Annotated in this window: 197 protein-coding genes, 1 tRNA gene and 6 pseudogenes (1 of these 204 running past the window's edge); 95 read left to right on the top strand and 109 right to left on the bottom strand. The window is 67.2% G+C overall.

The features are described from left to right. Positions 1–24 carry the start of a hypothetical protein gene (locus ACYCO6_RS19365; RefSeq protein WP_459762334.1) on the bottom strand. 738 nt of this gene lie to the left of the window's left edge, so 24 of the gene's 762 nt are visible here — the first part of the coding sequence; it begins with the start codon at positions 22–24; its stop codon lies off the left edge, out of view. 361 nt (positions 25–385) lie between these two features. Then, positions 386–922 (bottom strand): hypothetical protein, encoded by a 537-nt coding sequence (locus ACYCO6_RS19360; RefSeq protein WP_459762332.1) that lies wholly within the window; start codon positions 920–922, stop codon positions 386–388. 756 nt (positions 923–1,678) lie between these two features. Between ACYCO6_RS19360 and ACYCO6_RS19355 the strand changes: the two genes are divergently transcribed. Continuing rightward, a complete protein-coding gene (locus tag ACYCO6_RS19355; RefSeq protein ID WP_459762330.1) occupies positions 1,679–1,888 on the top strand; it encodes a hypothetical protein in 210 nt (69 codons plus the stop codon). A gap of 643 nt (positions 1,889–2,531) precedes the next feature. Continuing rightward, positions 2,532–2,852 carry a hypothetical protein gene (locus ACYCO6_RS19350; RefSeq protein WP_459762328.1) on the top strand — a complete coding sequence of 107 codons (321 nt, stop codon included), beginning with the start codon at positions 2,532–2,534 and terminating at the stop codon, positions 2,850–2,852. Between the two features lie 592 nt (positions 2,853–3,444). Here ACYCO6_RS19350 and ACYCO6_RS19345 read toward each other — a convergent pair. Together ACYCO6_RS19345 and ACYCO6_RS19340 are read right to left on the bottom strand one after the other, a co-directional pair. Further along, on the bottom strand, positions 3,445–3,630 hold the full coding sequence (locus ACYCO6_RS19345; protein WP_459762326.1) for a hypothetical protein: 186 nt from the start codon (positions 3,628–3,630) through the stop codon (positions 3,445–3,447). A 384-nt stretch (positions 3,631–4,014) separates the two neighbouring features. Further along, a complete protein-coding gene (locus ACYCO6_RS19340; protein WP_459762324.1) occupies positions 4,015–4,200 on the bottom strand; it encodes a hypothetical protein in 186 nt (61 codons plus the stop codon). A 179-nt stretch (positions 4,201–4,379) separates the two neighbouring features. Between ACYCO6_RS19340 and ACYCO6_RS19335 the strand changes: the two genes are divergently transcribed. Then, positions 4,380–4,754 (top strand): hypothetical protein, encoded by a 375-nt coding sequence (locus ACYCO6_RS19335; RefSeq protein ID WP_459762322.1) that lies wholly within the window; start codon positions 4,380–4,382, stop codon positions 4,752–4,754. Positions 4,755–4,991: 237 nt separating this feature from the next. On the opposite strand, the gene ACYCO6_RS19330 is transcribed toward ACYCO6_RS19335, so the two are convergent. Further along, a complete protein-coding gene (locus ACYCO6_RS19330) occupies positions 4,992–5,183 on the bottom strand; it encodes a hypothetical protein (protein ID WP_459762320.1) in 192 nt (63 codons plus the stop codon). 234 nt (positions 5,184–5,417) lie between these two features. Beyond that, the gene (locus tag ACYCO6_RS19325) at positions 5,418–7,685 is read right to left on the bottom strand and encodes a CDC48 family AAA ATPase (RefSeq protein WP_459762318.1); all 2,268 of its coding nucleotides are present in this window, start codon (positions 7,683–7,685) and stop codon (positions 5,418–5,420) included. A 300-nt stretch (positions 7,686–7,985) separates the two neighbouring features. Between ACYCO6_RS19325 and dusA the strand changes: the two genes are divergently transcribed. Further along, entirely contained in the window at positions 7,986–8,945 is a 960-nt protein-coding gene (gene dusA / locus ACYCO6_RS19320) for a tRNA dihydrouridine(20/20a) synthase DusA (RefSeq protein WP_459773618.1), read from the top strand. A 16-nt stretch (positions 8,946–8,961) separates the two neighbouring features. Here the strand turns inward: dusA and ACYCO6_RS19315 are convergent, their stop codons facing one another. From ACYCO6_RS19315 to cobS, 3 genes are all read right to left on the bottom strand, one after another. Further along, complete coding sequence (locus tag ACYCO6_RS19315; RefSeq protein WP_459762316.1) at positions 8,962–9,654, bottom strand: retropepsin-like aspartic protease family protein; 693 nt, start codon at positions 9,652–9,654, stop codon at positions 8,962–8,964. After that, the gene (locus ACYCO6_RS19310) at positions 9,651–9,863 is read right to left on the bottom strand and encodes a DUF1289 domain-containing protein (protein ID WP_459773617.1); all 213 of its coding nucleotides are present in this window, start codon (positions 9,861–9,863) and stop codon (positions 9,651–9,653) included. Before ACYCO6_RS19310 ends, ACYCO6_RS19315 begins: the two co-directional genes overlap by 4 nt. Positions 9,864–9,943: 80 nt before the next feature. Next, positions 9,944–10,762: an adenosylcobinamide-GDP ribazoletransferase gene (gene cobS, locus ACYCO6_RS19305; protein ID WP_459762314.1), complete on the bottom strand. Its 819-nt coding sequence runs from the start codon at positions 10,760–10,762 to the stop codon at positions 9,944–9,946. Positions 10,763–10,902: 140 nt separating this feature from the next. On the opposite strand from cobS, the gene cobT reads away from it, so the two are divergent. The 3 genes from cobT to queC all read left to right on the top strand — a co-directional run bounded on the left by cobT (position 10,903) and on the right by queC (position 13,187). Then, positions 10,903–11,925, top strand: a complete 1,023-nt coding sequence (cobT, locus tag ACYCO6_RS19300) for a nicotinate-nucleotide--dimethylbenzimidazole phosphoribosyltransferase (protein WP_459762312.1) — start codon at positions 10,903–10,905, stop codon at positions 11,923–11,925. 196 nt (positions 11,926–12,121) lie between these two features. After that, on the top strand, positions 12,122–12,478 hold the full coding sequence (queD, locus tag ACYCO6_RS19295; protein ID WP_459762310.1) for a 6-carboxytetrahydropterin synthase QueD: 357 nt from the start codon (positions 12,122–12,124) through the stop codon (positions 12,476–12,478). Beyond that, on the top strand, positions 12,468–13,187 hold the full coding sequence (queC, locus tag ACYCO6_RS19290) for a 7-cyano-7-deazaguanine synthase QueC (RefSeq protein ID WP_459762308.1): 720 nt from the start codon (positions 12,468–12,470) through the stop codon (positions 13,185–13,187). Before queD ends, queC begins: the two co-directional genes overlap by 11 nt. Here the strand turns inward: queC and ACYCO6_RS19285 are convergent. Then, positions 13,174–13,740 carry a TetR/AcrR family transcriptional regulator gene (locus tag ACYCO6_RS19285; protein ID WP_459762306.1) on the bottom strand — a complete coding sequence of 189 codons (567 nt, stop codon included), beginning with the start codon at positions 13,738–13,740 and terminating at the stop codon, positions 13,174–13,176. The two genes, queC and ACYCO6_RS19285, sit on opposite strands and share 14 nt — an antisense overlap. 126 nt (positions 13,741–13,866) lie before the next feature. On the opposite strand from ACYCO6_RS19285, the gene ACYCO6_RS19280 reads away from it, so the two are divergent. The 4 genes from ACYCO6_RS19280 (at position 13,867) to panB (ending at position 17,266) form a co-directional block, all read left to right on the top strand. Further along, positions 13,867–14,847: a quinoprotein relay system zinc metallohydrolase 2 gene (locus tag ACYCO6_RS19280; protein WP_459762304.1), complete on the top strand. Its 981-nt coding sequence runs from the start codon at positions 13,867–13,869 to the stop codon at positions 14,845–14,847. 41 nt (positions 14,848–14,888) lie between these two features. Continuing rightward, a complete protein-coding gene (locus ACYCO6_RS19275) occupies positions 14,889–15,728 on the top strand; it encodes a quinoprotein dehydrogenase-associated SoxYZ-like carrier (protein ID WP_459762302.1) in 840 nt (279 codons plus the stop codon). Positions 15,729–15,730: 2 nt separating this feature from the next. Then, complete coding sequence (locus ACYCO6_RS19270) at positions 15,731–16,327, top strand: rhodanese-like domain-containing protein (protein ID WP_459762300.1); 597 nt, start codon at positions 15,731–15,733, stop codon at positions 16,325–16,327. Positions 16,328–16,447: 120 nt separating this feature from the next. Further along, complete coding sequence (gene panB / locus ACYCO6_RS19265; RefSeq protein ID WP_459762298.1) at positions 16,448–17,266, top strand: 3-methyl-2-oxobutanoate hydroxymethyltransferase; 819 nt, start codon at positions 16,448–16,450, stop codon at positions 17,264–17,266. A 48-nt stretch (positions 17,267–17,314) separates the two neighbouring features. Here panB and ACYCO6_RS19260 read toward each other — a convergent pair whose 3' ends face one another. Then, positions 17,315–17,698, bottom strand: a complete 384-nt coding sequence (locus ACYCO6_RS19260; protein ID WP_459762296.1) for a hypothetical protein — start codon at positions 17,696–17,698, stop codon at positions 17,315–17,317. Positions 17,699–17,801: 103 nt separating this feature from the next. On the opposite strand from ACYCO6_RS19260, the gene ACYCO6_RS19255 reads away from it, so the two are divergent. Further along, positions 17,802–18,941, top strand: a complete 1,140-nt coding sequence (locus ACYCO6_RS19255; RefSeq protein ID WP_459762294.1) for an HPP family protein — start codon at positions 17,802–17,804, stop codon at positions 18,939–18,941. 285 nt (positions 18,942–19,226) lie between these two features. On the opposite strand, the gene ACYCO6_RS19250 is transcribed toward ACYCO6_RS19255, so the two are convergent. Further along, positions 19,227–20,222 (bottom strand): NUDIX hydrolase, encoded by a 996-nt coding sequence (locus ACYCO6_RS19250; RefSeq protein WP_459762292.1) that lies wholly within the window; start codon positions 20,220–20,222, stop codon positions 19,227–19,229. 210 nt (positions 20,223–20,432) lie between these two features. On the opposite strand from ACYCO6_RS19250, the gene thiE reads away from it, so the two are divergent. The 3 genes from thiE (at position 20,433) to ACYCO6_RS19235 (ending at position 22,694) form a co-directional block, all read left to right on the top strand. Next, on the top strand, positions 20,433–21,149 hold the full coding sequence (gene thiE / locus ACYCO6_RS19245; protein WP_459762290.1) for a thiamine phosphate synthase: 717 nt from the start codon (positions 20,433–20,435) through the stop codon (positions 21,147–21,149). Beyond that, on the top strand, positions 21,146–21,961 hold the full coding sequence (gene thiD / locus ACYCO6_RS19240) for a bifunctional hydroxymethylpyrimidine kinase/phosphomethylpyrimidine kinase (protein ID WP_459762288.1): 816 nt from the start codon (positions 21,146–21,148) through the stop codon (positions 21,959–21,961). Before thiE ends, thiD begins: the two co-directional genes overlap by 4 nt. Before the next feature lie 106 nt (positions 21,962–22,067). Next, the gene (locus ACYCO6_RS19235; protein ID WP_459762286.1) at positions 22,068–22,694 is read left to right on the top strand and encodes a helix-turn-helix domain-containing protein; all 627 of its coding nucleotides are present in this window, start codon (positions 22,068–22,070) and stop codon (positions 22,692–22,694) included. Between the two features lie 7 nt (positions 22,695–22,701). On the opposite strand, the gene ACYCO6_RS19230 is transcribed toward ACYCO6_RS19235, so the two are convergent. From ACYCO6_RS19230 to ACYCO6_RS19210, 5 genes are all read right to left on the bottom strand, one after another. Next, positions 22,702–23,283, bottom strand: a complete 582-nt coding sequence (locus ACYCO6_RS19230; RefSeq protein ID WP_459762284.1) for an ABC-type transport auxiliary lipoprotein family protein — start codon at positions 23,281–23,283, stop codon at positions 22,702–22,704. Positions 23,284–23,404: 121 nt separating this feature from the next. Continuing rightward, complete coding sequence (locus ACYCO6_RS19225; RefSeq protein WP_459762282.1) at positions 23,405–24,487, bottom strand: MlaD family protein; 1,083 nt, start codon at positions 24,485–24,487, stop codon at positions 23,405–23,407. A gap of 98 nt (positions 24,488–24,585) precedes the next feature. Next, positions 24,586–25,389, bottom strand: a complete 804-nt coding sequence (locus tag ACYCO6_RS19220; protein WP_459762280.1) for an ABC transporter ATP-binding protein — start codon at positions 25,387–25,389, stop codon at positions 24,586–24,588. Between the two features lie 25 nt (positions 25,390–25,414). After that, positions 25,415–26,554, bottom strand: coding sequence for an ABC transporter permease (locus ACYCO6_RS19215; RefSeq protein ID WP_459762278.1), 1,140 nt, complete (start codon positions 26,552–26,554; stop codon positions 25,415–25,417). Positions 26,555–26,631: 77 nt separating this feature from the next. After that, complete coding sequence (locus tag ACYCO6_RS19210; RefSeq protein WP_459762276.1) at positions 26,632–27,789, bottom strand: MFS transporter; 1,158 nt, start codon at positions 27,787–27,789, stop codon at positions 26,632–26,634. 149 nt (positions 27,790–27,938) lie between these two features. Between ACYCO6_RS19210 and ACYCO6_RS19205 the strand changes: the two genes are divergently transcribed. Both ACYCO6_RS19205 and ACYCO6_RS19200 read left to right on the top strand, forming a co-directional pair. Next, positions 27,939–28,934 (top strand): hypothetical protein, encoded by a 996-nt coding sequence (locus tag ACYCO6_RS19205; protein WP_459762274.1) that lies wholly within the window; start codon positions 27,939–27,941, stop codon positions 28,932–28,934. Between the two features lie 57 nt (positions 28,935–28,991). Beyond that, positions 28,992–29,432, top strand: a complete 441-nt coding sequence (locus ACYCO6_RS19200) for a DUF1489 family protein (RefSeq protein WP_459773615.1) — start codon at positions 28,992–28,994, stop codon at positions 29,430–29,432. Between the two features lie 206 nt (positions 29,433–29,638). On the opposite strand, the gene ACYCO6_RS19195 is transcribed toward ACYCO6_RS19200, so the two are convergent. Then, on the bottom strand, positions 29,639–36,844 hold the full coding sequence (locus ACYCO6_RS19195; RefSeq protein ID WP_459762272.1) for an apolipoprotein A-IV repeat region-like domain-containing protein: 7,206 nt from the start codon (positions 36,842–36,844) through the stop codon (positions 29,639–29,641). A gap of 287 nt (positions 36,845–37,131) precedes the next feature. On the opposite strand from ACYCO6_RS19195, the gene ACYCO6_RS19190 reads away from it, so the two are divergent. Together ACYCO6_RS19190 and ACYCO6_RS19185 are read left to right on the top strand one after the other, a co-directional pair. Beyond that, on the top strand, positions 37,132–37,452 hold the full coding sequence (locus ACYCO6_RS19190; protein WP_459762270.1) for an Hpt domain-containing protein: 321 nt from the start codon (positions 37,132–37,134) through the stop codon (positions 37,450–37,452). A 147-nt stretch (positions 37,453–37,599) separates the two neighbouring features. Further along, positions 37,600–37,920 (top strand): 2Fe-2S iron-sulfur cluster-binding protein, encoded by a 321-nt coding sequence (locus ACYCO6_RS19185; protein ID WP_459762268.1) that lies wholly within the window; start codon positions 37,600–37,602, stop codon positions 37,918–37,920. Between the two features lie 218 nt (positions 37,921–38,138). Here ACYCO6_RS19185 and ACYCO6_RS19180 read toward each other — a convergent pair whose 3' ends face one another. Then, on the bottom strand, positions 38,139–39,314 hold the full coding sequence (locus ACYCO6_RS19180; RefSeq protein WP_459762266.1) for a vWA domain-containing protein: 1,176 nt from the start codon (positions 39,312–39,314) through the stop codon (positions 38,139–38,141). A 334-nt stretch (positions 39,315–39,648) separates the two neighbouring features. Between ACYCO6_RS19180 and ACYCO6_RS19175 the strand changes: the two genes are divergently transcribed. Continuing rightward, on the top strand, positions 39,649–40,056 hold the full coding sequence (locus ACYCO6_RS19175; protein WP_459762264.1) for a hypothetical protein: 408 nt from the start codon (positions 39,649–39,651) through the stop codon (positions 40,054–40,056). 17 nt (positions 40,057–40,073) lie between these two features. Here ACYCO6_RS19175 and ACYCO6_RS19170 read toward each other — a convergent pair whose 3' ends face one another. Further along, positions 40,074–41,921, bottom strand: a complete 1,848-nt coding sequence (locus ACYCO6_RS19170) for a cation:proton antiporter domain-containing protein (RefSeq protein WP_459762262.1) — start codon at positions 41,919–41,921, stop codon at positions 40,074–40,076. 298 nt (positions 41,922–42,219) lie between these two features. Here ACYCO6_RS19170 and ACYCO6_RS19165 point away from each other — a divergent pair, with 298 nt between their 5' ends. The 3 genes from ACYCO6_RS19165 to ACYCO6_RS19155 all read left to right on the top strand — a co-directional run bounded on the left by ACYCO6_RS19165 (position 42,220) and on the right by ACYCO6_RS19155 (position 45,281). Beyond that, positions 42,220–43,494, top strand: a complete 1,275-nt coding sequence (locus tag ACYCO6_RS19165) for an ATPase (protein ID WP_459762260.1) — start codon at positions 42,220–42,222, stop codon at positions 43,492–43,494. Next, complete coding sequence (locus ACYCO6_RS19160; protein WP_459762258.1) at positions 43,491–44,132, top strand: hypothetical protein; 642 nt, start codon at positions 43,491–43,493, stop codon at positions 44,130–44,132. The genes ACYCO6_RS19165 and ACYCO6_RS19160 overlap by 4 nt, the downstream gene beginning before the upstream one ends. 297 nt (positions 44,133–44,429) lie before the next feature. After that, positions 44,430–45,281, top strand: coding sequence for an AAA family ATPase (locus ACYCO6_RS19155; RefSeq protein ID WP_459762256.1), 852 nt, complete (start codon positions 44,430–44,432; stop codon positions 45,279–45,281). Between the two features lie 92 nt (positions 45,282–45,373). On the opposite strand, the gene ACYCO6_RS19150 is transcribed toward ACYCO6_RS19155, so the two are convergent. Further along, positions 45,374–46,297: a class I fructose-bisphosphate aldolase gene (locus tag ACYCO6_RS19150; RefSeq protein WP_459762254.1), complete on the bottom strand. Its 924-nt coding sequence runs from the start codon at positions 46,295–46,297 to the stop codon at positions 45,374–45,376. Positions 46,298–46,474: 177 nt separating this feature from the next. Here ACYCO6_RS19150 and ACYCO6_RS19145 point away from each other — a divergent pair, with 177 nt between their 5' ends. Further along, positions 46,475–46,999: a SixA phosphatase family protein gene (locus tag ACYCO6_RS19145; RefSeq protein WP_459762252.1), complete on the top strand. Its 525-nt coding sequence runs from the start codon at positions 46,475–46,477 to the stop codon at positions 46,997–46,999. Positions 47,000–47,003: 4 nt separating this feature from the next. Here the strand turns inward: ACYCO6_RS19145 and ACYCO6_RS19140 are convergent, their stop codons facing one another. Next, positions 47,004–48,038, bottom strand: coding sequence for an alpha/beta fold hydrolase (locus tag ACYCO6_RS19140; protein ID WP_459762250.1), 1,035 nt, complete (start codon positions 48,036–48,038; stop codon positions 47,004–47,006). Positions 48,039–48,232: 194 nt separating this feature from the next. On the opposite strand from ACYCO6_RS19140, the gene ACYCO6_RS19135 reads away from it, so the two are divergent. Next, positions 48,233–48,715 (top strand): Hsp20 family protein, encoded by a 483-nt coding sequence (locus tag ACYCO6_RS19135; protein ID WP_459762248.1) that lies wholly within the window; start codon positions 48,233–48,235, stop codon positions 48,713–48,715. Between the two features lie 151 nt (positions 48,716–48,866). Next, complete coding sequence (olsB, locus tag ACYCO6_RS19130) at positions 48,867–49,868, top strand: l-ornithine N(alpha)-acyltransferase (RefSeq protein WP_459773614.1); 1,002 nt, start codon at positions 48,867–48,869, stop codon at positions 49,866–49,868. Positions 49,869–50,075: 207 nt separating this feature from the next. Here the strand turns inward: olsB and ACYCO6_RS19125 are convergent, their stop codons facing one another. Continuing rightward, entirely contained in the window at positions 50,076–50,510 is a 435-nt protein-coding gene (locus tag ACYCO6_RS19125; protein ID WP_459762246.1) for an RNA polymerase subunit sigma-70, read from the bottom strand. A gap of 219 nt (positions 50,511–50,729) precedes the next feature. On the opposite strand from ACYCO6_RS19125, the gene ACYCO6_RS19120 reads away from it, so the two are divergent. From ACYCO6_RS19120 to ACYCO6_RS19105, 4 genes are all read left to right on the top strand, one after another. Further along, positions 50,730–51,590 carry a Kdo hydroxylase family protein gene (locus ACYCO6_RS19120; RefSeq protein ID WP_459762244.1) on the top strand — a complete coding sequence of 287 codons (861 nt, stop codon included), beginning with the start codon at positions 50,730–50,732 and terminating at the stop codon, positions 51,588–51,590. 17 nt (positions 51,591–51,607) lie between these two features. Next, entirely contained in the window at positions 51,608–51,907 is a 300-nt protein-coding gene (locus ACYCO6_RS19115) for an antibiotic biosynthesis monooxygenase family protein (protein WP_459762242.1), read from the top strand. A 148-nt stretch (positions 51,908–52,055) separates the two neighbouring features. Continuing rightward, complete coding sequence (locus ACYCO6_RS19110) at positions 52,056–57,350, top strand: alpha-2-macroglobulin family protein (RefSeq protein WP_459762240.1); 5,295 nt, start codon at positions 52,056–52,058, stop codon at positions 57,348–57,350. A 128-nt stretch (positions 57,351–57,478) separates the two neighbouring features. Further along, positions 57,479–58,603: a mechanosensitive ion channel family protein gene (locus ACYCO6_RS19105; RefSeq protein ID WP_459762238.1), complete on the top strand. Its 1,125-nt coding sequence runs from the start codon at positions 57,479–57,481 to the stop codon at positions 58,601–58,603. A gap of 157 nt (positions 58,604–58,760) precedes the next feature. Here ACYCO6_RS19105 and rlmN read toward each other — a convergent pair whose 3' ends face one another. Then, complete coding sequence (gene rlmN, locus ACYCO6_RS19100) at positions 58,761–60,035, bottom strand: dual-specificity RNA methyltransferase RlmN (RefSeq protein WP_459762236.1); 1,275 nt, start codon at positions 60,033–60,035, stop codon at positions 58,761–58,763. Positions 60,036–60,134: 99 nt separating this feature from the next. Between rlmN and ACYCO6_RS19095 the strand changes: the two genes are divergently transcribed. Next, positions 60,135–60,791, top strand: coding sequence for a class I SAM-dependent methyltransferase (locus ACYCO6_RS19095; RefSeq protein WP_459762234.1), 657 nt, complete (start codon positions 60,135–60,137; stop codon positions 60,789–60,791). Between the two features lie 73 nt (positions 60,792–60,864). Here the strand turns inward: ACYCO6_RS19095 and grxD are convergent, their stop codons facing one another. The 5 genes from grxD to recQ form a co-directional block, all read right to left on the bottom strand. Continuing rightward, positions 60,865–61,203, bottom strand: a complete 339-nt coding sequence (gene grxD, locus ACYCO6_RS19090; RefSeq protein WP_012318124.1) for a Grx4 family monothiol glutaredoxin — start codon at positions 61,201–61,203, stop codon at positions 60,865–60,867. Between the two features lie 39 nt (positions 61,204–61,242). Next, on the bottom strand, positions 61,243–61,737 hold the full coding sequence (locus ACYCO6_RS19085; protein WP_459762231.1) for a DUF29 domain-containing protein: 495 nt from the start codon (positions 61,735–61,737) through the stop codon (positions 61,243–61,245). Between the two features lie 23 nt (positions 61,738–61,760). After that, positions 61,761–61,997, bottom strand: a complete 237-nt coding sequence (locus ACYCO6_RS19080) for a BolA family protein (RefSeq protein ID WP_459762229.1) — start codon at positions 61,995–61,997, stop codon at positions 61,761–61,763. Positions 61,998–62,022: 25 nt separating this feature from the next. Further along, the gene (gene purL / locus ACYCO6_RS19075; RefSeq protein WP_459762227.1) at positions 62,023–64,248 is read right to left on the bottom strand and encodes a phosphoribosylformylglycinamidine synthase subunit PurL; all 2,226 of its coding nucleotides are present in this window, start codon (positions 64,246–64,248) and stop codon (positions 62,023–62,025) included. A gap of 153 nt (positions 64,249–64,401) precedes the next feature. After that, complete coding sequence (gene recQ, locus ACYCO6_RS19070) at positions 64,402–66,243, bottom strand: DNA helicase RecQ (protein ID WP_459762225.1); 1,842 nt, start codon at positions 66,241–66,243, stop codon at positions 64,402–64,404. An 83-nt stretch (positions 66,244–66,326) separates the two neighbouring features. Between recQ and ACYCO6_RS19065 the strand changes: the two genes are divergently transcribed. Together ACYCO6_RS19065 and ACYCO6_RS19060 are read left to right on the top strand one after the other, a co-directional pair. Then, positions 66,327–66,566, top strand: coding sequence for a type II toxin-antitoxin system VapB family antitoxin (locus ACYCO6_RS19065; protein WP_459762223.1), 240 nt, complete (start codon positions 66,327–66,329; stop codon positions 66,564–66,566). Then, positions 66,566–66,967: a type II toxin-antitoxin system VapC family toxin gene (locus ACYCO6_RS19060; protein WP_459762221.1), complete on the top strand. Its 402-nt coding sequence runs from the start codon at positions 66,566–66,568 to the stop codon at positions 66,965–66,967. The genes ACYCO6_RS19065 and ACYCO6_RS19060 overlap by 1 nt, the downstream gene beginning before the upstream one ends. A gap of 3 nt (positions 66,968–66,970) precedes the next feature. On the opposite strand, the gene denD is transcribed toward ACYCO6_RS19060, so the two are convergent. The 5 genes from denD to ACYCO6_RS19035 form a co-directional block, all read right to left on the bottom strand. Further along, positions 66,971–67,948, bottom strand: a complete 978-nt coding sequence (gene denD / locus ACYCO6_RS19055; protein ID WP_459762219.1) for a D-erythronate dehydrogenase — start codon at positions 67,946–67,948, stop codon at positions 66,971–66,973. A 30-nt stretch (positions 67,949–67,978) separates the two neighbouring features. Continuing rightward, positions 67,979–69,253 (bottom strand): 3-oxo-tetronate kinase, encoded by a 1,275-nt coding sequence (gene otnK / locus ACYCO6_RS19050; RefSeq protein ID WP_459762217.1) that lies wholly within the window; start codon positions 69,251–69,253, stop codon positions 67,979–67,981. Further along, the gene (otnI, locus tag ACYCO6_RS19045) at positions 69,250–70,032 is read right to left on the bottom strand and encodes a 2-oxo-tetronate isomerase (protein ID WP_459762215.1); all 783 of its coding nucleotides are present in this window, start codon (positions 70,030–70,032) and stop codon (positions 69,250–69,252) included. The genes otnK and otnI overlap by 4 nt, the downstream gene beginning before the upstream one ends. A gap of 108 nt (positions 70,033–70,140) precedes the next feature. Continuing rightward, complete coding sequence (ltnD, locus tag ACYCO6_RS19040; protein ID WP_459762213.1) at positions 70,141–71,055, bottom strand: L-threonate dehydrogenase; 915 nt, start codon at positions 71,053–71,055, stop codon at positions 70,141–70,143. 104 nt (positions 71,056–71,159) lie between these two features. Beyond that, positions 71,160–72,482, bottom strand: a complete 1,323-nt coding sequence (locus ACYCO6_RS19035) for an MFS transporter (RefSeq protein WP_459762211.1) — start codon at positions 72,480–72,482, stop codon at positions 71,160–71,162. Between the two features lie 348 nt (positions 72,483–72,830). Between ACYCO6_RS19035 and ACYCO6_RS19030 the strand changes: the two genes are divergently transcribed. Together ACYCO6_RS19030 and otnC are read left to right on the top strand one after the other, a co-directional pair. Then, entirely contained in the window at positions 72,831–73,838 is a 1,008-nt protein-coding gene (locus ACYCO6_RS19030) for a LacI family DNA-binding transcriptional regulator (RefSeq protein ID WP_459762209.1), read from the top strand. After that, complete coding sequence (gene otnC, locus ACYCO6_RS19025) at positions 73,835–74,515, top strand: 3-oxo-tetronate 4-phosphate decarboxylase (protein WP_459762207.1); 681 nt, start codon at positions 73,835–73,837, stop codon at positions 74,513–74,515. Before ACYCO6_RS19030 ends, otnC begins: the two co-directional genes overlap by 4 nt. A gap of 74 nt (positions 74,516–74,589) precedes the next feature. On the opposite strand, the gene glyS is transcribed toward otnC, so the two are convergent. From glyS to ACYCO6_RS19010, 3 genes are all read right to left on the bottom strand, one after another. Then, positions 74,590–76,689, bottom strand: a complete 2,100-nt coding sequence (glyS, locus tag ACYCO6_RS19020; protein WP_459762205.1) for a glycine--tRNA ligase subunit beta — start codon at positions 76,687–76,689, stop codon at positions 74,590–74,592. Positions 76,690–76,753: 64 nt separating this feature from the next. Further along, a complete protein-coding gene (locus ACYCO6_RS19015) occupies positions 76,754–77,197 on the bottom strand; it encodes a hypothetical protein (RefSeq protein ID WP_459762203.1) in 444 nt (147 codons plus the stop codon). Positions 77,198–77,265: 68 nt separating this feature from the next. Further along, on the bottom strand, positions 77,266–78,177 hold the full coding sequence (locus ACYCO6_RS19010; RefSeq protein WP_459762201.1) for a glycine--tRNA ligase subunit alpha: 912 nt from the start codon (positions 78,175–78,177) through the stop codon (positions 77,266–77,268). Positions 78,178–78,356: 179 nt separating this feature from the next. Here ACYCO6_RS19010 and ACYCO6_RS19005 point away from each other — a divergent pair, with 179 nt between their 5' ends. Together ACYCO6_RS19005 and ACYCO6_RS19000 are read left to right on the top strand one after the other, a co-directional pair. Beyond that, on the top strand, positions 78,357–78,815 hold the full coding sequence (locus tag ACYCO6_RS19005) for a GNAT family N-acetyltransferase (RefSeq protein ID WP_459762198.1): 459 nt from the start codon (positions 78,357–78,359) through the stop codon (positions 78,813–78,815). A gap of 144 nt (positions 78,816–78,959) precedes the next feature. Beyond that, entirely contained in the window at positions 78,960–79,238 is a 279-nt protein-coding gene (locus ACYCO6_RS19000) for a hypothetical protein (RefSeq protein WP_459762196.1), read from the top strand. A 38-nt stretch (positions 79,239–79,276) separates the two neighbouring features. Here ACYCO6_RS19000 and ACYCO6_RS18995 read toward each other — a convergent pair whose 3' ends face one another. From ACYCO6_RS18995 to ACYCO6_RS18980, 4 genes are all read right to left on the bottom strand, one after another. Next, positions 79,277–80,887 carry a Na+/H+ antiporter gene (locus ACYCO6_RS18995; protein ID WP_459762194.1) on the bottom strand — a complete coding sequence of 537 codons (1,611 nt, stop codon included), beginning with the start codon at positions 80,885–80,887 and terminating at the stop codon, positions 79,277–79,279. A 128-nt stretch (positions 80,888–81,015) separates the two neighbouring features. Next, on the bottom strand, positions 81,016–81,537 hold the full coding sequence (locus tag ACYCO6_RS18990) for an MmcB family DNA repair protein (protein ID WP_459762192.1): 522 nt from the start codon (positions 81,535–81,537) through the stop codon (positions 81,016–81,018). 76 nt (positions 81,538–81,613) lie between these two features. Further along, entirely contained in the window at positions 81,614–82,390 is a 777-nt protein-coding gene (locus ACYCO6_RS18985; RefSeq protein WP_459762190.1) for a cobalamin-binding protein, read from the bottom strand. Beyond that, positions 82,390–82,911 carry a DedA family protein gene (locus tag ACYCO6_RS18980; protein ID WP_459762188.1) on the bottom strand — a complete coding sequence of 174 codons (522 nt, stop codon included), beginning with the start codon at positions 82,909–82,911 and terminating at the stop codon, positions 82,390–82,392. The genes ACYCO6_RS18985 and ACYCO6_RS18980 overlap by 1 nt, the downstream gene beginning before the upstream one ends. A 123-nt stretch (positions 82,912–83,034) precedes the next feature. Between ACYCO6_RS18980 and pdxY the strand changes: the two genes are divergently transcribed. The 9 genes from pdxY to ACYCO6_RS18935 all read left to right on the top strand — a co-directional run bounded on the left by pdxY (position 83,035) and on the right by ACYCO6_RS18935 (position 93,974). Further along, complete coding sequence (pdxY, locus tag ACYCO6_RS18975; protein WP_459762186.1) at positions 83,035–83,883, top strand: pyridoxal kinase PdxY; 849 nt, start codon at positions 83,035–83,037, stop codon at positions 83,881–83,883. A 65-nt stretch (positions 83,884–83,948) separates the two neighbouring features. After that, positions 83,949–84,833 carry a PhzF family phenazine biosynthesis protein gene (locus ACYCO6_RS18970; RefSeq protein WP_459762184.1) on the top strand — a complete coding sequence of 295 codons (885 nt, stop codon included), beginning with the start codon at positions 83,949–83,951 and terminating at the stop codon, positions 84,831–84,833. Next, on the top strand, positions 84,826–85,533 hold the full coding sequence (locus ACYCO6_RS18965) for an NUDIX hydrolase (RefSeq protein WP_459762182.1): 708 nt from the start codon (positions 84,826–84,828) through the stop codon (positions 85,531–85,533). The genes ACYCO6_RS18970 and ACYCO6_RS18965 overlap by 8 nt, the downstream gene beginning before the upstream one ends. A 143-nt stretch (positions 85,534–85,676) precedes the next feature. Next, positions 85,677–87,944 carry a glycogen debranching protein GlgX gene (gene glgX, locus ACYCO6_RS18960; RefSeq protein ID WP_459762180.1) on the top strand — a complete coding sequence of 756 codons (2,268 nt, stop codon included), beginning with the start codon at positions 85,677–85,679 and terminating at the stop codon, positions 87,942–87,944. A gap of 146 nt (positions 87,945–88,090) precedes the next feature. Continuing rightward, positions 88,091–88,180 (top strand) — tRNA-Ser (locus tag ACYCO6_RS18955). Between the two features lie 1,079 nt (positions 88,181–89,259). Then, on the top strand, positions 89,260–90,729 hold the full coding sequence (locus ACYCO6_RS18950) for an SLC13 family permease (RefSeq protein ID WP_459762178.1): 1,470 nt from the start codon (positions 89,260–89,262) through the stop codon (positions 90,727–90,729). Between the two features lie 43 nt (positions 90,730–90,772). Further along, a complete protein-coding gene (locus ACYCO6_RS18945) occupies positions 90,773–92,050 on the top strand; it encodes a CaiB/BaiF CoA transferase family protein (protein WP_459762176.1) in 1,278 nt (425 codons plus the stop codon). A 35-nt stretch (positions 92,051–92,085) separates the two neighbouring features. Beyond that, the gene (locus ACYCO6_RS18940) at positions 92,086–92,943 is read left to right on the top strand and encodes a citryl-CoA lyase (RefSeq protein ID WP_459762174.1); all 858 of its coding nucleotides are present in this window, start codon (positions 92,086–92,088) and stop codon (positions 92,941–92,943) included. Continuing rightward, positions 92,940–93,974, top strand: a complete 1,035-nt coding sequence (locus tag ACYCO6_RS18935) for an amidohydrolase family protein (protein ID WP_459762172.1) — start codon at positions 92,940–92,942, stop codon at positions 93,972–93,974. The genes ACYCO6_RS18940 and ACYCO6_RS18935 overlap by 4 nt, the downstream gene beginning before the upstream one ends. Here the strand turns inward: ACYCO6_RS18935 and ACYCO6_RS18930 are convergent. Next, complete coding sequence (locus ACYCO6_RS18930) at positions 93,950–94,915, bottom strand: LysR family transcriptional regulator (protein WP_459762170.1); 966 nt, start codon at positions 94,913–94,915, stop codon at positions 93,950–93,952. The genes ACYCO6_RS18935 and ACYCO6_RS18930 overlap by 25 nt on opposite strands. Positions 94,916–95,078: 163 nt before the next feature. Between ACYCO6_RS18930 and ACYCO6_RS18925 the strand changes: the two genes are divergently transcribed. Continuing rightward, positions 95,079–96,386, top strand: a complete 1,308-nt coding sequence (locus ACYCO6_RS18925; protein WP_459762168.1) for an MFS transporter — start codon at positions 95,079–95,081, stop codon at positions 96,384–96,386. Positions 96,387–96,890: 504 nt separating this feature from the next. Here ACYCO6_RS18925 and ACYCO6_RS18920 read toward each other — a convergent pair. The 11 genes from ACYCO6_RS18920 to ACYCO6_RS18870 form a co-directional block, all read right to left on the bottom strand. Continuing rightward, complete coding sequence (locus ACYCO6_RS18920; protein WP_459762166.1) at positions 96,891–97,202, bottom strand: hypothetical protein; 312 nt, start codon at positions 97,200–97,202, stop codon at positions 96,891–96,893. A 338-nt stretch (positions 97,203–97,540) separates the two neighbouring features. Then, entirely contained in the window at positions 97,541–98,728 is a 1,188-nt protein-coding gene (locus ACYCO6_RS18915; protein ID WP_459762164.1) for a DUF2382 domain-containing protein, read from the bottom strand. A 472-nt stretch (positions 98,729–99,200) separates the two neighbouring features. Continuing rightward, entirely contained in the window at positions 99,201–99,803 is a 603-nt protein-coding gene (locus tag ACYCO6_RS18910; RefSeq protein WP_459762162.1) for a phasin family protein, read from the bottom strand. A gap of 498 nt (positions 99,804–100,301) precedes the next feature. Beyond that, a complete protein-coding gene (locus tag ACYCO6_RS18905) occupies positions 100,302–101,342 on the bottom strand; it encodes an alpha/beta fold hydrolase (RefSeq protein WP_459762160.1) in 1,041 nt (346 codons plus the stop codon). Positions 101,343–101,490: 148 nt separating this feature from the next. Beyond that, positions 101,491–102,279, bottom strand: coding sequence for a hypothetical protein (locus tag ACYCO6_RS18900; protein WP_459762158.1), 789 nt, complete (start codon positions 102,277–102,279; stop codon positions 101,491–101,493). Between the two features lie 150 nt (positions 102,280–102,429). Next, entirely contained in the window at positions 102,430–102,789 is a 360-nt protein-coding gene (locus ACYCO6_RS18895) for a phasin (RefSeq protein ID WP_459762156.1), read from the bottom strand. 658 nt (positions 102,790–103,447) lie between these two features. Further along, positions 103,448–103,828 (bottom strand): helix-turn-helix domain-containing protein, encoded by a 381-nt coding sequence (locus ACYCO6_RS18890; protein ID WP_459762154.1) that lies wholly within the window; start codon positions 103,826–103,828, stop codon positions 103,448–103,450. Beyond that, positions 103,825–104,526, bottom strand: a complete 702-nt coding sequence (locus tag ACYCO6_RS18885) for an AAA family ATPase (protein WP_459762152.1) — start codon at positions 104,524–104,526, stop codon at positions 103,825–103,827. The genes ACYCO6_RS18890 and ACYCO6_RS18885 overlap by 4 nt, the downstream gene beginning before the upstream one ends. Then, positions 104,526–104,717, bottom strand: a complete 192-nt coding sequence (locus ACYCO6_RS18880; protein ID WP_459762150.1) for a helix-turn-helix domain-containing protein — start codon at positions 104,715–104,717, stop codon at positions 104,526–104,528. Before ACYCO6_RS18880 ends, ACYCO6_RS18885 begins: the two co-directional genes overlap by 1 nt. 97 nt (positions 104,718–104,814) lie before the next feature. Beyond that, positions 104,815–105,522: a hypothetical protein gene (locus ACYCO6_RS18875; RefSeq protein ID WP_459762148.1), complete on the bottom strand. Its 708-nt coding sequence runs from the start codon at positions 105,520–105,522 to the stop codon at positions 104,815–104,817. Between the two features lie 29 nt (positions 105,523–105,551). Further along, on the bottom strand, positions 105,552–106,766 hold the full coding sequence (locus ACYCO6_RS18870; protein WP_459762146.1) for a tyrosine-type recombinase/integrase: 1,215 nt from the start codon (positions 106,764–106,766) through the stop codon (positions 105,552–105,554). Positions 106,767–107,466: 700 nt separating this feature from the next. Here ACYCO6_RS18870 and ACYCO6_RS18865 point away from each other — a divergent pair. Both ACYCO6_RS18865 and ACYCO6_RS18860 read left to right on the top strand, forming a co-directional pair. Continuing rightward, entirely contained in the window at positions 107,467–107,910 is a 444-nt protein-coding gene (locus tag ACYCO6_RS18865; RefSeq protein WP_459762144.1) for a hypothetical protein, read from the top strand. A gap of 380 nt (positions 107,911–108,290) precedes the next feature. Continuing rightward, positions 108,291–108,833 carry a hypothetical protein gene (locus ACYCO6_RS18860; protein ID WP_459762143.1) on the top strand — a complete coding sequence of 181 codons (543 nt, stop codon included), beginning with the start codon at positions 108,291–108,293 and terminating at the stop codon, positions 108,831–108,833. A 296-nt stretch (positions 108,834–109,129) separates the two neighbouring features. On the opposite strand, the gene ACYCO6_RS18855 is transcribed toward ACYCO6_RS18860, so the two are convergent. The 8 genes and pseudogenes from ACYCO6_RS18855 to ACYCO6_RS18820 form a co-directional block, all read right to left on the bottom strand. Continuing rightward, positions 109,130–109,432: a hypothetical protein gene (locus tag ACYCO6_RS18855; RefSeq protein ID WP_459762141.1), complete on the bottom strand. Its 303-nt coding sequence runs from the start codon at positions 109,430–109,432 to the stop codon at positions 109,130–109,132. A 774-nt stretch (positions 109,433–110,206) separates the two neighbouring features. Beyond that, complete coding sequence (locus ACYCO6_RS18850) at positions 110,207–110,482, bottom strand: hypothetical protein (RefSeq protein WP_459762139.1); 276 nt, start codon at positions 110,480–110,482, stop codon at positions 110,207–110,209. Between the two features lie 1,081 nt (positions 110,483–111,563). After that, entirely contained in the window at positions 111,564–111,884 is a 321-nt protein-coding gene (locus ACYCO6_RS18845; protein ID WP_459762137.1) for a hypothetical protein, read from the bottom strand. 12 nt (positions 111,885–111,896) lie between these two features. Continuing rightward, positions 111,897–113,381, bottom strand: a complete 1,485-nt coding sequence (locus ACYCO6_RS18840) for a methyl-accepting chemotaxis protein (RefSeq protein ID WP_459762135.1) — start codon at positions 113,379–113,381, stop codon at positions 111,897–111,899. A 182-nt stretch (positions 113,382–113,563) separates the two neighbouring features. Then, the gene (locus ACYCO6_RS18835) at positions 113,564–114,043 is read right to left on the bottom strand and encodes a PAS domain-containing protein (RefSeq protein WP_459762133.1); all 480 of its coding nucleotides are present in this window, start codon (positions 114,041–114,043) and stop codon (positions 113,564–113,566) included. A gap of 146 nt (positions 114,044–114,189) precedes the next feature. Then, a pseudogene (locus tag ACYCO6_RS18830) lies at positions 114,190–114,342 on the bottom strand (helix-turn-helix domain-containing protein); the annotation flags it as partial. Between the two features lie 245 nt (positions 114,343–114,587). Then, positions 114,588–115,985 (bottom strand): glycosyl hydrolase, encoded by a 1,398-nt coding sequence (locus ACYCO6_RS18825; protein WP_459762131.1) that lies wholly within the window; start codon positions 115,983–115,985, stop codon positions 114,588–114,590. Positions 115,986–116,191: 206 nt separating this feature from the next. Then, positions 116,192–116,485, bottom strand: a complete 294-nt coding sequence (locus tag ACYCO6_RS18820; protein WP_459762129.1) for a hypothetical protein — start codon at positions 116,483–116,485, stop codon at positions 116,192–116,194. Between the two features lie 742 nt (positions 116,486–117,227). Here ACYCO6_RS18820 and ACYCO6_RS18815 point away from each other — a divergent pair. From ACYCO6_RS18815 to ACYCO6_RS18785, 7 genes are all read left to right on the top strand, one after another. Next, positions 117,228–119,615, top strand: a complete 2,388-nt coding sequence (locus tag ACYCO6_RS18815; RefSeq protein ID WP_459762127.1) for a hypothetical protein — start codon at positions 117,228–117,230, stop codon at positions 119,613–119,615. 497 nt (positions 119,616–120,112) lie between these two features. Then, on the top strand, positions 120,113–120,868 hold the full coding sequence (gene bcsS, locus ACYCO6_RS18810; protein WP_459762125.1) for a cellulose biosynthesis protein BcsS: 756 nt from the start codon (positions 120,113–120,115) through the stop codon (positions 120,866–120,868). A 138-nt stretch (positions 120,869–121,006) separates the two neighbouring features. Then, positions 121,007–123,436, top strand: a complete 2,430-nt coding sequence (gene bcsA, locus ACYCO6_RS18805; protein WP_459762123.1) for a UDP-forming cellulose synthase catalytic subunit — start codon at positions 121,007–121,009, stop codon at positions 123,434–123,436. A gap of 13 nt (positions 123,437–123,449) precedes the next feature. Further along, on the top strand, positions 123,450–126,002 hold the full coding sequence (locus tag ACYCO6_RS18800) for a cellulose biosynthesis cyclic di-GMP-binding regulatory protein BcsB (protein ID WP_459762121.1): 2,553 nt from the start codon (positions 123,450–123,452) through the stop codon (positions 126,000–126,002). Then, positions 125,999–127,108, top strand: a complete 1,110-nt coding sequence (locus ACYCO6_RS18795) for a glycosyl hydrolase family 8 (RefSeq protein WP_459762119.1) — start codon at positions 125,999–126,001, stop codon at positions 127,106–127,108. The genes ACYCO6_RS18800 and ACYCO6_RS18795 overlap by 4 nt, the downstream gene beginning before the upstream one ends. Then, the gene (locus ACYCO6_RS18790; protein ID WP_459762117.1) at positions 127,093–129,054 is read left to right on the top strand and encodes a hypothetical protein; all 1,962 of its coding nucleotides are present in this window, start codon (positions 127,093–127,095) and stop codon (positions 129,052–129,054) included. The genes ACYCO6_RS18795 and ACYCO6_RS18790 overlap by 16 nt, the downstream gene beginning before the upstream one ends. Beyond that, positions 129,051–130,088 (top strand): hypothetical protein, encoded by a 1,038-nt coding sequence (locus ACYCO6_RS18785; protein ID WP_459762115.1) that lies wholly within the window; start codon positions 129,051–129,053, stop codon positions 130,086–130,088. Before ACYCO6_RS18790 ends, ACYCO6_RS18785 begins: the two co-directional genes overlap by 4 nt. 386 nt (positions 130,089–130,474) lie before the next feature. On the opposite strand, the gene ACYCO6_RS18780 is transcribed toward ACYCO6_RS18785, so the two are convergent. After that, entirely contained in the window at positions 130,475–130,777 is a 303-nt protein-coding gene (locus ACYCO6_RS18780; RefSeq protein ID WP_459762113.1) for a hypothetical protein, read from the bottom strand. A gap of 225 nt (positions 130,778–131,002) precedes the next feature. Here ACYCO6_RS18780 and ACYCO6_RS18775 point away from each other — a divergent pair, with 225 nt between their 5' ends. Together ACYCO6_RS18775 and ACYCO6_RS18770 are read left to right on the top strand one after the other, a co-directional pair. Beyond that, on the top strand, positions 131,003–131,179 hold the full coding sequence (locus tag ACYCO6_RS18775) for a hypothetical protein (protein WP_459762111.1): 177 nt from the start codon (positions 131,003–131,005) through the stop codon (positions 131,177–131,179). Between the two features lie 10 nt (positions 131,180–131,189). Continuing rightward, positions 131,190–131,327, top strand: a complete 138-nt coding sequence (locus ACYCO6_RS18770; RefSeq protein WP_459762109.1) for a hypothetical protein — start codon at positions 131,190–131,192, stop codon at positions 131,325–131,327. 100 nt (positions 131,328–131,427) lie between these two features. Here ACYCO6_RS18770 and ACYCO6_RS18765 read toward each other — a convergent pair whose 3' ends face one another. The 6 genes from ACYCO6_RS18765 to ACYCO6_RS18740 form a co-directional block, all read right to left on the bottom strand. After that, a complete protein-coding gene (locus tag ACYCO6_RS18765) occupies positions 131,428–131,571 on the bottom strand; it encodes a hypothetical protein (protein ID WP_459762107.1) in 144 nt (47 codons plus the stop codon). 78 nt (positions 131,572–131,649) lie between these two features. Further along, on the bottom strand, positions 131,650–132,705 hold the full coding sequence (locus ACYCO6_RS18760; RefSeq protein WP_459762105.1) for an RNA-guided endonuclease InsQ/TnpB family protein: 1,056 nt from the start codon (positions 132,703–132,705) through the stop codon (positions 131,650–131,652). Between the two features lie 149 nt (positions 132,706–132,854). Beyond that, positions 132,855–134,708: an ABC transporter ATP-binding protein gene (locus ACYCO6_RS18755; protein ID WP_459762103.1), complete on the bottom strand. Its 1,854-nt coding sequence runs from the start codon at positions 134,706–134,708 to the stop codon at positions 132,855–132,857. A gap of 5 nt (positions 134,709–134,713) precedes the next feature. Next, positions 134,714–135,646 carry an ABC transporter permease gene (locus ACYCO6_RS18750; RefSeq protein WP_459762101.1) on the bottom strand — a complete coding sequence of 311 codons (933 nt, stop codon included), beginning with the start codon at positions 135,644–135,646 and terminating at the stop codon, positions 134,714–134,716. Next, positions 135,612–136,571, bottom strand: a complete 960-nt coding sequence (locus ACYCO6_RS18745; protein WP_459762099.1) for an ABC transporter permease — start codon at positions 136,569–136,571, stop codon at positions 135,612–135,614. Before ACYCO6_RS18745 ends, ACYCO6_RS18750 begins: the two co-directional genes overlap by 35 nt. Positions 136,572–136,588: 17 nt before the next feature. Then, positions 136,589–138,379, bottom strand: a complete 1,791-nt coding sequence (locus ACYCO6_RS18740; protein ID WP_459762097.1) for a peptide ABC transporter substrate-binding protein — start codon at positions 138,377–138,379, stop codon at positions 136,589–136,591. Between the two features lie 176 nt (positions 138,380–138,555). Between ACYCO6_RS18740 and ACYCO6_RS18735 the strand changes: the two genes are divergently transcribed. From ACYCO6_RS18735 to ACYCO6_RS18695, 9 genes are all read left to right on the top strand, one after another. Continuing rightward, on the top strand, positions 138,556–139,974 hold the full coding sequence (locus ACYCO6_RS18735) for a M20 family metallopeptidase (RefSeq protein ID WP_459762095.1): 1,419 nt from the start codon (positions 138,556–138,558) through the stop codon (positions 139,972–139,974). 109 nt (positions 139,975–140,083) lie between these two features. After that, a complete protein-coding gene (locus ACYCO6_RS18730) occupies positions 140,084–141,370 on the top strand; it encodes a nucleotide sugar dehydrogenase (protein ID WP_459762093.1) in 1,287 nt (428 codons plus the stop codon). Positions 141,371–141,427: 57 nt separating this feature from the next. Further along, a complete protein-coding gene (locus tag ACYCO6_RS18725) occupies positions 141,428–142,048 on the top strand; it encodes a CoA-binding protein (RefSeq protein WP_459762091.1) in 621 nt (206 codons plus the stop codon). Positions 142,049–142,262: 214 nt separating this feature from the next. After that, on the top strand, positions 142,263–142,724 hold the full coding sequence (gene rplM / locus ACYCO6_RS18720) for a 50S ribosomal protein L13 (protein ID WP_091715165.1): 462 nt from the start codon (positions 142,263–142,265) through the stop codon (positions 142,722–142,724). Positions 142,725–142,726: 2 nt separating this feature from the next. Continuing rightward, positions 142,727–143,212 (top strand): 30S ribosomal protein S9, encoded by a 486-nt coding sequence (gene rpsI / locus ACYCO6_RS18715; protein WP_459762088.1) that lies wholly within the window; start codon positions 142,727–142,729, stop codon positions 143,210–143,212. A 163-nt stretch (positions 143,213–143,375) separates the two neighbouring features. Beyond that, the gene (gene argC, locus ACYCO6_RS18710; protein WP_459762086.1) at positions 143,376–144,326 is read left to right on the top strand and encodes an N-acetyl-gamma-glutamyl-phosphate reductase; all 951 of its coding nucleotides are present in this window, start codon (positions 143,376–143,378) and stop codon (positions 144,324–144,326) included. Between the two features lie 227 nt (positions 144,327–144,553). Continuing rightward, positions 144,554–145,927 carry a coagulation factor 5 8 type domain-containing protein gene (locus tag ACYCO6_RS18705; RefSeq protein ID WP_459762084.1) on the top strand — a complete coding sequence of 458 codons (1,374 nt, stop codon included), beginning with the start codon at positions 144,554–144,556 and terminating at the stop codon, positions 145,925–145,927. 79 nt (positions 145,928–146,006) lie between these two features. Continuing rightward, the gene (locus ACYCO6_RS18700) at positions 146,007–147,251 is read left to right on the top strand and encodes a hypothetical protein (protein ID WP_459762082.1); all 1,245 of its coding nucleotides are present in this window, start codon (positions 146,007–146,009) and stop codon (positions 147,249–147,251) included. A 23-nt stretch (positions 147,252–147,274) separates the two neighbouring features. Continuing rightward, positions 147,275–148,936 (top strand): GDSL-type esterase/lipase family protein, encoded by a 1,662-nt coding sequence (locus ACYCO6_RS18695; RefSeq protein WP_459762080.1) that lies wholly within the window; start codon positions 147,275–147,277, stop codon positions 148,934–148,936. A 652-nt stretch (positions 148,937–149,588) separates the two neighbouring features. Here the strand turns inward: ACYCO6_RS18695 and ACYCO6_RS18690 are convergent. The 14 genes and pseudogenes from ACYCO6_RS18690 to ACYCO6_RS18625 form a co-directional block, all read right to left on the bottom strand. After that, positions 149,589–150,224 (bottom strand): annotated as a pseudogene (locus tag ACYCO6_RS18690) (DedA family protein); the annotation flags it as partial. Between the two features lie 133 nt (positions 150,225–150,357). Then, positions 150,358–151,383: an NAD-dependent epimerase/dehydratase family protein gene (locus ACYCO6_RS18685; RefSeq protein ID WP_459762078.1), complete on the bottom strand. Its 1,026-nt coding sequence runs from the start codon at positions 151,381–151,383 to the stop codon at positions 150,358–150,360. A gap of 13 nt (positions 151,384–151,396) precedes the next feature. Next, positions 151,397–152,200, bottom strand: coding sequence for a hypothetical protein (locus ACYCO6_RS18680; protein WP_459762076.1), 804 nt, complete (start codon positions 152,198–152,200; stop codon positions 151,397–151,399). Positions 152,201–152,341: 141 nt separating this feature from the next. Beyond that, positions 152,342–154,735, bottom strand: a complete 2,394-nt coding sequence (locus tag ACYCO6_RS18675) for a glycosyltransferase family 2 protein (protein ID WP_459762074.1) — start codon at positions 154,733–154,735, stop codon at positions 152,342–152,344. Positions 154,736–154,943: 208 nt separating this feature from the next. Then, on the bottom strand, positions 154,944–155,360 hold the full coding sequence (locus tag ACYCO6_RS18670; RefSeq protein ID WP_459762072.1) for a hypothetical protein: 417 nt from the start codon (positions 155,358–155,360) through the stop codon (positions 154,944–154,946). A 369-nt stretch (positions 155,361–155,729) separates the two neighbouring features. After that, positions 155,730–156,371: an LbetaH domain-containing protein gene (locus ACYCO6_RS18665; RefSeq protein WP_459762070.1), complete on the bottom strand. Its 642-nt coding sequence runs from the start codon at positions 156,369–156,371 to the stop codon at positions 155,730–155,732. Then, positions 156,368–157,090 (bottom strand): SDR family NAD(P)-dependent oxidoreductase, encoded by a 723-nt coding sequence (locus ACYCO6_RS18660; protein ID WP_459762068.1) that lies wholly within the window; start codon positions 157,088–157,090, stop codon positions 156,368–156,370. Before ACYCO6_RS18660 ends, ACYCO6_RS18665 begins: the two co-directional genes overlap by 4 nt. Before the next feature lie 3 nt (positions 157,091–157,093). Beyond that, positions 157,094–157,321, bottom strand: coding sequence for a hypothetical protein (locus ACYCO6_RS18655; RefSeq protein ID WP_459762066.1), 228 nt, complete (start codon positions 157,319–157,321; stop codon positions 157,094–157,096). A gap of 730 nt (positions 157,322–158,051) precedes the next feature. Continuing rightward, on the bottom strand, positions 158,052–159,827 hold the full coding sequence (locus ACYCO6_RS18650; RefSeq protein ID WP_459762064.1) for a glycosyltransferase family 61 protein: 1,776 nt from the start codon (positions 159,825–159,827) through the stop codon (positions 158,052–158,054). Between the two features lie 101 nt (positions 159,828–159,928). Further along, a complete protein-coding gene (locus ACYCO6_RS18645) occupies positions 159,929–160,993 on the bottom strand; it encodes an aminotransferase class I/II-fold pyridoxal phosphate-dependent enzyme (protein WP_459762062.1) in 1,065 nt (354 codons plus the stop codon). Between the two features lie 154 nt (positions 160,994–161,147). After that, complete coding sequence (locus ACYCO6_RS18640) at positions 161,148–161,921, bottom strand: acetyltransferase (protein WP_459762060.1); 774 nt, start codon at positions 161,919–161,921, stop codon at positions 161,148–161,150. A gap of 131 nt (positions 161,922–162,052) precedes the next feature. Continuing rightward, positions 162,053–163,090, bottom strand: a complete 1,038-nt coding sequence (locus ACYCO6_RS18635) for a ketoacyl-ACP synthase III (protein ID WP_459762058.1) — start codon at positions 163,088–163,090, stop codon at positions 162,053–162,055. A gap of 8 nt (positions 163,091–163,098) precedes the next feature. Further along, complete coding sequence (locus ACYCO6_RS18630) at positions 163,099–163,416, bottom strand: hypothetical protein (protein WP_459762056.1); 318 nt, start codon at positions 163,414–163,416, stop codon at positions 163,099–163,101. Then, on the bottom strand, positions 163,382–164,983 hold the full coding sequence (locus tag ACYCO6_RS18625) for an HAD-IIIC family phosphatase (protein WP_459762054.1): 1,602 nt from the start codon (positions 164,981–164,983) through the stop codon (positions 163,382–163,384). The genes ACYCO6_RS18630 and ACYCO6_RS18625 overlap by 35 nt, the downstream gene beginning before the upstream one ends. 217 nt (positions 164,984–165,200) lie before the next feature. Between ACYCO6_RS18625 and ACYCO6_RS18620 the strand changes: the two genes are divergently transcribed. The 3 genes from ACYCO6_RS18620 to ACYCO6_RS18610 all read left to right on the top strand — a co-directional run bounded on the left by ACYCO6_RS18620 (position 165,201) and on the right by ACYCO6_RS18610 (position 169,788). Next, positions 165,201–165,689, top strand: a complete 489-nt coding sequence (locus tag ACYCO6_RS18620; RefSeq protein ID WP_459762052.1) for a VOC family protein — start codon at positions 165,201–165,203, stop codon at positions 165,687–165,689. Between the two features lie 260 nt (positions 165,690–165,949). Next, complete coding sequence (locus ACYCO6_RS18615) at positions 165,950–167,734, top strand: glycosyltransferase family 61 protein (protein WP_459762050.1); 1,785 nt, start codon at positions 165,950–165,952, stop codon at positions 167,732–167,734. Positions 167,735–168,006: 272 nt separating this feature from the next. Then, a complete protein-coding gene (locus ACYCO6_RS18610) occupies positions 168,007–169,788 on the top strand; it encodes a glycosyltransferase 61 family protein (RefSeq protein WP_459762048.1) in 1,782 nt (593 codons plus the stop codon). Positions 169,789–169,887: 99 nt separating this feature from the next. Here ACYCO6_RS18610 and ACYCO6_RS18605 read toward each other — a convergent pair whose 3' ends face one another. The 3 genes and pseudogenes from ACYCO6_RS18605 to ACYCO6_RS18595 all read right to left on the bottom strand — a co-directional run. Next, positions 169,888–170,187, bottom strand: a complete 300-nt coding sequence (locus ACYCO6_RS18605; RefSeq protein WP_459762046.1) for a hypothetical protein — start codon at positions 170,185–170,187, stop codon at positions 169,888–169,890. A 212-nt stretch (positions 170,188–170,399) separates the two neighbouring features. Then, complete coding sequence (locus ACYCO6_RS18600; RefSeq protein ID WP_459762044.1) at positions 170,400–172,346, bottom strand: recombinase family protein; 1,947 nt, start codon at positions 172,344–172,346, stop codon at positions 170,400–170,402. A gap of 316 nt (positions 172,347–172,662) precedes the next feature. Next, positions 172,663–173,625, bottom strand: a pseudogene (locus ACYCO6_RS18595) (IS110 family RNA-guided transposase); the annotation flags it as partial. A 196-nt stretch (positions 173,626–173,821) separates the two neighbouring features. On the opposite strand from ACYCO6_RS18595, the gene ACYCO6_RS18590 reads away from it, so the two are divergent. After that, positions 173,822–174,184: a hypothetical protein gene (locus ACYCO6_RS18590; RefSeq protein WP_459762042.1), complete on the top strand. Its 363-nt coding sequence runs from the start codon at positions 173,822–173,824 to the stop codon at positions 174,182–174,184. Here ACYCO6_RS18590 and ACYCO6_RS18585 read toward each other — a convergent pair. From ACYCO6_RS18585 to ACYCO6_RS18570, 4 genes and pseudogenes are all read right to left on the bottom strand, one after another. Continuing rightward, the gene (locus tag ACYCO6_RS18585) at positions 174,174–176,978 is read right to left on the bottom strand and encodes a glycosyltransferase (RefSeq protein WP_459762040.1); all 2,805 of its coding nucleotides are present in this window, start codon (positions 176,976–176,978) and stop codon (positions 174,174–174,176) included. The two genes, ACYCO6_RS18590 and ACYCO6_RS18585, sit on opposite strands and share 11 nt — an antisense overlap. Positions 176,979–177,138: 160 nt before the next feature. Then, a pseudogene (locus ACYCO6_RS18580) lies at positions 177,139–177,462 on the bottom strand (GDP-mannose 4,6-dehydratase); the annotation flags it as partial. Between the two features lie 711 nt (positions 177,463–178,173). Beyond that, positions 178,174–178,786, bottom strand: a pseudogene (locus ACYCO6_RS18575) (IS630 family transposase); the annotation flags it as partial. Positions 178,787–179,015: 229 nt separating this feature from the next. After that, a protein-coding gene (locus tag ACYCO6_RS18570; RefSeq protein ID WP_459762038.1) for an IS630 family transposase occupies positions 179,016–179,974 on the bottom strand; the annotation gives its coding sequence in 2 pieces (ribosomal slippage) (positions 179,016–179,632 and positions 179,632–179,974; 960 coding nt in all). Between the two features lie 308 nt (positions 179,975–180,282). Between ACYCO6_RS18570 and ACYCO6_RS18565 the strand changes: the two genes are divergently transcribed. From ACYCO6_RS18565 to tnpC, 3 genes and pseudogenes are all read left to right on the top strand, one after another. Next, complete coding sequence (locus ACYCO6_RS18565) at positions 180,283–184,236, top strand: hypothetical protein (RefSeq protein ID WP_459762036.1); 3,954 nt, start codon at positions 180,283–180,285, stop codon at positions 184,234–184,236. Positions 184,237–184,479: 243 nt separating this feature from the next. After that, positions 184,480–187,539, top strand: a complete 3,060-nt coding sequence (locus tag ACYCO6_RS18560; RefSeq protein ID WP_459762034.1) for a glycosyltransferase — start codon at positions 184,480–184,482, stop codon at positions 187,537–187,539. Positions 187,540–187,602: 63 nt separating this feature from the next. After that, a pseudogene (gene tnpC, locus ACYCO6_RS18555) lies at positions 187,603–188,418 on the top strand (IS66 family transposase); the annotation flags it as partial. Positions 188,419–188,470: 52 nt separating this feature from the next. On the opposite strand, the gene ACYCO6_RS18550 reads toward tnpC, so the two are convergent. Continuing rightward, entirely contained in the window at positions 188,471–189,292 is an 822-nt protein-coding gene (locus ACYCO6_RS18550) for a hypothetical protein (RefSeq protein WP_459762032.1), read from the bottom strand. A 277-nt stretch (positions 189,293–189,569) separates the two neighbouring features. Between ACYCO6_RS18550 and ACYCO6_RS18545 the strand changes: the two genes are divergently transcribed. Further along, complete coding sequence (locus tag ACYCO6_RS18545; RefSeq protein WP_459762030.1) at positions 189,570–190,478, top strand: class I SAM-dependent methyltransferase; 909 nt, start codon at positions 189,570–189,572, stop codon at positions 190,476–190,478. 1 nt (position 190,479) lies between these two features. Here the strand turns inward: ACYCO6_RS18545 and ACYCO6_RS18540 are convergent, their stop codons facing one another. The 4 genes from ACYCO6_RS18540 to ACYCO6_RS18525 all read right to left on the bottom strand — a co-directional run bounded on the left by ACYCO6_RS18540 (position 190,480) and on the right by ACYCO6_RS18525 (position 193,699). Further along, positions 190,480–191,448, bottom strand: coding sequence for a UDP-glucuronic acid decarboxylase family protein (locus tag ACYCO6_RS18540; RefSeq protein WP_459762028.1), 969 nt, complete (start codon positions 191,446–191,448; stop codon positions 190,480–190,482). A gap of 248 nt (positions 191,449–191,696) precedes the next feature. Beyond that, a complete protein-coding gene (locus ACYCO6_RS18535) occupies positions 191,697–192,392 on the bottom strand; it encodes a class I SAM-dependent methyltransferase (protein ID WP_459762026.1) in 696 nt (231 codons plus the stop codon). A gap of 483 nt (positions 192,393–192,875) precedes the next feature. Beyond that, positions 192,876–193,256: an HNH endonuclease signature motif containing protein gene (locus ACYCO6_RS18530; RefSeq protein WP_459762024.1), complete on the bottom strand. Its 381-nt coding sequence runs from the start codon at positions 193,254–193,256 to the stop codon at positions 192,876–192,878. Next, positions 193,256–193,699 carry a hypothetical protein gene (locus tag ACYCO6_RS18525; RefSeq protein WP_459762022.1) on the bottom strand — a complete coding sequence of 148 codons (444 nt, stop codon included), beginning with the start codon at positions 193,697–193,699 and terminating at the stop codon, positions 193,256–193,258. The genes ACYCO6_RS18530 and ACYCO6_RS18525 overlap by 1 nt, the downstream gene beginning before the upstream one ends. Before the next feature lie 865 nt (positions 193,700–194,564). On the opposite strand from ACYCO6_RS18525, the gene cysC reads away from it, so the two are divergent. Both cysC and ACYCO6_RS18515 read left to right on the top strand, forming a co-directional pair. Beyond that, positions 194,565–195,245 (top strand): adenylyl-sulfate kinase, encoded by a 681-nt coding sequence (cysC, locus tag ACYCO6_RS18520; protein WP_459762020.1) that lies wholly within the window; start codon positions 194,565–194,567, stop codon positions 195,243–195,245. 33 nt (positions 195,246–195,278) lie between these two features. Beyond that, positions 195,279–196,238: a hypothetical protein gene (locus ACYCO6_RS18515; protein WP_459762018.1), complete on the top strand. Its 960-nt coding sequence runs from the start codon at positions 195,279–195,281 to the stop codon at positions 196,236–196,238. A 215-nt stretch (positions 196,239–196,453) separates the two neighbouring features. Here ACYCO6_RS18515 and ACYCO6_RS18510 read toward each other — a convergent pair whose 3' ends face one another. Further along, positions 196,454–197,278 carry a DNA-methyltransferase gene (locus tag ACYCO6_RS18510; RefSeq protein WP_459762016.1) on the bottom strand — a complete coding sequence of 275 codons (825 nt, stop codon included), beginning with the start codon at positions 197,276–197,278 and terminating at the stop codon, positions 196,454–196,456. Between the two features lie 243 nt (positions 197,279–197,521). Here ACYCO6_RS18510 and istA (ACYCO6_RS18505) point away from each other — a divergent pair, with 243 nt between their 5' ends. Together istA (ACYCO6_RS18505) and istB (ACYCO6_RS18500) are read left to right on the top strand one after the other, a co-directional pair. Continuing rightward, on the top strand, positions 197,522–198,787 hold the full coding sequence (gene istA / locus ACYCO6_RS18505) for an IS21 family transposase (protein WP_459761958.1): 1,266 nt from the start codon (positions 197,522–197,524) through the stop codon (positions 198,785–198,787). After that, the gene (istB, locus tag ACYCO6_RS18500; RefSeq protein ID WP_459761956.1) at positions 198,784–199,653 is read left to right on the top strand and encodes an IS21-like element helper ATPase IstB; all 870 of its coding nucleotides are present in this window, start codon (positions 198,784–198,786) and stop codon (positions 199,651–199,653) included. The genes istA (ACYCO6_RS18505) and istB (ACYCO6_RS18500) overlap by 4 nt, the downstream gene beginning before the upstream one ends. 26 nt (positions 199,654–199,679) lie before the next feature. Here the strand turns inward: istB (ACYCO6_RS18500) and ACYCO6_RS18495 are convergent, their stop codons facing one another. From ACYCO6_RS18495 to ACYCO6_RS18470, 6 genes are all read right to left on the bottom strand, one after another. After that, positions 199,680–200,048, bottom strand: coding sequence for a ParB/Srx family N-terminal domain-containing protein (locus ACYCO6_RS18495; protein ID WP_459762014.1), 369 nt, complete (start codon positions 200,046–200,048; stop codon positions 199,680–199,682). A 282-nt stretch (positions 200,049–200,330) separates the two neighbouring features. Further along, positions 200,331–201,317 carry a hypothetical protein gene (locus tag ACYCO6_RS18490; RefSeq protein WP_459762012.1) on the bottom strand — a complete coding sequence of 329 codons (987 nt, stop codon included), beginning with the start codon at positions 201,315–201,317 and terminating at the stop codon, positions 200,331–200,333. Between the two features lie 116 nt (positions 201,318–201,433). Continuing rightward, complete coding sequence (locus ACYCO6_RS18485) at positions 201,434–201,814, bottom strand: DUF5681 domain-containing protein (RefSeq protein WP_459762010.1); 381 nt, start codon at positions 201,812–201,814, stop codon at positions 201,434–201,436. Continuing rightward, positions 201,804–202,592 (bottom strand): hypothetical protein, encoded by a 789-nt coding sequence (locus tag ACYCO6_RS18480; RefSeq protein WP_459762008.1) that lies wholly within the window; start codon positions 202,590–202,592, stop codon positions 201,804–201,806. Before ACYCO6_RS18480 ends, ACYCO6_RS18485 begins: the two co-directional genes overlap by 11 nt. A 474-nt stretch (positions 202,593–203,066) precedes the next feature. Continuing rightward, complete coding sequence (locus ACYCO6_RS18475) at positions 203,067–203,420, bottom strand: hypothetical protein (protein WP_459762006.1); 354 nt, start codon at positions 203,418–203,420, stop codon at positions 203,067–203,069. 119 nt (positions 203,421–203,539) lie between these two features. Beyond that, the gene (locus ACYCO6_RS18470; RefSeq protein ID WP_459762004.1) at positions 203,540–204,070 is read right to left on the bottom strand and encodes a hypothetical protein; all 531 of its coding nucleotides are present in this window, start codon (positions 204,068–204,070) and stop codon (positions 203,540–203,542) included. A gap of 351 nt (positions 204,071–204,421) precedes the next feature. Here ACYCO6_RS18470 and ACYCO6_RS18465 point away from each other — a divergent pair, with 351 nt between their 5' ends. From ACYCO6_RS18465 to ACYCO6_RS18430, 8 genes are all read left to right on the top strand, one after another. After that, entirely contained in the window at positions 204,422–205,024 is a 603-nt protein-coding gene (locus ACYCO6_RS18465; protein ID WP_459762002.1) for an acyltransferase, read from the top strand. Between the two features lie 346 nt (positions 205,025–205,370). Beyond that, positions 205,371–209,339 (top strand): glycosyltransferase, encoded by a 3,969-nt coding sequence (locus ACYCO6_RS18460; RefSeq protein WP_459762000.1) that lies wholly within the window; start codon positions 205,371–205,373, stop codon positions 209,337–209,339. A gap of 90 nt (positions 209,340–209,429) precedes the next feature. Then, a complete protein-coding gene (locus ACYCO6_RS18455; RefSeq protein ID WP_459761998.1) occupies positions 209,430–210,224 on the top strand; it encodes an ABC transporter permease in 795 nt (264 codons plus the stop codon). Between the two features lie 239 nt (positions 210,225–210,463). Beyond that, complete coding sequence (locus tag ACYCO6_RS18450; RefSeq protein ID WP_459761996.1) at positions 210,464–210,781, top strand: hypothetical protein; 318 nt, start codon at positions 210,464–210,466, stop codon at positions 210,779–210,781. Positions 210,782–210,845: 64 nt separating this feature from the next. After that, on the top strand, positions 210,846–211,598 hold the full coding sequence (locus ACYCO6_RS18445) for an FkbM family methyltransferase (RefSeq protein WP_459761994.1): 753 nt from the start codon (positions 210,846–210,848) through the stop codon (positions 211,596–211,598). A 49-nt stretch (positions 211,599–211,647) separates the two neighbouring features. After that, positions 211,648–211,932 (top strand): hypothetical protein, encoded by a 285-nt coding sequence (locus tag ACYCO6_RS18440; RefSeq protein WP_459761992.1) that lies wholly within the window; start codon positions 211,648–211,650, stop codon positions 211,930–211,932. Positions 211,933–212,091: 159 nt separating this feature from the next. Further along, complete coding sequence (locus ACYCO6_RS18435; protein WP_459761990.1) at positions 212,092–213,105, top strand: STELLO glycosyltransferase family protein; 1,014 nt, start codon at positions 212,092–212,094, stop codon at positions 213,103–213,105. A 123-nt stretch (positions 213,106–213,228) separates the two neighbouring features. Further along, positions 213,229–215,100: a hypothetical protein gene (locus tag ACYCO6_RS18430; protein ID WP_459761988.1), complete on the top strand. Its 1,872-nt coding sequence runs from the start codon at positions 213,229–213,231 to the stop codon at positions 215,098–215,100. Positions 215,101–215,272: 172 nt separating this feature from the next. Here the strand turns inward: ACYCO6_RS18430 and ACYCO6_RS18425 are convergent, their stop codons facing one another. The 7 genes from ACYCO6_RS18425 to ACYCO6_RS18395 form a co-directional block, all read right to left on the bottom strand. Further along, the gene (locus tag ACYCO6_RS18425) at positions 215,273–215,629 is read right to left on the bottom strand and encodes a hypothetical protein (RefSeq protein WP_459761986.1); all 357 of its coding nucleotides are present in this window, start codon (positions 215,627–215,629) and stop codon (positions 215,273–215,275) included. A 9-nt stretch (positions 215,630–215,638) separates the two neighbouring features. Continuing rightward, a complete protein-coding gene (locus tag ACYCO6_RS18420; protein WP_459761984.1) occupies positions 215,639–216,394 on the bottom strand; it encodes an FkbM family methyltransferase in 756 nt (251 codons plus the stop codon). Between the two features lie 162 nt (positions 216,395–216,556). After that, complete coding sequence (locus tag ACYCO6_RS18415) at positions 216,557–216,904, bottom strand: hypothetical protein (RefSeq protein WP_459761982.1); 348 nt, start codon at positions 216,902–216,904, stop codon at positions 216,557–216,559. Positions 216,905–217,260: 356 nt separating this feature from the next. Then, positions 217,261–218,598 carry an SDR family NAD(P)-dependent oxidoreductase gene (locus ACYCO6_RS18410; protein WP_459761980.1) on the bottom strand — a complete coding sequence of 446 codons (1,338 nt, stop codon included), beginning with the start codon at positions 218,596–218,598 and terminating at the stop codon, positions 217,261–217,263. Positions 218,599–218,607: 9 nt separating this feature from the next. After that, positions 218,608–218,856, bottom strand: a complete 249-nt coding sequence (locus ACYCO6_RS18405; protein ID WP_459761978.1) for an acyl carrier protein — start codon at positions 218,854–218,856, stop codon at positions 218,608–218,610. After that, positions 218,853–220,646 (bottom strand): HAD-IIIC family phosphatase, encoded by a 1,794-nt coding sequence (locus ACYCO6_RS18400; RefSeq protein ID WP_459761976.1) that lies wholly within the window; start codon positions 220,644–220,646, stop codon positions 218,853–218,855. The genes ACYCO6_RS18405 and ACYCO6_RS18400 overlap by 4 nt, the downstream gene beginning before the upstream one ends. 131 nt (positions 220,647–220,777) lie before the next feature. Further along, a complete protein-coding gene (locus ACYCO6_RS18395; protein WP_459761974.1) occupies positions 220,778–221,605 on the bottom strand; it encodes a WcbI family polysaccharide biosynthesis putative acetyltransferase in 828 nt (275 codons plus the stop codon). A gap of 653 nt (positions 221,606–222,258) precedes the next feature. Here ACYCO6_RS18395 and ACYCO6_RS18390 point away from each other — a divergent pair. Beyond that, positions 222,259–223,359, top strand: a complete 1,101-nt coding sequence (locus ACYCO6_RS18390) for a methyltransferase domain-containing protein (protein ID WP_459761972.1) — start codon at positions 222,259–222,261, stop codon at positions 223,357–223,359. 331 nt (positions 223,360–223,690) lie between these two features. After that, on the top strand, positions 223,691–224,935 hold the full coding sequence (locus ACYCO6_RS18385; protein ID WP_459761970.1) for a capsule biosynthesis protein: 1,245 nt from the start codon (positions 223,691–223,693) through the stop codon (positions 224,933–224,935). A gap of 244 nt (positions 224,936–225,179) precedes the next feature. On the opposite strand, the gene ACYCO6_RS18380 is transcribed toward ACYCO6_RS18385, so the two are convergent. Beyond that, positions 225,180–225,728, bottom strand: a complete 549-nt coding sequence (locus ACYCO6_RS18380; protein ID WP_459761968.1) for a GlcG/HbpS family heme-binding protein — start codon at positions 225,726–225,728, stop codon at positions 225,180–225,182. A gap of 462 nt (positions 225,729–226,190) precedes the next feature. Here ACYCO6_RS18380 and ACYCO6_RS18375 point away from each other — a divergent pair, with 462 nt between their 5' ends. From ACYCO6_RS18375 to istB (ACYCO6_RS18350), 6 genes are all read left to right on the top strand, one after another. After that, positions 226,191–226,409: a hypothetical protein gene (locus tag ACYCO6_RS18375; RefSeq protein ID WP_459761966.1), complete on the top strand. Its 219-nt coding sequence runs from the start codon at positions 226,191–226,193 to the stop codon at positions 226,407–226,409. Between the two features lie 350 nt (positions 226,410–226,759). Further along, positions 226,760–227,026 (top strand): hypothetical protein, encoded by a 267-nt coding sequence (locus ACYCO6_RS18370; protein ID WP_459761964.1) that lies wholly within the window; start codon positions 226,760–226,762, stop codon positions 227,024–227,026. A 518-nt stretch (positions 227,027–227,544) separates the two neighbouring features. Next, positions 227,545–228,099 carry a hypothetical protein gene (locus tag ACYCO6_RS18365; protein WP_459761962.1) on the top strand — a complete coding sequence of 185 codons (555 nt, stop codon included), beginning with the start codon at positions 227,545–227,547 and terminating at the stop codon, positions 228,097–228,099. A gap of 101 nt (positions 228,100–228,200) precedes the next feature. Further along, the gene (locus ACYCO6_RS18360) at positions 228,201–228,452 is read left to right on the top strand and encodes a site-specific integrase (RefSeq protein WP_459761960.1); all 252 of its coding nucleotides are present in this window, start codon (positions 228,201–228,203) and stop codon (positions 228,450–228,452) included. 85 nt (positions 228,453–228,537) lie between these two features. Beyond that, the gene (istA, locus tag ACYCO6_RS18355; RefSeq protein WP_459761958.1) at positions 228,538–229,803 is read left to right on the top strand and encodes an IS21 family transposase; all 1,266 of its coding nucleotides are present in this window, start codon (positions 228,538–228,540) and stop codon (positions 229,801–229,803) included. Beyond that, a complete protein-coding gene (istB, locus tag ACYCO6_RS18350; protein ID WP_459761956.1) occupies positions 229,800–230,669 on the top strand; it encodes an IS21-like element helper ATPase IstB in 870 nt (289 codons plus the stop codon). The genes istA (ACYCO6_RS18355) and istB (ACYCO6_RS18350) overlap by 4 nt, the downstream gene beginning before the upstream one ends. Positions 230,670–230,686 lie beyond the last annotated feature (17 nt).

Raw genomic sequence — 230,686 nt, 5'->3', positions numbered from 1 at the left:
CTCCCGCATGGTGGCGTGAAACATCGGTCCCGGTCCCTCACGGGCCGCGGCTAGGGTCCAGGCAAGCCTTCCCTGTTGTCGGAATTGCCGTTCCGACTTGACACCCTGGCGGGTCGCATGGCTTGTGAGGGGTATCGGTACTGGCCCTCACAGGCCCCAGGTTTTCAGCACCCTCGTCCTTGCCGGGACGGGGGTGCTGGCTTTTCAGGCTGTCCCTCGCGGTGATGGTCCCCGGATCCCGGTCGCCCCGCCGAGGCGGGCGCGGCCGTGACCGTCCAGCCGGCAGGGCAGCACGGTCCAAGCCGACGTTGAGACACGCTGCCGGACGAGACCATGCCGGGGCGGAGCAAGCGAGCGGTCGCTCTCTCCGCCTCCGCTGCAGCCCTCACTCGACGTTCTCGATCGCTTGCGGCAAGCCCAGCCACAGCTTCACCTTCGCGGGCAAAGAGCCAGATCGCTTCTTGACCGGCTCGGCCGGACCGCGGACCGCATCGAGCCGCCTCGCCGCCTCATCCAGCCCGAGCGGGTCCGCCTGTCGCCCGATGGCGAGCGCGCCCTCGAGCGCTTCGAGCCCGAGGTCGAAGCTGAAGAAATCCGGGAACAGCCGGGGCCCGATATGGGCGTCGATGTAGCGGGCCCGCCTTTGCTCAACCTCGGGCGTATCCGCACACGCCAGCCGCGTCACGAACGGCATCAGGCGCTGCCGCTGCGCATTCGTCGCGTTGTCGTTCAGCTGCATGGCAAGCTCACAGATCGGGCGTGAGAAGCATGCGGGCATGGCATTGACCGAACGCACCGGCCGGTAGCCGAAGCCGCACGCGACAATGGCCGCTTCGTTGATGCAGGTCCCTCCATCAGGTCCAGGGAAGGGATGCGAGCCGCGAAGAAGCTTCCAGTTCAGGATGTGATCGAAGTCGCTCATGGTGGCTAACTCCGTAGCCGCCCCCACCCTGAACCTCCCCCGGCGCAATCGCGCCGTCAATCACTTGGATGCAGTCACCTTGAAGAGATGAAACCAAGCTTGGCCTTAGCGGTTGATCCACAGGGAGCAGTATCGGGCATCGACGCTACCCGCATGGAGGCACCCCATGAAAATCGCAGGCGAACTACTCACTGTCGTCGCGGTCATCACCATTGCCGGGATGCTCCGCCTCATCGGCCTTCCCTTCCGGACGGTCGCGCGCCTGCTCCCGGCCCGGCCGGTCTGACCGAACTCCGGAACTCGATCGCATCGACCAGACCCACTGTACGGCCACATGGATGATGCGTGCTGGGCTGAGCGCTGATCCCGTGGAGATTGCCCTGCAGGCTGTCCGCGAGGAGGTGCTGACCGTGCGCAGTCGGCGATCCGGGTGATGCCCGAATGCGGGCTCGGCAGACGGGGCTCCAAGCGCGCGAACGGGCTGCCCTCCGCAGAGGGCAGCCCCGCATTACTACAAGAAATGTGGTATGCTTCTCCGTTCCGATCAGACAATCAATTAAACCTCGCAGAATACTCTGTGTTCCCGCCCGAGTTAGTCAGATACCGCGGCGGAATTGCGCTGCTTGCCGCCGCTGAATACAGCTTTGCCATCAGCTGAACTGTTTCATGCGTGTGCGCCGGAGCACCGCCGGGGTCTGCAGTTCATGAGAGCTTACCCCAAGGCCGAGCAATCAAAGCCGCCCGATGGAGGGTCATATGGCCCAGGCTCCAGCAATCCGAGAGACGATACGGCTCGACGAAGGCGATGTGATCGTCCTGCTTCCCGCCAATCTGTCCCAGAAGAGCATCGGCGTACTCCAGGCTCAGCTCGAGAGGCTGGCCGAAGGGTTGAGCTCCAGAAGCAATGAGGACGGCGGAGCCTACTTGCGTGGGCTGGCCGGATTGGCGGCTTACGTCGCCACCTGACGGGCAGCGGTGGGTTCGCAGATCGCCCCGTCCCTCGGGAACCGATCACCTTCAGGCGCGTGTCTCAGGCGATATTCCGGACGGGACCGCCTGCCTCCCCGATTCGGCGCGGTGGGCTTTTCTCATTCCGGTCGAGGCGGCCTACGGCACGCCGTCGCACCGTCTAGCCGCCGGCGGCAAACGCCTACGTATCCCCTCGCCTCATCGCGAGTGGGGCTTGTTCGACCTGACTGCCACTTCGCCCGCCCGGCCGGTCCGGGCGGGCTTTTCCGTTCCAGCAACCGTTCGGCCGCAGCCCAGCCGGCATGCCCGACCTCCCGCGCGCCGTCGCGTCTGAGCGCGCCAATTCGGCACCGAGGCGTACCGGTCGGGCCGGACCGTCACGCAGCTATTCGGGATGCATCCGGTCCACGGCACCGTCCGGGTCGACCTCTGCGGCGCGCTGATGGCCGCCGCCGTGCCGGTGTCGCGCGTCGAGGCGGTTCACTTCGATCACCGAGGGCTCAGAGGCACTGCGACCCCCTGTGCGAACTGCGCCGCCGCTCTAAAGTTACGCTTCCACCAGCTACGGAGGGTCGCCGCCCGCTGACCCGACCTCAGAACGCGTCTTCGGTGGAGACCCAATTTTCAACAGGGAGTGCGAGTGTTTCTGCGGCTTGCCCTATGCGGTGCGCTGATTGCAGCATCTGCGTCTACCGCTTTAGCGGACGATAACTGTCCTAAAAACTTCGAGAATTACGGCATCTTCCTTCAGGCCAAGAAGGCGTGCGGCCGTGACGTGGAGTACCCCTTTATGAAGGTCATGAAGGCGTGCGCGAAGGAGACCCCTGAGCCCAAAGCCATCGAACTGATGGACAATGGCCGACGGGTTTGGGCAAGGAACCTCATGCGGAGCAGCCTCGGCACGATGTGCGAGGAAGTGTTCTCGCGCCTCCCTGCACCTCCCCACCGTCGCAAGCGTTGATCGGCCCCGGCGCCGCGTTGATGGGCGCAGGCCGCCCGGGTTGCAGCCGCAGGTCCGCAAGGCGTCGCTGCGGGCAGCGCAGGGGGAGGACGGCGGAACGGGCGAGGCTGTGCGGAACCTCGCTGCTCAGGCGGAAGACCCCTGATGCCTTATTCTTTGGGCTCGGTAGGCTCCACACTGGGGCCCAACGCTCCGCCTTCCGGCATGGCAAGCGGTTCGTGCCTGTCCCTTCCTGTCGCGTCTGAACCGCCAGCGGTCCTGGCGTCGCGCTGGCTCACCCCACGGCGCTGATCGCGGCTCAGGTCACGGCGTGTCGGGAGTGGTCGCCATGGGGCGGGGGCGGCGCCCAGGCGGAGAACCTTAGGAGCGCGGGTGAGAAACACCGCCATCACCACCCACGGGACGACGAACACGATAAAGGCGGTCAGACCCATGGCGATCCTCCTGCGGGAACCCGGCGATCCGGAATGAACGCGGCCTGAGCCGGTTTGATCCTGTCGCGTGCTCCCGCCACACCTGCGTCGCCGACTGCGCCCCGCACCGGGGCCCCGTCCCCGGCCAGTCCTCGGCGTCTCGCGAGCCGCCGCTCCGGCTAGCCTGTCGGCCACAATCGGTGCCAGATGTCCGCGCCGAACCGGATGGCGAGGTCGAGCGCGATCAGCGCGAACATGACGGTCTGGAAAAGGCTATCCGCTCGATCGGCAGGGTTGAGGGGAGCAGGGTCCCGCAGCCGGCTCTTCGCCTTCCTTGACAGAGGATTCGGACCGACCAGCGCCACGGTCGTTCTCCAGCAACGCGACACGGATACCGAGGAACGCCGCTGGGCGGTTGTTGGTGCCCGGATGCGGGTCCACAGGACACCACTGCGCCTTCCTTATGCGGGGTGCCGCGATGCGCTCTTATGCCGCTCCGATGCGCGCACCGCTTCCTTTCTCCCATCGACTGGCCGCAGCTATCGGCGGTGGTGTACTTCCGGCGCGCGGGCGGGCGCCATGCGGAATGCCGGCGACCGAACGGGTGAAACGGGTGTTCCACCTCGGCGACGGGCGCTGATGGGACGCCCAGGCTGGCGGACGAGCACCGCCAGAAAGAGCCTGCACTACCGCTCGGCGAAGCTGAACCGCGGCACCGCGCTGCAGTTCGCACGTCGGGAAGCCTGACTTCAGCCGAACGATCCTACGGCCGGGAGTTCGGCCGAAGGACGAGCGGGACGGACGCTGAGGCGCACGCGCGGGATCTGCGCCATCGCCTCGGCGTAGTGGGCGCGGATCGTCCGCGGGACGAGCGGGAAGCCCTTCGTCTCAGGATCGAGGACGCAGGCCGTGGATCGGTTCTGTAGGCTGGACATGCACCAGAAATGGCGTTCCGCCGAAATCGCTGCAATGCGATAAATTCGCGGTGTGCGCCGCAACACAGGCTGCTGCGACGATCGGCCGGAACTGCCCGGAGTCAGCCAAACGGCGTTCTCCGGCGTTTCAGGGTCGAAGCCGCTCCGTGCGGCTGATGTCCTCTGAAGGTGAGGAGAGCATGAGACAGATCGCACTGGCAGCCCTGACCGCCGCGCTCGGAGCCGGAGGGCTCCTCGGCAGCACCGCCGCTCAGGCAGGCGGCTATGGTTACGATGTCTACGATGCCCCTGAGACGTTGGTGACCCGCCGCACGGTCGTCGAGCGCCGCGTCGTGGCTCCCCCGCGCGAGGTCGTGCGCGAAGTCGTGGTTGAGCGGCCTGTCGTTCGTCCCCGTCGGGTCGTACGCGAGATCGTCGAGGAGCGTCCTGTCATTCGTCCACGGCCCGTGGTCCGCGAGGTCGTGGTCGAGCGCGACGGCTTCTACGGACCGCACCGGTTCGGACCGCGCCCAGTCGGCTACGGCTACGGACCGGGCTTTGACCCCTACGACTAGGCTGAACAAGCCCTCCTACGAAGCCGCCCTGAGCAGGTGATGGCACCTCTGAGCCGCTCAGCGGCGGCGCTGGCGGCTGGTCGAGCATGACCAGATGGCCGAAACCCGGAGCGCCGGTCGGCCACTCACGGCCGGGCTCTGCGAGCAAACTCGCGCCCCTTGCCCCACCCCGTGGCCGATGAAGGGGGCGGGGCTGGAAGAAACGCACGCTGAATCCGGCCGGCCTGAGGAGACGCGCTAGGCGGCCGTCGCCCCGCGCTTGCGCAGGGCCTGCGGTAGGCGTTGCGTCCGTCGCACCCGCGCCGACACACGCAGGAAGGTCACGAAGTTTTCCGCCTCATCGAGGCTCATGCCGCATGCAATGGGGTCGTGATCCTGCACGATCATGTGGGTGCCATCGCCGGCAAGCTTCACGCTTATCTTCGGCATGCAGCTTCTCCCTATGCAGTTCCGGGGCGCATGGACTCGGGTTCACCGCCTTGATCGGTCAACAACACCGGCAGGATCGCGTTCACCGCCCCGACCTCTGGGTCCACCAGCGTTCATTCGGCCCCCCGGTGGATCGAGCGTTCGCGTGCGGTGCGCGGCTCTGCACAGGGCCCAGAGCAGGGATCGAATTCGGTGTCGCCCCGGCCGGGACGCACGGCCGGAGCGGCACCGGGGTCAGCGCGGCGACAGGAACCCGATGGGCTGCCGCTGCGGTCCCTCCTGCTTGAGAGTGCGCAGCATCTCCTCGTATTCGCGCTCCATCTCGGGCGTCACCGAGGGCCGGGTCTCCCGGGCCGCCTGCTCGAAATGGGCGCGGCGGACTTGGGTCGCGTCCAGCGATTCCCGCAGGGCCAGAAGGCCGGCGCGCCGGGTGAGGTCCTCGAGGTCCGCGCCGGTGAAGCGGGCCGTGCGCTCGGCCACCACGTCGAGGTCGACATCCTCGGCGAGCGGCATGCCCCTGGTGTGGATCGCCAGGATCCGGCGGCGGCCGGCCGCGTCCGGCACCGGCACGTAGACCAGCTCGTCGAAGCGCCCGGGGCGCAGCAGGGCCGGGTCGAGGAGATTCGGGCGGTTCGTCGCCGCCATCACGACGACGCCCTGCAACTCCTCCAGCCCGTCCATCTCGGCCAGGATCGTGTTGACCACCCGCTCGGTCACGGCCGGCTCGCCCAGGCCCCCGCCGCGGGCCGGGGCGAGGCTGTCGATCTCGTCGATGAAGATCACCGTCGGGGCGACCTGCCGGGCGCGCTGGAACAGGCGCGAGACCTGCTGCTCGGACTCGCCATACCATTTCGACAGGAGGTCGGAGGATTTGGTGGCGACGAAGTTCGCCTCCGCCTCCCGGGCGACCGCCTTGGCGAGCAGCGTCTTGCCGGTGCCGGGGGGCCCGAACAGCAGGAACCCCTTGGCCGGGCGGATGCCGATCCGGCGGAAGGCCTGCGGCGAGCGTAAGGGAAGCTCGACGCCCTCGCGCAGGCGCATCTGCGCCTCGGCGAGCCCGCCGACATCGTCCCAGGTGACGTCGGGCACCTGGATCATGATCTCACGGAGCGCCGAGGGCTGGATGCGCTTCATCGCCGAGAGGAAGTCGTCCCGCCCGACGCTCAGGCCCTCCAGCACCTCGGCCGGGATCCCATCGCGCAGGTTCACCTCCGGCAGGATGCGGCGGACCGCGTCCATGGCGGCCTCGCGGACCAGCGCGCCGAGATCGGCCCCGACGAAGCCGTACGTGCTGCGGGCGATGGCGTCGAGATCGACGTCGGCGGCGAGCGGCATGCCGCGGGTATGGATGCCCAGGATCTCCCGCCGGCCCGGCTGGTCCGGCACGCCGATGATGATCTCGCGGTCGAAGCGCCCGGGGCGGCGCAGGGCCTCGTCGATGGCGTCGCGCCGGTTGGTGGCGCCGATCACCACGACATTCTGGCGCGGCTCCAGCCCGTCCATCAGGGTAAGGAGCTGCGCCACGATCCGCCGCTCGACCTCGCCGGTGACCTGCTCGCGCTTCGGGGCGATCGAGTCGATCTCGTCGATGAAGATGATAGCGGGCGCATTCTGGGCGGCCTCCTGGAAGACCTCGCGCAGGCGCTGCTCGGATTCGCCGTAGCGGCTGCCCATGATCTCGGGGCCGGCGATGTGGAAGAACCGCGCCTCGGTCTCGTTGGCCACCGCCCGGGCGAGCCGGGTCTTGCCGGTCCCGGGCGGGCCGTGGAGCAGCACGCCCTTCGGCGGATCGATCCCGAGGCGCTGGAACAGCTCGGGATGCCGCAGGGGCAGCTCGACCATCTCGCGGATCTGGTCGACCGTGTCGCCCAGCCCGCCGATATCGTCGTAGGTCACGTCGGCGCGGTGGCCGTCGCGGGGCTCCTCGTAGAGGGGGCGCAGCTCGATCTCGGTCCCTTCCGCCACGTAGACGATGCCGCGCGGCTGCGTCGCCACGACGCTGAGGCGGATCTCCTGCAGGCCGTAGGCGGGCAGGTCGAGATAGGACCGCAGCTGCGGCGGCAGCCGCGGGTCGGGGCCGCCGCTGCGCTGGGTCGCGGTGGCGATGACGTCGCCGGCGATCAGGGGCCGGCGGAAGAATGTCCGCCGCAGCGCCTCGCCCGATCCCTGAAGGCGGACGTTCTTCTGGGCCGGCGCGACCACGACGCGGGTGGCGGGGCGTATCTCGGCCCGGCGCACCTCCACATGGTCGCCGCTCGACGCCCCGGCATTGACGCGCTGGAGGCCGTCGAGGCGGATCAGGCTGAGGCCCTGGTCCTCCTCGTAGGGCCCGACCGCCACCGCGGCCGTGTGGCGCTTGCCAACGATCTCGATGACGTCGCCCTCGTGCAGGTCGAGTTCGTCGAGCGCCGCCTGCGGCAGGCGCGCGATGCCGCGGCCGCCATCCTGGGGCCGAGCGTTGGCGACCTGAAGCTTGAGAGGCTGTCCGTCGGGATCCGCCATCCGGTTCTCCATCGGCGGGGCGCGCGGCGGCTGGGCCGCCGCCCCGGGTCTGGGCGTTGGGTGTCTGCTGGGCAACCCGCGGCCCGGCGGGCCGGTTCAGGCGGAGACCAAGTCGGCTGCGCCTTTTCGCGGATCGTCCGGCTGTGGTATCCGGTGAACTCTTCCCCCCGATCCGCTGGATGGCAAGCGCCGCGTCGCCCGAGGCGGCCCTGAATCGCGATCGGGACAGCACGGATCAGACACGTGACGGCGGCTGACGAACACGGCGCACTTCCGGGATGGCGCTTTTCCATCGCGCCGATGATGGACTGGACGGATCGCCATTGCCGGGCGTTCCACCGAACCTTGTCGGCGCGCGCCCGGCTCTACACCGAGATGGTCACCACCGGCGCGGTCCTGCACGGGCCGCGCGAGCGCCTGCTCGGCTTCTCGGAGGCGGAGCACCCGGTGGCGGTCCAGCTCGGCGGCTCGGACCCGGCGGACCTCGCCCAGGCCGCGCGGATCGCCGCGGATTTCGGCTACGACGAGGTCAACCTCAATGTCGGCTGCCCCTCGGACCGGGTGCAGGAGGGGCGCTTCGGTGCCTGCCTGATGCGCGAGCCCGCCCTCGTCGGCGACTGCGTGGCCGCCATGAAGGCGGCGGTGTCCGTGCCCGTGACGGTGAAGTGCCGGATCGGCGTCGACGATCAGGACCCCGAGGCGGCGCTGGACACCCTGGCGGATGCGGTGGTGGCCGCAGGCGTCGACGGGCTGATCGTCCACGCCCGCAAGGCCTGGCTCCAGGGCTTGTCACCCAAGGAGAACCGCGACGTGCCGCCCCTCGATTACGGCCGGGCGGCGCGGCTGAAGCGGCGGCTGCCCGGGCTGCCGCTCGTCGTCAATGGTGGCCTGCGCGACCTCGATGCGGCGCGCGCGCGGCTCGCCGAGGTCGACGGCGTGATGGTCGGCCGTGCCGCCTATACCGAGCCGGCGCTGCTCCTCGCGGTCGATCCCGAGCTGTTCGGCGTGCCCGCGCCGGCGGTCGACGCCTTCGCGGCCGTGGCGGCGTTCGAGCCCTACATCGCCGCCCTCCTGGCCCGGGGCGAGCGCCTGCACGCGGTGACCCGGCACATGCTCGGGCTGTTCAACGGCCGCCCCGGCGCCCGGGCCTACCGACGGCATCTGTCGACGCACGGCATGCGGCCGGACGCCGACCTCGCGACCCTGCGGGACGCCGTGGCGATGGTCTCCCGGGCGGCCCCGGAGGCGCGGGCCGCCTGAAGGGCGGCGCGCCGGTTCAGGGCCGCCGCAGGATCAGGCGGTCGCCGCGGACCTCGTAGCCCGAGAGGCGCGCCAGGAAGCTCTGTCCCAGCAGGTTGGCGGAGAGCGTGCCGGGCTTGGCCACCATAGCGTTCACCCGCCGCTCGGTGATCGTGCCGACGGACAGCGAATCGAGCTGGGTCGGCGCCGCATAGGTGATGCCGTTGGCCGTGGACACGCGGGCGGTAAACTCGGAGGCGGCGGGCACGAGGCCGAGGGCGGCCGCGTTCTCGGCGGTGAGCACCACGCTGCTCGCGCCCGTGTCGAACAGGAACGGCTGCAGGCGGCCGTTGACCTCGGCCTCCACGCGGAAGTCGCCGTTCGCCCGCCGGGTGATCGTCACGACGCCGTCCGCGTCGGACACGGCCGAACCGGGCCGGAGTTCGCCCATCACCCGGGAGCTGACGCCCTGGATCCGGTCGCGATAGCTGTAGCCGATGACCAGCGCGAGGCCGATCAGCACCCAGGCGAGAAGCGCGCGCAGGTTCGCGCCGAGCCGCGCCGTGAATTGCCGCCAGAATCCGGCCACCACCAGGATCAGGATCGTGCCGGTCCAGGCGAGGCTGGCCAGCTGGTCGGGCTCGATCACGCCGCCGATGTTGTCGCTGCCGTCGCTGAGGACCAGGGCGGCGAGGACCAGCGCGATGGCGGCGAGCCCGAGATAGATCATGACGGCAGCGGCTCCTCCAGGGGCACCAGATGGGCGTCGCGCATCCGGGCTTCGAGTCCGGCCATGATGGTGTGGCGCTGCGCCTCCGAGAGCGAGCCCCAGGCGGCGATCTCGTCGCGGGTGCGCCCGCAACCGAGACAGAGCCCGCTCGCGGGCTCGAGCACGCAGACCTTGGTGCAGGGGGAGGAGGGTTTCGGCGCGGGCGGCATCGCCGGACCTTGGCCGGCGGATCGTGGCCGGGTCATGGCCGCGGAGTCATGGACGCGGAGTCATGGCCGCGGAACGCCCCTCACGCCGTCGCCACCAGGGCCAGCAGCGCGGCGATCTCGGAGATCTGCTGACAGGCGCCGATCACGTCGCCGGTCTGGCCGCCGATCGCCCGGCGTGCCAGCCTGGTCAGCGCCAGCGCCGCCAGGCCGGCGCACAGGATCATCAGCGCGACGCCCCCGAAAGGCAGGCCGAGAAGCCCTGCGGCGAGCGCCAGCGCGATGCCGATGCCGAGCGCCGTCGTCAGGCCCGCCCGGCCGGGGCGGCCGACCGAGGCAGCGAGGCCGTCCGCCCGGGCCGGCGGCAGCAGCACCATCGGCGCCAGGGCAGCAACCCGCGACAGGGCGGCGGCCAGGATCAGGGCGGTCGCCGCCGCGTAGCCGGTGCGATCGAGGAGCGTCGCCAGAGCGCCGATGCGCAGGGCCAGCGCCAGCACCAGAGCGGTGGCGCCATAGGCGCCGATACGGCTGTCGCGCATGATCTCCAGGCGCCGCTCCCGGGTCGTGCCGCCGCCGAAACCGTCGGCGACGTCGGCGAGTCCGTCCTCGTGGAGCGCCCCGGTCGCCACCACCAGGACCGCGATGGCCAGCGTCGCGGCCAGGAACGGCCCGAGCCCGATCAACCAGCCGGCCGCCAGCACCAGCGCCGCCGGCAGGGCGAGGATCAGGCCGGCCAGCGGCAGCATCCGCGTCAGGCCGGTGAAATCGGGGCTCCGGTGCGGGTCGGGCTCGCCGGGCAGTTGCGGCACGGGCAGGCGCGAGTAGAACCGGAGGCACCCGGCGAGGTCGTAGAGGGCGCCGCGCCCGGGCCAGTCGGCCTCGCCGCCGGTCTGCCTGTCCATCGCGATCTCTCGCACCCGTCAGCACCGCGCCCCGGTGGAACGACCCGATCCTGAACGGTAAGGCGGCGCGCAGTCACTATACGCGCCCCGATCCGGCTCCGTCTGCCCGTCCGCTCGTGCCCACAGGAATAATCGCCGCCATGACTGATCCCGGTCCCTTCGACGACATTCGCAAGCTGCTCAAGGCGATGCCCGGCCCGGACCGGGAGGCGCAGGACGCTGTCGCCGCGTGGGACGCCACCCTGACCAAGCCCGCGGGCTCGCTGGGGCGCCTCGAGAGCCTCGTGTCGTGGCTTGCGGCCTGGCAGGGCAAAGCGCCCCCGAGCCTCGACCGGCCGCTGGTCTGCGTCTTCGCTGGCAGCCACGGGGTCACGCGCCGGGGCGTCTCGGCCTTTCCGGACGCGGTCAACCGGCAGATGCTCGACAATTTCGCGGCGGGCGGGGCCGCGATCAACCAGATCTGCGCGGCCTACGGGCTCGGCTTCAAGGTCTTCGACCTCGCCCTCGACATGCCCACCGGCGACATCACCGAGGGCCCCGCCCTCGACGAGCGCGCCACGGTGGCCACGATGGCCTTCGGCATGGAGGCGGTGGCCGCCGGCACCGACTGCCTCGGCATCGGCGAGATGGGGATCGGCAACACTACGGTGGCGGCCGCCCTCTACGCCGCCCTGTTCGGCGGCGATCCCGCCCACTGGGTCGGGCACGGCACGGGCGTGGATCGGGACGGCCTCGGCCGGAAGGTCGCGGCCGTCGAAGCGGCGCTGGCGCACCATGCCGGCCATCTCGACGATCCGCTCGCGGTGCTGGCGCGGCTCGGAGGCCGGGAAATCGCCGCCATGGCCGGGGCGATCCTGGCCGCCCGGCTGCAGCGGATCCCGGTGGTGATCGACGGCTACGTGGCGACCGCCGCGGCCGCCGTGCTGCACGCCCTCGATCGCACCGCCCTCGACCATTGCCTGGCCGGCCACGTCTCGGCGGAGGGCGCCCATGCCGAAGTGCTGGAGCGGCTGGGCCTCGTGCCGCTGCTGGCGCTCGGGATGCGCCTCGGCGAGGCCTCGGGCGCCGGCATGGCGATGGGCCTGCTCAAGGGCGCGCTCGCCTGTCACGCGGGCATGGCGACCTTCGCGCAGGCGGGGGTTTCCGAGAAGGCAGGCGGGTAGGCGGTGCCGGGCCCGATTTGATGCTATGGTGGCGGGAACCCGATAACGGATCCGCCGATCCCGCGTCTCTCCCTCCAGATCACCTCACCCTGAGGTGGCACAGCGAAGCGGAGTCCTCGGAGGAGGGCTCCTTCGAGGCCCGCTGGCGCGGGTCCCTCAGGATGCGGGCGCGGGTGGGATCACTGCGACGAACACGATGAGAATCACCCAAGCCTTCACCTTCGAGGCGGCCCACCGGCTGCCGAACGTGCCCGCGACCCATCGCTGCCACCGGATGCACGGGCATTCCTACCGGGTCGAGCTGACCGTCGCCGGGCCCGTCGATCCCCACACCGGCTGGGTGATCGACTTCTACGACATCGAAAAGATCTTCGGTCCGCTGCTGGCGCGCCTCGATCACCATTGCCTCAACGAGATCGAGGGGTTGGAGAACCCGACCGCCGAGAACATCGCGGCCTGGATCTGGCATCGGCTGCGGCCGGACCTGCCGGGGCTCGCCCTGGTGCGGGTCGCCGAGACCCCGATGTCCTGGGCGGAGTACGATGGCGAGTGAGGCTGCAATCCCGGGGGACCGCGCCGCGCTGGTGCTGTTCTCCGGCGGTCAGGACTCGGCCACCTGCCTCGCCTGGGCGCTCGACCGGTTCGATCAGGTCGAGACCTTAGGGTTCGATTACGGCCAGCGCCACCGGGTCGAGCTCGACCGCCGGGCCGCCCTGCGGGCGGGCATGGGCCGCCTTCATCCCGCCTGGGCCGGGCGCCTCGGCGACGACCACACGGTCGCGCTCGACGCCCTGGGACACATTTCCGAGACGGCGCTCACCCGCGAAGCGGCGATCGGGTACGAAGCCTCGGGCCTGCCCAACACCTTCGTGCCCGGGCGCAATCTCGTGTTCCTGACCTTCGCGGCGGCGCTCGCCTACCGGCGGGGCATCCGGCACGTTGTCGGCGGCATGTGCGAGACCGACTATTCCGGCTATCCGGACTGCCGCGACGACACGATCAAGGCCCTGCAGGTGGCGCTGAACCTCGGCATGGAGCGCCGGTTCGTGCTGCACACGCCGCTGATGTGGCTCGACAAGGCGCAGACCTGGGGCCTCGCCGAGGCTTTGGGCGGCCAAGCGCTGGTCGACCTGATCGTCGAGGAGAGCCACACCTGCTACCTCGGCGAGCGCGGGCAGCGCCATCCCTGGGGCTACGGCTGCGGCACCTGCCCGGCCTGCCGCCTGCGCGCCGACGGCTACACCCGGTTCACTGCGGCCTGAGGCCGTCCACCAGCACCGCCAGCGTCCCCTCGAACGAGGCGGGGCTCGCGAACAGGCGCTCCATCATCAGTGCCCCCTCCAGGGTGGCGATGACGTAGCGGGCGAGCGCCGCCGGCTCCGCCCCGGCGCGGACGCTGCCGTCGGCCTGCCCCTCCCGCAGGATCGCCTCCAGCCAGGCGAGGTGGCCCTCGAAGAAGGCCACGATGTCCCGGCGCAGGCGCTCGGGCAGCGCCTCGCCTTCGATGGCGAGCGCCGCGCAGAGGCAGCCGAGCCCCTGCTCGACGCCGCCGAGATAGAGCCGGCCATAGGCCGCGACGCGGCCGGGCCCGTCCGGCATCGCCGCGCGGATTCCCGCGAGGGCGGCTTCGTAGCGGGCCGCGTAGGCAGCCACCAGGGCAGCCCCGAGATCGACCTTGGTGGGGAAGTGGTGATGGATGCTCGCCTTGCGGATCCCCACCGCCTCCGCGAGGTCGGCGTAGCTGAAGCCGGCATAGCCGCGCCCCCGGACCAGGGTCTCGGCCTGCATCAGCAGCTCGGCGCGGGTATCCCTCATCGCGACTCTCGTCTCCCCGGCGCACGCGAACGTGCGGCTCGGCCCGTTCCTGGTTCCTGTCTGCCACTTGACGGCGGAAAAATCTACCTACTTAATGGTAGACAACGAGAACGGAGAGGTTTCGGCATGACGGCATCGGCCGTCCATAGGGGGACGTCGGTCGGCCTGGTCCACGCGCGTCGATCGCTGTCCCGACGGCATGCTCTGTTCGGCGGCCTCTGCCTGTGCTGCCTGCCGACCCTCGGCCGCGCCGCCGAGGCCTTCACGATGGAGGAGGTCGGCCCGGGCATCTTCATCCGGAAGGGCCTGATCGCCGACGCCACCTCGGACAATGCCGACGCCATTGCCAATATCGGCTTCATCGTCGGTCGGACCGGCGTGCTGGTCACGGAATCCGGCGGCAGCCTCGCCGACGGCCAGTGGCTGCGCACCGAGATCGCCAAGCGCACGACCAAGCCGATCACCCACGTGGTCCTGAGCCACGTCCACCCGGACCATGTCTTCGGGGCCGGGGCCTTCGTCGCGGACAAGCCGGTCTTTATCGGCCACGCCAAGCTCGCCGAGGCGCTCTCGGCCCGGGGCGAGTTCTACCGCAAGCGCCTGATCGATCTCCTCGGCGAGGAGCGCACCGGGCCGGTGGTCTTCCCGACGATGACGGTGGCTGACACGGCCGAGGTCGATCTCGGCGACCGTCGGCTGACCTTCACGGCGCACGGGCCGGCCCACACCACCTCCGACCTGTCGATGCTCGATTCCGGCAGCGGCCTGCTGTTCCCCGCCGACCTGCTGTTCGTGAACCGGATCCCGTCCCTCGACGGGAGCCTGAGGGGCTGGCTGAAGGAAGCCGAGCGGCTGAAGGGCCTGGGCGCCACCCGCGCGGTGCCAGGCCACGGCCCGGTGGCGGTCGATCTCGTCCCGGCGCTCGCCGATCTCACCGGTTATCTGACCGCCCTGCGCGACGGCACCCGCGCGGCGATCGCCAAGGACGTGCCGATCGAGAAGGCGGTGACCAGCGTCGCCGCGGACCAGAAGGACAAATGGGCCCTGTTCGACACCTATAACGGCCGCAACGTCACCGTGGCCTATCAGGAACTCGAGTGGGAATAGGTTTTCGGATCGCCATATCAGACCGAACCGGGAGAAACGCCATGACGTACAGGATCGGCAAGACACTTCCCTCGCTCGCCCTCGGCATCGCTTTGGCGACGACCGCCCTGTCGGGCCCGCTCGTCCTGGCCGCCCACGCCGCCGGCGCCTCCGACACCGATCAGGAGCGGGCCGCTCGCTGGCAGGAGATCGCCAAGTCGATCTTCGGCGACCGCCAGATCGCGCCCACCGACAGCTTGGTGAAGATCGACGCGCCGGCCCGGGCGCTGGATGCCGCCCTGGTGCCGATCACCCTGACCATGCCTGATGACGGGCAGATCAAGGCGGTGTCGCTGATCATCGATGACAATCCGGCACCCTACGCGGCCAAGTTCGAGTTCGGGCCGGCCGCCGACCCGGCGGAGCTGAAGTTGCGGGTGCGGGTCAACAACTACACCGACATGCACGCCGTGGTGGAGACGCAGGACGGCAAGCTCTACGAAGCCAAGCAGTTCGTGAAGGCGTCGGGGGGCTGCTCCGCCCCGATGGGCATGAGCGACGAGGAGGCCATGAAGGGCATGGGCGACATGCGCATGAAGTTCGCCGACGCCCAGCCCGGCAAGCCCGTGGAGGCGACGCTGATGATCCGCCACCCGAACTTCTCGGGCATGCAGATGAATCAGGTCACCCGCGAGTACACGCCGGCGCGCTACATCGACAAGCTCACCGTCTCGGCGGGGGACCAGAAGGTCTTCACCATGACGGGCGACATCTCCATCGCCTCCAACCCGGTGATCAACTTCGCCTTCAAGCCGGACGGCAAGCCGATCCAGGTGGCGGCTTCCGACAACCAGGGCGGCCACTGGCAGCACAGCTTCAACCCGCCCGGCCCGACGAATTGAGCATGGCACGCCTCGTCCTGATCGGCCGGGCCGCGGCGGCCTGCGCCGCGCTCCTCTGCCTCGCGGCCGCGCCGGCCGATTCTCCGGTCAACGTGCCCGAGCCGGAGGGGCTCTATGGCGGGCCGCCGAAGGGCTACACGCCGCCGAGCCTCAAGGGCGCCCAGGTGGTCGATGCCGACGCGCTCGCCGCCCTGATGGCGGGGCCGGACAAGCCGGTGCTGATCGACGTGGCGGCCCCGGACCGCAAGCCGTCGAACTTCCCCGCCGGCCGCCTCTGGCTGCCGGTGCACCCCTCGATCCCCGGCGCGGTCTGGATGCCGGAAGCCGGGGCGGAACCCCTGGCACCGGAGCGCGAGGCGCTGTTCTACGCGCGGGTCGCGGAGCTGACCGGCCACGACACGGCGAAGCCCGTCGTGGTGTTCTGCCACGTGGAGTGCTGGGGCAGCTGGAACGCCGCCAAGCGCCTCGTGCTGAAGGGCTATACCGGCGTGCGCTGGTTCCCCGAGGGTGTCGAGGGCTGGCAGGAGAAGCACGAGACAGCGAATCTGCGCGTTGATCCGGCCTGGAAGGCGGCGACCGAGCCGCAGGCGGGGCGCTGACCCGCGGCGTTGCGCGTAGTAAAAGGGGCGCGGAGCGAAGCTCCCGAAACAGGACGCGCCCCCTCTCCCTTCAGGAGGGGGAACCTACGCTCGCCCTGGGTGCCGAAAGGGATCTGAACCATGTCGCAGGTCGTGCAGTCCCGACGGCTTCGAGCGATCGATATCGGCAAGCGCAAGGCTGAGGGGCGCAAGATCACCGCGCTCACCGCCTACCATGCGCACACGGCCGGCATCGTCGACGCCTATTGCGACTTCATCCTCGTGGGCGATTCCCTCGGCATGGTCATGCACGGGATGGAATCGACCATTCCCGTGACCCTGGAGATGATGATCCTTCAGGCGCAGGCGGTGATCCGCGGCACCTCGAAGGCGCTCGTCGTGGTCGACATGCCGTTCGGCTCCTACGAGGCGAGCCGCGAGCAGGCCTTCCTCAACGCCTCCCGGGTGCTCAAGGAGACCGGCGCCGGCGCGATCAAGATGGAGGGCGGCGCCCATTTCGCCGAGACGGTGGCGTTCCTCGTTCAGCGCGGCGTTCCGGTGATGGGCCATATCGGCCTTACCCCGCAGGCGGTGAACACGATGGGCGGCTTCAAGGTGCAGGGCCGCGCCCCCGACGACGAGCGCCGCCTCCTGGAGGATGCACGGGCGATCTCCGAGGCCGGCGCCTTCGCGATCGTGCTGGAGGGCATCGTCGAGCCGGTGGCCCGGGCCATCGCGACCTCGCCGCGGGTCACGGCCGCCACCATCGGCATCGGCGCCTCGGCGGTCTGCGACGGGCAGATCCTGGTTCTGGAGGACATGCTCGGCCTGTCCGAGCGGACCCCGAAATTCGTCCGCCAGTTCGGCTCCCTGCGGGCCCATATCGAGGAGGCCGTGAAGGCCTACGCGGAGGAGGTCCGGGCCGGGCGGTTCCCGGCGGAGGACCACACCTACGGGTAGAGTCTCGACCGGCCGGGCCCGCGCCCCGGGCGTTGCCCACCAAGCCTGTCAGCGCCGCATAAGGCCGATATAGGCGAGGAGGAGCGCCAGACTGAGCCACGTGCAGACCGCACCTGCGGGCTCGGGCAGTTCGTGCCGCCGCGCGGTGTCATAGGTAAGCCACGTCAGCAGGAGCAGCAGCGCGGCACCGGCGATCCCGCTGCGTGCGAGCAAGAAGCCGACCGCGGAGAGGAACGCCGTCGCGGCGACGGTGGCGGTGACGGGCTCCCGAGCGCTCGCGGTCCCGCGGCCGACAAACAGGCCCACGAAGCGAAAGCAGCCGAGCGTCGCCGCGGTCGTGAGCAGCGCACTGGCAGCGATATCCCGCATCATCCCCCGGACGCTCGCCTGGAGCCCCACAATGCCGCGCAGACGGGCATTGCGCCTATGCATGTTGCAATTCCGCCCTCGGCCCGTAAACGTCACTCTGGTATACCAGACCGCCGGGCGAGCGTGCCGCTCCCCGGCGGAGCGAGCAGACTGAGGGCGCGCGAGGATGTCCGATACGGTTAGCCCGGATGAGCAACCCGGCAAGGGATCCGGGTTTCGGCTGTTCAAGCCCATCCTCGCAGGCGCAACCCTACGCGAGCGGCTGATTGCCTGCCTCGGCGCTCTGGCCGGGATCACGCTCACCGGTCTGATCTGCGGCTGGTTCTTCGGTCAGGGCCCCCATATCCCCCTCATCGTCGCCCCGATGGGGGCCTCGGCGGTCCTGCTGTTCGCGGTGCCCGCAAGCCCGCTCGCTCAACCCTGGTCGATCATCGGCGGCAACACGATCTCCGCCTTCATGGGGGTCCTGGCCGCCCACCTCATCTCGAATCCGGTGGTGGCGATCGGGGTCGGCGTGTCCCTGGCCATCGCCGCGATGTCGCTCACACGGTCCCTTCATCCCCCCGGTGGCGCGGCCGCTCTCACGGCGCTGATCGGCGGGCCGGCCGTCACCTCGGCCGGATTCCTGTTCCCGCTGTTTCCCGTCTGCGTCAACTCGGTGATCCTGGTCGCGCTCGGCATCGCGTTCCACAAGATCTCCCGCCGCAACTACCCGCACGTGCCGGTCCCGGTGCCGGTCAACACGCATGGGACGGCCGATCTGCCGCCGTCGATCCGCGTCGGATTCAAGCCCGAGGACGTCGATGCGGCGCTCCTGGAGCTGCACGAGACCCTGGATATCGACCGGTCCGATCTGGACCAGCTCCTGCGGCAGGTCGAACTTCAGGCGCTCCTGCGCACGCAAGGGACGCTCACCTGCGGCGAGGTCATGTCGCGCGACGTGGTGACCGTCGGGTTGGACAGCACCGTGGAGCAAGCACGGGACCTTCTGCTCGCGCACAACATACGGACGCTGCCCGTGGTGGACGGGAGCGGCCGGCTCGCGGGCACGCTCGGCCTGCGGGAGCTGACGCTGCGGGGCCATCGAGGTCTCGCCGCAGCGATGTCGGAAGCCAGGACGGCGGCGCCCGATGAACCGGTGGTCCGGCTCAGCGGCTTCCTGACGGACGGCCACACCCATGCGGTCGTGGTCACGGCCGAGGACCGCAGCATCCTGGGCATCATCACCCAGACCGACCTGCTCGCGACCTTGACGCGCCTGCTCTCGACCAAGGCCTTCGCGCGCCCCGAGCCGGTGCCCGCGTAGGCTGCGCAGCCTGCAATCCGACGATGCTCGGCCGGCGGATGCATCCGCCCGGGGGCTCCGAAGCTGGCCCGGTTGTTGCCTCGGAGGGAGTCCGAGCAACGCCGCGTCCGCAGGTTCGAGCCGATGCAAGATGGGTCGCTTCTTCTGAACCTTCTTCATGCCGCCCTGATGGCGTCGAGCATGATGCTGACCTGGCAGGTCTATCGCCTCCAGAGGCCCTGACGGGCGCGGGTAAACCCCTCAAGAAGGAGCCCGCGCGCCGAGATCGCGGCGCATCGGCGGGATCTATCCCAGCCGCCGGGACGGCAGCCTCAACCCCGGCGCCGGGCGCTCCAGCAGCACCTCGCGCCGGAAGCGCACCAGCCGCGCCGGACGGCCGGCGGCGCCGCTGGTGACGCTTTCGGTCTCCTCGACCAAGCCCTGCTGCGCCACGAGGCGGCGGAAATTCTGCTTGTGCAGCTGCGTGCCCGAGAGCGCCTCGACGGTGCGCTGGAGCTGGAGCAGGGTGAATTCCGGCGGCATCAGCTCGAACACCACGGGGCGATACTTGATCTTGCCGCGCAGGCGCCCGATCGCGGTCGCCAGCACCCGTCGGTGGTCGAAGGCCATGGGCACGCCGGTCGGGTCGTTCGGCAGCGCCGGACCGGGATTGCCGCGGGCCTCCGGAATGAGGCCGGCCTCGAACAGCAGCTCGTAGCGCTCCAGCACGCGCTCCTCGTTCCAGGTGCCGCCGTTCATCCCGAAGGTGAGGCCCAGCCGGTCGAGGCGGCGGGTCCGGGTGGCGCAATCCTCGGGCTCGGCCGCCCAGGCGGCGAGCCGCGCCTCGATGGCGTCGAGCTGGCGCGGGCGCCCCTGACGGAAATCCTCGTAGGGCAGGTAGCGGTACCAGTTCTGCCACGCGGCCTCGGCGAGGCCGGCCGGCCGCTCCTCGCGGACCAGGGCGAGGTAGGCCACGGAGAGCGAGTGCACCCCCGGCATGTCGGACGTCCCGGAGCGGTCGCGGTCGCCGAAGGTGTAGAGCTGCTCGACATAGCCGAGGCGCTGGTGCGTCTGCCGCTCCACCCAGGCCCGCAGGCCGCGTTCCAGGGTCGCGTGCTCGGGTACGAGGGGACCGGCCGGCAGGCCATCGCCGCGGCCGGATGCCTGATCCGGGACGCGGATCGTCAGGGCGCGCGGCTCCCCCCGGGTCGCAGCGACGATCACCGCGACGAGGCCTACGGAGGAGCGCTCCGGCAGGGCTTGCGCCCCACGCGCATCCGTTTGCGCCGCGGCAACCGTCATCGTCCCTCGAAAGCCTGTCCCTTCAGTTACGGAATCGCCCTGCGGGCTCCCACCTATAGGGGGCCGGGATGGTCACGCGTCAACGCCATGTGGCGTGGCGCTTCGGCGCGCGAACCGGGGCCGCGCTTGCCAAGGCGCCGGGGGCTGCTCAAACAGGGATGCCCGGGAGGGCCGGCGCGGGGCCGGCCAGGGCAGAGCCGAGCGACAGCGATGTTAGCGAGCGCGAACTCCCCATCGTCCGCATCCAGAAGTCGGGCGGTCGACCTGCGGCTCTACGGCCTCCTCGATGTCGGCGTCTGCGGCGCGGATGGAGCGCGGCTGGCGCAGCTCGGCGCCGAAGCGGTCGCAGGGGGCTGCACGCTGCTCCAGTACCGCGAGAAGGACATCCCGGATGCCCGCGCCGCCCTGGCCCGGATCCGGGCCATCCAGGCGGCGGTCGGAGGCCGGGTGCCGCTGCTCGTCAACGACCGGATTGACCTCGCCCTGGCGGCGGGCGCGGCCGGCGTGCATCTCGGCCAGAGCGACCTCCACCCGGCCGATGCGCGGCGCCTCCTGGGCGAGGGTGCGATCATCGGCCTCACCGTAAAGACCCCCGCCCAGGCCGACGAGTTGTACCGCCTCCCGGTCGACTATGCCTGCATCGGCGGCGTGTTCGCCACCACCAGCAAGGACAATCCCGACCCGCCGGTCGGCCTCGATGGCTTCGCGCGGATCGCCTTCCGGGCCCGCCTCGCCCGGGGCGCGGGCCTGCCGCTCGGCGCCATCGCCGGGATCGGCCTCGAGAATGCCGCTGACGTGATCGCGGCGGGCGCGGACGGCGTCGCGGTGATCACCGCACTGTTCGGCGCGGAGCCGGTCCAGCAGCGCGCTGGCGACCTGCGCGCGCGGATCGACGCCGCCCTGGCGGAAAGGGGGCAGGCGCGATGAGCGGCCTCGTCCCGATCGCCGTGACGATCGCCGGCTCGGATTCCGGCGGCGGTGCCGGCGTCCAGGCCGACCTCAAGACCTTCTCGGCGCTGGGGGTCTACGGCGCCAGCGTGATCACGGCGCTGACCGCGCAGAACACCCTGGGCGTCCAGGGCATCCACGACGTGCCGGCGGATTTCGTCGCCCGGCAGATCGACAGCGTGTTCTCCGACCTCGCCGTGAAGGCCGTGAAGATCGGCATGCTGTCCCGAGCCGACGTGATCGCGGCGGTCGCCGAGGGCTTGGCGCGTCGGGCCGGGGCGATCCCGGTGGTCCTCGACCCCGTGATGGTCGCCACCAGCGGCGACCGGCTGATCGCCGACGACGCCGTGGCGGCGCTGCGGGACCGGCTTCTGCCGCGGGCCGACCTGATCACGCCCAACCTGCCCGAGGCGGCGGCGCTCCTCGGGGAGGCGGTGGCTGAGGATGCCGCGACGGCGGTGGCCCAGGCCCGGCGGCTCGTGGCACTGGGCGCCCGCGCGGTGCTGATCAAGGGCGGCCACGGGCACGGGCGCGAGAGCATCGACCACCTCGTCACGGCGGACGGCTCCCTGCGCACCCTGGCGGCGCCGCGGATCGCGACGAGGAACACCCACGGCACCGGCTGCACCCTCTCGGCCGCCGTGGCGGCGGGGCTCGCAAGGGGCCTGGAGCTGCCGGAGGCTGTGGCGGAGGCCAAGGACTACCTCACCGCCGCGATCGCGGCGGCGGACCGGCTGACGATCGGCGCGGGGCACGGCCCGGTCCACCACTTCCACGCCGTCTGGCCCTGAACACCGACCCCAGAGATTGATGCCTCCCTTGCGCCCGGGCCACGATTGCGTTTGAAGAAGCGCACGATCGTTCGGATAACGGAACGGCGCAGGCGGATCGGGGACGATGCAGGATCAGGCGGAACGGCCCGACCGGGCGCGCGGGCGCGACCTGCTGACCGGGGCGCAGGCGCTCTCCGGCCAGCTCGGCAAGACCATCCAGCGGCTGCGCAAGGCCTACAACCTGTCGCTCTCGGAACTCGCCGAGCAGTCGGGCGTGGCCAAGTCGATCATCAGCCAGATCGAGCGCAACGAGACCAACCCGACGCTGGCCACCATCTGGCGGCTCTCCCAGGCACTGGACGTGTCGATCGAGCGCGTCCTGGCGGCCGGCGACGAGGAGCCGTTCATCGAGAAGACCTCCCGGGCGGACACGCCGATCCTCGTATCCGAGGACGGGAAGGTGCGGCTGGCGATCATCGGCTGGCTCAAGACGATCGAGTGGCTGCAATGGTACGAGGTGACGGCCGATCCCGGCGGCGTCCTGGACTCGGACCCGCACCAGCGCGGCTCGGTGGAATCGCTGTCGGTCACCGAGGGGGCGTTCGAGGTCGAGATCGGCGGCATCGTGCAGCGGGCGCGGGCCGGCGAGACCCTGCGCTACCGCTGCGACCGGCCTCACATCGTGCGCTGCACCGACGGGCCGGCTCGGGCCACCATGGTGGTGATCATGAAGGCCGCCGTGATGGAGTGAGGCGCCCTCAGCGCCCCGTATTCACCCAGCGCACCACGTCGGCCAGCACGGTGCTCAGCGCCTGATCGAGGGCGCGGGCGCCGTTGCCGGCATTGATCCCGGCGACCGGCACGCGGGCCGTGAAGATCCGCGCTGCGGTCACCTTGCCGGTGCCGTCCGCCACGAGTTTCAGCGATAGGTCGACCACCGCCTCGCCGGTCCCGGCCTGGACGTCGAAGGCGCGGATCTCGCTGATCAGCTGATAATCGGCCATGACCTTGTCGCCGGGCCGGCTCACCGAGCGCAGCCGCCCGGAATTCTCCAGGCTCTGGATGATCCGCGTCTGGATCAGGCGCGGCAGCCGGTCGGCCCATTGACCGCCGCCCAGGAACGAGAGGGCGCCCCCGGGTTCGCGCACGATGATCCGGTCGGCCTCGAAGGGCTGGATGCCCACCGGCTCCGAGACCACGATCGAGCGGCCCGCCATGACCGGCCGGCCCGACGACGGCAGCGCCGCGAGATCGAAGGTGAGGGGCGCCCCGCCGCTGCCGCAGCCGCCCAGCAGGGCGGCGAGCGACACGGCAGCGAGAGTGTGGGACGAGCGGACCATACGCACAACCTGATAGACCCCACCGGCGGACGGCAGAGCAGTATAAGCTATGCGGTAAAAACTACTCCGCACCCGTATCCGTGCGGTGCGCCGGGACACACCGATCCAGCCACCGACAATTTCAGCGTCCGCCGTTGTATTCCGGCAACGATGGCTTGCCGCCGAAGATCACCTGGCTCGGGTCGCGCTCCAGGCTGCGCACCGTGCGGTTGAGGGTGCTGAGGGTGCGCTGGCCGTCCCCCGACAGAGCCTCCACCTCCCGGCGGCCGCTGCCGCTGAGGCGGCCGAAATTGGTCGTGATGCTGGCGGTCCGCTTGTCGAGATTCTCCGACATGGTGCGGAACGCCTTGCCGGCGTCGCGCACCGAGATCGCGGCCGCGCGGATCTCCGCGAAGGTGCTGGAACCCTCCTGGCCCGAGGCTGACCCCAGGAAGCTCTCAGCGCCGTTGAGCACCGCGTCGATCTTGTCGGCCGAGGCGTTGAGCTTGGCGGCGAGCGTGCGGGCGTCGTGCAGGCCCGCCTCGATGTCGGGGCTGGCCTTGGACAGGGCCGCGGAGAAGCGGTCGGCATTGTCGATCACGCGGCCGAGCTTGGCGCCGTCGACCGCCTTGACCAGCGCCGAGATGTTCGGGCCGGCATCGGCGAGCGTCTTCGAGAAGGTCTCGACATTGGCGAGCGAGCGGTTGATCGCGCCCTCGTTGGCGGAGACGAGCCGGTCGAGGCGGGCCAGCATGTCGTCGGCCCGCTGCGCCACTTGGCGCGCCAGCGCCATCATGTCCTGCATGTCGGAGGAATCGGCGAAGATCGTCGGCGGCTCGCCGTTGGCCATCGGGGTGAGCGCGGGCGCGTCGGCGTTGCCGCCCGACAGGGAGATCACCGAAACACCGGTGAGCATCGCTGAATCGAGCCGGGCGCGGGTGTCGGCCCGGAGCGGCGTCGCGGGCTCGACCTTGATCTGGGCGAGCACCCGGCGCGGATCCTGCGGGGCGAGGCGGATGTCGGTGACCTCGCCGACCTTGATGCCGTTGAAGTTCACGCTCGACCCGCGCGACAGCCCTCCGACCGATCCGGAGAAGACGATGCGGACGGTCTGACTCACCTGCCGCGAGGAGCCGCCGGAGAGCCACAGCACGGTGCCGAATCCCGCCAGGACGACCGCGATGGTGAAGGCACCGATGAGGGCGTAGTTCGCGCGAGTTTCCATGCGCTCAACCTGCGGTTCTGCCCGGCGGACGAGGTCCGGCCGGGCTTCTGGCCCCGGCTCCCGAAGGGAAGCAGGGCGGGATCTGGGTGGGACGGCAGTCAGGCATGAGCCGTGGCGCCGCCCGTGGCGATGGTCCGGGCGCGCTTGCCGTGGAAATACGAGCGCAGCCAGGGATGGTCGCTCGCCAGCATCTCGTCGATGGTGCCGGCCGCGATGATCTGGCCGTCGCCGAGCGCCGCGATGCGGTCGCAGGCGGTGTAGAGGCTGTCGAGGTCGTGGGTGACCATGAAGACGGTCAGCCCGAGCGTCTCCTTGAGGGTCGAGACGAGGTCGTCGAACTCGCCCGCGCCGATCGGGTCGAGGCCCGAGGTCGGCTCGTCGAGGAACAGGATCTCGGGATCGAGCGCCAGGGAGCGGGCGAGCGCCGCGCGCTTGATCATGCCGCCCGACAGCTCCGACGGCAGCTTGTCGGCGGCATCGGGCTTGAGGCCGACCATCTCGATCTTGAGGCGGGCGAACTCGTCGAGCAGGCGCTCGGACAGGTTCAGGTGCTCGCGCATCGGCACCTGGATGTTCTGCTTGACGGTGAGCGCCGAGAACAGGGCGCCCTGCTGGAACAGCACGCCCCAGCGCTGCTCCATCCGGCGCCGCTCGGCATAGGTCAGCTCATCCACGTCGCGGCCGAACACCTCGATCGTGCCCGCGCGCTTCGGGTTGAGGCCCAGGATCGTCCGGGTGAGCACCGACTTGCCCTGGCCCGAGGGCCCCACGAAGCCCAGGATCTCGCCGGCGCGGATGTCGAGGCTCAGGCCTTTCAGGATGTTCCGGTCGCGGAACCCGACCACGAGGTCGCGCACGCGGATGATGGGCGCGGGGCCCGCGGCAGCGTCGGTCTCGATCATGGCAGGGACGATCACCGGCACGGGCTCAGAAGTCGATCGCGGCGAAGAAGACCGCGAACAATCCATCGAGGACGATGACCATGAAGATGGACTTCACGACTGAGGCGGTGACGTGGCGGCCGAGCGACTCGGCCGAGCCCTCCACGGCGAAGCCCTCGATCGTGGCGATCACCCCGATGGTCAGCGCCATGAACGGCGCCTTGATCAGGCCGACCATCACGTGGTGGACGCCCACCGCCGCCTGGAGCCGGGCCAGGAACTGGTCGAGAGTCAGCCCGCCGTAGAGCATCGCGGTGAGGCCGCCGCCCGCGAGCGCCGCGAGGTCGCCGATCAGAGTCAGCATTGGCAGGCCGATCATCAGGGCGAGCACCCGGGGCACGATCAGGATCTCGACGGGATCGAGGCCCATGACGCGCAGGGCATCGACCTCCTCGCGCATGCGCATGGAGCCGATCTCGGCGGTGATCGCCGAGCCCGAGCGGCCGGCCACCATGATCGAGGTCAGGAGGACGCCGAGCTCGCGCAGGATCAGCAGGCCGATCAGGTTGACCACGAAGGTCTGGGCGCCGAAGCGCTGGAGCTGGAAGATGCCCTGCTGCGCGACGATGCCGCCCACCAGGAACGAGATCAGCACGATGATCGGCGTGCCGTTGAGCGCCACCTGCTCGATCTGGTTGACGAGGGCGGTGCCCCGGAACGTGCCGGGCCGCAGGGCGACGCGCCCGCAGGCGGCGATCAGCTCGCCGAGGAAGGCGAGGGCGGTGACGAATTCGCGGCCCCCGCGGACGGTCTGGCGACCGGTGGCGTCGAGGGCGCCGACGATCCGTCCGTGCCGGCGCGGCGGCGGCGCCTCGGGCTCGCGCAGGCGGACCTCGCCGAGAAGGGTGCGGTGCTCCGGGCGGGCGCCGAGATAGGTGAGGGTGCTGCCCGCCTGCTCGATCTCGGCGCGGGTCCGCTCCAGGACCCAGGCGCCCAGGGTGTCGAGACGCTCGATACCCGACAGGTCGACCGACACGGGCCCGGCCCGGCCCGCCGCCACGATGCGTGCGGCCGTGGCCTCGACGGTCGGAGCCTGGTCGGCGGTCCAACGGCCGTCGAGCGCCAGCCGGCCGTCGGCCGGCCGGTCCCGCAGCGCGGCGCCGGGAACAGTGCCCTCGCTCAGCAAGACCCTCACTCCTCGATCGAGGCACCACCCTGCCGTGTGGTTATGTCGACATTACGGTTGACGAAGCGTGTCCAACGTCAGCTTGCGCGACGGGCGGCCCGTCCGGACGCGAAGGCGAGGCCGAGGCCGGCGGCGGCGAGCGGCGCCATCAGCAGGAAGGCGAGGGGACCGCCGGCCCGGTAGGCGAGGCCGCTGACCAGCGTGGCGACCACCGAGATGCCGGCATTGACGGCGCTGAGCGTGCCCTGCGCCCGCCCGCGGGCACCGTCCGGCGCGTAGGCCGACACCGCCGCCATGGCGCCGAGCTGCGTCGCCCCGAAGGTCAGGCCGTGCAGGCACTGGAGTGGCACCAGGGCGGGGAGGCGGTCGCCGAGGACGAACATGCCGACGGCGCGCAGGATCGCGGCAGAGCCGCCGAGCGCCAGGAGCCGCACCGGGCTGCGCCAGGCGGCGGGCAGGGCGGGGATTCCGGCGAACAGCGCGATCTCGGCGAGCACGCCGGTGGCCCAGAGCGATCCGACCCAGGCAGCCGGGATGCCCTGGCTCGTCCAGTAGATGCTGCCGAACCCGTAGATCGCGCCGTGGCTCGCCTGGATCGCGGCCGCCGCGCCGATGCAGAGCCAGAGCTTCAGCGGCAGCCTCGGCCGGCCGGCGCCCTCCGCCGCCTGCGGCAGCCCCGCCACCGAGCGGCTGCGCCAGGCAACGAGGGCGGCCGACAGGGCGAGGCCGGTCAGCAGCAGCGGCACCGCGAGCTGCCCGCCCAGCGCCGAGAGCAGGAGCCCGCCCGCGAGGTTCGCCAGCAGGAAGGCCACCGAGCCCGCCATCCGGATTCGCGAATAGGCGAGACGGGCATCGTGGCGCACGGCCGCGAGGGTCAGGTAGTCGATGCAGGGCACGAGCGGCGCGCCGGCCACGGCGTTGAGCACCACGAGCACGGCGAGGCACGGCCAGCCGATCCCCGCAGCGGGCGGCATCAGCGCGTAGGTGAGGCTCAGCGCGAGGCTGCCCAGCAGGATCAGCCGGCGCGGGCCGAGGCCGCGGTCGAGCAGGCTCATCAGCGGCGCCGTGGCGACGATGCGCGTGGCGATCGGCAGGGCGAGCAGCACGCCGATCACCGCGGCATCGAGGCCGAGGGCGTCGAGCCAGACCGGCATGAACGGCATCGCGATGCCGATCTCGGTGAAGACGACGGCGTACAGCAGCGACAGGCGCGCCGGGCCGGACGGGCGGAGCAAGGCGGGTCTCGGAAGGCGGGTTCGGACAGGGCCCGGCGGCGGGGCCCGCCCGTAAGCGCGCGTTAAACGGGACCTGTCAAATTGCGCGCCTTCGGGTCGCGCCCTGCGCGAGCCGTCGCCGAGCCTGCAAATCGCCCTCTGGGAAGCCCATGTCCGGTTCCGCCACCCTGAGCGCGGAAATCTCCGCGGAGTACGCGGCGATCGAGGCGACCATCTGCGCCACCGAGCGCGGGCGCCTGTTCCTGGCCGAGCATGCCCGTCGCAACCGGGGCGCCGACACCGAGATGCTGCTCGGGGCGATCTCCCGGCTGGAGCAGACCGTGACGGCGGATCGCGGCCACCCGGCCTTCGGGCAGCTGCGCGGCAACCTCGTCGACATGGCCGAGGCGATCCGCCGGACCAAGGCCGAGATCGCGGCGATCAGCGCCTCGAACACCGAGCAGACCCGTCTGTCCCAGGCCTCGCTCGCCCTCGACGCCATCGTGCGGGAGACCGAGCGGGCGACCTCGGACATCCTCGGCGCGGCCGAGGCGATCCAGGAGGCGGCCTGGACCTTGCGCGAGCGGGGCGCCGACGCGACGGCCTGCGACGACCTCGACCGGCTCGCGACCGCGATCTACACGGCCTGCTCGTTCCAGGACCTCACCGCGCAGCGCACCGCCCGGATCGTCTACACGCTGCGCTACCTCGAGGACCGGCTCTCGGCGATGATCGCGATCTGGGGCAGCGATGCCGAGGCGATCCCGCCGCTGGCCGGCGTCAAGGTGGCCGGTGCGGAGGGCGCGCTGTCCGATCTCTGCCAGAGCGACATCGACCGCTACATCGCCATGGATGTCCCGGCCGTCACGGCAGCCGCGCTCGTGGCCCGGCCGGGAAGCCCGGCGCTCCATGAGGATCTCGTGTTCCTGCCGGTCTCGGGGGGCGCGGAGGCAGCGTCACCCGCCGAGGCCGAAGGCGAGGTCGCCGAACACGAGCCCGCCGCGGAGACCCAGGTGGTCGCGCCTGTCGAGGACGGGGCCGAGCTCGACTGGGCCGCCGTTGTCGCCGCGGCCCCGGAGCCGGACACGGCGCAGGGGGAGCCGGCGCTGAGCCTCGCCGAGATCCAGGCGCTGCCGCCGGAGCAGCGGCTCGCGCTGTTCGCCTGACAGGCGCGGCCGGACGCTGCTATCAGGGGCCTCCCGAGAGACCGAGAACGCGTGTCCGTGGCCCTGCACCTGATCAAGCTCTGCGTCGGCCCCACCTCCATCGCCGATCTCGAAGCGCGGCAGGCGCGGTTCCTGGCCGAGGCGCTCCGGGAGGGGCGACCGGCCGCCCCCTTCCACGTCACCCGGACGCTGCCCAAGCGCCACCGCGAGATCGTCGGGCGCGGCTCGATCTACTGGGTGATCCGCGGGACGCTGTCCTGCCGGCAGGCGATCACGGCGATCGAGCCGCTGACCGGCGAGGACGGGATCCCGCGATGTCGGCTGATCTTCGACCCGCGCCTCGTCCCGGTGGCGCCCCGGCCCTACCGGCCTTTCCAGGGGTGGCGCTACCTCACGGCGCACGACGCGCCCGCCGACCTCGGGGCGGAAGCCTCAGGGGACCTCGCCGAGATGCCCGAGACCCTGCGGCGCGAGCTGGTCGGCCTCGGCCTGCTGTGACCAAGACCCTCCGACCCGCGCCCTCATCCTGAGGTGCCGGAGCGCAGCGAAGGCCTCGAAGGAGCCCTCCAGGGATCGCAGCGCCTTCTGGAGCTCTCCTTAGAGGCCCGCTGACGCGGGCACCTCAGGATGAGGGGGAGGGTTGGAGGAACCCGCCCTTGCGGCACATCCCGCCGGAGCCGTGGCCAGCCCCGGCGGGATGGGTTTTAGGCCCCGTCGAAGCGCCCGCTGGCATGGGCCAGCATGGTGTAGACCTTGCCGGTCTCCGAGGTGAGATAGGCGTCGGTGCGCTTGGCGTCGCTGTCGTTCTTGATCACGTCGCCGAGCAGGCGCTCGAACTCGCTGACGTAACGGTCGACGCTGCGGCGGAACTCCGCATCCGACCGGTACCGGCGCTGGATCTCCGCGAAGGTCGTCCGTCCCTGCGGCGTGTAGATCCGCGGGTCGAACAGGTTCGGCTCGCCGCGCCGGTAGCGCTCCCAGAGATCGACCGCGGTCCGGTGCTCGATCATCTTGGCGATGTCGGTCGAGATCGTATCGAGGGCGATCCGCCCGGTCTCGGCAGCCGCCGTCGCGGATGGCCGGCCCCCGGACTGTGCGGAGGCCGCGAGGGTCTCCGCCGCCGGTGCCGCCTCCTCGTCGTCGTCCAGGGAGGCGCGGGTCAGCAGATCGGACAGCCAGCCCCGCTTGTCCCCGGTCTGCGCCGGGGTGGCGCCGCGGGCCGGGACGGCCGACCGCGCTGCCTCGATCCGGGCCGGACCCGCGGAGGCCCGCGGCGCCGCGGGCGCCGGGAGCGTGGGTGCCGGAGTGGCAGGCCCCGCCGAGGCCTGGGCCGGACCGGCCTGCGGGGCCGCGACGGCGCGGGTCCCGCCCTCCACCACCCGCCGCTGAGCCTGCGGCTGGGCAACGTCCACCGAGCGACCGGAGCGGGAGACCAGAGCCGAGAGCTCGTTGAGCGCCTTGATCTGGTCGGCCACCACCCGCCGCATCTCGCCCGTGGCATCCTGGGTCTCGCGCGGAAGCTCGAGGACGCCCTTGGCGAGTTCGGCGCGGGTCGCGTCGAGTTCGCCGCGGATCGAGCCCGCCATCTCGCGCAGGGCCGAGAACGAGTCGCCGAAGCTGGCCTGGGCTTCCTGGAAGCCGCTGCGCATCTCCCGGGCGGCCTCCTCGATGGCCTGCCGCACGCCCTGGGCCGCCTTCTCACCCTCGGCGCTGGCGCTGTCCTTCAGGTCGGCGAAGGCGCTCGTCACCGAAGCCCCGGCGCCCTGGGCGGTCTGGGTCAGGGTCTCGCCCACGCTCCGGGCGCGCTCCTCGGCGGCGCGCAGCGTCTGCTCGATCGTCTGCGCGAGGGCGTTGCCGTTCTGCTCAAGGGCGGCGGCCCGCGTCTCGAAAGCGCTGAGCGCCTCCGTCAGCGCCGCCTCGCGGCCGGACAGCGCCGAGCCCAGCCGCTCCTCGATGGCGGCGAGGGAAGCCGCGGCCCGGTCGAGGGCGGCCACGTGGGCGGCCGTCTGCTCACCGAGGGAGCGGCCGCGCCCGTCGAGCGTCTCGGCGAGGCGGGAGGCTTCCTGCAGCGCCCCGTCGGCGGCGCCGCGCAGGGCTTCGACCTGTGCCGAGACGCCCGCGCTGGCGTGACCGGTCTCCGCGGCGATGCGCTCCAGCGCCGTCTGGATCTGCTCGATCCGGCCCGCGAGGCCCTGCTCGACCGCGCCGAGATTCGTGCCGGCTCCGGCCACCAGCTCGCTGAGCGCGACGTTGGCGCTCTCGATCCGCTGGAGCAGACTGCCCAGCTCCCGGCCCATCCGGTCGTTGGTCTCGAACAGCTCCGAGAGGGTGCGGCCCGCCCCGTCCTCGACGGCGGCGCGCAGCAGTTCGGCCGAGGCCCGCGACTGCACGGCCAGTTCCTCGGTCCGTTCGCGCAGGGTCTCGGCGAGCGGCAGGCCGGTCTCAGCCAGCGCCCGCTCGATCGCGTCGGCCCGGTCCGCCAGCGCGCGGGACAGGTCGAGCATCGGCCCGTCGATGGCCGCGCGCAGGCGCCCGACATGCTGCTCCACGGTCTCCCCGACCGCCCGTCCGCTCCCCTCGACGCCGGCCAGCAGAGCGCTGCCCCGCTCCTCGATGGCCCGGACCAAGGTCTCGGCGCTCTCCGCGAGGCGGCGGGACAGGGCCTCGCCCCGGGCATCCACGAGTGCGCCCAGCGCATCGGCGCGCTGCTCGAACCCGGCCCCGAGGGCCTCGGCCCGGGCGTCGATCAGGCCGGCCAGGGCCGCCTCGCGGCGGCTGAGCGTCTCGGCGAGCGCCGCATTGTGGGCGTCGACCTGCTCGGCATGGGCCCGTGCCCGCTCGTCGAGGGCGGCCACGAGGCTCGCCGTACGCTCGTCCATGAGACCCGCGAAGGCCTCGTGGCGGTCGTCGAAGGCATTGGCTAGGGTGTCGGCGCGCTGGGCCACCAGGGTCGCGAACAGCCGCATGCGGCCGTCGATGCGCTGGGTAAAGGCATCGGCGCGGGCGTCGACGCCCCGGGCCAGGGCCTCGCTCTGCGCCTCCACGGCCTGCGCCAGGGCCGCGGTGCGACCCTCCACGATCCCGTCGAGGTTGCGCAGCCGTGCGTCGAAGGCCTCGACCAAGGCTCCGGTGCGGCCCTCGGCGGCCTCCATCAGGGCTCGGCTGCGATCGTCGAGGAGCCCCTCGATCGCCGCGCGCGCCTGGTCGAAGGTCGTCCGCAGGGCCTGGACGCGGGCCTCGACCTGCTCGGTCAGTTCGCGCCCGGTCCCCTCGACGGCCGTGCCGAGATCCGCCTGGGCCCGCTCCAGCAGGCCGCGCAGGTTTTCGATCCGGGTATCCAGGAGGGAGGCGACACCCGCGGGCGCCGCGTCGAGGAGCGCGCGGAGGTCCTGCGTGCGCGCCTGGACCGCCATGGCGATCTCCCGGCCATGGCTCTCGACCGCCGTGTCGAGACTGGCCTGGGCCCGCTCGAACAGGGTCTGCAGCTGCCCGGTCCGCGCCTGGAAGGCCTCGGCGAGCTGGGTCTCGCGGGTCTCGAGCAGGCCCGCGATGGCAGGGCTCGCCTGCTCGATGGTGGCCTGCAGGGCCTGGGTGCGGTGCTCGATGGTCCCGGCGATCTCACGGCCGCGGCCCTCGACGAGCCCGTCGATCTCCGCTTGCGCCCGCTCGAACAGGGCGCGCAGGTCCGCGAAGCGGGCGTCCAGCAGGTCCGCCATCCGGGCGGGCGCGCCGTCGAGGGTCGTGCGCAGGCCTTCGGTCCGGGTCGCGATGGCGTCGGCGACTTCCTGCCCGCGAACGTCCACGAGGTCGCGCAGGCCGTTCTGGGCCTCCTCGAACAGAGTCTGCAGGCGCTGCGTGCGGGCGTCGAGGGTCGCGGCGAGCTGGCGCTCGCGGGTCTCGACCAGCGCGGAGACGGCGGCAGGCGCCTCTTCCAGCACCGCGCGCAGAGACTGGATGCGCGCATCCACCGTGGCGGCGAAGCGGCCGCCGCCGCTCTCCACCATCGCGTCGAGGGCGGTCTGGGCCTCCTCGAACAGGGTGCGCAGGGCCTGGGCCCGGGCGTTCAGCGTCTCGGCGAGGCGGTTGCCGCGCCCCTCGACGAGGCTCTCCAGGCTCTCAAGCCGCGCGTCGAACAGGCTGCCGAGCTGCCGCGTCCGGTCCTCCAGGGCGCCGGAGGCGGTGCCGAACGCGCCCTCCAGGGCGGCGACCAGCGCCTGTCCGCGCCCGTCGAGCGCCTCGTTGATCGGCCCTATGCGGCCGTCGAGGGTGGCGGCCAGGGTGCCGGCATGGTCGTCCAGCATCACGCGGATCTGGTTGGTGCGGTCGTCGAGCAGGCCGTGGACCGTGCGCACGCCCTCGTCGAGCAGCCCGCTGATATCCGCGGTGCGGCTCGACAGGGTGTGGCCCAGGCGGCCCTCGCCGGCGTCGAGCATCCGCTCGGCATCCGCGATGGTCTGCTGGAGCTTGGACAGGACGCTCGCGCCGCGCTGGTCGATCAGTTCGGCCAGCGAGGTGCCGCCGCGATCGAACAGACGGGCAAGCTCGGTGATGCGGCCGCCGATCGCTCCGAACACGGCCCGGCCCTTCTCGTCGAGCTCGCTCGACATGGCGGCGATGCGCTCATCGATGAGGCGGCCGAGCAGGTCCGCGCGCTCCGCGAAGGCCGCGCGGACGGCATCCGTCCGGGCGGTCAGCGCCGCGTCGGCGCTCTCGGTGCGCTCGTTCACCAGCCGGACGATCTCCTCGGCACGGGCCGACAGCGACGCTTCAAGGGTCCGGGTGGCCTCCTCGACGGTGCCGGTCAGCGCCCGGACGCGCTCGGCCATGGCGGCGTCGATCCCGCCGGTCCTGTCGGTGATGGTCGCGACGAGGTCGCGGGTCCGGCCGGCCAGCTCCTCGTCCACGGCGCGAGTCCGCGCCTCGATCAGCCGGATCGCCTCGAAGGCCTGCACGCCGAAGCTCTCGTCCACGTGACGGGAACGCTCCTCCAGCGTCGCGGCGATCTCCTGCAGGCGGCCGATGACGCCCGCGTCGAAGCGGCTTGCCCCCTCCTCGATGCGGCGGGCGATCTCGCCCGTGTGCCGCGCGATATCCTGCCCGAAGCCCTCGGCCCGGCCGTCGAGCATCTCGATCAGGCTGCGGCCGCCCTCGGCCATGATCCGCGCCATCTCGTCGGTCCGGGCGCGCAGCGCCTCGTCCACGGCCGCGGTACGGCTCCCGAGATGGCCGTCGATGTGGCTGACGAGGCTCGCGACGGCCTCGCCGATCTCGGCGGCCCGCTTGGCCGAGCGCTCTTCCAGGGTTCCGAGATGCCCCTCGATCAGGCTGCCGGCCTCCCGGGCCTGGGCCGAGATCGTCTCGGCGACGGCCTGTCCCTTGCCGGTGATGAGCCGGTCCATCTCCTCCAGCCGGGCGCCGACGGTCTCGCCGAGCGCCACGGTGTCGCGGCCGATGCGGTCGGCCAGGATGTCGCCGCGGGCGATGGTCTCCTGCAGGGCCGCGAGGCGGTTGCCCAGCGTCTCGTCGATTGCCCGGACGCGCCCGTCGGCGGTCTCGGCGAAGCTCGCGCCGGTCTGGCTGAGGGTGTCGGCGATGCGGGCGCCCTGGCTCGCCACCGCCAGCACGATGTCGCGGCCGGTGCCGCTGATCCGCGCCTGGGTCTCGTCGGCGTGGGTGGCGAGCAGCTCGGCGACGCCGCGGCCGTGTTCGCCGAAGGCTGCCTCCATCTCGCCGAGGCGGGCGGCGAGGTCGGCCGAGATCGCGCGTGCGGCCTCGGCGAGGCTGCCGGTCGCGTCGCCGGTACGGGCTGCGAGTTCGCTGCTGAGGGCGTCGAGGGCGGCGCGCACGGCCGCAACCGCGGCCGTGCCGCGCTCACCGAGTTCCGCTCCGGCGCGGTCGGCAGCATCGCGGAACCGGGTCAGCAGAACCGCGGTCTCGGCCTCGACGGCTCCGGTGACCTCGGCGGATGCGCTGCGCAGGGTCTCCAGGCTTCCGGTGAGCCGGGCGGAGGCCTCCTGGGTGCGGCTTTCGACTTCGCCCGACAGGCCCTCGACGGATCCCCGCAGGGACTGGACCGCAGCGGCAGCGCCGGCCTCGAAACCCTGGCCGAGCGCCGAGAAGGCGGCCTCCAGGTTCGCGGTCACTTCCTCCGTCCGGTGGGTGATGCTGCCCCCCGCGCGCTCGGCGGCCGCCGCGACGCGGTTCTCCAGATCGGCTGCCCGTACCGTCACGGTCTCGTCCAGGCGTGCCGCGATGCCGTCCATGCGCTCCGCGAGGGCGCCGCCGCGCTCCGAGAGCGCCTCGGCGATCCGCTCGGCGGTGCCGATCAGGTCGTCCCGCACCGCACCCGCGCGGGCCGCGAGCGTCTCGCCGGCCCCGCCGGCAGCCAGCGCCAGGGCGGCCTGGGCCTCCCGTCCGTGGCCCTCGATCGCCTCGGCGACCGACAGGCCCGCGCTCTCGATCTCGGCCCGCAGAGCCGTGCCGCGGCCGGCGATGTCGTGGGCGAGCGCCGAGCCGGTCTCGGCGAAGCGCGCGGTGATCTCCGTGCCCATGGCGCCGAAGCGCTCGGTGAGCTCCGATCCGCGCGACAGGAAGACGGATTCGAGACCGGTCACCGAGCGCTCGAAGCTCTCGCGGACCGTGCCGGCCTGACGCTCCAGGGCCTCGCCCACCTGGGCGCCGGTCTCGGCGATGCTCCGGGCCAGGGTGCCGGCGTTCTCGGCGAGCCGGCCGGTGAGGGCGGTGCCGGCGGCCTCGAAGGCGCCGGTCACCTCGTTCGCGCGGCTCTCGAAGGCCCGGGTGAGGGTCTCGCCCACCTCTTGGAGGCTGCCGCGCACGTCCTGGCTGGTGGCCGTGAGATTGTCGATGAGGTCGCTGCCGCGGGCGGTCATAAGGCTGACCACGCGGTCGCCCGCGTCCCCGAGGGACGCGGTGATCTCGGCGCCCCGGTTCTCCAGCGCGCCGGTCACGCGCTCGCCCGCGCCGGTCAGGGCAGAGACGATCCGGTCGGAGGCGCCCTCCAGCTCCTGGCTCAGGCTCTGGTGCGAGCCGGTGATGGCGTTCCGCACCCGGTCGGCGTTGGTGACGATCGCCTCGCGCTGCGCCACCAGCTCGTCGACGAGGGAGCGGATCCGGATCTCGTTGTCGGAATAGGCGCGCTCCAGCGTGGCGATCTCGCCCCGCACCAGGGTCTCCAGCTCGCCGGCCCGGGCGAGCGCCCGCTCGACGCCGTCGCCCACCGCCGCCACCTCGCGGCGCACCGTCTGCGACATGGTCAGGACGGCATCGGTGGAGAAACTCTCGGGCTCGGCCAGGCGCACCGCGACCTCGCCGACCGCGCGGGCGACGAGGCGCATCTCCTGGGCGCGCACCGCCAGCATGGCAGCGATGACGAAGAGCACGACCGGGCCGAACAGCGCCGCCGCGCCGACGCTCGCCTGGAGGGCGGTGAGCCCCGAGATGACCTCGCGCAGGTCGCCGTCGGACTTCAACCACGCGATCAGCACCAGGGCGCCGATCCAGACGAGGCCGGCGGCGAGCGCGAACAGGTAGGGCTTGGGCGAGGAGCGCACCCGCAGGGTCTGTTGCAGGATGCCGATGTTGCGCCGGTCGTCGTTGGCCACGAGCGAGCGGTCGGGGGGCAGGAGCCCGCCCTCGCGGCGGGGGCGATCCAGGCCGGGCGGCGGCAGGTCGGAGACGAGCGGCGCATCGAGGTCGAGGCGCGGCGGCATGGTGCGGCCGGCCGGGTCGACCGCCCCGTCGAGCAGCGGATCGGCATCACCGACATCGGGCAGGCGCGGCTCGGCGCGGCCATCGGTGCCGTTCGGCGTCAGGGCGTCGAGGTTCAGCGCCTGCTCGATCGCAGAGAGCGCGGCCTCGGCCGGGTCCTTCAGCTTCTTCTCGGTCGCCATTCAACGCCTCGTTACACGGGTTCACCGGCACCTGGGCAGGCTGATGCCGGAGACGCAACACCCCGTTTACCATCGAAGATTAGACGCGGGCACCGATCGCCGATACCCGAGCCTTCGGCCGGCCCCAGAAAACGTTAACCGAATGGTTACCGAGCCCGCCGCTCGCCGCCTGCCCCATCCTGCCGCAGAGCAGGGGTCGGGCGCGATCCCCACCCTGCGAATCAGGGGGTGAATTGTGTGGATCAGATCCGCAATCCCCGACGAATCCGGATGCCGGGAGCCCGAGCATGCAGGCCATTGACCGCGTTGCACTCGCTGCGCAGACCGCCGGCGACGCCGACCTCGCCAGGGAGGTTCTGGACCTGTTCGCCGACCAGTGTCGGTCGATCCTGCCCCGGCTGACCGACTGCTCCGTGCCGCGGGATCAGCGCGCCGACCTCGCCCACACTCTGAAGGGCTCGGCCGCGGGCGTCGGGGCCGAACAGGTGCGCGCGCTGGCCGACGCCGCCGAGGCGCGTCTCCGCGCCGGCGCGGAGACGGTGCCGCTCGACGAACTCTCCGCCGCGGTCGCGGCGGCGCTGGCGGAGATCGCGGGCGGGGGGATCTGACGCACCTGTCGCGACGACTCTGCCGCGATGCGGCGATCGATCCGGGACCGGCGTAACCCGCCGCGCTTGCATTCCGCGGTCTCTGCCGCCAAGCAGGCACGCCGCCCGTCGGACTGAATGCGCTCGACGCGAGCCCGGAGCCCCAGCATGCCCAAGATCACCTACGTCGACCAGGCCGGGACGGAGAGGACCGTCGAAGGCAGTGTCGGCGCGACCGTGATGGAGACGGCTCTGCGCAACAACGTGCCGGGCATCGACGCGGAATGCGGCGGCGCCTGCGCCTGTGCCACCTGCCACGTCTACGTCGCCGACGCGTGGCTCGAGGTGGTCGGCAAGGCGCAGGACATGGAGCAGGACATGCTCGATTTCGCCAGCGACGTGCGCGAGAACTCCCGCCTCTCCTGCCAGATCAAGATCACGCCCGAGCTCGACGGGCTGGTGGTGACGACGCCCGCACAGCAGGGCTGAGACGCTGCCATCGCGGAGCGGCGAGGGCGCCCGGGGCACGCCGGATCATCCCATATCGCCCTCGTCCTGAGAGGTGCGGCGAAGCCGCCTCGAAGGAGCCCTCCGCCCGGCCGCGCGATCCTCTGGAACCCTCCTTCGAGGCCCGCTGACGCGGGTACCTCAGGACGAGGGCGCGGCCCGCCGCGGGATGGGAGCGCACAACCGGGAAAAGCCGGGCCTCACCGGACGAGGGCGCGCGCCGCGGCGTCGAGCCCCTCCAGGGTGAGCGGGAACATCCGGCCGGCGACCAGCCGCTGCATCATGCCGATCGACTGGGTGTAGCCCCAGTGCGTCTCGGGCACCGGGTTCAGCCACGCCGCCTTGGGGAAATGATCGAGGAGCCGCTGCATCCAGACGGCGCCGGCCTCCTCGTTCCAGTGCTCCACAGAGCCGCCGGGCGTGGCGATCTCGTAGGGGCTCATGGAGGCGTCGCCCACGAAGACGAGCCGGTAGTCGCTGCCATAGGTGCGGATCACGTCGAGCAGCGGCGTTTTGGCCTCGTGCCGCCGCCGGTTCTCGGTCCAGACCGCCTCGTAGGGGCAGTTGTGGAAGTAGTAGTGCGCGAGGTGCTTGAACTCCGAGCGGGCCGCCGAGAACAGCGCCTCCGCCTGCTCGATGTGCCAGTCCATCGAGCCGCCCACGTCGAGGAACAGCAGCACCTTGACGGCGTTGCGCCGCTCCGGCCGCAGCCGCACGTCGATATAGCCCTGGCGGGCGCTCTCGCGGATCGTGCCGTCCAAGTCGAGCTCCTCGGCGGCCCCGGTCCGGGCGAAGCGGCGCAGGCGACGCAGCGCGAGGCGCATGTTGCGCGCGCCGATCTCGCGATCGTCGTCGAGGTCCTTGAACTCCCGCTTGTCCCAGACCTTCACCGCCCGGAAATTGCGGTTGCCGTCCTGGCCGATGCGGATCCCCTCGGGATTGTAGCCGTAGGCGCCGAAGGGCGAGGTCCCGCCGGTGCCGATCCATTTCGAGCCGCCCTGGTGGCGCCCCTTCTGCTCGGCCAGCCGCTGCTTCAAGGTCTCGAACAGCTTGTCCCAGCCGAGCGCCTTCAGCTCCGCCTTCTCGGCCTCGGTCAGGTACTTCTCGGTGAGCTTGCGCAGCCATTCCTCCGGAATGGCGGCCGGCTCCACCGCCTCGCCGAGGGTCTCCAGCCCCTTGAACACCGTGCCGAACACCCGGTCGAAGCGGTCGAGATGGGCCTCGTCCTTCACCAGGGCCGTGCGCGACAGGAAGTAGAACGCCTCGACGTCGTGCTCGGCGAGACCCCGGTCGAGGGCGCCGAGCAGGGTCAGGTACTCCTTCAGGGAGACGGGGACCTTGGCGTCCCGGAGGGCCGTGAAGAACTGCAGCAGCATCCCGGGAGAACGCGTCAGCCGGACGCCCGGGTCAAGCCCGGACGAATCGTACGGGAAAGCGCCGAGCTTGGCAGATCTTCCAGACTCCGATTCAGAATCTTCTCGAATGGTCGACAAGATTCAGCGCCGCGCATGATGCGGATTCCGCCGCTGCGGTGAGACTCTCCCGCCCGAGAGAGCCGATAAGCTGGGTATAAGTCGCCGAATCTGTTGATATGTGTCCGGGGAAGCCTCGCCCGGTCACTCATTCCGTCACGGGAAACGCTCAACTCGAAGCATCGAGTGAGTGCGGGCGCGACGACGCGTGCCGCATCGGGCAGCGAGGAGACCTGCGATGGCGGTCATCCTGCGGAATCTGACGGAATTCAAGCGGTTTCTCGCGAAGCCGGGGGCGACGATTCAGCTGGTGCGCAATACCTTCATGGATCGTCAGCCCGAACCGACGCGGGCCGCATACCGCGACAAGGGCATGTACGCGCCGCGCGCCGTGCAGGCCCTGTCGCGCAAGGCCGCGGTGTTCACCCTGCGCGGGTATCCGGGGACCGTCTGGCTCTACTGGGACAAGGGCGTGCGCGGCTGGCGCTTCTCCGGCGACACGGTGACGGTGCCGCTGGTGACCGGGCTCGGCCCGGCGGACGAACTCGTCTACCGCTGCAGCTTCGCCGACGGGTTCGAGCCGGCGCCGCGCAGCCGCGTCGCGCGGCGCCCCAAGCTCGACGAGGCCCATCGCGCCTCGGCCTGAACCGAGCGGCCCGTGCCTCACGCCTCCTGGCCGGCGGCGGCCTCCTGACGACCGGGCTCCTTCCGGGCCGGCGGCTTGCCGAGGGCCTTGCCCACGGTGCGGCGGGCGCGGAAGATCGGCTTCGCCTCGCTCTCACGCTTCTTCAGCAGGGCGCGGTACTCGTCCCGCCGCTCGTGGATCGACGCGATGACGAGCCCCATCGGCACGCCGACATCGACCAGCACCGCTTCCGACAATTGCAGCGAGGCCTCGATCGTCTCCGGCACCGCGTCGTCGACGCCGAGTTCGTAGAGCGCCGAGGCGTGGCGGGCGTCGCGGGCCCGGGCCACGATGGTCAGGTCCGGCCGCTCGGCGCGGGCCGCCACCACCGCCGCCTCGACGGCGCGCGGGTTGTCGAGGGTGACCACCAGGGCCCGGGCCGTGGCGATGTCGCAGCGGCGCAGCATCTCGGTGTTGCCGCTGTCCCCGAAATAGACCGGCGCGCCGGCGCGGCGCTGCTCGGCGACCCGGGCGGCGTCGGAATCGAGGGCGAGGTAGGGGATCTTGTGCCGGTCCAGCATCTCGCCGACCTGGCGGCCGACGCGGCCGAAGCCCGCGACGATCACCCGGTTCTCCACCCGCTCCGGCATCGGCTCCGCCTTGGCGGCGTCCTGGGCGGCGCTCGTCGCCCGGCGGGCAAGCCGCCGCCCCAGAACCGACAGCGCCGGGATCATGATCATCGTGACGGTGGTCACCACGAGGGCGGCCGCCCCGACATCTTCCGGCACCAGCCCTGTGGCCATGGCGCCGCCGATGAGCACGTAGGCGAATTCCCCGCCCGGCCCGAGGAGCAGGGCGGTCTCGAGGGCCACGGGCCGGGAGATCTTGAGGGCGGGGGCGGCCATCATCACCACGGCGGCCTTGATCAGGACCAGCGCCAGCGACAGGCCGATGATGGCGCCCGGCGTCGCCATGAGCTGGGCCGGGTCCAGGTTCATGCCCACCGAGACGAAGAACACGCCGAGCAGCAGGCCCTTGAACGGGTCGATCGTCGCCTCGATCGCCCGGCGATACTCGGTCTCGGCGAGCAGCAGGCCGGCCACGAAGGCGCCGAGCGTCATCGACAGGCCGCTCGCCGCGGCGGTCAGCGCCGTGCCGACGATGACCAGCAGGCAGGCCGCCATGAACAGCTCGGTGGAGCGCGTGCGCGCCACGAGTTGGAACAGGGGGCGCAGGGCGAGGCGGCCCGCCACCACGATCAGCACCAGCGCGATGGCCGCCTGGCCGAGGGCCATGGCCAGCGCCCAGCCCTTGTCGCCGCCGTCGTCGCGACCGAGCACCGCGATGGCGAACAGGACCGGCGCCACCGCCAGATCCTGGAACAGCAGGACCGCGAAGCTCGTGCGTCCGGTGGGGGCGTTGAGCCGCCGCTGCTCGGCCAGCACCGGCAGCACCACGGCCGTCGACGACAGGGCGAGCCCGATCCCCACGATCACCGCGCCGGCCATTGGCACGTGGAGCCCGTAGAGGATCGCCCCGAGGATTAGCGCGGAGCAGCCCACCTGCAGGGAGCCGAGGCCGAAGACCAGGCGCCGCAGGACCCGCAGGCGCTCCCAGGACAGCTCGACACCGATCATGAACATCAGGAAGATCACGCCGAACTCGGCGAGGTGCGCGATCTCGGTGCGGTTGCCGATGGTGAACAGGTGGACGTACGGGTGGGCATCGGCCAAGCGCCCGAGGCCGTAGGGCCCGAGCAGGGCCCCGGCGCCGATGAAGCCGAGCACCGGCGAAATCCGCAGCCGGTGGAACAGCGGCACCACGATGCCCGCTGTGACGAGGAACAGGATCGCTTCCTTGTAGGAGCCGGCGTGGACCTCTGGCATCGGCGGCGGATCACCTCGTCTCTTGGGAGCGGCGCGGGTGCCGATCACGGCTGCGCGATCATGGGTCGGCCGCGGACGGGGAGCAACCGAATTTCAAGGCCGAAGCCCCCGGGCAGGTGTGCTGCGACACAGGACGGATACACGGGTCCGGTGAGACATTTCGGCCACCCCGGGGCCTGTTCCCGGCGGGCGGCGGGCGGAGACGTGCAATACGGCCCAAAATCGGCACAATGCACGCATACACGCATGAGTTAAACGAGGGTTAAGCTCGGCCAGGCCGCGCCCGAGACTGGACCCGATGGATGCGACGAGGCCGATGATCTCCATCAAATCGATATTTTCCGGCCCCGCAGCGCCCCCCAATCGCGACCTGACGCGCGAGCAGCGCGAGTGGAAGCTCGAGTCGGACCGGTGGCGCCACCAGCGTCACGTCGAGAAGGGCTACCGCATCAAGTGGGGCTACGTGGCGATCGCGTACCTCGTCGAGTTCATGGTGATCGGCGCCTCGCTCTGGGGCGCGTGGCTGTTCGCGGGCGTCTACAGCGACGGCGACTGGCACGCCTTCTACTTCATGCTGCTGGCGCCGATGGTCTACGCCGCGGTGGAGCTGTGCCGGGTGCCGCTCGGCATCCTGGCCCGCACGCAGCGCTCGTACTTCGTGCGCGCGCTCGCGGTGATCGGCATCATCTTCGCGGCGGGCGTGACCACCAAGTCGGTGTCGCAGCTCGGCGAGATGATGTTCCATCCCCGCCTGATGGAGGCGGCCCGCACCAAGACCGCCCTGAAAGACGCCCAGGCCGACCGGGCGACGATCGGGGACCGCATCAAGGCCGCGGACGAGCGCGTGGCGCAGTACACGGCCGAGCTCGACCAGATCGAGAAGCGCTCCGCCGACAACGCTCAGCAGCTCGCCGGCCTGCCGGCCCAGCGCTGCGAGCGGGTGTTCGGCACCAACAGCAAGGGCCGGAAGTATCAGAACCTGAAATGCGTGGCCGATCCGCGCGTCGCCGCCCTGTCACAGGGCGTCACCAAGGCGTCCGCCGACCGCGCCGGGATGATCAAGGACCTGGAGGAGGCCCGCAAGGCCCGCGCGGCGCTCGATCCGGGCGCCGCCGACCGGCGCGTCGCCGATGCCGAGCAGGCCTACCGCAACGCGGTCAACCGCTCACAGCTCCACTCCTTCACCGCCATGGTCTACGGCGTCGACCCGATCGACGTGACCGAGAGCCAGGTCCACGCCTTCCTGCGGATCTTCGTGTTCCTGCCCGCGGTCTGCGCCGCCTTCGCGTCCACGATCCTGGCGCTCTGCGCGGTCTCGACCCGCCGGACCTTCATGGACGAGGACGACCTCGGCGCCGCCGTGAACCCGGAGGCCGCCCCCTACATGCTGGACGCGATCGCCGAAGCCCTGCGCTCGCACCCTGAGCCGATCCTGCCGCGCGCCGCCAACGCCTCCGGGGCGGTGATCCCGATGAATCGTCCGGCCCAGGGCCAGCAGGCCCTTCCCGGACAGCCGCTGGCCGGCCAGACTCATCCGGGCCAGACCCTACCTGCCGCGGGAGCCGGGGCATGAACTACGTCGCAAGCGGGACCCCCGAGAACATCGCCCTCGCCCAGCAGGTGAATTCCCGTCTGCGGGCGGATTCGAGCTACGTCGCGGCCCGCGCCTTCCTGTTCCGGGCGCTGGGCTTCGGCGCCTTCACGTGCCTCGCCGGCATCGGCGTCGGGGCGGCGGCCTATGGCTGGGCGACGCTCAACAAGTTCGATACCGCCGCCGAGAAGATCGCCGCCGCCATGCAGGCCGCCCTCTCGGACGTGACCCTCAAGACCAAGGGCGAGGTCACGCTGACCGACAACGTGCTCAAGCTCGAGGGCCTGCCCAAGGCCCCCGTCACGCCGACGCCCACCAAGGCGCAGCTCGGCAGCGACGCCGCCCCGGCCTCGAAGGCGGCGGTGAACACGACCTTCACGGTGTTCAAGCAGGTGCCCTATCTCGACGGGCAGATCGTGACCGGCTGGAACTTCAAGGACAACGCCGACCAGCCTTATCAGCAGTATTGCTACTTTTCCCGCCGCTCCAACGAAGCGAAGGGGCAGGTCGAGATCAAGATCGACCTCGCCATGGACGGCAAGACGCTGCCGCAGCCGCAGAAATCGGACGTGAACCTGGAGATCCTCGCCCGGAACTGCGTCTGGCACGAGAAGAGCTGATCAACCGGCCGCCAGCGCTTGGGCGGCGCGCCCGGCGATCCGCCCCGCATCCTCATCCTGAGGTGCCGGAGGGCAGTGGAGGCCTCGAAGGCGGCCTCGAGACAGCGCCGCGATCCCGGGAACCCTCCTTCGAGACCCGCTGCCGCGGGCACCTCAAGATGAGGGCGCGGGTGGGTCGGGGCTCCTGCGACCCGTCGGACCGACGCTTCACGGCAACGGGGCCGCACGGCGCGGCGCTTGCGGCACGACCTTGCGCCGCGTTACCCGTCGCCCCAGGCCAGCCTCTTTGAGACCGCGATGCGCTTTTCCGGAACCGAGACCTACGTCGCGACCCCCGACCTCACCGCGGCGGTCAACGCCGCCGTGGTCTTGGAGCGCCCGCTCCTGGTGAAGGGCGAGCCCGGCACCGGCAAGACCGTTCTGGCCGAGGAGATCGCCAAGGGGCTCGCCGCGCCGCTCATCGTCTGGAACATCAAGTCGACCACGAAGGCGCAGCAGGGCCTCTACGAGTACGATGCGGTCTCGCGGCTGCGCGACTCGCAGCTCGGCGACCCGCGGGTCTCGGAGATCGGGAACTACATCCGGCGCGGCAAGCTCTGGGAGGCCTTCACGGCGCCCGAGCGCCCGGTCCTGCTCATCGACGAGATCGACAAGGCCGATATCGAGTTCCCCAACGACCTCCTGACCGAACTCGACCGGATGGAGTTCCACGTCTACGAGACCGGCGAGACCGTGAAGGCCGTGCGCCGGCCGATCGTGATCATCACGTCGAACAACGAGAAGGAGCTGCCGGACGCGTTCCTGCGCCGTTGCTTCTTCCACTACATCAAGTTCCCGGATGCCGAGACGCTGCAGCGCATCGTCGACGTGCACTACCCGGGCATCAAGCACCGCCTCGTCGAGGAGGCCCTGCGGATCTTCCTGGCGATGCGCGAGGCGCCGGGCCTGAAAAAGAAGCCCTCGACCTCGGAACTGCTCGACTGGCTGAAGCTCCTCGTCTCCGAGGACATCACCCCCGAGACGTTGCGCGAGCACGATGGCCGGAAGCTGATCCCGCCGCTCCACGGGGCGCTCCTGAAGAACGAGCAGGATGTCAGCCTGTTCGAGAAGCTCGCCTTCATGATGCGCCGGGAGCAGCGGGGCGGCTGAGTTCTCACGGCGCTCGGCGCGCTTTTCCCGCTGACACTCTCATCCTGAGGGCGCCGTGCGAATGATCGACCTCGCCGAGCGCGCGGGCAGGGTCATCGACCCGCGTAGATGTCGGTGATCTGACCCAGCAGCTTCAGGGCATCCGCGCGCGAGCGCTGGAAGGCGTTGCGGCCGACGATCGAGCCGAAGCCGCCGCCAGCCTGGATCGCCCGGATCTCGTCGAGGAACTGCGATTCCTCGGCGTGCGCACCGCCGGAGAAGATCACGATCCGCCGGCCGTTGAACGCACATTGCACCACGTGCCGGACGCGCTCGGCCGCGGTGCCGATCGGGATGCCGGTGGACTCGTAGACCTTCCTGGCCGCCGGCTGCTCGATATGGGCGGTGGGCAGCTTCACCTTGATGATGTGCGCGCCGAGTTGCGCGGCGATCTGCGCCGCGTAGCCGATGACGTCGATGGCGGTCTCGCCCTCCTTCGACAGGGCCGAGCCGCGGGCGTAGGACCAGATCACCACCGCGAGCCCGACGCTCTTGGCCTCCTCGGCGATCTCGCGGATCTGGCCGTACATGGCGTTGCGGTGGGCGGAGCCCGGATAGATCGTGAAGCCGATGGCGCTGGCCCCGAGCCGCAGCGCATCGGCCACCGAGCCGGTGATCGCCTGCTCGGGGTCGTCCTCGTCGGCCAGGAGATCGTGGTCGTTGAGCTTGAGGATCAGCGGGATGCGCCCGGCATAGTCCCGCGCGCCCGCCTCCAGGAAACCGAGCGGCGCCGCGTAGGCGTTGCAGCCCGCCGCCAGGGCGAGCTCGAAATGGTAGTGCGGATCGTAGGCCGGCGGGTTCGGACCGAAGCTGCGGGCGGGGCCGTGCTCGAAGCCCTGATCCACCGGCAGGATCAGCATCTTGCCGGTGCCGCCGAGCCGCCCGTGCTCCAGCATCCGGGCGAGGTTGGCGAGCGTCCCGGGGCTGTCGGCCCCGTACCAGGACAGGATCTCGGTGACGCGGGGCGATCGTTCCATCGGGCAGCCTCCTTCGCCGGGGATCGCCGCGCCGCGGGCGGGGCGCGGACGGCCCGCGTTGCGAACCGGGCAGGCAAGCCGAGGTTCCCGCACGCCGCGCTTTCGGATAACCGGGCTGAGGCTGCCGGCGCGGCGCGCGCCGACAGCCGCGAGAGGCTCGTTCCGGAGGCCCCTACCATGCGCAGGCTGATCCTGTTGCGGCACGCCAAGTCGGACCGTCCGGCGGGCGTCGCCGACCGCGAACGCCCCCTGAATCCCCGGGGCCGCCGGGCCGCGCCGGCCGTGGGCGCCCATCTCGCCGAGGCGGGCTTCCGCCCGGACCTCGCCCTCGTCTCGCCGGCCGAACGCACCCGGGAAACCTGGGAGGCCGTGGCCGCGGCACTCGGGAATCCGCAGACGCGCTGGCATCCCGAGATCTACGAGGCGCCGGCGGAGCGGATTCTCGCGGTGATCCGGGACGCCCCGGACGCGGCCGCCACGGTGATCGTCGTCGGCCACAATCCCGGTCTCGGCGATCTCGCGGTGGGTCTCGCCGGGGAGGGACCGCGCGCGGCGCGCTCGCGCCTCACGGTCGAGTTTCCGACAGCGGCCTACGTGGTGATCGATTTCGACGCCACCCATTGGGCGGAGATCGCCCCGGGCCGGGGGCGCCTGGAGCGGTTCGTGCGCCCCCGGGACATCGACCCGGATCTCGCGGGCTGACGGGTCACTCCAGCGGCACGGCCGCGGCGTGCGCCTCCACCTCCGCCGGGGAGGGCAGGGGCGAGCCCGGCACGAAGGCCTCGAACGCCGCCCAGAAATCCTGCCGGATGGCGTCGCGCTCGGTCAGGATCTCGTGCCGGGAATCCGGCAGGACCAGGATGTGGCCGGCCTTCAGCCGGGCGGCGAAGCGCTCGGTGTCGAGGGTCCCGCAGACCGGGTCGGCGCCCGCCGCGATGATCAGCGTCGGCACGGCGATGCGCGGCGCGGCGCGCGGATCGCGCAGGCGGGCCATCGCCCGGAACGCCTCGGCGAGCCACGCGACCGTCGGATCACCCACCGCGCCGGCCCCGACCTGCCGGGCTGCCGCGGCGTTGCGGGCGTAGCGCACGGGGTCGCGCGAGAGGCGATTGCCGGGATAGGGGTTGGTGGCGATCGAGACCGGCTTGCCCAGCGGGACGTAGCGGCTCCCCAGGCCGAGCCGGTGCAGTGCCCGCGACACGAGGGCGGCCCCGGCCGGCCAGCGCACCATCCGGATCGACAGCATCGGCGCCAGCGCCACCAGGCGCTGGAACGGCAGCCAGCCGTCCAGCGCTCCGAGGAGTGCCACGCACCCGCCCATCGAGTGGGCGAGGGCGATATGCGGCTCGGGCATCAGCGGAACCAGCACCGTCTCGGTCACGGCCTTCAGGTCGAGCCGGTACTCGTCGAACCGGGCGACGTGGCCCTTGTGCGGGTCGCCGACCCGCCGGTCCGATTCGCCCTGGCCGCGCCAGTCGAAGGCGACGACCGCGAACCCGCGTGCCCGCAGCTCGTGGATCGTCTCGTAGTATTTCTCGATGAACTCGGCCCGGCCCTGGAGCAGGCAGATGGTGCCCCGGCAGGTGCGCGCCGTGGTCTGCCAGTAGGCGACCCGCAGGGTGCAGTCGTCGCGCGTGCCGACAGCCATCAGGGTGCCTCCGGGGGGCACCGGATTGTCCGGCGTGCTGCGCAGGGTCAGGAGCGGCGGCTCCCGCCCGATCTCACCGTCGAACCGTCTCACAGGGCTCACCTCAAGCGCGTCCGTGGGCAGTCGGACCGTAGCGAAAAAATCTCGATTCCTACCATGGCCCGGGGTCTTGAAGCCCGATTTTCCCCCTCCGATATCTCGCCTGTGCCGGCCATCAGGCGGCACGGAAGACGGGTCCGGCCCATCGGGCGGACCGGAATTGCATGTTGCTCAAACGAGGATATGTCATGCGTCAGTTCGATCTCGCTCCCCTCTACCGTTCCACCGTCGGCTTCGACCGGCTGTTCTCCGCCCTCGACCAGTTCGCCAGCGCGGAGGCTGCGCCCACCTACCCGCCCTACAACATCGAGCGGACGGGCGAGAACGCCTATCGCATCACGGTCGCGGTCGCCGGCTTCACCGAGTCCGACCTGTCGATCGAGGTTCGGGAGAACGCGCTCACGCTCAAGGGCGAGCGCAAGGCCGAGGGCAAGGCGGAGTTCCTGCACCAGGGCATCGCGGCCCGCTCCTTCGAGCGCCGCTTCCAGCTCGCCGACCACGTCCAGGTGACCGGTGCGGCTCTCGAGAACGGCCTCCTCCACATCGACCTCGTCCGCGAGGTACCGGAGGCGAAGAAGCCCCGCCGCATCCAGATCGCCACGGCCGCGCGCCCGAGCGCCCCGGTGATCGAGGGTGACGTCCGAAAGGACGACGTCCAGCAGGCGGCCTGATCCCGCCGCGCGCGTGGAGGTTCTAGGGTGATGGAGCGCCCCGGCCCCGGCCGGGGCGCTTTCTCGTGTCGGCTGTCATAATGGCGTTTGGCCTTCGTGCTCTGTGTCGATGTCGACGGTGCACGGATGGGCACCCGGAGTGAACCCGACCATGGTCGCCAATCTCGCCCGCGGAGCCTACAGCGCACTCGGAGCCGGCTGGCACAAGGGCGTGCAATGGGGCGTCGGCGCGCCGATCGCGAAGCTGCGGCGTCGCCAAGCGTATCCGCGGACGGCCGAGCCGGGCCCGGCCGGCATCGCCGATGTCCTCTCGGCCGAGCGCGCGATCCGTCTGCCGGAACCGTTCGAAGGCTGCAGTCTCGGCCGCATCGGCAGCCTGGAGGTGCGGCTGGCGACGAAGAAGTCCGAGATCCGCCGGGCGCAACGCCTGCGCTTCAAGGTGTTCTACGAGGAGATGTCGGCGGTCCCCACCGGGCTCGCCGCCCTGTCGCGGCGCGATGCCGACAGCTTCGACGCGATCTGCGACCACCTCCTCGTCCTCGACCACGCCGCACAGAAGCGGAAGCAGCCCTTCGTCGAGCCCCGGCCCAAGGTGGTCGGCACCTACCGGCTGCTGCGCGGTGAGGTGGCGGAGCGCCACGCGGGCTTCTACTCGGAGGGCGAGTACGATCTCGCGCCGCTGCTCGCCGCGCAGGGACAATGTCGGCTTCTGGAGCTCGGTCGCTCCTGCGTGCTCAAGCCCTACCGGGGCAAGCGCACCGTCGAGCTGTTGTGGCAGGGGATCTACGCCTACGTGCTGCACCACCGGATCGACGCGCTGATCGGCTGCGCGAGCCTGGAGGGCACGGATCCGGACCGGCTGGCGCTGCCGCTCGCCTTCCTCCACCATCATGCCCGCGCCCCGGAGGCCTGGCGGGCCCGCGCGCTGCCGGAGCGCGCGGTGGCGATGGATCGGCTCCCGAAGGAGGCAGTAGACACCAAGGCCGCCCTGCAGGCGCTGCCGCCGCTGATCAAGGGCTACCTGCGCCTCGGCGCCACCTTCGGCGACGGCGCGGTGATCGACCGCCAGTTCGGCACGACGGACGTGTTCGTAACGCTCCCGGTGGAGGCGATCGGCGCGCGCTACCGGGGCCATTTCGCGCCGGCGGGCTGAGCGGCCGGATGGGGTTCAGGCTGCGGGTAAGAATCGCTCCCCGCACCAGATCCCCTCATCCTGAGATGGCGGAGCGCAGCGCAGGCCTGGAAGAAGCCCCCGGCTGGCCGCGCGATCCCTGGGAGCCTCCTTCGAGGCCCGCTGACGCGGGTACCGCAGGATGACAGGATCCGATCGGAGGCTTGCCATGCGCCGCCGAACCGGCCCTTACAGATCTCCCAGCGCCAGCTGACCCTGGTTGCGCGCCTTCGGCGGTGCCGCCTTGCGCTCCTTGGGGCGCGCGGTGGCCGGCTTCTTGGGCTTCGGCTCGCCGCGCATCCGGGCGACCGCCTTGTCGCGGGCCACCGCCTCAGGGGCGCTGGGGTCATCGGTGAGCCACTTGCCGCGCTTGATCACCTCGTTCACCCGGCCCTGATTCACCCCGACCTTGAAGGCGATCTCCTGCTGGGTCATCCCGGTCGTGGCGTGGAGGTCCAGGATCGCCCGGGCGAGTTCTGGAGTCATCTTCTGGCCCGTCAGCCGCCGGGCGGGCTTGACCGTGCGGGTCGCGCGGTCGCGCTCGCGCAGACGCTCCAGGAGCGCCAGCGCCATATTCATGCCGTGCTCGCGCAGGGCTTCCTCGAATTCCTTCAGCGTCGCCATCGGCGCCATCCTCCGCCGGGCTCTCGGGCCGGTTGCTCGCCTGAGAACGTGCCGGGAACGCTCCGGTTGCGCAAGCGCTGCGGGCCGGCGCCCGCGCCGGTGTCGGTGGAGGGGCGGTGTCATCCACCGGAAATGCCGCCGGATCAACGCCCCTGGCCTCGCTGCGGCAGCTCGGCTACAGGGTGGCCCACCCGATACGGCAGGGCCAGCCCGCATACGATGATCAGCCCGATCCGCACCGTCGTCCCCGGCGAGACGCCCGGCTCCCTGACCCGGGAGCTGGAAGCCGGGGCGGTGCTGCTGTTCCCGGATCTGCCCTTCCCGTTCACCGACTTCGAGCGCCGGTTCACCGAGCGGCCGTTCGCGGACGGCAAGGCCAAGAACGTCAACATCCGCGGCGAGGCGGCGGAGCTGCGCGGCGCGGCCGGCACCCCGGAGGAGCAGGAGGCCCTGCGCCAGCTCCTGATCCGCTACCGCGCCTTCGCCCGCGATCTGATCGGGACCTATCTGCCCGATTACGCCGACCGGGTGAGCCTCGCCGGCACCTCCTACCGCCCCTTCGACGTGGACCGGCGCAAGCTCAGCTGGCGGCGTGACGACACGCGCCTGCACGTCGACGCCTTCCCGTCGAACCCGATCGGCGAGAGGCGGATCCTGCGGGTGTTCCGCAACATCAACCCTTCGGGCGAGCCGCGCCGCTGGCGGGTCGGCGAGGATTTCGGGTCGATGGCGGAGAAGTTCCTGCCGCGGCTGCCGGGCTACTCCCCGCTCTCCGCGCGCCTGCTCGCGGCTTTGCGCATCACCAAGGCCAAGCGCTCGGAATACGACCACCTGATGCTGCACCTGCACGACGCGCTCAAGCAGGACGAGGCGTACCAAGCTCGGGCCCCCCAGGCCGACGTGGAATTCCGCCCCGGCGAGACCTGGGTGACCTTCTCGGACCTCGTGATGCACGGGGCGATGGGCGGCCGCTACATGCTGGAGCAGACCGCCTACCTGCCGGTTGCAGCCCAGACCGACCCGTCCTTGAGCCCGCAGCGCATCCTGGCGGCCAAGCTCGGCCGCGCCCTTCGGACCTGAGAGAGGAACCTCACGCCATGATCCTCGAGATCGCGCAGATCGAGATCAAGCCCGGTATGGAAGCCGAGTTTGAGAAGGGCATCACCGAGGCCTCGGCGATCTTCAAGCAGGCCAAGGGCTGCCGGGCCTTCGAGGTGCGGCGCTCGATCGAGCACCCGCAGCGCTACCGCCTGCTGATCCATTGGGACACGCTGGAGGCCCACACCAAGGACTTCACCGGCTCCAAGCCCTGGCAGGATTACCGCGCCCTGGTCTCCCACTGCTTCGCAGGACCGGTTTCCGTCGAGCACGCCGAGCAGGTGCTGAAGGCGTTCTGAGCAGCGCCGCGCAGCCACTCCGGACTTCGGATCGGCGAAACGGCCGACGACAGCCCGAAACATTGCGGCGGCAGCCGCCGGTGCTAGGCTCCCGACCGGCCGAACCCGAGGCGAATCATCGGGGACGCGGCACGTGGGGAGCAGGCTCATGGCGCGGCTCAGACGGCTCGCGGGCGCCCTGGCGCTACTCGGATGCGCCGCCGGTTGGCCGGCCCTCGCCCAGACCGCGCCGGCGGCCCGGACCGCCCCGCGGCCGGCGGCCGCCGCGCCCACCCCGTTCGCCAAGACCTTCGTTCGGGCCGACCTCGCCAGCGCGGCGGTCCGCCTCGAGACGGCCCTCAAGGGAGAGGCCGGCGGCCCGCTCCGGCCGGCCGGCCAGTCCCGCGCCGCCGGCCAGGCCCTGCTCGCCGCAGACAAGCCGGACGAAGCGCTCACCCCGCTCGCCGCCGCAGTGGCGGCCGACCCGGGCGACGCGCGCAACTGGCAGGCCTATGCCCGCGCGGCCTCCGCGGCGGTCGATACCCTGGAGGAGAACGACTACCGGGGCCGGGCGCGGCTGCGCGACCGGGCGGCGGCGGCCGCCTACCGCGCCTACGAGCGCGCCGGCACGGCCGGCGATGCGGCGGCCGCGCTGGCGATGCTCGGGGCCACCGAGGCCGAGCAGGATTCCTGGCGCCCGGCGCTCGACGCCTACGCGGCGAGCCTGATGTTGGCCGCCGACGACGGCGTCCGGGAAACCTACGAGAAGCTGCGGGCCGAGCACGGCTTCCGCATCCTCGACTACAAGGTCGATTCGGACGCGGCCGCCCCGCGGGCCTGCTTCACCTTCTCGGACGCGGTGCTGCCCAAGACCGACTACGCGCCCTACGTGGCGGTGTCGGGCAGCAGCGCGGCCGCCGTGACCGGGGAGGGTTCCCAGGTCTGCGTCGACGGGCTCAAGCACGGCGGGCGCTACGCCATCGTGGTGCGCCAGGGCCTGCCCTCGGCCGTCGGCGAGAGCCTGCTCAAGGCCGCCGACTACGAGATCTACGTGCGCGACCGCGCCCCGCAGGTCCGCTTCACCGGGCGCAACTACGTCCTGCCCCGCACGGGTCAGGCGGGCGTGCCCCTCGTCTCGGTGAATGCCGCCAAGCTCGACGTCGAGGTGCTGCGGATCGGCGACCGCGGCCTACTGCCGACCCTGCGCTCCGAGGACTTCCTGGGCCAGCTCAGCGGCGCCACCGCCCGGACGATCGCGGCCGAGAAGGGCGTGCGGGTCTGGAAGGGCACCCTCGACACCGTCAAGGCCGAGCTGAACCAGGAGGCCGTCACCGCCTTCCCGGTCCTGCAGGCGGTGGGCAAGCTGGAGCCCGGGATCTACGTGATGCTCGCCCGGCCCTCCGGGACGGCTGCCTCCGACGAGGAAGGGTACGACACGCAGGCCACCCAGTGGTTCGTGGTCTCGGATCTGGGGCTGACCGCCACCAAGGGGCGGGACGGGGTCCACGTCGTCCTGCGCTCGCTGGCCTCCGCGCAGGTGATGCCGGGTGCCGAGATCCGGCTCATCGCCCGCAACAACGAGGTGCTGGGCACGCGGATCACGGACGCGCAGGGTCACGCCGCCTTCGACCCCGGCCTGGGGCGCGGGGAGGGCGGCTTGGCGCCGAGCCTCGTGGTCGCCCAGGCGGGCGGCGATTACGGCTTCCTCGACCTCAATCTCGGCGCCTTCGACCTCACCGATCGCGGCGTGAAGGGCCGGCCCGAGACCGGCGGCCTCGACGCCTACCTGTTTCCGGAGCGCGGGGTCTACCGCTCGGGCGAGACCGTCCAGCTCACGGCCCTCCTGCGCGATCCCCGCGGCGCGGCGGTGCCGGACCTGCCGCTGACCTTCGTGGTGAAGCGGCCGGACGGGGTGGAGTACCGGCGCGTCTCGGTGCCGGACCAGGGGCTCGGCGGCCGGGCGCTGCCGCTGCCGCTCCTCTCGGGGTCCATGCACGGGACGTGGCGGGTGTCCGCCTACACGGACCCGAAGGTGCCCGCGATCGGCGAGACCAGCTTCCTCGTGGAGGATTACGTCCCCGAGCGGCTGGAGGTGACCCTCAAGGCCCGGCAGCCGGCCCTGCACCGGGGCGAGGCGGCGCAGGTCGACGTCGCCGCGCGCTACCTCTACGGCGCCCCGGGGGCCGAGCTCGACGTGTCGGGCAGCGTCAGCGTGCAGGCGGCCGCGACGAGCGGCATCAAGGGACTGGAGGGCTACGCCATCGGCCTCGACGACGAGGCCGTGGAGCCGGTCACGCAGGAGATCCAGGACCACGCGACCACGAACGCCCAGGGCAACGCCGCCGTCACGGTACCGGTGCCCCAGGTCGCGGCGCCGCGGGCGCTGGAGGCAAGGATCACGCTCGCGGTCGGCGAGCCCGGCGGCCGGGCCCTGTCGCGCAGCCTCACCCTGCCGATCCTTCCGGCCGGCCCGGTCCTCGCCCTGCGCAAGGGCTTCACGGACTTGAGCGAAGGGGGGATTGCGGGCTTCGACGTGGTGCTCGCGAGCCCTGAGGGGGCGCTCCTCCCCCGGCCGGGGGTGACCTGGACCCTGTCGCGGATCGACCAGTCCTACCAATGGTACCGGGCTGACGGGCGCTGGTCGTTCGAGGCTGTGAAGACCGCCCGGCGCGTGGCCAACGGCACCGTGGACCTGAAGGCCGGCGGCCCGAGCCGGATCGAGGCGCCGGTGGGGCTCGGCCGCTACCGGCTGGAGGTCTCGGCTCCGGGCGCCCCCGAGGCGACGGCGAGCGTCGGTTTCGAGGTGGGCTGGGGTGGCGCCCAGACCGCCGAGGCGCCCGACCTCCTCGACCTCACCCTCGACAAGGCGGCCTACGCCGCCGGCGACACGCTGCGGGCCAAGCTCAGCCCGAAGTTCAGGGGGCAGGCGAGCCTGATGGTCGTCAGCGACCGCGTGCACGAGACCCTGGAGGTGAGCGTGCCGGAGGGCGGCACCACCGTGAGCGTGCCGGTGAAGGCCGAGTGGGGCGCCGGCGCCTATCTGGTGGCCACCGCCTACCGGCCCCTCGACCAGGCGGCCAAGCGCCTGCCGGGCCGGGCGCTGGGGTTGGCCTGGTTCTCGGTCGACCGGGAACGGCGCAGCCTCGGCGTCACCCTCAAGGCGCCGGAGCGGGCGCGCCCGCGCCAGGACCTGACGCTGCCGGTCCAGCTCACGGGGCTGAAGCCCGGCGAGCCGGCGCGGATCACCGTGGCACTGGTCGATGTCGGAATCCTCAACCTCACCCGCTACGCGGCGCCGGACCCGACCCAGTACTTCCTCGGCCAGAAGGCCCTGGGGCCGGAAGTCCGCGACCTCTACGGCTACCTGATCGACGGCATGCAGGGCTCGGCCGGGGCGATCCGCTCCGGCGGCGATGCGGGCGGCGGCGAACTCGCCGATTCACCGCCGACCCAGACGCCGCTGGCCCTGTATTCCGGGGTCGTGACCGTGGGGCCGGACGGGGCGGCGAGCGTCACCTTCCCGATCCCGGCGTTCAACGGCACGGGCCGCGTGATGGTCTCCGCCTGGAGCGGCGACCGGGTCGGGCAGGCGCAGGCCGACGTGATCATCCGCGACCCGGTCGTGGTGACCGCGACGCTGCCGCGCTTCCTCGACACCGGCGACCGCTCGCGCCTGTTCGTGGCCCTCGACAACGTCGAGGGGCAGCCGGGCGACTACACGGTCGATCTGAGCCCGGCCGGCCCGGTCGTGGTCGGCGCCAGCGCGTTGCGGCAGACGCTGCGGCTGGAGGCCGGGGCCAAGGGCCAGTTCGCGATCCCGCTCACCGCCGCCGGACCGGGCACGGCCCGGCTCGACCTCGCCGTGTCGGGACCCGGCCTCCCCGCATCGCTGAACCAGAGCTTCGCCCTCGGAATCTTCCCCGGGACCGGCGCCCTGCTGCGCCGCTCGGTGCGCAGCCTCGCCCCCGGGGCGGGCCTGACCCTCTCGTCCGACCTGCTCGCCGATCTGCAGCCCGGGACCGGCAGCGTCTCGGTCTCCGCCACGCCCCTGCCGGGGCTCGACGTGGCGGCCCTGCTCCAGGCGCTGGACCGCTACCCCTACGGCTGCTCCGAGCAGGTGGTGAGCCGGGCGATGCCGCTCCTCTACGTCAACCGGCTGGCCGCGCTGGAGAAGCTCGCCCTCGACAGCGGCGCGGACGAGCGGGTGCGCGAATCGGTCGAGCGTCTGCTCGCCCGCCAGGATTCGAGCGGCGATTTCGGCCTGTGGTCGGCGCAGGGGTCGAGCGACCTGTGGCTCGATGCCTACGTGACCGACTTCCTCACCCGCGCCCGGGAGCGCGGCTTCGCGGTGCCGCAGAAGGCCTTCACCCAGGCGCTCGACTACCTGCGCAATGCGGTGGCCAACGCCGCCGAGGTGCACAACGGCGGCGCGGATCTCGCCTACGCGGCCTACGTGCTCGCCCGGAACGGACGCCCGGTGATGGGCGACCTGCGCTACCTCGCCGACACCAAGCTCACGGCCTTCTCGTCTGCGCTCGGGCGCGCGCAGCTCGCCGCCGCCCTGGCGCTGCTCGGCGACCGGGGGCGGGCCGCCAAGGCAATGGACTCGGCGCTCACCGCGCTGCGCGGCGACCGCGACAAGGGCCTGTACCGCGCCGATTACGGCTCCCGCCTGCGCGACGGGGCCGGGCTGATCACGCTGGCGGCCGAGAGCGGGCTGACCCAGGCGGCCCTCGGCCCGGTCGCGGCGGTGCTCGGCGAGGAGCAGCAGGCCGAGCGGACGACGAGCACGCAGGAGAATGCCTGGATGGTGCTGGCCGCCGAGAGCCTGTCCAACGAGAGCGGCGCCCTGTCGTTCACCCTGGACGGCGCGCCGCAGACCGGGATGCTCGCCCGGGTCTACCGGGACGCGGCCCTCGGCGACCGGGGCGTGCAGCTCGTCAATACCGGCCGCGCACCCGTGCAGGTCGCCGTGACTGTCAACGGCAGCCCGCTGGTCCCGGAGCCGGCGGCGTCCCAGGGCTACACGGTCGAGCGGAGCTTCCGTCGTCTCGACGGCAGCGTCGTCGATCCGGCGAGCGGCCTGCGCCAGAACGACCGGCTGGTGGTGGTGCTCAAGGTCACCGAAGCCAAGGCGGAAGCGGCGCGGCTCCTGCTGGTCGATCCGCTCCCGGCGGGGCTCGAGATCGACAACCCGAAACTCCTCGACGCCGACGCGCTCCACGGGCTCGCCTTCGCCAAGTCCGACGTGCAGCCGGTCCACACCGAGTTCCGCGATGACCGGTTCGTCGCCGCCTATGAGCGCGACCCGAGCCAGTCGGCCTTCTTCACTGTGGCCTACACGGTCCGGGCGGTCTCGCCCGGGACCTACGTGCATCCGGGCGCCACCGTGGAGGACATGTACCGGCCGGCCCGGTTCGGCCGGACCGCCTCGGGCAGCATGACGGTCGGGGCGGCGAAGTAGGGCGCGGGGACCGCAAGCTGCCGCGCTGGGCCGCTGCGTTGCGGCAGGCACATGGTGCATTGCGGAACCCGCTCCGGCGCCCGCCCATTCCCACAGGTCCTGTTCGGAACCCGTGGAGACGATGCCCGATGCCGGACCTCGACGCGCTCGCCGGCTCTGCCGCCCGCGTGCTGGCCTACCTGCCCTGGTGGGCCGAGAGCCTCATCCTCATCGTCGCCTGCTGCGCCGTGGTGATGCCCCTGCACGGGGTCGTCTACCGGGCGATGAAGCGGGCGGTGGCGGGCAAGAGCCTGTTCTGGCGCTCGCTCGTGTCGCGCACGCACGGCCCGAGCCGGCTCGGCCTGATCGTGGTGGCGATCAGCCTCGCCTCGGCCACGGTGCACCTGTCCTGGGAAGTGCGGATCGCCCTCAACCAGATCCTGCTGGTCGCCTTCGTGACGCTCACCGGCTGGTGCTGCGCCACCGCGCTCCACATCGCCACGGTGATCTATCTGCGGCGGTTCAAGCTCGACGCCGAGGACAACCTGCTCGCCCGCAAGCACTTCACCCAGATGCGCATCCTAGAGCGGGCCGGCGTCACCTTGGTGGCGCTGATCACCATCTCGGTGGCGCTGATGACCTTCGAGCCAGTGCGCCAGTACGGCGTCAGCCTGCTGGCCTCGGCCGGGGCTGCGGGCCTGATCCTGGGGTTGGCCATGCAGCCGGTCCTGTCGAACCTCGTGGCCGGCATCCAGATCGCCATCACCCAGCCGATCCGGATCGAGGACGCGATCATCGTCGAGAACGAGTGGGGCTGGGTGGAGGAGATCACCTCGACCTACGTGGTGGTGCGCCTCTGGGACTGGCGGCGGCTCGTGCTGCCGCTGACCTACTTCATCCAGAAGCCGTTCCAGAACTGGACCCGCGACGGTGCCTCGCTGATCGGCAGCGTGTTCCTCTACGTCGACCACCGCGCGCCGGTGGCGCGGATGCGCGAGAAGCTCACCGAGATCGCCAGGGCCTCGCCCCTCTGGGACGGCAGGGTGGTCAACCTCCAGGTCTCGGACGCGAAGGAATCGACCATCGAGATCCGGATGCTGGTGAGCGCCCGCAACGCACCCCAGGCCTGGGATCTGCGCTGCGCCGTGCGCGAGGCGATGATCACGTGGCTCCAGGCCGAATACCCGGAGGCGCTGCCGCGGCACCGCACGGAATGGGTCGGGGCCGATGAGCAGCCCCTGCGGCGGGCGGACGGGCGGCGGATCGCAGCCTGACCGCCGCCATCATCGCGAGTGCCGTTCAGACCTCGCGGCACGCCACACCTGCTCCTTCGTCCCGAGGCGCCGAAGCGCAGCGGCGGCCTCCTTCGAGGCCGCTGCGCGCCACCTCAGGATGAGGACGCGGTTAGGAGGTCGTCCGTCGGACAGGCCCTCAGTCGTCGGTGCCGGCGTAGAAGCTCTCCACGCCGATGCCCTCCTCCTGCATCATCCGGGCGCGGGCGCGCAGCTTCTCGGTCTCGCTCTTGAGCTGGCCGCAGGCCGCCAGGATGTCCCGGCCTCGCGGCGTGCGCACCGGCGAGGCGTAGCCGGCGTTGAACACGATCTCGGAGAAGCGCTCGATCCGGTCCCAGTCGGAGCACTCGTAGCGGCTGCCCGGCCAGGGATTGAATGGAATCAGGTTGATCTTGGCCGGGATGCCCTTGAGCAGGCGGACCAGCTCGCGGGCATCCGCGTCCGAATCGTTGACGCCCTTCAGCATCACGTACTCGAAGGTGATCCGGCGGGCGTTGCTCAGCCCCGGATAGGCCCGGCAGGCGGCGAGCAGCTCGGCGATCGGGTATTTCCGGTTGAGCGGCACCAGCTCGTCGCGCAGGTCGTCGCGCACGGCGTGGAGCGAGATCGCCAGCATGGCGTTGGCCTGCTCGCCGAGTCGGGGGATCTGCGGCACGACCCCCGAGGTCGAGACCGTGATCCGGCGACGGGACAGGCCGAGACCCTCCTGGTCCGACATCACGCCGACCGCGTCGACCACGGCGTCGAGGTTGTAGAGGGGCTCGCCCATGCCCATGAACACGATGTTGGTCACGAGCCGGCCGACCTCGCCGGAGCCGCCCGCGTCGCGGCTCGGCATCTGGCCGGGCCAGTCGCCGAGCTCGTCCCGGGCGGTGACGAGCTGCTGCACGATCTCGGCCGCCGAGAGGTTGCGCACGAGGCGCTGCGTGCCGGTGTGGCAGAACGAGCAGGTGAGGGTGCAGCCGACCTGCGAAGATACGCAGAGCGTGCCCCGGTCCGGACCCGGGATGTAGACGCACTCGATCTCGGCGCCGCGGTTGTGCTCCTGCCGGTTAGTGGGCGCCATGCGCAGAAGCCACTTGCGGGTGCCGTCGCGGGAGACCTGCCGGCTGGCCACCTCGGGCCGCTCCAGCGTGAAGTGTTCGGCGAGCTGCGCCTTCAACGCCTTGCCGACATTGGTCATCTCGGCGAAGTCGGACGCCCCGCGGAAGTTGACCCAGTGCCAGATCTGGCCGGCGCGCATCCGGCTCTCCCGCTCGGGCACGCCCATCCCCACCAGCTGCGCCTTGAGGGCGTCGCGGGTCAGGCCGACCAGCGACGGGCGGCGGCCGGGCAGCGCCTCCGGGAGAAAATCGGGCGCCTTCTCGATCGCGGCATCGGCCGCGCGGGCGCTGTCGAGCGACGGCGTCGCCATGGCGTTCAAACGATCCATACGATTGGAAAGGGTCTGATATAGGCGATTGCGCAGGCGAATGCGAATGCGCGCCGCCCACAGGGGCCCTGACGGAGAGCCATGGCGACCGACACGCAAGCCGGGCAGGCGATCTACAATCCGCGGACGTTGCAGCTCTACGACCTCGTGGTGCTGCGCCTGTCGAACCCGCTGATCTGGCGCTGCCCCACCGCGCGGATCCTGGCCCTCTACGACCGGCACGCCGGCCTCGCGCATCTCGACGTCGGCGTCGGCACCGGCTGGTATCTCGACCGGTGCCGCTTCCCCACCCCCGCGCCGCGGGTCGGCCTGATGGACCTCAACGGCGACAGCCTCACCTTTGCCGCCCGCCGGATCGCCCGCTACCGGCCCGAGACCTATCGCGTCGATGTGCTCGGCGCTCCGGCCACCGGCATCGCGCCGTTCGACTCGATCGGCATGACCTACCTGCTGCACTGCCTGCCGGGCGACATCGCCGCGAAGGCGAAAGCCTTCGACACGGTGCGGCCGTGCCTGGCCGACGACGGCGTGGTGTTCGGCGCCACGATCCTGTCGGGCGGAGTCCCGACCACGGCCGCGGCGCGGGCGCTGATGCGGGCCTACAACCGCAAGGGGGTGTTCTCGAACGCCGCCGATACCCTGCCGGACCTGCGCGCAGCGCTGGACCAGCGCTTCCGGTCGGTGGAGATCACGGTCGTCGGCTGCGTCGCGCTGTTCGTCGCGCGTGAGCCGCGCTGATCCGGCCATTGTCCTCGCACACGAAAAAGGGCGCCCGCAGGCGCCCCGATCCGTCCGGCGAATCCTGAACCAATCAGGCGGCGGCGGTCTTCACCGGCACGCCCTTCTCGGACAGGAAGGTCTGCAGCTCGCCCGACTGGAACATCTCGCGGGTGATGTCGCAGCCGCCGACGAACTCGCCCTTCACGTAGATCTGCGGGATGGTCGGCCAGTTCGAGAAGGCCTTGATGCCCTCGCGGATCTCCTGATCGGCCAGGACGTTCACGCCCTTGAACGGCACGCCGAGGTAGTTGAGGATCTGCACCACCTGCCCCGAGAAGCCGCATTGCGGCATCTGCGGCGTGCCCTTCATGAACACCACCACGTCCTGGGAGGCGATCTCGTTCTGGATGGTCGTGTTGACGTCGGTCATCGCTCTGTCCTTGTTCGTTGGTCGTATGTGAGGTCTGGGTCAGCGGCGCGCAACCGAGGCGGCCAGCTTGCGAAGGGCGCGCTCCATATCGAAGGTCTCGGTCAGAAGATCCTGCGGTTCGACCGGGCAGGCCTTCGGCAGGCCCGGGAGGAGCTCATTTCCGTAAACCACGAGATTGGCTTCGGCGACCGTGACGGCCGTCTTCCAGATCCGGTTCCAGTTCAGCCTCTGCCGCATCGACGGCTCATAGGCGTTCCATGCGGAGATCTGAAAGGTCGCGATCTCCTCCCGCCAATGCAAGCTTGCCGGTGCGAGCGGGGCGGAGGCGCGCTTGAGGAGATGGGCGAGCGTCTGGATCAGCAGACCTTCGACCGCCCGCAGATGCGCACGACCCACGCTCTCGATCTCCTCGGCAACGTTCTCCCAATCGACCGCGTTCGACAGGTCAGGCCGCTCGGCGAGCGCGCGCAGGGCCGCCGCCTGCTCCTCGGCCCAGGTCACGATGTCGTCGTCGTAGCGACTCGCTCGGTCCATCGGGAGAACTCCCGCGAGAAGGCTCAATCCTGCGGGACACCCGTGGTCAGCGCAAGGGCGTGGAGCACGCCGCCCATCCGGCCCTGCAGGGCGCCGTAGACCATCTGGTGCTGCGCGACCCGGGTCTTGCCCTTGAAGGCGGAGGACAGGACGGTGGCGGCATAATGGTCGCCGTCGCCGGCGAGGTCGCGGATCTCGACCTGCGCGTCCGGCAGGGCCTCGCGGATCATGCGCTCGATCTCGCGCGCGTCCATCGGCATCGGGAAACTCCTGGGCAGGAAGGGGTCAGGACGCCGGAGCGGCGGGCTGGCTCGCCATGTAGGCGGGCAACCAACCCTCATGCGCCGCCACGAGGTCCGTGAGCGGTATGGTCTCGCCGCCCGGCAGGGTCAAACGGTCGGAGCCGGTGACGCCGACCACCGCCGCGTCGATCCCCTGCGCCGAGGCGCTGTAGAGGAGGTCGCTCGCCGCCTCCGGATCGACCGCCAGCAGGTAGCGCCCCTGATCCTCGCCGAACAGGTAGGCATGGGGCGCCAAATCGACCGGCACCTCCGGCAGGGCCGCGCCGATGCCGCCCGCCATGGCCATCTCGGCCAAAGCCACCGCGAGACCGCCGTCCGAGAGGTCGTGGACGGTGTCGACGGCGCCCGACTGGATCAGGTTGCGGACGAAGTCGCCGTTGCGGCGCTCCAGCGCGAGGTCGACCGGCGGCGGCGCGCCCTCCTCGCGGCCCTCGATCACCGACAGGTAGGCGGATTGGCCGAGCCAGCCCTCGCCGGAGCCGATCAGCACCAGCACGTCGCCCTCGCGCTTCAGGGCGATCGTGGCGTGGCGCGCCACGTCGTCGAGCACGCCGACGCCGCCGATGGTCGGGGTCGGCAGGATGCCGACGCCGTTGGTCTCGTTGTAGAGCGAGACGTTGCCGGACACGACCGGGAAGTCGAGGGCCCGGCAGGCCTCGCCGATGCCCTGGAGGCAGCCGACGAGCTGACCCATCACCTCGGGCTTCTCGGGGTTGCCGAAGTTCAGATTGTCGGTGATGGCCAGCGGCTTGCCTCCCACCGCGGTGATGTTGCGCCACGCCTCGGCTACGGCCTGCCGCCCGCCCTCGACCGGATCGGCTTCACAGTAGCGCGGGGTGACGTCGCAGGTGAGCGCCAATCCCTTCGGCCCGTCCTCGACACGGACGATGGCGGCGTCGCCGCCGGGCTTTTGCACGGTGTTGCCCAGGATGTAGTGGTCGTACTGCTCCCAGACCCAGCGCTTCGAGGCGAGGTCGGGGGAGCCGACGAGACGCTTGAGCGCATCGGTGAGCGAGGCGGGGGTCTGGACCTCCGAGGCCGCGAGCACCGGCAGGTGCGTGTTGGCGAGGTGCGGACGATCGTAGAGCGGGGCCTCGTCGCCCAGCTCCTTGATCGGCAGGTCGGCCACGGTCTCGCCGTGCCACTTGATCACGAAGCGGAGCGTGTCGGTGGTCCGCCCGATCACCGCGAAGTCGAGGCCCCACTTCACGAAGATCGCCTGGGCCTCGGCCTCCATGCCGGGCTTGAGCACCATGAGCATGCGCTCCTGGCTTTCGGAGAGCATCATCTCGTAGGGGGTCATGCCCTCTTCGCGGGCCGGGACCTTGTCGATGTCGAGCTCGACGCCGAGGTCGCCCTTGGCGCCCATCTCGACCGCCGAGCAGGTGAGGCCGGCCGCGCCCATGTCCTGAATGGCGATGACGGCGCCCGAGGCCATCAGCTCCAGGCAGGCTTCAAGCAGCAGCTTCTCGGCGAAGGGGTCGCCGACCTGCACGGTCGGCCGCTTCGACTCGGAGGCCTCGTCGAACTCGGCCGAGGCCATGGTGGCGCCGTGGATGCCGTCGCGGCCGGTCTTAGAGCCGAGATAGACGATCGGGTTCCCGACGCCGGCGGCAGCCGCGTAGAAGATCCCGTCGGTGCGGGCGAGCCCCACCGCCATGGCATTGACCAGGATGTTTCCGTCGTAGCGCCTATGGAAGCCGGTCAGGCCGCCGACGGTCGGCACGCCGAAGGAATTGCCGTAGCCGCCGATGCCCGCGACCACGCCGGAGACGAGGCTGCGGGTGCGCGGGTGGTCGGGGGAGCCGAAGCGCAGGGCGTTGAGCGCCGCGATCGGCCGCGCGCCCATGGTGAAGACGTCGCGCAGGATGCCGCCGACGCCGGTCGCCGCGCCCTGGTAGGGCTCGATGTAGCTCGGGTGGTTGTGGCTCTCCATCTTGAAGACGCAGGCCAGCCCGTCGCCGATGTCGATCACGCCGGCATTCTCGCCCGGCCCCTGGATCACCCACGGCGCCGAGGTCGGCAGCCCGCGCAGGTGCTTGCGCGAGGACTTGTAGGAACAATGCTCGTTCCACATCGCCGAGACGATGCCGAGCTCGGTGAGCGTCGGGTCGCGCCCGATCAGGCCGCGGAAGCGCTCGTACTCGTCCGGCGTCAGGCCGTGCTGAGCCACGAGCTCGGGGGTGATCGGAACGTCGTTGCGGAACATGCGGCGGTCTCGACGAGGGCGGTCCGGGCGCCCGAGGGGCGCTCGACCCGGTACGCGACCCGGACCGGGCGGCGTGCGGCGACGGGGACGGATTAGTGCGTTCGGCCGGCGCGTTGCAATACGCCCGCTGTCCCTAACGTGTACGCAGACCGGCTACGCCGCCGGCGGATGGGCCAGGAAGTCGGCGATCGCCGCCACGAATTTCTCGCCGTAGGCCTCACGCTTGCGCTCGCCGACCCCGTGCACCGTGCGCAGCGCCCAGAGGTCGACGGGCTTCTGGCGCGTCATCTCGATCAGGGTCCGGTCGGGGAACACCATGAAGGCCGCGATGCCCTCGGCCCGGGCGAGGGTGGCGCGCAGGCCCCGCAGGTGCTGGAACAGCGCCTCGTCGGCCTCGGAGAGCACGATCTCGCCGTCCTCGCGGGGCGCGGCGCGGCGGCGCTCGCGCGTGTCCGCCTTCGGTTCCGGATCGGGACGGAGCTGGACCGGCTCCCGCCCGAACAGGATCGCCTCGCCCTTCTCGGTCATCGACAGGCCGCCGTAACCGTCGGCGTTCTCGGTGATCGCCCCGGCCGCGAAGAGCTGGCGCAGGATCGCCCGCCACGCGGCCACCGGCTTGTCGGCGCCGACCCCGAAGGTCTTGAGGCCCGTGTGCCCGTTGCGGCGGATCTGCTCGCTCTCCTTCCCGTGGACGAGGTCGCAGATATAGGCCGCGCCGAACCGCTGCCCGGTGCGCACGACGGCCGAGAGGATCTTCTGCGCCGACACCGTCCCGTCCACCAGGGTCACGCCGCCACGGCACAGATCGCAACGGCCGCAGGGCTCGCTCGTCTCGCCGAAATAGGCGAGGAGCGACTGCCGCCGGCAGGCGGCGCCCTCGCACAGGGTGATCATCGCCTCGAGCTTGCGCCGCTCGACCCGGCGGCGCTCGTCGGAGATCTCCTTCTCGTCGATCTGGCGGCGGCGCAGCGCCATGTCGTCGAGGCCGTAGAGAGTCAGCGTGTCGGCCGGCAGTCCGTCGCGGCCGGCGCGGCCGATCTCCTGGTAGTAGCCCTCGACGTTGTTGGGCATGTCGGCGTGGCAGACGAAGCGCACGTCCGGCTTGTTGATGCCCATGCCGAAGGCCACGGTGGCGGTCATCACCACCCCGTCTTCCTGCAGGAACCGGTCCTGGTTCTTCATCCGCGTCGCTTGGTCGAGGCCGGCATGGTAGGGCAGGGCGTCGAACCCGTCCTTCCGGAGGGTCTCGGCGAGCTGCTCGGTGCGCTTGCGCGACGAGCAGTAGATGATCCCGCTCTCCGCCCGCCGGTGCTTCAGGAAGCGCTCGATCTGCCGGGCCGGGTTGTCCTTGGGCTGGAAGTTCAGCCGGATGTTCGGCCGGTCAAAGGAGTGGACGAAGATCTTCGGACCGCGGCCCTGCGGGAACAGCCGCTCGGCGATCTCGGCGCGGGTGGCGGCGTCGGCGGTGGCGGTGAGCGCCAGGGTCTGGACGTTACCGAGCGCCGTGCGCGCCCGGGCGATCTCCCGGTACTCGGGCCGGAAATCGTGGCCCCATTGCGAGACGCAGTGCGCCTCGTCCACGGCCAAGCGCCGGACCCCGGCCCCGCGCAGGGCCTCGATGCAGCCGTCCATCAGCAGGCGCTCGGGGGAGACGAACAGCAGCCGGAGATCGCCCGAGCGCAGGGCGCGCCAGGTCTCGCGCGATTCGGATTCCGCCACCGTCGAGTTCAGGGTGGCGGCCTCGATCCCGACGCTGCGCATCTGCTGCACCTGATCGTGCATCAGCGCGATCAGCGGCGAGACCACCACGGTCAGCCCCGGATCGACCAGGGCCGGCAACTGGTAGGTCATCGACTTGCCCGAGCCCGTGGGCATCACGGCGAACACGTCGGCGCCGTCCAAGACCGCGCCGATCACCTCGTCCTGACCGGGGCGGAAATCCTCGTACCCGAAGGTCTTTTTCAGCGCGGCGCGGGCCTCGTCGAGGCGGGTCATCGGAATCCTTGATCGGGGTTCGTGCCGCGCTTGCGGCTCAGGTGTGTAGACACTAACCTCCCTGTGTCTACACGGAGGCTGTCATGCCGCTCAACATTCGCAGCGAGGCGGTGAATCAGCTCGCCGAAAAGCTGGCATCGCGGGCCGGCGTGAGCAAGACCGAGGCGGTGCGGATCGCGCTCACGAACGAGCTGGCGCGGCGGGAGGAGTCGCTGGCCGAGTTCCTGGAGAAGATTCGTCCGATCCAGGACGCCCTTGCCGCCTACCCGAAGACCGGCCTCAAAGCCGACAAGGCCTTCTACGACAGCCTCTACGAGGACTGATGTTCATCGATGCGTCGGCGCTCGTGGCGATCCTGTGCCGGGAGCAGGGCTATGAGCGGGTGGCGGATCGCCTCCGCCAGGCCCCCCATCGCCTGACCAGCGCCCTCGCCCTGTTCGAGGCCGTCCTGGCGGTGGCCCGCATTCAGTCACTGCCGCCTGAGACCGCCGAGGGCCTCGTGAACAGCTTTCGCGAGACAGTCGATATCGCGATCGTGTCCCTCGGCCTCACGGAAATCCGCATCGCGGTCGCGGCCCACACCCGCTACGGCAAGGGCCGCCACCCGGCGCGCCTGAACCTCGGCGACTGCTTCGCCTATGCCTGCGCGCAGGTGCACGGCGTGCCGCTGCTCTACGTCGGCGACGATTTCCCGCAGACCGACATCCGCTCGGCCCTCGGCTGAGCCTCAGCCGCCGTGGAACTCGGCCACGTGCTGGGCCACGATAGCGTCGAAGGAGTCGTCCGCCCGGAAGCCCAGCGCCGAAGCCGCCTCCGGCTCGAACGCCTCGGGCCAAGAGGCGATGATCCGGGCGATGGTGGCGTCCGGCTCGCGCCGGATCAGCGCCACCGCCTTGTTGCCCGCCACGCGCCGCAGGGCCTCGATCTCCTCCGCCACCGTGGCCGAGACGCCCGGCATGGTCAGGCTGATCCGCGGGCCGATCGCCGCGAGGTCGAGCCCGGCCGCGTGGACGAGAAATCCCACGGCCGCGGCGGGGCTCGCGAACCAGTGCCGCACCGTATCGGGCACCGGCAGGATTGCCTCCTGGCCGGCGAGCGGCTCGCGGATGATGCCCGAGAAGAAGCCCGAGGCCGCCTTGTTGGGCTTGCCGGGCCGCACGCAGATGGTCGGCAGCCGCAGGCCGATCCCGTCGAGGAAGCCGCGCCTTGCGTAGTCGGCGAGCATCAGCTCACCCATCGCCTTCTGCACCCCGTACGAGGAGGCGGGGCGCAGGATGTGGTCATCCGGAATCACCTTTGGGAAGGGCGGCCCGAACACGGCGAGGGAGGAGGTGAAGACGAGCTTCGGCCGGTAGCCGTCCGCCGCGTTGGCCTTGCGGATCGCCTCGAGGAGCAGGCGCGTGCCGTCGAGATTGACCCGGTAGCCGAGCTCCAGGTTGGCCTCGGCCTCGCCCGAGACCACCGCGGCGAGGTGGAAGATCACCCCCGGGCGCTCGGCGATGGCGGCCTCGGCGGCGCCGGGAGCGGTGAGGTCCGCGGCCTCGGCCCGCACGGGACCGGGGAACGACTCGGGCGCTGCGGGCGGCACCACGTCGAGCAGGGTGAGGGCGCTGAGCGGCTGCCCGCCGACGCGGCCATCCGCCACCAGGGCATCCACGAGGCGGCGACCGATCATGCCGGCGGCGCCGAGGATCAGGGCGTGCATGGGAGACTCCTCATCAGGTTGCGCGGCCGGTCAGGCCATCATGTCGAGGGCGCGGCCGAAGAAGTCCGGACCGCCGAAATTGCCGGATTTCAGGGCGAGCAGAATCGGCTCGGGCCGGCCGGCGGTGCGCAGGACCGGAACGCCCGCCGCGATCTCGGGGCCGAGCAGGAAGGCGCGCAGGCCCAGCCGGTCGACCACCGCCCCCGAGGTCTCGCCGCCGGCCACCACGAGCCGGCGCACGCCGCGGGCGACGAGCCCCTCGGCGATGGCCGCAAGGGCCGCCTCGATGGCGTGCCCGGCCGCGTCGACCCCGTACGCCGCCTGGAGGGCGCGGACCGCGTCGGGGGGCGCCGAGGTGGCGATCAGCACCGGGCCGGAGGCGAGGCGCTCGTCCGCGAAGGTCAGGGCCTCGGCCACGATATCGGCGCCGGCAAGCAGCCGCGCCGGGTCGATCCGCAGCACCGGCATCAGCGCCTCGGCGGCGGCGACCTGCTGGAGGGTCGCCTGCGAGCAGCTGCCAGCGAGGCAGGCGGCGGCTCCGCCGACAGGCTCGCCGACCGCCGCGCCGGCGGCATCGCGGGTCCCGCGCCCGTCGGCCACGAGCGCGCGGGCGAGCCCGAGACCGAGGCCGGATGCGCCCACCGAGAACCTCCGTCCGGCGATCGCGCGGCCGAGAGTCTCGAGATCGGCGTCGAAGATCGCGTCCGCGATGGCCGCCTGCTTCCCCTCGGCCGCCAGGGCGTCGAGCCGGGCTGCCACGGCCTCAGCGCCCCGCGCGACCGTGGCGGTATCGACAAGGCCGACCGCGCTCGCGCTCTGGCGTCCCAGCACGCGCACGAGGTTGGCGTCGCGCATGGGGTTGAGGGGGTGGTCCTTGAGCGGGCTCTCGTTCAGCGGCACCGACCCGACGAACAGGTTTCCCTGGTAGACGCTCCGCCCCGTCTCGGGGAAGGCCGGGGTGACCAGCGCGATCGCCTCGCCCGCATCCGCCCGGAGGGCGTCCATCACGGGACCGATATTGCCCGCCTCGGTGGAATCGAAGGTCGAGCAAACCTTGAACATCACGTGGGCGGCGCCCCGGGCGCGCAGCCAGGCTTCCGCCTCGCGCGAGCGCGCCACCGCCTGATCCGCCGGGATCGAGCGGCTCTTCAGCGCCACCACCACCGCGTCGGCCTCCGGCAGGGCGCGGTCATCCTCCGGCACGCCGATCGTCTGGATCGTGCGCAGGCCCGCCTTGGTCAGGGTGTTGGCGAGGTCCGAGGCGCCCGTGTAGTCGTCGGCGACACATCCCAGTGCGAGGCTCATCGGGCACTCCCCTTGTAGGCGGCGAGCCAGCCGAGGCCCGCGACGGTGTCGGCGGCCGGGATGTACTCGCACCCGACGAAACCGGCGTAGCCGAGCCGGTCCAGCTCGTCGAACAGGAAGAAATCGGCCATCTCGCCGGTGCCGGGCTCGTGGCGCTCGGGCACGCTGGCGGTCTGGACATGGCCGATGATCGGCATCAGCGCGCGCAGCCGCATGGTCACATCGCCGTGCAGGATCTGGCAATGGTAGAGGTCGAACTGCAGCTTCAGGTTCGGCAGCGCCAGTTCACGGATGAGATCGGCGGCCCGGCCGAAATCGTTGAGAAAGTAGCCGGGCATGTTCCGGCCATTGATCGGCTCGAGGACGAGGTCGAGCCCGGCAGGCGCCAGCCGCTCCGCCGTCCAGGTGACCGCCCGGCGGTAGGACTCGGCGGCGCGGGGGTCATCGTGTGGGGCGAGGCCCGCCATCAGGTGGAGCCGGCCCACGCCGGTCGCCTCGGCGTAGCGGAGCGCCGCGTCGACCCCGGCCTTCAGTTCATCGAACCGTTCAGGAAACGCCGCCAGACCGCGCTCGCCGTTGGCGAAATCACCCGGAGGCAGGTTGAACAACGCCTGGGTCAGGCCGTTCGCCCGGAGCCGCTCGCCGATGGCCTCGGCCGGGTGTTCGTAGGGGAACAGGAACTCGACGGCGTCGAACCCGGCCCGGGCCGCCGCCTCGAAGCGGTCGAGGAACGGCACCTCGTTGAACATCAGGCTCAGGTTGGCGGCAAAGCGCGGCATTTCTCTCAGGGCTCCCTGCCCGGTTCTCGACACCCGTTCGGTCCGCTCGGCGGATCGTCATCCCACCGGATCCCCTCATCCTGAGGTGGAGGCTGGGATCGGCGGTCGTCACGCCTTCCCCGGAAGCTTGGCCCCCGAGACCTGCGCGTAGAGCCTGGCCACGGAGGCGTCGTCGTCCCGGCCCATGCCGGCGCCCGAGGCCATCAGGAACATCTGCAAGGCCGCCGCCGCCACGGGGACCGGGTATTTCTCCGCCCGGGCCATGTCCTGCACGATGCCGAGATCCTTGACGAAGATGTCGACGGCGCTCTTCGGAGCGTAATCCGCGTCGAGGATGTGGGGCACCCGGTTCTCGAACATCCAGGAATTGCCCGCCGATTTGGTGATCACCTCGTAGACGCGCCGGAGGTCGAGGCCCTGCTTGGCCGCGAAGGCCATCGCCTCGCAGGCGGCGGCGATATGCACCCCGGCGAGCAGCTGATTGATCATCTTGAAGGCCGCGCCCTGGCCGGCTTCGTCGCCGAGCTCGTAGAGCGTGCCGGCCATGGCATCGAGCGCCGGGCGCGCCTTGGCGAAGGCCGCCGCCGAGCCCGAGGCCAGGAAGGTGAGCCCCCCGTCCGCGGCGCGGGCGGCGCCGCCGCTCATCGGGGCGTCGAGGTAGTGGCGGCCGGTGGCCTCCAGCCGGGCCGCCAGCGCCCGGGCGACGGCCGGGTCCATGGTGGCGGAGGAGACGAACACCGCGCCTTCCGGCATCGCGGCGGCGGCGCCGCTCTCGCCGAACAGCACCGCCTCGGTCTGGGCCGCGTTGACGACGACGCTCACCACGACGTCGGCGCCCTGCGCGGCCTCGGCCGGGCTGGCGGCGCCCCGGCCGCCGGCGGCCTCGAAGCGCGCCACCGCCTCCGGATTCACGTCGCAGGCGGCGACGGAAAAGCCCGCCCGCAGGAGCGAGCCGGCCATGCCCGAGCCCATGGAGCCCAGGCCGATCACCGCGGCGCGGTTGGTGTGCGTGTCGGTGGTCATCGGGGATAGATCCTGCATGGGGTGGCGAGCCTCGCCGTCGCCGCGTGGGGCTCGGCCCCCCTCTCTCGCACGGGAGGGGGACGCGGCGCGCTTGGATCGGAGCGTCAGCGGTTGACCATCCTGGCCGGCGTGACGAACACGCAGACGGCCCCGACCACCAGCATGGCGGCCAGCGCGTAGAGGCCGGCGGCGGTGCTGCCGGTGGCGTCGCGGAGCGCCCCGATCACGTAGGGGCTGACGAAGCCCGCCAGATTCCCCACGGAATTGATCAGCGCGATGCCGGCCGCCGCGCCCGCGCCGCTCAAGAACGCCGTGGGCAGCGACCAGAACAGGGGCGAGCAGGTCAGCACGCCGGCCGCCGCCACCGAGAGCGCCGCGATGGCCAGCGTCGTCGAGCCGGTATTCGCCGACACCACGAAGCCGACGGCGCCGAGCAGGGCCGGAATGATCAGATGCCAGCGGCGCTCGCGCATCCGGTCGGCGCTGAGGCCCAGCAGGACCATCACCACCGCCGCGCACAGGAACGGGATGGCGCTGATCAGGCCGATGTTGAGGTTGCCCTGCACGCCCGACGCCTTGACGATCGTCGGCATCCAGAAGGTCAGGCCGTACTGGCCGGTGACGAAGGCGAAGTAGATCAGGCTCATGAACCACACGCGCCCGTTCCGGAAGACGGTGGCGATCGAGTGCGGGCTCGATTCCTTGCCTTGGTTGTCAGCGGCGATGTCGCGCTCGAGGACCTGCTTCTCGGCGTCGGTCAGCCACGTCGCCTCGGAGGGACGGTTATCGAGGTAGAAGAACACCGCGAGGCCCACCAGCACCGCCGGCACCGCCTCGATCAGGAACATCCACTGCCAGCCGGACAGGCCGTGGGCGCCGTTGAGCGCGTCCATGATCCAGCCGGAGAGCGGGTTGCCGAAGATGCCGGACACCGGGATCGCCGCCATGAACACCGCGATCACCTTGGCCCGGCGATGGGCCGGGAACCACGAGGTCGTGTACAGGATGACGCCCGGATAGAAACCGGCCTCGGCCAGCCCCAGCAGGAAGCGCATCCCGTAGAAGCTCCACTCCGAGTTCACGAACAGGAACGCCCCGGAGATCAACCCCCAGGTGATCATGATCCGCGCGATCCAGACCCGGGCGCCGACCCGGTGCAGGATCACGTTGGAAGGGACCTCGAACAGGAAGTAGCCGAGGAAGAAGATGCCGGCGCCGAGCCCGTAGACCGTCTCGGAGAACTTGAGCTCCTGAGACATCTGGAGCTTGGCGAAGCCGACATTCACCCGATCCAGATACGCCACCACGTAGCAGAGCATCAGGAACGGCACGAGGCGCCAGAAGACCTTGGCGTAGGTGCGGTCGACGAAGGTCTGCTCGTCGGCGGGTGCGGCGGCACCCCGCAGCGGTGCGGCTTGAACCGGCATCGGCGTTCTCCCTGGGCCGTACCGCAGGGCGGACGGACGATGGTCTTCGCCGCTCGTCGGACGGCGCTGGGGCGGTGCCATATCGCCATTTGGCAGCGCTGCCAATCCAGTTGTGCGACATAATGCAGGCGGCTATGTCAGGTGCCGGATCGGCGAGGACGGGCTTCCCATTCACGCCCTCATCCCGAGGCGCCGGAGCGTCGCGGAGGTCTCGAAGGAGGGCTCCAGGGATCGCGCGGCCTCTGGAGGGCTCCTTCGAGGCCCGCTGGCGCGGGCACCTCAGTTGAGGGCGCGGGTGGGAGGAACGACCGTCGCCGTCAAAAGAACCGCGCCGGGAGAAGCGGGGCCATGGACGACGTTCAGCCGCCGGGGCGGCTCGTGACCCTCACCGACGTCGCCCGCGCGGCGGGGCTCGGGGAGAGCACGGTCTCGCGGGTCCTGCGCAACCACGGCTCCTATTCGAAGCGCGCCGGCGAGCGGGTGGCTGAGGCGGTGGCCCGGCTCGGCTACGTGCCGAACCGCCTCGCCGGCAGCCTCGCCGGTCCGGGGGCGAGCGCGCAGCTCGCCGGGATCGTGATCCCGTCGCTCGCCAACGTGGTCTTCCCCGACCTGCTGCGCGGGCTGACCGCGGCGCTCGATGCCGAGGGCATCCGGTGCGTGATCGGGGTGAGCGACTACGACCCGGACCGGGAGGAGGCGCTCGTGGCCGCGCTCCTGTCGTGGCGTCCGGCCGCGCTCCTCCTCACCGGGCTGGAGCACAATCCCGGGACGGTCGCGCTCGCGAAAGCCGCGGGCGTGCGGGTGGTCGAGATGATCGACACGGACGGGGCGGGGATCGACGCCGTGGTCGGCTTCTCCAACCGGGCCGTGGGGGCGGCGAGCGCCCGCCATCTCGTCGCGCGCGGCTACCGCCGCATCGCCTATCTCGGCCACGACCTCGCGGTCGACCTGCGCGCGGGCAAGCGCCTCGCCGGGTTCGAGGCCGCCCTGGCCGAGGCCGGGTTGGCGCTCCAGGCCAAGGAGATCCGGCCCGGGCCGTCCTCGCCGGCCTCGGGCCGGGCCGGGCTGGAGGCGCTGCTGGCCCGCCATCCGGACCTCGACGCCGTCTACTTCTCCAACGACGACATGGCGCTCGGCGGCTACTTCGCTTGCCTGTCCGCGGGCTTGGCCGTGCCGTCGCGGATCGCGCTGTTCGGCTTCAACGGGCTCGACTTCGCGGCGGCGATGCCCCAGCCCCTGTCGACGGTGCGCACGCCGCGCCTGGAGATCGGCCGGCAGGCCGCTGCCTGCCTGACGGGCGACGACCCGAAACGCATCGATCTCGGATTCGAGTTGATCGAGGGAGCGACCGCATGAACGACGAGAGCCGGCTGCGCGAGGAGATCTGCCGCTACGGCCGCTCGCTGTTCGAGCGCGGCCTGACGCCGGGCTCGTCGGGCAACATCTCGCTGCGCCTGCCCGACGGCGGCTGGCTGGTGACGCCGACCAACGCGTCACTGGGCTTCCTCGACCCGGCGCGGATCTCCCGGCTCGACGGGTCCGGGCGGCTTGTCTCCGGCGACAAGCCCACCAAGGAGATCCCGCTGCACACGGCGCTCTACGAGAGCCGGAGCGGCGCCAAGGCCATCGTCCACCTGCACTCGACCCATGCGGTGGCGGTCTCGATGCTGCCCGAGATCGACCCCCGGCAGGTGCTGCCGCCGCTGACGCCCTACTACCTGATGCGCACCGGCGGCACGGCGCTCGTGCCCTATTACCGCCCGGGCGACCCGGCGGTGGCGGACGCGATCCGGGGGCTCGCGGGCAAGTACAGTTCGGTGCTGCTGGCCAATCACGGCCCGGTGGTGGCCGGCGACAGCCTGGAGGGCGCGGTCTTCGCCACCGAGGAGCTGGAGGAGACCGCCAAGCTCTACCTGCTGCTGCGCAACCTCAACCCGCGGCAGCTCAGCCCGGGGCAGGTGGCCGATCTGGTGAGCCATTTCGGTCTGACCCTGCCCGAGCCCGATGACCACGCCGGTCACGACCACGGGTGAGGGGCGGCTTCCCCGCTCTCCCCTCAGACCACCTCAGGATGAGGCGGCGGGTGGGAGCGAAGGCGTGGCGCGCCTCACCCCTCGATCTTCGAGAATTCCGCCACCTCGCGCGTGGCGGCGCGGAGCGCGTTGAGCAGCAGCAGGCGGTTCTCGCGCAGCGTCGGATCGGGCGCGTTGACGGTCACGTCCTGGAAGAAGGCGTCCACGGGCGCGCGGAGCGTCGAGAGCGCCTGCATGGCCCCCGCAAAATCCTCCCGCGCAACGGCGGCCGAGGCCGTCTCCCGCGCCTTGGCCAGGGCCTCGGCGAGGGCCCGCTCGGCCGGCTCGCCCGCGGCGGCGAGGCCTGAATCGGGCGCGGCATCGTAGGCGCGGCCGTCCTTCTTCTCCTCGATGCGCAGGATATTGGCCGCGCGCTTGTAGCCCGCGAGCAGGTTCTTGCCGTCCTCGGTGTCGAGGAATCTTCCGAGCGCCTCGACGCGGCGGACCACCATCAGCAGGTCGTCCTGGCCGGGCAGGGCGAAGACGGCGTCGATCAGGTCGTGGCGGGCGCCCTGGTCGCGGAGATAGACCTTCAGACGGTCGGCGAAGAAGGCGAGGAGGTCCGCGGCGTTTGCACCGGCACGCGCGGCGAGGCCGCGATCCGCCGCGCCGACCTGTTCCAGCAGGCGCAGGCGCAAGCCGCGGTCGAGGATCAGCCGGATCACGCCCAGCGCCGCCCGCCGCAGGGCGAACGGGTCCTTGCTGCCCGTGGGCTTCTCGTCGATGGCCCAGAAGCCCACCAGCGTGTCGAGCTTGTCGGCCAGCGCCACCGCGATCGAGACCGGATCGCTCGGCACCCGGTCGGAGGGACCGAGCGGCTTGTAATGCTCCTCGATGGCGGCGCAGACGCTCTCGCCCTCGCCCTGCAGCGCCGCGTATTTCCGGCCCATCAGGCCCTGCAGCTCGGGGAACTCGCCGACCATCTCGGTGACGAGGTCGGCCTTGGCGAGGCGGGCGGCGCGCTCGGCCAGCGCCGGATCCGCGCCGACCAGAGGCGCGAGGTCCTTCGCCAGCGCCGCGATGCGGGCGATCCGCTCGCCCTGCGTGCCGAGCTTCTCGTGGAAGACGATGCTGTCGAGCTTGGGCAGCCGGTCTTCCAGGCGGGTCGCCTTGTCGGTCTCCCAGAAGAACTTCGCGTCCGACAGCCGCGCGCGCACCACCCGCTCGTTGCCGGCGGTGATCGCCTGCCCGCCGTCGCGGGCCACGAGGTTCGAGACCAGGATGAAGGCCGGGGCCAGATCCTCCGAGCCGCCCTTGCGCAGGACGAAGCACTTCTGGTTCGCGCGGATCGTCGCCCGGATCGCCTCGGCGGGGATGTCGAGGAACGAGTCCTCGAAGGAGCCCATCAGGACCACCGGCCATTCCACGAGGCCGGACACCTCCTCCAGCAGGCCCTCATCCTCCACGAGGTCGAGGCCGCGGGCGAAGGCGAGGTCGCGGGCGTCGTGCAGGATCACGTCCTTGCGCCGGTCGGCGTCGAGGATGACCTTCGCCCGCTCCAGGGCCTGGATGTAATCGTCGAACCGGCGCACCTCGATCGCCTCGGGCGCGAGGAAGCGGTGGCCATAGGTGATCGTGCCGGCCGCGATCCCACTTACCGAGAAGGGGACCACCTCCGGGGTCTCGGTCTCCGGCCCGAAGGTGGCGACGATCGACTGCAGCGGGCGCACCCAGCGCAGGGAGCCGGGCTCGGCCGAGGCCGCGCCCCAGCGCATGGATTTCGGCCAGGGGAAGGTGCGGATGATCTCGGGCAGGATCTCGGCCAGCACGTCCAGCGTCTCGCGGCCGGGGCGCTCGATCACCGCGAGGTAGAACTCGCCCTTCTTGGGATCGGTGACGGTCCTGGCCTGATCCAGGCTCGTCAGCCCTGCGCCCTTCAAGAAGCCCTGAACGGCGGCCTCGGGGGCGCCGACCCGCGGGCCGCGGCGCTCCTCGCGCACCGCCTCGCCCCGGGCGGGCAGGCCGGCGATGTGCAGCGCCAGCCGGCGCGGCGTCGAGAACGCCTTGGCGCCCTCGTACAGGAAGCCGCGCTCCACCAGCGCGTCGGTGACGAGCTTCTTGAGATCCTCCGCCGCGCGCCGCTGCATGCGGGCGGGGATCTCTTCCGAGCGGAGTTCGAGCAGGAGGTCGGGCATGGGGCGGCCATATCGCCGCGCCGCACACCTGTCGAGGGTCGGCGAGCCGGGTTGCCCCCGGCTGTCAGCGCGCCTCGCCCTTGAGGATGGTCGAGAGCTGCCACTTCCGGTCGCCGATCGCGTGGGCGTCGGACACCTTCCAGCTCCCGTCCTCGCGCACGAGGTCGTAGACGATGGAGTTCGCGCCGTTCCCGCCCTTGCGCTCCACCGTGACCTTCGCCTGGTCCTTGCCCTCGCCGGCCTCCTTGAAGGTGAGGTTCTTCACCGTGTCGGGCTTCAGGGGCTCGCCGTTGAGGCGATAGTCGAAATCGAGGTTGCCGGTGGCGCCGTTGGCCTGCTTGGCGTCGGCGTCGAACAGGCCCTGGAGACGCTTCGTGTAGACGGAGGAGTGATTCGGGTGCGGCTCGGCGTAGAGCTTCTTGACCACGGCCTCCGGACCGGGGTCGGCCGCCAGCGCCGGGGCGAAGCCCAGCGCGAGGACGCCGAGGGCGAGGAGGGTCTGTTTCATCACGAGGTTCCCGCGTCTGCGGACGCGCCGAAGCGCGCCGGTTGGCGGGGGTTGCAACGCGCGAGGGCTCAAGGGGCTCCGCCGGCCGCCGTCTTCAGCCACGCCGCCCCGCAGGCCTTGGCCAGTTCCCGCACCCGCAGAATGTAGCTCTGGCGCTCCGTCACCGAGATCACGCCGCGCGCGTCGAGCAGGTTGAAGACGTGGCTGGCCTTGATGCACTGGTCGTAGGCCGGCTGGGCCATGCGGTGGCGTTCGCCCTCCGCGACGGGCGCGCCCGCGTCGAGGTAGGACCGGCAGGCGGCCTCGGCGTCCGTGAACTGGCGGAACAGCATCGCCGTGTCGGCCGCCTCGAAGTTGTGCCGGGAATATTCCTGCTCGGCCTGCAGGAACACGTCCCCGTAGGTGATCCGGTCCGCGCCCTCGGCGCCGTTGAAGTCGAGGTCGTAGACGTTCTCCACCCCCTGGACGTACATGGCGAGCCGCTCCAGCCCGTAGGTGAGTTCGCCCGCCACGGGGGCACACTCGAAGCCCGCCACCTGCTGGAAGTAGGTGAACTGGGACACCTCCATCCCGTCGCACCAGCATTCCCAGCCGAGCCCCCAGGCGCCCAGCGTCGGGCTCTCCCAGTCGTCCTCGACGAAGCGGATGTCGTGGAGCTTGAGGTCGACGCCGATGGCGGCGAGCGAGGCGAGGTAGAGTTCCTGCAGGTTCGGCGGGTTCGGCTTCAGGATCACCTGGAACTGGTAATAGTGCTGGAGCCGGTTGGGGTTCTCGCCGTAGCGGCCGTCCTTGGGTCGGCGCGAGGGCTGGACATAGGCCGCCTTCCAGGGCTTCGGGCCGAGCGCCCGCAGGGTGGTGGCCGGATGGAACGTGCCGGCGCCGACCTCCATGTCGTAGGGCTGGAGGATCACGCAGCCCTGCGCCGCCCAGAATTCCTGCAGCGTCAGGATCAGACCCTGGAACGATTTTTTCTGGGACATGGGTGTCGGAGGCTCAGGCATCGCGCGGCGGGTCGGGCCGCTGGCGGGCCGGTTTAGGTGCGGGCGGGCAGGGGTGCAAGGCGAGCGGTGCAAGGCGCGTCCCCTAAGGTGCGCGCCGTCCCGGTTGCGCGGGCGGGCCGGATGGTGATCCGATCCCTGCCCTGCACCCGGAGGGAATCATGGACGGCGGCACGACCGGCATCGCGATCCGCCCGATCGGTCCACAGGATCGGGACGCTTGGCTGCCGCTCTGGCGCGGCTACCAGTCCTTCTACAAGGTCGACCTGTCGGGACCCGTCACCGACACGACTTGGCAGCGCCTCATCGATCCGGCCGAGCCGGTCGACGGCGCCCTGGCGTGGCGCGGGGCCGAGGCCTTGGGGCTCGTCCACCACATCCGCCATCGCTCGGCCTGGACGATCGGCGACTACTGCTACCTGCAGGATCTGTTCGTAGCGGATGGCGTCCGCGGCCTCGGGATCGGCCGACGGCTGATCGAGCATGTCTACGCGGTCGCGAAGGCGGCCGGCTGCTCCCGCGTCCATTGGCTGACGCACGAGACGAATACCGACGCGATGCAGCTCTACGACCGGATCGCCGAGCGGTCGGGGTTCGTGCAGTACCGGAAGATCTTCTGAGCACCGGCCCCCCACGTGCGGCGGGACACGCAAGCGTGGCGGTTTTTGGGCGATAGCTGGAACCGCCAAGCCGACGGCCAAGTTAACGCCGCAACAGGGGATATCGGCACCTCGATGCTGCCGAACACGACCGGAAGACCAGCCATGCGCAATGTTCGCAACGTTAACAACTTCGGCCGCAAGAACATCGCCGTCTTCGCTGCACTGGCAATCTCGTCTCTCGTCGCCACGCCGTTCGTGATGAGTGCCAGCCGCGCCCTCGCCACCCCGGAAGAGCAGGCCGTCGCCGCGACCCTGCGGGTCGAGCCGGTGGAGGTCACCCCCGTGGCGGCGGCGCCCAAAGCCGAGAGCACCTGCCTGCGCAAGGTGCGCGTGGTCTACGGCGGCTACGGCCAGCCTGCGGATGGCTGCGCCGCCCACTGAGGCGCCCCGTCCCGGGGACTGCCTGCCCCGGACGCTCGTCAGGCCGCTCCGTGGGCGGTGGCGAGCCCGGCCAAGCGCTTGAGGTGGAGTTCCTCCAAGTCGATCTCCGCCTCCAGCATCCGGAGCACCGAGCTGTGGATGCGGTTCTCCCGGTGCAGGCCGATCAGCGCCGACCGGCCCGACCGCACCGCCAGAAGCGCGGCGGCGAAGTGCTCGGATTTCTCGGCCTCCAGCGCCTCGCGCTCGTCGCGGTCGCGCGCGGTGGCGCGAACCCGCCGGCGGTACTCCTCCACGAGGCGCGGGTGCTGCAGCGTGCCGGATTCCGGGGCCACCAGCCGCTCCAGGGCGGCGAGGCCCGCCTCGTTGACGACGACGCGGGCCATGGCGGCGTCGAGATGGCCGTCGGGCAGGCGCGCGGTGGGATCGAGGCGAAGCCGACGGATCAGCGGTCCGAGGGTGGTGCCCTGGACCAGCACGGTGAACAGGATGACCACGAAGGCCGCGACCAGGATCGCGTCGCGGCCGGGGAAGTTCACCGGCAGGGCCAGGGCGGCCGCGAGGGTTACGACTCCGCGCATGCCGGCCCAGCCGACGATCAGCGGCACGGCCGGATCGGGGCGCGGCTCCTCCGCGCGCGCACGGGCCGACAGGGTCCGCCGGAGATAGACCGCCGGGAACACCCACAGGAGCCGGGCGGCCACGCAGGCCGCCGTGACGGCGAGCGCCAGCGGCAATTCCCCCGCAAGCGACCCGAACGCGCCCCCGGTCCGCGCCAGCACGCCGCGGAGCGCCAGCCCGATCAGCACGAAGACCAGCGCCTCCAGCACGAAGACCACGAATTCCCACACCGCCACGGCGTGGCGCCGCGCGTGGGCGTCGAAGGTCTCGTGCTCCCGTCCGCCCATCATCAGGCCGCAGGCCACCACGGCGAGCACCCCGGAGGCGTGGACCTCCTCGGCGAGGAGATAGGCGATGTAGGAGGCGAGGAAGCTCAGCACCGTGATGGCGTTGGCGTCGTGCAGCCGCCGCACCAAGGCGTTCACGGCCATGCCGCAGGCGAGCCCCACCGCCACGCCGGCCACGGCCAGCCACGCGAAGCTGCCGGCGGCCGCCCAGGCGCTGAAGCTGCCCGTGAGGGCTGCCGCCACGGCGAACCGGTAGAGAACGAGGCCCGAGGCGTCGTTCACGAGGCTCTCGCCCTCCAGGATCGTGATCATCCGGCGGGGCAGGGCGACGCGGGCGAGCACCGCCTTGGCGGCGACGGCGTCCGGAGGCGAGACGATCGCGCCGAGCGCGAAGCAGGCGGCCCAGGGCAGGGCTGGCATGAGCGCGTGGGCGACGAGCCCGACGATCAGAGTGGTGAACAGGACCGCGCCGAGCGACAGCGACAGGATCGGGCCCAGGCTCGCCCGGAAATCGCGCCAGACGGTGAAGTAGGCCGATTCGAGCAGGAGCGGCGGCAGGAACAGGACCATGATCAGGTCCGGATCGAGGTCGAAGGCCGGCAGGCCCGGGGCCGCCGCCAGCGCCATGCCGCCGAGGACCAGGGCGGCGGCCGGCGGGAAGCCGAGCCGCCCGGCCGCCAGCGAGAGCAGCAGAGCCGCACCGAGGAGACCGAGGATCAGCTCGAACAGGGCAACGGACGTCATCGATCGGTCCCGGCGCCGGAACTCCGGCAAGCTCGGCTGTTCTAGACCGCTTCCCGTCTGCATGGATACCATCCGGCAGCGGGCGGCGGATCAGGCCGGGTGTCGCCTTCGGACGGGCGCGCCCCGCGCTACAGCGCGCCCTCGCGCACCGCGCCCGGATCGGCCAGCGCGTGGAGGATGCGGGCGGCGCTGTGGGCGAAGCGGAGCGTCACGGCCTTGCGGCGGGCGCCGCTCAGCGGATGCTCGGGGGGCTCGCGCAGGATCCCGGCGCCGTAGCCGTCGGCGACGATCAGGCCGCATTCCTCCGGGATCAGCGTGTCCGGGAGGTCCTCAGGGATCGCGAAGTAGAAGCGGTCGCAGAAGTCGCGGTAATCCGGCCACTTCCGGTCGGCGCGGAAATCCGCCACGCTCGACTTGATCTCCACGATCGTGAGCTTGCCCGCCCCGCACAGGGCGATGACGTCGGCGCGGCGCCCGTTCGCGAGGGAGAATTCCGGCAGGGTGACGCAGCCCATCTCGGAGAACAGCCGGCGCACGCCGCGCTGGATGCGCAGGGCGGTGGGCGATTGCCGGCGGTCGGCGGGCAGGAGCGCGTCGGCGGCCGGGGAGGCCGGAGGCAGGACATCGGGTCGGCCGAGGGCTACGGACATCGTCTCGTCGGGTGCGCCTGTATCGAATCGGGACATCCTGCCAAGTCGGGGGGCATCCGTCACCTGCGGCGCGGCATCACCCCAGGCAGGCCCGGATCGCCGCGAACCCGTCGGTGAGCGCGGCCGGACCCGGCTGAAGGATCAGCGGCGCCTTGATCTCGTGGATGCGCCCGTCGCGCACCGCCGGGATCGCCGCGAAGCCCGGCCGTGCCCGGATGCGGTCGATATTGACCCGTTTGCCGCACCAGGAGGCGAGGATCACCTCGGGCGCGGCCGCGACCACCTGCTCGGCGGTGACGATCCGGTCCTTCGCGGCCGGCTGCCGGCTCAGCTCCGGGAAGACGTCCTGGCCGCCGGCAAGACCGATCAGGTCCGAGACCCAGCCGATGCCGGAGATCATCGGCGCGTCCCACTCCTCGAAATAGACGCGCAGGGGCGGGCGGTCCCGCACCGCCGCGGCGGCCTCCGCCAGCCGCGCCTCGAACCCTGACGCCAGGGCCTCGGCGCGCTCGGGGGCGCCGACCAGCGCCCCGAGGGTGCGCACCATGGCGAGGCACCCGGCAACGTCGCGCTGGTTGAACAGGTGGACGGCGATGCCCGCGCGGGCGAGATCGGCGACGATCCCCGCCTGCAGGTCGGAGAAGGCCAGGACGAGGTCCGGCGTGAGCGCCAGGATCTTCGGGATGTCGGCGCTGGTGAAGGCCGAGACCCGCGGCTTCTCCCGGCGGACCCGGGGCGGGCGCACGGCGTAGCCCGAGACGCCGACGATCCGATCCTCCTGGCCGAGCAGGTACAGGGTCTCGACGGTCTCCTCGGTGAGGCAGACGATGCGCTCCGGCGGGAACCGGCGCATCAGCGGTCGAGCCACGCCAGCAGGCCGGCCCCGGGCGCCAGCAGCACGAAGGCCCAGACCAGCGCCGAGGTGATGTTGGCGGCCTGGAACGGCAGCCGGGACAGGCCGAGGACGCCGGCCAGCAGCGGTACCAGGGCCCGGGCCGGCCCGAAGAACCGCCCGAGGGCCACGGCCGCCAAGCCCCAGCGGCCGATGAAGGCCTCGGCCTTCGCGAAGAGGTCGGGATAGTACCGCAGCGGCCACGTGGCCTTCGCCCCCGGGCCGAGCCAGTGACCGGCCTCGTAGGAGATCCAGTCCCCGAGGGCGGCCCCGAACGCCGCTCCGATCACCACCGGCCAGAAGGCGATGTCGGCGCCGCCCACCAGGGCGCCGACGCCGACCAGGATCACGGTCGCCGGGACGAACAGAGACAGGACGGCGATCGATTCGCAGAAGGCGAGGCCGCCCGCGATGAGCGGCGTCCAGGCCTTGTGCGCCTCGACGAAGGCGAGGGTCGAGGTGCGCAGCGCTTCGATGTCCATGGAGCTCAGCTTTAGACCGGAGACCGGTCCCATCTGAGGTGCGCGGGGGAGGGCGGCAAGGGACGGGGGTGCGGGCGGCGCGGGAACCGGCTAACCGTAGCGCGACCACGAGCGAGTCCCGCGTTGAACGTCCTGTCGATCCAGTCCCACGTCGCCTACGGCCATGTCGGCAACGCCTCGGCGGTGTTCCCGATGCAGCGGCTCGGGGTCGAGGTGTGGCCCGTGCACACGGTGCAGTTCTCCAACCACACGGGCTACGGCGCGTGGCGCGGCCCCGTCTTCGCCGCGGAGACGATCCGCGAGGTGGTCCGCGGCATCGGGGAGCGCGGAATCCTCGGGACCTGCGACGCGGTGCTGTCGGGCTACATGGGCTCGGCCGAGATCGGGGCCGCGATCCTGGAGGCGGTGGAGGCCGTGCGGGCGGCCAATCCGCGCGCGCTCTATTGCTGCGATCCGGTGATCGGCGACGTCGAGGGCGGCGTCTACGTGCGGCCTGGGATCGAGGCGTTCCTGCGCGAGCGCGCCGTGCCGGCGGCCGACATCCTCACCCCCAACCAGTTCGAACTCGACCTGCTCACCGGCCTGCCGAGCCGCACCCTGGCGGAGGCCGGGGCCGCGATCGCGGCGCTCCAGGCCCGGGGACCTCGGGTCGTGCTGGTCACCTCGGCGCTGTGCGCCGACACGCCCGCCGACCGCATCGACCTCCTGGCCGGCGCCGAGGGCCGGGTGTTCCGGGTCCGCACCCCGCGCCTCGACCTCGCGGTGAACGGGGCGGGCGACTGCATCGCGGCGCTCTTCCTCGTGCACTACGCCCGGGCGGGCTCGGCCGCGGCGGCGCTCGGTGCGGCGGCCGCCTCGGTCTACGGCCTCCTGAAGCGCACCGCGCAGGCGGGGTCCCGTGAGATCCTCACGGTGGCCGCGCAGGACGAGTACGTGAATCCGAGCGAGACGTTTACCGTCGAGGCGGTGTGAGACAGGCTCGCCGGACGCGACACCGACACGCGTCCGGCGGAACGAGAGCAGGAAGGTCCGACACGATGGCGCGCCGCTTCGTCACCCTCGACGTGTTCACCGAACACCGGCTGGCCGGCAATCCGCTCGCCGTAGTGCTCGACGCGGAGGGGCTCGACGAAGCCGCCATGCAGGCCATCGCCGGAGAGTTCAATCTGTCCGAGACGGTGTTCGTGCTGCCGCCCGCGGAGGCCCGGCACCGGGCGCGCTTGCGCATCTTCACGCCCGGCCGGGAGCTGCCGTTTGCCGGCCATCCCACCGTCGGGACCGCGATCCTGCTGGCGCTGGAGGATCCCGCCCGCGGCGATGCCCGCGCCTTCGGGCTGGAGGAGGGGATCGGGGTCGTTCCCTGCGTGGTCGAGACTCTGGCGGACGGCAGCGGCGGCCGGGCGCGGTTCCGGCTGCCGGTGCTGCCGGACTATCTCGGCCCCGGGCCCGAACCCGAGACCCTGGCGCCGCTGCTTGGCCTGAAGCCCGGCGATCTCGGCACCGGCCGGCACGTTCCGAGCCGCCACGGGGTCGGCCCGAGCTTCACCTGCGTGCCGGTCGCCTCGGTCGCGGCGCTCGACGCCGCCCACCCGGCCCAGGCACCGGACGCGGAGGATGGGCTCTATCTCTACACACCCGATCCCGAGGGAGCGGGGCAGAGCTGGCGGGTCCGCATGTTCGCGCCGAATCTCGGCGTCCCGGAGGATCCCGCCACCGGCTCGGCGGCGTCCGCCTTCGCGGGGGTGCTGATGCAGTTCGAGGCCTTGGGCGACGGCACCCACGACGTGGCGATCCGCCAGGGCCAGGCCATGGGCCGGCCGAGCGAGATCGCGCTCCAGCTCACCATCGAATCGGGCGCCCTGCGGGGGGTGGAGATCGGCGGCGCCGCCGTGATCGTGTCGGACGGGACGCTGCGTGTCTGACGGCTTCCGGCTCACCCACCTTACGGGCCTCAGCGCGCGTTTCGTGGATTTCGACTGGCCCTTCCCCCGCGAGAACGCGGCGGCGATCGAAGCCCATTGGCGCGCTCGGATCAGCCGCAGCCCCGGCATGTTCGACGGGACCGTCCTGCTGTGCAGCGCCCGCACCGTCGAGGCGGGAAGGGCCCGGCTCGACCTGTTCGAGACGCGCTACTCCACCTTCACGGCCTACCGGGACTTCCGGCACGCCGACGACCGGGTCGCCAATGCCTTCGCGGCGATCGTGCCCTGGAGCGCCGACGGCGCCGTCCTCGTGGGCGAGATGGGCGCTCACACGGCCAATGCCGGCCAGCTCTATTTTCCCTGCGGCACCCCGGACCCGGACGACGTGCGCGGGGCGAGCGTCGACCTCGCCGGCAGCGCCGCCCGGGAGCTCACCGAGGAGACCGGCCTCGTGCTGCCGGAGGGAGCCGGTACCGCGTGGCTGCTGCTCGAGGGCGAGAACCAGCTCGCCTTCCTGCGCCCGGTGCGCTTCCCGGAGCCGGCCTCCGATCTCGTGGCGCGCAGCGAGCACCATCGCCTGCGCGAGGCCGAGCCGGAACTCGCCGGCATCCGCGTCGTGCGGGGCGCGGGCGACATCGACGCCGCACGGATGCCGGGCTTCGTGCAGGCCTATCTGAGGCACGCTTTCGGCTCCGCCTGACCGCGGCCGGACCGCACCGCAAAAATTCGATGCCGGAGGGGGAGCTTCGCCGTGTACGGCACGTTCCCGATATGGCCCGGCAGACCGGCCGCGCGCGCCGTGGGGCGCCCCGGTCGGCCCGGACCGCCAGCACCGGAGTTCCCATGGCCGACCCGACCCGCCCGACAGCCTCGTCCCGCGCGACCCGCTCGCGCATCCAGGAAGGTCAGCCCTATCCCCTCGGCGCCACCTGGGACGGGCTGGGCGTCAACTTCGCCCTGTTCTCGGCCTATGCCACCAAGGTCGAGCTCTGCCTGTTCGACGATGCCGGTGAGCGGGAGATCGAGCGGATCGAGCTGCCCGAGTACACGGACGAGATCTGGCACGGCTACCTGCCCGATGCCCGCCCCGGCACGATCTACGGCTACCGGGTCCACGGCCCCTACGAGCCGAAGGCTGGCCACCGCTTCAATCCCAACAAGCTGCTGATCGACCCCTACGCCAAGGGTCTCGTCGGCTCGATCACCTGGAACCCGGCCCTGTTCGGCTATCAGATGGAGACGGGCGACGACCTGACCTTCGACGACCGGGACAGCGCCCCCTACACCCGCCGCTCCCGCGTGATCGACCCGGCCTTCACCTGGGGCCGGCACCGGAAGCCTCTGGTGCCGTGGGAGAAGACCATCGTCTACGAGACCCACGTCAAGGGCATGACCAAGCTCGATCCGCGGGTGCCCGAGAAGCTGCGCGGCACCTATGCCGGCCTCGGGACCCGGGACGTGCTCGACTACATCAAGAGCCTCGGCGTCACCTCGGTGGAGCTTCTGCCGGTCCATGCCTTCGTGCAGGACGACTACCTGGAGCAGAAGGGCCTCGTGAACTACTGGGGCTACAACACGATCTCGTTCTTCACGCCCGCGCGGCGCTATGCGGCGGTGCCGGACTTCGCCTTCTCCGAGTTCAAGGAGATGGTCTCGCGCTTCCACGGCGCCGGCCTCGAGGTGATCCTCGACGTGGTCTACAACCACACCGCCGAGGGCAACGAGAAGGGTCCGACTCTGTCGTTCAAGGGGGTCGACAACGCCTCCTACTACCGGCTGCTGCCCAACGAGCCGCGCTACTACATCAACGATACCGGCACCGGGAACACCTTCAACCTGTCGCATCCGCGGGTGCTGCAGCTCGTGACCGACTCCCTGCGCTACTGGGCGCAGGAGATGCAGGTGGACGGGTTCCGCTTCGACCTCGCCACGATCCTGGGCCGCGAGCCCTACGGGTTCGACGAGGGCGGCGGCTTCCTCGATACCTGCCGGCAGGATCCGGTGCTCAACAATGTGAAGCTGATCGCCGAGCCCTGGGATTGCGGCCCGGGCGGCTACCAAGTCGGCGGCTTCCCGCCGGGCTGGGCCGAATGGAACGACCGGTTCCGCGACGACGTCCGCGCCTACTGGAAGGGCGATGCCGGCCTGCTGCCGGATCTCGCCGCACGCATCGCGGGCTCGGCCGACAAGTTCAACAAGCGCGGGCGCAAGCCCTGGGCCTCGGTGAACTTCCTCACCGCCCATGACGGCTTCACCCTGCACGACACGGTCTCGTACAACGAGAAGCACAACGAGGCGAACGGCGAGGGCAACCGCGACGGCCACTCGCACAACCTCTCGTACAATTACGGCGTCGAGGGTCCCACCGACGACCCGGAGATCCGTGCGGTGCGCATGCGCCAGATGCGCAACATGCTGGCGACGCTGTTCCTGTCCCGCGGCACGCCGATGCTGCTCGCCGGCGACGAGTTCGCGCGGACCCAGCAGGGCAACAACAACGCCTATTGCCAGGACAACGAGGTCTCCTGGCTCGACTGGGGGGCGATCGGCGAGGAGGAGCGGGATCTCGCCGAGTTCACCCAGCGCCTGATCATCCTGCGCAACGCTCTGCCGATCCTGAGCCGCGGGCGGTTCCTCACCGGCCAGTACGACGAGGAGTTCGGCGTCAAGGACGTGACGTGGCTGCGCCCGGACGGGAGCGAGATGGAGGGCGAGAACTGGTCGGACGGCGAGGCACGCGCCTTCGCGGTCCAGCTCGACGGCCGCGCCCAGGCCACCGGCCTGCACCGACGGGGCGGCGACGCCACGCTGCTGCTCATGTTCAACGCCTACCACGACCTCGTGACCTTCATGCTGCCCGAGTCGGTGGGCGGCGTGGCCTGGACGCGGCTGCTCGACACGAACCTGCCCGACAGCCAGGACGTGGAGAGCTTCAAGTTCGGCACGGGCTACGACGTGACCGGGCGCTCGCTGCTGATGTTCGTGCTGAAGCCCGAGGCCAGCCCCGGGACCGAGGACAACGCCATGGAGCGCTCGTACCAGCACGTGATGCAGGCCTTTGAGCGGGCGAATGTCGAGTATGTCCGCTTTCACCTCGACGCCGAGGCCTGAACGCGGGCACCGGGCCGGACGGTTTTCGCGCCGTCCGGCCGTCCACGCCTTGCGCGCGGCGGCGCACCCGGCTAACAGCACCGCACCGCGCGGCCCTGGCTGCGCCCGGCGCTCTCTGCACGCGCCCGGGCGTCCGGCTCGCGGCCGGAGGGGTGGCCGAGTGGTTGAAGGCGCACGCCTGGAAAGTGTGTATACCGGAAACGGTATCGCGGGTTCGAATCCCGCTCCCTCCGCCAATCGGTCGACTTAACTGTTTGCGATCATTGGATTTTTGAAGACATATTGCGTTCTGGCCCTAACGCGGGCCCCAACATGGTCTTTGGATCTGAGTGGACTTCGGTGGACGCAATGTGGCGTCGTTGCGCTGGCCGCTCGGGATCGTTCGCGTCCGACACATGCCCGGTGAGCTCGGGACCGATCGCCCCGCTTTAGCGCATGCTGCAAACCCGAGACGGAAGCACCGAGCCATCCTGCCAACCTGCGTCTGGTGATCTTGTGATCGATGTGATCGCCTCTCGCAGCAGCGACCTTGACCGGCGGCGACTCCCTGACCGGAGCTGAGAGCGCGGTCGAGAATGAGCCGAGTTGCTCGTCTGGCTGGTCTCGGCCTTGCTGCTTGCGCGCTCGCGGTTGTGCACCCTTAAAAAAGGGACCCATTTTTTTATTCGGCCATGGGGGCGGCCTTGCGCAACGGGCGCAAACTGGCGATCGCCAAAAGGCCTATTTTCGCCGGCGAGGCAGGAACCGTCCGGGTGAGTTGGTGCCTAGTTGAAGCGCCTGCTCATGACCCCAAGTGGTTGCTTCGAAGGTCCGCTTCCGGGCATTCTGAGCCGATCGGGTGGACCTGAGCGACTAATGGTGGCTGAAAGCTGCCGGTCCACTTTCGACGTTCAAACCGGAGAAGCGGACCTTCGTCGCGGCTCATGCGGCCATTTCAAAGAGGCGCCAAGCGGCCGGCCGGATCTGGCCGAAAACGGTAGCTCTGCTTCTAGAACGAAGGCCCGCCAAAGTGGACCACTTCGCTGCGGGCGGCCCGGTCAAAGGGACACCGAACGCCGTCGACTGGGTTTTGGTGCCCCCATTCAGACAAACTTAGGCTTCTCTGGGATCATTCCTCCCGTTTATCAAACCCTGAAAATTAGCGATTGGACCCGCTTCGACCGCCCTGACACAAGCACTGGCATCCTAACGTCAGTCGCACGCAGCCTCACCTCAACCCTGCGCCGACCGACCGCCGACGAGACCGCAAAAAGTCCGCGGGGATCGGACCGCTCCCTCATCAGGGGCGGCCTGTAACGGAAGCAGGGAGGGTTCGATGGGTGTCGATGCGCAATGTGCGCCGCCGGCGGCAGTCGCCGCAACACCGTCGCAGAATGACCACGCCTCTCTCAAACTCGCGGGGGTGGCGGCCGCCGTTCTGGTGGCCGCGGCGATCTGGCTGACACCGACCCCGGCGGGTCTCACGCTCATCGGCCACAAGGCGCTCGCCTTGTTCGGCTGCATCTTCGTCCTCTATCTCACGGAGGCCGTGCCCCTCGCGGTCGCCAGCCTGCTGGTCGTGCCGGCCGCTACGCTGTCGGGGATTACTACGGTCAAAGGCGCACTCGAAGGCTTCTCGGCGCCCTCCGCCTACCTCATCGTCGGCGCCTTCGTGCTGGCCACCGCGATGGTGAAGACGCGTTTGGCCGAACGCATTACCTACCTCATCCTCCTGCGCATCGGCTCGGCGCCGACCCGGGTCACGCTCGGCGTGACGCTCGTCAACATCGCACTTGCCTTCCTCGTCCCGTCCTCCACCGCCCGCACCGCGATCCTGCTGCCGGAATGCCTGAGCATCTTGGCGCTCTACGGTACGGCGGGCCGCTCCCCCTTCGCGGTGAACCTCCTCCTGACCCTGACGATGACCAACGCCACCATTGGCGCCGGCATCCTCACCGCCACGGTGCCCAATCCGGTCACGGTCGAGTTCGTCGCCAAGGCGAGCGGCCACACCATCACCTACGCCGAGTGGCTGCTCTATGGCTTCCCGCCGGCGCTGCTGATGACCTTCGCTACTTGGGCTCTGATCCAGCGCGTCTTCCCGCCCGAGGTCGACGCGAGGAACTCCGAGATCGACGGGACGATCCGCACCAACCTGACGAAGCTCGGACGCATGTCGTCGGCGGAATGGCGCACCCTTCTAGTCTTCGGGCTGATTACCGGCCTCTGGGCGACGCAGGGCCTGACTGGGCTCGACACCACCGTCGTGTGCCTCGCCGGCGTCGTCCCGCTCTTCCTGCCGAAGTTCGGCGTGATGACTTGGGCCGACGCCAACAAGGGCGTATCCTGGCAGGTCCTCCTCGTCGCGGGCGGCGGCATCTCGCTCGGCGACATTCTGCTCAAGACCGGCGCCGCCGGCTGGCTCGCCAACGCCATCTTCCATGGCCTCGGGCTCGCCGGCGCCTCGGCCCTCGCGGTGATCGTCGTGGTGATGCTGATCGTGCAGTACCTGCACGTGATCTTCGTCGGCACCACCGCGATGGCGACCGCCCTTCTGCCCATCGTGCTGGCGATGGCGGGCACGGCCAACATCAGCCCCGTCGCCCTGGCGCTGCCGGCGGGCATGATCATCGGCGGCTACCCGCTGCTGATGTTCTACAACACCCTGCCCAGCATCATCGTCTACGGCACCGGCCGCCTGTCCGTCGGAGATTTCCCGAAGGTCGGCGTGGCGATCTGCGCCCTGGCTTGTCTCGTCTACGCCCTCTGCGCCGCGACTTACTGGCGGTGGCTCGGCCTATATTGAATTCCGCTCCGACTTATCTCCGAACTCGAGAAGGAACTCTGTGATGACGCTCCCCTTGCAGGGCATTCGCGTACTCGATCTCTCCAACGTGCTCGCCGGGCCCTTCTGCGGCTACCACCTGGCGCGGATGGGCGCGGAGGTAATCAAGGTCGAGAATCCCAAGGGCGGTGACCTCGCCCGCCGGCTTGGCGCCGATCCGGAGATGGCCGAGCGCCTGATGGGTCTGTCCTTCGTGGCCGTGAACGCCGGCAAGCAGTCGGTCGCCATCGACTTCAAAGCCGCGGACGGGAGGGAGATCTTCCTGCGCCTCGTCGAGCAGGCGGACGTCGTCCTGGAGAACTTCCGGCCGAAGGTGATGGAGCGGCTCGGCCTCGGCTACGACGTGCTCGCGCAGCGCAACCCGCGCCTCGTCTACTGCGCCATCTCGGGCTTCGGGCAGAACGGCCCCTGGCTCGGGCGCCCAGCCTACGACCAGATCGTCCAGGGTCTGTCCGGCGCCATGAGCGTGACGGGCGATGCCGCCACGTCGCCGCTGCGGACCGGCTTCCCGATCTCCGACACCATCGCCGGCATCACGGCGGCCTTCGCCATCTCGTCGGCGCTGGTCGAGCAGCGCACCACAGGGCGCGGCCGGCGGATCGACGTCTCGCTTCTGGAAGCGACGCTCGCCGCCATGGGCTGGGTCGTGTCCAACCACCTCAACGGCAACGTCGAGCCCCAGCCGATGGGCAACGAGAACTTCACCGCCGCACCCTCGGGCACGTTCAGGACAGGCGGTGGCCCCCTCAACATCGCAGCCAACGAGCAGAAGCAGTACGAGACCCTGTGCGATCTCGTCGGCCGACCGGACCTCAAGACAGATCAGCGTTTCGCCAACCGCCAATCCCGCAAGGTCCACCGCGCCGCCCTCTCGGACGAGCTGAACGACGCCTTGCAGGCCCGCACCGCCAAAGAGTGGGAAGAGCTATTCAACGCCAACGGTGTCCCCGCCGGCAGCGTCCTTACCGTACCCGAGATCCTCGCGGAGGAGCAGGTCACCGGCCGTCGCTTCGTCGAGACTCTCGACGCCACCGTGGCCGGGGACCAGCCGATGCGCGTCACCCGGCCGGGCTTCCTCCTCGACGAGGATTACCCCGCGCCCATGCCTCCGCCGCAGCTCGGCCAGGATACCGATCGGTGGCTCGCGGAAATCGGCTACGGCGCTGAGCAAATCGCCACCCTCAAGGAGCACGGCACGGTCGCCGCCGCCAACCGCCCGACGGTGCCGCCTTCGGCCAAGCTGCCCGAGCTGAAGGCCCGCGCTGAGAGCTCCAGCAGCTGACCGATCCTCAATACCCGATGCAAGGAACGCGACTCATGAGCGACAAGAACCCCGCTGCAATCCTCGATTCCGCCAAGACTTGGTGGTCAACCGCGATCATCGACATGAAACCCGGAAGCATCCGTTTCGCAGGCTTCCCCATCGAACAACTGATCGGCGCGGTCAGCTTCCCGCAGATGATCTGGCTGATGCTTCGCGGCACCTTGCCGACGCCTGAGGAAGGCGCGCTGCTGGAGGCGGCGCTGGTCTCGGCCGTCGACCACGGTCCGCAGGCGCCGTCGATCGCCATCGGCCGGATGTCGGTGACCTGCGGCCTGCCCCTGAACGGCGCGATGGCGTCCGCCATCAACGTCCTCGACGACGTCCACGGGGGCGCGGGCGAGCAGTGTATGGAGCTGTACGCCGATATTGCCCGGCGGATGGAGGAGGGCCAGGCTCTCGACGCCGCAGTCGAGGCCGGCCTCGACGCCTTCATCGCCGCTCGTGGCAAGATCATCTCGGGCTTCGGTCACCGCTTCCACCCGGTCGATCCCCGCGCACCCCGCCTGCTCGCCCTCGTTGACGAGGGGCGGAAGAAGGGCGTCGTGAACGGCCGCTTCGCGGACATCGGGCGGGGCGTCGAGGCGTCCCTCGGGCGCCGCAAGGGCCGTGGCATCCCGATGAACATCGACGGCGCGACGGCGGTGATCTACGCCGAACTCGGCTTCGCGCCGCCGCTCGGCCGCGGTCTGTTCATCCTGTCACGGTCGGTCGGCATCCTGGCGCACGCCTGGGAGCAGACGCAGCAGGGTGGCCGTATCAAGGGGCCGATGCCGCGCGGTATCCCCTACACCTACACCGGACCAGCGCCGCGCGACTTTCCGAGCGCGACAGCCGGGGAGGCGCACTCGTGAGCAGCCCCAACTACCTGCCCGTCAGACCGGACTGGCTCGCCGTGGGGCGTGAGGAGCCTCTCCGGCCGGAGCTGCCGATCATCGATGCTCACCACCACCTCTGGGACCGACCCGGCTGGCGCTACTTGTTCGAGGAGTACCTCGCCGACATCCGCGAGAGCGGTCACGCGGTCCATGCCACGGTCTACATGCAGGCCCAAGCGATGTACCGCGCCGACGGCCCGGTAGCGTTCCGGGTCGTCGGAGAGACGGAGTTCGCCAACGGCGTCGCCGCGATGGCGGCGAGCGGTCTTTACGGCCCGACTCGGATCTGCGCCGGGATCGTCGGCCACGTCAACCTCCGGGTTGGGGCCGCGGTCGCCGACGTGCTGGAGGACCACATCCGAGCCGGCGGCGACCGCTTCCGTGGCGTTCGCCATCTCACCACCTGGGACGCCGACGCGAGCCTGATGAACCCCCTGAGCGCCGGCCCGCCGGGTCTCCTCGCGGATGAGGCTTTCCGAGCAGGCTTCGCCTGCCTCGCGCCCCGCAACCTGAGCTATGATGCGTGGCTGTTCCACCCGCAGCTCGACGAGCTCACCGATCTCGCCCGCGCCTTCCCGGCCACGACGATCGTCCTCAACCACTGCGGCGGCGTGCTCGGCATCGGCGCCTACGCCGGCCGCCGGGACGAGGTTTTCGCCCACTGGGCCAAGGCGGTCCGCAGGCTCGCGGAATGTCCCAACGTCGTAGTGAAGCTCGGCGGCCTCGGCATGCGGATCAACGGATTCGGCTTCGAGACCGGCGCGGCGCCGCCGTCCTCCGAGGACCTCGCGCGGACGTGGCGTCCATACATTGAGACCTGCATCGACGCCTTCGGTCCGGCCCGCTGCATGTTCGAGAGCAACTTCCCGGTCGACAAGGGCTCGTACGGTTACGGAACCGTCTGGAACGCGTTCAAGCGCCTAACGATGCAGGCCGGCGAGGAAGAGCTCACCGCCCTGTTCTCCGGGACCGCCGCGCGGATCTACGCCGTCGCCATCAAGCCCTGAGCGGCATTTACCGGCATCCGCCCCGCGTTCTCTGGACCGCCTTCCGCGAGCTGGGCGGCCCCCTGCTCCCTCAGCAGCGTGACGACCCGCGAAGCGGCCGGAGAGAGATAGCTGTCCCGGCGATAGATACAGCCGAGCGGGCGCCGCAGGGTGGTCGCGTCGATGTCGAGCCGCTCGACCCAGTTGCCCAGGCGCTCCGGCAACAGATTGCGGGTCGAGGTGAAGCTCAGGAGTTCGGTCTCGCCGATCAGCCGGGGAAGCATGGTAATCGAGTTGGTCTCGATCTGGACGTGGGGCCCGTCCACGCCGTGGGCCTGGAACACCGTGTCGAGCCACTGACGCATCGCGACCGTTCGGGCGGGCAGTACCCAGTTCCATGCGCTCAGCTCCTCGATCTGAAGGTTGCGGCCGCAGAGCGAGTGGCCTTTGGCCGCCACGACCACGACCTCGTCGGCGCCGAAGGTCTCGTGGCTGAACTCGTCGGCGTCGCTCGGCAAGACAGGCCCAATCACGAGGTCGAGGCGGCTCTCGCGGAGTGCCATGCGCAGCACGCCGCTCATGCCGATCTGCAAGTCTACGGTGACGCCCGGCGCCGCGGCGATTAGCTGGCGGCAGACATGGGGGAGTAGGTACTCGGCCATGGTGGCGCCGGTGCCGATCCGGACATGCCCGGCGGTGCCGGCCGCGAACTCGCTAACCTCGCGGATCGCCTCGTCCATCGCCGTCCGCATCAGGCGCGCGCGGCTCAGCAGCACGTCGCCGACCTGGGTCAGCACGAGGCCGCGGCCGGAGCGCGCGAACAGCTCCGCCCCGACCGAGGCTTCCAGGCGCTGAATGCATTTTGTCAGCGCCGGCTGCGTGCGGCCGAGCCGTTCCGCCGCGCGCCCGAGATGTCCGGTATCGGCGATGACTTCGAAGAACGCGAGGTCCCTGAGGTCCATCAATTCCTCCCGGTTATCCTTCGCTGAATATTAGCGATTGGACCGGGCGAAGACCTCCTGACAGAGATCAGACGCGCCCATCGCATGCTCAGCCGGCATTCGGGCGGACGTTAATGCATCCGGGCCCCAGGTCCGAGAGCAAGCCTAACAAAGGGAGGATCAGATGAGCGTCGCTGTCGCGACGGCACCCGGCGTGGAGCCGGACGGCCATACACGCCTGCTTGAGACCGCGGTCGCCAAGAACACGCGGCGCCTCGTGCCGATCCTCGGCCTCGCCTACCTGTTCAACTACCTCGACCGGACCAGCGTGGGCTTCGCGGCCCTGCAGATGAACCAGGCGATCGGCCTCACCGCCGCGCAGTTCGGTTGGGGCGCCGGCATCCTGTTCTTCAGCTACTGCCTACTCGAAGTCCCCAGCAACGTCCTGATGTACCGCTTCGGGGCGCGACGCTGGCTCGCCCGCATCATGATCACCTGGGGCCTCGCCGCCGCGGCCACCGCCTTCGCGGTCGGTCCCATGAGCTTCTACGTCATCCGCTTCATGCTCGGCGTCTTCGAGGCCGGGTTCTTCCCCGGGGTGATCTGGTACATCTCGATCTGGTTCCCAGCTCGCTATCGCACCCGCGTGCTGGCGCTGTTCATGGCGTCGACCCCGCTTTCGTCACTGCTCGGTAGCCCGATCTCTGCCTCGCTTCTGAGCATGGACGGCTTCCTCGGCCTTGGCGGCTGGCAGTGGATGTTCCTGATCGAGGGGCTGCCCGCCACTCTCCTGGGCTTGGCCTGTCTCTGGCTGCTCGCCGATACGCCGAAGGACGCAACGTGGCTCAACGAGAATGAGCGCACGGCACTCGTCAACGAGCTCGCCAGCGAGCGCTACGAGAAGCCGAAGAAGGACCTGTGGGCGGCGATGAAGGACGTGCGGGTGGTCCTGCTCACCACCATTACCTTCGCCTTCACCATCGGCTCGTACGGCATCGGCATCTGGCTGCCGCAGATCCTGAAGGGCCACGGCCTCTCGAACATCGCGGTCGGCTGGGTCACAGCAATCCCGTACCTGTTCGCCACGGTCGGCATGATGGCCTGGGCGCAGTACGTCGACCGTTCGGGTAAGAAGATCCTCAACCTCGTGGCGGCGCTGGTTCTCAGCGCCGTCGGCTTGGCCGCCTCGACCCTATTCGACGCGATGATCCCCGCGCTGATCTGCCTGACGCTGGCGCTGATCGGCACGATCTCGGCGCGGACCGTGTTCTACACGATCCCGCAGAGCTTTTTGACGGGGGCGGCCGCAGCTGGCGGTCTGGCCTTCATCAACTCGGTGGGAGCCTTCGGCGGCTTCGTCGGGCCGTATCTGGTCGGCTACCTCAAGGACGCGACGGGGTCCTACAATGCCGGGATGCTCGGCATGGCGGCGATCCTTCTCGTGTCCGTGTTCATCGCCGGCTCGCTCAAGTTCGTCATCAAGAACGCCTAAGACTCACCGAAGAACGCACACTCAATCGAAGCAAGGGCCAGCCGTACGGCTGGCCCTATCCGTATATAGCCAAGGTATCTTGGCATCAGAGTCAAAGCGCGCATTCGAAAACCCCACCGACGAGGCAGTACACCACCCCACGCGCGCCGTAGCCAGCACCCGCCAGCATCTCGAGGGTAACTCGCTTAAGACGGAACATGACGGTACTCTGAGCTGACAGTCTGGAACTAATAAGAACCGCAAGTCGCGGCTGCCGTTCCCGGGCCGAGTTGGTCTAGGACCCGGACTACAAACCGCAGTGTTGGCCTCTGTCACGGCTGATTTTTCTCTGCAACCTATGCAGGTCAAGCCAGCCGTGTCAGGTCGAGCCCCAAGGTTCCTCACCCGGTGAGCTGATCCAGGTTCATCGCTCAGCTGACACGCCCGAGCGCTACCGAGGCTCGTTCAGGATCAGCGGCCGCGCAGGGTGTCCTTCGCCCCACCGTATGCGCTCTGCGCCCGGCCCTAAGCCTTGTCGATTTTGCCCTCGGCCTGGAGCTTGGAGTCACCAATCACGCTGCCGAAGGTGTCCTTCACAGCACCCTTGGCCTGCTCAGCAGAACCGCCGACCCGGTCGTGGGAGACGCCTGGCGTGGACCGAAGGCCACGGCGCTGAGTCATGAAGTACCAAGCTCCACCGGCGATCACGAGGATGGCGACGAGGACCCACAGCCAAGTTATGCCTCCGCTGGACTGGGCCGCCGCAGCGTTCTGTGCCAGGGCGGGGAAGGCCGGCAGCAACAGCAGGCCGACGAGGGGAAGGCGTGCATTGCGCATGGGAGCTATCCTTATGTCCCAGGAGGCAGGGCGCCTGCAGATCAATGCGCGATCACCCCAGTGAGTTGCCGTACGTCGGCGCGATGCGTCGCGAGCCTGGACGGCGCGACCTGACCTGGAGGCTCAGGTTAGATGAGCAGGTCATCTACGGCGGCAAGCGCCTGGCGGAGCTTCGCAACTTCATCGAGGCACTCCCCAAGCCGCACGGAGCCTCCAGGCTCCGGGGCTGAGAATGGGTAGTTGCGAAAGCCACTAGGCGGCAGGCGAGCTGACGCCCTCAGGTCGCAGGAGCGCGGTCAGCACACCGACCGCGATCCGCTCGCATGAGGCGTAAGGGTCTACTTGCGGCTGTGAGCGAGCGCAGCCCGCTTGTTGCCTGAACGCCCGCTCGCGTTCGAGATCTCGACCTCGTCGCGCCGGATGGTGTCCCGCACCGTCTCCACACGCTTCGTGCGCTCGCGGCGGACCACAACCTCTTCTCTCACCCGAACCCCTTTGGCCACGAGCGGCACCTCAGAGGTCTCGATCATCTCGACGTTGAGCTCGGTCAAGGTCTCTCCGGTTGCCGCATCGGTGACGGGCTTACGCCGCTCAACCACAACCTTCTCGTCGTACAGTGTCACTTGCTGCTCGGTTGGCACCTCGACAACATAGCGGCGAACCGTGGTCGTGCCGCTGTTCACCGTGCGCTTGCCGACAATCAGCGTTTCTTCCGCAAGCGGGATGACTTCCTCTTCCTGGATAGAAGGCTGGGTCCGAGATGCCGAGGCATTGCTTGACCGCGCCACCGAGCGACCTGACGGCAGGCCCCACATCCCAAACATCGCATCAAAGAAGAGTGAGCCTGTGCTCAACGGGGCGGCCGCGACACGCTGAACGGTCTCTGCAGCGCTCTGGGCGACCTGGCTGGTGCTCTCAGCGGCGATCTGCGCGGTTTGTGCAGCCTGCTCTGCGGCTTTCTGGGCAGCCTCTCGGGTCTTCCGCTCGCGATCGGCGGCTTCCTTCTCCTCGGCAACGATCTGTTCGAGCCGCTCGCGCTCCTGCTTCTGCTCAGCCCGACGCTGTTCCGCTTCGGCGCGCTTCGCTTCTTCGGCTTCGGCCTTCTCATCCTCGATCTTCTCAACGATCGCCTGGGCCTCCTCGTCGCTCAGCGCCTTCAGGACGGCCGGGAGCAGATCTTTGCGCTCATCGCGGACACTCTGCTGGAAGACCTTCCGCAGCTCGGCGACCTTCGGCGCAAACTCCTCGCTGCCCTTCGGGGTCTGCTCGAGCTCCGCCAGCAGCTTGCGGGTTTGTTTGTTGTCGTTCAGCGCGGCGGTGACGAGGTCCTTGGTTTCCTTATGCTTCCGCAGGACTGGGAACAGGTGCTCCTCTTCCAACTTCGCCAGAAGCTCCAGCTCGGACTTGAGGTCACCGAGAATTCTCTCTCGCGTCTTCACCGCATTGTTCGAGGTGTCAGCGAGTACCGCGAAGAGCTCATTGGCTTTCGTGGGACTGGTCTGGATCAACTGCCTGATGGTGGTCATGTCTGCCTCACGATGTGAGAAGAAGGGGCGCCGACGCAAACTGAAGGGAAACCGTCCCGCTCGGACCGGAATCATTCAGAGGGCTACCAAGGACTGAATGTACGAACCATCATCAACCCGCAGGCCGGGATGCTTCAACTTGGATAGCGAGCGGCAACGAACGGCCGGCCGTGCAGATGGGCCTCTCTTAAGCAGTGAAACCCATGCTGCGGCGCACAATTCAAACGGCGTCAGCCCGGAGTGGTTCCCGAAAAAACGGTTTGGATTGTATTTTCGAAAGATACTCGGCCTTAAGCCCCGCAATAAACGGCCCTTCAGGAGCGGGGAGGACTGTGGCGCAAGGCTGCAGTGTAGGCCGCCTGCGCCCCCCCAGGCAACGAATGCTCGTGCGAGTGAAAAGAGAGGGCGGCCGAAGGGGCCTCTTCTCTTTTCGGAGTTTCAGACAGCGCTCGGGTTCTGCTGTAAGGCGAGCTCAGCCGCTCACCGCCTGACTGTGCGGCCCCACACTGGAGAGGGCCTTGCTGGCCTCGTCAACTGCGCGGGTTGAGGTCTCGGTGATGGCCTTGCTGTCCTGAATCATGTGCTGCAGGCTCTCACGGAACAGGTCACTCTGGATCGTGGCAAACTCCTGAACCGACCTAGCATGCACCAGCTTGTTCCAACCTTCGAGATTGCGCTGGAATTGGTTCTGGGTCAGACCGAACCAGCTGCGCGAGGCATCCTGGAAAGCCTGCGTTAGAACTGTTCCACAGCGCGTGACGGCTTCGATGTTCTGCTTCGATTGGCGCACAAGGCGTTCACTGTCTTCACCAGAAAAGCCGAGTGTCCGGGTGAAACGCTCCGAGGCCTCGCGAGCTTGGTGAGAGGCTGTCTCAACACTCCTCTGGACAATTTGCCTGGTGTTCTCGGTCGCGTGCTCGCGGAGATCAACGATCTTGTTCAGGCCATCCCTAGCGGCATCAACGAACTGCGCGCCCTGTTCAGTGGCCTTGTCGATGTTGGCCTTGGCCGCGTCGGCAATTTTGTCGCTTTGCTCCGCTTGCCCAATTTTGTTGTTGATCTGATTGAATGACATATAGGAATCCTTATTCGTTATCATGAGCTGTTTCGCGGCTATGCAGTGCAGACGCCGCTCATCCGACGATGACGAGCGGGCCCACTATTGCTGCTGTGCAATAATTTCGTCGGTTCGAGTTTTATTTCAAGCCCCGCCAGGAGCGTGCCGCTCAAACAAAAAGCTGATGTTTTTTTCAATCGTGACGCCAGAGGCTTAACTGATTGAAAGAAAGAATGAATTTCCCGACCGCCTGAAAATATTCTCTGTAACAATCGATGCGAAATCTAAAGCCGCGTCCGAAAAGATCGAACAAAATACAATGGCGTGCACGCCGGAAAACAATTTGTGACCGGAATTTCTGGCCCAATTGGCTCAGATGCCGGCGCATGGTCGGCTTCTTTGCAGACTGTGATGGAGGCCAGCGCCAACCCACGACCCAGGTCTTCCGGTTCCGGGCACGTGCGGTTAATGCATATCCGCAGGCGGTCGCTCCGTGACCTCAGCGAGAACGAGCCGCTACCGCCATTTCAGGCTCTTACCACCCGAAGTCATAACTTCGTCCACCGCCCGAACAATCTGAACCTTGGCCGAGTAATGAATCATATGGCCGAGTCCAGGCAGTACTGTCAGGGTGCTCCCGGCGACCGCCTCGTGGAGGCGATAGGATTGGTCGGTCGGATCAACGATCGCGTCTGCATCGCCAGTCATGATCGCCAGAGGCAAGCGCAAGCTCGAGTAACGTGCCTTGAGCAGCGCCACAGCCGTGTTCATGCTGGCGGTATCCTCAGCGCTTGCTCGGGCCTGGGTCGGATGAACCGCAATCCCGACCGGGAAGCGAGCCGTAAAGCTGGCAGGCACAGGTTGTGGCTTGAACACGTGGCGGAAAACCTGCGGGGCAAGCAGATGCCCCAAGCCTGCCGGCACCATGGAACGTGCGGCATCTCCAAGACCTGGGATAGCGAGAGGCGTGATCAGCGCCACATCGGCTCGCCGGGCAGGATAGTAGTAGCCGGACAGCAGGACCAAACCCCGCAGTTCATCTCGCGCCTGAGTTACCAGAGCCAGGGAAACAAGGGTGCCCCAGGAGTGCCCCACAATCACGGGCCGCTCGACATTCAGGCGTTCCAGCACACGACGAACCAGGCGCGCCTGAGCCGAGGCTGTCCAGACACGGTAACGTGGTCGCTCAGTGTGGCCGAACCCGGGTCGGTCGATGGCAATGACTCGGTAGCGCTTGGCGAGTTGGTCGACGAGGCCGCAGATGACGAAGTCTTCGGCCATGGTGCCGTTGCCGTGGATCAAGACCACCGGCCGGCCCCTCCCGCGTGCAATGTAGTGGACCCGCAGCCCATCGACCTCGACAAACCGCCCCGGGTGCCTGCTTGTCTGCTCGGTCTGGAGAGCCCTCGTTGCTTTCCCAGCCTGCCGCACAGCCTTGCTGCCCTGGCGCGCCGCAGCCTCACTGAACTTGATCGTCGACTTCAGGAGCTTGACGGTATTCGAGGCCACACGGCGAGTTGCACGCTTGGAGACCCGCCGCTTGATGGGTGGGAACAAGACAGTTTCTCCAGGCAGCGGCGGGGTCACGGAGGAAGGCATGACAGCTGAGGCGCCATCAGCCAACGGCGGCGTTCGACACCTATCCGGCTCCCGACCGGCGGTTGCTACGCACCGCGGTTGAATGAATTCATCACCCTATCGCCCATCATGTCTCATTGGACGCAGAACTCGGTCCGTCTGCACTGTGGCCAGCAGCATTGACCAGATCCTGCCCGAGCTTGAGTGCCGCGCCGTGAGCCCGGGTCATCTCACTAACCTGAAGATCTATGAAGTCAGCCGGCGACTTCGCGCGGCTTAAGGCACGCAGGTGCGCCAGCGCCGCGTCACCTTCCTTGCGCAGGTACGACCACATGGTCACGTTCGCCTGTACAGCGGTGTGCGCGAGTTCGAGCGGGCCGGCAAGCGCCCGGACTTGGCTCGTGGCGCGGCCTCGCCAGCTGCTCGCGCCGACACTCACGTCGTCTTGTGAGCTCGCGTCCGATGTGATCGCCGTTTCCGGCGGCACCGAATTGCGGCTCTCGGCCAAAGTTTCGTCGGCCACCGCACCAGAAGGGCTCGCTGAACTCCGCGCGCCTAGCTCCGGCTCACCGGCCGCAAGCGCAGCCTCGGTAGATGGCAGTGTTGGGTCGGCGGGGGCAGCTTGTGGAACCGGCGTGGTCTCTCGGGAAGCCTCGGCTTCTCCTGGATCGACACTTGGCCCACTCTCACCCGGAGCCGACGCCGGCTCGGCTGGCCCGGTGGGATGGAGCTGGATGGCGGTGGCGGAGACCGTCTCGAGAAGCTCGGTCGCGAGCGGCGCCTCATGCTCGTGCTGGTCAGGCGCATTTACGGCCAGTGCCTCCGGCAGGAGCGCAGGCTTCGACGCTTTATCAGCGAACGGGATATGGGCCGCTACCTCCTGCGGCAGAGCCGCCGGACGGCTGCTGTCATTCACAGGCGCCCCCTCAGGGTTCGCCTGCTCTGTGGAGCCTGAACCACGACGACCACGCCGCCACCTCATCCCGAACCCTCTCCGGCTTTAACCGTGCGGCCCCCCTGCACGTCCTTGTTCAACGCGCAGAGGAGAGTTTTTGGTCAGAGCTGATCAGGCCTTGTTGGGCTGAACTGCGCTCGTGAGCTCCTTGGCTTGGGTCTGCAGAGCGGCGAACTGGGTGCGCACATATTCCGACTGGAGCTGCATCGCCTCCTGAAGGTCGCGAGCCCGTACAAGCTTCTGAGCGAGCTCAAACGCAGCCGTGACGTTCTGCTCGGTGAACTCCAGGCCACGCGAGAAGGCGACGCTGGCAGGCAGCTCAGCGGTCTTGGTCGAGGTCTGCATCGTCTCAGTCGCCTTGCGGGCGGTCTGCATGAAGGTGGAAACCGCATTGCGGGCCTGGTCGACGCTCTTCTCGGCGAAGTCGCGCATTTCGGTCGGGATCTGGAAGCTCGGCTGGGTGGTGCTCACGGGATTTTCCTCAAATCAGAAACGGCAGCGCCGCATCGATTTGTATGGCGCGCGAGAACTCTATGGTGCAGTGCACAATGAGCGTCAAGATAGGCGGGGTAATGAGTCCCTGGCCCGTCGACCGGCGGCTCTGTCGGTCCGCCCCCACACTAATTGGGGTCGGGATTTGCTCCCCGCACCAGTCCAACATGGCTCCGTGCGCGAACTTGGCGCCCAAGACCCGCGCCAGTTCACGCTCGGCTCCCTGCGAACCCGGCCGCGAGCCACTGCTCCTGACATCCAACAGCTACCTCCAAGCCCTTTATCTCGATCGGCTCAGATCTGCGCGATGGGAGTCGGCCCACGTCCGCTTTCGGGATGATGCTGGGTTCGGCTGGACGGCGGCAATGGGCGCAAAGTGGAACGTCCGCATTCCCGCTATAGATCAACGTCGCTCGACAAACAGCGATACTCGGCCGGTGCGAGGCAACTTGGCGCGAACAGACCGCTCATGCAGGCCCGCTCCGCGGCTCGTCAGCACACTGCTGGACGAGCCGCGAGAGGCGGTAACACCGATCACAAGATCACATCTGCCGACAGGGCCGGCATCACACATCACATGCTGACCCCTTGAGGGGGTAAGCATACCAACCACAAGATCACATCACGGGTAACCAGATCAAAATTCTTGGTCTCCCGATTCCTGTGCCTCCTCCCCATCGAGGAGCGCTGCCTCGCCACTCGCATCAGCAAGGACATACATACCTCGCCCTCGTGTGCTGACCTCGCCCGCTTTGCCCATCTTGAGGAGCAACTGCCGGATGTTTGCGCTCGGCACACCAAGTTCGACGCTGAGCTCTGCTGGCGATAGTGGCCTGCCTGCTTCTGCCAGCGCCGACAGGATGGCCTGCCGCTCGTCGCTGCGCCTCACCTCGGAGGCCGGTCCTTGCGCCAACCAGGTGCCGGAGGCTCGGTCGAACGACAATGCGGTCTCGATCTCCTCGATGTCGCGCCCTCGGGCATAGAGCGTCGTGCCCTGGCTGCTCTTGTCGAGGATCAAGACCGTGTCGGCAGCGCCCGTGAAGCCGTTGGGTTGGTGCCGCTGACAGTCTCGAATGGGTCCTCCGCGGCCATCTTCCTGGTATGGTGCACCACGACGACTGCGATGCCTGTCTCGTCCGCCAACTCCTTCAGGGGACCAAGCGCCTTGTAGTCAGCCTCGTAGGCAGTGTCGCTACTGAGGCGCTCCGGCCGGATTTTGGTGAACACGTCGACGATGACCATGCGGGCGTTCTCGGTCAGGTCGACCCACTCGCGAATGGCCTCCGCTCCGCCCGCGTCCAGGCGAGGGCATTCTGTGTCCAAGTATAGGTCTGCCGGGATGCCTTGCTGGTCCTGCAGGCATTGGCGCAGGCGCAGCTGCAGGCGACGCTCGTTGTCCTCCAGGGCGAGGTACAGGACCTTGCCCTGCTTGACCTGCACATTGCCCAGCGCCAGACCGCCAGTGGCGACGGCAAGGCCGAGATTGAGCGACAGCCACGATTTGCCGGTCTTCGGCTTGCCGGCAATGATCGACAGGCCGGGCTGGATGTAGCCAGGTACGACGTGCTCGATCGTCGGCAGCTTCTTGGCCAGCAGTGCGGTGGCCGACTGGCGACCGAGCCTGGGGAGCCGCCGGACCTCGCGGACTTCCGCGCCTGCCGTGGTCTCGCCACTCTCGACTGTCTCGTCTGGTGGTGTGTGGACGAAGCCAAGCATTACTGCGCTCCTGCCTGGATCGTTGGCAGGGCGGACAGCCAGCTCTGCAGGTCGTCGGCCAGGATCAAGGTCCGGCGGCCGAGCTTGCGCGCCTTCAGCCGGCCGGACTTGATCTGCTCGTATAGGAAGCTACGGCCTACCCCACTCACCTTCACCGCTTCCGCGATCCCGTAGCTCAACACCGTGTTCATGATCATCCTTGTGCATCCGCCGGGACCGTCCCGGTCGGTGCACAAGAGGTGACCCAAACCCGCGTGCTTTAACATCCAGCACGGATTTAGATTCGTGTCATGATTTCTGCGGGGGGTTTTCTCCCGGCGTTTTGCGAGGTCGCCCACCCCGTGTCCAGGTGGTAGCGCCCGCGTCTTTAACCGCCTGAGACCATTCCTCTTTTGCAGCAGTCACTGTGAGGCCAGGTATCTTTCCTACCAATTCCTCCACCCAGGGCTCCTTCACCCTCGTGCGCTTGTGTGGCGAAGCTTTCATCTCTGCGTAGAACTCATCGTAGGCTCTCTTCCTGGCGGACAGCTTTCCTGCCACGTGATCACTCGGTGCCGGCCACAACTTCTTGATGAGCACCGAGTCGAATCGAATTTCATCATTATACGCCGCCATCTTCCCTGGCATTGCAGAGCACCAGACGCCGTCGGTCTGGTTGAAGGCAATATGGTGGTCAATCCAGTGATACCTGCCGAGGTCCGTGCGGTGTGTGGCTCCCTTTGGCCGGCTTGAGGCAACGAGATCGCCACGTTGCAGCGCAGTCGTTAATTCCTCCAACGCCTGGCGAAACTTCCGCCCTTCCTCGCTTTTTGGGTTGGACACGGCCATGTACTTGCCAAGGGCCGTTTGATTGAAGAGGGTGATAGTATTTAACCAAATCGGCCGCGACTTGGGAAGCTTTGCCGCGGAGGTCACATCCACCAGGTCTCGGTCATGGAAGGCAATCCAGGCAAGCGCCTGCTCCAAGGTCCAGAAGGAATCGTCGAAACCGGACACGAACAAACCACTCCTATTTCAGCGCCTCTTCAGTCCGGCATTGCCGCGCGACAGAAGGCGTTCCATTGCTGCATCAGCACCCGCCGCTTCTCGAACAAGTCCGTTCGAAAGTAGGCGGCCTCGACTTTGTCCTTGTTGGTATGAGCGAGCGCCGCTTCTGCCACCTCGCGAGGTGCGCTCGTCTGCTCTGCCGCCCAGTCACGGAAAGCGGAGCGGAATCCATGCACCGTGGCATCGACCTTCATCCGGCGCATCAGCATCTCCAACGCCATGTTCGACAGCGGTCGGCCCGGCTTCGCGCCGGGGAAGACAAGCTCGCTGCGGCGCGCTTCGTATAGTCCCCGCAGGATCTCGCAGGTGCGCTGAGAGAGCGGAACCCGGTGCTCACGGCCGGCCTTCATGCGCTCCTTCGGCACCGTCCAGGTGCCCCGCTCCAGGTCGAACTCACTCCAACACGCGCCCATGGCCTCGCCGCTGCGAGCCGCCGTCAAAATCGTGAACTCCAGGCAGAGCGCGCTCACGGATCCACTCTCGCGAAGGCGAGTCATAAAGGCTGGCAGCTCCTGATAGGGAAGCGCCTTGTGGTGTCCGCGTGTCAGCTTCTGTTGCTTGGGTAGCAGGTGGTCGAGATGGCCACGCCAGCGAGCGGGGTTCTCGGCGGCCCTGTGGCCTTTGGCTCGAGCGGCATCCAGCACCTTCTCAATCCGGCCGCGCAAGCGCGAGGCGGTCTCGGGCACCCTGGCCCAGAGCGGCTTCAGTATGGCGAGGACATGATCGGTGGTGACCTGATCAACTGGCACAGCGGCGATCGGCTCGCAGTAGCAGCTTAGGGTCGTGCGCCACTGCGCGCGGTGCTTCGGATTACGCCAGCCGGTCTCAAGGGAGGCCATGACCTCCTCGGCCATCTCGCTGAAGGTCGGCACCGGCTTCGCAGGCTCCGCGTTGCGCATCGCAAGCGGATTGCGTCCGTCTGAGAGGTGGGCGCGAGCGGCGGTAGCGAGTTCGCGGGCACGAGTGAGGCTGACGCTGTTGGCGCCACCTGAGTTGGCGCTGCCGAGGCCCATCTCACGCAGCTTGCCCGCCCCGGTTTGCCCGGGTTCGCGCCACCGGAACAGGAAGATCCAGCGACGCCGCGATCCATCGGGCGAAATGGAGAGGTACAGCCCTCCACCATCGGCATGGCGGCCAGGCTTCTTCAGGGTGGAGACGGCTCGGGCAGACAGGCGGTTGGTGGTGCGCGGCACGGCATTCTCCCGGAGTGGCCCTAACACAGGCCCCAACAATGATGCCGGATTGTGGCGGACAAATGTGGACGCCGGAGAACAGATGCCACGCATCTCTTTGAATTGCCGGAGGTTCAAGAACATGTCCGGACGTTGATGGATCACCGTACGACGGACGCTCCCTCCGCCAATTCAACCGGCTAAGTTCCTGCGAAAGCCGCGATCTTCGCGGCGATCGGCGTCTTCGCCCCGACTTCTACTCCAACGTTCCTGCCGGATTGCGGCAAACGCCCGCGAACACCGGTAAGCTGAGAGTTCCACAGGACCGTACAGGCGCTGGGGCGGAGTCGTCAGAGAGCTGCCGAGGGGCAACGGGCGACCTCGACCGAAGCGATCCTGTGAGAGTTCGCGCGAGAGGTTGAGTGGGCAGGGCTATGCGCCGACGGCCTGAAGCCGGACGGTATCGCGAACGGGGCAAGCTCATTTCGCGACGCGCCCATCAGGCGTAGTGTGCCGCTTCTGACCAACCAGGGAGCGGAACAATGGGCTTGCTCGCCTTCATCCTGATCGGTGGCCCGTGGGTGGCGGCAACGGCGTGGCTTTGGCACCGCGAAGGCGGGCTCAGAGCATGGCGTCAGGCCACTCAGGGCGAGGCGGCCAGCGACTCCTGACGGCAGAAGGCCGCGTTCGATCACGTGGTGGCACACGCGGGAGGACACGGATGCAGACCCGAGCGGCGAGCATAACGCCCGTTTCCGATGTCGCGGCGAGCAAGTCGCGCCCCGCGCGACTGATCCTCGTCCTGCTGACGGTCGTAGCCCTCGTCAGCGTCGGCGCAGGGGCGGCGCGTATCCCCAGGACGGCCGTGGATCCGGACCTTGTGCGGGTGATCCGCTTCATGGCGCTGATCAAGGGCGGCCTCGCGCTCGCTGCGTTCCTCGGGAGCTACTGGCGCTTGGCGCGGCCTGCTGCTCTGTGGCGGACCTCCATTTACGTCGCCGGACCGTCGCTCATAGCCGCAGGCGCGGTTGGATTGTGGTCGCTGCACTACCTCGGGGTTGCGGCGCTGGGCCTCCATCTCGGCCTTCTCGTTCTGCTCGCGGCAGTGCTGACCGACCCTGATTTCTTACCTGACCCGTCGCTTCGCAGGCGGCGACGCCAGTGACCTACATTGATTTGGGCGAAGCCGTAGAGAGCTGCCGAGGGGCAGCGGGCGACCTCGACCGATCAGCGCGAACAAGAATTCGCGCGGGCAGTAGGGCAGGCCAAGCCATGCGCTGACGGTCTGCGGCCGGAGGATCTTCAGAACACTATCTGGATCGGAAAAACGCGGCCACGTGTTGATGTCAGGATGCGCGACAGAAATCCAACCATCGACTTGGAAGTGCTCGCGGAATTCATCGAAGAGTTCGGCCCGACAGCAAGAGCTGCAGTTTCGCCTCAGAAAAAACTGATTTCAACTCATTAAAATGCAATCACTTGCCACGATTGCAATAACATGAAATATTGCTTACTATCGACTCTTATGAGAGAGGTAAGAGCATCATGCGAGCGAGCAATATTTGCCTATTTATCGGCATTTCGTTCGGATGTTTGTGCGCGCCAACAGCGTTCGCAGACGAATTGCCTCGGTCCGGCGAGTACACGGTCATCTACACAGGTATCAATACGTCACCGGTCAAGCCTATGCCCATTGGTGTCAACCGGGCGCTAGTGCCGAGCCATGCCACGATGACAGCCGTTAACACAGCGGGCAGCGGCTTTCTGCATAACCTGGCCGGCCGCTGTGTCGGTCTGGCGACCTTGGACAACGATGCCAAGACGGTCGAAAGCCACGGCCACTGTGTCTATGCGGATGCCGCTGGCGACCAGATCTTCGAAAAGTATGATTATCCGGTACAGGCGCAGGGCGCGAACCTGAAAGGCACCGCCCAGTGGACCGGCGGCACCGGGAAGTTCGCGGGCATCTCAGGCGATGTCCAACTCACGAACACGCGGCTCAGCGCCATGATGGACGGCGTGACGCAAGTGTCCGGCACCAAGACGGGCCGCTACTCGTTCGAAAGCACAACCTCATCCTTGAAGTGAGCTCGGGGCCGGGGCTCAGGTCCCGGCCTTTCGGAACCTGCCCGGCCAGTCGTGGCGCGCGGATCTGGGGTCACGACCTCGGCCAAGCCGTCGATCGCGTCCACGATCTCCTCCGGGGCCTTGCAGAGCGGGCCCGGACGGTACGTCGATGCACGTCCGTCGTAAGCGGGCGGCTCTCGAAGGAACGCGACCTCCTCGGCTCTGACGAACACTCCGCGCCTCGCCATCGCCCGCTCCCGTCGCCCGCGATGCGGAACGGGACCGAAACGTGGTGAGGGGCCGATGAGCCCTGAAGGTTACGGGTCTGCCTGCCGCTCCCGGGCGGCCTCGGCCGCCTCGGCGGTCGCCTGCTTCGCTAGCACCTCGATCCCGTCGGCGAGTGCCTTGGCGACTTCGCCGTAGCGATGCGCGGTGCTCCCAACCTGTCGGCAGAACAGGGCCGCCTCGCGCAGCCCTTGATTGTGCGCGGCCTCCAGCGCCATCAGCACCGCGGCGATCGCGCTGGACCGCTCGCGTTCGTCGTCCTTCAGGTGCGGCTTGAGAAGAGCGACAAGGCGGGCCTTCCACTCGGCCCGGCTTTCCGGCTGCGCGTCAGACATGGCATCGAGCTAGGCACCGCCGCTTTCCTCGGCTAGCCCCATCCGGGTTACATTCAGGTGGCCGCTCAGCAGCCCCTGCAGACGCCGCTCATCGTCCTCTTCATCCGAGCGTCCATGGCCTTCTGCCGCCCGTCCAGCTCCTTTTGCGTCTTGATCCGAGCCTGCTCCGTCTGAGGCGCTTGGACCTTCGCATCCGTGTCGACAGGGCGGGCCGGATCGGCACTCGGCTGTTGCACCGTCGCTGGCGTGGGCTGCCGGTGCGCGGGAGCTGCAGGAGCTGCGATCGCCGGGGTGGCCAGGAACACCAGCGCGATAGCGGATCGGATCATCGAGGCTCCTCCGGCATGAGAGCGGACGATAGCACGCCGGATGGAGAGGGCTAACGATCCGTCAACCGTGCGGGATCAGCCTGCCTTCAGCGATCGACCGCAAGGTCGAGCGGCGGCAGAGCAGCACCGGGCCGTCTTCAGCGGTCGGCCTCGGTGCGGCCGCGCCGTCGCAGTCGCGATCCCCCCGGGGGCATCGGGGGCGGGCTTTTTCATCTCATCTCGGATTGTGCTGAAGCCGCCCGCCATCGCGGTTCGCGCCATCCCATCACTCTCACGGCGAGACCGTCTCGCTCCAGCCGCCGGAGCGCTGCAAGCGCGACCTCCTTGCGCTCCCGGCCCGGGATCCCCGCCAGATCAGCGATCCGCGTGATCGTCATCACCTCGGGCGTAAGGACCGCGAGCACCCGGGCCCGCGTGTCCTTGCGGGGGCGTCGCCGGCGCTGTGTCACCGTCCTGCTTTGGCGGGGTGCGCCAACAGGATCGCGGTCCGGATCATCGTCCACTTGACGAACCTTCGCGTCTGATCCGGATCGGCCGCAGCCGCCCTGGCCGGCTGGTGCGCGTCCACGGCCGCGGCCACGTCGATCTGATGGCCCGAGGCGAAGCGGAACGGTTCAGCCTTCGGGTCCGCGAGGTAGGCTTCGACGGCGGCGTCGATCTCCTGGTCCGTGATCTCAGCGGCTCTGCGCAGATCGCCGATCGTAGGGGCGCGTCTAGCCATGGCGGAGAGCTATCGCGCGACCCTGTCCTCGACGAGCCCTGCGCGAGCCAGGGATCCGGCCGGTCGGCTACATCGGCGTCGTCCGTCTGCGATGTGCCATCAACGCCAAGGCGGCGATGCCCATCCACGGGCAGACGAACACGATGAAGGCGACCAGTCCCACGGCGATCCTCCTGTCGAGCGCCGGTAAACGCCGGACGAGCCGACTTCGATCCTGCCGCGTCCTCGCGCGCCAAGCGTCAGCCTCCACAGGGCGCTCCATGGAGCCACTCAGATGCTCGTCGGATTAGTGCTTAGCCGCGGGAAGGCCAGCATGAGCTGACTTTCTGCCCCGGTCGCGGCGCTCTTCACGAGTATATTCCTCAAAGCCACTGGATCAGAAGAAATGTATTGACACGTCGTGGTGGTATAATGGAGGCGAACTACCGTGATCTGGCTCGATAGTACCGGATCCACCGCCGACGACTACATCTCCGGCAGGATTGGTATCAGGCACAGGGTAGAACGGAGGTGGCCCATGGGGATCTGGTCCAACAGTGCCGCTTCCACCGCCGACGATCACGTCGCCAGCAGGCTTAGCATCCGGCACGGGATAGAACGGAGGCGGTCCATGGGGATCTGGTCCAATGGTGCCGCTTCCACCGCTGACGATCACGTCGCCAGCAGGCTTGGCATCAGGCACAGGGTAGAACGGAGGCGGTCCACTGGGATCTGGTCCAATGGTGCCGGCCCCATCACTGACAGATATCGTATCAGGCTGCGAGTGGTTGCTGCTGATCATGATCTTTCTCTGCGTCTATCAAGTACGAAATCATTAGACGCCCACTTTGCTAGAAGCTATGATGGATTTCTGTGGCCTGGATCACTGTTTGCAACCATGCATCCAATCTGAGCCCGATCCCCTGTCTCATTCACAAGCGTGCAAAGCTGCGGAAGTCGCATGATTCCCGCGTCTCTCTTCGCGGAAGGCGCAATTGTGGCGCGCGGACTTTTACCGGCCGAACCTGGGGCGCCGTCCGCGCTCCCCGTATTGTCGGAAACATGCAGCTGTTCAGCGCCGCGATGGTCCGGTCTAACGGGCTCAGCTTGCCGCCAACTGCGCCTCGGCCAGTTCGATGAGTTGATCGATCTGTGCAAGTCCTTGGCCAGCAATGGCTTTGATGTTTACAGCGAGGCCACCGAGCTGTGCGTGTCCGGTCAGCCCTGACAGGCCCTGATCTTCCATGACACCGCACAGGTGCACTCGATTTCGGCGCAGCTCTGCCAGGATTGCGCCAAGCCGGGCCGCCGACAGGCTCGTGGCTCGGCCCTCGGCCAGAAGCTCGGCCGCGATCACATCGAAGGAGGCCAGCGCGGTTGTCTCGTCGCTCTTGCGGCGGAACGGGATGATCGGGTTGGTCATGGAGCCATGCCCTCAACCAACCCCATGCGCCGCCTGGCGCACTTGGCGGGTGGCGCGATCAACCTGTTCGCTCGCCCGGGCGATAGCTTCCATGCCGCCGGCAATCGTCGCTACTCCGTGCGCGGCCGTCTGCATGCTGCCCGACATCTCCCGCGTGACCGCCGACTGCTCCTCCACCGCTGCAGCAATCGCCGCTGAGATCTCGTCCAGCTTGTTGATGGTGCCTTGGATCGAGCCGATTGCGTCCACCGCCTCGCGCGTGGCCGATTGGGTCGCGGTGATCTGCCCGCGGATCTGCTCTGTCGCCTTGGCGGTCTGCTGGGCCAACGCCTTCACCTCAGAGGCTACCACCGCGAAGCCACGCCCGGCCTCGCCGGCTCGCGCCGCCTCGATGGTCGCGTTCAGCGCCAGGAGGTTGGTCTGCCCGGCGATTCCCTGGATCATCGTCACGACCTCGCCGATCTGCGCAGCCTGGCCACTCAGGCCCTCGACGATGCTACCGGTGTGCTGGGCCTGCTCGACCGCCTCGCCGGCCATCCTGGCGGCGTGGCTGACCTGCTGGCTGATCTCGCCGACCGAGGCCGACAACTCCTCCGCGCCCGAGGCCACGGCCTGGATGTCGTTCGAGACCTGGCCGACCGTACCGACGGCCTCTGCCGTCTGTCGCGTGACGTCCTCGACCGCCCTGCCGATGGCGTCGAGATCCGCGCCTATTGCTCGCCGCGCTTCGGCACGGCGCTGGCGCTCGTCCACCTGTGCGGTAACGTCGGCGGCGAACTTCACCACCTTGAGCACCGTCCCGTCCGCGTCGGTGATCGGATTGTAGGTCGCCTGGATCCAGACCTCGCGCCCGCCCTTGGCAACGCGTCGGAACTCGCCTGCCGCGAACTCCCCCCGCCCGAGCCTCGTCCAGAACGCACGGTAGGCTTCGCTCGCCCGCTCGGCAGCATCCACGAACAGGCTATGATGCTGTCCCCGGATCTCGTCGAAACGGTAGCCCATCGCGTCGAGGAAGTTGCTGTTAGCGTCGAGGATCGTGCCGTCCGGTTTGAAGGCGATCACGGCCTGCGAGCGGTGCAGCGCGGTGATCTGGCCGTCGAGATCGAGGGAGCGCAGCTTCTGCGCGGTGATGTCGGAGGCGAACTTGACGACCTTCACGACGCGACCAGCGCGGTCGAGCACCGGATTGTAGCTGGCCTGGATCCAGACAATCCGACCACCCTTAGCGACACGTTTGAATTCGGCCGCTCGGTAGGTGCCCTGCCGCAGAGTGTCCCAGAAGGCGCGGTACTCCGCGCTGTCACGGTGAGCGGCCTCTACGAACATCGCGTGGTGCTGCCCCTGCACCTCGGGCAGCGTGTAGCCCATCGCCGCCAGGAAATTGGCATTGGCAGTGAGGATCGTGCCGTTGGGCTCGAACTCGATAACGGCCTGCGAGCGGTCCAGCGCCTCGAATTTGGCCGCGAGATCCGGCAGCCTACGCGCTCCACCGAACATCGTTGCTTCCTTTCGGCAACGCCGGAGCGTCCGGCCAGTGCATTGTCGCTGCAAGCAATATCCTGCTATAGATACTACTTAATCCTTAACAATATACGGGATGCCGAAGCTTGGCTTTGAAACTAATCTATATCAGGCCGCGAAATTAGTACACGCTTCGACACATCGGGAAACAAAGCAATTTATGTGTGCTCGAACAAGGCGAGGGCGCGCCACACGCCGGTTAACAGGTCGTTGCTTGCGCTTGCGGGTTCGTAGCGTCCTGCCGCGCTGACGGCGGGGCGCCCGATCCGGCGCAGCACCTCGCGCTCGAACGCGACGAAGTTCTCGACGCGCCCATCAGCGGAGCGCAACGGCCTACAATCGATCTCGACACGGTACTTGGTGCCATCGTCGCGGTAGTTGGTGAGATAGCCGTGGAAGCGCTCTCCGGCCGCCAGGGCGCGGCGGAAGGCGTCCAGCGTAAGCCGCCGGGTTTCCCTTCCCTGCATGAAGCGCGGGCTTTGTCCGATGACGTCGTCCAGATCGCGCCCGACCAGCCTTCCGAAAGCCGGGTTGGCGTAGAGAATGGTCGGCCCGGGCGAGTTGGTCATCGAATCGGTGACCACGATGCCGACGGCGGCATCATGAGCCAGGGCGCGAATGAGTTCGAGAGTCGTCATCTCAGGGCGACGTTATGAGCCCGCCGAACGTGGAGCAGCCATCTCCGACGCATGGCTGTTGAGCGGAACCAACGCGTTCGTGACGAGGAATGGTAACGCCGTTGTTCGTCATACCGTTCAGCCGCATGATGCCACGGCATAGTTCAGTCTCTCCGCCGCGCGACCTCGGCTGCCACGAGGGCGAGGACCGCCCACTCGGCCGGCGTAAACCGGGCCGCGAGCCCCGGCGGAAGCCGCCCCGAGGCGGCCCGACCGCGACGGCGCTCCGTCGAGGCATCCATGCGCGGGCGCGCGCCGGCGGTCCTCCCGTGTGATTTTACACGGTTCTGTGTCTGTGCTGTGATCAGGTCACCCGTTTGGACCAGGTGCGTTAGCGTACTGTTCGGGCTTCGTGCGGGTTTGTGTCCAGCGTCAGACGAGCGGCGCCTGTCAACGAGAACAGACAGCGCCTCGGCCTCAGTGATTTTCCTGTCCGCGATGGCGGCCAACAGCGGATCGGCGCGAGGCGATAAACAAGTACGCTTTAAATTGTATTCGCATCGACCTAAGGCCTGCCGTTGCGCTCGGAATGAAACACGATCACGAGCGGGTGGTCACTCAAGGCGACCTCAAGCCGCTTAGAAATTTTTGCGCTCCGAATGGGACGCGTTCCTACAGTTGGATCGTAGATATCGGCCGCGACGCCTTCGGCATTTACATCAATGGCGACAATATCTTGTCCGGTTATGCGCTCACTCCAAACAATTAGCTGAAAAGTTCCATTTTTATGCTGAAGAAGCAGATCATGTACGGTCTCCGGCTGGTCGACTATTCTATAATCAAGAGGGCCGGCGACATCCAGCTTCCGATCGTCGCCCAAGATCGATGTTAAATTGTGAAGATAGACCGCAGCCTTGCGGGGAGAGTAGTCGGGCCTGAAGAAGCCAAACGCTTGGTTGCCCGACTCATCTTCGCGGTCCCTCAAAAGATAAACAGCAGTGTATTTGTATCCTTGCTTGAATTGCGATAAGTACATGTTGAGCAGGTTGACTCCATGCATCTCTTCCGTGATGGGCCATCCAATCGTCGCCCCGGTCTCAGTTGTCACCCGAGGCAAATTTCTCAGCTGGTCTTCGCTGTATCCAGGAAAATGCTTGGCCCAGGTGGCGCCAAAATTCCCGTAAAGCCCGTCCACCTGGGATGCCGAGGTAGGATCTGCGGCATTCCACATTTTATTGTCCGCCGGCCGCGGCGAGTGGGGATGATAGATGTAGTTGTGAACGTTGGCGTAATCTGCGTACTCGGTACCATCCGGCATCAACGTTCCTGCGCCGATCGGAATCTTCAAGTATTGCAGGCCGACGTTGTCTCGCTGCGCTCCCGGCTCCGAAACTGACCAGACTGGGTATTTCCTGAGTACAGGGTCGCTTTTCACCGCACGATAGAGGTCGCGCTGGAGATTCGCGACAGCCCGCCAAGAAGGAGCTTGGCCGCCGCCTTTCTCGTGCTGATACTCCACGCCCCAATTGTTCGGCTCGTTGTTCCCCTCGAACGCGAGCAGGGCACCGGCCTGAGCGAGGATCTTACCAGTACTGAGAAGTTTTCCTAGATCTGTTCCGCCACTCGCAAGCCCCCAACTGAACACGGCGCCTGTCTTTTCGTGTAGTTCAAGAAACGTATTGATGGTTGTCGCGCCGTCATCGCTCAACCCTTCTATGCCGCCCCTCACCCATCGAAAGCCGCAGTAATTTACCATGTCTATGGTTTTATCCAACGGCTGCCCTCGATCGGGGAATGTGCTCACGACTCCGATACTATTTAGAAACTCAGAAGTTGATACAGCAACGTGCTCGGTGGCGTGAGATACAGGGACGTCGACGAATAATAAGAAAGCAATTGCGAGCGCCCTGATTGCGACTTCATACCTTTGTGAATTGTGACGCGGCCGAGATAGATCGATCATGTGACCTCCGACGGCGATGCCATTAGGGATCTACTCTGCACGATCCCACTGCTTCATGCATGCGGTCTTCAGACGCATGGTTTGAGGTCGCCTCCGCTCTGCTTCCGAGGCGTGCGTATTGAGCAACCTCACGTGCCTGGACGGCGGTCCCATCCGTTCATTCGCATCCCGCCTTCGGCGCCTCTTCCAAGAGGCGTCGGATGAGGTCAGCGAGGCACCACTTTCAACTCGCCGTTCATCCACATCTCCCCCACCATCGTGGACATGCAGGTCGTCAAGCCTTGGTAGGACGGCGCCACCAATTCAGAATGCTTGGCGCACGCTGCGCGGACACTCTCCGGCGCTTCCGCCCACAGGGCCCGAATATGCCGTTCAGCCTTGGCCTCATTGTCGAGACACTGCTGCTTGAACGCGTCATCGTCGACGAGGTCGGCGGTGGTGTCGCAATAAGCCTTGGAGTCGATTGTCGGGATCGGCTCGTCGGCTCGTGCAGAGCCCATCGCTGCGACGTTTCCGCATAGGAGGCAGGCGAGGGTGCGTATCCGAGAGCCGACGCGGATCATTCCAGATAGCCCTTCGCCTTCAAGTGCTCAGCGAGGAGCTTCCGTCATGCTCCTGAGAGCCAGCGTGGTGACGCAGGTACTCGTGTCCCGCAAGTCACTCTTTCAAAGCATGACATACAGCTTCCGGACGTGCCACTGAACGTCCCGCGACGGATTGCTCGTGAGCGGTGTAGCGGTCGACTGCAGTGAGCAGCTCAGGCGCCCCCCCGGCCCATCATCGGTGTCGCGTCGGTCGGCGGGCGACCGCGCCCTCTTTTTCCAATACGGCCCGCAACGGTGTTTGCGCCAACGCGCGGGCCAAAGCCGTGGAAGCAGCCACTCGTCCAGTCTCAGACAACGCCCTCCGTCTCACGGAAGAAGTGCAGATCGGGATCAGGAAGGGCGGGTTTCAATTTCTGCCGGGCACCTCCGACCCCGTCATGACATGTGAGTTCTCATGAGGCGCGACGACAGCACAGAAGACGACCGGGTGTTACCTTCTTCAGGCGCGTTCAGCTGCGCCCTCCTGAGCGCGTTAACGGAAAATTAACCTTACCAGCCACGGTATTGCAGCATTGGTATCTTGGTAGACTGACTAAGGCCGCTACGGGCACCGATGATGCAGTTTGGAAGGTGGTTATCACTGCGGAGCTTCCTTGCTGCGCTCCTGGCGCTGGCGGTTTGCGTCGGCGGCGGCTGTGTGATCCTGACTAGCACGACGGGAGACGCAGAGGCCGTCCGCGCGCTCGACGCGGCGCTGCAGCGCGTCGCCACGGCAGTCTCGGAGAAGCTGGGCGACGGTCTCGCGACGGTCGAACGCGACGTGAGCCTCGCTGCGGAGAACGCGGTCTTCGAGCGCGGCGGTCGCGCATCGGCGGTGCAGGAATTCCTCGGACGTTGGCGCAGCCTCCACCCGGATTACGCCGACATCCTCTTCGCCGACCGGTCGGGTCAGGTCGTGGCGACGGCGAGCGGATCCTTCGCCGGCTCCGACGTGTCGGGCACGACCTGGTTCGCACGCGCGTTGACGGGCCTGGCGATCGGCGACGCCAGCGAGCGCACCCGGGCCGGCGTCGAAGTCCCGCGCAACGTCATCATCGGCGCTCCCGTGCGCGGCGGCGGCGCGGCCGCGGCCGGCGTGCTGGCGATTCAATTGACACCGAGCTGGATCGAGGAAGCCGTTTCGGCCACGCGCCGCGTCCTCGGAGGAGCCGCCCAGAAGGCCAGCGTGCAGATCGTGAACGCCGGCGGCCGCTCGATCCACCAGTCCGGGGCTCCGGCGGCGGACAGAGAAGCGCGCGAGGCGAACGCCGTCGTCGGCGACGAGGCGACTCTCGGCTGGTTCGTTCTGGCGAAGGGAAACCGGCAGCCTGAGGCAGGATCTGCGCTGCTCCAGGGGTTAGCGCTGCCTCTGGTGCTCGCCTCGGCGCTGCTCGCCGGCCTCGTCGGCTGGCTGCTGGGCACGCGCCTCGGACGGTCCCTAGCCAGCATCCGCAATGCAGCCGCCGAGGATCAAGTCGCATTGCTGCCCAGGAACGCCTCGATCACGGACGTCGCCGATCTCGCCGACACCGTGGAGACGTGTATCGGTCGAAGCGTGGGCAGGGAGCGTATCCAGCAGGAGACCCGGGCAGCCCTCACGCGCAGCCGCGACCGCGTCCGTGCCGTGAAGCTTCTCAGCGGCTTCACCTGCTGGGAGATCGACCTCCGGAACGGACAGGTGACCTGGGCGGCCGGCTCGGCCGATATGGCCGACAGCACGTCGGAGCGGGCCGACGATCTCGATCAGGTTCTGGCGCGCATCGACGCGGAAGACCGCGGCCTTCTGCGCCGCGCCATGCAGGCGGCCTGTGAGGAACCCGGCTCCGTCAGGGAAACCGCTGTTCGGACGCTGGCGGGACGGGAGGAGGCGAGGGGACGGCAGCTTCTACTCCGCATGACTGCCGTTGCAGCGAACGGTCAGCCGATCCGGCTGCACGTTCTCAGCCGCGAGATCGGCATCGTCGCTCTTCCGGCACCTCGGGCGTCGCATGTTCCCGAGGTCGTGCGGTCGGGCGAGCAGGCCGTTCCCCCTCTCGATGCGCGAGCCCACGCAGTCATCGCGGGTCTCGCGCATGAGATCGGCGAGGCCCTGACGTCGGTCACCAGGACGGCGGCCGCGCTCGGGAACGGGGCCTGGGACGCGCAGCATCCGAACGGCGTCCAGGACATCGTCCGCCAAGCGGCCCGGGGCACTGCGCTGACCCGGAAGATGACCGCGGTCCTCAATCGCGATACGGGAGACAGGCCGGACGCCACCGCGACGCAGGCTCTCTCCGCGACCTTGGAGCTCATATCCTCCGCGATCCTGCCCGGCTCGGTCATCATCCAGTCGCCGGCGCAGGCCCTGCCGGCGCTCACCTGCACGGGTCGCGAACTCGAAGTCATGCTCCTCAATCTCGCGAGCGACGCGCGCGAGTCGCTGCCCCGTGGGGCGACGGCGACGTTCGCGGTCGAGACCGATCCGTCTGCTGCGGGCGACGGGCGGATCGGGCTCCGGGTCGTGCTCACCGCGCCGACCGAGTTCCGCGCCGACCGGGGGGTGGCCGCGATCCGCGACCTCATGCAGGACAACGGCGGCACCGTGGCCGTTGAGAGCCTGCCTGACCGGACCTTGGTGACGCTGTCGTTCCTCAGAGCGCAGGCCGCGCGTGCAGAGCCGACGGACGTCCGCAACGCGGCCGGCGCAGCCCCGATCCTGCTCATCGAGCCCGATCCGGTCATGAGAGCTGCGACCGCCGAAAGCCTCGCGGGGATGGGTTACCCTGTCCTTGCGGTCGCTTCCGCGGAGGAAGGCCGTGACGCCCTCGCGGGCCGCCGCGACTTCACCGCGATCCTGTGTGCGCACACGACACCGACGGTGAACGGGGTGCTCTTGGCCGAGGTCGCGTCGCGGACGCATCCGGCAGTCGACATCGTGCTCATGGCAGCCGAGGAGGTGATCGCGCGTCCCCCGACGGCTTTCAGATGGCTGCAAAAGCCATTCGGATCTCAGGATCTGGCGCGCGCCCTGGAGCGAAGCTCAGCCGTGCAGCGCGACGCGGCGTGAGCACCCGCGCCTCGCCCCGGTCCGTCACCGGTGCGTCGCGCGGGCGGGGACCGGCTTCGCGCAAAAACGTCTTGCACCGTTGCAAAACCGTCGCATCGCGAGATCAGGCGCATGTACCCGCGAGGCTGAGCCGAGCCCGTGAAGCACAGAGCGCATCATGTCTCAGTCGTGCTCTCCATTGGAAATACGCGCATCGGCATGCGAAGTCATTCTCTGACAATATACTACAGCTTCTCTTCGGATTGATCGCCAACGATCAACTCACAGGCGCGATTGCCCACAATATGGGCATCTTACTCACCTGCATGTACAGCCAAACGGAAACAGAAGCACCGGTGTATATAGCGCCAATATCGTACACAACCTGAGGTTGTGTGGTATTGATGTTTCGATATACAGTCTCCGCTGGCGCGTTAACTTATCGTTAACCTGCGAAACGCTTCATGTGGCATGTGGCGCTGCAGCGATGCCAGCCTCACCGACGGGTCGGACGCCGGATGAAACACGCTCACACCATTTCCTATCTCGTCGCCGTTCTGGCCGTGGCGGGTGCACCGGCGGCTGCCTCGGCGGCGGACTGGTACACGGGCGCTCCGACGGATGTGGCGACCGACGACTACATCGTGGCGATCGACGCGGCGGCGACCGTCACCTCGAACAGTTCCGCGTTCGGCGTCGTGACGGCCACGATCGCGCCCGTGACCCCCCTCAATGAGAGCGGCCCGCGGCTGCGTCTCCAAGGACTGAGCGGCGTCTATTCCTACCCCGGTTCCACGAGCGGTCGGACCGTGCGCGGCGAGCAGGAGGAAGGCACCGCGATGTTCGGTTACGAGTGGATCTGGAAACAGGCCGCACTCGCCGGATATGTCGGCTTCAACGTCCGGAACAACGAGCTGTCCGTGCTCGATCCGCGCAATCCCGTCGTCGGCACCGGTGTCGGCGCCAAGTTCGCCGCGGACCTCTATCTCAATCCGACCCTCGAGACGCTGCTCGCCGCCAACGCGTCCTACTCGACCCTGTTCCGGGCCTACTATGTCCGCGTCAAGGCCGGGTTCGCGGTGGCCGACGGCGTCTTCATCGGACCGGAGGCGACGCTTCTCGGCGACGCGTACTTCAACCAATGGCGCGTCGGCGCCCACCTGACCGGCTTCGCCGTCGGCCCGATGAAGTTCTCGCTGGGGGCCGGCTACGCGCACGACCGTGTGCAGAAGGGCGGTTACTATACCAGCGTCGAGGGCCGCGCCGCGTTCTGATCAGTCTTGAAACGCGATCAGCGATATGGCTCTCTCGAACTATAATAAAACATCCCAGAAGTTTTGCCTTCCAGCCCTTAACCGGCTCGAAGAACGAAGACTTGTGTGCCGCGTCAAGGAGTCGAACCAGTGACTGTGATGGCCGTACGAGTGCTCTGGCTCGTCAGCGCCGCGCTGGTGCTCCTGCTCCTCGCGCAACCGGTGGGGACGTCGATCCAGCTGGAGATGAGCCTCGGCGCGATCGGGCTGATGGCGCTGCTCTGGCTGTTCGGCCGCGGGCGGCTGGCCCGCTCCGTCTTCCTGGCGGTCGGAAGTCTGGTCGTGCTCCGGTACCTGTACTGGCGACTGTCGAGCACACTGCCGCCGATGTCGGACCCGCTCGGGTTCGGGGCCGGCGTCGTCCTGGCCGCAGCCGAGGTCTACTGCTTCTACATCCTGATGGTCAGCCTGATCGTGAACGCGGACCCGCTGGCGCGCGCGATCGTCCCGGCGGGCGCGGACGACGACCTGCCCACCGTCGATGTGTTCGTGCCGAGCTACAACGAGGACCGTCACATCCTCGCGACGACGCTGGCGGCGGCCAAGGCGCTCGATTACCCGGCCGAGAAGTTGACGATCTGGCTCCTCGACGACGGCGGCACCGACCAGAAATGCGCCGACGCCGATCCGACCAAAGCCCGGGAGGCCCGTGCCCGCCGAGCCTCGCTGCAGGAGCTCTGTGCGGAGCTCGGGGTCTCGTATCTCACGCGCCGGCGCAACCTGCACGCGAAGGCGGGCAACCTGAACAACGGGCTCCAGCATGCCTCGGGGGAGATCGTGGTCGTGCTCGACGCCGATCACGTGCCGTTCCGGTCGTTCCTGCGCGACACGATCGGCCACTTCGCCCGCGATCCGAAACTGTTCCTGGTCCAGACCCCGCACGCCTTCCTCAACCCGGATCCCGTGGAGCGCAACCTACGCACCTTCGACCGGATGCCGGCCGAGAACGAGATGTTCTACGCCGTCAGCCAGTGCGGCCTCGACAAGTGGAACGGCTCGTTCTTCTGTGGCTCGGCGGCCCTCCTGCGCCGGACCGCGCTAGAGGAGGCTGGCGGCTTCTCCGGCATCACCATCACGGAGGATTGCGAGACCGCCTTCGAGCTGCATTCGCGCGGCTGGACCAGCGTCTACGTCGACAAGACCCTGATCGCCGGTCTCCAGCCCGAGACGCTCTCCGATTTCATCGGCCAGCGCTCGCGCTGGTGCCAGGGCATGCTCCAGATCATGCTCCTGAAGAATCCGCTGTTCAAGCGCGGCCTGAAGCCGATCCAGAAGCTCTGCTACCTGTCGAGCATGACGTTCTGGTTCTTTCCGATCCCGCGACTGATCTTCATGGTCGCGCCGCTGCTGTACATCTTCTTCGACATGAAGATCGTGGTCGCCAACGTCGACGAGGCTATCGCCTACACGGCGACGTACATCTTCGTGAACCTTCTGATGCAGAACTATCTGTACGGACGGGTGCGCTGGCCCTTCGTCTCGGAACTGTACGAGTACGTCCAGGGCCTGTTCCTGATCAAGGCGACGGCCTCCGTGATCCTGTCGCCGCGCAAGCCGCAGTTCAAGGTCACCGCCAAGAACGTGACCCTCGACCGTGATCAGCTCTCGCCGCTGGCGCTGCCATTCTTTCTCGTCTTCGCGATCCTGCTCGCCGCCGGCTGCGTCTCGACCTACCGCTACGTGTTCGAACCGGGCGTGACCAACCTCATGCTGGTGGTCGGCCTGTGGAACGGGTTCAACCTGATCACCGCGGGCGCGGCCCTGGGGGTGGCGGCCGAGCGCGCCCAGACCGAGCGCATGCCCTCGCTCGCCGTCGAGCAGCGCGCGGTGCTCACCCTCAACGGCTTGGCGATCGACGTCGCCGTCGAGCGCATCTCGAGCGAGCGCTGCCGGATCCGCATGGACGCGATCGTGCCGATGCGCCGGAGCACGGACAGCGACCTCGGCAGGCTGTCCGTGCCCCCGCGCGAGGGGCTCGCGCCCCATATCGCGCGCGCGGCGATCCCGGTGCGGCTGAGCGGCATGACGGCGGCCGGCGAGGAGACCGTCTGCGACCTGACCTTCGAAGCCCTGCCGACGGACGCGTATCTCGTCCTCGCCGAGCTGATGTACAGCGACGCCGAGGCGATGGCGCGGTTCCAGAACGGGCGCCGCAAGCACAAGAACCTCCTCGCCGGATCGCTCCAGTTCATGTGGTGGGGCATCATCGGGCCGATGCGGGCCGTCTCCTGCCTCGCGCGGCGCAGTGCCGCGCCGGAGCGCGTCGAGGCTCCGCAAGCCGAGGCCCGTCCGCCGCGCGCCGTGTCGCTGCATCGCCGCGGGGCGGACGGCATCCGACCGGAGGCAGCGGCACCGATCGGCCCGCTCGCCACCGCACCACAGACACGGACCCGGCAGCCCGAAGCCGAGCAGGAGGATGCCACGTCGGGCTGGCTGCGGCTGATGCTCGACGCCGAAAACGCCGCGCTGACCCGCGACCGTCGGCGCACCTCCGATCTCGGCGCCGCGCCGCAGCCCAGTGCCGGTTGAGATGGGGACCCCGATGCGTCTTTCGTCCGCCCTCGGCCGCGCCACGCCGGTGATGCTCGCGGCCAACCTGATCCTCGGCTCGGTCGCGCCCGCGAGCGCCCAGAGCTTCCTCGGCCGCGGCGCACCGCGGTCCCTGGCAGTGCCCAGCGACGAGCCGTCCGGCCCTGTCTCCCGTCGGTCCGAGGCTCCGCAGGCGGATTCCGTCAGGGCCTCCTCACAGACCGCGGTTCCCCAGGCTCCCGCCCCGCTGCCGCAGCGCCCGCTGCCGGCGATCGGCGAGAGCCTCCGCCTGAAGGGCGAGGAGAGCCTTCTGCAATGGCCCGTCTACGTCACGGCCGAGCAGGCCCGGGAGCGCCTGCGGCTCCGCGTCGGCTATCTCGCGGCCATCTCGGTCGTGCCGGAAGCCTCGACCCTGACCGCGTCGGTCAATGACGTCGTCCTCGGCCACACGCCCATCAAGGCGCCGGGCGCCGTGCGGGTCATCGAGTTCGACATCCCCGCTGGCGTGCTCAAGCCTGGCTACAACGCGATCGCGATCTCGGCCGTGCAGCGCCATCGCGTCGACTGCTCCATGCAGGCCACCTACGAATTGTGGACCCAGATCGACCCGTCCTGGACCGGCCTCGTGATGCCGGCCGGGATCGAGGCCGTGCGCGCCCTGCGCGATCTGCCCGCAATCGCCCCGGACGCGCGCGGCATCGTGCCGATCCGCGTCGTCCTGCGCAGCAAACCGGGCTTCGCCACCTTCGAGAAGATCATCTCGGTCGTGCAGCGCGTCGCGCTCACCGGCCACTACGCGCACGTCGCCGTGGAGTTCGGACCGCCGCTCAAGGGGCCCGAGGGGCTCAACCTCGTGATCGGCACGCCCGACGAGCTGCGAGAGCTGCCGGGATATGATCCGGCGCAGATGATGGGCGGCCAAGCCCTCACCTTCCTGCCCGCCGCGGCCGAGCGGTCGGCGACCCTGATCGTGCCCGGAAGCGGGGCCGCCGAGCTCGACGCCGCGTCCGCGGTCCTGACGGCCACCGCCGCCCACGAGGCGACGGGAAGTCCGCAGGGCCTGCGCCTGCTCCAGCTGTCCCGCGGCCTGGAGACGAAGGGCGGGGAGACGCTCCCGCTCGCCCGCTTCGGCGTGCAGAACCGCGAGTTCTCCGGCCGCCTGTTCCGGACGGGGTTCGACGTCTCGCTGCCCGCGGACTTCATTCCGGCCGATTACGCGAAGGCGAGTCTGGCGCTGGCCGGCGGCTACGCCGCGGGCCTCGAGCCCGGCGCGCAGATCATCATCGACGTGAACGGCCGCAACGTCGCCAGCAACGCCTTGCCGCGCTCCGACGGCGACGTGTTCCGCAACGCCGTCATGCCTCTGCCGCTCGGGCGCTGGCGTCCGGGGCGCAACCACATCGAGGTCACGGCGCTGCTCCCCTCCGCGGCGGACCGGACCTGCGAGGACGGCGGCGCCGAGCGCAAGCGCTTCCTGTTCCTGAACGATACGACGCTGACGCTGCCGCCGCTCGCCCGGGCGCTCCGGCTCCCGGACCTCGCGGCCACGACCAGTGGCGGCCTGCCCTATGCCGACGCGGCGCATCGGCCCAGGCTCGTCGTACCGACGCCGGACCGCGAATCCATGTCGGCCGCGGCCACGATCGCGGTGCGGATGGCCGTGGCGGCCGGACGTCCGATCGCGTTCGAGCTGGGCAATGAATCGGCTCTGCAGCGCCGTGCCCCCACGGTCGTCGTCGCGCCGGCACGCGCCCTCGACCCGGACATCCTGCGCGCGGTCGGCCTCGACTCGGAGCAGATCCGGAAGATCTGGGAAGGGCGCGCCTCCGGGGGAACCGTGCCCGGCCAGCCCGAGGCACTCCCGGGCATCAGCATCGACCGCCTGCGCCACGACGTGCCGCCGGCCTGCGCGCTGCCGGTCTCGGCCTCGCGCGGCGCGCAGCCGGGTCTCCGACGCGCCCGGAGCGCCGATCCCGACGGCGAGGCGCGCGATCTCGTCTCGTCCTGGACCACCGCCCTGCGGGGACGGGATTCCGTCGGTGATCGCCTCTCCGGTGTCGCGGCCTCGCTCCGGGCGGCCGCGAACGACGCCGTCACCACGGCGGGCCAATGGATAACCGATCAGATCCGCGATCAGCCCGTCGCGGTGAGCGCCCGCGCCTCGATGGTCGTCGGTCAGGGCGTCGCCGGCCGCGACCCCGACTCCGTGCTCACGGTCTTCACCGCCCCGAACGGTGCGACCCTGCAGGCCGCCGCGATCTGCCTCGGCACGCCGGCGGTCTGGGGCCAGCTCCAGGGCCGGGTGGCCGTCATCGACGCCAATGACGGCGCCGTCACGACGTATGCCTCCAACCAGACCCAGATTCTGGAGACGGAGCCGCGATCCTTCGAGAACACGCGGCTGATGCTGGCGGGCTGGTTCTCGACGAACCCCAATACCTTCGTGCTCGTGCTCTTCGCGGCCGCCATCGTCCTCGGCCTCAGCACGCAGGCGATGCTCCGCAATATCGGGCGCGCCGGCGCGGTGAGACCGTCCGAAGGCGACGACCGGGAGACCGACCGATGAGACGTCTGCTCGCGCCGCTCGCCACTCCGCTCCTCGCCCTCATGCTCATCGTTCCGGCCGCGGCTGAGGCGCCGCCCTCTGCCGAGCGCGGGACCGAGACGATGCCGCTCCTGAACGCCATCGCCGACACCACCGCGTGGCGCAGCTACAAGAGCCGCTTCGTGACCGATCAGGGGCGCGTCGTCGACACCGGCAACGGGCGCATCAGCCACAGCGAGGGCCAGGGCTACGGCATGCTGCTGGCCGTGGCGGCGGGCGACCGCGACGCGTTCCAGCGGATCTGGGGCTGGACCCGCGCGAACCTGATGGTGCGCAACGATTCGCTCCTGGCCTGGCGCTGGGAGCCCGACAAGCGCCCGGGCGTCGCCGACACCAACAACGCCACGGACGGGGACATTCTGGTCGCCTGGGCGCTCGCCGAGGCCGGCGACGCATGGTCGGACGACGGGTATCGCCTCGCCGGGCGGCGCATCGCGGTCGATCTCGCCAAGCGCACGATCCTGTTCACGGTCGAGGGCGGACCGCTGCTCCTGCCCGGCATGGCGGGGTTCTCCGCGGAGGATCGTGCGGACGGACCGGTGGTGAACCTGTCCTACTGGGTGTTCCCGGCCTTCACGAAGCTCGCGGCGCTCGCGCCGGAATTCGACTGGGGCCGGCTCAAGGCCGCGGGGCTCGATCTGGTTCTGCGGGCCCGTTTCGGCGACGCGAAGCTGCCGACCGAGTGGATCTCCATGCGCGGGGGAGCGCCGAGGCCGGCCGAGGGCTTCCCGGCGACCTTCTCGTACAACGCCGTGCGCGTGCCGCTGTACCTTGCCCTGGCCGGTCACGGCGACCGGCGCGCCTACGAGCCTTTCGTCAAGCTCTGGGCGGAGCCCGATCCCGCGGGTCTGCCGAGCCTCGATCTCGCGAGCGGGCAAGTGGCGGGCAGGCTTCAGGAGCCGGGTTACGCGGCCATCCCGGCGCTGGTCGCCTGTGCCGTGTCGGGCACGCCGCTTCCGGCCGGCTTCGCCGAGCCGGCCCCGGCCGAGAACTACTACCCCGCAACGCTCCATCTGCTGGCGCTCGTCGCCGCCAACACGAGGTATCGGTCATGTCTCGGGCGCTGAGGCGGGGCGGCGCGGCGCTGTCACTCGTGGCGGGGTTGGGGCTCGACGTCGCCGGTGGGATCGACGCCCTGCGCGCGGAGCCCGCGACGGCCGCCCCGCGCGGACCTGCGACGATCGTCCGGCTCGATGAAGGTCGCGCGCCGGTCATCCTCGGCGGTCAGGAGGGCCAAGCGGCCGGCCCCGCGATCGTCGACGAGAGCGGCCTGCGCTATTATGCGGCCCAGCACCAGACCGAGCGGGTGCAGGCCGAGATCGCGCGTCTGCGGCGGCGGTATCCGAACTGGACCGTTCCGACCGATCTCGACACGCTGAAGCCGAGCCCGCCCGAGGAGGCGCCGCTGTGGGACCTGTTCACGGCCGGCCGCATCGTGGAGCTGCGTGCCGCCATCGCGGCGCGCCAAGCCGTTGAGCCCGAGTGGCGCCCGTCGGACGATCTGGCGCGCAAGCTGAACCGCGGGACACTCCGCGGCGAGGTCAAGGCGGCCGAGCAGAACGGCGATTGGGACAGCATCCTCGCCCGGGCCAACGCGTCGCCGAGCGCCCTGCGCGACCTCGACATCGACATCGCGTGGCTCGTCGCGGAGGCATACGCGCGCACGGGGGCAACCGCGCAGGCGGCCGCGGCCTACCGGGCCATCCTGGAGGGCCAGACCGAGACGGCCCTTCGCCTCGCGACCGTGCAGAAGGCGATGGCCGTCCTGCCGATGGCGCAGGTCGAGACGCTGCTCACCCTCGCTCACCCGGCCGCTGACGGGAGCGGCGAGTTCCAGGCCATCCGGCTGGACGTCACGCGTGCGCGCATCGCGGCGTTCCTGCACGACGAGCCCGCAGGCCGGATCGAGCCGGCCGAACTCGCGGCGCTGGGTGAGGCGATGCGCAAGTCGGGCATGCCCGACCAGATCAGCCTGCTCGGCTGGTATGCCTATCGGCGGCGCCAGTTCCGGGAGGCGCTGGACTGGTTCAAGATGGCCATCGCCCGCGGCGGCGATGCGCGGGTCGCGACCGGCCTCGCCCTGTCGCTGCGCGAACTGGGGCAGGATCGCGAGGCCGAGGAGATCGCCTTCGCGTGGCGCGGCCCGTCGGTCACGAACACCGCGCTCTACATGGACATGATGGAGCGCCAGCTGACGCTGAGTCCCGTCGCACCGGTCGATGCCGGACGGCTCGACCGCTTCGCCAAGCTTGTCCTCGCGACCACCTCCGGCGAGGGGGCCCAGGCGCTCGGCTGGTACGCCTACAACGCCTGCCAGTTCGAGGCCGCCGTCGACTGGTTCCAGCGCGCGACGGCCTGGAAGCCGCAGGAAGCCGCCGTGCTGGGGTACGCGCTCACGCTCGGGCGGCTGAAGCGGACCCGCGAGTTCGTCGAGGTGATCAACCGATACGACGGCCTGTATCCGACGGTGGTCGAGCTCGCGCTGCCGCAGCCGGACACGCAGAAGCCCCATCCCTGCGACCCGGTCCGGCCCGGCCCAGCCGCCGTGCAGACGGCCGCCGCTGCGCAGGCGCGTGTGCCGAAGCCTGTCCCGGCCGCGGCGCAGCTCCGCGCCATTCCGGTCAAGCGCGGCGAGTTCCCGGTCGCCGTGGCGGCGGAGAACCCGCTGCGGTTCCCCGAACCGACCGACCAGGGGCGCGAGGCCGAGTTCCTGCGCGAGCCGCGTGGCACCCCGCCGCTCGTCGCCCGTCGCGTGCCGGGCGTGGGAGCCATGCCCTACGAGCGCTACGGCTTCACCCTGCTTCCCGGCTGGAACGGTCTCGACCGGGCGACGCCGCAGGCCGCCCAGCCGGTGCCGCCGGCGGGTACGCTGGCCCAGAATGACGTTGCCGGCGGTGCCTTCGGCGGCGGTTCCCGAACCGCCCAGGCGCGCGACAGCGACCGATTCGGTCCCTTCGATTCAGCCGCAGCGGCCCCCCGCGGCGCTTCTCGCAGCGAGACACAAGACCGATGAACCCGATGGTGGCGCTGCGGATCCGATCTCACGTGCTGCAGGCCGGAGCGGCCGCGCTGGTCTGCGTCTCACTGGGAGCCTGCAACACGGTGCGGAGTTCATCCGCCCGCACGTCGGCCTCGGGGCCGGTCTTCACCGCCCTGGAGGGTTCCGCGCATGTTGCGCCGCTCCTGTCGCTGCCCGCGGCCGGACGCCCTGTCCTGGTGGACGAGACGCGCACTCCGGAGGGATTGCGCCAGAAGATCCGGTTCGGCTCGGACGGCACGAGCCGGGCCGATCTGACGCTGGGCACCGGGGCTGCCGGCGGCGCTCTCAGGATGGAGAAGCCCACCCGCCGAGGCATCGCGGCCGAACTCGCCGGCCTCGACGGCGGCCCCTATCGCGTTCTGCCTCAGCCTGCTCACAATGCCTATGGCCCCATCGGCGTCGCGCTCGGCCGCCGCTGCGCCTTCGCGTGGCAATGGATCGACGGGCTGGGACGGAACGAGCTGGGCGCGGCGTGGCCGCTGACCGGATCGGTATCGGCGTCCCTGCGCATCCAGCATTGCGGCCGCGGCCCGACCGCTTCGACCGACGCGCTGATCGCCGATCTGGCGCGCCTGCGCCTGGGTCCGGTCGCCCCGGGACAGAGCGCCCATAGGGCGCGGCGCCGCCCGGCGAACGCCGCCGCGCCTGTTACGAGCCCGGACGCCGCTGCGGCGCCGGCGCCCAACCCGATCGTCGCCGCCCGGCCGGTCGTGGCGGTCAACGGGAGCCGGACGCTCATCGATCTGCCTCCGGAGACCCCGGCGACGCCAAGCCCGGCCCAGCGGGCAGCCGGACGATTCCCACCGCCGACCGTGGCCGTGCCGCGGCCGGACTCGGCCGGAACCGACACGGCCAGTCAGGCACGCTACCTGACGGACCCTGTGCAGCCCCGTCCCAGCGCGACGGTCGATGCGCCACCGCCGCGTCCCAGCCGGCAGGAGGTCTTGTCGACGGACCTGCCCCCGCAGGCCTATCGCGGCCCGACCCCGCCGCCGTTCGGATGGTGAGGCCGCGCCGATCGCGTCGGATCCCTTCGGTGGTTGGGGCGGCTCCCGTGCCGCCGCCGGCTCAGGCGCTCCCGTCCCAGTGCCGTCCGGCGTCAGCGCAAGCCGTAGGCCGGCGCGAGCACGAAAGGACCTGGCCGATAACGATAGCAGATGTATCCGTAGGGGCCGTACCAGCGGCTGCCGGATAGGCAGGGCGGTGCGGCCGGTCGGCAGAGTGTCGGGCACGGAACGCCCGTGAAGGCCCCCCCGACCAGCAATGCCGGCGGCTGGGGCATTTCGGCACCGTACCGGGCCGATAGTGGAGCCGCGACGGCGTCAACCGGCAGCGTAAGCGCGCAACCGACGAGCAGGCTGCCGAGCGTCGAGATCTTCATGTCCGGACACCTTCAGATCGCGGGCAACGCCGGAATCCGCACAAAGTTCGAAAAGGTCATGCGCGTAAGTAGTTTCACCCAGCGTGGGGCCCTCGCGACAGTCGACGGCCGCCGATAGATTGTCGAAACGCCGCCGTGTTCCCGCAACCGCGCCGGCACGCATCGCGTGCCGGAGTCCGGCGTGGCGACGAGCATTGATTTGACCGCGACGCCGCGAAAAATCGTCTGTCCTCGATCGGGCGCCTCGTCACGGCAGATAGGCCGACCAGCCCGATGGTGCCCGACCAGCCCGATGGCGCGCTCGGCGTGAGTCATCGGCACCTTCCGGGCGTCGGCCGAACGCCTCGCCGGCCGGATGGATGAGTGAAGCGCCCGCCGATGGCCCGAGCCTGCCCGTGAGGGAGGAGCTCGACGCCGCGGGTCTGCGCGCGCGCGCCCGACACGCCGACATCGCACCCCACAGGTTCTCGGCGGCGGCCGGGTTGCAAATGGTTAATAAATGGTTAAGCTTCTCTGTAATTACTACGGAGGAGGGCGGCGGTGAATTCAGTCTATCCCCTGCGTGACGACCGTCCGGAAGCCCAGCTCTCGCCCGCGATGACAATCCATCCGCAGAGCCCGGATGAGGTGCTGCAGGAGCAGATGCGGCGCCTGCACAACGCACGCGCGCGCCAGCGCGCAGCCCGGCATCACCGGGCGGGGCGGCCTCTGGCCTGAGCACGACGTCATGATGGACACCCTGCTTCTCGTCTGCGCCGTCGTCGCGGTCGTCGGGACTTTAGCGCGGATCGGCCTCGCCGCAGGCCTCTCGTCCGTTCGACCGCGCCGCATCGAGTGGGACGAGCCCGCCGACGTGGAGCGCTGAGGACGGCGCGGCGTCGGGCCGGCACAGGCTAGGCAGGGCCGTCGTCGAGCCGAACGATGCGCACGGGTCGGAAGGCTCGCGCCGCGACCTCGGCCTCGACTCAGGCGCGGGCCGTATCGGCCGTGGCATGATCGGCGAAGGCAGCCGGGCGCGGCGGCCATTCCGACCCGGATTTGACGATGTAGCCGCGCGCGCCCGTCGAGACCGGTCCGACATAGCCGAACACCTTGCCGGTCTCGTCCACGAGGTCGGTGCAGTGGACCGGGCCTTCGGTCCAGCGGAGGTGACTGCTCCCCGCCCTGAAGGAGGGGGCTTCTTTGCCTCATCCTGCATTGGGGGCTCCTGCTGCCAGCGTGTCCAGACCGACACGGAGGATGTTGAGCGCGGCGTTGTGGTCCCGGTCGTGCAGGGTTCCGCACGCGTCGCAGCGCCAGCTCCTCTGACCCAGACCCGCGATACCTCTCGGCCGCGACGGCGCATCTCGCGATCCGCATGTCGAACAGGTCTGCGAACTCATGGCCTCCGAGACTTCCAGATACCTTCGGCCATTCCTCATGGACTTGTACCGAAGCTGCTCCCGGAAGCCCGCCCACCCGGCATCGTACACTGACTTCGCCATCGTGGTCCTGGCCAACTTCGACGGGCTGACATCGCCGACGACGATGGTCCCGTATTCCGCGCACAGGGCCGTGCTGGCCTTGTGCAGGAAATCTCTGCGGCGGTTGCGCGCCTTGGCCTGGATCGCCCGCGCCCGCTTCGTCTTGTGCGCCCGTTGCGCCGTGCCGAGCGCCTGCTCGCTCGCGCGGTAGAAGCGCGGCATCTCGATCTTCCTGCCGGTCGAGAGGGTCGCGAGCGTCTTCAGGCCCAGATCGATCCCGACCGCGTTCTCAGGCCGCGGATCGCGGCACTCCACCGCGACGGGCAGATTGACGTACCAGCAGCCCTTGGCGTCGGCGTTGAAGCTGCCTGCGCCGAACCGCATCCCCGGCGCCAGCCCGTCCCGCAGGTGCATGGCTTCGTAGCGCACGCCGCGAAAGACGAAGGCCTCGCCGTCGAATACGACGTGGCCGGTGTTGAACGGCACCCAGCCGAGGGACTTGCGCCCGCGCCAGCGCAACCAGGGCTTCTTCTGCGCCTTCCGCCCCTCGTCGTAGGCGCGGCACACCCGCTGGATTGTGTGGGCGTGGAGATCGAGTTCCTTGCCTGCGCCGGCCGTGAGCTTCATCAGGTCGTAGACGGAGAGCCACTTGCGCCGGGCTTGTGCGGCCTTCTTCTGCGTCTCGTTGCAGAAATTGAACACGACGTTCACCGCCCGCGCCTGCCTGCGCAGGCCGGGACCATGCTTGTCCCTCAGGCGAAGTTTGAGCGTGATCTGCATCGGCGTTCCGCTTCCGTTCTAGCACGGAAACGACCTCGGCCTGAAGGCCGAGGCCTGTGGAAATCGGTCAGGCATCCTCACGACCCCCATGCGCGATCCGGGTTGGACGCACCACGCCGTCCGCGCAAGGGCAGGCGCCCGAAGGCCGATCACGCAGCAACCCCCCTCGCGGGCTCGGCCCGATCGGAGCCCCAGTCCTGCACGACATGGCCGGGCGACACCTCCCGGTAGAGGCGCTCCGGCGCGACATAATCCGGCGCGCGGATCGGGCAGCGGATCTCGTCGTCGGGAAGGGCATGCCGGTCCCGCCGCCGCGCCGGGTCCGGGACCGGAACCGCGGCCAGCAGCCTCTTCGTGTAGGGGTGCTGCGGGTCGCCGAAGACCGCCGCACGCGGACCGATTTCCACGATCTCGCCGAGATACATCACGGCGACCCGGTGGCTCACCCGCTCGACCACCGCCATGTCGTGCGAGATGAACAGGTAGGCGAGACCGAGTTCCGCCTGAAGGTCGAGCATCAGGTTCACGACCTGCGCCTTCACCGAGACGTCCAGCGCCGAGACCGCCTCGTCGGCGACGATCAGCCGGGGATTCAGGGCGAGCGCCCGGGCGATGCAGATGCGCTGGCGCTGCCCGCCGGAGAATTCGTGCGGGAAGCGCCCGGCCATCTCGGGCGCGAGCCCGACCCGGGTCAGCAGGTCCTCGGCCCGCCGCCGGGCCTCTCGGGCGGTGGCGAGGCGGTTGATCAGCAGCGGCTCCGCGACCGCGGCGCCGACGCTCATTCGCGGGTCGAGACTGGCGAACGGGTCCTGGAAGATCATCTGCATTCGCTGCCGGCGGGCACGCAGCGTTTTGGGGTCCAGGGCCGTGATATCCTCGCCATCGAGCAGCACCGAGCCCGACAGGGGTTCGACGAGCCGCAGGATCGAGCGCCCGGTGGTGGACTTGCCGCAGCCCGACTCGCCCACCAGCGCCAGGGTCTCGCCCGCCGCGAGGCTGAACGAGACCCGCTCCACCGCGTGGACGCGGCCCGTCACGCGGCCGAGCAGCCCGGAGCGGATGTCGAACCGGGTGGTCAGGTCGCGCACCTCCAGCACCGGGCGCTCGGCGGACTCGACGGTGTCGGGCCTCTCGTTGAGCGGCGCCGTCGCACCGGTCGCGCAGTCGACCACGGGGAAGCGCAGCGGCCGGGAGCGGCCCGCCATGGCGCCGAGGCGGGGGACTGCGGCGAGCAGCGCCCGTGTGTAGGGCTCCTCGGGCCCGTCGAAGATCCGCCCGGTCGGCCCGGCCTCCACGGCCCGGCCGCGATACATCACCACCGTGCGGTCGGCGATCTCGGCCACGACGCCCATGTCGTGGGTGATGAACAGGACCGACATGCCCTCCTCGTCCTGGAGGCTCTTGATCAGGTCGAGGATCTGGGCCTGGATCGTCACGTCGAGCGCCGTGGTCGGCTCGTCGGCGATCAGGAGCTTGGGCCGGCAGGCGAGCGCCATCGCGATCATCACCCGCTGGCGCATGCCGCCGGAGAACCGGTGCGGGTATTCGTGGAGCCGCGTGCGGGCCGCGGGGATCCGCACCTTGTCGAGGAGCCGCAGAGCCTCCGCCTCGGCGGCAGACCGCGACAGGCCCCGGTGCCGGATCAGCGCCTCGGCGATCTGGAAGCCGATGGTCAGGACCGGGTTCAGGGAGGTCATCGGCTCCTGGAAGATCATGGCGATGGAATCGCCGCGCACGCGCCGCATCTCGGCCTCGGCGGCGGCGAGCAGCGCGCGGCCCGCGAAGCGCACGCTGCCGCCGATGCGGCTCGCGTCCCGCGGCAGGAGGCGCAGGATCGACAGGGCACTGACGCTCTTGCCCGAGCCGGATTCGCCGACCAGCGCCACGGTCTCGCGGGGCCCGACGTCGAAGGAGACGCCGTGCACCACCTCCCGCCAGCGCCCGTCCGAGCGGAACGACACGGTGAGGTCGCGCACCGAGAGGATCGGGTCCGCCACGGGCATGGCTCCTAGAACACCCGGCGCGGGTCGAGCGCGTCGCGCAGGCCGTCGCCGATGAAGTTGATCGACAGCACGGTCAGGAAGATCGCCCCGCCGGGAAACAGCGCCCAGTGCGGCGCGACGTCGAGGTGGTCCTTGGCGTCGAACAGCAGCCGGCCCCAGGTCGGGATGTCCGGCGGGAATCCGAGCCCCAGGAAGGAGAGCGTCGATTCCGCGATGATCGCCGCCGAGACCTCGATGGAGGCCGCCACGATCACGGGTCCCAGCGCGTTCGGCAGGATGTGGCGGCGCACGAGGTGCCCGGTCGTCGCCCCCTGCGAGCGGGCGGCCTCCACGAACTCCTTCTCGCGCAAGCTCAGGAACTGCGCCCGCACCAGCCGGGCGACCGGCATCCAGCGCAGGCCGCCGATCACCGCGACGATCATCAGGAACACGCCGCCCTGGGTGCCGAACACGGCCTTCAGGCTGTCGCGGAACAGGTAGATCACGAGGAGCAGCAGCGGCAGCTGCGGCAGCGACAGGAACAGGTCGGTCAGCCACATCAGCGCAGGATCGAGGAAGCGGCGGGACATGCCGGCCAGCGCGCCGACCAGCACCCCGATCAGGCTCGCCACCGCCATGGCGGCGAAGCCCACGGCCAGCGAGATCCGCCCGCCGTAGATCATACGGGCGAGGAGATCCTGCCCGAGATCGTCGGTGCCGAACGGGTGGTCCCAGGACGGCCCCTGAAGCTGGGCGGCGAAATCGATGTCGTCGATGGCCACCGGCCAGAGCAGGCCGCCGAACACCACGCCGGCGACGAGCAAAGCCAGCACGGCGACGCTGGCGAGCGCCAGCCGGTGCCGTCGGAAGCGCCGCCACGTCTCCCGCCCCGGCGAGGCCGGCCCGCGGGCGAGGGCCAGCACCTCATCGGAGGGCGATGCGAGGGTCGAGCCAGCCATAGAGCAGGTCCGCGACGAGGTTGAATAGGATGACGAGGCCGGCGAACACGAAGGTCACGGCCATCACCACGGGCGTGTCGTTCGAGAGCATCCCGTCAATGAGCAGCGAGCCGATCCCGGGGATCCGGAAGATCTGCTCGGTGACGATGGCACCGCCGAACACCGCCGGGATCTGCAGCGCCACCAGGGTCACCACCGGGATCAGCGCGTTGCGGGCGATGTGCCGGCGGGTGACCGTGCCTTCGGTCAGGCCCTTGGCCCGTGCAGTGGTGACGTAGTCGAGGCGGGCGACATCCAGCGCCGAGGCGCGCACGTAGCGGGTGTAGGAGGCGGCCTGGAAGAACCCCAGCACCGCCACCGGCATGATCGCCTGCCGGACGTTCGCCCAGACCCAGGCGAGCCCGGATCCCGGCAGGTCGGCCTGGTAGACGAAGGGCAGCCAGCCGAGCTTGATCGAGAACAGCAGGATGAACAGCAGGCCCGTGAAGAAGGTCGGCAGAGAGAAGCCCACGAAGGCCAGCGTGTTGGCGACCTGGTCGGCCAGCGAGTAGGGCCGGCGCGCGGCGTAGAGGCCGACCGGGATCGCGATGAGCAGCGCCAGCACCTGCGAGGAGCCGACGATGAACAGGGTCGTCGGCAGCCGCTGCAGGATCAGGGTGTCGACGTTCACCCGGCTCGCGAAGGAGAAGCCCCAATCCCCGTGCAGCATGGCGGTGAGCCAGTGCAGGTAGCGGGTGAAGATCGGGTCATCGAGGCCGAACTTGACGCGCAGAGCCGCCCGCACCTCGGGGGGCACGTTCGGGTTCGCGGCGAGCTCGCCGAACGGGTCGCCCGGCGCCAGCGCCAGGACGGTAAACAGGATCAGGCTGATGCCGAGCAGGCTCGGGATCGCGATCAGGAGGCGTCGCAGGATGTAGGCGCCCATGGCGCGCCGCCTCCCGCTCAGGCCTCCCGGTACCAGTCGGGCAGGAACGAGAGGTCGTTGTCCCAGCCGCTGCGGGGCGCCGTGAGCGTGGCGCCCACCGCCGAGACCTCGGCGCGGTGGATCAGCGGCAGGACGTTCTCGGAGACCGCGAGGTCGTTGCACTTGATGAGGAGTGCGGCCCGCTTGACCGGGTCGAGCTCGCTCTGGGCGGCGTTGTAGGCTTCATCGTAGGCGGCGTTGCGCCAGCGCACGACATTGCGGCCCTGCCACTTGTTGGCCTTCTGGGCGACCTCCCAGGACGCGTACATGAGTAGCCAGATCGCCGGATCAGCCTGCGTCATGCTGTAGGCGTACATCTCCATGTCGGCGTAGAAATGCGTGCAGGTGTCGGGGTTCGCCGGGTCGGAGGAGAAGAACACCGAGCCGGTCACCGATTTCAGCTCGATCTCGATGCCCGCCTTGGCGGCCGCCTGCTTGATGATCGCCTGGGTCTTCTGGCGCGGAGCGTTGATCGAGGTCTGGAACAGCAGCTTGAGCCGCTTGCCGTCCTTGGCGCGGATCCCGTCGGAGCCCTTCTTCCAGCCGGCCTCGTCGAGGAGCGCGTTGGCCTTGGCCGGGTCGAAGACGAAGCTCGTATTCTTGGAGACGAAGCGCTCCGGGCCGTTGACCGTGTTGGCGGTGGGCCTGCCGGTGCGGCCGTAGATGTAAGTCTGGATCGACTTGCGGTCGACCAGCAGGTTCATCGCCTGGCACACCTTCGGGTCGGAGAAGGCGGGGTGCTTCGTCGTGATCGAGGATCGCTCACCGTCGACCTCGACGTTCGGGTCGGTGGCGTTGAGGAGCAGGAACTCGAGCTTGCCGCCGTAGACGACGTCGACCCGGCCCTTGCCGCCGGTCTCCAGGCGCTTGAGCACCTCGTCCTCGATCAGCATGTTCCAGGCGTAGTCGTACTCGCCGGTCTGGAGCACGGCCCGAGCGGCCGAGACCGCGTCGCCGCCGCCCTTCATCTCGATCGTGTCGAAGTACGGCCGGTTCGGCAGGTGGTAGTCGGGGTTGCGCTCGCCGCGGACGATGTCGCCGGGCCGGAACTCCACGAACCGGTACGGCCCGGTCCCCACGGGGGCGAGGTTCTGCGGCGCGTCCCGGGACTTGGCGCCGCTGTAGGGTCCGAACAGGTGCTTCGGCAGCACCATGCCGACGATGCCCACGAAGGCGTCGCACCAGTAGGGCGTCGGCTTGTCGAACACGACCCGCACGCTGAGATCGTCGATCTTCTCGACCTTGCAATCCTTGTAGGAGCCGGCCGTCACCGCCGCGGTGGCGGGGTCGCGGGCGTAGTCCCAGGTGAAGACGAGGTCGTCCGCGGTGAGCGGCTTGCCGTCGTGCCACTTCACGCCGGGCTTGAGCGTCCAGACCACCGAGCGGCCGTCGGCGGCGAGCGCCCCGTTCTCCTTGGACGGGATCGTGGCGGCCAGCACCGGCACGAGGTTGCCGTCCGGATCCCAGGCGGCGAGCGGCTCGTAGAAGATCCGCGAGGCGTCCTGGTCCTTGGTGCCGATGGCGAAATGCGGGTTGATCAGCGTCGGCGCCTGCCACCAGAGGAGCTTCAGCGCGCCGCCGCCGCCGGCCTTGGTCGGCTTGTAGCCGGACCGGATATCGGCCGCCATCGCGACCCCGTTCCCGGCCAGCATCAGCCCGGCCATGGGCGCGGTGAGGCCCACCGCCACCATCCGCTGCACGAAGGCGCGCCGCGACAGGCGGCCATCCTTCACCTGCCCGATAAGGCCGCGCAGATCCCGCTCGTCCATGTACGCATTCCCGTTTACCGCCGCGAGCGGCACAGCAACATTCCGGTGGCGCCCTTGGCAAGGGGCGGGCCAGTGACGGTTCAACCGAAACGTGTCGCCAAGGGCCCGATCCCCGTGGTTTCCTGGTCCTGACCCTGCGAGAGGACGACCGACACGCCCTTCCGGAGACCCAGGCCATGGATAACCGCAACGCCGTGTGGCGCCACGTCGACGCGCAGAAGGAGCGGCTGATCGCCCTCTCCGACCGCGTCTGGGGCATGCCGGAGGTCTGCTACACGGAGACGCGCTCCTGCGCCGAGCACGTGGCGGAACTCCGCCACCAGGGTTTCCGAGTCACCGAGCGGGTCGCCGGCATTCCCACGGCCGTGATGGGGGAGGCCGGGGAGGGCGGTCCGGTCATCGCCATCCTGGGGGAGTACGACGCCCTGCCGGGCCTGTCGCAGGAGGCGGGCGTCGCCGAACACCGGCCGGTGGAGGCCGGCGGGCACGGCCACGGCTGCGGCCACAACCTCCTCGGCGCGGCGGCCCTGCTCGCCGCCACGGCGGTCAAGGACTGGCTCGCCGAGACCGGGACGCCCGGCCGCGTGCGCTACTACGGCTGCCCGGCCGAGGAGGGGGGTGCCGCGAAGGCCTTCATGGTGCGCGCGGGCGCCTTCGCCGACGCCGACATCGCGATCTCCTGGCACCCGGCGAGCTTCTGGGAGGTGGCCCCGCCCGTGGCGCTGGCCAACACGCGGGCGGATTTCGTCTTCACCGGGCGCACCGCCCACGCGGCGGCGGCCCCGCATCTCGGGCGCTCGGCGCTCGACGCCGTCGAGCTGATGAGCGTCGGCGTGAACTACATGCGCGAGCACATGCCCTCGGACGCGCGGGTGCACTACGCCTATCTCGACGCGGGCGGCATCGCCCCCAACGTCGTCCAGGCGAGCGCGACCGTGCGCTACTCGATCCGGGCGCGCGACCTCCCGGGCATGCTGGCGCTGGTGGAGCGGGTGAAGAAGATCGCTGCAGGCGCCGCCCTGATGACCGAGACCGAGGTCGAGGTGCGGATCGTCAGCGCCGTGTCGAACCTGCTGGGCAACGCTCCGCTGGAGCAGGCGCTGCACGGCGTGATGGAGGAGCTCGGGCCCCCGCATTTCGACGCGGCCGACCGGGACTTCGCCCGGACGATCCGGGCGACGCTCAGCGACGGCGATATCGATGCCGTCTTCCGCGCCATCGGGATGCCGCGCACCGAGGCACCGCTCGCCGATTTCCTCGTGCCGCTCGATGCCCCGCGCAACCCGGCGGTCGGCTCGACGGATGTCGGCGACGTGAGCTGGGTGGTGCCGACCGTGCAGGCTCACGCGCCGACGGTGGCGGTGGGCACGCCGTTCCACACGTGGCAGGTGGTGGCGCAGGGGCGCAGTCCCGCCGCCCACAAGGCGATGGTGCAGGTCGCCAAGGCGATGGCCGGAACGGCCCTGCGGGCGCTCACCGATGACGGCCTGCGCGCGGCCGCCAGGGCGGACCTCGCCCGCCGGGTCGGCGCGGGCGGCTACGTCTCGCCCCTGCCGCCGGAGATCGAGCCGCCGCTGCGCATGTCGCTGGCCTGAGCCGATCCTCCCCGGCGCGGCGGGTCGACGCGGGCGTGAGCCGATCCTATACGCGCCACGACGGGGCGAGGCCGTCATCGATGCAGCCCAGCCCGCGGAGGGATCCGGTGTGACGGAGAGCGTGGCAATCGTCGGCCTCGGCTATGTCGGGCTCCCGCTCGCCCTGGCCTTCGGCAAGACGCGGCGCACGATCGGCTACGAGCAATCCGCCACCAAGGTGGCGGCCTACCGGGCCGGTCTCGATCCCGCCGGCGAGATCGACGCCGAGGCGTTCCGGGCCGCCGGACACCTCGCGATCACGGACGATCCGGCGCTCCTGTCGGGGGTCGACGTGATCATCGTCACGGTCCCAACCCCGGTCGACGCGGCGCAGAGCCCGGACTTCGACCTGCTCGTCCGGGCCTCCGCGCTGGTCGGGCAGCATATGAGGCCCGGGGCGACCGTGGTGTTCGAATCCACGGTCTATCCGGGCGCCACCGAGGAGATCTGCGTTCCGGTCCTCGAACGGCATTCCGGCCTGCGCTGGAAGGACGGGTTCTCGGTCGGCTACTCGCCGGAGCGGATCAATCCGGGCGACACCGAACACAGCCTCGCCAAGGTGGTGAAGATCGTCTCGGGCGACACACCGGAGACCCTGGCGCGGCTCACCGCCCTCTACGGCACGATCATCGAGGCGGGCATCCATCCCACCTCCTCCATCCGGGTCGCGGAGGCCGCCAAGGTCATCGAGAACACCCAGCGCGACCTCAACATCGCGCTCATGAACGAGCTGTCGCTGATCTTCGACAGGCTCGACCTCGACACGCTGGAGGTCCTGCAGGCGGCCGGGACCAAGTGGAACTTCCTGCCGTTCCGCCCGGGCCTCGTCGGCGGCCACTGCATCGGCGTCGACCCGTACTACCTGACCCACAAGGCCGCGATGATCGGCTACCACCCGCAGGTGATCCTGGCGGGGCGGCGCATCAACGACAGCATGGCCGCCCACGTCGCCCGCAAGACGGTGAAGCGGATCGTCCGGCAGGGCGGCAGCGCCCGGGGCGCGAAGGTCATCGTGCTGGGCCTGACCTTCAAGGAGAACTGCGCGGACCTGCGCAATTCCAAGGTCGCCGACCTCGTCCGGGAGCTGGCGGAGTTCGGCTGCGCCGTGTCGGTCCACGATCCCCGGGCTGCAGCGGCGGAGGCCCGGGCCGAGTACGGCCTCGACCTCGTCGACTGGGCCGACCTGCCCGGGGATGCCGACGCCCTGGTGATCGCCGTTCCGCATCTGGAATACGCCCGGCTCGCGCCGGAGGAGATCGCCGCCCGGGTGCGACCGGGCGGCCTGATCGTCGACGTGAAGTCGCTCCACGACCGGGCGGCGTTCGAGCGGCTGGGCTACGAGGTGTGGCGCCTGTGACGGCCGCTTCCGGCCGGCCAGGGGCCCTGCGATGATGCGGAGAACGAGGCGGACCCCATGAACGAGACGGGCAACGATCACCGGCCGACCCAGCCCGTCAGCGGGGCCGGCACGGACGCCGCGGACCGGCACGCGCGCTACTCCGACGCGCAGATCCGCGCGATCCTCAACACCACGCGCACGATCGCGCTGGTCGGCGCCTCCGCGAACCCGGCGCGCCCGAGCTGGATCGTGCTGAAGTACCTGCTCGACCGGGGTTACGCGGTGACGCCGGTCAATCCCGGCCTCGCCGGACAGGACCTGCTCGGGCGCCGGGTCGCGGGCTCGCTCGCCGAGGTCCAAGCGGCCCTGGGCGACCAGCCGATCGACATGGTCGAGATCTTCCGCAACTCCGCTGCGGCCGGGCCGCTGGTGGACGAGGCGCTGGCGCTGGCTCCCCTGCCGAAGGTGATCTGGATGCAGCTCGGCGTGCGCGACGACGCGGCCGCCGCCCGGGCCGAGGCACAGGGAGTCACGGTGATCATGAACCGCTGCCCCAAGATCGAGTACGGGCGCCTCTCGGGCGAGATCGGCTGGACCGGCGTGAATTCCCGCATCCTCAGCGCCAGGAAACCGGTGCTGGCGGCCAGGGGCGTCCAGAAGCTCACCATCGCGGAGCGGGGCCGGCGCAGCGAGTAGGAGCGGTATCATGATACCACTATCGCAAACGCCTTCTGGCGGCTTGCGTTTTCGCGATCTCGCATTCCGCTGTTGACGCGCCAGCCGCGCCCGGCTATGCACCCGCCACCGCCGCCGCGTGTCCCCACGCGGCGGCTCGTTTTTCGGCACCCCGATGTTTTCGACACCCCGACCCGTCGGGGCTTTGATCCATCGGAACCCCTGGGATTTGGCTATGAAGACCACCTCGCTGAAGCCCGCCGAGGTCGACAAGAAGTGGATCGTGATCGACGCGGAGGGCCTCGTGGTGGGCCGGCTCGCGTCGATCGTGGCGATGCGCCTGCGCGGCAAGCACAAGGCCGCCTACACGCCCCACGTCGATTGCGGCGACAACGTCATCGTCATCAACGCGGACAAGGTGAAGTTCACCGGCCGCAAGTACACGCAGAAGAGCTACTTCTACCACACGGGCTATCCGGGCGGCATCAAGGAGCGCACGGCCAAGTTCATCCTCGAGGGCCGGTTCCCCGAGCGCGTGGTCGAGAAGGCCGTCGAGCGCATGCTGCCGCGTGGCCCGCTCTTCCGTCAGATCCTCGGCAACCTCCGCGTCTACAAGGGCGCCGAGCACCCGCATGAGGCCCAGCAGCCGCAGGCGCTCGACGTCGGCGCCCTCAACCGCAAGAACGTGAGCGCTTGATCATGGCGACCCTGCAGTCCCTCGCCGACCTCAACCGGGCGAATACCGGCGCGGTCGATTCCGCCAACGAGGCCCCCGTCCACGTCCAGAAGCTGGACGCGCAGGGCCGCGCCTACGCCACCGGCAAGCGCAAGGACGCGGTCGCCCGCGTCTGGATCAAGCCCGGCAACGGCACGGTCACGATCAACAAGCGCCCGGTGGAGACCTACTTCGCCCGTCCGGTGCTGCGCATGATCCTGCGCCAGCCGCTGGAGATCGCCGGCCGCGTCGACCAGTACGACATCACCGTCACGGTGGCGGGCGGCGGCCTCTCGGGCCAGGCCGGCGCGGTGCGCCACGGCCTCTCGAAGGCGCTGACCTACTACGAGCCGGAGCTGCGCGCGCCGCTCAAGCGTGAGGGCTTCCTCACCCGCGACGCCCGCGTGGTCGAGCGTAAGAAGTACGGCCGCAAGAAGGCCCGCCGCAGCTTCCAGTTCTCGAAGCGTTAAGACCCGGTCACACCGGTGTCACGGAGAGGGCGGTTCCTGCGGGGGCCGCCCTTTCGCGTTTCAAGACCCGGCCGTTGACAGGCTGTTGCACGGCGCGCACCTGATCCCCGGCTGCGATGCCCGACTCGGGCGGCACGGCATAGCGTAGACAGCGAGACGGACGATGGCTGGCGAAGGCGCGACGAAGCCCACCGTGTTCATCGACGGCGAGGCCGGCACTACCGGTCTCGGCATTCGCGAGCGCCTGGAGCGCGACGGGCGGGTCGCCCTGCGCAGCATCGCGCCCGAGCACCGCAAGGATCCGCAAGCCAAGCGCGCGCTGCTGGCCGAGGTCGACCTCGTGGTGCTCTGCCTTCCGGACGCGGCCGCCAAGGAGACGGTGGCGCTCGCCGACAGCCTGCCGGGCGGCGGCCCCCGGGTGCTCGACGCCAGCACCGCCCACCGGGTCGCCCCGGGCTGGACCTACGGGTTCCCGGAGATGACCCGGGAGCAGGGCGCGGCGATCGCCCGCGCCCGGCGGGTGGCCAATCCCGGCTGCTACCCGACCGGGGGGATCGCGCTCCTGCGCCCCCTGGTCGAGGGTGGCCTGATCCCGGCCGATCACCCGATCAGCATCAACGCGGTGAGCGGCTACAGCGGTGGCGGCAAGAGCATGATCGAGGCCTACGAGCAGGGCACGGCGCCGCCGTTCCAGCTCTACGGCCTCGGCTTCGCCCACAAGCACCTGCCGGAGTTGCAGCTCTACAGCGGGCTCTCCCGGCGGCCGATCTTCGTGCCGTCCGTGGGCAATTTCCGGCAGGGCATGCTGGTGAGCGTTCCGCTCCACTTGGAAACGCTACCGGGCCGGCCCACGGCCGCCGACCTGGAGGCCACCTTGCGCGACTGGTACGCCGGTCAGCCGCTGGTGCAGGTCGTACCGGGGGCCGCGACGGGCGCACACCGCGAGAAGATCGAGCCGGAGGATCTCAACGACACCGACCGGCTGGAGCTGCGGGTGTTCGGCTCGTCCGAGCACGGCCAGGCGGTGTTGGTGGCGCGCCTCGACAATCTCGGCAAGGGCGCCTCCGGGGCGGCGGTGCAGAATCTCGGGCTGATGCTCGGGCTCGACGGCTGAGAGCGCCGCGGAAGGAGCGGGCACGGCGGGCGGGTTTCGGACCATGACAGCTTGCCCGGACGGGCATCCGAGCCGCATTCCCTGTGCTCCGTGCCGAACCTCCACGAGCAGCGCCCCGGGCGCGTGAAAGCCGCGGTCCACGCGCATCCCGGGTCGCATAATCGTGCCGCGCAGCGTATGCGACCCCGCGGGTCCGCCGCGTCCACCGGCGGCAGGGATTGAGGACGATGCAGGCGCAGGCATTCGGCGGGACGGAAGGCGACCACATCGACCTCACGGCGGGACGGCCGTGGCATCGCGCGGATGCGCCGGCGGGCTCGGCCGTGCCGACCGGCACCGCCCAATTCCAGATCGATCTCGGCCTGCGCTTCCCGATCCATTCCGTCCGCCTCGCCGGCGACGCGGCCGGTCCGCGCCTCGCCCTGTCCGATGACGGGCAGGTCTGGCGGGAGCCGACTCTCGCAGGAGGCCAGGACGGTCAGGAGGGGTCATCGGCGCTCCTGACGCTCGAGCCCGGGGAGGGGGCCTGGGCACGCCACGTCCGCATGACGCTGGCGGTGCCCACCGGAACGAGCCCGCCGATGATGCAGGTCCGCTGCGAGTCGGCGCCTTTCGACCTCATCGCCCTGCGCCGCGTTCTGGACGTGCCCTTCGCGATCGTCGATGAGCGGCCCGGCGCGAATCCCTACGTCGCCTACCGCCTCGTGAGCGCCGACCGGCCGAGGTCACGCGCCCTGGTGGGGCTCGCGCTCTACGAATGCGGCGCCTTCGGCAATTGCCTGATCCAGTGCTTGCTCGCCATCGGCATCGCCCGCAACCTGAACCTCAAATACATCAAGCTCGCGGCCGCCGACCGCAGCGAGGTGATCGGGCTGACCGGTCCGCTGACCGTCGGCGGGATCACCTTCATCCCCGGCTCCGAGCCTCTGCCGGACGATGGCACCTTCCTGTCGGGGATGTATTTCGACCTCGAGATCCAGCAGCTCGCCGGGACGCTCGGCCCCGAGGAGACCCGCGACATCGTGCGGTCCTGCATCCGGCCGCTGTTCAACCGGCTGCCGGATCATATCCCGGCCAAGCCCGACGACGAGTTGCTGATCCACATCCGCTCAGGAGACATCTTCAGCACCTGGGTGGCGCCGACCTACCCGCAACCGCCGCTCGCCTTCTACCAGATGGTGATCCGGCGGCTCCTGGCGGAAGGCCGCATCGCCTCGATCAAGCTGGTCTTCGAGAACCGGCTCAACCCGGTGATCCCGGCGCTCGAGGCCTGGATCGCGGAGCGCGGCATTCCGCTGTCGACCCAGAGCGGAACCCTGATCGACGACGTCGTGGCGCTGATGAACGGGCGCTACCTCGTGTTCGGGCTCGGCACCTTCGGGCCGGGGGTCTGCCAGCTCTCGGACCGGGTCGAGCAGGTCTTCTACTTCGCCTCCGGCTGGCCGCAGCACTTCAAGAGCATCCCGACCATCGAGACGGTCATCGAAGTGCTGGACGTGGCCGGCGCCTACACGAAGGTCGGCGAGTGGGACAACTCGCCCGAGCGGCGCGCCCTGATGCTCGACTACCCGGCCGAGAACCTCGCCTTCGACGACGCCTGATCCCGGCCGACCCGCACCGCCTTGCCGAAGGCGAAAAAACCGGTGACAAGCGCCCAGCCATTCCACCGGAGGGACCGTCTTGGCCAGCGCTGACCAGCCATCGGAAGCTCTGCGCGTCAACGCCTTCGCGATGCACCGGGCCGAGGTGCTGATGATGCAGCGGCGCCGGTTCCGGCCGCGCCACAAGACCCTGGTCAGCTTCGCGGCGAAGTATCACTACGTGGAGAGCCAGCGTCGGCTGGTGGCCGCCGCGGCGGCGACGGGCGACTTCGACACGATCGAGAGCTGGTCGCCCGACCGCCTGCGCGAGACCCCGTTCTACCGGGCGCACCGGGAGATCCTCGACCGGTCGCGGGGCGCGGGGAACTGGGCCTGGAAGCCCTACATCATCGCCGAGGCGCTGGAGAAGCGGCGCGACGGCGACTTTATCGTCTTCAGCGATACCGGGATGCAGGCGGTGGGCGACGATCCGCTGCCGCCAGTGGCGCCGCTCCTGGCCTGGCTCGACGGCTCGGAGCGCCGGGTCGCGGTGGGCGTGCTGCACGGAAAGCCGCAGCGGGCCTGGACCAAGCGCGACTGCTTCGTGCTCATGGAGTGCGACACGGAGCGCTACTGGAACGCGGACCAGATCCAGGCCTCGTGGATCGCCTTCAGGGTCAGCCCCGCCACCCGCCAGCTCGTCGCCGAGTGGCTGCGCTACGCGAGCGACGCGCGGGTCGTCACCGACATGCCGAACCAGATGGGTCTGCCGGATCTCGACGGCTTCATCGACCACCGCTTCGACCAGAGCATTCTGTCGAACCTGATCTACAAGCTCGACCTGGAGATCCCGCCGCTGCGGCAACCCTCCAAGCAGATCCGGACGCTGATCGACGAGCTGGAGACGGACACGCTGGTCGCGACGCGGCCGTCCGAGAACATCGCCCTGGGCAAGACCTGGACGGCGAGCTCCGCCTCGCCCTGGTCCGGGACGACGGGCATCTACGGCGAGCGTACGACCGGCGACCCGTCGTTCTTCTTCCACACGGCGCTCGAGCGGAACCCGTGGTTCGTGCTCGATCTCGGGGCGGTCGAGCGCGTCTCGGAGATCCGGATTTACAACCGCTGGGGGCAGCTCAGCGAGCGGGCGCAGCTGATGCGGGTCTGGCTGGGCGAGACCGAGGGCGACTACCGGCTGGTCTTCGATGCCGTGGATGCCCACTGCCATCCCGGCCTGCCGCTCCACCTACGGTTCGACAACGCCCGGTTCCGCTACCTGAAGGTCGATCTCGACGAGGAGCAGCACCTGCACCTCGACGGGATCGAGATCTTCGCGGCGCGCTGAGACGGCAGGGCGATCAGCACCGCATGAGCGCGCCGGTGTCCGACAAGCCGCTGTTCCCGTTCGGGCCGATCCTGTTCTTCGGCGACTCGGTGACGGCGGAGCTGACGGCCGGGACGCCGTCGCTCTTCTCCGGGCCCCAGACGGTCGCGCGGGGGATCGCCGGGCAGTCGACCCGGGACATGGCGCGGCGGCTACGCTCCGACGTCGCCCTCTACGGAGCGAAGGGCCTCCACCTGATCGGCGGCCGCGACGACATCCTCAGCGGTGATCGGGCGCCGTCGCTGGACCGCATCGCGGCCGACATCACGGCCATGCTGCAGGATGCGCGCGAGCTCTACGTGCGGACCTGGGTCGGCTCGATCCCGCCGGTCGATCCGGCCGCGCCGGAAGCGGCCGGGCTGCCGTCCTCGCTCATCGGGCAAGTCAATGCGTGGCTGCGCGACCACGTGCAGGCGTACGGCGCGCAGTTCATCGACTACGACGCCGTCCTGGCCACCGAGACGGGCGCGCTCCGGCCCGCGTTCAGCGACGACGGCCTCCGGCTCAACGCGGCCGGCTACGCGGCGCTCCGGGACGCGATGATGGCGGCCCTGACCGCCCCGGGCGTCGAGCAGATCTGGGCCCCGCCGGAGACCGAGGATGCCGCGCGGCGGCGCAAGTTCCTGCACCATTTCGGCTATCTCGATTCGAACACGCGGTATCCGAGCCCGTTCATCCAGTTCGCCGGCAAGCCGGGGGCGAGCCATTACGGCGTCCCGTTCGACGCCAACGGGTTCCTGAACGCGGCCCCGATCACCGAGGCCAAGCCGACCGGCGAGACACGGGTCCTGGTCGTCGGCGACTCGACCACCATCGACGGCGGCGACATCGCCAACACCCTGCCGGGCCGCATCGAGCGGATCCTGCGGGCGGACGGCCTCTCCAGCGCGAAGGTCTACAATTTCGGGGTGATGTCGAGCTGCCTCACGCAGATGACGCACCTGATCTGGTCGCGGCTCGTGACCTACGCGCCGGACGCGATCATCGTGCTCAGCGGCAGCACCGACCTGTTCCAGCCCTGGACCTACGATCCGCGGCCCGGCCACCCGTACAACGCGTTCATCACCGAGCGGCTCTACGACCACTTCTTCGACACGCACGATCCCCGGGCGCGCGAGGACGGCCTGTCCTACGAGGCGCTGGTCACGCTGATCTACGAGGAGCTGAAGCGGCTGCGCGCGGAGGTGGGCTGGCAAAGCCCGGGCTGGGAGGACGCGATCGTCCACCATTACCAGCGCGCCGCCCACCGGTTGACCAAGCTGTCCCACGATCACCGGGTGCCGGTCCTGAGCGTCCTGCAGCCGACGATCCTGCGCAAGCGCCACCTCACCGAGGTGGAGCGCGGCGTCGCCTCCGGGGCGTTCCTGGCCTATCTCGACCGCCAGTATGCCAAGCTGGAGGCGTTCACGGCGCAACTCGTGGAGCGGCGGCCCTACCGGCGCACCTTCACGGCGCTGGATCTCAGCGGGATCTTCCGCGATCGGGAGGAGGGGACGTTCTACGACATCGTCCACTACGACGATCCCGCCCGGGAGATCGTCGCGGCGCGGCTGGCCGGGGAGGTGCGGGACGCTCTGGAGCGGCGCGCCCGGCTCGGCACGCCCTTCGAGCGCGCGCGGCATTTCCTCGGCGGCCGGAGGCGCTGAGGCGGCCGCCTCAGCGCAGCTCGGGGGAGCGCTTCACCCGGTGGGTGAAGATGACCGAGAGCCAGGGCACCACCTCGTGCTCGACTTCGATGGAGAGCAGCACTTCGAGGTGGAGCGCGTAAGGCAGGGTGAAGCGGAAGCCGCACCCGCGGCCAACGGTCGATCTAACGGATCCGATCGCCGGAAGACGTCAAGAGACTGCCGCGCCGGCTCACGCCGCCCATCTCACGGCACCGTCGCCCTCATCCCCGGAGACGCTCGAGGGCCGCGGGCTTCTCAGGCGCCGACCGGTGACCATCAGGATAGCGGCTGGCACGCAGAGGATCAGCGCTACGCCGACGATGCTGATGTGGCCGACGAGGCGCCCGTAAAAACCACCGGTCGCTCCGTAATACCACGACGCGAGCGTCATGCCGATGGTCGCGGCGAGGAGAAGCACGGCAATCTTGAACCACAAGGGCAGGGCTTCCGGCGGACGAGCACGGGTCGCAGGCGCGCTGGCCTGGGCACGATCGGTGTCCCGTTTCGCCAGGAGCGCTTCGACTTGGCTCTGGAAAGCCGCTTGGGCTGGGCCGTTCCGGTCCGAGCTGGCGGTCTCGGTCCGAGCCTGCTCGGCCTGCGGCAGTGTGGTTACCTCACCCAACCCTTCCGCAAGCGGGCCCGGGATCGCGGCCTCGGCGGCGACCATCAGACGTGCCTCGTGCCGGCGCATGAACAGCCACAGCGCGACCGCGCCGAGCAGGACGAAGGCCAGGAGCCCGAGGCCGACCGGCCCCATGACGTTCTCGATCGATCGCCCGCACAGATAGGCACCGAACCCCATGATCGAGGCCCAGGCCACGCCGCCGAGGGCGTTGAAGGCCATGAAGCGACGCGCGTGGAGCTTGTTCACGCCCGCGAGAACCGCCGCGTAGGCGCGCAGCATCGCGGTGAAGCGGCCGAAGAACACGATTTTCCCGCCGTGCTGGCGGAACAGGTATTGGCCGAGCTTGAGCCGGCCGTGGTCGAGGCCGATCAGATGGCCCTTGCGCAGGAGCAGGGGCAGGCCCCACCGCCGGCCGACCCAGTAGCCGGCATTGTCACCCAGGATCGCGGCGGTGGCGGCGATCGCCACCACGACGGCGATGTTGATGTTGCCGGTGCTGCCGGCATAGGCCGCGGAGGTCAGCAGGACCGTCTCGCCGGGCAGGGGCAGCCCGGCGCTCTCCAGCGTGATGATCATAAAGATGGCGAAGTAGCCATAGTGCGCGATCAGGTCGGCGATCGGCAGATCGTGCAGGAAGGACATGCGGTCTCCTCGCGGCTCGCGTCGCGCTGTCGCCGACAAACGTGGCCGCTCCGGGGCGAAATGACGATCTCAGGCCCGCCGGACAGATGTGTGGCGCCGTGAACCGCGATGGCGGCCACGCACACCCCGTCTCTCACGCAGATTGTGGCGTCGCCCCGCTCGCCCGAGCCTCGGCCAGATGCGCGCGCATCCACGCGATCGTGCTGATGAGCCCCTCGCGCAGGGCGACCCGCGGCTGCCAGCCGAGCTCGGACCGGATCAGCGCGGTGTCGAGTACATTGGCGGGCACATCGGCGGCGCGACTCGGCTTGTGCACGCAGGGCAGGTGTTGCCGCCCGAAAGCCGCTTGCAGTTCGGTGATGATCTGGTTGACGCTCAACCCCGTGCCGCTGCCGACATTCATCACCCTGTGCGGCCCGTCATAGGTGACCGCGGCCAGGAACGCCTCGCTGACGTCGTCGATGTGCAGGAAGTCGCGCACCACCTCCCCGGTCCCCCAGACTTCCAGCGGCAGACCCGAAAGGACCCGATGGATGTAGCTCCCGATCAGGCCCTGGTGCTTGGTGCCGAGCTGAAAACGGCCGTACGGGTTGGCGATCCGCAGGATCTGATAATCGATCCCGTGGAGGTGCCGGTACAGGTAGAGCGACTTCTCGATCATCAGCTTGCTGATGCCGTAGGCCGAGATCGGGTCGGTCGGCGCCTGCTCGGGGATCGGGATGGCGCGCGGGATACCGTAGATCGCGCCGCCGGAGGACGAGAACACGAGCTTCTTGATCCGGGCCGAGCGGCAGATCTCGAGCAGGTGCAGGGTGGCGATCGGCGCGGCCGCGAGCTCCGCGGACGGGTCTCGGTTCGAGCTTTCCGGGATCGACCCGGCGATCAGGTGGAAGACGACGTCCTGGCGCTCGACCGCATTGGCGATGGCGAGACGGTCGGCAAATTGGCCGGTGACCCGGGCGACACGCCGGTCGAGCACCTCGGGCTGGGGGTGGCTGCGGCTGAAGCAGGTGACCTCGGCGCCCGCACGCGCGAGACGGTTGCACAGGTTCAGCCCGAGGAAGCCGCTACCGCCCAGCACGAGGCAGCGGACCCCCGCCAGAGACGGCGCAGGCTGGCCAGTTCCGGCGGGATCGACCGGCTGCCCGTCGCCGCTCATGGCTGAGCCCCGGTCATGGCTGAAGATCGGCCTCACGCTGGGTCGAGTCGTGAACCGCCGGTGCAGCGTCCGGCAGCCGGTCCGTCTCGACCAGATCCAGTTCGCGCATGTCGATCATGCGCTCGACCAGGGCCAGGGCGGATCGCTGAAGCGCCTGCCGCGTCGGCTCAAGGGGCGCCTTCCCGTAGGCGCGGGTCGCCGCATAGGCAGCCGCGTAGGCGGCATCCCAGCCGGCCGCGAGGACCGGCGGACCCGCGGCCTCCAAGTCGTCCCGGACGGTAATCCAGGCCGCTTGATAGGCCGCGTCCCAGGCCGCGGCCCGGACCGCGGAACCGGTCTGCCGCAGGGTGAGGTTCGCGACCGCCGCCCGCTTGCGCGCGCGTTTGAGGTGATCGCACAGCGAGGCGAGATCGGCGACGTCCTCGAGCTCGGGCAGGTCGGCCAGCTCGTCCCCCTCGACGTTCAGCTTGGCGAGGCGAAACCACGCCGGCACGTGGGCGCGCACGAGCCAATCGGCCACCATGGCGAGGCGCCGGCGCTCCAGCGGCTCCGAGCCGCGCGTCCCGACGAGGCGTGGGACGAGGGGGAGGATCAGGGCATCGCGCTCGTCCTGCGGCAGGCCGTCAGACCAGGTGCGGATGAACGCCGCGATGCTCGGCGAGGCGCAGGCGGGCTGATCCGACATCGGTTCGCCGGCGATGAAGGCCACGGCTTCCATCGCGCAAAATGCGTCGCCGCCCGGGTGGGCGCCTGCCGCCAGTGAAGTAACGTGAGCGAGGCGATCGGGATCGATCGCCGGACTCTCGATCCGGACCATGGCCGGCCTACCTCTTCTCAATACCGGATTTGCGAAGCCGGGACGATCCGGGGCCAGTGCCCGCTCCACAAATCCCAGTGACTGGCATCCCGAGACCTTCAGCCGAGCCCAACGGTCCGGCGCAACCGAACAGCTCTGGCCCTAACCCGACCGCTTCACGCGATGTGTCAGGATGATCGAGAGCCAGGGCACCACCTCGTGCTCGACCTCGATCCGTAACAGCACCTCAAGATGCAGCGCGTACGGAAGAACGAACTGGAAACCGCAGCGCGCCTCTTCCATCGTCGTCGGCATATCACCCAGAACCGCCGCAATGACGTCCGGCCGATGCACGTTGACCGGATAACGGTGCACCTCGCCATCGACCTCCGCGATCAGCGTCGCCTTCGCTCGGCTCGCTGCGACGATCCAACCCTTGAAGACGACCTGCCCATCCTGGACCTCGGCCCAAACCCGGTCCTTCGGTGCCTCGAGATGAGCCCGCGCAAATGTATCAGGCAGATCACCTTCAAGCTCGGCGATCGTGCAGCCGACCTCGAACTTTTCGAAGCCGCGACCCTCCCCGAAGATCTTGGCGAATTCCTTCTGGTACTGAGCCACACGAAGGTTCTTGATCTTCTCATCCAGGCCAGACCATTGGCCCTTTGTCTGAATCGTATAGACGGACAGTATTTCGCGTAGGAAGGCGATGCGGCCGCGATCCGCGATATGAAGGTTCATGAGCCAGTCGGCCCCCGCTTGGCTCTCATAGAACGATGCCGGGACGCGACGGACGGCTTCCGCGCGATAAAAGCAGCTTGAGAAATTGGCGGTGAGCGGGGAGTTCGCCAGCACCGGGAAGCTGATGGTCCCCGTCGGATATCGGCCCTGCTCTTCGTGCGGCTGATAGACTCCGCTCGAAACGTGGTGCAGCAAAACCCAATTGAAACACATATCGAGCGCGCGGTCGTTCCGCAGCATCCGCATCTGCAGGCCGATCTTTCGATCGGATATCCAGTAATCATCGCCTTCGCAGAACGCGATGAAACGCCCGGTACAGGCCTCGATGCAGTCGCGCATGTTGTGCAACATGCCGAGATTATGAGGGCGCGGCCGGACCAGGATCCGGTCCGGGTGACGGGCGCGGTACTCCTCGATGATCGCGGCCGTGCCGTCGGTCGAGCCGTCGTCGCCGATCACGACCTGCAACCTGAACAACCCGCGCTGCCCGAGCACATTGTCCAGGCAGCGTCGGATGTAGCCAGCATGGTTGTACGCGGTGACGACCACGCTCACGGTGAGCTGGTCCTCCACCCACGCGCGCAGTGCGGCGGCGTCGTGCGTCGGGGGATCGGCCTGATCCAACCCCATCTCCCGCAAGGCGGGCGCCGCGATATCGGGATGATCCTCGATCAACTGCGCCAAGCGCGCAGGATCCTCCTCGCTCAGGTAAGCCTCCGCCAGACGCTTGAAGATCAACTTCTGTGATGCTTCGTATTCGGAGGCGTAACGGCCGCCGAAGTGGCCGCGCAACTGGCGGAAAAACTCGATCTCGGCCTTTCCGAGTTTCTTATGGCGCGCGAGCTCCGTCTCGAAAGCGGCCCACATCCCGGTGGGGTGCTTGCGGTACACCGCCATCACCTGCGGGAGGAAGCCGATGCGGCCAACCTCCGCATGCATCAGATGGATAAACCAGTCAGCCGGCGCGATACCGATGCCGATCTGCAAAGCCTCATCCCGCCGATAGCGCCAACGATAGAAGACACTGTTGGTCTGGATGAAGTTGTGCGCGATGAGATCGGAAAGGGACGGATTCGGAATGGGGTTTTCCGGATAGAGCTCCTCAACACCCGGTATCTCTTCGTAGATCACTTTGACCGGATGGAAACACAACGTATATTCCGGGCGCCGCTCCATGAATTCATATTGGCGCTGGAGCTTATCGGGATCGATCCAATAATCGTCCCCCTCGCAAATCGCGAGATATTCACCGGATGCCCGTGCCGTGAGATCAGCCAAGTTCTTGTTGACGCCGATATTCTCCGACCTCAATACCGCGACGATGTTCGGATGACGCGCGGCATACTCCGCGATGATCTCTGCGGTCCCGTCAGTCGAGCGATCGTCGCCGACGACAAGCTCGTAGGGAAAATCTGTGACTTGGCACAGAATGCTGTCCAACGTCTGCCTGATATACTGCGCCTGATTGTAGGTTATGCAAACGACGGAGACGGCGGGCTTCCCGGCTGCGGGTGCAGCAGGCTCAACGGTCTCGCGGATCCAGGCCGCGAACGGATTCACGAAGCTCTCGTCGACGACTTCGCTCACCTCAACGTTGAAATCCGCGCGCGGGCGCCGTCCGAGGCGTGCCCCGTATTTCACGTAGTGCTCAAGCGGAGAAAGGTCGGTTAATCCGACATCGGGGTAGCGCGTCGCGTACCACTGGTGGTCGAACAAGCCGCTACGATAAATCGTCTGAAAATCGTTCTGCCAGGGCTCCAGGGAAGGCGGAGCGGCAAGGGAAGCCGGCGCGGCGTTTCCGGCGTGGGTCTGCATCGATCGCGTCCTCGCACATGTCTCGGCTGCTTGCTGCCGTAGATCGCGGCGAAAGTCTGATCAACGCAGCCAGCACGGCGTCTGCCGAGCTTAATCGAATGAAGGATGGGTTGAGTGTTCGATTGGATCAGATGGTGCTGTTTTCATAAGCAGCACACACCCGGAAACGCCGTTTGCAGCACCGTTGGATAGAACGCTTCAGGCAGCCTCAGAGCGCGCATGGCGGCCGTGCTTCGGCGTAGCCATGATTGAAGTAGTGGTGAGTCGGATCGACGCCCGCGCCCGCCACGTCACCGTTACATTTGAGATAGAATTCCCGGTCGAACAGGCCCGATGTTTCGAGCCATTTGAGCATCGTTTCTTCGCTGACCACCGGCGCGCTGTTGGAGGTCGCCGCTGAAGCCTCGCGATACAATTGTACGAGCTTCGCGATGCGGGCTGCCACGTCCTTAGCCGCCGGCCGACGGACGGAAGCGGCGACAACGCTCGACTGCTCTCCCGGACGCCGACGCTGAAGGTCAGCCTCGGCCAAGCGCACCAGACGCGCGAGTTCGCCTTGCGCTTCCTGCAGTCGGGCCTGCGTTTCGGCTAACGCTGTCCGTAGCGCCTCGACGTCCTCGCCCAAGAACTGCTCCGTCCCAATCACGGCGTCCTACGACGCCCAAGCTTCCATCGTGCCGCCGGGGCCACACGCAGAACATGAAAGCGGCTCGACCGCTCACCTTATCGGGTGATACGATCGCCTCAACGCCCCGGTCAACCCTTCCCGGACGACCTGAACCGCAGACTGGAGAGCGCCCGGCGCTCTACTCTCCGGGAGCGCCCGAACCGAACGAGGTCGCGGCTACGGTGGTCGTTCTTCGCTCGCATTGCGGCGGCCAATGGAGATGCCTCTCCCGCTCCTTGGCTTCGACACGGATCTCTGACATCCGCTCGATCCAGCCCCGGCGAGGGCGGATGGCACGATCGCGTCCGTGGGGCGACAACCATCGATTCAGGAGGAGGAGGAGATGCTATCAGGCTTCGGCCAGACCGAGGCTTGCTCAGGAACGCTCCGCAGCACGTTGCAGCCGATGCCGATCGTCGCCCCTCTTCCGATCGTCAGCCCCTGAAGGACCTTGGCCATCGGGCCGATAAGGCAGGCTTCGCCGATGTGACAGCGGCCGCTGATCAAGGCGCTGGGCGAGATCGTCGTGTTGTCGCCGATCACCGCATCGTGGCCCACGATCGCCCCCGTATTCAGCACACAGAACCGACCGACGCGGGCATCGACGCTGACGGTCGCCCGATGCGCGACGAAGGTCCCTGCGCCGACCGTCGCCCCCTCACAGACGATCGCGTGCGGCGAGACGAGGGGCGGGCAGGGGATGCCGTTGCGGTCGAGCCAAGCGATAATCTCGGCGCGGGCCGCGATCGCCGCGCGGCTCACGCCCCCCACCGCCAGCGCCACGCCGTCGAATTCCGCCCGGTCGGCCAGCAATTCATCGAGATAGCCGCGATAGCGCCCGACCTGAGCGGATGGCTGTGTCGAGTAAGTCGCCTCGACCAGGTAGCCGTTCAGACGCGCGACCTCGGCGATCTCCTTCGAGAAGCCGCCGCCGCCGATGAGCGCGAGGCGCTTGGGGCTGTCGGTCACAGCGTGGCTCCCCCGTCCACCCGCAGCACCTCACCGGTCACGTACCGCGCCTGCGGCGACAGGAGGAAGGCGATCGCATCGACCACCGCCTCCACCGTGGCGATACCCGTCGGGCTGCGCTTCTCGAGGGCCTCCCGGAACTCCGCACCGTAGAGCCGCGCATGGGCTTGCGTCATCTCAGTATCGAGCCAGCCTGGCGCGACGCCGACCGCACGCCGCGGCGCGAGTTCCCGTGCCAAGCCCTTGATCAGCGCGTCGAGCCCCGCCTTCGAGGCGGCATAGGGAACGATCGCCGGTTCCGGACGCTGCGCGGCGACCGAGGAGACCGCACAGAACACGCTGTCGCGTGTGGAGACGCGGGCGCTGGCGAAGGCCGACGCGAACAGGGTCGGGGCAACGAGATTGATCCGGTAGAGCCGCTCCACCTCGTCGACCGCGAGCGCGCGCATCGGCTTGATGACCTGGATGCCGGCGCAATAGACCAGACCGGTCAGCAGGCCGCGCTCGGCCACGATTCCCTGGATCAGCCCGCCGATGGCCGACAGGTCGGCCACATCGGCGGCGACGGTCGCCACGCCGGCGGCGGCGAGTTCGGCCAAGCGGTCCGCCCGGCGTGCCACGGCCGTAACCTGTGTCGTGGGTGCCAGCCGTTCGGCGACCGCTCGACCGACGCCGCTGCTCGCCCCGACGACGAGGATGTGGCCACCTGTCTCCGACACGGCTCAGCCTTGAACCTTCTGACCGGCCAACGCCAGGAGGTCGTCGGCGGTGTTCGCCTCGGAGATAAGCCCTGGCTCGATCTCGAGTCCCAGCGTGTCGAACAGAGCCATGATGTTGAGGACTCCGAGCGAGTCGAACGTCTCAATCTCCGCGAGCTTCTGCTCGCGGGCGAGGGGGCCCGGCTGATCGAGGATAGCGCCGAGTTCGTCCAGGAACGCGGCTTCCGTCATCGAACACTCTCCTCGAACTCACGTCTGGGCGGAACAGAGATCCGCTCCGCCCGGGTTGGGCGCGCTCCCGGTCGAAGAGCGCGCAGGTGCCTGATCGCGCAAACCTTGTCGTCGATCAGCACGGAAATTTCGAGGCAGAGTTTCGACGTCCTGGCCAGTCCCTTGCCGGATGGCGGTCGCGTCCGCCTCCCGAGCACCGGGTGGATGTCACCGCCGTCACGGCCGGATCCAGCGAGGCGGCCGAGGTGCTGGCGTGGCCGCCCTGATCGGACGCCCCGCGCGCTCGGAAACCGGGGTCTCTCACGGCGGCCCGCCGACCGCGCGCGCCCGACGGGGTCCGTCGCGGTCGGGTCGGATCGACGGATGGAAGCGCGCTCACGATCGAAGGCGGCCAGATCCGTCCGCAGGTTCACCGCCTTCAAGGAAGGGGCCATGGCGACGGTGTTGACGATGCCGAGCGACGGGGCACGCGCGGTGGCCATCCTGCGATCCTGATCTCCATACACATGAGCGTATGTCCGCCCTCCGGCGGCTGACCAGCCCCTCTGCACTCTTCGGAGACGCACCTCTTGCGAGATCCGATTTCATAAAGCAAGCCGCCCCGTGGTGGAGCGGGGCAGGCGAGGCGTCACCGAAGCGGCCGGATCGCGCAACGGGAGCCACCGCGCTTGGCCCTGATCTGCGTTCCGGCCGAGACCTGCGGTGCCCGAGCCTCCTCCGGCGGCGGCCCTCATGACGCCAAGGCGGGATCCTCCGTGACAGCCAATCCGGCCGTCAAATCGGCCACCGCGGCCAGGAGCTTGGCCGGATCGACGGAGTAGCTGACGTGGAAGGGGTGCACGCCGGGTACTTGGATCGAGCGCCCGCGCAGGAACGTGATCTGCGCGCCGCCGGACTCGATGTAGCTGGTAAAGGCGCGGAAGTTGAAGCCCAGTTCCTCATGGATCAGCCCCAGGATCCGGCACCCGGGGCGGCAGAACAGGGTGTTGTTCAACGATGAATTCGACGACCCGACAATGATGTCGGCCGAATGGAACAGGTCGACCTGTTCGAGAAACGATAGAGTCTCTGGGTAGATGACCTCGAAACCGAGGGGACGCAGCCGGTCCGCAAGCTCGCTCTCGTTCACGAGCACGCGCTGCGTGAACGCCTTGCGCGAGATGAACAAGCGCCGGCCGGTGCGCCGGGACAGCGCTCCGCGCTCGCGGGCGCGCTCGAGGATCCGGCGCCTGATCGCTCCGAAGATGTCGGCGGGCCAGACGGTGTCGTAGAAGGGAAGGCCCGGCTTCATCTCGAACGGAAAGAAGGCCGGCACGGGCGCCACGCCGAGCTGTCCGAACTCCACCGGCTTCGCCGGCAGCCGGATCACCGGCCGGCCGCGCGTGTCGAGCAGGCTCAGGATCTCCTCATGCGTCCTCGGCATGTGGTCGTCGATGCAGAGCGGGATCCCGTCCGGGCAGCGCGGGTCGTTGTAGCAGAGCATGCGCGGCAGGAACTCGCCGAACCAGTGCCCGTAGTTGCGGCTCATCATCCCGAACATCATGAGGCCAGCCTCGACCCGGAGCGGGGCTTCCGGCACCTCGACCAGGGCATGCGTCGCGCCGAAGGCCGCCATCATGATCTGGTCGAGGTTGACCCCGTCCTGGATCAGGATGTCCTTCCGTCGCGGATGCGCGGCGAGGTCGTAGACGAGCTTGTCGTCCTTGACGACGACATTGCTGCGCGGAAACGCGCGGGCCTCGCGGATGAAGGCGAGATAAAGGGGCGGCACGTCGAGGTCGCCCGGCTCGGAGGTGAGGGGCGGGGGCGGCTCCCAAAACTTCAGGACAGCCGGCGAGATCCGGCGCGGGGGTACGACCTCGACGTAGGTCGCCTTCCCAGCCTCGGCGAGCGCCTTGGCGCTGGTGATCTCGTACGCAGCGAACGGGCCCGCTCCGAGCGCGCGGCGGGTGCGCTCGTGAAGCGCGATCGCTTCGTCGAACCGGCGCGCGTCGAGCAGGGCGTCGAATTGCAGGCGGCGCAGGTTCTTGATCTTGAGTTCCAGCGTGTCGCCGTCCTTCGTCAGCGCCTCGCCGCCGTACTGGTCGCGGGCGATGTGCGCGAGCAGATAGCAGCGCACCGCGTTCTCAATGGCGCCGCGCAGTTCGTAACTCCACGCCAGATCGATGAAGGAGGGGTCGCCCTGCCCCGTATCCTGGGCGGCCGCCTTGGCCTCCTGCAGGTCCTTGAGGAGGTCCGGGACGGGGTCGAAATCAGCGCGCCGGCACAGGTCGACGATGCGGTTCCGGATCGCCAAGACGCGGTAGTGCGGCGCACGATGCTGCGCCACCCGTGCGGCGAACCCGTAGGCGCGCGCGGCCAAGTCCGACTTGTCCTCGCCCTGAAAGCGGAAGCCGAGGGTCGCGAGATGCTGGGCAGAGAGGTCGCCGCGCTCGGCCGTATCCAGCCTCCGTTCGAGGGCATCGAGCCCCTCGGACGTCCCCGCCTGGGCGGCCTGAATTAGCATTTGCCGAAATGTGTCGTGCATCGTGGTCGACCGTTCGGATGGGATGAGCGAGCGGGCAATACCGTTTGGACCTCAGCCGTCGGACGGCCGGAGAGGCCCGCTCAGCGGGACGAGAGAACCCGCTCAACACACCCGCACACCTCGGCGATCTGATCCGACGAGAGGTCCGGGAAGAAGGGTATACCGATCGCGGTGCTGACCACGCTTGGCGTCGCCGCGAGGCCGTCATGGGGGCACTCGGCGAATGTCGGGTGCGCGTGACAACCTTCGCCATACCAGCGTCGCCACTGGATCCCGGTTGCATCGAAGGCCGCCACCACTGAACCGACATCGGCAGGGGCGAAGAGCGCGTTGGCCGTCATCGTCAGCCAATCACGACCGAAGCCGCCCTGCATCGCAACACCGATCCGCTCGAACCCCGCGACGTAGGCCAGAGAGATCTCCCGCAATCGCGCGATGCGCGCGTCGAGACCGTCCAGCGCGGCGAGCCCCACCGCAGCGGCGTATTCCGAGATCCGGTAGTTTCCGCCCCGCATCTGCGAAACGCGGCTGCCGGGCGAGAACCCGAAGCCGGTCATGGCTGTGATCGTTTCGGCCATCTCAGGATCAGTCGTAAGGATCGCGCCACCTTCCCCGATGCCGAACGCCTTGGTGGCATGCAAGCTGACGCACATGGGCTGCACGCCGATGCGCCGGAGGTTCAGCGTCGCCGCGGCGGCGTCGAACACCACGGGCACGTCGTGCTCGGCCTCGAAGGCCTCCCAGGCCGCGACATCGATCGGAGCGCCGCACGGGCTCACGGCGATGACCGCCGCGACATCGCGCGGATTCGCCCGCAGGGCACGGGCGGCGATCTCCGGCGTGATCGCCATCGTCGCCGCATCGACATCCGTGAAGTAGGGCGTGAGCCCGATATTGGCCGCCGCGTGGGCGGTCGCGATGAAGGTCCAAGACGGCATCACGCAGTAGCGGCCGGCACGGCCCGCCGTCCGATACCGCAAGGCGAGCTCGATCGCCGAGGTGCCACTGCTGGTGAGCGCCGCGTGGACAGGACCGCCGCCGCTTTGGCCGGAGACGAACTGGCACAGTCGCGCTGTGAATTCCTTCGTCAGCGGGCCGTAGTTGCTGTAGATGTGCGCCTCGTCGATCCGGCGCAGGTACGGCACGATCGCATCCGTTTCCGGCAGACTCGGAATCAAAACGGGGATCATCGCGCGAACACACCCTCGGCCTCGATCGCCGCCGTGACGACGCAATCTGAGAGGGGCTCGCTATACATGGCCTCGGAGGGCTGCGGAAGGCAGGGCGCTCCGCGCCCGCTCACCCGCGGCGCAGGACGCGGGCGGGGTTGCCGAGGACGGTATGGCCAGGGGCCACGTTTCGGATCACGATCGAGCCGGCCCCCACGAAGGCGCGCTCGCCGATGCGTATCTGCGGGATCACGCAGGCGCCTGTGCCGAGAAAAGCACCTTCCTCGACGACGACATGACCGGCAAGGTGCACGCCCGGGCTGAGGGTCGCGAAATCCTCGATCCGGTTGTCGTGCGCGATGGTGCACCCCGGATTGACGAGGACGTGACGGCCGAGGCGCGCATTTGTGGTGATCGATGCATGGCCGAGGATCACGGAGCCCTCGCCAACGCTGCTGCTCGTGCCGATCAGCACCGCAGGATCGATCACCGAGGCAAAGCGTGCACCGAGCGCAGCGTCCAGGCGGCTGACCGCCTGCGCTCTGGCCTGCGGATCGCCCAGCGCAACGACGAAGCGCACCGAGTCATCGCCCGCGAGCGTGCCGATATCCCGGAACACGGGCCTGCCGCAGAAGGTCTCCGGCGCCTCGTAGGCCGAGTCGACGAAGACCCCCAGGAGTTCCACGTCGGCGCCGGCGCTGCGCAGGCGGATCAGCACGTCGGCGATCTCGCCCGCGAGAGCGCCTGCACCGTAGAGGACAAGACGTTCGGTCATCGGGCGGTGATCGGCCGCAAGCCGCCCCGGCAGTGACCAGTCGGGCGACAGATCATTGAGCGCTCCATCGGCCGAACCTGGTTGTTTCCACACGCGTCGGCAACGCTGCAGCAGCGCTGCTGAATTCATACAGGCGCGTGAGATGCTTGGCCATGCCCGGCCTGACGCCCGAAGAGCCCGCTGCGCCCTGCCGAGCTGTCCCGGCCGTCGCTGGATCGGTGGTGCCGTGACGGACGGCTGTCACGCGCGCAGTCAGCCGATCAGGCCTCAGCCTCGAACGTGAGGGTGGGCGGCGCGTACAGCCGATCGGTCTCGATCGCGCAGGCCCCCCAGCTCAGCCCCACGCCGAACCCGGCCAGCACCGAGCGCAGCGACCGCGTGGCATACGCCTCCGCCAGGAAGCCCGAAATCGTGCCCGGGATCGAGGCGGCGTTCTGGTTGCCGTAGACCGACTGCGTCGCGGTGGGCAGGCGGGTCTCGTCGAGGTTCAGGCGCCGCTGGACGTTCTTGAGGATGTACTTGTTCGGCTGGTGGAGCACGAAGTAGTCGATGGCATCCGCAGCCTGCCCGGAAAAGGCAAGGATGTCGGTCAGGAGCGGCGGGACGCGCTTCAGGGTGAAGTTGAAGACCGCCGCGCCGTCCATGTGCATATAGGCCGGCCTATCGCGGTCGGCCTCGTCGGCCCGCAATCCGCTGCCCGGGATAAAGAGCGCCTTCTCACCCGAGCCGTCGCTGTAGAGCTGAAAGAAGCTCTCGGTCGCCCGCCGCTCGATCAGGGCCGCCGCGCCCGCGTCGCCCATCAGCGGGGTAATCGTGCGGTCATCGGGCGCAACCATGCGGCTCGCGACGTCACCGACGCAGAGCAGCACCCGGCTCAGGCCGGATTGGACGAAGCTGTAGGCGAGGGAGAGCCCGTAGACGAAGCCGCTGCAACCGAGGCGCACGTCGAAGCAGAGGGTGTCGGTCCGCATGCCGAGGCGGTGCTGCATCGCGATCGCCGTCGACGGCGCGGCGTAATCCGGCGTCTGCGTGACGAAGATCAGGCCGTCGAGGTCCTCGGGCTTGAGGTCGAGCCCGCGCAGCAGGTCCGCGGCGGCATGGAGGCAGAGGTCCGCCGTGGTGGTGTCCGGGCGGGCGATGACGTGGCGCGTACCGAAGCCGATCGAGCGCTGGAGGCGGCTGCCCTCCTCGGGCGACAGGCCGAGCCGCTCCCACTCGCTCTCGAAGGCCACAACGCGGCCGCCGACGGCCGTGACGAGGCCCGCGAGGCCAGCTTGGTTGAAACGTAAGTCCGCCATCGGATCCGTCAGTTGCGCTCGACTGTCTCGACCACGTAGGCGACCCAATCCCGATAACGGCGGAGCGGCGAGAGGGTGCTGTCGAGGATCTTCTCGTTCGCCAGAGGCACGTAGCGGCTGACCGCCCGCTCGACCTCGGACTCGGTTTCCATCAGGAGCTCGACGATCGCGAACGAATCGAGCGCCTCGAACAGGTCCGTCTCCGCTGCCGGCGCGGCGAGCCCCGGCTTGTTCCAGGACTTCGTCAGCCGCTCGAGGGTCGTCCGGACCGCGGCCTCGACGGCGCCGGCCTCATTCTGCATGGACGTGGATGTAGGCTGTGTCATCCGGGCCTCGCGTCAGTCGGTAGTCCGTACCTTCAAGGTCGCTGCGCGTCACCTCAAAGCCGTTCTCAGGATAGAAGCTCTCGACCATCCGGTTCTTCGCGCTCGGGACGTAGCGGGCGGTCAAGTCCGTTCCGCCCTCGCGCGCGCAGACATGGCGCAGGAGCGTCGACTCGATCCTGCGGCCGAGCGCCCGGCAGCTCATGAGGAAGGTCTCGATGTGCCCGCCGCGGACGATGACGACACCGACGATGCCCATGTCACCGAACCGGTCGACAACGCGGCAGGCGTACACGCTGCCCTCACGCATGGCGCCGGCGACCTGATCCTCGGTGTAGCGGCGGGTCGTGAGGTTGAACTGGTTCGTCTTGTTGATGAGCTGGGTGACGCGCCGCAGCGCCGCCTCGCTGTTGCGGCTGATGTGAAGGTGGATGTCGAGCGAGGCGAGGTAATCCTCGATCGAGGCGGCCGAGCGCTGCAATTCGTTGCGCTGCGTCTCGGTGCGATATTGCGCGGTCTTGGCGAGGTCCTCGGCGGTGATGCTGCGGGCGCGCAGGCTGGCGATCGACCCGAGGAGCGCGAGCGCCATCTCGGGCTTGCCGCGCTCGAACAGGTGACCCTCGACCTCCGGAAGGCGGGCGCGCACCTCTTCGATCTCGAACGGGTTGTCGTCGATGAAGACGAAGGCGTCGAGACCGAGATTCAACGTCTCGGCGAGGTCTCTGATGTTGTCGCTCTTGTCCGACCAATTGCTTCGGAATGCGACGAAGTCATCGATCCTGAGCGGCATGGAGCGGCGCTCGAACACCTCGAGGAAATCGGCCTCGTTGTTCTTGGTCACCGCGCAGAGGAGAATGCCGAGCTCTTTCAGCCGCAGGAGCTGGCGCTGGAACTGCGTATGGACGATACCGGGAAAGTCGGTGTCGATCTCGAGCGCCTCCACCCCGTCCTCGCCGGCGACGCCGCCCCAGAGGGTGTTGTCGGCATCGACCACGATGACCTTGCGCCGGGCGCGCAGGCGCACCGCGACCGCGTCGGCGTAGAGGCCGACGAGGGCATCGACCGCGGCCGGCGCGTAGGGCAATTGGTAGAGGAGGCGGTTCCGCTCGCGCAGCGCGGAAGCGGTCCCGATCCGGGCGAGTTCGCCGGCGGCGTCGATCACGCTCACGCGCTCCTGTTCCCGGGCGAGCCGAAACAGAACGCCGTTCACGCGGCCCAAGGCCTCGATCTGATCGTACAGATCGCTCTCGACCGACGAAGTCGGCTGGAAGGGCACCGTGTTGAGGATGATCGTGCCGGATGCCTTGGCGAGCCGCCCGGCGACGAGGTCGGCCAGCATCTCGGCCCTTCGAACCGCCCGATCGTCGGGCGCCACATCGAAGAACCAGCGATGGTCGAGGTGAACCACCAGCACGTCGACCGGCTCGGCCCCCGCCAGCGCCGCCTCGACTTGGAGGCTCGGCAGATGCGTCACGCTCACGTCCGCGAGTGCCGAGAGCCGCTGCGCCACCTTGCCGAAGGGGTCGGTGACGACGTTGCCGACGAATCCGATCGTAAGGGTGCGTGACATGAATACCGTAACGCCGGCCCGATGAAGAGGACACGGCCTGCGCGGGCCTGCGACGTCGGCCTCTTGCACGATCCGCACCCCTGCCGCAAGGCCAACGGCCCGGCCGAAGCGCCGCCCGAGAGCCGGCCCGTCCCGATCGCGCCGGCGCGCGGGAGCAGGCCGAGAACGGGTCGGCGGACCGAGCCGAGAGCGAGTTGGAGGGCTTGGTTGGAAGGACTTGGTCGGGCGCCGTTCAGGTGTTACCTCAACGCCCAATCGATTGGAGGTTGCTATTCACGCCGTTCCGTCCGCGCTCGGAGAGTTCCATCATCTCGGCGTCGCCTGCCGGGACCTCGACACCGAGGAACGGGCTTGGTCGCCCCTGGGATACTCTCGGGAAGGGGATGATTTCGAGGATCCGATCCAGCGGGTGCGCGGGCGCTTCATCGTCGGCCCCGGACCGCGCCTCGAGCTTCTGATGCCGCTCTCCAGCGGCTCGCCCCTGGACAACGTCCTGAGCAAAGGCATCAAGATCTACCACCAGGCCTATCTGACCGAACAGTTCGACACCGCGGTCGAGACGCTCAAAGCCCAGAGATTTCGCCTCGTCGCCGCGCCGGCACCGGCTGTCGCCTTCCAGGGAAACCGGATTGCCTTCTTCGCGCTTCCCAACTTGGCGATCATGGAAATCATCGAGGCAAAACCACCGGCCAGCCTGGGCGCCTGACCGGATCGGAGGCGGCCCAACACGCGGCTTGCTCGCGCCGCGCTTCGCATCTACCGCCGGGTCGCAGTCGCGCCTGCGTCTATGCCGAGACGCGGAGACGGCGTGCGGGCCATGGACCTGTACGCCTTGGCTGGCCCGAAGCGATTGCGGCCACAGAACGGACCTCGCTGTCGTTCATATGCGGCCCGGCAGGCAGGCTGAGACTCTCGTAAGGGGCGCGATCGACGCCGAGGTGGGTTGCGATGAGGCGTGAGGGCGACATGAGGCCGACCGCGGCGTTCATGGAATTGGTCAGGGAAATCGATAGCAGCAACGCTTCGCGGGTCATCGAGAAGCTCGCTCCGATCGTCGCCCAGGAAGCGCAGTTGCGCGCGGGAATCGGTTCCGTCGTGCGGCACCTCGATACGGTCGCCTTTCGGCTGGCGGGCAGCGACCAGCTCGAAGAAGCGTCGCAGGTGTATGACCTGATCGCCTCCGTCGATGAGGGAGACCGCGAACGCTGGCAGAGCGCGGCCGTCCTCGCGCGCCTCCGGGGCCTGTGCGAACGGGGCCGCTTCAGCGAGGCCGCTGCCTACGTCGCGGCGTTGAGGGACAACCCGGACCAGGGCGCCTGGATCGGCGAGGGTGTCGCGATCCTGATGACGCTCGCATGGCAATACGAGTGTCAGTACGATGTCGAGCCATCGGTGCAGAGCTACCGGTTGGCCCACGCACTCAGCGGTGGCGGCCACGGCATCACCACCGTTGACGGACACACCCTCGAGCGCAAAATCCGCGACATGCGCGCCGTGCAGATGCGCGCCCTCGCGGAGGACGGCCGACACGAGGAGGCCGTCGCGTTGCACGAGCAGACGCGCGGCTTGCTCGGCCTCGGACCGCTGCGCATCTACGACATCGTCTCAGCGCGCCAAGCTGCCGTCGGCGGCCGGGGCGTCTATCACGAGTTGCTGCCTGGACGCAGGATTCAGGAGCCGGAGATCAAGTTCCTCGGGGGACCGATTGCGCTCACCTCCCAATCGGGCAGCCTCGACGCGCCGCCCCAATACGTCGCCTTGTTCCGGGACTGCATGGCGTTCCCGCGCAGCAACGTCGTGCTCCAAGCGGATCGGCTGATCTACGATCTCGCCGCCCATCCGCTGAGCGGCACCTTTGACATCAGGGACGGGGTCAATCCGGATCAGAGCCTGTTCGCCGCTTACGGTGGCGGACGTGCCGTGGTCGCCGCCCCTGCCGGGGTACAGGAGGTCGATGCCGGCCTGATGCTGTTCGGGCTTCAGAGCAAGAACTACGGTCACTGGCTTCTGGAATTCGTCCCGCGCATGCTGTGGTTCAACCACCCGGCTTGCCCGGCCGACTTCCCGATCTGCATCGACGACCACATGCCGGAGACCCATCGGCAGATCGTCGAGCTGATCGATGAGCGCGATCGGCCGGTGCTGCCGTTGCCGGCGGGGCCGACACGCTTCGGTGAACTCGGCACGGCTCCGGTCCCGACCCTGTTCCCGTTCGACATGCGGCCGGGGATCCCGGTCTACGACACCGTCTGGCCGGGCGACGTCCTCGGGGCCATGCGCGGCAAGGTACTCGAGCGGCTCGCCGCTCGCGGGGTCGATCTGAGTCAGACGGGCCGACGGATCGTTCTATCGCGGCGTGGCTTCGCGCAGCGTCAGCTCAAGAACGAAGCGGACATCGTCGGTACACTGGAGCGGCACGGTTTCGAGGTCGTCCACCCTGAGCAGCTCACCTTCGCAGAGCAGGTGGCGGTTTATCATTCCGCCGACGTCATCGTCGGGTCGGCGAGCTCCGCCCTGACCAACTGCATATTCTGCCGCCCGACGGCCAAAGTCATCGCCCTCATTCATGAGAACCTGTCATTCAATTTCCGCGGATATACCAGCATGATTCGGTCAAGCGGGGCCGATCTGATCTTTGTTCGCGGAAAAACCGCGCACGGGGAAGCTTCGCATCCATTTCACGCCAATTACACAGTCGATCCGGCCGAGGTGCTGCAAGCGATCACGGCGCTGCGCGCGTCGGCGCTGTGACGCCATCTCGCCTGCTCGTTGAGAGCGTGAGTCATGGCAGCGTGATCAGCTCGAGGCAGGTGACTCGAGATCTTATGACGCGTGCAATGCTGAGCGGCCCGTGAGCCACGGGATGTGCGAACAGTAGGAAAGCACCTGCCCATACCGAGAGCCACGATCAGGTCGAGTTCATCGGCATCCTGCAGGACGACAGCCCGTTGCACGACCAGCTCTCGGGTGCTTATCGGTAGGCCGCCCAGAGGTCGGACAATCGGCAGGGCACGATTAGGAATATGAGACCCACACCGACCTTCATCGACCTGCTTCGGACGATCGACAGCGGCAACGCCCCTCGCGTGCTCGAGGCGCTAGCCTCACTGCTCAGCTCTGAGCCGCTTCCGGGGTCGCAGGCTGCCGCGACGGTGCGGCACCTTGAGACCTTGGGTTTCCGGCTTGAGGGCAGCGGTCGGTTCGGCGACGCGGCGCGCGCCTACGATCTCGCCGCCTCGATCGACCCGCGCGATCCTCAGCGCTGGCGCGGGATCGCCGTGACGACGCGCCTGCGCGACTTCGTCGAGCGGGAGCTCTGGGACGAGGCGTCGGCGTTCATCGCCGAGATCAGGCGGCACGGCGAGGCGGACACGACCATCCTGGAGATCGTCGCGACGCTGCTGCGGCTCGGCTGGGAGCACGAGTGTCGGTACCAGGCCGAGCCCGCCGTGCAGTGCTACCGCCTCGCCTTCGAGCTCAATGGTGGAGACGCCGGCCTCGCAACCGGGGACGGCCACAACATCAGCACCAAGATCCGCAACCTGCGCCTGCTGCAAATGAATGCCTTGGCGGAGGCGGGCCGGCACGAAGAGGCTGCGGCGCTGCACGAGAGCACCCGGACGATCGCCGGCCTCGGCCCCGTCGGCATCTATGACATCGTCTCAGCCCGACAGGCCGCCGAGGAAGGGCAGGGGCGCTATCGCGAGTTGCTGGCCGGCCGCCGGATCGCCGAGCCCGACGTGAAGTTCCTCGACGGTCCGATCCCGATGACCTCTCAGCCGGGAACCCTCGACGCCCCGCCGCAATACCTCGCGTTCTTCCAAGACTGCCTGACATTCCCCCGGAGCAACGTGGTGCTGCACGGACAGCGCCTGATCTACGACCTGGCGGCTCATCCGCTGAGCGGCGTCGCCGACATCAAGGACGGGGTCAATCCGGGTCAGATCATGACGGCGGTCTGGGGATCCGGACGCGCCCTGATCGAGGCGCCTGCCGAGATTCGTGAGATCGACGCCGGCCTGATGCTGTTCGGGTTCCAGAGCCGGCAGTACGGCCATTGGCTGCTCGAGTTTGCCCCGCGCATGCTGTGGTTCAACGATCCCGCCTGCCCCTCGGGCTTCCCGATCTGCGTCGACGATCAGATGCCGGAGACGCACCGGCAGATCATCGCGCTGATGGACGAACGCGCCCGGCCCGTCGTGACGCTGCCGCCCGTAGCGACGCATTTTCGTGAGCTCGGGCTCGCTCCAGTGCCCGTCTTCTATCCCTTCGATACGCGAGAGGGCTTCCCGACTTACGACGCGATCTGGCCGCAGGACGTCCTCGCCGCTATGCGCGGCAAAGTCTTAGAACGGCTGACTGCACAGGGCGTCGACCTGCGACGGACAGGGCGGCGGATCGTTCTGTCCCGGCGTGGCTTCACGCAGCGTCAGCTGGTCAATGAGGCGGAGATCATCGACGCGTTGACGCCGCACGGCTTCGAGGTCGTCCATCCCGAACAGCTCAGCTTCGCCGAACAGATTCAGACCTATCATTCAGCCGACATCATCGTCGGCTCGGCGAGCTCCGCTCTTATCAATTGCATCTTCTGTCGCCCGGGAGCCAAAGTCGTGGCGCTCACGCACGACAGCCGGTCCTTCTATTTCCGTGGCTTTACCAGCTTGATCGAGTCCAGCGGAGCGCAGCTTCTGTTCCTTCGCGGAACGACCGTCCTCGCCGAGGGGCTGCACCCGATGCATGCGAATTACGCGGTGCCGCCCGCGCAAGTTTTGCGAGCAGTGGCGACGGTCTCGTCAGCCCCCTAATCCCCTGCCACCATCCTGCGCTTCAGCATCCGGTGTGCGCCGGCTGAAGATGCGTCGCCACCCAGGCCCGTCGGACCGGGGTCCGGGCACCCTCAGGTCCTACTGCGTCCGGTAGACCTCATCGATCGGAAGGCCGCAGACATCGTCCTCGACGCCGAGTACCGCCAACGACGCGAGGTCTATGGCGATCTGGCCCTCCATCACCATGCGCAGGAGCTCCTGCGCACCTTTGAGCGGAATGTCGGCCTGGAGCAGGTCCGGTCCGTAGAGGTCCAGGGTCTCGGCGATGTACTGCTCGGCACCGGCGTGCAGCTCGGCGAGGTTGGCGTGCTCGGCCGGAGTGCGCGGGTCCGCCGTGAAGAGCGGCTCGACCCGCTCACCCACCGTCTCGTAGCCCACGACCCTCTCAAAGGGCTCGGATAGTGCTACGTCCCGATAGCTTGCCCGCCCGCCCCAAAAAGTAGCCGGACCAGCCAATCGGCCGCTATGTGACGCCAACGACAGATCAAACCGGCCGCAGCCATCCTCGATGCCGTCAACGGCAAAGCTGCACCATCCGTCTGAGTCAGTGCACTTCTGTAACGGGCATTGGTGTCAATCCCTTCTGAGCGTCATCTCTCCGCCGGAGGCTTGCTTCTGTCCGCAGTCAGCGCGGGGCTTCTGCTTGACGATGTCTGCTGAGGACCGGCTGGCCTATCTAGGGTCGCGCAGTCACCTCGTCGGCGCTGCTGTGCACTGAACGGCCTGACCGGATCCATCGTCCCGGCGAAGGGACTCGGCCTCGGGGGGCTGATGGTGATGAGCCCGCCCGAAGAGTGTGTCGTCTCCTTCTGGTCTAAGCAGCGATCATAGGCGCGGCCTTGTGCGAGACGAAAGAGGTCTGGTCGCGCAGCATCCGGTGCAGCACGACAGCGAGTTGGACAATGTAGCAACACGCGCCGATGGTCGGACGGTCCTGAGGGATTCGGATCGACGCGGAACACCACCCGCACCGCGTCGTCTCCGACCTCGATGCGCTTGACCAGGGTGCAGACGATTTCGCGCTGCGTGCTCCAGTCCGCTTCCTCAAGGCGATCACGCACCAGATCCGCGAACAGGCTCAGTTTGCCGATGACGAGCTGGAGGGAGTGCGCCTGCTCCTCGGCCATGTCCAGTGCACCCGCTTCAGCCTCAAGCCGCGCCAGGCGGCGGCGCAGCTCGGCCATGCGCGGTTCAAACTCGGCCTTCTCGATCAGCCCCTCGGCGTAACTATCGATCAGCCGCCCGATGGCGGCGCGCGTCCGGGTCAACTGGCGCGAGACAGCCTCGCGTTCGAGTTGGCCCGGGTTGGTCTGCACCGCCTCCAGACGCCGCTGGTACTCGTCCAGCACGCGCGCGGGATCCTCGAGCAGGCGGCGCACCTCGGCCCACACGGCCGCTTCGAGTGGCTCGACAGCTACCAGCCGGGCGTCGCACCGGCGCTCGCCTTGGTAGCGACTGCGGTCGGTGCCGCAGCAGCGATAATACCGCCACCTCCCACGATGATGATGGCCGCTGAAGCCATAACCGCATTTCTGGCAGACCAGCAGGCCGCGCAGTAAGTAGCGCACGCCTGCCAGGCGTTCGCGGTTGCGCTTTCGGTTCTCCTCCAACCGCTCCGCAGTCTCGGCAAACAGCCCCGCATCAATGATCGCCGGCACAGGCACACGGATGTGCTGCTCGGCCGGAGCGGGGATCTGCCGGAATGAGCGCCGCGGCAGCCCATCATGTCCGCGCGGTGGATGCAGCGGCGGCGTCCAAGGAATGCACCGGCGGCGCCCAAAAACGGCCTGCCCGGCATAGGCCGGGTTGAGCAGCAGGCTGTGGATCATGGGGCGGCTCCAATGCGCGTTGCCGGTCGGGCTTGGAATGCCGGCGGCGTGCAAGCGCCGGCACACGGTCGCAAGCGTCAGCCCCTCGTGCCCCACCCAGGCGAAGATCTGCCGGACGGTCCCAGCTGTGGCCTCGTCGACGTCGTAGCGCGCGATCCCGCCTCCGGCGGCGCGTGTGACGTACCGATAGCCGTAAGGCGCACGCGAGAGGGTGCTAACCGCGCCAGCCTGGGCACGGTGCCGCTTGCCGCGGCGGCTACGCTCCAGCACCTTGGCCCGCTCATACTCGGCGAACATGCCTTGCAACTGCAGGAGCAGGTTGTCTTCGGGACTGTCGCCGATTGGCCGGTTGAGGAACACCACCTGGGTGCCGGCGCGGGCGAACTCCTCCAGCAGCAACACCTGATGCGCGTAGCTGCGGGCGAGGCGGTCCGGGGCGTGGACGTAGACGCGATCGAGCGCCATCAGGCTCACCAGATCGCGTAGGCGCTCCAAGGCGGGGCGCACCAAGCTGGCACCGCTGTGGCCGTTATCGACAAAAAGCCTGTCGCCGCCCACGTGATGGCCGTCCTGTGCAGCTCGCGCTCGCAACTCGCTGAGCTGACTGTCGATGGTCTGGCGCTCAGCTTGCTGATCGGACGAGACCCGGGCGTAGATCGCGACCTGCAGCGGGAGAGGAGAAGCCGTCGTCGGGTGCGGGTTCCTCATAGCGCGCTCCTATCGATGGTGCTCGGGCCTTCGCGGCGGGGCAGCGGGCTCGGGATGGCAGCAGGCGCTCATAGGCACGGACCAAAACCTCCCGGCTCCCTCGTCCGACCTCAAAGGTGATCTCAAGACCGAGTGGTCGGCCTTTCCTGTTGGGCTTGGCCATCGCGGCCCCCATCCTGGACCAGGCTGATCGGCCCAAAACGGGATCTGGATGCTGCGGTTCGGCTGGCACAAGACACGCCGCGTCTCAGCGCGGCTCGCCCAATTGCGTAGACGAAGCGGTGATCAAACTTTGCAACATTGTCTAACAGGTCACCGCGAGCTTGCGTGCGAGGGCGACCTTGGCCTTGCGCAGACCCGCGCGCTTGGCGACGCTCAAGGCCCAGGTCTTCAGGTCCGATCCCTTCACCGGCCGCGTCAGGATGACATTGGCGGCCTCATAGAGGGCCGTGCGCACCCCAGCGTCGCCGATCTTGGAGTTCCGCCCCGTGTCGTCCGTCTCGCCGGATTGGTACTTCTTGGGTGTGAGGCCAAAGTGGGGGCCAACCGCTCGTGATGAGCGGAACCGCTCCGAATCGTCCACCGCCGCCACGAAGGTCAGCGCCACCAGGACGCCCACGCCGGGTGTTGTCATCAAGCGATGCGCCCTCTCGTCCTGGCGTGCCATGGTCCGCACCCGGCGCTCAAAACCGCGGAGTTCGTCGGCTAGAACTTCTCGCGCCTTCAGCAGCGCGGTAGCGATCACCTCCAAAGCGGGATGGCCGTCGACCAGCGTCCGTATCCGAGCCGGATAGGTCTTGGGCGTCGTGGTGCCGACCTTCAGCCCGAAGCCCCGGAGGATCCCGCGCAGGCTCATCTCCATGTCGTGCAGCTTGCCCTGCAACAGCTTGCGCGCCGTCAGCACCGCACGGACCTCCTGCGCCGGGACCGACTTGCAGTGCACTGGGCGGAACCAACCCAGCCGCATCGGCTGAGCGATGCCGCGGGCGTCCTTCTTGTCCGTCTTCACCGGCATGGTCTTGAAGGCTGCGCGCACGTGGCGGGTCTCCAGCAGCTCCACGGCCAAGCCGGCCCTGCTCATGGACGCGTAGAGCCACTGCGACAGCGGCCCGGCTTCCAATCCGATCCGCTCCATCGCCACCTGGCGCCCGGCAAACCAGCTGATCAGCGCGTCAGGCTCACTCAGCACCTTCGCTTCGCGGACGATCTTCCCCTCAGCATCGACGACACAGACGTAAGAGGCTTCCAGAGACACGTCGATCCCGGCATACTGCGTCATGGTCGTTCCTCGATGATGCTTGGCGCAGGCCCAAACCTGACGCCGTTGACTTCGGACACCATCATTCTGAGGGACGACCACCCAACCTCAAGCGGTCCGGTGTTCGGCGCGCCCGTTACATCATCTAGGCCTAATGCTCAGCTCTGACCCACTTCCGGGGTCGCAGGCTGCCGCGACGGTGCGGCACCTTGAGACCTTGGGTTTCCGGCTCGAGGGCAGCGGTCGGTTCGGCGAAGCGGCGAGAGCTTACGAACTCGCCGCCTCGATCGACCCGCGCGATCCTCAGTGCTGGCGCGGGATCGCCGCGACGACGCGCCTGCGCGACGTCGTCGAGCGGGAGCTCTGGGATGAGGCGTCGGCGTTCATCGCCGAGATCGGACGGCACGGCGAGGCGGACACGGCCATCGGAGAGATCGCCGCGACGCTGCTGCGGGCCGGCTGGGAGCACGAGTGTCGGTACCAAGCTGAGCCCGCCGTGCAGTGCTACCGCCTCGCCTTCGAGCTCAATTCGGTGCGCGAATCGAACAAGATTATAGCAAACCTAGGCATCACGATTTGATGGCAGCATTCAAACTTCCCGTAAATTCCTCGTAGCTGTAATCTTTAGCTCGCGCAGCCGCAGCCGCTCTGTACGTCGCGATATCCTGAGGCGACATGTCAAAGACCGAAAGCGTAGAGCTGAGTAGCGCCCTTTTATCAGAAACGTGAAAACCGCTTACCATGTCTTGGACAATCTCAGCCGGCCCACCGTACCCAATCACAATAGGAATACATCCGGCACTCATCGCCTCCACAATGGTTATGCCGAAATGCTCAAATCTCTCCGGACTTAACTGGAAGCTGTCGTTTGCGCCCGTCATATGCCAGTAAATGTCAGACCGCAAATACAAATCACGAAGGTCCTTCCCAGAAATGTTCACGTGAAAATAAACCCTCAGCCCCTCAGACATGCTCTTTAGATTGAAGAAATACTCTCTTGTACGATCATCAGCCCCAAGACTTCCAGCCAGATGCAACTCAACCGGACGATCTTCATAGCGGCACATCTCTTTGAACACCTCGACCATAACATCTTGGCGCTTGCAGTGACCGTCAGGTCCAAAACGTCCAACGCTAAGAATTCTTTTCACGTCATCGCGCGCGCTTTCACCCGAGATCAGATCTACCGGCGGATAAACACGATGTATAGGCTTCGACGGCAAATTTAGTTTCACCTTTTCTCTGATGAACGACTCAATCACGAAATCCGAATAAAGAACGACAGCATCATAGCCGCCGTCATTACTCCAATTGGCAGCAAGTTTGGCAGGACTGACGGGGAATGGAAACTGACAAATGAAGAAGTTTCGCCTTCCTATTGCTTCAACAGGAGGCACTACTTCGTTGCCCACGCAGAAGAACAAATCCGGCTGATTATAGGCACCTCGTTCCGACCACATTTCGCACTTAACATGATCGAGATTCAAGCCGAACTCTCGAGCCATAGTTAGCAATCTGATTCGGCTGGTAGAGCGCGGCATAAACAATATACAATCGAATTCTTTCCGCAACACATGTGCGATTGACAAGATATATCGCTCACCGCCGCCCGGCTGCAAAGGGTAAGGCGTGTACAACGCGAGTATAGGCTTGCCTCTGAACGATACTCTCGCATACCTTACAAGATCGAAGCTTAGATTTTCTAGAGAAATTCCCTCTTGAATGGTCTTCTGCCATCTTTGCACAAACTTCAGCCTGTTAGTTGCAACTATATTATTTAAACGCAAGTCGGAGTCTGAGGAAGTAGTACCCTCAAGATGTACAACCTTTGATTTAGGCTCAAATATAATTTTATAACCCTTTGCCTTGATTTTCAGACACAAATCGACATCTTCGTAATAAGCCGGATCCCACATTAGGTCGAATCCCAGCACATCAAGAAATACATCCTTGCGAACGGCGAGCGCGGCCGCGGAAATATATGTCACCTCTTCACACCGGTCATAATTTGCGTGAAACGCAGGCAGACCTCTTCCTCTTTGATGCACGATGCCATCATCGAAAATAGATCCGCCCGCTTCCTGCACACTGCCGTTCGGATAAAGGAAGATGGGCCCGACTCCACCTACGGTCTGGTCTTCGAGTTGGGACAGTAATGGATCAAGCCAGCCAGGGGTGACAAAAGCATCATTATTAAGGAAAACTATGTTTTTCCCGCGTGCCGCTTCCGCGGCTATATTGTTACCTTCGCCAAAGCCAAGGTTATCTTGAAGCCGCAGAACCTTGCAACCGATTCCGTATTTAACCAGCGTATCGAATTGATCTCCATTCGACCCATTGTCGAGCACGATAATCTCGATGCGCTCATTTTTGGTGAATTTGTATATAAAATACAAACATTGCATGGTCACTACGGATTTATTAAGGTTTAAGATAATAATACTTGTTTTCGCGTCATCAAGCTTATCCTCTTTGCCTGTTGAGAGTCCCTTTTGCCGCAGGCAAACGTGTATAAGATGGCTTAGCGGTTCGCCAGCATTCGGAAGCACCGCCAGCTTAGAAAATGTTATCGGATCAAATTGTGGGTGCGGCCGCTTTCCATTTCTCCAACCATATTTTAAATAATGGATTGCTCCGCCTATGTTCGCATCATCGCTGCAGGAATATTGAGTTTGGTAGAAGGCGCCGTCAAATATTCTGAAAGCACCAACGCCTTCTTTCCATCCGTACCGCAGATAATGGGTTAGCGGGTGCAGATCGTGAGAAATCAAATCGGGCCGGATTCTAAGATATTCTTTTACATCGAGCAGCGGATGAACTTCCGGCCAAAACACCGTTCCAGAGGCACAGAAATCGCTCAACGGGTCCGACTTCAGGTCCCGGCCGATATTTTCGATATAGTAGTTCGTGGAAAACAGCACATGTGGATCGTAGCCGAGCTTCCAACCTACCTTCCTGTAGTGGTCAAGCGGCTTCTCGGTGGGACCGGCCTGGCTAACGTAATGTTCGGCATCAAAAATTAGAGCTATCAATTCGTCGCTTGCAAGCCCCGATCCAATTTTCTTATCATATGGAATTACGGCATCAAGAAATCCATCTTTAATAATGCGATCCTCTTGTTCGGAGCACATTATTTCCAAATGATGAGTCAATCCGTCCCGAACATAAACGGGTATCTGGAGACAAAATCCATGATAGCCGGTCCCGATCGACGCAGCGTCCAAATCTGTTCTATATAAGTTTGCAAGACCCCGCGAAACCGGTTTTCCGTCAATGTACAACTTTATCTCTAACGCGGACTCGGGACGCTCATCATTATATGCCCATCCATACACGCAGTCGTGCGTGGCGATGTCGATTCGGCCAATCAGCATTTTGGAATTCCGTTGTACGCATCAGACGAGAAAAGGTAGCAATCGAAGCGTGCGCTATCGCAATTGCTGCTAACTTTTGCTGGGCCTAATAATCTGCGGGAATTTTTCGATATCAGTCTGGAGTCATACAGATTGCATCCATCTGTTCATTATGAGGCGCTCAGGCGTTGGCGCTGTGGCGCTTGATGTCGGCGTCGACCATCTCGGTGATCAGCGCCTCGAGGCTGGTCTGCGCCTCCCAGCCGAAGGTCGCCTTGGCCTTGGCGGGGTTGCCCAGCAGCACCTCCACCTCCGCCGGCCGGAACAGGGCCGGGTCGATGACCAGGTGATCGTCGATGTTCAGGCCCACATGCTTGAACGCGATCGCGCACATGTCCCGCACCGTCGTGGTCCGCCCGGTGGCGATCACGTAGTCGTCCGGCCGGTCCTACTGCAGCATCAGCCACATCGCCTGCACGTAGTCCCGGGCATGACCCCAGTCGCCGCGCGATCCCAATGACCGCGTAACCCTTCTCCAGGAGCAGCTGCGCCAGATACGCCCCATCCTGGCCCGTCATATCTGTGATCAGCGCTCGCTTGGCCGCCATGAACCCGTCCCGTTCCGATTGTGGTCGAGAGCTGATCCCTCTTGAAGGTAGTGTCCGCGGCTTGGCTCGGCGTCGGGTTGGGGTCATGAGTATCTCGATACCGCCCGCGTCGAGAAGCTCGGGGCTTTCGATCCGCGCTAGCGCCGTTGGGTCGGCGAAAGGATATATTGGCCGCCTCTCAGTGCGCTCTTTGGTGAGGTAGCACAGCGGGAGTTTACGCCCGCTCCGGGCACGTCGGCGTTCGCCGTGAGGTACCATGGCCCATCGAATAGCGGGCCGGGGTTCAGCCCAAGCGTGGCGCCCGCCTGCAGTTAGTGCTGCACGGTCCGGTCCGGCGCCACATTGGCTGCCGGGGTAGCGCGGCACCACTCCGCGTCGAACAGCTCGGAACTCGCAATCCGCCTCGGCGGAGCGGTCGAGAATGATACTGAGGTTGCGCAGCATCCAGCGGAGCGCATTACGGCGGGTCATATCGAAATTTTGGCTTGGAATGGCGTGCGTCGAACGATGCCCTTTCGCGGGCGTCGGATAGCGCATAGATTCAGATCGTACAGCACGGGCATGGTGGTTCGCAAATTCGAACTGAAGGGCTTTAGAGCTGTTCCCGGTCAGGAAGGGACAGCCAAGTCGTGTTTGTACCCAGCTGCAGAGAGGTAGTTGCGGCATTCCTGCGGGGTGAAGCGGGTGAAAGCCTGTCGGATCGCCGCCCAGAGATCTGGGATCGTGCGGGCCGCAGTGCTGCGCAACAGCGCCTTCAGCTTTGCGAAGGCCTGCTCAATCGGGTTCAGATCGGGACTGTAAGGCGTGAGGTAGAGCAGCCGCGCTCCCGCGGCCACGGTCGCGTCTTGCACGCCGGCGACCTTGTGAGCAGGCAGGTTGTCCATGGCGACGATGTCGCCGGGGTGCAGCACCGGCAGCAGGATCTGGGTGACATAGCTGCAAAAGGGCGTGCCGTTCGTGGGCCATCCAATAGCGCGGTGGCACACAGCCCACTCGTGCGCAGGGCGGCAGTGAGGGTCGTGGTTTTGTAATGCCCCTGCGGGCGGCAAGCCGGAAGCGCTCGCAGCGCAGCGCCCAGCCGGAGCGGCGCGCCATGTTGGGGGCCGCTGCCGTCTCGCCCAGGAACACGAGCCGCTCCGGGTCGAGGTTGGGCTGCGCCTTAGACCAAGTCTCGCGCGCCGACCTTACGTCCGCGCGCACCTGCTCAGCTGCGTGAGTCGCCTCTCACACGGGGTGGTTTAGGATAAGGGCATCTCCCTGCTCGTTTCGATCTGGTTCTGAGTGCGGTCCGAGCCTGTCTCCGATGCAGTCGCCACGACCGCATCACCTCACATCCGGTCGGCGCGCCTGGGCGCCTGCACCCTGGTTCCTCATGCTTGAGGGCGTCTTGGCTCGGAGGAGCGGGACCATCCTTTTTGACGGCGTTGGTCGACGCTAGAGCTGTTCCCGGTCAGGTAGCGACGGCCAAGTCGTTCTCGTAGCCGGCTGCGGCGAGGTAGTTGCGGCACTCCTGCGGCGTAAAGCGCGTGAAGGCCTGACGGATCGCCGCCCAGAGATCTGGGATCGTGCGGGCTGCCGCGCTGCGCAACAGCGCCTTCAGCTTTGCGAAGGCCTGTTCAATCGGGTTGAAATCAGGGCTGTAGGACGGAAGGTAGAGCAGCCGAGCTCCTGCGGCCTCGATCGCCTCACGCACGCCGGCGACCTTGTGGGCTGGCAGGTTGTCCATGACGATGTCACCAGGCTGCAGGTCCGGGACCAAGGTCTCGGTGACATAGCTGCAAAAGCGCCTGCCGTTCGTGGGGCCGTCCAGCAGCGCGGTGGCGCACAGCCCGCTCGTGCGCAGGGCGGCGGTGATGGTCGTGGTTTTGTAATGGCCCAGTGGGGCTGCGAGCCGGCAGCGCTCGCCGCGTGGTGCCCAGCCGGAGCGCCGCGCCATGTTGGTGGCCGCCGCCGTCTCGTCCAGGAACACCAGCCGGTCCGGATCGAGCTCGGGCTGCGCCTCAAACCACGCCTCGCGGGCCGCTCTTACGTCTTCACGCTCCTGCTCAGCTGCGAACGTCGCCCCGTTTTCCAGGTGATCGCGTGTCGCTGGAAGAAGCGCGACAGGCCGCTTGTGCTGGTCTGGACGCCCTGCTCAGCCAGTCGGTCGCGCAACTCGCGCAGGAAGAGACGCGGCTCCTGCTCGGAGGCCGCCAGGATCAGCGCGGCATGCGCCTCAATGCGCTTCGAGGTGTGATCGCCGCCCATCGGCTTGGGCGCGACATGGCCCTCTTGGTGCGAGCGCTGCGACCAGCGGCTGGCGCTGGACACGCTGACCCCAAAGCGAGCTGCGGCTCGGTGGCACGAGGCACCTGCCGCCACGGCAGCCACCACACGCTCGCGTAAGTCGACCGACAGAGGTGAAGGCATCGGATCGCTCCTTCACCCGGCAACGCGCCAGCCGCTAATCCGTCGCCATCAGCCCGGGACCGGCTCTAGGGGGCGTTCTCGGTCGCCGCTCGCCCCCATCCGGGGCCCGATCGCGAGCCGGGCCGCCGGATCTGTGTACGGTCTCAAGCCTTGAGGACCGCGCCTTCCGAGACAATGCCGATCGCAGGGGGAATGCCCCATACGGGTTGCCAGCGTCCCCCGCCGGATCCTAAGAGGGCCGGCAAAGACGCAACGCGCGCCATCTCTCTTGGTGGCCCGCAGATCGGGTGACGGGAGATCCTGGGTCAATGAGTTCCCCACATCCTGGCGCGAGCGACATGTCTACAAGGATTAGCTCTCCAGAAGCTGAGTATCAGCGCCAAGTCCAAGCGCAGATAGACCAGCACGCTGACACACCCATTCATCTCATGCCTCCAATTGCAGATTGGCTGAATGGCACAATTTTGGAGCCACGCCTGGAACACGTGACAGGCGCAAGAGGCGTATACGAAATCTACGCACGCGAATTCGCCGCAGCCGCACAGCGAACTGGGATCGAGGAGATCGTCAGTCTCGGCGCCGGGGATGGTGCCGTCGAGATACAAGTAGCCAAGCTCGCTCGCGATCTTGATCTATATCCCTTTCGCATTCGATGTCTCGAATTATCGCCAGTGCTCGCCGAGAGAGGAAAAGCCGAGATCGAAAGAGCCGATCTCGGTGCGAAGGTTGGAATAGAGATCGCGGACCTCAACGCACCGCTCTCGTTGAGGGCGCCTGTAGCGGGCTTTATGGCGCATCACTCCCTGCACCACATGGTCCGCCTAGAAGAACTCTTCGACGGGGTACTTCAGCATATGCACCCCGAGGGTACCTTCGTTACCTTCGACATGATTGGCCGCAACGGCCACATGCGTTGGCCGGAGATTTTAGGCCCATTGCGTCAGCTATGGCCCCAACTCCCAGAGCGCCTGAGATACGACCGATCTCAACAGCGTGACGATCTCTGGTTTAATGACTGGGATTGTTCGATCGAGGGTTTCGAGGGAGTCCGCGCGCAGGATATTCTGCCGCTTCTAATGGAGCGGTTCCAATTCGAAAAATTCTTCGCGTGGGGCGGGCTAACTGACATCTTCATTGACCGAAGATTCGGCTTTAACCTTCAGCCTAGTGAAGTCTCCGACGCCCAGTTCGTACTCGCCCTACAAGCAGCCGAGGACCGGTTGCTCGAAGCTGCCGTCATCCGCCCGACGCAAATGATGGCGGTAATGCGCGCTACGACATCTAAAACTTGCCCGTCTGCACCCCGTTGCTTCGGTCAACGCACGCCAGAACGCATGGTCCGCGATCCAGCAGCCGAAATTCCGGTGCCAAGCCTCGCCGATTGCCAGATCTACGTCCCTTATGACTCACCACCCCCGTCTGCGGTGATAAGGGTCGCGGGCGGGGATGTCGTCAGGTTCGGCGCGCCCGACGAGGTCGGACGAGCGATAAGGCGGTGGGGATGGTGCGATCCCGAGGAGACGAGCTGCTGGGCCTACGGAACGGAAAGCGCGCTCAGCTTTGCCGTACCTCCCGACGCAGTGGCGCTCAAATTCCTTACATTCGGATATGTGCCTCCAAACGGCGTCGCACAAACGGTGATCGTCTCGATCAACGGCAGGCGCAGTGCGACCATCGTGCATGCGGAAATGGGCAGCGGAGTAGAAACCGTACTCCCGATAGAGCCGAGCAACTCGAGCGCGGCCACGCTAACGATCGAATTTACCGTCTCGAGAGCGCGACGTCCCGACATCGATGGCGGACCCGATCGGCGGCCATTGAGCTTCGGACTGGTGTCGATGACCGTTGTTGCCGCAACGCTCGAGTCCAGCCAGTCGACAAACAATCGGAATAGCACGAGCACAACGACATCTGGCGACAAGCTTCCACTACCACCCAGCTCAAACTTCGCCATCGTTGATCTGACAACGGCCGAGGACGTTGCGCGGAACGCTCCCGCCCTCATCGATCATCTTCCCTATCTTGAACGCTTCCACGCCAGCACAATGTCGTGTCAGGCTGCTGCAGTAGGACAGAATGTACGTCGTTACTGCCATGAACTAATCACAACTGGAAGCTTTACGCTTGTCTCGCCTATAACCGGGGCTCCGATCCGCAGCGGCTCTTCCTTCATTCTGAAAGACAAGGCCACACTGTATTGCTTTCCCGATGAGCCAGATCTATGGATTGGAACAGGCGATCTCGGCCGAGGGTATCCAATTTGTGCAGCAATATTTACCAGGCAGCGCCTCTGGCTAGAAATCGAGCGAACAGACTGGGGATTTTCACCAAAGCATTATGATGAAGCCTTAAGGGAGATCCGGGCACGCGACTGGGAACCCACGGCATCCGACAGCCCCGCGATTCTCGTAACCGGCGACTCCAATTTCGCTCATCATGCCTGGAATCAGCTGTCCTCCCTCGAAGATCTCGTCAGGTTTAAAATCCCACTCGGACCTCGCGAGCTAATCGTCAGCAACACGCCGCTCGGCCCAGTTGAAAAGATATTTCCCGAGCTAAATTTCTCCTCAATTGACCGCGTCAAAGACGCAGAACTCCCGAATTACAACCGAAGCGGCCGCACCCTGGTCGCACTCGCGGGCTATCGACTACAACGCTCGCTCGTCCAACGCATCCTGGGCTCAGCTGCAGATGTAATTACGCCCGCCGCCCAACACCTCGATACCGAGCTGTCTAACGTAGCCGGTCCGATACTTTGGATGAGCGTTCGTACTCGCAACCGAACGCCGACAAACCAGCAGGAATTACTTTCGCACATCGGAGCGGCTTTTCTCAGCCGCTTTGACGACGGAGCGATAGTGATCGACGGCCATTCATTCTCAGTTGATTGGGAGCAGTTGCCGGAGCGCGATCGCGATCGGGACAGAGCCATTGCAGCCGAGGACAAACAGACTGCGGAGGCCGTTCGTAAGGCCATCGAAGAAACCTGCTTTGGCCGGCGCAGCACTGTGCTGCTCGCCGTCGGACTATCCATATCCGATAGCATCCTTCTCGCGCAGCGCGCCTCGATCTATTTCTGTCATCACGGCACGGTCCAGCACAAAATTGGCTGGTTTACCGACTGTCCCGGCATGGTACATACCAATCGATCTATGACGGCGGTAAATCCAGCGCCGTGGGTCGCCGCACAATCGCAAATCGCGACCACGCCAACATATCTACCGCTTTCACTCATCCAAGACGAAGAACCAGGTGTCCGCACGGAATACGGAGAGTTGCTACATCACGAGAACTATAAGATCACTGACATCAACGAGGCAGCGGCATTATTCGTCGAGTTTCTTGAAAGAACGCTGAGTCGCTCCCCCGAGAGAGGCCAAGCCACGCCTACACTCTTTCAATCGCACACCAACGCACAACCGGGCCGAGAGATGGAACCGCACACTATGGATACAACACCCAATTCCACAAACGTTCGCCCTGCGTCTTCGCGCATCGCAACGTACCTGCCGAACGTCACAATTTTACCGGATCCACTGGAGCCGCGAGGCCCTCTTTACACCGACTTTTTTGATTTTATCAATCAAACTCTACGCCCCAAGCGCTATTTTGAGATTGGAACCGAACTGGGTCGTTCTGTTAGGCAATTCTCCTGCGACGCAGTATGCGTCGATCCTCTTTTCAAGCTCGAGAGCGATGTAATTGGCCCAAGGCGTCGTATATCGTTCTTCCAAATGCCGTCAGACGACTTCTTTTCACAATACAACCTTGTCAAGGAATTGGGTGGCCCGCCGGACATCTCGTTTCTCGACGGAATGCATAGAGCCGAGTATTTGCTACAGGATTTTATAAATACGGAACGCGCGTCGCGACCGCGTTCAGTAATCTTCATGCATGACTGCCTTCCGTCCAACCACCGCATGGCGCTCCGTACTCACGAGGTTGGGCGCGAAGATGAAGGCATATGGCAACATGCCTGGACTGGTGATGTATGGAAGATTATTCCGGTACTTAAAAACTTCCGTCCCGATCTGGAAGTCTTCGTTCTGGATTGCGCACCTACCGGACTCGTCGGTATCACCAACCTGGACCCGGGTTCCGATACTCTGAGTAAAAATCTTCAAGAGATCACTGGACTTATGCGTGATCTCGATCTCGAGAGTTACACCATCGATCGACTTTGGCAGGAGTTTCCCGTGCTCTCATCACAAGCGCTCATGGAGAGACCGGAGAACCTGACTTTGTATATGAAACTTCCTTGAACGAAAGATAAGCCAGAGCTATTTCGACGCATTCTTAAAGCATTCTCCTCAGCTCCAAATTGGCTGCATATCAGCAAACTGGACCAAAGATGATCTTCCTTCCTTCCGGTATTTCAACGCTATCGTTCTCAAAAGTAGGAAGCCGCGCACTGGCAAAACGGCCTAATTTTTGTCTTAGCAAGAGAGAATGTCTGTGATACGCGTGCTTCCTTTTAGTCAGAGTTGATTTTTGGAGATTTTTAGATGCGAGCAGTCCGAGAAGCCGAGACAGAGTCTCTACTCGCCGTGCACGCGCGGCGACGGCGCGAAATCGAGGCTTCGGGCTTATTCAGCTCGGCCCACTATCTGGAAATCAACCCTGATGTGGCAGCTGGAGGACTAGACCCTCTGGAGCACTATCTTCGCTATGGCTGGAAGGAAAGGAGGTCGATATCCGAGGATTTCGATCATGCGGCGTACTTTGCCGCCAACCCAGATCTGGACCCGACAACGACCGACCCGCTCGCTCATTGGGTTGAGAACGGCATTAGGGAGCGACGCCTGCTTCGCCCACTCTCCCAAGGTTTTTCGGTCAGGTTTATCAAAGCGGTATTGCTCCATTCGGAACTGTTTGACCCGGAATTTTACAGACTCGCTAATCCAGAAATCTCGTTCGGCGAAGTAGATCCGCTGGAGCATTACTGCACCATCGGCTGGCGGCAGCGTCGACGCCCGTCAGCAGAATTCGACACTAACCGATATCTCGCTAGCTATCCTCACGTCGTCGAACTTGATGTGGAGCCAGCCTGCTACTTTTACATTTTAGGTCAGGGTCAAGGGGACGAACTCCCTCCGTGTCAACTCCGGCGCTCTGAGCGACACGCTGCTGCGGAGCGCGTGCGCAAGAGCGGTTTGTTCGACGAGGCATTTTACCTGCGACGCTGTCCTGCCGTGCGGCACGCTGGGATTGATCCTGTCCTTCATTATCTCGTGCGCGGCTATGAGCTCCATCTCGAACCTGCAGAGGTCACTTTCGTTCGAAATTACATCGCATCTTTCCCCGACCTAAGACGTGTGGATTGCATTCCTCTCCTCCATTTTATCGATTGGGGTCATGCCGAAGGACGTTTCGTCCAGAGCGATGATACTCCGGTCCGATGGATCCAAACCGAGGGGGCGTTGCCGCTGCCGGACGACTCAATTTGGTTCGATATCATCGCCGGACGCGCTTTTTTCGGACGTTTTGGTTTTACATTTGAATCAGACGGGACGAGTCCCTATTTCAGCGATGCTGTCACGGAATTAGCGACCTCGAATATCAAGCTCGAGGTTGACCAGTTCCGGCCCGACGTGTCCATCATAATACCGGTTTATGGCCAATTGCATTTTCTTTTGGGTTGTCTTGACTCACTTGCTCGCCAAGAGGCGCAATGCTCGGTCGAGGTCATAGTAATCGATGACGCCTTTCCTGATCGGACCGAATCGGAGCAACTACTTTCCATTCCCTGGATCCAGTACCATCGAAGAGAAAAGAACGGCGGTTTTATCGATACATGCAACGATGGTGTTGCCAAATCGAATGGAAAGATCGCCATCTTGCTGAACAGTGATACGCGCGTCGCCGCGGGTTGGCTCGATGAAATCTTTAATACATTGCAGCGACGGCCTAAATCCGGCGTTGTAGGGTCAAAATTATTCAACGACGATGGATCACTCCAAGAGGCGGGCGGGATCTACTGGCAGGATGGCAGCGCCTGGAACTATGGCCGTGGTGACGACCCAAATCGGCCGAAATACTGTTTCGCTCGTCGTGTTGACTATATCTCTGGAGCTTCGATAGCAATATGGCGCAATCTGTGGGACGAACTTGGTGGATTCGACGAAATTTATCGTCCTGCTTACGCCGAAGATGCTGATCTCGCTTTCCGCGTCAGAGCCGCAGACCGCGAGGTATGGATGCAGCCATTCTCGCGCGTAATTCATTACGAAGGCAAAACCCACGGTCGCGACGAGCGTTCTGGAATCAAGGCATTCCAGGCCCAGAATATGCGACGCTTGAGGAAGCGATTTGCAAGCGAATTTGCAAAGTTTCGACCAAACGCTGAACGGCCGGATGAGGAAGCGAATCGCCTCGTAAAGCGTAGAATGCTCGTGGTCGATGCGCTCCTGCCGATGCCAGATAGGGACTCAGGCTCGTTTATTACAGCTAAAATGTTAGCCGCTTTCCAAGAGCTCGGGTTCGAGATTACATTCGTGGCGCAGCACTCATACCGATGGTCGGAGGCATATGCTGCTCCATTGCAGAAGAATGGGATCGAATATCTCTATGATCCCTACATAAAAGATTTCGCCGAAGTTATCGCCGCCAGGAACAACTTTGACTTTGTACTCGTTTTCCGACATACGGTCCTGTCACAGATTTATGACCAAATCCGTAGCCGCCTCCCTAAGTCTCGGATCATCTTTCACAATGTTGATCTGCATTATCTCCGCGAGCAGCGCGAGGCCGAATTAGTTGGTGACAAAGAAGGTCTCTTCTCCTCGGCCATCACCCAGACACAAGAGCTCGCATTGATTGCCCGGTCTGACTGCAACATAGTGCATACGGTGGTCGAAAAGAAGGTAATTGAAGAACAGCTGCCGCTTAAAAACATTATAGTTTTCCCTTATATCGCAGATGTAGTTCGAAATGAGAGGAAATTTGACGAACGCATGGACATTATGTTTCTCGGCGGGTTTTCGCATTTGCCAAATCAGGACGCCGTGAGATACTTTGTTAATGAAGTTTGGCCGTTGCTTGCTGGCAGACTTCCGGAAAACAGTCGTTTCCTTATAGTAGGGGCGGATCCGACGCCTGAGATCGAGACCCTGGCTGGAGATCGGGTTGTAGTTACTGGACAAGTCCCGGAACTTGGCCCGTGGTTTGCACAAGCCCGGGTCTTTGTTGCACCATTGCGATACGGGGCCGGGATTAAAGGTAAGTTGATCCAGAGCCTATCTCACGGTGTTCCTTGCGTCGCGACGCCGATTGCGAGCGAGGGGGTCGGGGTAGAAGATGGAGTTCATTTTCTATCGGGCGAGACGTCCCAGGAACTCGCGGATGCGATACTTCGCTTGTATACAGATCAAGAATTATGGCGAAGCCTACAGACGACCGGTTATGAGTTTGTTGAGGAACGTTACTCCTGGCGGCGTTGTATGGATCTCTGCCGCCTTTCACTTAATGTTGCCGATGAAACATGGCTAAAGCGCCACGCGCACAGGCGGAAAACGCTGTTGCGTTCAATCTTGGAGGATAATGGCGATGTTTCTTCCGTTAGGTGAGGCATTGGACGCAATTTCAATAGGACGCACTGTATGAAGGGCCGAGGGTGGGCCCGGTGGAACAAGCGCCGCACGAATCGTGGCGCTCTTTCTGCCCACCTGCCGCAGGTCGAGACCCTCGTCGATATCGGCTGCACAGCCTGCTCGTGCTGGTCGGGCACGCTGCACCGGATCGGTGGGGACGTCTCTGAGTGCCTCCACATGGTGCCGGCGCAGTTCCGGGTGCTGGTGATCCGCCGCCCGCGCTACGCCTGCCGGGCCTGCGGGGACGCGATCGTGCAGGCCCCGGCACCGGCTCGGCTGATCGAGGGCGGTCTATCCACCGACGCTCTCGTCGCGCAGGTACTCGACTCCAAATACGCCGACCACCTGCCGCTCTACCGGTAGGGGCAGATCTTCGGCCGCCGTGGCGTCAGCCTCGACCGCTCGACGCTGGCCGACCGGGTCGGACGCGCAGCCTTCCTCCTCCGGCCCGTGCACGAGCGGCTCTTGGGGACGCTGAAGCGCTCGGGCAAGCTGTTTGCCGACGAGACCGCGACACCGGTGCTCGATCCGGGCCGCGGCCGCACCAAGACCGGCCAGCTTTGGGCGTATGCTCGCGACGACCGGCCCTGGGGCGGGACCGATCCGCCCGGCGTCGCCTACGTCTACGCGCCCGACCGCAAGGCCGGACGGCCGATCGCGCATCTCTGCGGGTTTGCAGGCGTGCTCCAGGTCGACGCCGCCACAGCTACGAGACGCTGGCCAAAGGCGGCGCAGTGGCTGACCTGCTGCTGGAGCCATGTGCGTCGGCAGTTCTATGACCTCGCTGCCGCCTCGCCGATCGCCACGGAGACGCTCTCCCGCATCGCCGCGCTCTACCGGATCGAGACTGAGATCTACGAAAACCACCTTGTGAGAGAAGATTAGCGAAATCTCGACAAGATTATGCTTAGCTTAAACCATAGTGGGACCCCGGGCTAAGCGACGTCTCAACGACGTATTTGGCGAGTGCCTCCGTCGTCATGTACCTACGGAGTCTTGAGAAGATTCGATCTTCAAATTCTTTCCAAATCTGAAATCCGCAACTAGTACTAAAATATTCGACGCCATGAAACCCGATCAAGCGCCTAATTTCGATAAGTTCATACTTTGGCATAAAATACATCGTCCAAGCGGGGCAGCTCTCTAGATCAATAAAATCCGGAATGCAACGATTTGCCATAATCTCATAATGACGCAGACAATCCCAGCCTGCCTTTTTCATCGTAGTGCCAAACAGGCTCGCGGAGTAGTCAGAATAATAATCCCTTTCATTATCAAAGATATATGTTGTTCGATCTCGAGGGTCGATATGTGCTCGGCTTGCTATTTTTTTAGGGACCTCGCCAAGTAATTTCTCCGCCGGAATAGCAAATTGAATAGGGAAGCCAGTCCTAAAGGGCTCAGCCATTTCTCTTTTGAAATAAAGCCCTCTGCCGAGCAGGCTGGTCACAACTATTTGATCATCCTCGCCATCAACAAACACGATTTTTTCGCTACTGTAATTTGCGAGAACTTCGTTAATGTATGCAGTGCAGCGTCTTACACTTCCGAAAATAACGAGATCAAAAAACCTGTTGCGAATTTTTGCAACGACGTCGCTTCGGTCCACGCGGCAGTCGTCGTCGAGCAGTCCGAATATAGTGAACCCACTCCCATAGAGCGCCGATTTCTGAACGCTGCCTTCAGGCATGTCCGCCCGGTACATATGCCGGACACGAGCGACGTCCACGACTCCATCTCCGTACACAGAACGGAGGCCATGCAATAGCATGTCACACTGATAATCTTCCACCTCGCCGCCAGAGACAAACAATATATTCATATATATAGCAGCTCTTATCCGCTCTTTTGCGTGGGCTAGCCTGAGATTGTCCTACGGCCATCAGCAAGAGAATTCGGCTTGCTGCACACCACGCTTGGCTGTTACAAGGAAATTGCAGCGAACCTGATCGCATCCTTATACCGTGCGGAAGCTTGGTGCAACATGAGAAAGGGAGGAAATTTCGTTGAGCTGGGAACTTGCAAGCGAAATCCATTCGGTAATGAATTTAGGCGATCCACAAAGAGCATTAGATGCGATTGAAGCGCAACGCGCGAAGCTGATCGAGCAAGCCTGGTTCGTTGCGATCATTGAAGCTCAATGCTTCGATCAACTCGGCAACGCAGCCCGCGGAGCTGAGATTCTTGAGCAGCAGATAGCAAAAGGTCAGTCTCAGCCTTGGATATACTATAACTTGGGCGCGATCTACCGGAACATTGGCGAAAAGTCGAAAGCAGAGATAGCGTACCGTGAAGCTCATAGTCTTTGGGGCTGGAAAGAAAGCAAAATAAAGGGCTATACTTTCACGCACGACTTTTTCGCCCCTAATATAACAAACTGGACCAAGTGGTTCGGCCACTACATCACTCAAAAGCCTATTCGGTGCCTGGAGATCGGAAGCTGGCAGGGAGGCTCAGCTACCTGGCTGCTGGATAACGTCGTAGGACCACGTGGTGGAGCCTTGACCTGTATAGACACGTTCGCAGGCAGCTCAGAACACGCGCCCTGGATCGACAGTTTGGGCGTCACTATCGAAGAAATCTTTGACCGCAATATCTGCGCCAGCGGGTTCGAGAAAGCCGTCCGAAAGATCAAGGGATTTTCGCAGGACGTTTTGATGGCGCTTCATAATGAAAAATTTGATTTTTGCTATATAGATGGGGCACACGAGGCGAAGTATGTTCTGCAGGATGCCGTCCTCTGCTGGCGGCTTACCAGTTCAAATGGCTTTATACTTTTCGATGATGTTGATTTCCGCTTTCCCGAGCGCCCGAATCAAGACTCTGTCCATGCAATAGACAGCTTTGTAAAGATCTTTGATGACGATCTCGAGGTGATTGAAACTGGGCGGCAGCTACTAATCCGGAAACTATAGTTTATACGCTCGAATCCGCCGCCTCAGCCGTAGACAACAATTTTTCGAAATAACTTATGGTTCTTGCGAGGCCCTCTCGCAGTGGAATCGTGGGGGTCCAGTCGAGAGTCTGTTGCGCCAGGCTGATGTCGGGCCGGCGCTGCTTAGGATCGTCTACTGGTAGGGATGCATAGACTATTCTAGAGGACGACCCAACGATATCTATGATGACCTCGGCAAGTTGCCGGATTGTAAACTCACCGGGATTACCTAGATTGATTGGGCCAGTCACGCCGAGGTCAGTTCCCATCATTTTGTTAAGCCCAACTACTAGATCGTCCACATAACAGAACGAACGCGTCTGTTGCCCCTCTCCGAAAATTGTGATCGGCCTCCCTCTTAGAGCTTGCACTATAAAGTTTGAGACCACCCTCCCGTCATTCAGTTGCATACGCGGTCCATACGTATTGAAAATCCGCACGATTTTAATCGGAACTCCATGCTGCCGATTATAGTCATAGAACAGCGTCTCTGCGCACCGCTTACCCTCATCATAGCAGGAACGTGGCCCAAGTGGATTGACATTTCCCCAGTAGCTCTCCGGTTGCGGATGCACCAGCGGATCGCCGTAGACTTCCGAAGTAGAGGATTGAAGGATCTTTACCTTCAGGCGCTTGGCAAGGCCAAGCATGTTGATCGCTCCGATGACACTGGTCTTTGTGGTTTGAACTGGGTCGAATTGATAGTGGATTGGCGATGCCGGGCAGGCGAGATTGTAGATCTCATCGACCTCAACCGAGAGAGGGTGCGTCACGTCGTGTCGTAGCAGCTCGAATCGCTTATCGTCGAGTAGATGTACGATGTTCTGTCGGCGGCCGGTGAAGAAATTGTCGACGCAGAGTACCTCGTGGCCTTGCTGGAGCAATAACTCGCTTAGATGCGACCCGAGAAAGCCCGCACCTCCAGTGACTAAGATCCTTAAGTTTTTCAAAACATAATCTCCCTCGGCTGCTGTCGCTTCCGCGTGTTCAGAACGGGCCGCGTCTGATCACCTGTATCCGCGTTCTAGATTAGACTCGGCTCGGCAGATCGCAATTTACAAAATGTCGGATAACGATCGGGGCTCTGCGGCGTAGAGGCAAGTTTTGTCGGGCGCGGGAGTTAACCCCGGCCCTCTTAAACCCGGCGGCTTGAGGTGATTGAGGCGAATTTGCCTCAGCATGTCGACGTTGGATAGGGTTAGTAACGTCGCATTTTAAATAAATCCTCGACAAGCACCTTAAAGCATTCTGACGACGTTGTTGAAAAGGTCGGCAGAACTACTTCCGAAAAATCGCAATCGTAATCCAATGCCGCCATCGCATCTAAGATTTCGTCATATCTCTCGAATAATACTTTATTGTCAGGATCCAAATTATAGATTACGGCCATACCGGAGGGCGGAATATCGGAGAGCAATACGATTTTCAAGTCAGGGCGAAATTTTCTCAATACGTGCGTCGCCTTAAATACATCGCCCATCCAATAAGCTCCTACGTTCTGCTCGCGAGATGCCTCCTGAGCCGTCTTCGGGTAGATGTCGTGGACGGCAATTACGCTTTTATTATGGGATATCGATTCTGCATTGCGAATATCGCGGATTACAAACTCAGCATGGTGCATCCCGTCCACAAAAGTGAAGTCGACAGGTTTGCCCGTTACATTTTGTATTTGTTTCTTCTCAAAGAACTCGTCGCTTCCGATCCTGAAAAGAGCCGCATGCCAGCTAAACTGAATGTTTTCACTTATATTAAATTCGGGATCCACTCCGATCAACAAATCGGCACGCGGCGCGTCGAATAATGTTCTTCCGGTTGCAACTCCTATCTCCAGGTAAATTGATGGTCGAAGTATGATCTTCAAAAACTGCAAAAACTCGTGGTGGAACGGAAACATTATCGTATCCTCGGTTGTTGCGAACTTATAACCTGTCGGAGGTGCGTAACCATTGAGCAAGTGTGTCAGGTATCTCCCATGCGTTTACGAGCGGGGGTATGAGGCCACACTGCGGAGGGTGCTTGGGCCCTTCTACCGATGGTGTAAAGGCCGGACCAGAACTGGGCTACGCGAAGTTGGCAGCTTCCGCAACGAAAGGAATCCGATTGAGACTGCGTTAGATGATTTTCGCCTTATGGACCGGCCGGGCCTAAATCTCGCCCTAGCCGGCCTGATGCAGCTGGAGATTTCAGCTTCAGTAGCGTCTGTTTAAATGGCTGATTTCCCGCGAGGATCTGTCGGGGTTACAGCGGGTAATCCCCTGGGACCGATCACATATGTCTCGAACAAGGGTGTGAAGCACTCCCGACCCTTGCTTGATTTACACGGAGGGAGCCAATTTGATCCGAGACACCTCTTTACACCGGGCCGGTGCTGGCAGCGTCAACCGGGAGGTTCCCCGGTGTCGCGTCGGACAACTCGACCGCCGACGAGGCGCTTGTACGGGCTCGCTCGGCCGCCTGGCAGCGGGCGTCGGTGCGGGTCCCTAATGCCCATGTGCCGGTCGCGCACCCGCCGAACGCGGGCGATCAAACCGACGTCGACCGCCGTTTTGGCCGCGTGACAGGGTCGGCACAGCACCTGACAGTTCTCCAATGAGGCGTCCTCCGTCAGCGCGGCCGGGACAATGTGGTCGTAGTGGAACCGCCCGACCTGAAGCGCGCATGGACAGCGGCTGCCGTCCGTGAGGAGCCCCTCGCAGCGCCCGTCAGCTCGGGCGAGGGCGGCGCGCAGCACCGCCTTGCTGAACTCCCGTCGCGCCATCACGCCACCCCCGCAGCAATGTCTGCTATTGGCCCGCCCAGGTCAGCGGCGATCTCGGCGCGCTCAGACCGGGTCTCGGCCAACCGGTAGGCGTGCAGTTCGCGCGCACCGAGCCCGGCACAGGCGGCAAGCCAGCCGAGGAAGCCGGGATCGCCAGCCTCGCAGGCGCGGGCCGCGACAATCGAGGCCTGCCCGTGCTCATCGCGAGCGACCGCGAGGGTGACCGCCGCCTGCTCGGCGACGAGGTCGGGGGCGTCAAGCGGTTGGATGACCACGACGTAGCGGCGGCCGGAGCGCCCACGCCAAACACTCATGGCGAGAGCAGGCGCGCCGCGCAGGCCAGCCTTCGTGCGCAGGCGCTCCTCGCGCACAGTGCTGCGGACGGCGCGGTCAGCCTTCAACTCGCGCAGGGCAGCCGCCCAGGAGATGGTGCGGTTCGACATCGTCGCCCTCACGCGCTGAGCGGGATGACGGCGACACGCGGCTCGTCAAACGGCCGCGAGTGCAAATGCGCGGTTGAGGGGGATCCAGCAGGGCAGGGGGCCGGCTGAAAGCCCGCTGGGACCGAGGAGAGGGTCTGGATGTGACCCTGAGTAGGAGAAGGCATGCTGTGCTCCGAGTCGTCGGCGGGACCTGCCCCGCCACCAACCCGACCCCGCTGTCGGCCCGTGGGACCGGCGGGGTTGAGGCACGCACGCCGCTGCTCTCAGGCGTGCTGGCTGCTCAGCGTCAGCCCGAGGGCATGAACCAGCCCCGGCCACCGGTCACAGCGGCTAGGTCGCGCACGATCGACTCACCGCCGCGAACGCTTATCGCGCGCAGATGCGTGATAATGAAAGCCAGCCCAGCGCTTGGCAGCTTAGATTTCCGACCCATCGGATCTGTCACTCGGGTTCTGAGTGCGTCGCTCTGTGAGCATTGACGCTCCGTTGGCCGCAGCAGTCCAGTCTAGATCGACGTCAGCTGCGATTTTTCGGCAGGAATTTTTATGCGCGATTTGCGCAGATTATTTCGCAACTGATTGCAATATACACGTGGGATGGTGGAGGGTCATGAGCCGAAACTCAACACTGACCCGGAAGGGAGGTGGGTCGGGAGCACTTCTGGGATTACCACCGTCCTACTTGCTGCTCCTTTTATCGGCAGCGATTGCCCTGACCGATATGGTCCACCCATAGCGCCGGCCATGGAGGCACGCATGGGCCGCTCCCTCCGCATATTGAACATCAACGTGACGTTGTGGCCACACAGCTGACCACAAATCTGTGTAAGCTATTCCTCGAGACCATTGACGCCGGGTGACAAGCCGTGGATCGGCCGCAAGGTACAGGAACTGATCGTAATTTGACTTGGCAGGCCTTGCAGCCGCGTGAGCATAGATGGCGCGCGCTCGGCCAGAGACCTGTTATTGCTTGGCTCACCGGACTTTCTGGCGCAGGCAAGTCGAGCATTGCCAATGCGGTCGACCGGGAGCTTACAAAGTCCGGAATAGCTACCATGGTGCTTGATGGAGATAATCTTCGGCATGGGTTGAATAAAGATCTCGGCTTCACGGATACCGACCGAGCTGAGAACGTTCGCCGTGCTGCGGAGACTGCTAGACTTATGGCAGAAGCCGGTCTTGTGACAATCGTGTCGCTGATCTCGCCGTTCCGTGCGGAGCGAGAGGCTGCGAGGACAACTGCAGGTGATATCCCGTTTCTGGAGATTTTCATCGACACCCCCCTGAAGCTTTGTGAGGCGCGGGACCCGAAGGGCCTCTATGGTCGCGCGAGATCGGGTGAGATCCCGAATTTTACCGGCATCTCCGCTCCCTATGAGGCTCCGCTTCAGCCAGATCTGACCCTCGCCACAGCGGGTCGGCCCGTCATAGCCTCGGCGCAGCCGCTAATCGAAGCGCTGTTGAGGTTAAGTGCCGCGAACGATGACCATGCCAGAACAACAAGTTCGAAAGTAGGCACTCAGACACCGTCCTGGCTGTATTATTGATCTTGTAGTATAAATCCTTTACGACTCTCAAATATGACTGGAAATATCGTATTACATATTGGGCCGCATAAGACCGGGACAACAGCCATCCAGCGGATGCTGTTTTCTCAGTCTATTGCGAAAGATTGTGAGTTTGTTTACCCGTTCGTAAGCCCAGATGAAATTGGGCAGCATACGTTTGCCCAGCTGGCCTGCGATCCGATGCGACCAGAATTTTCCGAAATGCTCAAGGTTCTCAAGTCCACAGCCAAGACGTGTATACTGTCCAGCGAGGAGCTTTGCTATCTGCCGGACGCAGGCATGCGGAGGCTGCGAAAGGCTCTTCCAGATGCAAACGTAACCATTGCATACTACCAGCGGGATATCTTGTCACTATTGCAATCATGGTGGCAGGAGAAAATCAAGCATGGTAGCACGCAGACGTTATTAGAATTTTCGTTCGCCTGCCTACTCGCCCCGCAACACTTGCATTTGCTTGTCCCAGATACCTTGCTTAGCGGTTGGGCGTCTGTTTTCGGCAGGGATGCGATCAGAATTTTTCGATACGACCATATTCCTGACGTCGCAAGACAGTTCGCGTGCGATTTTCTCAGTCTTGAACTTCCGGTTGAGGCACTAACGGCAAGCAATCGTTCGTACGATCATTTAGACTGCGAAATGATCCGCTTCTGGAATATGCACGGATTTTGGGGCGCGGGAGTTATCCAATCACCAGACTATCATGAAGTCCGTGCTGAGCTTGTCGAGAGATCTGGTGAGTTCTCGGAAAAATTTAGTTTGGATTACGGCCGAAAGGAATTCTCCGGGATTGAGGACATCCTGATTTCGCGCTGGGGTGATCGCATCGAAGGGTTTGATGGAGGCCGATTGTTTCATATACGAGAGAAGTCTTACTCATACATTCGACCAGATTTTTGGGCGGCAAATCCTGACTTCTTAAAAGAGATGCGCGAGTTTGCGCTGCAACGTCCGGCCTATAGTCAGAGAAAGTAGGCGTTTACGGTCTGTTCGAAGAAAGTGGGAGTAGCGGAAGAGTTGTCGCGTGGACGCCCGCAAACAGTTAGATATTATTCTAAGTGCTTGTGATCTACAGTGCGAACGAAAGAGGCGGCGATGTTTACGCGCAGAGGCTGCCGGCGAAGGTGGGCCGCGCTTCGGCTTACGAAGCCGTCACAATCCGAGGACGTCGTCGGTAGGTTAGACCGGCATCACGGTGTCGGAACGATCCAATCCGCTTGGCCATGGTGCGATCCTTCAGCCTCACGGATGGCACGACCGCCCGTCACCTCCTCGTACCGCCTCACGATCAGGTCGATGTAATGCGGGTCGATCTCGACCCCGTAGCACCGTCGCCCCGTCCGCTCGGCCGCGATCAGCGTCGAGCCCGAGCCCAGGAACGGGTCGAGGACGACCTCATCTCGCCCCGTGAGATCGAGCAAGGCGTCCGCGAGCAACGCGACCGGCTTGACCGTCGGATGATCCTGCAGGCCCTTCCGCGAGCCGGATCCGAGCGACGAGGCCCCGGGATAGGTCCAGAGGTTCGAGCGCCAGCGGCCGCCCCGGCCCATGCCGACGTTGTTAACGTGCGCCTCCTCGCCCTTCTTGAACAGAGGGAGCAGCTCGTGCTGCGAGCGGTACAAACTGCCCATACCGGCGTTCGTCTTCGCCCACACGATCAAGTTCAACGGCGACAGGGCCAACGCAGCCGCCGCATGTTGAACCACGTGCAGCCCGCGCCAGTCGATGAAGGTGCCGAACACGCCGCCCTCGACGAGGTGGGGCAGAGCCGTCCCGATCCACTCCAAGTTGAACGTCCGGAACTCCGCCTCGCTCATCTCACCGCTGGCCATGGCGAATTCGCGGTGGTCACCGCCCGTCACATGCCCGCGGATCGGCACGTTGTAAGGCTCGTCCGTCAGGAGCAGGCGCGCACGCTCCGCTCCCATGAGTGCTGCCAGCACGGCTAGATCGCGGGCATCCCCGCAGATCACCCGGTGCCGACCGAGCACGAATACATCGCCCGGCCGCGCCACCGCTGCTGCGTCCGCCGACGGTGTCAGCGGGCCGGGCTCGACGGTCTCGGGCTCATCCTCCAGGAGGACCTGGTCGATCTCGCACTCGGTTGTCAGTGGGCGTTGAATACTCCCTGATTGTGGGGACCGAAAATTCCCTGGTTGGTGCCCTGGCCTGAGTGCGCGGCGGGCACCCCGCGTCCCCGGGCTTATCCATCCTCCGCCATCATGCCCGCCGATGCGTATCGGCCGGGAGCGACGAGGATGGTCCTGCTGGGAGAACTCCTCATGATCCTCGACCTGCACCGCCAGGGTCTGTCGATCACCGCCATCGCCCGCCGGACCGGGCGCGATCCAAAGACCGTCCGCAAGTACATCGCGCGCGGCCTCGAACCGCCCGCCTACGGTCCACGCCAAGCCGGACGCCCGAGCAAGCTCGCCCCCTACCTCGTCTATCTGCGCGAGCGCGTCGCCGCCTTTCCTGATCTCAGCGCCGTGCGCCTGACCCGCGAGCTGCGGGAGCGCGGCTATACGGGGGACTACACCGCCGTAAAGCGGTTCGTGGCCGCGATCCGGCCGCCCGAGGCCCAGCCCTACGAGGTTCGCTTCGAGACGCCCGCCGGCCAGCAGGCGCAGGTCGACTTCGCCCGCTTCGAGGTCTCCTTCACGGACACACCGGGCGCGACCTGCATCGTCTGGCTGTTCTCGCTCGTGCTCGGCCATTCCCGGCATATCGAGGCACGCTTTGTCCTGCATCAGGACCTGCAGACCCTGCTGCGCTGTCACATCCAGGCGTTTGCCGCGATGGGCGGCGTGCCGATCGAGATCCTCTACGACCGCATGAAGACCGCGGTCACCGGCGAGGAAGCGGACGGCCACATCGTCTACAACCGATCCCTGCTGGCGCTGGCCAAACACTACGGCTTCCTGCCGCGTGCCTGCCGCCCCTACAGGGCCAAAACCAAGGGTAAGGTCGAGCGGCCGTTCTCCTACATCCGCCAGGACTTCTTCCTGGCCCGCTCATTCCGCAACCTTGACGACCTGAACCTCCAGCTCAAGGTCTGGCTCGACACCGTCGCCAACGTTCGCCTGCACGGCACCACGCAGCGGATCGTCTCGGAGGCCTTCGCCGCCGAGAAGCCCGAGTTGCAGCCGCTGCCGGCCGTGCCCTTCAATGCCCTGCTCAAGCTGGAACGGCGCGTCAGCCATGACGGCCTCGTCTCGATCGGCGGCAACTACTACAGCGTGCCGGACCGGACGCGGCGGGTCGTCGAGGTGCACCAGCTGCCCGACACGATCCGTATCCTCGACGGCGGCCGGCTCGTGGCGAGCCACCCGATCCTGGAGGGCCGGCGACAGTACCGCGTCGATCCCGACCATCGACAAGGCGCGGCCGCTCGGGCCATGCGGCACGGCCATCCCGACAGCCTGACGATCGGTTGCCGGGGCGATCACGTCGCCCGGCGCTCGCTGTCGGTCTACCAGGCCGTCGGCGAGCGGCTCGCCGCCGGGATCGAGGGCCGGTCATGACCCGCGCCGCCCCCTCCCATGCCACCACGACCCTGGACAGCATCAAGCGCAGCTTGGTCGGCCTGCGCATGCCGCGCGCCCTGGAAGTCCTCGACGCCGCGATCCGGCGCATCGAACAGGGTGAGATCGACGGCATCTCTGCCCTCGACGAGATCCTGACCGAAGAACTGACGTTGCGCGAGAACCGCCGGGTGAAGACCGCCCTGCTCGTGGCACGCCTGACCACGATCAAGACGCTGTCGGGCTTCGACTTCGCTTTCCAGCCCTCCCTCGACCGGGAGCGGATCATGGCGCTGGCGGAACTGACCTTCATCGATCGGGCCGAGGTCGTCCATCTCCTCGGCCCGCCCGGCACCGGCAAGAGCCATCTCGCCACGGCGCTTGCCGTCGAGGCGGTAAAGGCCGGGCGCAGCGTCGTGTTCTCGACGCTGGCTGATCTGATCGCTTCGCTGGCCAAAGCTGAGCGCGACGGCGCGTTGCGCGAGCGGATCCGCTACCTCAGTCGGGCCTCCCTCTTGGTGGTGGACGAGATCGGGTACCTTCCCGTCGTTCCGGGTGGGGGCAACCTGTTCTTCCAGCTCGTCAACGCGCGCTACGAGAAGGGCGCGATGATCCTGACCTCGAACCGCGGCTTTGCCGAATGGGGAGAGGTATTTGGCGATCCCGTGGTGGCCACGGCTCTGCTGGACCGCCTGCTTCATCACGCCGTCGTCGTTCAGATCGAAGGAGCGAGCTACCGGCTGCGCCAGCATGGCGAACTTGTGCCCGAGCACGTCCGCTCGAAGGCACTCATCACCCCACCGCCCCCTCCACGCCGCCGTGGCCGGCCACCAAAGAGCGCGACCCTCGATCACAGCGCCGGCTGATCACCGTCGACCACCAAACCCGCCGATCAGGGAATTTTCGATGCCCATAATTGCGGAGACTTCGGTGCCCGTTGACACTCGGTGAAGCCCGTCACTTCGAGCGCGCCATCCTCGAGCGCGAGTTCCTCGAACTCCAGTTTCAGCTCGTCCAAGTCCCAGCCGCCGCGCTCCTGCAGCCGGTTGAGCGCCAGCCGCAGAGCGCGCTGCTCGCTCGGCGTGAGGTGGTCCGCGACGATGCAGGGAATGACGCGCAAACCTACGAGCTTCGCCGCCTCGACGCGGGCCACGCCGTCGAGGATGCGATCCTGCGCGTCGATCAGCACCGGATCGCAGAAGCCGAGAGCGCGGATCGAGGCGGCCACGCGCTCCACCTGGGCAGCGTCGCGCTTGCGCACCGCGCGGGCCGGTACCGTCAGTGCCCCGGGTGGGCGCTGGACCAAGGCGAGGCTCGGGGCCAAGTCGTTGCGCACGCGGCCCGCCGCAGGAGCGGGCCGATCCAGGGCCGCCCGACGTCGACGGCTCTTGCCGTGCAGAGAGCCGACCAAGAGGTCAGCGCCACCTAAGCGGTCTCGCGTCGCACGTCCCATGACCGCTCTCCCTTTCGCGCGCTTCACCGACGGCCGATTAGACGGCCCCCCGGCCTCCGACCACCCCGACCGCCTGGGTGCCCAAGATCATCATCGGCCCTGTGCTTCTCGCCGGCGCCGATCGGCCTGAGCCTCAGCCACGAGCCGCCACTGCTGAATGACCAGCGCGGCCTCCCACTCGGCGTCGCTGTAGGGCGACGCGCCCGCGTATGGCAGTGGCTCCCCGATGCCGAAGGCGTCGTACAGGATGGTGTCGATCTCGCGGACCTTGCGGAACGCACCGCCGCCCGTGGACATCCCGGGCTGCCAGCCGGGCGGCCGCGGCGCCCAGAACCATCCCACGCGCTCAAGCCCCGGCGCTTGCGTCGGCCGCTGCAGGTACTGCGCCCGAAAATTGTAGGCATCGATCTCGCGCAGGATCGCGACCAGGGCCTCTGTCCCCTCGCGATCCGGCAGCAACGGCTCTCCCCTCCGCCGCATCACGGTGCGCCGCTGCTGGAGCGGCCACGCCTCGTCCTCAAGGGCTACGGCCGGCAGCACCACCTCGGTCCATACCTGGCGCCTGCGGACGTGACCCGTCAGATCGTCCAGGTGCACGCGCTGCATCACGAGCACGATCGCGCTTCCGGCCTTGTCATTCAGCCGCGGCACGATCTCGTCGTCATACCAGGCGTTGACACCGTCACGTTCCGCGTCGTCCTGAGCTCGGTGCGGCGCGATCGGATCGTCGATGACGATGAGGTCGGCACCGCGTCCGATCAGGCTCTGGCCGACCGCCCGGTAGAGAATGCCGCCGCCATGCGGCAGGATGATCTCGCCAGGGGTCACGGTTGGCCGCAGGTGCGGGAAAAGAACCCGGCACCGCTGGGTGCGCATCAGCGCGACAGCCCGGCGCTGCAGCTCCGCGGCCAAGGCGCGCGTGCCGGCGACGACGATGATCTTGCGCCTCGGATCCCAACCGAGGGCGAAGACCACCATCGCGACCGAGGCACAATGCGATTTGAGGCTGCGCGGCGGGGCGTTGAGGAGCAGGCGGGTGGTGCCGCGATCGAGACAGCCCTGCAGCGCATCGGCCATGACGTCGATGTGCCAGCTGGTGCCGAGATCATGGTGCGGAAATTGCTCGTGAAATGCGAGCTTGGTGAAAGAAGCGAGGTCATTGCGATAGAGCCGCTCGTGGAGTGAATCCATCGTCACGCCTCCGATGTGTCATCAGCATCGAGCGGAGCGAGTGTGGTAGCGAGCTCAGCTAGGATCTTGCGGTCGTAGGGCTTGGCCCCAAACGGATCAGGCTTGCCGCTCTCGCGCATATGCCGAAAAACAAGTTCTCGAGCGCGTGAATCGCCGTTCGCCGCCGCCTTCACGACGTTCATCACGACCAACTCGCGCAGGGTGATGCGTGCTTTCCGGCTCTCACGCGTAACCGTCACGAGTTGATCAAGTTGTTGCTCGAATAATGTATCAATGTCCTTCGAACGTCGCGAACGCCCACGCGGATTCCCGGAAACGCCCGGCTTAAACCGTGTGTGGCGTGGCGGCTTCCCGTAGCCGACCTCGTATCCATCATCTGCCATAGTCGCGATCCCGAACGCGGAACTGGGCTACGACATCGCTCCAGTTGCTCGGTGGCTGGGTCGGTTGACGCCCGCGCTTGCGCACCGGTGCGTGTTGAACGAGTTCGGTGACGCGGACGGCAAGCTCCGACAGCTCCATCACGAATGCACCGAAGGTTCCGTTGGCTAGCTCCTCCGAAAGGAACATTCCGAGCTTCTCAGACCCATCCAGAGTTTCAACGCAGTTGAGCCGCTCGCCTTCTCTTAGTGACTGCCCAAAATATGCTACAGCATCCTCGGTCGCCTCTACGCGACGCAAGAAGAGAAATATCTTCCGGAGATTCCGCCTCTCTCGCAGCGACAAGCCTTGGTCAGACGCGTTGGATTGCGTAAAAATCGTACGGCCGCGTGTTTGTAGATCAACATTAGCCTTTTCAAAGGCACCCTTAAGCTTGTCTTGGATCGTGGCAACGAGTTCAATAACCTCTCCTTGCTTGAAGCCGGAGCGGGTCAGTTCATGCGCAATAGCGAGGTTAAACACGCGAAAAGGGGTGTACTGGACCTCATGGCCTGTTCCGGCCGGCAGTTCGTCGTAGAACGCTGGGATACAGGCTGGATGCAGACCTTGGCTGGCGCGAGCACGCGCGACGTCCTCGTCGAGAAGGCGCCTGACGCTGGCGGCCAGCCGGGGAGGGATCGGTTTATCGAGGCGCAGGTGCGCTGTGTCTGACGCTTCATACAGAAGCGCATAGACGAGCTGGATAGCCTGCTGGCGAGTCACGGTCATGGCGTCGAACATATAGACACCGATCGCGGTTTCAATAGGACCGGCCGGTCGCATCCGATCGCTAGCAAATCCCTGACAACGCGCAGTTGAGTCCCTGCTAAAACGGGAAAATTCCCTACACCAGCATGACGGCAATTTCGAAGTTAAGTGCTTGAATTATCGCCGTTCTACCGGCTGATCCGTTGCCAAAGAAACGCGATTTGGCGCTCAGTTCCCTGTTGAGCAGGCCTGACGCGAACGTTTGGCTTGGCCCTAGGTAATGAATACGTAGACGAGGGGGAGTGAAGGCCTGATAGGCACCGCCTCATCGCTCGTAGCGGGCGGACAGAGGGCGCGAGCGGTCGACCGCACGATCATTCCCGTCCCGAGCGCACTGATGCTGCCGATCATCCGGCAGATGTCGTCGCTGACCTGACGCGCAGAGCAGGATCAGGCCGGCTTGGGCGGAGGCTCGATACGACCTTCACCGCGAGGCTTTATCTCTGTTCAGCGTCCGCCGCGAGCGGAGAGGGCCGAATCCACGCTGCCGGAGAGCTGGCTCGGGGTCCCCAGCTGCGTGCCGTTCGGATTCGAGTTCAGGTCAAGATCCGGCGAGGCGAGGCCTCCAGGTGCCGGGTTTGTCGGCTGGGCCGGCTCGAACACCGGCTTGCCGCCGGCCAGAGGCGTTACCACTCGTTCCGGTCGGATCTGATCCTCGCACAAGCCCTGGCAGATCGGCTCGACCAGATCGGTCTGCTGGCAGATCGGCCGCATCACGCCCCTGACGCAGGTACACCGGCACAGTGCCCATGCTTGGCTGGGCAGGAGCAGGAGAGCGCAGAGCAAGAGGATCGACCGCATGGCGCACTGCCTTGATGATGCCGCTTCGACCAAGCGGTGGGAGATGGTAGCAGGCTGGCGCGCCGGTCGCGAGGCGTGGCTTCAGATAGTGGGAACGGCCGCTGACCGTTGAAGGCCGCTCACTCCGCCGCTTCAATATCGCGATGAGCATCTTCGTCGGCCGAGGACTCGTCGGACGGATCGGCCTCCGCTTCAGGCTCCTCCTCCGACCCCGCCGCGGCGGTGAAGAAGTCGCCGTTCCGGACAGCCTCGCCACCCGTTACCATCATACTCAGGTAGGTATTGAGGGTGTTCGGCGCGACGTCCGGCAGCCGTTCGGCGATCTCGGCATGCGACAGGCCCTGTGGGCCAGCGCTGCCGAGAAGGGCCTTCAGCCGCCCTTTGGCCGAGTTCGCCCGCGGGCCGCGGGCCCCACGCCGGCCGCCCTGCCCGGACGAGGCCCGCTCGCCGGCAGGCGCCCGCGATCCCTCGGACGGGTGAAGGAGCCCGGAAGCCTCCAGCGGAACGCCTTCCACAATCGAGGTCAGGGCAGCCTCGGCAGCACGCAGCTTCGTCAGCTCCGCCGCGATCCGCTCGTAATCGCTCTGGAGAGCAGCCCTGCGCGCCCGCACGTCGACCAGAGCCTTCGACAGGGTGTTGTCCTCAGCCATCGGATGGCCTCATCGTCTAAATTTTCTCGTTCGGGGCCATAGGTCACAGGCCCTTCGAGCGTCAACAGCGGTCCAAGGTGTGCCGACTTCGCTTCAGGACCCTCGGAGATGCAGCCCGAGTTGTAGGGACAGCGCTCCATGGCATAGAGACATTTGGAAACGCTTCTGCCGGTTCCGGCTGTCGTCGGCGGAGCGTCCGGATGGCAATGGATTTCAGCCCCGTCGTGCTGATACCGGAACCGGTACGGCATACGAGATGAGGCTCTTCTCCGCGGCTTCAGGGCGCAGCACGCTGGCTGCCGATGCCGATCACCTCGCCCACGGCCCATAAATAACATTTCAGAGTCATTCATGCCCTTGAATATTTTTGACAATGGCGAGGACAACATTGTCGACATCGATCCGCGCGACCAGGAGAACCAAGCCGGCAAAATCTACATCAACGGCCACAACAATTACATCCGCATAGGGAGAGGCTGCGTCTCGGACAAGGACATGCACATCGTCATCGACTCGAACTGCAGGTTCGACGTCGGCGAGCACGTCCGCCTCTCGGTGGCCAACATCTATGTCGGCACCGGCTCCACTCTCCGTATCGGTGACAGGACGGGCTTCACCGGTCTTGTCCATCTCAATCCCATCGAGGCGCAGGCGATCGAGATCGGGACGGACTGCTCCATCGCCGCCGGCGTCTGGATGACGACAACCGACTTCCACTCGATCGTTACCCGGGACACCGGCACACGGTTGAATCCGGCCAAGCCCGTCCGCGTCGGCAATCACGTCTGGATCGCCAATCAGGCCACGCTCCTCAAGGGTTCCGTGGTTGGCGATAACGCGGTCATCGGTGCGCACGCGGTTGTCACCGGGACCGTGCCGCCCAATTGCGTGGCCGCCGGCAATCCCGCGCGCATCGTGCGGGAGGACGTCACTTGGCGCGCAGACCTGATCTGACAGCCAAGAGGCGGCTTGTGGGGCAAAGCGAGGACCAAGCTCGCGGTAGGCCCCTCGCCATGCCGTGAAAGCCGAGCACCGATATTTACCAGGCGCGCGCGTTCCGATAGGGCGATGAGCCGCCGTGCGGCGCCTCGCTCGGCGCGATGCCACACCCTCGATCCAGCCTCCGCGAAGACATGCTCACCCGAGCCTCAGGTCTCGACTTAGCCGCCGGCGAGATCCGTGCGTCGGTCCGGGCTGGCCGCATGATACGTGTCGAGGCCGTTCGGCAGGATTGTCGGAACGGGAGGTCAGCGGGGATCCAGATCACGGGCACGTCGCACGACGACGCGAGAGCGGTGCTTTGAAGAAGCTCTACGGCTTGTATCACCGCTGGGCGAGTGCGGGCTCGGTCCGCGCGACCAGCAACCCGCTCATCCGCCGCGCGGCAAGCGGCAGCCTTCCGCCAGCGAACGATCTCCTCCACGCGGAGGAGCAGATCGCGGCGCTGGCCCCCTATTTTGACGCGGGGTTCTACGCGAGCTGGTACGGCATCACGGCCGATCCGGTGCGCGACTACCTCGTGACCGGCTGGCGCGAGGGCCGCGACCCGCGGCCCGACTTCTCCTCCGCCGACTACCTCGCCGCGCGCCCTTACCTCGCCGAAGCCGGCATCAACCCGTTCCTGCACGTCCTCGCAAGCCAGCGCCGCAGCAAGGGCCGAGCCGGCCAGCGCGGCGGCGCGGGCGGCGCGGGCGGTCCGGCTCTGCCCAGACCCGACACGCGCCAGGCCGAGCGCCTGGCCCGCCGCCTCGTGGACGGGCCGTTCTACCTCGCCCACAACCCCGACCTGCGGGACGCCGGCGTCGACCCGGTGGCCCACTACATGGCCTCGGGCTGGCGCGAGGGCCGCGAGCCGTCGCCCCGCTTCGACACCCTGGCCTACTGCCTCACCCGCGGGATCACCTACACCACCCAGAACCCGCTGGTGCACTACGTCCTCACCGGCGGCCTCGCCCGGCCAGGCGCGGCCGAGGCGCTGGCGCTGCGGATCGCGACGCTCGCGCCCTACTTCGACGCCGCCCACTACCGGCAGAGCCTCGACGCGGCAAAGGTCGAGGCGCTGGCCGACGCCTCGGACGCGGAGCTGCTGCGCTTCTACGTGGCGGAAGGCTGGCGGGCGCTCGCCAGCCCGCGCCCGGACTTCGACCCGGCCGGGTTCGTGCAGGCGCGCGCCGGCAGCCGGGCGGTCAGCGACGATCCGTTCTTCCGCTATGTGGCCGAGGCGCGGCTGAGTGGCGCCGAGCCGTTTGCCGAGCCGCACCGGCTGAACCTGCCGGCGGTGGATGCGGGCTGGTACCGGGCGACCTACCCGGATGTGGGCGGGACGGCGCCGTACCTGCACTTTGCCAGCGCGGGCTGGCGGGAGCTGCGCGATCCGGGCCCCGGGCGCTCGACGCTTTCCGCGCTGCTGCGGGTGTGCGGCCTGCGGCCGGCGCGGGCGCCGGTCGAGGACACGGGCTGGCTCGGGGCGATCGGGCGCGAGCCGGTGGACCGGGCGGCGGTACTGGACCTGCAGGCGCGGCTGGTGGCGGGGCATTTCGACCACGCCTACTACCGCGAGCGCTACGGGCTGGCTGAGGACGCCGACGCGGTGCGCGACTACTGCGACACCGGCTGGCGCAAGGGCCGCAACCCCAGGCCAGACTTCAACGGCTGGGCGTATCGCGCGCATCACCCGTACGTGGAGGCGACGGGGATGGCTCCCTTCGTCCACCATGTCGCCACGGCGCTGCTGCACGGCACCGATCTCTCGAATGGCAGCTTCGATCCGCGCTACGGCACACCGCCCGCCGAGGAGGATGCGGAACTGCTGGAGCAGGCGCGGCTGATCGAGCCCTATTTCGACGCGCCCTGGTACCTGAAGCGCTACCCCGACACGCGCGGCTTCGAGAACGGTCCGGCCATCCACTTTCTGTCCCACGGGCAGGAGGAGGATCGCGATCCGAGCAAGGCCTTCTCGACGCGGTTCTATCGTCGCGCCTACGGCCACCTGTTCGGTCCGGGGGAGTCGCCGTTCCTGCACTATGTCCGGACCGGCCAGGCCGCCGGGCTGATGGGCGCGCCCGAGGATCTGGGCACCTACCCGCCCATGACCGCGCCCGACCCGCAGGACTGGGACGGCCTGCCCCCGGCGCTGCCCATCGACCAGGCCCGCGTCGTCGTCATCGTCCCCGTCTACAAGGGCCGCGGCGAGACCCTGCGCGCCATCCACGCCTGCCTGTCGGCGCGCCAAGCCACCCCCTTCACCCTGCTGGCCGTCAACGACCGCTCCCCCGACCCGCAGCTCTGCGCAGAGCTCGCCGACCTCGCCGCCCGCGGCCTGTTCCACCTCGTCGAGAACGAACACAACCTCGGCTTCGTCCGCTCGGTCAACCGCGCCCTCAGCCTCCGCCAGGGCCGCGCCGTCGTCCTGCTCAACTCCGACGCCCAGGTCTTCGGCGACTGGCTCGACCGCTTGGTCGCCCATGCCGAACCCCATGCCGAACCCGCGGCCGAGGCCCCTGAGGCCGTGGCAGCGCCCGCCGACGCCCGCCCGCGGGTGGGCAGCGTCACGCCGTTGTCCAACAACGCCACGATCTGCAGCTACCCGCGCTTCAACGCCAACAACACCATGCCGCTCGAGATCGCCCGCCCCGATCTCGATGCGGCCGTGTCCCGGATCAACCGCGGCCGCGCCGTGCCCGTGCCCACCGGCGTCGGCTTCTGCATGTACATGACCGCGCAAGCGCTCGACGCGGTCGGCGACCTCGACGCCGAGGCCTTCGGCAAGGGCTACGGCGAGGAGAACGACTGGTGCCTGCGCGCCAGCAAGGCGGGCTTTGCCAACCTCTTGGCCGAGGACGTCTACGTCTACCATGCCGGCCAGATCTCGTTCGGGCTCGATGAGGGCGGCGAGTACGACCAGGGCCAGGCGGCGCTGCTGGCCAAGCATCCCGACTACCCGGCGCTGGTCGGCCAGTTCGTGCAGGCCGATCCCGGCCGGCGCGGGCGGGCGCGGATCGACCTGTACCGGCTGGCCCGGCACTTCTCGGGCCGGGCGCTGCTGTACGTGACCCACAGCTGGGGCGGGGGCATCCAGCGGCACATCGACGACATGATTGCCCAGGCCCGGGCCGAGAGTTTGAGCGTGGTGCTGCTGCAGATCGACCGCAGCCGCAACCTGCAGGTCCACGTCTCCTACCGCAGCCCCGAGTTCCTGTACCTGCCCAACCTCGACAGCCTGTACCTGCCGCGCGATGCCGAGGAACTCGCCGGCTTCGTCGCGCAGCTGGCCCCGCGCCTGATCCACGTGCACTCGCTGGCGGGGCTGCGCTGGGCGGCGGCGCGGGTGCTGATGGACCTGGTGGCGGGGTCAGGCCGGCCCTATGCCTGGACGCTGCACGACTACTCGCCGGTCTGCCACCGCAACCACTTGGTGATGCCGGACGGGCGCTATTGCGGCCTGGCGCCGGTGCCGGTGTGCCGGGCGTGCCTGGCCTCGGACGCGGACGGGTTCGAGGAGCCGGATCCGGGCGAGCGGCGGGCCACGTTCGGGCGGTTCCTGTCCGGGGCGGCGCGGGTGTTTGCGCCGTCCTCCGACACGGCCGCGCGGATCCGGGGCGTGTACCCGGACCTGGCGATCACGGTGCGGCCGCATCCGGAGCCGGAGCGCAGCGTGCGCTCGACGGCGCTGCAGCGGCCCGGCCGCGTGCGCCGGGTCGCGATGCTGTGCGGTGTCAGCATGCCCGAAGGCGGGCTGCTGCTGCAGGCCCTGGCGGCGGATGCGCGCAAGCGCGAGCTTCCGCTACGATTCGCGATCGTGGGCTTCTCCGACCCGGCGCTCGCGGGCGGCTTGGAGCGGGCAGGGGTCACCGAGACGGGGCGCTACTCGACCGACGATCCGACTCTTGATCGTGTAGCACGGGCGGCCCTTCAGATCGCCGAGACAGGCCATCACTGGGAGGACGAGGAGATCCTCGATCTCGTCCCACAGGTCTCGGCCGACATGGTGCTGCTTCCGGCGATCTGGCCGGAGACCTACTCGTACACGCTGTCTCTGGCGCTGCGCACCGGCCTGCCGGTGGCAGCCTTCGATCTCGGCGCGCCGGGCGAGCGGCTGCGCGCCTATCCGAACGGCCATCTCCTGCCCTACGCGCTGGCCACCGACCCGGCCGCCCTCAACGACCGGCTGCTCGCCGTCGACGTCTCGGAGCGCGGGCGGTTCTCCGGGCCGATCCGGGCCCCCACCTACGGCCACCTGATGCCCGACTATTACGGCCTCACCGCCTGATTTCGGCCTCCACGGCCTCAGTGCATCGGTTCAACGCACTTTGGCCCATTTTTTCAGGAAAGCAGGCACGCCAACGCTGAGGTTATCCCAATGCCCACGCTCCCGACGGCTCAGACGGAGAAGAGCCCGGTCGAGTCCTATCTGCACGTCCTGCACGCGCTGATCCTGCGCGACATGCGCACGCGCTTCGGTGCGTCGTTCTGGGGCTATGGCGTCGTGGTGCTCTGGCCGTGCGTACACGTCTTTATGCTGATCACGATCTACACGTTTCAAAAAGTGGCGGCGCCGCTCGGCGACGAGAGAGCCCTATTTTTTGCCACAGGTGCCGTTCCGGTTCTGGTGTTTCAGTACATCTCTCGCGAGGTGATGAAATCTGTGATCATGAACCGTCCACTGACCTACTATCCGCAAGTTAAACTATTTGATCTTATCTTCTCCCGCATTCTGGTAGAGATCGTAACCGGATTTCTCGCCCTTCTGGTCGTCACCTCCGTCCTGGTCGTGATCGGCGTCAATCCCATTCCCTCAAATCCATTCATGGCTATGTGCGGCTATCTGGCCGCAATCGTTCTCGGGATCGGAATCGGGACGATCAACGTCGCGATTATCGGCTTCTTTCCTGGCTGGATGATCGGTTACGCGCTGTTCAGCATCATCCTGTACGTGTCCAGCGGCGTGATGTTCTTACCGAGCTATATGCCCGACAAGATCTATTACTGGATGAAATTCAATCCTGCCATGCAATTGGCGGAATGGGTGAGGGCAGCCTACTATCCCTATGCCGGCATTCAAGTGGATTACCTATATGTGCTTATGTTTGGGCTGACCTCCGCCAGTATCGGCCTGCTCCTGATCAAGCACGTTGTCAGCAAGCTTCAGAGCTGAAAGGGGATTGACCGGCCTGGCCGGTGGCAGCTGGGTCATGCCAAGGGGTCAAAGAGCGCAACGGCGCCGGCTGGTCCTCTGGGGGGCCTGCCGGGCTTTGGAGACCACAGCCGTTCAAGGCCCCATTCAGGCGCCCGCAATCATCGCTCAGGTGCTGCAGTGCGGGGAAGGCAGGGAAGCGTTCCTCGCTCCCCGCCGACCTCACGCCGGTACCATCCTGCCCGGTCCGAGGCCATCGCATGACCAAAAACCCGACCTACGACGTGGATACGAAGTACATCCGGCAGATCCAGCATCAGCAGATCGAGTTGGCGCTCCTCAAGGCTGAACGCGATGCAGCCCTGCGCGACCGCGATCTGGCGCAGGCGCGGTCCAAAGCCCTGAACACTCTGGTCGACGCCCTATTGGGGAGCCTGCGACCCTACGGGTTCGGCCGGAAGCGCTTCCTGTCCGCCATTCGGCAGGCGGCGCGCTCCGTCCCGGACCAAGGACCCGACTCACTCCAGCACAGCATCCTGCTCGAGGGTTCGAACCGTATCCTCGGGAACACGGCATAGCCACCTGAGCTCTAGATTTTTCGCGCCGCTGATCGATCTTGTTTAGAAGTTGGAGCTGAGGATTATGGATATTGAGCTTCTGACGGTGTTCAATTCCTTAATCCATCTGAGAGACAATCTCGATGAGCATCCCCATATTCTGAGCTCCGACCTCGAATTCCTTTCCTTCGCCACCAAGATGGCCCCGTATTCCAATTCGCAGCTGCTACAGGATCTGTGGGTCCTGTACGAGCTGAAGGAAAAGCGGAACGGCTATTTCGTGGAGTTCGGCGCCTGCGACGGGGTAAGTCTCAGCAACACGCTCCTTCTTGAGAAGACCTTCGACTGGCAGGGTGCCCTCGCGGAGCCCGCCCGAGCTTGGCACGCAGCGCTGTACGGCAACCGCAACTGTTACATCACCGAAAAATGCGTCTACAAAACTGATGGAACCGAAGTCCTCTTCAATGAAGTTGATATCGGCGAGCTGTCTGGGATGAAGGACTTCGTCGGCGCCGATTTCCACTCGCGCTTCCGTCAGGAGGGCGTGCAGTACCCCGTGGAGACGATCTCGCTGGGCCGGTTCCTCTCGGAGGCGCGCGCGCCCAGGCGCATCGATTACATGAGCATCGACGTGGAAGGCGGTGAATTCGACGTGCTGCAAAGCTTCGATTTTACGAGCCACGACATCGCGTTGATCAGCGTCGAACACAATTTTTCGGACAGTCGCGAAAAGATCTACAACCTTCTGACCGGCCTCGGCTATCGTCGGCGGTTCCGGCAACTCTCCCTGTTCGACGACTGGTACGCGCGGCCCGATCTGATTTCGGCACATTCCTGACGGGGCTTCAGTCGTGTCCGCACACACTGCGATCGAGATCCTCGACTCGATGTTCGATCTGTTCAAGCAGATGGGCAGCGGCATCGCGCTTGACCTGCAATGGCTCGAGATATCCAAGCGCCTTCAGCAGGTCCGCGCGGAAGCCGTCTGGTCGGCAGATCTCGCCCTCGTCGCCACGAGGCTGAAGGCGCATGCGGCCCATTACGCATCCACCTATCAGCCGCATCTCGGCTCGGAGCGGATCAGGCGATCGAACGCCGAAAAGCTCGATCGCGTGGTCGAACATTATTCGGTGCTGCGCGCGCATCTGGAACAGCAATTGCCGCCGTCATAGGTCGGCGGTACGAGGGGAGGGGGCCGGTGCCAGCGCCGGTCGCGATTCTTGAACGGAGAGCGGCTCAACGGAGCTGCCGCTCCGACTGCACAAGCCGAACACGATGCAGGGATGGGCCTCCCATTGCGCATCGCGCCCCGAAGAGGCACCAGCCCGACCATGTCTGATCGATACGCCGTCGTCGTCACGAGCATCAATCATCCGACGCGCGCGGTCGTCGAAATCGCCCGCGATGCAGCACGGCTCGATGCCCAGTTCGTCGTAGTCGGAGATCGCAAAAGCCCGCAGGACTTCACCCAACCCGGGGCGACCTATCTCAGCCTCGACGCGCAAGCCCGGACGGGCTTCCGCTATGCGGTGGAAGCGCCCGCACAGCATTATGCGCGCAAGAACGTCGGCTATCTGCACGCCATCGCGGCGGGCGCCACGGTCCTGATCGAGACCGACGACGACAACATCCCCCGTCCTGAATTCTGGCAGCCGCGGAAAGCCACGGTCACCGCCCGCGTTGTCGCGGCACCGGCCTGGACAAACGTCTACCGCTACTTCCACGACAGCCTCGTCTGGCCGCGCGGCCTGCCGCTCGATCAGGTCAACGCGCCCCTGCCCGAACTCGGCGCGGCCGAGGCGGTCTATTGTCCGATTCAGCAGGGATTGGCCGACGACAATCCCGATGTGGACGCGATCTACCGGTTGCTCCTGCCCATCCCGTTCCAGTTCTCTCAGAGCGAGCCGGTCGCTCTGCGGGGTGCGTGGTGCCCATTCAACAGCCAGAACACGACTTGGTGGCCCGACGCGTTCCCGCTTCTGTATCTACCGTATCACTGCTCGTTCCGGATGACGGACATCTGGCGAAGCTTCGTGGCCCAGCGGATCGCCTACGCGAATGGCTGGGGCGTGCTGTTCCACGCCGCTACGGTCTATCAGGAGCGCAACGCCCACGACCTCATGCGCGACTTCGCCGAGGAGGTGCCGGGTTATCTGCACAATGCGGCGATCCGGGACGCCCTCGACCGGCTCGATATCCGCGCAGGCGTCGCTCAGATCCCGGAAGGAATGCGCGCCTGCTATGAGCGCCTCACTGCCCTCGACCTCGTCGGTCGCGAGGAGCTGCCCCTGCTCGATGCTTGGCTCGACGACCTGACGGACCTGTCTACGTCGACGGTTGGTTGACGGATCCGGCTACGGCGGCTCAAACCCAGCGCCCGACAACGCTCTGATGAGGTGGCCGTGGACGACGGAGTGCAGACCCTGATGGAGCCGGGCCGCGCGCCCTGGGCCGTTCCCCTGGAGCGGATGTCCTGCGCCCTCGACGCGATCTTCGATCCCAGCTCCGACACGATCCGCTGCGCGGGCGGCACAGAGGGTTTTGCGCTTTACGGCCCCTACCTGCCGGTCGAGCCGGGGTTCTATGAGGTCGAGATCGATATCGCGCTGGCCGGGCCTAAAAATCCTCGCCTCTACGTCGATCTCTGGATCGAGGGACAGGTGCTCACCAAGCGCTGGGCGGTCGTGGAACGTGCACGAATGGTGCTACGGGGCTGCATCAAGTCCTCCAGTCGCCTGGAAGTCCGAGTCTACACGGCGGGAACGGGCTTCGTCGTCCACGGCATCTGCGTCCGTCGCCTCGACCCGTTGGCCTTTGATGAAGGTCCGCAACTGGAAGCTGCTAGAGCCCTGCACGGCCGCCAACTGCGTGCCGCGATCGGTTTCTCCGATGAGGTCCCCGCAGGCGATGCGCCACCGGCAGCGGAGCTTCTCGACTGCATCCTCGGTGGTCCGGGTTTCCTCCTCATCAACGACGCGGAGATACCAACACACGAAGCCCTGCTGCGCCGCAGCGGGATCGATCCTCTCGCTGTCCAGCTCCTGTTCGCGCGCAACAACAGCCGACTCGTCCAGGATCCCGGCGTCTCGTCGGAGCTGATGAACGGCTACCCGGACGTCACCCATGCCTTTCAGCTCGACATTCTCCGGGATGGGGCGCTGACGCTCGCGTCGCCATTTGGCGGCGGCAAGATCGAAAGCCGCGTGAGCTTCCCGGTGCTGTCACCGATCCATGGCATTGTGACTCTCCTCTACGAATTTGCCGAGCCCCACCACATGATCGTTGGGACCAGTGCGTCGTGGACCGGCGCACTGTCGTTCGTATGGTTCGTCGATCACGACGTGCTGGTCTACGACGCGCGCTTGCACAGCATCGCCGATTATGAAGGGACGCTGCCGACGCTCGGCCTTTTCGTCGACCTGTGCACCCGTCATCGCGCGCGGGCGCACGCCTATCGCGCGGCGGAGAAGACGCCGGCCTGCGTCAGCGGCTTCATCGGCAATATGGGCCATTATTTCTGGAACGAGGTCTCCGGCATCGAGCGGGTGCTGCGGGCCGGTTACCGCCCTCCGCTCCTCCTCGCTCAGCCGCGCTGGCTACCGCTCCGCGACCTCTTCCGGGAGGACGCATTGCCCGTCGTCGCGGAACTGGAGGCCGACCAGGACGCCCTGTGCCTGACGGCCTTCGAGCACAACCTGCTCTTGATCCGTCCGACCGGCAACGCGATCGACGCCGAGCTCGCCGCGAAGGTCGAACGCGCGGCACGAGACGCGCTGGAAGCCAGCGAACCTGGCCGGATCGGGGCCATCCAGGCTCTATCGGCAGACGCTTTCGTCCTGTTCTTCAATCTCCGCGCGCACAACAAGTCGTGGGTCGAGCAGGTCGAGGGAGCGGCCGAGGTGGTAAAACGCCTCGGCCCTAAACTCGGACGCCGGCGTATCCTCGTCTTCCTCGACGGCTACAGCGATTGCACCGAGATCGCGCAAGCGATTCAGAAGCGCTTGGAGCCGGAGTGCAGGGTCATCGACGGCACACGCGCCGCGTTTGCGGAAACCTTGGTCTGGTCGTATCGCTGCGATCTCTTCGTGGCAGTGATCGGTAGCGGCCTCGTGCCGCTCACATGGCTGGCGGCCAAACCCGGCGTTTGCCACGGTGACCGCCTTCACATGCATCAGATGACCTTCTGGCCGCTTGTTCGGCCAGATTATGACGGGTTGGCGTGGCCCCGGCACGAGGACGTGATGAATGTCGAGGACGCTTGGTACTCAAATTACAGCATTTCGCCGTCGATCATCGCGGATCTTGCGGTTCTGCAGCTCGAACGCGCCGCGGAAATGTGATTCGCATTTGACCGCGCCCTGAGTACCTCCAAGCTCCGCATGGGCTGCTCCGCGAGGTCCGGCGGACTGCGCAATCTCGGTCGGTGATGCCGCCGATCCGATCCCCCTGGCTGCTGGGTGGATCGGGACAGATGGATGCGGCCTTAGAAACGATGGTGCCTGTGGGCACCCGTCAGAAGCGACCTCGACGCGGCGGCACACCGCCGGGCAACCGAACGCCGATCTGCAGTTCGAGGTGGGACCGCAACTCGTGGCACGCCGAGATGAGTGCGTTCAGGCGCGTTTGATTCTCGACGCGCGCGGCGTCCGAGGCCGGATGGGGGTCATACCGCACGGCGTACCAAGCCGCAGCCGACCGCAGCTTGTTCACGACTCCCGCTACGTTGTCTGGCCGCGGCAGTTCGCTCAGGACGAGGCAGGTCCGCCGGGATATCTCCTTCAGGTGCAGGCCCATGGCGTTGCCCACAGCCATCTGCCCGATGAGTTCATGGATGGAATCGAGGATCTCGATCGCACGCTCGGCCGACATGATCCAGCCTCACCCGCGCCCAGGCACAAGGAGATCGGGTCGGACGTACCAATCATCGAACATGGAAATCTGGACGAACTTCCGCCGATAGCCAAACCGCTCCAGGACGTCACAGATCTCTTGCCGCTGATCAGCGAAATTGTGCTCGATAGTGATAAGTTTGATGTTATACTCGTCAAAATCAAAAGACTTTAGAATATCGAGTTCGGCGCCCTCGACGTCGATGCTCAGGTAGTCAATCTCCTTCGGCGCGCGCGCTTCCTTAAGGAAATTGCCGAGTGAGATCGTCTCGACTTCGTACTGCGCTCCGGTGTCGCGAGCAGGCGCGTGGAAGTCGAGATCCTTGAGTTCCTCGAGCGTCGAGAGTTCACGGATGTCAGTCTCGCGAAATAGGATCCGCGCACCATCCGTCCGGTACACGCACTTGTTGGAGATGTAGCAGTTGCGGTTGGCCCGCAACGCATCGTGCCACGCCCTTGCCGGCTCAGCGAGAGCCCCCTGCCAACCGTATGTCTTCTCGAGCAACAGGGTGTTGCTCAGCGTGACTCCGTCACATGCCCCAAACTCGACGAAGTACCCGCCACGCTTCTCCTTCAGTTCGTAGAGAACCCATATGTCCTGCAGGATCTGCGCGCACGAGAGCGGGCAGCGCTTCGCCGCGAAGGACAGAAATTCAAGCTCCTCCGCGTAGAGATGTGGCCGCGTGTGGAGCCTCTCGCGCAAATAGATAAACGAGTTGAAAACCGTAAGGATTTCAGCGTCCACGATCCGCTCCGCACTCAAAAAGTCCGCTTCGTCGCACTATGAGGTCGCGCTGATCTCGATCCGCGAGGTCCGGCGTACCATGCCAGCGGCCAACGCCGCGTGCGCGAGAACAGTGCCGCATCGAGACAAGCACCGTCGGTCGCGCGCTACGAGCCTCGCCGATCATGCGCGCTGCCGGCGCCTCAGAACCCGCGTACTCTCGGAGTGAAGCACGGTGTGCTGGACGGCCTTCGGGCCATCTGTCGGTACCTCCTCGGCGATCGACTGGATCGAGGCGACGAACTTTCTGCGGTCGAGCCCGTAAGGTCGCAGACTTCCGATCAGCGCGCCAAGGACTGCCTGCATAGCCTCCACACGCGCGGCCGCCTCGCTTACAGCACGGTCGCGCTCGTCAACGGCAGCCTTGGCCATCTGATTGGCAGCTTGGAGGCTAATTTGATAGCCCCGCAGCTTGCTCATCAGATCCCTGTTGAACTCCTGCAGCGCAGTCGTCTCGATCGGACGGTCCAAATTGTGCATTTTAGCCCGCAACTATGAAGAAGGACTCACAAATCACTGACATCACGATATCTCGCATATGCGGCACATACCCTGATCTACAAGATGCTAGATTCGACGCGGATCTTCGGCTGTACCGTCATCTCTACACGATCCATATGTGCCTGCCATTCACCGTCGTCCCGCGCCGGCGCGGCAGATAGCCGAGCCGTCAGCCCGTAAACAGATCGTGCGCAGCGACTGGGCTTGGCAGCTAACTCACCTGATCGACCCCGGCCTGCTCGGTGGACGACGCTGTGGTCGGCACATCCGCAAATGGTACGCCACGCCTCCCACATACGTCTCTCTGACCCGTTCGGCAGCAGCTCTCAAGATATGCTTTTGATCGCTGAAAGCATTTCGTCAATTGCGGATCCGGTTTCGACTGGCTGAACGCTCGACGTTTGGTCAGTCTGAAGCCGCGGCAATCTGCGGACCTGTACGCGAACGTTTTTGAGAAGCCGCGGCAGGTCGGAACAGAGAACCTCGCCGGCCGCCTTGGCCATCGCATATTCGGTCAGGTTGGCCGGGCGGCTCTCGACGGCGATGCTCGACGGGTAGAACACGCCGATCTCGTGCGCCCCCGTGCCGCGCAGATGCGCGCATAGATCGTAGAAGCTGCGGACGTAGAAGTTCATCATCTCGTCGAGGAGCGCGGTGTCGAGCGCCTTGCCGCGCTTCCCGAAGATGAACGGCGTCGCGAAATAATAGAGCTGGTTGAAGACACGATCTGCGCGAAGCTGCTGAGGGATCGGCTGCCGCACATCGAGTCTGAGGACGTCGCAGACACCCCCCGCATTGCGGATCTCCTGGGCAACCGCCGCGGCTTCAGCATCGCCGACAGCGTAGGAAATCGCGACCTCGGCCCCGCCCAGAGCGAGGAGCTTCGCCGTCAACTCGCCCAGTCCGCGCGAGCCGCCGACCACAAGGGCTGACCGCCCAGCAAACGCGTCAGATGCCACCAGCCCCCGCAGATCCTCGACACTCGGCTGAGCGACGGGCGGGGCGCGCCTGAATGCCTCGACGTGCCCACGCAGGGCTGAGCCGATCACCCGCATGGTGATGAGGTTGAAGCGCTCGTCGTCGCGCTCAACGCTGAACCGCATGGTCCCGCCGCCGTCGCCCCCTTGTCGGGCGACCGAGAACCCGCGGAAGATGGAGTGCAGGCCAGGCTGCACCATCCCCACCAGCTGAGACAGGCCCGCGACGTCGACGAGGACGTCGGCCCCGAGCGTAGCAGCCGCATTCGGAAATGCGGCCTTCAGGTCGGACGCCCGTCCCGCGAGGCCGAACGCTGTTCCGGTGGGCTCCGCAACGATTGTGCCCGTGACACCGGCTGCGATGTCGATGCGGGTGACGACCGCGTTATCGACGACGATGTCGAGAGAGGAGCCCTCGGCACCGCGCCGGCCGTGCTGGAGTCGGCAGTGATCACCGACGTAGATCATGCGGTCGAACCGCACCGTGAGCGTCTGCAGCCCTGCCAGGGCGCCGCCCATGGCGTCCAGGGCCCATAGCACTGCGTGGACCCCGTGCACGACCACGCGCCCCGCTTGAGTCCGCCGCGCCGCCTTCGCATCGAGATGCATCGGGTTGTAGTCCGCCGACATCTCCGCGAAGGCGAGCTGATCGTCGAGGGAGAAGGTGCGCTCGGCGATGGCAGCCAAGGTCAGGCCTCAGAGGTTGGGGTTCTTGGACTGGATCAGGCCGACCAGTGCACCGATGCTCGTCAGCTTCTCGATCTCGGCGCTCGTCATCCGGATGCCGAACCGCTCCTCGGCGGCCAGCAGGATGTTGATATGGCTCGACGAATCCCAACCTTCGACATCGTCGGCCGTCGTCTCCGGCTTCAGCACGATCGAATCGTCGGCGAGGAAATCACGAAAGATTTCGGTCAGGCCAGCGTAGATAGCGTCGTCCGTCATCGGTCCATCTTCACGAGTTGCATCGGAAAATCGTGGCGGTCGCGACCGCGCAGGTCGATGCGCCAGCGGGTGGCACCATCGTCGGCTGTGCCAACGGCACTGAACCCGAGGCGTTCGTAGTGATCACGCACCATGGCGTTTTTCGGGGTCGGCCGGTATTCCCCGACGAGCGCCGTGGCTCTCAGGCGCTCAGCCTCGGCGGCAATCACATCCAGCGTCGCCTCCTCGACCTGTCGCTTGAGCACACGGCAGCTCATCAGCCAAGTGTCCAGAACGAGGTCGGCGTCACGCTTGAAGCCGATGATCACGGCGATGATGCCGTTGTCTCCGAAGCGATCCTTGAGGCGGAAAGAGAGGCCGACCGCGGTGGGGTCGGCCATGATCGCGCGGATCTCTTCCTCGCCGTAGCGCTTGGTCGTCAGGTTGAACTGGTTCGTCTTGTTGATGAGCTGCACGACGCGGGTGAGGTTCGTAGTGTCGAAATGCGACCACTCCAGCGTCATCTCCAGGCTTCGGAGATACGAGGCTATGTCGGTTGCGCCTTCGAGAGCCGCCTCCCGTTCGGCGTTCTGCCGGTACTGTGCGGTGCGTTCGCGGTCCTCGGCCGTCAGGACCACACCCTCGAAATAGCCGGTGTCGGCGAGACATTGCGGGACCAGGGCCGGATCCTCCGGGACCTCCGGCACTGCGACCATTGGCAACGCGGCGCGGACGAGATTGCGCTCGAACGGGTTGTCGTCGACGAAGACGAGGCTGTCGAGGCCGATGTTGAGGCGCCAGGCGATCTCACGGAGGTTGGCAGCCTTGTCGTCCCAGTTCGCGACGAAGCAGGCGATGTCGCTGCGCTTCAACGCCATCTCCGGATGGCTGTCGAAGGGGGCGAGGGCGTTCGCCTCGTCGTTCTTGGAGCAGACGGCCAAGAGCATGCCGCGCTTGGCCTGATCGAGCCCGAAGCGCTGGAGGGCCAAGAAGGCCTCGCCGAGCGCGTCGCCGTTGCCGATGATGATGCCGTCGAGCCCGTCGTCGCCGACCACCCCACCCCAGAGGGTGTTGTCGAGATCGAACACCAGACACTTGGCCGTGAGCCCCTGCCGCGCGGCTAGGACTCGAGCGACCAGTTCGCCGTAGATCGGCGACATCGTCGGCGAGATCTCCTGCTTGGCGCGATGCCAGAGCATCGGATTGTGCCACGCTTCGATCCCGTAACGGGCGGCACCGTCGTCGACGGCAATGAGGTCCACGCCCGCAGCGTCCGCGCGTTCACGGATCAGAGCGTTCAGCCGCGCGACATATCGGTGCCTCGATCCGGGCAGGCGATGCTCGTTGCTTCCGAACAGGGCCGGGAAGATCGGCAGCACGGTCTGTTGCAGCACCCGGCAACCGAGCCGGTCCTGAGCGGCGCGCCAGCAGCGCTCAAGCCGGTCCGCCGACCGGCAAACCGCGTCTTCCGCGGCCTGGAGGTCGGCGAGGCCTTGAGCGCCCTGCGTGAGATGATGGGCGTCCAGGGCGAACAGGACGGCGTCGGGCCCGAAGGCGCGAAGCTCCGGGCTCGGAGCTTCGAGTTCCTGCATGTACTGCCCGTAATCAGGCTCGTGAAGCGCGAGCCAGATGCCCCGGCGCAGGGCAGCGACGCGAATAGCGGGGAACAGATGCGACTGCGTCGCCGACCCGAGAACGGCAAGACGCACCGGCCGCGTCGTCAGGTGTGCAGGAGGTTCCTTCGGAAACAGCTTGCAGGCTGCCGCATTGACCCGCGCGCTCTGGACGAAGTCGAGGTTCGTCCTCGCCATGGCGACAAGCTTCGACCAGGCGTGAGCAACGTCCTCATCCGCTAAGGCGTCCGAAAGACGGTTGCGCCAATCGTCGGGAGGCGTCGGAAGCCAGTATAGACCCTCGGTTTTCATACCGCGCCTTCTCAATGTCAGCCGAGGAACCTGATGTAGTACCTTACATACTGCTCCCATGTGACGATCCCGAACGGGGCGTAATTGTAGAGCCGGCCGGGACTCGCCCATTCGAGGCCGAGTTGCTCGGCGACAAGGGGATGGATTGGGACTTGCATCGTCGACCAGCCGTCGATCACCGAGAGCGGCGGGGTCACGCTGGGAAGCTGAAGCTTCTCGCAGCAATAGTTCATCAACGCGGCGTAAAGGAGCCCGCTCGGATGGCCCAGCCAATGGAAGAGCTGGTCCGTCCTGGTACGCTCCTTCACGAACTGACCGAGCCTACAACCATAGACACCGTCAATATGCGTCAGCAGCTCGTCCTCCATCTCCAGAAGGCGCGAGAAGTTCCTGTTGATGCCACGGACCTTCAAATCACGATAGGCGACGAACCGCTCTTCGGGATTCGGGATTTCTGTTCTCAATTTGCCGAGAAGCCCATCGGGAAACCGGACGTATCCCGCCTTCGCGGCATCCTCCTCTGCAAGCGTATCACGCCCATAGACGAGGCCATCGAACGGCCAAAGCGCCCGCCTCATGAGGTTCGGATATCCGAAGCATTGAACATGGTTCGGAACGTGATCGTCTCTGAATTTCTCGGCCTCGGCGATATTCTGAATGAATACCGCATGTGCCTCCTGCGTGATTTTCGCGATCTCAGGAGAGGGGCTCGGTGTTGCGTGCAATGCGAGATGGTGAAACTCGAAATCGTCGCTCAGATCGTCGACGGCGGAGAATGCCAAGGACAAATCATGTGCATTGCAGTTCCCAACGAACAAAACCTGTTTCCGGATTTCTTTCTTCATGCTTACCAAGCTCAAGACACCAACCCCACCCTTCACCAGCTCAAGAAATGTAACTACGCACAAATGAAATAAAATTTTTTAATTCACTTACCACAATATCCCGCATCAGAAAGAAAAAATCCCACTCCTGGGCGACCTGACGATACGCGAATTTGCATTCTATCTGCCACAATGTACGATATTGCCAATCTACGCGCATTCATTTAGATGACGCCCCAGCCTAATTTCTCTGTGGGGAGATATCGAGACGATTGCCGATACGTTCGTGGCGGGACATACGCCGTGCGGGAGGGTAGCTACCAAAGACAGCCGCCGAGCGCTACCTCAGAGTTGCATGCGCCACTTGAAGGCCTCCGCGGGAGAAGCCTCGAGCACGGCCCCATGATGTGGGATTATGGCATCTCGATTGTTCAGCCGCCTGGCGCGTCGCCTCTCTCGTGCTCGCAGTGAGGCGCCCCGCTTCGCTGCCAAGCAATCTGCGCCGGGGAGCTATGCTGGTCGATCCAGGCGTTCGTTGTCCCGTCGGCATGGACGGGACCAAACGTGCCGCGATGGCATGGCTGCCCGGCTCCCCGCGGCAAGCCTCTTCACGCGCCCCTGACCTAAGGTGCGTCTTATATGTACGCCAGCGCCTCAACTAAGAGCAGGCAGGTATGGAACGGACACAACGCCTTCTACGATCGCTCACGAAGGATGCCCGCGTCATCGAGGTGGGGCCGAGCTTCAATCCGCTCGCGCCCAAGCGGGACGGCTGGAACACCTTCGTCATCGACCACGCCTCGCGCGAGGATCTCATCGCCAAGTACAGCGCCCACATTGCGGTCGACACGGCGCAGATCGAGGAGGTTGATTTCGTCTGGCAGGGCGGCTCCCTGGCCGATGCGGTGCCAGCGGATCAGCACGGAACGTTTGATGCGTTCATCGCAAGCCACGTCATCGAGCACACCACCGACGTCGTGACGTTCCTGAAGGCCGCGGAGACTCTGATCCGCCCCGACGGGATCATCATTCTTGCCGTACCCGACAAGCGGAAGTGCTTCGACTTCTACCGGCATCCCTCAACTACGGGCGACGCTCTGGCGGCCTTCCTGGAGAAGCGCACCCGCCACGACACACGCACTCACTTCGAGTACGTAATGCGGACGGTTCACAAGGGTGGTGCGCCAGGCTGGCATGGCACCGACAGGCGCGAGGGTGTGATCGCCTGCTCGTTCGATCAGGCCAGCCAGCAACTCGAACTCGCCGCGCGGCCAGAATACATCGATGCCCACAATTGGGTGTTCGTGCCGTCGAGCTTCCGCCTGATGCTCATGGAACTCGCGGCGATGGGCTATCTCGATCTGCGCGTCGAGGAGATCGCTGAGGCGGAGGCGACTGAGTTCTATGCCTGGCTGCGCAAGGGCAAAGAAGCGCTCACTTCTGCCCAGCTACAGAGGTGTCGGCAGGAACTCATGAATTTGATGATCGTCGAGCTGGCAGAACAGGTCAAACAGCTACCCGAGAGCGTCGTTGTTGAAGTAACCGGCGACAAAATCTTACTTGATCGCCTCGCAGAAGCAGAATTTCGAACGGAAGCAACGCAAATCGTCCTATCGGCAACTCTCGCGAGCACTGGTCGGCGCGGACTGGACCGGAAAAAATTCAAGGCTCTGATTGCAGAGGCGAGCCGGTCGATCCCGAATAGCGGTCCGGCCTCTGTACAACACCACGTTCTGCTGAATGAGGCTCGGAAGGTGCTTGAGTCCGAGCAGTGACGCGGACGCCCGCGCGGCCGGCGGTGCGCAGTGTTCGCGCTGCCGTGAGGCGGTGGCCGGCTCAGCGATGCTCGCTCTGTCGGCACACGAGGCCGCGCGGAGGCTCTGAGACAGGCGTGTGAAGTCGGTGTCAGGCTATGGACGGCCGCCACACTGAGCCGCTGGCCTCTCATCCCTGGCCGCATCACGGCCCTGGAACCTGAGCTGCAGGAGGCAGGCGGACATGCTTTTGCCGTCTGCCGGTGTGAGTGGTGCCAAGGGCGTTGGCTCCGCGGCAACGGGGCCCCCGGGGTACACCACGTCCGAAGCCGCTGAAGCCGAGAAGCAGACGATGAACATGGAGCTCCGGAAAGCCAGGGGTACGCCGCTGAAGGCCGCCAGTCGCCAGAGGGCGATCACCGAGGCCCTGCAGCAGGTCACGCGCTTTGCAAATGTTGCAGATCGCAAGAAGGGCGTCCGCTCCTACCAGAGCCACGTCAGGGACGATCCCTGGATCCCGATCCTGTTCGTGATCTGCTTCGTGCTGCCGACCCTGGCCGGAGGCCTGTATTATGGGCTTATCGCCTCCGATCGCTACGTGACGGAGACTCAGTTCGCGATCCGGCCGGCGACAGGCATGGCCGATAAGGCGACACCGGACGAGGTAGGCACGAACGCTGGCGTCGTGAACTCGACGATCGCGCAGGACACCCTCATCACCCAAGAATACATCCACAGCCGTCCGATGCTGGAGACGATCGAGGCGCAGCTGCCAATTCGCGAATGGTTCAGCCGTGACAGTATTGACATCATATCCCGCCTCAATCCCGACAAACCCATCGAAAAGCGTCTTCGTTACTGGAAAAAAATGGTGGGTGTCGACGTCGAGTCGGCCTCTGGAATTATGTCCGTGTCAGTCGAAGCTTTCGATCCAGCAGAATCCATGGCCATTGCACAGGCCATCCTGACGGCCACCGATGAGATGGTGAACGGCCTCAGCGCGAGGGCGCGTGAGGATGCCGTGGCCGAGAGTGGACGAGAGCTAAAGCGCGCGGAGGAACGAGTCACCAAAATCAACACGGCACTGACCGAGTTGCGCAACCGCGAGGGTGTGCTGGATGCGGTGAAATCGAACGACGCGAACCTCGCGACGATCTCACAGTTGCGAGCCTCTCGGATAAACCTCGCTGTCCAGCTCGCGATCGGCCAACGCGATCTTGGTCCGGGAGCCCGTCACATCGTCGACATCAAGCAGCAGATCGCAAACCTTGACGATAACATCGCTCGCATGCGGCGGGAGGCTGCCGGTGAAGCTCCGGAGCAGAAGCGCCAGCTCTCCAGCGCCCTGACGCAATTCGAGGCGCTCGAGAACGAGCGGAAGGTCGCTGAGAAGTATTACGAGTTAGCGCGCAAAGCCAATGAACGCGCACGCATCATTGCGGCGCGTCAGGTCGAATTTCTAAGCCCAATCGTCCCACCGATAAAAGCCGAGTCCTCCACTGAGCCGCGGAGGATCCTTATGGTCAGCCTGATTACCGCTGGGGCCGCTGTGCTATTTGCTGCGGCGCTGTTCACACGAAAGATGATGACTGCTTGAGCTCGTGCCGTCTTGCAGAGGCGCGCCGCCCGTCCTCCGAGGTGTCGGTGCCGAAGTCCAGGCTTAAGCGCTGATTCGGCTTCTGAGATGCGGCGGCCGCAAGCGGGCCCTACGTGATCAGCGCCCACTTGCGGCCGCCGCGCCTTGCACCGGCAACAGCGCTTCCCGGCAGTAACCGGACGGCCACACCCGCAACTCGCCCGGCTCGCGCAGAGAGGCGCCACTCAAAGTGACGGCCTCTGATCTACTTCAGCGCATCAGCCCCCATCTGGCAGATCAACGCGTCCTGATCTCCGGTTCCGCCCGAGCAGCCAATCGCGCCTATGACCTTGCCGTCTGCCACTAACGGGATACCACCGGGCGAGGCCGCCAGATCGGGGTCGAGGGTACCGTAGTAGTTGGAACCAGCGGCATAGAAGTTGAAGAACACCCGGCTCTCGCGCCGCCAGCGCGCGGCTGTGCGCGCCTTGTTCTGCGAAATACGGATCGAGGCGAGCTGCGCCCCATCGAGGCGGGCGAAATGGACGAGTTCGCCGTGCGTGTCGACGACCGCGATGTTCATCGGCCAGCCGCGCTTCTTCGCCTCGGCTTCCGCGGCTGCGAGGATCGTCTTGGCCTGCTCATAGGTGACCGGGGCCCCGTAAGGCAGACCGAAAGGGATCTTCTCAGGCGTTCCTCCAGCCGGCGCCTGTGGCGGCCCCGCGGGCTTTGGAGGCTCGGTCGATTGCGCCAGAGCCGGTGCGCTAATCAGCGCAAGGCACAGAGCCAGAACGGGAACGGAGTACGGCGTCATATGTCTCCTCCAGCGCGCTGGCCTCTGCCGGGCTCATCGCGTGAGGTGAACCTAAGCCGATGCCGACAAGACGCCCATTCCGGTCGGCCTGATCTGAGACAGAGTCGGGGTTTCGTAGGGTGAAGCGAGGCAAACGGCTGGGCGGCCGCATCCTCGCAGCTCGCCCGGCTCGCGCACATCCCGACCGCGCCGCGATCCACCGGCTGCCAGCGTTGATCCGGAGGAGTCGTGCGGGCACTGTGTGCGCAATGACGGGAGGCCGCCTGTGAAGCTCCTCATCGAGCACCTGAAGGCGAAGGGCGACCTGAAGTGAGGCCGGTAGCGCCGGCGCTGGCACTGACTCTCGTGGGATCGGTCGCGCAAGCAGCGCCGGCGAACACACTGAACGATCTCTGGGCGGCTCTGGGCGCCTGTGCGCGAAGGGCCAGAGTCGCGCCCGAAGCGGCGGGATCCGAGGTCACCATGCTCTTCACCCTCAAGCGCGACGGTAGCCTGCAGGGCAAGCCTCGGATCACGTACGCACGGCTGATCGGCAACAATGTCGACCAGCAGGCATTCGTGGCCGCCTCGCTCTCTGCGATAGCCAGTTGTTTTCCGATCCCGATAACGGAGGGGCTCGGCGGAGCCATAGCCGGCCGTCCGATCCGATTTCGCCTCGTCAGCGGGTCGCATGATGCGTAAGAAACGCCACACTCCCCGCGTTATGGAAGAGGCGCTGAAGGCAATACGGCCGTGCCAATCTCAAAAAGCGCCCTAGTTCTCTCGCCCACAGATTGAGAGGAGAGCGCATGACCGGACTGCCGAGCCACGTCGTAGGCCATCGCGAGACTATGCAGGCAAGGGAAGCGGCCCGCCAGGAGAACGCAGAGCGGGTCTGGGCAGAGGTCGAAGCGGATCGGCGAGCTGTCGACGAACGGACGGCGAAGTTGCGTGCGCTGAGGCAGGCGCACGAGAACAGCCGGACCTAATCGCCCGCCAAGGCTGCGCTCGGCATCGCGAGGGCCCTGACGGGCGGACTGAGGGAGGCAACCGTGGAGGACGAGGACCGCGACTTCGAGCACTCGCCGCTGTCCGGCTCTTTCGGCCGCGACGGTGAAACCGTCGATGTCGAGATCTACCGCTATGCCGGTACGCAGGATCCCTGGCCGTTGGCCGTGATCGACTTATCGTCTGGCGGCTGCACGGCTTGGAACGAGACCTTCGCGACGGACCAGGAAGCCTACGAGGCCTTCGCCGAGATGGTGGAAGTGGACGGCATGGCATCTTTCACGGGCGTCGCGCCGCCCGTGCGCCACTGACCTCACCCCCGCCTCGTGGAAGAGGCGCTGAGGGCGGAGCGGGCGTAGAAAGCCTACAGATCCGCTGCGAGCGACTCGTGGGCCATTCGGCCCACCATCGCTTCGCGCTTCGCCTGACGAAGAACGATGTGAGCAGCCGCGCGGGCGTTTGCTGCGCGCAACTCGGCATTCGGGCCTCTGTCACGAAGTGCTCGCCACGCCATCGCGCGGAACCATCTGACGTTCGCGAGGGCGACGGCTCGTCGATATGCGGCGTCTCTTACCTCGACGGGATCCGGTGCAAGGATGGTCGACATTCGTGCAGCTCCGCAGAGGACGGCTCAGGAGCGCGCCCAGCTGCAGCTAGTTGATCCTCCTGCCGCAATGCGGATGTGATCATCCTCACACAGCCAGCGATATCGGCCATTCTCGAAAGCTTTGCTATAGCGGGGCTGCCAAGCCTTGGCTGGTCCCAGGACGCTGCTGGCAGGGTAACGTCCGACGTTGGCATCCTCTGAGTTCAGCTGGAGGGGTTCGGCATGTCTGAGGCACCCATCGTCATCCCAACCGAGACGCTCTCTCTCACATCGGAATGGAGGGAGGCTGCCGAGCAGGCGGCACGCAATCTGGGCCGGGGCAAGCCCCTCGCCGAGTTGTGCCCCGAGCATTGGCAACTCGTGCTGGCCAGCGTCACGGATAAGATGCGGGTGCGCGGCGCATCGCTCCCGCGCGGCTGGTGCCTCGCCCTCGCTCGGCAGGTCGGGCGTCAAGACGCTGAGGACCTGGCGGAGGCGCGCATCCTGGCTCTGCACGCAAAGCGCGAGGAGATCGCAGCCCACGTCGCGCGCGACCTTGGACTCGGAGATCTGGCCGGGCTCAGTCGAGAGGAGCGCGCCGCCGTCGATCAGCAGACCACCGAGACGATTGAGGCCTGCGCCCCTGCCTCTCCCGAGCCGGCCGACTGCTCGGATGCGGATCGGACGATGCGGCGGTTGCTCTCCGAACATCACGCGTTGAGCGAGCTGCGAGCCGACGAGGGTAACGCGCGGTTGACGGAAGAGGGCGAGGTGTTCGCACCCGAGGACGATGCCTGACAGCCGGACCACCGAAGCTCTGGAGGTCGCGGCGGGGCTGCCGGTCGAGGCCGCGGCGCTCGTCCGCGCGTAACCAGCGCGCCTCGAAGGCCGACGCGACCGTGCGGGCCTACACGTCCGACGCCCGGGTGTTTCAGAACTGGTGCGCCCGGTACGGATTTCGCTCCTTGCCGGCGAGCCCCGAGGCGGTGGCTGGCTTCATCGTCCACGAGGCGGGGGAGGGGCGGGCCGCCTCGACGCTCGGCCGCCGCATGGCGGCAATCCGGCATGCCCACACGTTGGCAGTGTCAGTGGGCGTTGAATACTCCCTGATTGTGGGGACCGAAAATTCCCTGGTTGGTGCCCTGGCCTGAGTGCGCGGCGGGCACCCCGCGTCCCCGGGCTTATCCATCCTCCGCCATCATGCCCGCCGATGCGTATCGGCCGGGAGCGACGAGGATGGTCCTGCTGGGAGAACTCCTCATGATCCTCGACCTGCACCGCCAGGGTCTGTCGATCACCGCCATCGCCCGCCGGACCGGGCGCGATCCAAAGACCGTCCGCAAGTACATCGCGCGCGGCCTCGAACCGCCCGCCTACGGTCCACGCCAAGCCGGACGCCCGAGCAAGCTCGCCCCCTACCTCGTCTATCTGCGCGAGCGCGTCGCCGCCTTTCCTGATCTCAGCGCCGTGCGCCTGACCCGCGAGCTGCGGGAGCGCGGCTATACGGGGGACTACACCGCCGTAAAGCGGTTCGTGGCCGCGATCCGGCCGCCCGAGGCCCAGCCCTACGAGGTTCGCTTCGAGACGCCCGCCGGCCAGCAGGCGCAGGTCGACTTCGCCCGCTTCGAGGTCTCCTTCACGGACACACCGGGCGCGACCTGCATCGTCTGGCTGTTCTCGCTCGTGCTCGGCCATTCCCGGCATATCGAGGCACGCTTTGTCCTGCATCAGGACCTGCAGACCCTGCTGCGCTGTCACATCCAGGCGTTTGCCGCGATGGGCGGCGTGCCGATCGAGATCCTCTACGACCGCATGAAGACCGCGGTCACCGGCGAGGAAGCGGACGGCCACATCGTCTACAACCGATCCCTGCTGGCGCTGGCCAAACACTACGGCTTCCTGCCGCGTGCCTGCCGCCCCTACAGGGCCAAAACCAAGGGTAAGGTCGAGCGGCCGTTCTCCTACATCCGCCAGGACTTCTTCCTGGCCCGCTCATTCCGCAACCTTGACGACCTGAACCTCCAGCTCAAGGTCTGGCTCGACACCGTCGCCAACGTTCGCCTGCACGGCACCACGCAGCGGATCGTCTCGGAGGCCTTCGCCGCCGAGAAGCCCGAGTTGCAGCCGCTGCCGGCCGTGCCCTTCAATGCCCTGCTCAAGCTGGAACGGCGCGTCAGCCATGACGGCCTCGTCTCGATCGGCGGCAACTACTACAGCGTGCCGGACCGGACGCGGCGGGTCGTCGAGGTGCACCAGCTGCCCGACACGATCCGTATCCTCGACGGCGGCCGGCTCGTGGCGAGCCACCCGATCCTGGAGGGCCGGCGACAGTACCGCGTCGATCCCGACCATCGACAAGGCGCGGCCGCTCGGGCCATGCGGCACGGCCATCCCGACAGCCTGACGATCGGTTGCCGGGGCGATCACGTCGCCCGGCGCTCGCTGTCGGTCTACCAGGCCGTCGGCGAGCGGCTCGCCGCCGGGATCGAGGGCCGGTCATGACCCGCGCCGCCCCCTCCCATGCCACCACGACCCTGGACAGCATCAAGCGCAGCTTGGTCGGCCTGCGCATGCCGCGCGCCCTGGAAGTCCTCGACGCCGCGATCCGGCGCATCGAACAGGGTGAGATCGACGGCATCTCTGCCCTCGACGAGATCCTGACCGAAGAACTGACGTTGCGCGAGAACCGCCGGGTGAAGACCGCCCTGCTCGTGGCACGCCTGACCACGATCAAGACGCTGTCGGGCTTCGACTTCGCTTTCCAGCCCTCCCTCGACCGGGAGCGGATCATGGCGCTGGCGGAACTGACCTTCATCGATCGGGCCGAGGTCGTCCATCTCCTCGGCCCGCCCGGCACCGGCAAGAGCCATCTCGCCACGGCGCTTGCCGTCGAGGCGGTAAAGGCCGGGCGCAGCGTCGTGTTCTCGACGCTGGCTGATCTGATCGCTTCGCTGGCCAAAGCTGAGCGCGACGGCGCGTTGCGCGAGCGGATCCGCTACCTCAGTCGGGCCTCCCTCTTGGTGGTGGACGAGATCGGGTACCTTCCCGTCGTTCCGGGTGGGGGCAACCTGTTCTTCCAGCTCGTCAACGCGCGCTACGAGAAGGGCGCGATGATCCTGACCTCGAACCGCGGCTTTGCCGAATGGGGAGAGGTATTTGGCGATCCCGTGGTGGCCACGGCTCTGCTGGACCGCCTGCTTCATCACGCCGTCGTCGTTCAGATCGAAGGAGCGAGCTACCGGCTGCGCCAGCATGGCGAACTTGTGCCCGAGCACGTCCGCTCGAAGGCACTCATCACCCCACCGCCCCCTCCACGCCGCCGTGGCCGGCCACCAAAGAGCGCGACCCTCGATCACAGCGCCGGCTGATCACCGTCGACCACCAA

This window comes from Methylobacterium sp. CM6257 (assembly GCF_054611515.1).
This window is presented reverse-complemented; position numbering and strand designations above follow the sequence as displayed.

Bases quoted from the DNA above. Each gene is read 5' to 3' on its own strand.
- ACYCO6_RS19360 (WP_459762332.1), bottom strand. From the start codon at position 922: ATGAGCGACTTCGATCACATCCTGAACTGGAAGCTTCTTCGCGGCTCG.
- ACYCO6_RS19355 (WP_459762330.1), top strand. From the start codon at position 1,679: ATGGCCCAGGCTCCAGCAATCCGAGAGACGATACGGCTCGACGAAGGC.
- ACYCO6_RS19340 (WP_459762324.1), bottom strand. From the start codon at position 4,200: ATGTCCAGCCTACAGAACCGATCCACGGCCTGCGTCCTCGATCCTGAG.
- ACYCO6_RS19335 (WP_459762322.1), top strand. From the start codon at position 4,380: ATGAGACAGATCGCACTGGCAGCCCTGACCGCCGCGCTCGGAGCCGGA.
- ACYCO6_RS19330 (WP_459762320.1), bottom strand. From the start codon at position 5,183: ATGCCGAAGATAAGCGTGAAGCTTGCCGGCGATGGCACCCACATGATC.
- ACYCO6_RS19325 (WP_459762318.1), bottom strand. From the start codon at position 7,685: ATGGCGGATCCCGACGGACAGCCTCTCAAGCTTCAGGTCGCCAACGCT.
- dusA (WP_459773618.1), top strand. From the start codon at position 7,986: ATGATGGACTGGACGGATCGCCATTGCCGGGCGTTCCACCGAACCTTG.
- ACYCO6_RS19315 (WP_459762316.1), bottom strand. From the start codon at position 9,654: ATGATCTATCTCGGGCTCGCCGCCATCGCGCTGGTCCTCGCCGCCCTG.
- ACYCO6_RS19310 (WP_459773617.1), bottom strand. From the start codon at position 9,863: ATGCCGCCCGCGCCGAAACCCTCCTCCCCCTGCACCAAGGTCTGCGTG.
- cobS (WP_459762314.1), bottom strand. From the start codon at position 10,762: ATGGACAGGCAGACCGGCGGCGAGGCCGACTGGCCCGGGCGCGGCGCC.
- cobT (WP_459762312.1), top strand. From the start codon at position 10,903: ATGACTGATCCCGGTCCCTTCGACGACATTCGCAAGCTGCTCAAGGCG.
- queD (WP_459762310.1), top strand. From the start codon at position 12,122: ATGAGAATCACCCAAGCCTTCACCTTCGAGGCGGCCCACCGGCTGCCG.
- queC (WP_459762308.1), top strand. From the start codon at position 12,468: ATGGCGAGTGAGGCTGCAATCCCGGGGGACCGCGCCGCGCTGGTGCTG.
- ACYCO6_RS19285 (WP_459762306.1), bottom strand. From the start codon at position 13,740: ATGAGGGATACCCGCGCCGAGCTGCTGATGCAGGCCGAGACCCTGGTC.
- ACYCO6_RS19280 (WP_459762304.1), top strand. From the start codon at position 13,867: ATGACGGCATCGGCCGTCCATAGGGGGACGTCGGTCGGCCTGGTCCAC.
- ACYCO6_RS19275 (WP_459762302.1), top strand. From the start codon at position 14,889: ATGACGTACAGGATCGGCAAGACACTTCCCTCGCTCGCCCTCGGCATC.
- ACYCO6_RS19270 (WP_459762300.1), top strand. From the start codon at position 15,731: ATGGCACGCCTCGTCCTGATCGGCCGGGCCGCGGCGGCCTGCGCCGCG.
- panB (WP_459762298.1), top strand. From the start codon at position 16,448: ATGTCGCAGGTCGTGCAGTCCCGACGGCTTCGAGCGATCGATATCGGC.
- ACYCO6_RS19260 (WP_459762296.1), bottom strand. From the start codon at position 17,698: ATGCATAGGCGCAATGCCCGTCTGCGCGGCATTGTGGGGCTCCAGGCG.
- ACYCO6_RS19255 (WP_459762294.1), top strand. From the start codon at position 17,802: ATGTCCGATACGGTTAGCCCGGATGAGCAACCCGGCAAGGGATCCGGG.
- ACYCO6_RS19250 (WP_459762292.1), bottom strand. From the start codon at position 20,222: ATGACGGTTGCCGCGGCGCAAACGGATGCGCGTGGGGCGCAAGCCCTG.
- thiE (WP_459762290.1), top strand. From the start codon at position 20,433: ATGTTAGCGAGCGCGAACTCCCCATCGTCCGCATCCAGAAGTCGGGCG.
- thiD (WP_459762288.1), top strand. From the start codon at position 21,146: ATGAGCGGCCTCGTCCCGATCGCCGTGACGATCGCCGGCTCGGATTCC.
- ACYCO6_RS19235 (WP_459762286.1), top strand. From the start codon at position 22,068: ATGCAGGATCAGGCGGAACGGCCCGACCGGGCGCGCGGGCGCGACCTG.
- ACYCO6_RS19230 (WP_459762284.1), bottom strand. From the start codon at position 23,283: ATGGTCCGCTCGTCCCACACTCTCGCTGCCGTGTCGCTCGCCGCCCTG.
- ACYCO6_RS19225 (WP_459762282.1), bottom strand. From the start codon at position 24,487: ATGGAAACTCGCGCGAACTACGCCCTCATCGGTGCCTTCACCATCGCG.
- ACYCO6_RS19220 (WP_459762280.1), bottom strand. From the start codon at position 25,389: ATGATCGAGACCGACGCTGCCGCGGGCCCCGCGCCCATCATCCGCGTG.
- ACYCO6_RS19205 (WP_459762274.1), top strand. From the start codon at position 27,939: ATGTCCGGTTCCGCCACCCTGAGCGCGGAAATCTCCGCGGAGTACGCG.
- ACYCO6_RS19195 (WP_459762272.1), bottom strand. From the start codon at position 36,844: ATGGCGACCGAGAAGAAGCTGAAGGACCCGGCCGAGGCCGCGCTCTCT.
- ACYCO6_RS19190 (WP_459762270.1), top strand. From the start codon at position 37,132: ATGCAGGCCATTGACCGCGTTGCACTCGCTGCGCAGACCGCCGGCGAC.
- ACYCO6_RS19185 (WP_459762268.1), top strand. From the start codon at position 37,600: ATGCCCAAGATCACCTACGTCGACCAGGCCGGGACGGAGAGGACCGTC.
- ACYCO6_RS19180 (WP_459762266.1), bottom strand. From the start codon at position 39,314: ATGCTGCTGCAGTTCTTCACGGCCCTCCGGGACGCCAAGGTCCCCGTC.
- ACYCO6_RS19175 (WP_459762264.1), top strand. From the start codon at position 39,649: ATGGCGGTCATCCTGCGGAATCTGACGGAATTCAAGCGGTTTCTCGCG.
- ACYCO6_RS19170 (WP_459762262.1), bottom strand. From the start codon at position 41,921: ATGCCAGAGGTCCACGCCGGCTCCTACAAGGAAGCGATCCTGTTCCTC.
- ACYCO6_RS19165 (WP_459762260.1), top strand. From the start codon at position 42,220: ATGGATGCGACGAGGCCGATGATCTCCATCAAATCGATATTTTCCGGC.
- ACYCO6_RS19160 (WP_459762258.1), top strand. From the start codon at position 43,491: ATGAACTACGTCGCAAGCGGGACCCCCGAGAACATCGCCCTCGCCCAG.
- ACYCO6_RS19155 (WP_459762256.1), top strand. From the start codon at position 44,430: ATGCGCTTTTCCGGAACCGAGACCTACGTCGCGACCCCCGACCTCACC.
- ACYCO6_RS19150 (WP_459762254.1), bottom strand. From the start codon at position 46,297: ATGGAACGATCGCCCCGCGTCACCGAGATCCTGTCCTGGTACGGGGCC.
- ACYCO6_RS19145 (WP_459762252.1), top strand. From the start codon at position 46,475: ATGCGCAGGCTGATCCTGTTGCGGCACGCCAAGTCGGACCGTCCGGCG.
- ACYCO6_RS19135 (WP_459762248.1), top strand. From the start codon at position 48,233: ATGCGTCAGTTCGATCTCGCTCCCCTCTACCGTTCCACCGTCGGCTTC.
- olsB (WP_459773614.1), top strand. From the start codon at position 48,867: ATGGTCGCCAATCTCGCCCGCGGAGCCTACAGCGCACTCGGAGCCGGC.
- ACYCO6_RS19125 (WP_459762246.1), bottom strand. From the start codon at position 50,510: ATGGCGACGCTGAAGGAATTCGAGGAAGCCCTGCGCGAGCACGGCATG.
- ACYCO6_RS19120 (WP_459762244.1), top strand. From the start codon at position 50,730: ATGATCAGCCCGATCCGCACCGTCGTCCCCGGCGAGACGCCCGGCTCC.
- ACYCO6_RS19115 (WP_459762242.1), top strand. From the start codon at position 51,608: ATGATCCTCGAGATCGCGCAGATCGAGATCAAGCCCGGTATGGAAGCC.
- ACYCO6_RS19110 (WP_459762240.1), top strand. From the start codon at position 52,056: ATGGCGCGGCTCAGACGGCTCGCGGGCGCCCTGGCGCTACTCGGATGC.
- ACYCO6_RS19105 (WP_459762238.1), top strand. From the start codon at position 57,479: ATGCCGGACCTCGACGCGCTCGCCGGCTCTGCCGCCCGCGTGCTGGCC.
- rlmN (WP_459762236.1), bottom strand. From the start codon at position 60,035: ATGGCGACGCCGTCGCTCGACAGCGCCCGCGCGGCCGATGCCGCGATC.
- ACYCO6_RS19095 (WP_459762234.1), top strand. From the start codon at position 60,135: ATGGCGACCGACACGCAAGCCGGGCAGGCGATCTACAATCCGCGGACG.
- grxD (WP_012318124.1), bottom strand. From the start codon at position 61,203: ATGACCGACGTCAACACGACCATCCAGAACGAGATCGCCTCCCAGGAC.
- ACYCO6_RS19085 (WP_459762231.1), bottom strand. From the start codon at position 61,737: ATGGACCGAGCGAGTCGCTACGACGACGACATCGTGACCTGGGCCGAG.
- ACYCO6_RS19080 (WP_459762229.1), bottom strand. From the start codon at position 61,997: ATGCCGATGGACGCGCGCGAGATCGAGCGCATGATCCGCGAGGCCCTG.
- purL (WP_459762227.1), bottom strand. From the start codon at position 64,248: ATGTTCCGCAACGACGTTCCGATCACCCCCGAGCTCGTGGCTCAGCAC.
- recQ (WP_459762225.1), bottom strand. From the start codon at position 66,243: ATGACCCGCCTCGACGAGGCCCGCGCCGCGCTGAAAAAGACCTTCGGG.
- ACYCO6_RS19065 (WP_459762223.1), top strand. From the start codon at position 66,327: ATGCCGCTCAACATTCGCAGCGAGGCGGTGAATCAGCTCGCCGAAAAG.
- ACYCO6_RS19060 (WP_459762221.1), top strand. From the start codon at position 66,566: ATGTTCATCGATGCGTCGGCGCTCGTGGCGATCCTGTGCCGGGAGCAG.
- denD (WP_459762219.1), bottom strand. From the start codon at position 67,948: ATGCACGCCCTGATCCTCGGCGCCGCCGGCATGATCGGTCGCCGCCTC.
- otnK (WP_459762217.1), bottom strand. From the start codon at position 69,253: ATGAGCCTCGCACTGGGATGTGTCGCCGACGACTACACGGGCGCCTCG.
- otnI (WP_459762215.1), bottom strand. From the start codon at position 70,032: ATGCCGCGCTTTGCCGCCAACCTGAGCCTGATGTTCAACGAGGTGCCG.
- ltnD (WP_459762213.1), bottom strand. From the start codon at position 71,055: ATGACCACCGACACGCACACCAACCGCGCCGCGGTGATCGGCCTGGGC.
- ACYCO6_RS19035 (WP_459762211.1), bottom strand. From the start codon at position 72,482: ATGCCGGTTCAAGCCGCACCGCTGCGGGGTGCCGCCGCACCCGCCGAC.
- ACYCO6_RS19030 (WP_459762209.1), top strand. From the start codon at position 72,831: ATGGACGACGTTCAGCCGCCGGGGCGGCTCGTGACCCTCACCGACGTC.
- otnC (WP_459762207.1), top strand. From the start codon at position 73,835: ATGAACGACGAGAGCCGGCTGCGCGAGGAGATCTGCCGCTACGGCCGC.
- glyS (WP_459762205.1), bottom strand. From the start codon at position 76,689: ATGCCCGACCTCCTGCTCGAACTCCGCTCGGAAGAGATCCCCGCCCGC.
- ACYCO6_RS19015 (WP_459762203.1), bottom strand. From the start codon at position 77,197: ATGAAACAGACCCTCCTCGCCCTCGGCGTCCTCGCGCTGGGCTTCGCC.
- ACYCO6_RS19010 (WP_459762201.1), bottom strand. From the start codon at position 78,177: ATGTCCCAGAAAAAATCGTTCCAGGGTCTGATCCTGACGCTGCAGGAA.
- ACYCO6_RS19005 (WP_459762198.1), top strand. From the start codon at position 78,357: ATGGACGGCGGCACGACCGGCATCGCGATCCGCCCGATCGGTCCACAG.
- ACYCO6_RS19000 (WP_459762196.1), top strand. From the start codon at position 78,960: ATGCGCAATGTTCGCAACGTTAACAACTTCGGCCGCAAGAACATCGCC.
- ACYCO6_RS18995 (WP_459762194.1), bottom strand. From the start codon at position 80,887: ATGACGTCCGTTGCCCTGTTCGAGCTGATCCTCGGTCTCCTCGGTGCG.
- ACYCO6_RS18990 (WP_459762192.1), bottom strand. From the start codon at position 81,537: ATGTCCGTAGCCCTCGGCCGACCCGATGTCCTGCCTCCGGCCTCCCCG.
- ACYCO6_RS18985 (WP_459762190.1), bottom strand. From the start codon at position 82,390: ATGCGCCGGTTCCCGCCGGAGCGCATCGTCTGCCTCACCGAGGAGACC.
- ACYCO6_RS18980 (WP_459762188.1), bottom strand. From the start codon at position 82,911: ATGGACATCGAAGCGCTGCGCACCTCGACCCTCGCCTTCGTCGAGGCG.
- ACYCO6_RS18970 (WP_459762184.1), top strand. From the start codon at position 83,949: ATGGCGCGCCGCTTCGTCACCCTCGACGTGTTCACCGAACACCGGCTG.
- glgX (WP_459762180.1), top strand. From the start codon at position 85,677: ATGGCCGACCCGACCCGCCCGACAGCCTCGTCCCGCGCGACCCGCTCG.
- ACYCO6_RS18950 (WP_459762178.1), top strand. From the start codon at position 89,260: ATGGGTGTCGATGCGCAATGTGCGCCGCCGGCGGCAGTCGCCGCAACA.
- ACYCO6_RS18945 (WP_459762176.1), top strand. From the start codon at position 90,773: ATGACGCTCCCCTTGCAGGGCATTCGCGTACTCGATCTCTCCAACGTG.
- ACYCO6_RS18940 (WP_459762174.1), top strand. From the start codon at position 92,086: ATGAGCGACAAGAACCCCGCTGCAATCCTCGATTCCGCCAAGACTTGG.
- ACYCO6_RS18930 (WP_459762170.1), bottom strand. From the start codon at position 94,915: ATGGACCTCAGGGACCTCGCGTTCTTCGAAGTCATCGCCGATACCGGA.
- ACYCO6_RS18925 (WP_459762168.1), top strand. From the start codon at position 95,079: ATGAGCGTCGCTGTCGCGACGGCACCCGGCGTGGAGCCGGACGGCCAT.
- ACYCO6_RS18920 (WP_459762166.1), bottom strand. From the start codon at position 97,202: ATGCGCAATGCACGCCTTCCCCTCGTCGGCCTGCTGTTGCTGCCGGCC.
- ACYCO6_RS18915 (WP_459762164.1), bottom strand. From the start codon at position 98,728: ATGACCACCATCAGGCAGTTGATCCAGACCAGTCCCACGAAAGCCAAT.
- ACYCO6_RS18910 (WP_459762162.1), bottom strand. From the start codon at position 99,803: ATGTCATTCAATCAGATCAACAACAAAATTGGGCAAGCGGAGCAAAGC.
- ACYCO6_RS18885 (WP_459762152.1), bottom strand. From the start codon at position 104,526: ATGCTTGGCTTCGTCCACACACCACCAGACGAGACAGTCGAGAGTGGC.
- ACYCO6_RS18880 (WP_459762150.1), bottom strand. From the start codon at position 104,717: ATGAACACGGTGTTGAGCTACGGGATCGCGGAAGCGGTGAAGGTGAGT.
- ACYCO6_RS18865 (WP_459762144.1), top strand. From the start codon at position 107,467: ATGCAGACCCGAGCGGCGAGCATAACGCCCGTTTCCGATGTCGCGGCG.
- ACYCO6_RS18860 (WP_459762143.1), top strand. From the start codon at position 108,291: ATGCGAGCGAGCAATATTTGCCTATTTATCGGCATTTCGTTCGGATGT.
- ACYCO6_RS18855 (WP_459762141.1), bottom strand. From the start codon at position 109,432: ATGTCTGACGCGCAGCCGGAAAGCCGGGCCGAGTGGAAGGCCCGCCTT.
- ACYCO6_RS18850 (WP_459762139.1), bottom strand. From the start codon at position 110,482: ATGGCTAGACGCGCCCCTACGATCGGCGATCTGCGCAGAGCCGCTGAG.
- ACYCO6_RS18845 (WP_459762137.1), bottom strand. From the start codon at position 111,884: ATGACCAACCCGATCATCCCGTTCCGCCGCAAGAGCGACGAGACAACC.
- ACYCO6_RS18840 (WP_459762135.1), bottom strand. From the start codon at position 113,381: ATGTTCGGTGGAGCGCGTAGGCTGCCGGATCTCGCGGCCAAATTCGAG.
- ACYCO6_RS18835 (WP_459762133.1), bottom strand. From the start codon at position 114,043: ATGACGACTCTCGAACTCATTCGCGCCCTGGCTCATGATGCCGCCGTC.
- ACYCO6_RS18825 (WP_459762131.1), bottom strand. From the start codon at position 115,985: ATGATCGATCTATCTCGGCCGCGTCACAATTCACAAAGGTATGAAGTC.
- ACYCO6_RS18820 (WP_459762129.1), bottom strand. From the start codon at position 116,485: ATGGGCTCTGCACGAGCCGACGAGCCGATCCCGACAATCGACTCCAAG.
- bcsS (WP_459762125.1), top strand. From the start codon at position 120,113: ATGAAACACGCTCACACCATTTCCTATCTCGTCGCCGTTCTGGCCGTG.
- bcsA (WP_459762123.1), top strand. From the start codon at position 121,007: ATGGCCGTACGAGTGCTCTGGCTCGTCAGCGCCGCGCTGGTGCTCCTG.
- ACYCO6_RS18800 (WP_459762121.1), top strand. From the start codon at position 123,450: ATGCGTCTTTCGTCCGCCCTCGGCCGCGCCACGCCGGTGATGCTCGCG.
- ACYCO6_RS18795 (WP_459762119.1), top strand. From the start codon at position 125,999: ATGAGACGTCTGCTCGCGCCGCTCGCCACTCCGCTCCTCGCCCTCATG.
- ACYCO6_RS18790 (WP_459762117.1), top strand. From the start codon at position 127,093: ATGTCTCGGGCGCTGAGGCGGGGCGGCGCGGCGCTGTCACTCGTGGCG.
- ACYCO6_RS18785 (WP_459762115.1), top strand. From the start codon at position 129,051: ATGAACCCGATGGTGGCGCTGCGGATCCGATCTCACGTGCTGCAGGCC.
- ACYCO6_RS18780 (WP_459762113.1), bottom strand. From the start codon at position 130,777: ATGACTCACGCCGAGCGCGCCATCGGGCTGGTCGGGCACCATCGGGCT.
- ACYCO6_RS18770 (WP_459762109.1), top strand. From the start codon at position 131,190: ATGATGGACACCCTGCTTCTCGTCTGCGCCGTCGTCGCGGTCGTCGGG.
- ACYCO6_RS18760 (WP_459762105.1), bottom strand. From the start codon at position 132,705: ATGCAGATCACGCTCAAACTTCGCCTGAGGGACAAGCATGGTCCCGGC.
- ACYCO6_RS18755 (WP_459762103.1), bottom strand. From the start codon at position 134,708: ATGCCCGTGGCGGACCCGATCCTCTCGGTGCGCGACCTCACCGTGTCG.
- ACYCO6_RS18750 (WP_459762101.1), bottom strand. From the start codon at position 135,646: ATGGCTGGCTCGACCCTCGCATCGCCCTCCGATGAGGTGCTGGCCCTC.
- ACYCO6_RS18745 (WP_459762099.1), bottom strand. From the start codon at position 136,571: ATGGGCGCCTACATCCTGCGACGCCTCCTGATCGCGATCCCGAGCCTG.
- ACYCO6_RS18740 (WP_459762097.1), bottom strand. From the start codon at position 138,379: ATGGACGAGCGGGATCTGCGCGGCCTTATCGGGCAGGTGAAGGATGGC.
- ACYCO6_RS18735 (WP_459762095.1), top strand. From the start codon at position 138,556: ATGGATAACCGCAACGCCGTGTGGCGCCACGTCGACGCGCAGAAGGAG.
- ACYCO6_RS18725 (WP_459762091.1), top strand. From the start codon at position 141,428: ATGAACGAGACGGGCAACGATCACCGGCCGACCCAGCCCGTCAGCGGG.
- rplM (WP_091715165.1), top strand. From the start codon at position 142,263: ATGAAGACCACCTCGCTGAAGCCCGCCGAGGTCGACAAGAAGTGGATC.
- rpsI (WP_459762088.1), top strand. From the start codon at position 142,727: ATGGCGACCCTGCAGTCCCTCGCCGACCTCAACCGGGCGAATACCGGC.
- argC (WP_459762086.1), top strand. From the start codon at position 143,376: ATGGCTGGCGAAGGCGCGACGAAGCCCACCGTGTTCATCGACGGCGAG.
- ACYCO6_RS18705 (WP_459762084.1), top strand. From the start codon at position 144,554: ATGCAGGCGCAGGCATTCGGCGGGACGGAAGGCGACCACATCGACCTC.
- ACYCO6_RS18695 (WP_459762080.1), top strand. From the start codon at position 147,275: ATGAGCGCGCCGGTGTCCGACAAGCCGCTGTTCCCGTTCGGGCCGATC.
- ACYCO6_RS18685 (WP_459762078.1), bottom strand. From the start codon at position 151,383: ATGAGCGGCGACGGGCAGCCGGTCGATCCCGCCGGAACTGGCCAGCCT.
- ACYCO6_RS18680 (WP_459762076.1), bottom strand. From the start codon at position 152,200: ATGGTCCGGATCGAGAGTCCGGCGATCGATCCCGATCGCCTCGCTCAC.
- ACYCO6_RS18675 (WP_459762074.1), bottom strand. From the start codon at position 154,735: ATGCAGACCCACGCCGGAAACGCCGCGCCGGCTTCCCTTGCCGCTCCG.
- ACYCO6_RS18655 (WP_459762066.1), bottom strand. From the start codon at position 157,321: ATGACGGAAGCCGCGTTCCTGGACGAACTCGGCGCTATCCTCGATCAG.
- ACYCO6_RS18650 (WP_459762064.1), bottom strand. From the start codon at position 159,827: ATGCTAATTCAGGCCGCCCAGGCGGGGACGTCCGAGGGGCTCGATGCC.
- ACYCO6_RS18640 (WP_459762060.1), bottom strand. From the start codon at position 161,921: ATGAATTCAGCAGCGCTGCTGCAGCGTTGCCGACGCGTGTGGAAACAA.
- ACYCO6_RS18635 (WP_459762058.1), bottom strand. From the start codon at position 163,090: ATGGCGGACTTACGTTTCAACCAAGCTGGCCTCGCGGGCCTCGTCACG.
- ACYCO6_RS18630 (WP_459762056.1), bottom strand. From the start codon at position 163,416: ATGACACAGCCTACATCCACGTCCATGCAGAATGAGGCCGGCGCCGTC.
- ACYCO6_RS18625 (WP_459762054.1), bottom strand. From the start codon at position 164,983: ATGTCACGCACCCTTACGATCGGATTCGTCGGCAACGTCGTCACCGAC.
- ACYCO6_RS18615 (WP_459762050.1), top strand. From the start codon at position 165,950: ATGAGGCCGACCGCGGCGTTCATGGAATTGGTCAGGGAAATCGATAGC.
- ACYCO6_RS18610 (WP_459762048.1), top strand. From the start codon at position 168,007: ATGAGACCCACACCGACCTTCATCGACCTGCTTCGGACGATCGACAGC.
- ACYCO6_RS18600 (WP_459762044.1), bottom strand. From the start codon at position 172,346: ATGAGGAACCCGCACCCGACGACGGCTTCTCCTCTCCCGCTGCAGGTC.
- ACYCO6_RS18585 (WP_459762040.1), bottom strand. From the start codon at position 176,978: ATGCTGATTGGCCGAATCGACATCGCCACGCACGACTGCGTGTATGGA.
- ACYCO6_RS18565 (WP_459762036.1), top strand. From the start codon at position 180,283: ATGAGTTCCCCACATCCTGGCGCGAGCGACATGTCTACAAGGATTAGC.
- ACYCO6_RS18560 (WP_459762034.1), top strand. From the start codon at position 184,480: ATGCGAGCAGTCCGAGAAGCCGAGACAGAGTCTCTACTCGCCGTGCAC.
- ACYCO6_RS18535 (WP_459762026.1), bottom strand. From the start codon at position 192,392: ATGTTTCCGTTCCACCACGAGTTTTTGCAGTTTTTGAAGATCATACTT.
- ACYCO6_RS18530 (WP_459762024.1), bottom strand. From the start codon at position 193,256: ATGGCGCGACGGGAGTTCAGCAAGGCGGTGCTGCGCGCCGCCCTCGCC.
- ACYCO6_RS18525 (WP_459762022.1), bottom strand. From the start codon at position 193,699: ATGTCGAACCGCACCATCTCCTGGGCGGCTGCCCTGCGCGAGTTGAAG.
- ACYCO6_RS18515 (WP_459762018.1), top strand. From the start codon at position 195,279: ATGACTGGAAATATCGTATTACATATTGGGCCGCATAAGACCGGGACA.
- istA (WP_459761958.1), top strand. From the start codon at position 197,522: ATGGTCCTGCTGGGAGAACTCCTCATGATCCTCGACCTGCACCGCCAG.
- istB (WP_459761956.1), top strand. From the start codon at position 198,784: ATGACCCGCGCCGCCCCCTCCCATGCCACCACGACCCTGGACAGCATC.
- ACYCO6_RS18490 (WP_459762012.1), bottom strand. From the start codon at position 201,317: ATGGCCGATGCGCTGCAGGGCTGTCTCGATCGCGGCACCACCCGCCTG.
- ACYCO6_RS18485 (WP_459762010.1), bottom strand. From the start codon at position 201,814: ATGGCAGATGATGGATACGAGGTCGGCTACGGGAAGCCGCCACGCCAC.
- ACYCO6_RS18480 (WP_459762008.1), bottom strand. From the start codon at position 202,592: ATGTTCGACGCCATGACCGTGACTCGCCAGCAGGCTATCCAGCTCGTC.
- ACYCO6_RS18475 (WP_459762006.1), bottom strand. From the start codon at position 203,420: ATGCGGTCGATCCTCTTGCTCTGCGCTCTCCTGCTCCTGCCCAGCCAA.
- ACYCO6_RS18470 (WP_459762004.1), bottom strand. From the start codon at position 204,070: ATGGCTGAGGACAACACCCTGTCGAAGGCTCTGGTCGACGTGCGGGCG.
- ACYCO6_RS18465 (WP_459762002.1), top strand. From the start codon at position 204,422: ATGCCCTTGAATATTTTTGACAATGGCGAGGACAACATTGTCGACATC.
- ACYCO6_RS18455 (WP_459761998.1), top strand. From the start codon at position 209,430: ATGCCCACGCTCCCGACGGCTCAGACGGAGAAGAGCCCGGTCGAGTCC.
- ACYCO6_RS18450 (WP_459761996.1), top strand. From the start codon at position 210,464: ATGACCAAAAACCCGACCTACGACGTGGATACGAAGTACATCCGGCAG.
- ACYCO6_RS18445 (WP_459761994.1), top strand. From the start codon at position 210,846: ATGGATATTGAGCTTCTGACGGTGTTCAATTCCTTAATCCATCTGAGA.
- ACYCO6_RS18440 (WP_459761992.1), top strand. From the start codon at position 211,648: ATGTTCGATCTGTTCAAGCAGATGGGCAGCGGCATCGCGCTTGACCTG.
- ACYCO6_RS18435 (WP_459761990.1), top strand. From the start codon at position 212,092: ATGTCTGATCGATACGCCGTCGTCGTCACGAGCATCAATCATCCGACG.
- ACYCO6_RS18430 (WP_459761988.1), top strand. From the start codon at position 213,229: ATGTCCTGCGCCCTCGACGCGATCTTCGATCCCAGCTCCGACACGATC.
- ACYCO6_RS18425 (WP_459761986.1), bottom strand. From the start codon at position 215,629: ATGTCGGCCGAGCGTGCGATCGAGATCCTCGATTCCATCCATGAACTC.
- ACYCO6_RS18405 (WP_459761978.1), bottom strand. From the start codon at position 218,856: ATGACGGACGACGCTATCTACGCTGGCCTGACCGAAATCTTTCGTGAT.
- ACYCO6_RS18400 (WP_459761976.1), bottom strand. From the start codon at position 220,646: ATGGCGAGGACGAACCTCGACTTCGTCCAGAGCGCGCGGGTCAATGCG.
- ACYCO6_RS18395 (WP_459761974.1), bottom strand. From the start codon at position 221,605: ATGAAGAAAGAAATCCGGAAACAGGTTTTGTTCGTTGGGAACTGCAAT.
- ACYCO6_RS18390 (WP_459761972.1), top strand. From the start codon at position 222,259: ATGGAACGGACACAACGCCTTCTACGATCGCTCACGAAGGATGCCCGC.
- ACYCO6_RS18385 (WP_459761970.1), top strand. From the start codon at position 223,691: ATGAACATGGAGCTCCGGAAAGCCAGGGGTACGCCGCTGAAGGCCGCC.
- ACYCO6_RS18380 (WP_459761968.1), bottom strand. From the start codon at position 225,728: ATGACGCCGTACTCCGTTCCCGTTCTGGCTCTGTGCCTTGCGCTGATT.
- ACYCO6_RS18375 (WP_459761966.1), top strand. From the start codon at position 226,191: ATGCTCTTCACCCTCAAGCGCGACGGTAGCCTGCAGGGCAAGCCTCGG.
- ACYCO6_RS18365 (WP_459761962.1), top strand. From the start codon at position 227,545: ATGTCTGAGGCACCCATCGTCATCCCAACCGAGACGCTCTCTCTCACA.
- istA (WP_459761958.1), top strand. From the start codon at position 228,538: ATGGTCCTGCTGGGAGAACTCCTCATGATCCTCGACCTGCACCGCCAG.
- istB (WP_459761956.1), top strand. From the start codon at position 229,800: ATGACCCGCGCCGCCCCCTCCCATGCCACCACGACCCTGGACAGCATC.